A 213,192-nucleotide genomic window follows, 5' to 3' on the forward strand; every position below is an offset into this window, starting at 1 on the left:
CTGCGCGATGGCAAGACGCCACTGGACAAGGCAATCGACGGCCAGGCCTGGAAAGTCACCGCAGCAGCCACTCGCGCTCAGGAAGGGATTGACCCAACCGTGCTGCAAGCGCTGTTCCGTATGCCCAAGCCCGCAGCCAAAGACAAGCCGACCTTCAACAACGTGACCCTGGCCGATGGTAGCCTGGTGATCGTGCGTCTGAATGCCGTGAACGAAGCTGTGGCGCCGACCGAAGAAGAGAAGGCTCAATACCGTCGCTTCCTCGCTTCGCGCATTGGCCAGCAAGACTTTGCGGCTTACCGCAAACAGCTGGAAAGCCAGGCCGAGATCAAGCGCTTCTGATGACTGACTGAGCTGCCCGCTACACAAAGACCCCGGCCGAAAGGCTGGGGTTTTTCGTTTGTGCGCCAGGCATGGCGCGTTGCGCGTAAGCGCAACCAGCTTGGCTGTGGTAGCCACGTTGGTGACTTGGAGGTGAAAGTCCTCTACACACCCGGCAAGGGGAAGTGTTAGCCCGAGGCAGAATGCTGGCCTGACGAACAGGAAGCGGATTAGGCGGCGTAGCGGGGGTGGGGGAGCTCAGGAGCTGCACATTTGAATCACGCGCTTCCGAAGAAGCAGCGGGATCGGCTTGGACTGGTCTCAATACTGGATACGATAACTTGGCTTAATCGCAGAACTTGAACCACCGTATACGGATCCGTATGTACGGTGGTGCGAGAGGACGGCTGCTGTGAAGCCGCCTCCTACTCGATCAGAGTGTGGAAGGGCCGGCAGTACGGGCGTTCATTGATTATTTATGTCAGCGACTTTCCGGCAATCGATAGTCGGTAACTCTGTAACTGTTTTAAGACACTAATCGGTGCGACGCTAAGCATCGATCTGTTGCACAATACGCCCCGGACCGTTTTCCTCAGGATGTTCAATGTTTAAATCAATTCCCATGCATGTCGTCGGGCTGGCGCTGGTACTGGCTGCCGCTGCCGGCTGCTCGTCGAAGAAAGCCCCCATCTATGAGCATGAGAACTTCGATGACTCTGGAACGTTTTCGCGCAGCTACCCGGTGACTGATGCACAGACGTGCGAAGCCGCCCGTCGGGCATTGCTCAGTCAGGGCTACATCATCACCAGTGCCGACCCGAAACTGGTCAGCGGACACAAAAGTTTCCAGCAGACTGGCGAGACCCACATGGAGATCAGCTTCAGTGTGGTCTGTGCCGATGATGGCAGTGAGGGGAACAACGCGACCATGTTCGCCAATGCCCTGCAAGACCGTTATGCGCTGAAGAAAACCAACAACTCCGCCAGCGTCGGTGTGGGCGTGTTGGGTTCGGTGTCGATGCCGATCGGCTCGTCTGACGATTCGATGGTCAAGGTTGCCAGCGAAACCGTATCGTCGCCAAAGTTCTACGAGCGCTTCTTCGCCCTGGTCGAGTTGTTCCTGCCGCCGGAAGCGAAAAAGGCCGCGCACATCAAGGATAAGCCGAAAACCGACCTGGGCGTGCCTGAAACCAAGGCTGCACCGGCTCCGTTGGCGCCGGAGGCAGCACCTGATACGCGGCCTGCTCCGGCGGCCGAACCGGCACTCGCACCCGCAGAAGCGGTACCTGCTGCTTCCGAACCGGTTGCACCGCCGGCTGAAACGGCGCCAATTATCCCAAGCGAACCAGCACCGGCGGCATTTGCCGAAGAACGCACGACGCCACCACCTGAGAGCACGCTGCCTGCGCCGACAGAGCCTATTCAGGCCATGCCGAGCAGTCAGTAATTCACACCGCCACGGGGTTGGTCTTGTCGAGATCAATCCCGTATCGGCTGATGGTCTCTACGACCCGCTCTCGTGGGATGACGCCGTCATCGGCCAGCGCTTTCAACGTCGCGAGCACAATGAAGTAACGGTCCACCTCGAAAAACTGGCGCAATGCCTCACGCGTGTCGGACTGACCGAAACCGTCAGTTCCCCAGTGCAACGAAACGTCTTCCTTGTGCAAATGGCCGAATCTGGTCAGCAAACAACTTCACGTAATCGGTGGCCACCACCACCACCACCGGCCCGGCGTGCGCCGCGAGGCAAGTCTCCACATAGCTGGTTCGCGGCTCGTTCTGCGAGTGCAACAGATTTCAGCGTTCGACCTCATGCCCTTCACGGCGTAATTCGGTCACCCGTCCATGGAAAGCGCCAGTTTGGGCGACGTCGAAATCCAGCAGTTGATCGATCAGGTAGTGGGCGTGCGGCCGTCCTTCGGCGCTCATCACCGACTCCAGAGAGTCAAGCCATTCGCGGGTTCGGGCCGGCCACAAGGGTAACGACGGTTGCGCACCTTTGGGCCAAGGCGACGGCAATGTCTCGATGTCAGTGCACAAGATGCCGCGCTGGGCTGATTCTGCGCTGACGGCACAGAGCTTCGCCGAGGTTGCCGAACTCAGCAGGTACAACGGTTTTTCGCACGAGCCCCAGGAAAATCGAAGGGTCCATGCGCTGATTTTGGAGGACTCCGGACCGTTGGCATTGTTGCGGATGACCGAAGCACGCCGTGTGGTGCGCCGATCCATTTCCAGTCGATTGGCCATCTCCATCACCCGGTACAGCGGCGAGCTTCGGGTGTTAAGCGGTTCGCTCAACGTGCCGATGCAGGCGAGGGCGGCTTCAGCTGTCCGGTTGGCATGTGATACGGGCACGGTTCGATCCGTCGATATGAACAGATCGTCACCCTACGTGATTCGTCATGATTGTTGTAATTGCAACTATGTCGTCTGCGTTTACATCCGCTTAAAAAGCAGCGCGGTAAATCCCTATTGATCTGCTACGTTTATTTGATGAAGGCGACGTTTCATTTTTCCTTCACACGGGCACTTTATGCTCAGGGAGCTGGTCATTTATTCAGACGTTTTTTTCAACGAGCTGTGGGGGATTTCACGATGGACGATTATCAAGAAGAGCTGCTCGAATATCAGGCGTTTGAACTGGACCCGTTGGAACCCGCCGAAGACGCTACCGAGCTGTAAGCGTCAAGCGGAACGGCGATGACTGCGGCGAAACTCGCCGGGGGTCTGGCCGTTCCAGCGTTTGAAGGCCCGTTGAAACGCTTCGGCTGAGGCAAAGCCCAGCAGGTAGGCGATTTCTCCGAACGCCAGTTCAGTGTCGCGGATGTAGGTCATGGCCAGGTCGCGGCGAGTGTCGTTGAGAATCGCGCGAAATTGCGTGCCTTCCTCGGTGAGTTTGCGACGCAAGGTCCAGGTCGGCAGCTTCAGGCGTGCCGCCACTTCTTCCAGGTCGGGTTCCCGGCCACCATTGAGTAACGGCCCTAGTAACTGAGTGATACGTTCACGCAGGCTGCGGGTGCGTGTCAGTTGTTCCAGTTCCCGCTCACACAATTGCAACAGGTGCCGCCAAGTGCTGGGGCAGTGCACCGGATTGCGCTGAGCGAGGCTGGCCAGATTCAGGCGCAGTTGATTCTGTTCGGCGCCGAACTGGATCGGACAATCGCCCAGCACGGCATAAGCCTCGCGGTAATCCGGCGCCTGGAATTCGATCTCGATGCGTTCGGCGTTCAGTGGGGCAGGGCTTACGCTGGACAATTGCTGCAGCCATCCGGCGATGATCGAATCCACCACGAAGCGGTTGTAGGCGTTGTAAGGGCTGATGGAATAGAAACGCAGCCAGGCGCCTTGGGCATCTTCGTGAAAGCTCGACTGGCCGCGATAGTTGGAGCCATACAAGGCTTCGAAGCGAATCAGGCAACGAGCTGCTTCCCGCACGGTCGGCGCCTGAGCGGCGGTGACTCCGGCCAGACCGGCCTGGCTCAGACGACTGAGCTGGCCCATGCGCAAGCCCAGTGCCGGGTTATCGGTCAGTTGAATGGCGGCGTGGCCCAGGCGCATGTAGCGCGGGATCGAGAGCCGGGCGCCGGCTTCGCTCAGACGCGCTGCATCCAGGCCGTACTGTTCGAGCAGTGGCTGCGGGTCCGCACCAAAGCTGCGCACGGCGTCCGCCAGGCTATGAACAAAGCCTACTGACAGATCGCCGAGGCGCATCGGCAACGGTTTCATCGGTTATAACCAAAGGTTCAGCAAACGCGCACCACGGGCATTGCCGTCGGCGAAATGCTGCCCGTGGCTGCTGAGAAAACTTTGACCGGCGCTGCCCTGATCCCAGAACTGACCGCGCAGGAACACGCTCATGCCGGCAATAGCCTGGCTGCTGGGAGGTTGAGCGGTGAGTGTCAGGCGATGCCACGCCTGACCTTCGCTCAGCTCGCCAGCCTTCAGGCTGACGGAACCTGGCGTCGTCAGACCCTTGTAACCGCGCCACGGTTTATCCCAGGTATCGCGCCCGATCACAAACGCCGGGACGGCGACGAACTGCGCACCCTGGTCGTCGAGCTTGCGGTAGTTGTCCGGGTACCAGCTGTCGCTGCCGATCAGCACACCCAAGCGTCCGGCCGGGGTGTCGACGACGTTGAGCGTATGTTTGCCATTGGCCTTGATGACGTCATGTTCATCGAAGATCGGATGCATCTGGCGCTGGGGCTGGCCGATCGGCAGGCCGTCGCGACCGAACACCACGGTGCTGTTGTACAACGCACCGTTGCCGACATTCAGAATGCCGTCGATGACATTGGGGGCGGGTAGCACGATGGAACCGGCCACCAGGGTCACATGGAATTCTTTCGCCAGGCCACCGAACAATGCCTGGTAATCCTTGGCCATGTATTTGGCCTTCATGCGCAGGTGTGCATCGTCCATACGGCTGGCGCCCTTGGCGCTGATCAGTGCGCGCAGGAACTCCAAGGGGTTGCTCACCGCCAGCCAGTTCATGGCTTCCTTGAGTGTGGTCGCCTGGTACAGCTCGTCTTTCTCGCCGCTGACCATCAGCCAGGTGCCGACATGTTCGGGCAGTACGACGATGGTTTTTTCATTCAGCAGGCCTTGGTCCCGAGCCTTCTGCAAATAGGCTGCAAGCTTGCGGTGCAAGCGCTCGGAACTTTGATAATCGGTGGGAAACAGCTCGGGCTGGATGCCCAGCAGGTTGCCGCGATCGGCGGGCATGCCTTGGTCGACCGCGAGATTGATTCGCAGGTCCGACAGGTAATGACCCACCGGACGATCCGCGGCCCACATTGCGTAGGTCGTGAGGGCGGCGATCAACGCCATGGAGAATGTCAGGTACAAAAGTTTGCGCATGGGGAAACTGTCAACGGCCGTGTGCAGGGTTCGCCGACTAGGGTAGGGCCCATACCGGCGCTTGCCAAGGGCTGCTGCGCATTTGGATCAATAAGTTGTCAGTTACGGTCATTGAGCGACAGCGGCGCGACTCTTAGTCTGTCGAACATGAATGACGGGGGCCGTAGAGCTCCCGCACTTTTTCCGTGATCGCTCGATGTGGAGTTACCGATGGCCGCCGCTCATTACCCGCACCTGTTGGCCCCGCTGGACCTGGGTTTTACCACGCTGCGCAACCGCACCCTGATGGGCTCGATGCACACCGGTCTTGAGGAAAAACCCGGCGGTTTCGAGCGCATGGCGGCGTACTTCGCCGAACGTGCCCGGGGCGGCGTTGGCCTGATGGTCACCGGCGGCATTGGTCCGAACGATGAAGGCGGGGTGTATTCCGGTGCGGCCAAGCTGACCACGGAAGAAGAAGCGCTCAAGCACCAGATCGTGACACGCGCGGTGCACGAGGCGGGCGGCAAGATTTGCATGCAGATCCTTCACGCCGGGCGTTATGCCTACAGCCCGAAACAGGTCGCGCCAAGCGCCATTCAGGCGCCGATCAACCCGTTCAAGCCTAAAGAGCTGGACGAGGAAGGCATCGAGAAGCAGATCAGCGACTTCGTCACCTGTTCGACCCTGGCGCAACAGGCCGAGTACGACGGCGTTGAGATCATGGGGTCCGAAGGTTATTTCATTAACCAGTTCCTCGCGGCCCACACCAACCACCGTACCGATCGTTGGGGCGGCAGCTATGAAAACCGTATGCGCCTGCCAGTGGAAATCGTGCGCCGGGTACGTGAAGCAGTAGGCCCGAACTTCATCATTATTTTCCGGTTGTCGATGCTCGATCTGGTGGAAGGCGGCAGCACCTGGGAAGAAATCGTCCAGTTGGCCAAGGCCATCGAACAGGCTGGCGCGACCATTATCAACACCGGCATCGGCTGGCACGAAGCGCGGATTCCGACCATCGCCACCAAAGTGCCGCGCGGTGCGTTCAGCAAAGTCACGGCCAAGCTGCGGGGTTCGGTGAGTATTCCGCTGATCACCACCAACCGCATCAACACGCCTGAAGTCGCCGAACAGATTCTGGCCGAAGGCGATGCCGACATGGTTTCCATGGCACGGCCGTTTCTGGCTGACGCGGATTTCGTCAACAAGGCCGCCGCTGGCCGCGCCGATGAAATCAACACCTGCATCGGTTGCAACCAGGCGTGTCTTGATCACACCTTCGGCGGCAAGTTGACCACTTGCCTGGTGAACCCGCGCGCTTGCCATGAAACCGAACTCAACTACCTGCCGGTGCAGCAGATCAAGAAAATCGCCGTGGTCGGTGCCGGTCCTGCCGGTTTGTCTGCGGCCACCGTGGCCGCCGAGCGTGGGCATCAGGTGACACTGTTTGATTCGGCCAGTGAAATCGGTGGACAGTTCAACATCGCCAAGCGCGTACCGGGCAAGGAAGAGTTCTTCGAAACCCTGCGTTACTTCAACCGCAAACTGCAAACGACCAACGTCGAGGTTCGCCTGAACACCCGCGTCGACGTGGCGCAACTGGTAGAAGGCGGCTATGACGAGATCATTCTCGCCACTGGCATTGCCCCAAGAACCCCGGTGATTCCAGGCATCGAGAACGCCAAGGTACTGAGTTACCTGGACGTGATCCTCGAGCGCAAACCGGTGGGCAAGCGTGTCGCGGTGATCGGCGCCGGAGGTATCGGTTTCGATGTGTCGGAGTTTTTGGTTCACCAAGGGGTTGCCACCAGCCTGGACCGCGCAGCGTTCTGGAAGGAGTGGGGCATCGATACGCATCTGCAAGCGCGTGGCGGTGTTGCCGGCATCAAGGCTGAGCCGCATGCACCGGCCCGCGAGGTGTTCCTGCTGCAACGCAAGAAGTCCAAGGTCGGCGACGGCCTGGGCAAGACCACTGGCTGGATTCACCGCACCGGTCTGAAAAACAAGCAGGTACAGATGCTCAACAGCGTCGAGTACCTGAAGATTGACGACGAAGGTCTGCACATCCGCATCGGCGAAACCGGCGAGCCGCAGGTGCTGCCGGTGGACAACATCGTGATCTGCGCCGGGCAGGATCCGCTGCGTGAATTGCAGGTCGGTCTGACGGCGGCGGGGCAGAACGTGCATTTGATTGGCGGTGCGGACGTGGCGGCTGAATTGGATGCGAAGCGGGCGATCAATCAGGGATCGCGTTTGGCTGCCGAACTGTAATTCGAAGGTCGAGCGTGCCAATGGCTTTCGCGGGCAAGCCCGCTCCCACAGGTTCTATGTTGTTCATGCATTTTGTGAACGACGCAAAACCACGGTGGGAGCGGGCTTGCCCGCGATAGCGTCCTCAAGGCTGCTAAGATGCTGGCTCTTTACCCAGAGCCGGCATCGATGCTTCTCCCTCCCAGCGACTGGCTACCCCAAGCCCCCCTTGAACCTCTTCTTCTTGACTGGCTCATTAGCGCCGGCATCGAAGTCGCGATCCTGCGTCTGGATCAGATCGACCCGCTGATCAGCGGCAACAAGTGGTTCAAACTCATCGAACACCTCAAGGCCGCTGATCTCGCCGGTGCCGAAGGCATCATCAGCCTGGGTGGGGCTCACTCCAATCATCTGCATGCACTGGCTGCCGCGGGCAAACGGTTCGGTTTCACCACCGTCGGCCTGTTGCGCGGTCATCTGCAAGACACCCCGACGGTGAAGGACTTGCAGGCATTCGGCATGCAGCTGCATTGGTTGGGTTATGGCGGTTATCGCGCGCGGCACGAGGCGGGTTTCTGGCAGCCGTGGCAAACCCGATACCCGACGTTGCAACCGGTGCCTGAAGGCGGAGGCGGACTGCGTGGAGCACGCGGCTGCATGCAGCTCAAGGATCAGATTGTTGAGCAACTGAGCACGCTGGGTTGGAATGACTACGAAGGCTGGTGGCTGGCCTGCGGAACGGGTACGACCCTGGCCGGCCTGGTAATGGCCGAGGGGGGTGAACATCCGGTGTATGGGGCATTGGCGGTGCCGGACGATCATGGCGTGGCACAGCAAGTCGAGAGGATTGTTCAGGAGGCGGGATTGGCCGATCCGGCTTATGAACTGTTCGACGCCAGCCGTGGAGGCTTTGCCAAGGTTGACCCGCTGTTGCTCGAGTTCATCGAACAGACCGAGCAAGACATCGGCATTCCCCTGGAGCCGCTGTATACCGGCAAAGCGCTGTTGGCGCTCAAGCAGCAAGTCGAAAGCGCAAGATTTGCCCCGGGAACGCGCCTGATCTTCATCCACACCGGCGGCTTGCAGGGCCGCCGGGGTTTCCAATGAACAGGGTGATGCTACGGATCGCAATTACCAGGACACCGAAGGTCAGCCGCGTTTGGGCATCATCCGCAGCAAGGTGTTATCGCCGACCACGTAATGGTGATAAATCCCTGCCACAGCGTGCAGACCCACAAGCCAGTAACCGATTGTGCCGCCGAGTTCATGCCAGCCTTGAATCTGCTTGGCCAGCGACTTGTCTTCCGCAACCAGCAACGGCAGATCGAAACCGTAGAACATCACTTGATGGCCCTTGGCGCTGGTGACAAGCCAGCCCAGAATCGGCATGGCGATCATGAAAATGTACAGCGCCCAATGCATCAATTTGGCCAGCACGGTTTGCCAGTGAGGCGAGGCCGGGAAGATTTGCGGTGCCGGGCCCAGGCTGCGAGCGAACAGCCGTAGCCATACCAACACGAACACCGTCAAACCCAGCATAAAGTGCGATTCGGTGATCAGCGTCCGGCCGCCACTGCCTTTTGGAAAGATCCCGCGAAATTCGATACATGCGTACACCAGCGCCAGCAGGACCAGCATCAACCAATGCAGCGCGATCGAGACAGTGCTGTAGCGTGAGTCGGAATTCTTCCAGGGCATACGCTGTTCCTCATGATTCAGGTCCGAGCTGTCGTTCTTGTGCGACGTCGTGTTGTAACTGTAATCCTGTTTTGCCGAATTCGCCTGAATCCGTTTAGAGTTTTTCAGCCTCCTGAGGGTTTTATGAGTAATTGTTTTTGCAGGGTGTTGACTGAACGTTGATAAGTGTCGGGAGAGAGTTGAAGTTGTTCATGTCTTGAATTGCTTGTGGTTTTGCAATTTTGGCCTCGCTATATACTCTGCTGGTAAGCCCTCGCTATGTTTAGGTAAAACAAGAATGGCGTTGGTTTAAGTTAATGCTTTTAATTATTTGACTGGAGAAGTTCATGAAAGGATTCATCTTTACCCAATCGCAACAACTCGGCCCGGCAAAGAAACTCATGGCTGTCAAACCGCCTGGGTCTAAACCAAAACCCAAGCCGACGCCTAAACCCGCGCCGAAACCGCTACCCAAACCAGCTCCGAAACCGCTGCCAAAACCAACGCCCAAGCCGGTGCCAAAGCCAGCCCCCAAGCCAGCTCCCAAGCCTGTACAAAAACCAGGAGTGTCTCCAAAGCCTGCCCCGAAGCCAACGCCCAGGCCGAACCCGAGGCCCCCAATGCCTTGGCCTTCCTTTAACGTCACCCTTGATCCATTGGGTTGGTACAACTTGCTGAATACGCCCGGTCGAATCCGCAATGCAGACGGCGCAAGCCAGCTGCCGGATGGCAGTGAAATCAGTGCAGATGAGCAGTCGGTGAAACGCCCTGACGGCATTGTGCAATATGCTGACGGCAGGGTGGGTTACCCTGATGGCCGTATCGAATGGCCGGACGGTACTGTTGAATATCTGGATGGTCGTATTGTCTGGAAAGATGGAACGGAGCGTCTTGCGGACGGCAATACCCGATATCCCGACGGCGTCATTATTGATGCCGACGGTAATCAGATCAACTAAGAAAAGTATCTGTTGATTTGAAGTGAAGGGTGAGTCAAAGGAAGTTGCGAACGTTGTTCAAAACTTTTTTTGTTGCCAACAATGCCGCGGCGCTATAAGACGTCGCGGCATTGCTATGTCTTAGAACCCCTGCGGCATTTCACCATTGGCCAGACGCTTGTTGATATCAGCGATCACTTCCGGCAAATCGGTGATGGTGTCGATCATGTAGTGCGGGCGCGAGCCTTCGAACATTGCGTGAATGCGCTTGCGTTCGCTGGCCAGTGTGTCGCTGCTGAGGGCGCGATAACCTTCGTAGTCCAGACCCAGCGCGTTACCCGAGCAGATCAGCGCCACGGTCCACATGCCGGCGCGGCGGCCTTCGAGAATGCCCGGTACCGTGTCGTCGATTTTCACGCAGGCCGCGACATCGTCGATGCCCAGGGCAATCACATTGGCCAGGGCCTGTGCCGGCCATGGGCGGCCGTTGGGCACTTCGTCGGTGGCGACCACATGATCGGCGACGTAACCGTTGGTGGCCGCCAGCTCGACCACTTTGTCCATGACCTGTTTCGGGTAGCCGGAGCAGGAGCCGATCTTGATCCCTTGCTGACGCAGGGTGGCGATGGTGTCCAGGGCGCCCGGAATCAGTGCCGAGTGCTCGGCGATTTTCTCGATCTGCAACGGCATGAAGCGTTTGTAGATGGCGGTGACGTCATCGTCGGTCGGCGTGCGGCCGAATGCTTTGCGGTAACGTTCGGCGACTTGCGGTTGATCGCACAGGGTGCGGATGTGATCCCACTTGCCCATGCCCATCGGCCCGCGTGCTTCTTCGATGGACACCTGAACGTCGAACTCGGCGAAGGCTTCGACAAAAATCTGCGTGGGGGCGAAGGAGCCGAAATCGACTACGGTGCCGGCCCAGTCGAGGATGGCGGCTTGCAGTTTGGTTGGGTTGCTGTAGTTCATGGCGAATAATTTCCTGTAAGAACGAGCTATTCGGAGTTCGGCTTTTCTGTGGGAGCGAGCTTGCTCGCGATGAGGCCCTGTCTCGACATCAATGGTGAATGTCAGGCCGCTTTCGCGGGCAAGCCCGCTCCCACAGGGGATTGCGGTGTGTTTTAGATCTCTAACACTTCCATTTCCTGCAACACCTCGGCGACCGCCGCCACGGCCGCGTGCATCTCGGCCTGGTTGACGTGGCCGATGCAGCCGACGCGGAAGGTTTCGACCTGGGTCAATTTGCCGGGGTAGAGGATGAAACCCTTGGCCTTGACGCGTTCGTAGAATTCCTTGAATTGGTAACGCGGATCTTTCGGCGCATGGAAAGTGACGATGATCGGCGCCTGGATTGCGGCGGGCAGGAAGCTGCGCAGTCCCAGTTTGGCCATGTCATCGAGCAGCACCTGGCAGTTGTTGGCATAGCGCTGATGCCGCGCGGGCAAACCACCTTCTTCGTTGTATTGCAGCAGCGCTTCGTGCAACGCGGCGACCACGTGGGTCGGCGGCGTGAAGCGCCATTGGCCGGTCTTGGCCATGTAGGTGTGCTGGTCGAACAAATCCATCGCCAGCGAATGCGAGTTGCCGGCGGCATTGGCCAGCGCTTCTTTGCGGGCGAAGACGAAACCCATTCCCGGCACACCTTCCAGGCATTTGCCCGAAGCGGCGATCAATGCGTCGAACGGTACCTGCTGTGCGTCGATCGGCAGGGCGCCAAAGGAGCTCATGGCGTCGATGATCAGGCGTTTGCCGTGTTGTGCAATGACGTGGGCAATTTCCGGCAGCGGGTTGAGGATGCCGGTGCTGGTTTCGCAGTGAATCAACGCGATGTGAGTGATGCTGGCGTCGGCGCGCAGCAGACGGTCAACATCGGCAGCGGTGGTCGGTTCGTCTTCGGCGGTTTCAAAGGTGCTGAATGGGCGGCCGAGCACTTCACAGATTTTCGCCAGGCGTTTGCCGTAAGCGCCGTTGATCAGCACCAGGACTTTGCCGTCCCGGGGCACCAGTGTGCCGATAGCCGCTTCGACCGCGAAGGTGCCGCTGCCTTGCAGAGGTACGCAGTGGTGAGTGTCGCCACCATTGATGATCGTCAGCAGTTGCTCGCAGAGGCTGGCGGTCAGTTGGTTGAAGCGGTCATCCCATGAACCCCAGTCGACCATCATGGCCTGACGGGTGCGGGCCGACGTCGTCAACGGGCCGGGGGTGAGCAGGATGGGTTCGGCAGTACTCATTCTCGTGTCCTCGCAATCGATGGGATGAAGCTACGGGACATAAATTGCAATTTGCCGTTCTATCAATCAAATTGTTTGTTGTTATGCCAGCCATCAGTGAGGGTTATTCATGAACCTGTTCCAGCTCCGCGCCTTCGATGCCGTGGCCCGCGAGGGCAGCTTCACCCGGGCCGCCGCGCGGCTGTTCATCAGCCAACCGGCGGTCACCGGGCACATCAAGGCGCTGGAGGAGCATTACCAGATCACCTTGTTACGCCGTACTGCGCGACGGGTGGAGCTGACGGAAGAGGGCACCAAACTGGCGGCGATCACCCGCGCGATGTTCGGCTTGGCCGAGGAAGCGCAGGTGATGCTGGAGGCCAACCGACAGTTGTTGACCGGGCGCCTGGAAGTGGCGGCGGACGGGCCGCACATGGTGATGCCGATGCTGGCCAGTCTGCGGGCGCGGTATCCGGGGATTACTGTGAATTTGCGCTTGGGTAATGCCCAGGAAACGCTGGCGGCGTTGTTGTCCGAGCACGCCGACGTGGCGGTGCTGACCGAGGTCGAGCCACGTAAAGGGCTGCATTTGCAGGCGCTGAGCGAATCGCGGATTTGCGCGCTGGTGCCCGATGGTCATCCGTGGGCGCAGAAGTCGAAGGGGGTTCAGCTCAAGGAACTGGATCAGGTGATCATGGTGTTGCGTGAGCCGAGTTCGATCACCCGACGTACCTTCGACGAGGCCTGCGCGGCGGCGTTGGTCAATCCACGGGTGTTGCTGGAGCTGGACAGTCGTGAGGCGGTCACCGAAGCCGTCGCCGCAGAGTTGGGGGTGGGCGTGGTGTCTTCAGTGGAAGTCAGCCATGACCCGAGGGTGATTGCGGTGCCGATTATTGGTGAGGGATTGGTCAACCGGCACATGATTGGCTGCATGGTACGGCGGCGGGATTTGCGCTTGATACAGGCGTTTTTTGATTTGGCGCCTGCCAGGTAGACCGCGGCGCGGCCATCGCGGGCTTGCCCGCGATGGGGCCTGTCCTGCTTACGCCAGACTCTCGCGAACCATCTCCAGGAACGTCGCCACCACCCGCCGCGAACTCTGCTCGCGCAAGCACACCAATGTTTCGGTCAATCGCCGCTTGCAGTCGGTAATCGGCAACGCACAAACGCGCGAATCCGCACCGAACTCGGCGGCCGACACCACACCCACACCAATCCCCACCACCACCGCTTCACGCGCCGCTTCCCGGCCTTCGACCTGAATCGCCGGGCGGATGCGAAACCCTGCCTGAGCCATTTCTTCTTCCAGCGTCTGGCGCGTCACCGAGCCGATTTCCCGCAGCACCAGCGGCGTGTCGTCGAGGTCGGCCAGGCAGATGGACTCACGGTCGGCCCACGGGTGATTGCGCGAAACGAACGCCACCATCGGGTCGTTGCGCAACGGCAAGGAGATCAATCGCTCGTCGCTGACTTCGCGACCCAGCAACGCCAGATCGGCCTGATAGTTGAACAGGCGAAACAGCGACTCGTCGGTATTACCGGTTTCGATTTTCACACTGATGCCGGGGTAGCGCTCACAGAACCGGGCGATCTGTGGCAGCACATGCACCGGCGCATCCACCGCCAGAATCAGGCTGCCGGTCTGCAACGCCTGAGACTCCTGAAGCAGCTCCTGGGCCTCGGCTTCAATGACGAACAGCCGCTGCGTAATGCTTAACAAGCGCTCGCCCAAATCGGTCAGGCGCACCGAGCGTTTGTTACGGTGGAACAGCAGCACACCGAAACGCTCCTCAAGTTTGCGCACTTGGTCGGAAATCGCCGGTTGCGTGAGAAATAGCCGCTCAGCGGCTCTGGTGAAGCTTCCGTGGACGGCCACGGCGTGGAAGGCTTTGAGCTGGGCGTGAGAAACCGACATCAAAATCTCCAGTAACAAGCTGAGCTTATATTTGAAATACGATAAATCGATTTCACTTATTAATCAGTAATTGTTTTTATCGGCGCAAGCCCCGGTAACTGGTCAGTCGAACAGCCTCGGTGGCCATGAGCCTGTGCGTGCAAATACAGGACTCATCTGACCGGTATCGCCTCAGGGAAGCAGCGATATCGAAGTGCTTTAACAATAAAAAGACAGGCGTTATTTCTCAATTTCTGCCGGCACACTCACACCCTGAGGTCAGAACCACAATGAATAAGCACATCGGCACCATCAAGCGTTGGCGCGTGCAGATCTTCGCCATTACCTGGCTCGCTTACGCCGCTTTTTACTTCACCCGCAAAGCCTTTTCCGTGGCAAAACTGGGGATCGCCGAAGACCCCACCTTCATGCTCGACAAAATGGCCATGGCCAACCTCGACGCCATCTACCTGGCCGCATACGCCATCGGGCAATTCACCTGGGGCATCCTTGCCGACCGCTTCGGCCCAAGGGTCGTGGTACTCGGCGGTTTGCTGATTTCCGCTGCGGCGGCGTTGGTGATGGGCAGCTTCGCGACGTTGCCGATCTTCGCCACCTGCATGTTGATTCAGGGGTTGGCGCAGTCCACCGGCTGGTCGGGGTTGTGCAAGAACATCGGCAGTTTCTTTCCCGCCGAACAACGCGGGCGGGTGCTGGGATTATGGAGTTCGTGCTACGCCTTTGGTGGTCTGGTGGCGTCGCCGTTTGCTGGCTGGTGGGCTTACACGCTGATCGGTACCTGGCACGCGGCGTTCATCTCCAGTGCGGCAGTGGTCGGACTGGTGGCGGTGTTGTTTTTCATCTTTCAGCGCAATAAACCCGAGGACGTCGGCCTGCCAGCCGTGGAGCCCGAACCCGAATTGACCGCCGAAGAGGCTGATGCGCAAAGCAAGATCAGCGTTCTGGAGCCGTTGCGCGAAATTCTGCGTAACCGCACGGTGCTGGTACTGGGCCTGGCGTACTTTCTGCTGAAACCGGCGCGTTACGCGATTCTGCTATGGGGCCCGGTGATCGTCTTCGAACAAATGCCTTCGGTGGGCAAGGTCGGTGCGGCGATCATTCCAACGGCGTTCGAACTGGCCGGGTTGCTCGGGCCGATTCTGCTCGGCCTGGCTTCGGACAAAGTCTTTGGCGCCCGGCGCATGCCGGCCTGTGTCCTCAGTCTGCTGGCGCTTACGGTGACCCTCGCGCTGTTCATGGCCGCCCTCAATACCGGCAGCGTGCTGCTGGTGGTCGCGCTGCTGTTTGTCATGGGCCTGACCCTCTACGGGCCGGACTCGATGATCAGCGGCGCGGCAGCGATCGATTTCGGCACCGCCAAGGCCGGCGCTACAGCGGCGGGTTTCGTCAACGGTTGCGGTTCGGTCGGGGCGATTCTCGGCGGCTTGCTGCCGGGCTACTTCGACTCGGTGACCGTGTTCATCGTCTTCGCCGGCTGCGCGATGTTTTCAGCCCTGGTGCTGATCCCCCACTGGAACAGCCGCCCGGCTGGCCTGCGTCCTGATTGTGCGTTCGTGCCTAACCAGCCGATGAGCGTAAAACCCCTGCGTACCTGAGGATTGCCCGATGAGACCTTTTTGGCTGGAACAGGCGCTGTCGGCCGAGTCCTGCGCGCCTTGCGAACCGTTGGCAAATGACACCCGCGCCGACGTCTGCATCGTCGGTGGCGGCTACACCGGGCTGTGGACCGCGATCATGCTCAAGGAGCAGAACCCGGAACTGGATGTGTTGCTGATTGAAGCGGACATTTGCGGCGCCGGTGCCAGTGGACGTAACGGCGGTTGCGCGCTGTCGTGGTCGGCCAAGTATTTCACGCTGCAAAGGTTGTTTGGCGTCGAAGAAGCGGTGCGGCTGGTCAAAGAGTCTGAGCGCAGCATTCATGCCATCGGTGCCTTCTGCGAGCAGTACGCGGTGGACGCCGATTACCGCCTCGACGGCACGCTCTACACAGCCACCAATCGCGCCCAATGTGGTTCGACCGACGCGGTGATCGCGGCGCTGGAACGCAACGGTATCAACTCCTTTACCCAACGGCCGGTGGCGGATGTGCAACGCATGGCCGGCTCCAGTAAACACCTGGAAGGCTGGTTCTCACCGGCCGCCGCGAGCGTGCAGCCGGGCAAATTGGTGCGCGGCTTGCGCCGGGTTGCCTTGCAGCTCGGGGTGCGGATTCATGAAAACACCGCGATGACCGGGTTGGAGGAGGGCCGGCCGGCAGGGATTCAAACCCCTAACGGCACCGTCCGCGCGGATCGGGTGGTGCTGGCGATGAATGCCTGGATGGCTCGCGCATTCCCTCAGTTCGAACGCAGCGTGGCGATTGTTTCCAGCGACATGCTGATCACCGAACCGCGGCCCGACCTGCTCAACGAAATCGGTTTGACCAGCGGCGTCACGGTGCTCGATTCGCGAATTTTCGTGCACTACTACCACAACACCCCGGACGGCCGGATCATGCTCGGCAAGGGCGGCAATACCTTCGCCTATGGCGGGCGCATGCTGCCGGTATTCGATCAGCCATCGCCCTATGCCGGACTGTTGCAGCACAGCCTGGCGGAGTTCTTTCCGGCGTTTGCCAAGGTCAAGGTCGACGCGACGTGGAACGGCCCTTCGGATCGCTCGGTCACCGGTTTGCCGTTCTTCGGGCAAATGAGCGCCAGCGGCAATGTGTTCTACGGTTTTGGGTACTCCGGCAGCGGAGTCGGCCCGTGCCATATGGGCGGGCAGATTCTCGCGTCGATGGTCCAGGGGCTGGACAACGCCTGGACCCGCTCGCCGTTGGTGAATGGCCCGCTGGGGTTTTTTCCGCCGGAACCGATTCGCTTCCTCGGCTCACTCATGGTGCGCAACGCCATCCGCCGCAAGGAACGCGCCGAGGATCACGGGCGCCGGCCACGGCATCTGGACGTGCGTCTGGCCAAGTTCGCTGCAGCGGCGGGCAAGGCTGACAAGGGATGACAATCAGGGCGCCAGATCAGAGCGGTTAACCAGCCAGTCGAGTAACAGGCGAGTATCACTGCGTGGCTCGGGCGAAGACTTGGAACGCTGCTGATCACTCATGCCGGCGCAGAGCATCGGGCGATCCGGGTCGCTGTCGAGGAAGTTGATAAGCACGTCGCTGCCAGCCCTTGGCAGCCTGGACGGATCGACCCGACCGTCCGGCGCTGCAAAGGCGAGCGGTAGCCAGATACCGGCGGATTCATCTGCGTCCGACTCTGTAGTTGGCCACAGCCTGACCTGTATTCGACCGCGATCATCCAGCTCAGCCGGTTGCCCGGCAGTTCCCAGCACCCGGGCGGGTTGATGACCCGGGATGCTCGGCCTGAGCTGTTTGAGCGCGGGCCTGAACACTGTTGACCAGGGAATGGCGGTGAACTGATTGCGGTAATGGCGGACAACATCGGGTTGGTCTACTGCCAGGATCGACGGCTGTCGTCCCTGATGTCGGGTCTCGGTGATCAGCCATTGATCGTTGAAACCCGACATCGGATGGTTCGCTACTTGCACGATCCGCGCGCTGTGCATTGCACTCTGGTTGCTTTGGCCGTGGGTCTGCAGATGTTGGCTACGCAGACGCTCCAGGTGTCGGCGGCTGAGCTGATCGCGACGGGTTTGCTCGGGGGCGGGGCGGGCCAGCATCGGGGACGATCTGGCAAAGGAATGGTTGGCCGCTCCGTCGTCGGGGTTTTTCGAGCCGCGGTTATTGGCGTCCAGTCGCGGGGATGAGGGCGGCGAGTCATGGCGCTGGAATAACTCACTGATCACCGGCAGGACACTTTCGCCGCAAGCGTCACCTTCGAACGGTATCAGCAGCGGTTCCTGCGCAAAGCTCATGCTGTCGTCGGCCAGCACCAGCACATGCCCGTCTCGCTTGTGTTCGAAGTGATAGTGGATGCCTTCCTCTTCGCACAGGCGTTGCAGCAAGGCCAGATCGCTCTCCTCGTATTGAATGCAAAAAGGCCGCTGGGGATAGTGCCCGTTCGCTAGTTCGAAGCGATAGCTGCCCTCGGGCAGTTCATGTTCTTCGAGTAACTGACGCAGGATCATCGGGACGCTGAGGTGATGGAAGATGCGACGCACGCGTTGCCGGTCCAGCGCTTGAAGGTAGGGCCCCAGCCGCAGTTTATAGCCGATCCGCAGCGGGCCACGGTGTTCGCGACTGGCGCTGTGGAGCACGCCGTGAATCCCCTGGCCAGCGCCTAAACCGAGATAAGCGGGCTGTTGCAGCAAACGGTCCAGGCTCATGGCCGGTGCCAGAGCGATCACTTCGATGTCAAATCGATAGGGCTGGTTAAGGGCTTCACGACCGCTGAACTGCAACACCTGCAAACTCAAATCGCCGTCGAGGAGTGTCAGGGTGAAGGGACTTTCCTTGTCGTTGTGCATCGAACGCGCTTCTGCCTTGGAATACGGGCACAGAGGGTACGAAACCACGACCCGTTTTAGTCACCGCAAATCGACATTTCAGAATCACCCTACAAACAGCGGCGAAGATGTCGATACGTCATGCCGCTGACCAAGGTGGAATTTTTGGTCGATTGCCAACTTTAGGCCGTATAAACTTGCGCAAAGCGTCGGCCAATAGATGTCTCGGCGCCACAGATAAGAGAGTGAGTAATGGGCGCACAGTGGAAGGTTAAACACAAAGAAGCGGCATCCAACGCCAAGGGCAAGATCTTCGGCAAACTGGTGAAAGAAATCACCATTGCTGCGCGTAACGGCGCCGATACCGCCACTAACGCACACTTGCGACTGGTGGTCGAGCAGGCCAAGAAAGCTTCGATGCCCAAGGAAACTCTGGATCGCGCGATCAAAAAAGGCGCGGGCCTGTTGGGCGAAACCGTGCAATACCATCGCGTGACGTATGAAGGGTTCGCACCGCATCAAGTGCCGCTGATCGTTGAATGCGTGACCGACAACATCAACCGCACCGTTGCGGAAATCCGTGTTGCGTTCCGCAAGGGCCAGTTGGGTGCTTCGGGTTCGGTGGCCTGGGACTTCAACCATGTGGGCATGATCGAGGCGTCCCCGGACAGCCCTGATGCCGATCCGGAAATGGCTGCAATTGAAGCCGGTGCCCAGGATTTCGAGCCCGGTGAAGAAGAGGGCACGACGCTGTTCCTGACCGAGCCTGCGGACCTGGATGCCGTGCAGAAAGCCTTGCCTGAGCAAGGTTTTACCGTGTTGTCGGCCAAATTGGGCTACCAGCCGAAGAACCCGGTCAGCGGTCTGAGCGACGAGCAGATGGCTGAAGTCGAAGCCTTCCTCGAAGGCCTCGATAACCATGATGACGTGCAGGACATGTTTGTTGGTTTGGCGGGTTAATCGGTTTCTTCAGTGACACCGCCTCGCGAGCAGGCTCGCTCCCACATTTGATCTGTGTCTTTCACAAATCCCCTGTGCGAGCGAGCCTGCTCCGGGCGGCGATCCGACGAATGACCGTGCAGCGGTCACCGGCCATTCAACTCCCCAATTATTTCGCTGAACCCCGGACGCCCCAAAACATCCGGCTGACAGCAACGCTGCTGCAACGCCTCCAGTTGCACGCGACCTTCATCGCTCAATCCCGAGTCGATCCGCTCCAGCAATTCTCCCAACAAAACCCCGAACGCTCGCACTTCGATCCGTTGCAATGCACGGCTTTCAAGGCTGTTGGAGGTGGCGTGGAAAGACGCCGCGCCGAAGTCCCCCAGCAGGCAATCACCTTGCTCATTCCACAGAATATTGTGGCCATAGAGATCGCCGTGGGTGATGCCGTGTTGGTGCAAATGCTCGGCTACCGATGCGATGCCGCTGGCGATCCGCAAGCCCACGCCAGCGCTGAACCGGGTGTCGTTGGCGTAGACGTCCCGGCTGCAGGACGCCAGGCTCGGCAGCCCGGCGAGGTTGCGGTAGCTCGGATCGATCAGTTGCATCACCAGCCCGGCCTGCGCTTGCGGATGATCGACAATCCGCCCTTCAACCCGGATCAGGTTGGGGTGAATGCCTGCGGTGATGCAGGCGTTCATTTCGTGCAGCGGTGAGCCATCGCTGGTCATTTCGCCTTTGTAGAGTTTGACCGCAACCTGTGTGGCCGGGTGGTCCGCTCGTTTCCAGACTGCCTGGTGAATCACGCCTGAGGCGCCTTCGCCCAGCTGCTGCTGCAGATGCAGTTCTGACCAGGGAATGCTCGGGGTCGCTTCAAGGGCCGCCGCATCGGCCTCGGTTTCAAGCGGGTTGCCGGCGTAGGCCAGCCAGGTCAGGCTCGGCAGGGACAGCAGCCACTCGGGCAGTTCGGTCAACTGGTTGGCGGCGATGCGGATCAGTTCGAGCCGATGGCAATCACGCAGGCTCTCGGGCAAACACCGCAAGCGGTTGCCGGAGAGCATGAGTTTTTGCAGGTGCGGGCGCTCACCCAACTCGGTCGGCAGCTCACTGAGGCAGTTGTCGGTCAGGATCAGCCAGCGCAACAACGGTGGCAGGGCGGCGCCTGGCACTCGTTCGATGCGATTGGCCTTGAAGCCGATCATTGTCAGCGCGGCGCATTGGCCCAGGCAGTCCGGCAGTTCGGTGAACAGATTGTCCGAGCAGAACAGCACCCGCAAACGGGTTAACCGGTGCAGATCGTCCGGCAAACTGCTCAAGGCGTTGCCACTGAGGTTGAGCACCTCGAGGGAGTCCGCCAGGTCGAAGATTTCTCGCGGAAACTCCGTCAGGCCGCAGGCGAGGTCCAGACGGGTGATGCCCGACAGTTGGCCGGCGCGCAGTTGTGCAAGAGTATCCATGAACAGATTCACTATTGATCGGGATGAGGGCGCGGGGGCCTGGAATGGGCGACATGATAGCGGGAAAGGAGTGGCGTCTGTCAGGCCGACTTCGCGAGCAAGCCCGCTCCCACATTAGACCGCGTCCGTGCAGATAACTCGGTCAACTGTGGGAGCGGGCTTGCTCCGGGCGGCGATCCGACGAAGAGGCCAGCCGCCACACCGAAAAATATTGATCAGACCGCTCCCTTCACTTCCACCAACTGCCCCAACCGACTACGCGTACGCGCCAGATCAATGGCATCGCCACCCAGGCTTTCGCGCAATGACCGCTGTCCGAGCAGAATCAAATGTTTGTCCTGGTCGTACAAGACGTCGATCAGATTGATGAAGCGCTGCTGGGCGGCAGTCGAACACTCGGCAATGTTGGGCAGTTCGTCGATGATCCAGTGATCGAAACGCCGGCACAGCTCCAGGTAATCCATGACCGCCGTCGGGTGTTCGCACAGATCGCCAAAGGCAAAACCGATGGTTCGTTCGTCGCAATGCCGCGCGTGAAGGTGCCGTGTCCCGACGGGCAGCGCAATGGCGAACGCGTTGTTTTCGGGCAGTTTCAGCGCCCGACGCTGCGCCGCCGTGGCTGGCCAGACGTACTGGCCTTGGGTAAACAACTGCTGAGCGTGGGTTCGCACCTGACTACGGTAGTCGTGGGGGCCGCCGACCTCCATGACCCGCATGCGTGCGTTGATCAAGTCGATCACCGGTTTGAAGCGCGCGTGGTACAGCGGGTTGGGCAGCAAGCCTTCCGGTGGGTAATTGGAGGTGACCAACAGCAGGATGTCACGGCGAAACAGCGCTTTGAACAGCCGTGTGATGAGCATCGCATCGCCGATGTCGTGGACATGAAACTCATCGAAACACAGCACCCGACAATCGCGCAGCTGTTCATCGAGAGTGGTCGCCAACGCATCGGGCTGATCGCGATGCCTGAACATCCCTTGGTGCAGTTGGGCAAAAAACTCATGAAAGTGCAGGCGCTGTTTTTCCTCGATGGGAATGGCCTGGAAAAAACCGTCGAGCAGCCAGCTCTTGCCGCGACCCACGGCGCCGTGCAAGTAAAGACCGGGAAGCGATTTCGCCGATGCGCCCAACAGCGCCGTGGCGTGCTGCGCCATGCAGTCGATGACGCGTTGTTGGCTATGGCTGAGGGTGTAACCCTGGCAATGGGCCTTGTGGCGGAAATAGTCGTGGATGACCCGACCTGTCGCGCTGTGACTGGCGGGCACAGCCGATGCCTTGCCGAACAAGCGGCGTAGCGTGGGCCAGCGTGGTGTGAGTCGCGAACGGTTGGACGGTCGAACGGCCACTGTGAGGTCACCCCGTAATTTGCACGCCGGCTCCCCCGAGCGGCGGCGATGTAGTGTAACCAAACGGGGAATTTTCATTCCAGTTGTGTCGACGAAAGCGCTTGTGGCGAGGGCGCCTGCCCTGAGGCCAATCAGTCAAGCGCGAAACCTGTGGGAGCGGGCAAGCCCGCTCCCACAGGGTTTGCAGTGTTGCCTCGATGGTGTTGTATCCGCTGGTTAGCGCTCGATACTGCGATTCCACCGTGCATTCCACGCCGGGCGCTGTTCGTTGACCTGATCCCAATCAATGGCAATGGCAGTGGTCAGGTACTGCTTCATCGCCTCGACCTGGCCGCGGGTCTTGTCGGTGGTCGGGGTGTTGGGGTTGGACGGGATCTGGTCGCCGTCTTCAAGCGCGGCAGCCTGCGCTTCCGGCGTCAGCAAGAAGGCTGCGAGTTTCTGTGCCAGTTCCGGTTGAGTGTTGTTGGCGATGGTGCATTCGGCGACGTTGAGCACCACGGCGCCTTCCTTCGGTTGCGCGTATTCAACCGGCATGCCCTTGAGTTTCAGGGCGGTGACCTGAGTCGGCGTGAGCGGGAACAGCGCGGCTTCGTCGGTCTGAAGCATCTCGGAAATCTTCGCCGAACTCGGAATGTATTCCAGCACGTTGCGCCCGATGGTGTTCGGCCACGCCTTGAACCCCGGCTCGACATCGGTTTCGCTTCCGCCCTCAATCCGGTTGAACATCAGGAAACCGTGGAGGCCGAAGGTCGATGAAGCCATCGACTGGAACACCACTTTGTCTTTGAAACGCGGGTCGGCCAGGTCCATCCACGAGGTCGGTGCGCTCCAGCCTTTCTCCTTGAACAGCCGCGTGTTGTACGCCAGCCCGGTCACCCCGAGGCTGACGGCCACGGCTTGATCCTTGATGCGCCCCTTGGCCGGAATCTGCGCCAGCGGTGCGCTGTCTTCAAGTTTGTCGCACAGCCCCATGGCGATGGCGCGGTACATGATGCCGTCGTCGAGGAACATCACGTGCATCTGCGGGTTGCCTTTGCTGGCCTGGACCTTGGCCAGGATATCGGCGGAGGTGCCCGGCACGATCACCACTTTGACGTTGTTGGCCTTCTCGAAAACCGGCAGCACCTTGTCGGCGTAGAGCCGCTCCATGGTCCCGCCGTTCATGCCCAGGTAAAGCGTCGGTTCGGCGTGGGCCTGGGTGGCGGCGAGCAAGGCGCCCAAGCAGGAGATACCGAGCAGTGCAGTGCGTTTGACGTTATTCATAAGCGCGACCTTCCTCTATCAAGCAACGGAGATGGAGTGGAACCGGGTGATGGAAAACGCATCCAGCGACGTTTTTGAGGCGCCGCTGCAGATTATTTCGGCGAGCGCCTGGCCCACCGCCGGGCCGATCTGAAAGCCCGCGCCGGCAAAGCCGAACGCGTGCAACAGACCGGGTTGAGTGCCACTGTGGCCGATCACCGGTTGGCGATCGGGCAGGTAACCTTCGGTGCCGCTCCAGGTGCGAATCGCCTGGGCGCCTTCAAGAAACGGATAAAGCTCGACGGCCTGACGCAGGATCTCGATTACCGCGTGCTGGCCCGGCCGGGCGCGGGCGCCGTCGAGCGCAAAACCCTGGCCACCGCCCAATACGCAATTACCGCGAGCGACCTGGCGTGCGTAGATGCCGCCGCCCTCGACGCCAGTGCTGGCATTCATCACCAATGGCAACGGTTCGGTGACCAGCATTGCCGGATGACCGGCATGCATGGGCACGGCTTCACCGAACTGTTCGGCCAGGCTCCCGGCCCAGGCCCCGGCGCAGTTCAGCAGCCAGGGCGCCCGTAGATCGAGGCCGGTTTGAGTGCTGACGCGAAAGCACTGACCGTCGTGTTCCACCGCCGTCACCGGGCATTGTTCATGCACCTGTGCGCCATGGCGGCGTGCTGCCTGAGCAAACGCCGGGGACACCAGTCGCGGATTGGCATGGCCGTCATCGGGGCAAAACGAGGCGCCGACGGCCACCTCGCCGACCCACGGAAAACGTTCGCGTAATTCACTGCGCTCAAGCACCTGCAAATCGAGGCCAAAACCCCGACTGCTGGCGGCATAGTCTTGCAAGGCGTGCAGATCGTTGAGGCTGCGGGCCAGTTTCAAGTGGCCGCTGCGCTGATACTCGCCGTCGATGCCGATCAGCTGCGGCAGTTGTCCCCAGATGTCGTGGGCCCGTTGCGACAGCGGCAGTTGCGAGAGTGGTCGCCCCTGGCGCCGCACGCCGCCGTAGTTCACGCCGCTGGAATGCGAGCCACAGAAGTCCCGCTCCAGCAGTGCCACGCGACGCCCGGCCTTGCTCAGAAACAGCGCGGCGGAGGCACCGACAATTCCCCCGCCAATGATGACGGCATCGACTTCGATCATGACTCGACCTCCAGACCAAACGGCAGCGGTTTGATGGGGGCCTGAGCCCTGAGCCTGCCGATTTCGGACACGCAGCGCTGACTTTCGCAGGCAATGATCTCTGCGGCGGCAGCGCCACACATCCGTCCCTGACAGCGACCCATGCCAACCCGGCAATGCGCCTTGACCCGGTTGATCTCCCAATGGCCCTCGCGCACGACTTGGCGGATGTCGCCGGCACGCACTTCTTCGCAGCGGCAGATCATCAAGTCATTCGGGGCATCGGCGGCCCAGTGCTCGGGAAAGACGAAAGCCCGTTCCAGACCTTGGCGGAAGGTATCGATTCGTCCCAGCGCCTGCTCCAGTTGCGCACCACGTTGCGGCGGGATCAGGTAACCGATGTCTTCGAGCAACGCCAGAGCCGCGCGTTCGCCGGCCATTTCGGCCGCGTCGGCGCCCATGATGCCGGCGCCGTCGCCGGCCAGATAAACCTCGGCGACACTGCTACGACCGGCGCTGTCACGTTGCGGCAGCCAGGCGCGGTTGAGTGTGTTCCAGGCGAATTCACAGCCGAGCAGGTCGGCGAGTTGGGTTTCACTGCGCAGGCCGTGGGCGAAGGCGACGGCGTCGCAATCGAGTTGCTGCTCACCCTTTGAGTTGGACCAGTTCAGCGACTGCACACGTTGTTCGCCATTGATGCGCTTCAGGATTGCACCCTGATGCACCGGGATGCCGTGGGCGGTCAGCCAACTGCGGTAATAGATGCCTTTGGCCAGGGTGGCCGGTTGCGAGAGCAGGCCGGGCAGGGCGCGGGCCTGAGCGCTGAAGGGCGAGCTGTCGAGCACCGCGACCACTTTCGCACCGGCCTTGGCGTATTGGTAAGCCACCAGATACAGCAACGGCCCGCTGCCGGCGAACACCACGCGGTCACCGATGGCGCAGCCTTGAAACTTGAGGGCAATCTGCGCTGCGCCGAGGCTGTAAACCCCCGGAAGGGTCCAGCCTGGCACCGGCAGAATCCGGTCGGTGGCGCCCGTGGCGACGATCACGCGGGAGAACGCCAGCCGCGCGGCGCGACCTTCATGCAAGGTGTCGAGCGCACCGTCCTCGGCGTTCCATACCAATGTCTCGGGACGGTAATCGAGTTGCTCGCGCAGCGCGTCGATCGTGCGATGCAGCGCGTTGGCCTTGCCGGCTTCGAAGCCATACAGCTTGACCGGCGAGCGCTTGAAGTTCGCCGGTTGGCGACGATAAATCTGCCCGCCACCGCGAGCTGCTTCGTCCAGCAGGACCGGGCGAACGCCATGGGCGACCAGGGTTTGCGCGGCACGAATACCGGCCGGACCGGCACCGATGATGACCACCGAATTCATACGCTTTCTGCTGGTATGAAAGGTGTTCATAGGGAGCGTCCCGGTTCGCGGCTGATCTGCTGCCCGTCTTCGAGCAACGTCGAGCAGGCGCGCACGCGTCGGCCATCGCCCAGTCGAACCCAGCAGTCCTGACACGCACCCATCATGCAAAAACCGGCGCGGGGTTCGGCGCTGAAGTCGCTGCCGCGCAAGTGTTCGCTGCAGGTCAGCACCGCCGTCAGCAAGGTGTCGCCGAGCAGACCGGTGGCCGGTTTGCCGTCGAGGGTAAAGTCCAGGGCCGTGCGGTCGCCTTCGGCCAGTCGTTTCAGCAGAGCCATGGCGCCCTCATTGTTTGCCCACCAGAACCCGATCCAGGCCGTAAACCCGGTCGAGCAAAATCATCGTCAGCGCGGTCAGCCCAATCACCAGTGCCGATACCGCCGCCATCATCGGATCGATGGATTCGGTGGCGTACACGTACATGCGCACCGGCAAGGTTTGCGTGGCCGGCGAGGTGACGAAGATCGACAACGTGACCTCGTCAAAACTGTTGATGAACGCCAGCAGCCATCCACCGGCAACCCCCGGCAGAATCATTGGCAACGTGATTTCCCGGAACAGCGTGAAGCGCCCGGCACCGAGCGATTGCGCTGCATGTTCGGCACTGCGATCAAGGCCGATGGCCGATGCCAACACCAGCCGCAGCACATACGGCGTGATCACCAGCACGTGAGCGAAGATCAGCCAGGTGAAGCTGCCATTGACCCCCATCAGCGCAAACAAGCGCAGCAACGCAACACCCAGCACCAAGTGCGGAATGATGATCGGCGACAGGAACAGACCGTTGAGAAAGTCGCGTCCGGGGAACTCGAAGCGGGTGATCGCCAGCGCCGCCGGCACCGCAATCAGCGTCGCCAGACTGGCGGCGCAGAACGCCAGGATCAGGCTGTTGTAAAACGCATCGACAAAATCGGCGCGCTCGAACACCGCGCGGAACCAGCGCAGGGAAAACTCCGTGGTCGGCAAGCTCAGGGTGTTTTCCGGGGTGAAGGCCACGAGGCAGACCACCACCAGCGGCGCCAGCATGAACAGCACCACCAGGGTATGGAGCAGCAGGGCGAAAGGACCGTTCTTGGACATGTCGAGTTATCCCAATGACTTCTTGTAGCGGCCTTCGATCATCCGGTTCCACGACAGCATGATCAGCAGGTTGAGCAACAGCAGGGCCACGGCGATGGCCGCGCCCATCGGCCAGTTGAGCTCCGACAGGTACTGGTCGTAGATCAGCGTGGCGACCATTTTTATCCGACGTCCGCCGAGCAGGCCGGGGATCGCGAAGGAGCTGGCCGCTAGGCCGAACACGATCAAGGTGCCGGAGAGCACGCCGGGCATGATTTGCGGTAGCACCACTTTGCGCATCACCGTGAGATGGCTCGCACCCAGTGAAAGCGCGGCTTGTTCAGCGGCGGGGTCGAGTTTTTGCAACGAAGTCCAGACCGGAATAATCATGAACGGCAGCATCACGTGCACCAGCGCAATCACCACCGCGAACGGCGTGTAGAGCAACTTTATCGGCGAGCCGCCGAACGCTTGCAGGGTCTGGTTGACCAGGCCCTCGGCACCCAGCAACAGGCTCCAGCCGAAGGCGCGCACCACCACCGAAATCAGCAACGGTGTGAGGATCAGAATCAGGAAAATCGAACGCCACGGCGCGCCCATGCGGCTGAGGATGTAGGCCTCGGGCACGCCGATCACCACACAAAGGAGGGTGGTTAGCGCGCTGATCCACATCGTGCGCAGAAAGATTTCGTAGAAGTACGGGTCGCCCAGCAGGCTGCTGTAGTGATCGAGGGTGTAGGCGTCGCCGTTGATCCCCGAGCTGTAGTCGAAGACGTTGAACGACAGCACCAGCGTCAGGCCCAGCGGGATGACCAGCAAGCCGAGGTACAAGGCCAGGGCCGGTGCCGACAGCCAATAACCCTGGCGGCCCTGACGGATGGAGACGAGCGTACTCATGCCGACACCTCGTCGACACTCAGCACCCGCAACAGCGCCGCGTCCCAGTCCAGGCCAACAGCGGTGCCTTCAGTCATCGGCGCCGAGCCATCGTTGCGGCGCACCACGCTGAGTTCGCCCAGGGTCGTCGATATGCCATACAGCCACTGGCTGCCGAGAAAGAAGCGGCTGACGATTTTGCCTTGCAGGCGGCCCTGACCTTTCTCCCGCAGATCGATTTTTTCCGGGCGCAGACTGAGGGTCAGTTCACCGCCGCTGCTTACCTGGACAACACCGGCGTTGTCATGCTCGCCGGGCAACAGATTGGCCTTGCCGACGAACCCGGAAATGAACTCGGTGCGCGGGTGTTCGTAGAGGGTGTAAGGGGCGTCGATCTGAGTGATGCGCCCGGCCTGCATCACCACCACGCGGTCGCTGATGGACAGCGCTTCGGACTGGTCGTGGGTAACCATCAGCGTGGTGATTCCGACTTCGCGCTGGATGCGGCGGATTTCGAACTGCATCTCTTCGCGCAGGTTGGCGTCGAGGTTGGACAGCGGTTCGTCGAGCAGCAGCACTGGCGGCTCGATCACCAGCGCCCTGGCCAGCGCGACACGCTGGCGCTGACCGCCGGACAATTCCCGTGGATACCGCTCGGCATGCTGGTTCAGCCGCACCAGTTTCAGCACCCGGTCCACCCGTTGCTGCAACTCGCCGCTGGCCACTTTGCGCATGCGCAGGCCGAAAGCGACGTTGTCTTTGACGGTCATGTGCGGGAACAGCGCGTAACTCTGGAACACCACGCCCAGACCACGGCTGGCGGGTTTGGCGTGGGTGATGTCGCGGCCGTCCAGCACAATGCGTCCGCTGCTGACTTCGACGAAGCCGGCGATCATTTGCAGGGTGGTGGTTTTGCCGCAGCCGGAGGGGCCGAGCAAGGAGACGAATTCACCTTTTTCGACCGAGAGGTTGGTGGCAACGACCGCGTCGATCTCGCCGTAACGTTTGCCAAGTCCTTCAAGTTGCACAAAAGCCATAACTGCGCTCCACCTGAGATTGTTATGCGCGGCCTGAGGTCGCGCTTTTTTGTATGGGCAGATACGAAAGATGTTGCGGGGTGCGTTGGCGCTCGACTTGAGTCGGCTGCCGCTGTTGTTCGAATCGCCCCTGTATGGACGCAGAGTAGGACGAAGAATAGGATGGGCTCAATGGCCTATTTCACTGAAGCGATGACTATTTTAAGTTTCATTCGGTGAGTAAATTAATTTTCGAGAAACAACATGTCTGATTCCATTGAGCGGAATAAAAATAAAAATGAGGTCGGTGTGGGTGCCGTCTCAAGGCTGTTTGCGGTGTTGCGCAGTCTGGGGGACACCGTCGAGGGCGGGGAGCGCGTGACGCAACTGGCCCAGCGCATCGGATTGTCGCAACCGACAACGCACCGGTTGCTGCGCAGCTTGATGGACGAGGGCATGGTCGAGCAGGACGCGCGCAGCAAACGCTATCGCCTGAGCCTGGAGTTTTTTGCCTTGGCGGCTCGCGCCGGGAACACCGGAAACCTGCGCGAACTAGTGCGGCCGTCATTGCTGCGGTTGTCGGCGTCGTTGGGGGATTCGTTGTTTTTGCTGGCGCGCAGTGGCTTTGATGCGATTTGCCTGGACCGCAGTGAAGGCCCGTTTCCGATCCGCACCTTTACCGGTGACATCGGTGGGCGGGTGGCGCTTGGGGTGGGGCAGGGCAGCCTGGCGATTCTGGCGTTTCTGCCCGAAGAGGAGCGCGATACGGTGATTCACTACAACCTGCCGCGATTGAAGGATTTCCACCTGTATGACGAGGTGTTCCTGCGTTCGGAAGTCGAGAATGTGCGCAAGCTTGGTTTCGCCGGACGCAACACCGGTGTGCTGCAGGGAATGGCCGGGGTGGCCGTGCCGATTCTGGACCGTGAAGGGCGGGCCGTGGCGGCGTTGAGTGTGGCGACCGTGAGTGATCGGCTGGGGCCGGATCGCCTGCCGACGGTGGTGGAAATGCTCAAGCGCGAAGCCGCGTTGATCGGGCCGCGGATCAATCCGTTTGATCCGCTGCTGCGCAGGCCTTCGCAAGTCTTCGGGCAAGGCTGAGCACAATCCACAAATGTTCGCCGAGCCCCCTGTGGGAGCGAGCCTGCTCGCGAAGACGCCGGTACATCCAACATTGATGTCGGCTGACCCACCGCTTTCGCGAGCAGGCTCGCTCCCACAGGGGATTGGCGGTGTGATCAGAACTGCACGGTTTGCTTGAGCATCTGCGCCGCCGGCGTATCGCTCGGGCTGACCATCGCGTAGTTGTAGCCGCCCCCCGACCAGTACTCAGCCTGCAACTCGCCATCGCTGCGACTGCCCCTGGGCAACAGGAAGTTTTTCGGCCCTGGAGGACGGACGTAGAAGCTGACCTTATGCCCGTTCTGATCCTCGTAGACCACCATCGCCGCCGGCCCCTGTTCGGTACTGAGCAAGCGCCCGCTGACCGGTTTGAAACCTGCACCCGAAAGATCAGGCAGGCGATTGGCTTGGGTGAAATAACGGTCGAGCCAACCCTGCATGCCACCGTCATCGCTGACCTTGTAATCGGCCGGCAGGATGCCTTGCTGGGCAATCAGGCGATAGGCCTGCAAGGCATCGGTCATCGGCAGTGGGGCACTGACGAGCGTCATCTCCCGCGCCTGCCAACCGCTGAATCCGCCGACGCTGACGGCGATCAGCAACACGGCGGCGCTGGCCAGGTGGCGGCGAGATTGTCGTTTGAGGCGTTGGCGAATCAGCGCCGGGTCGAGGTCGGGGTTGGCTGACTGCTGCAGGGCACCGCTCAGCGCCGCGCGCAGTTGCTGGGCGTCCTGTTGCCAGGCGCGCACTTGTGCAGAAACTTCAGCGTTACTTGCCAGAAAAGTCTCCACCAGACGTCGGTCGGCATCGCTGAGTTGATGGTCGACGTAGGCGTGCAGGTCACGCTCGCTTGGGGGCATGCTGATCATTTGAGTCTCCGCAGAGAAGGGCCGGTGATTTCGCCATCGCTCAGTTGGCGCAAGGCCTGGCGGGCGCGGGACAGGCGAGACATCACGGTGCCGGTGGGCACGTCGAGAATTTCTGCGACCTCTTTGTAACTCAAGCCTTCCACCGACACCCAGAGCAGCAGTGCACGTTGTTCGGTGGTGAGCTGATCGAAGGCTTTGAGGGTCGATTGGGCAATCACGGTGCGCTCCACCGACGGCTGTGTGTCGTCACGCCCGGTAAAGAACTCGAGCATCCGCGCATAACGCCGGGAACGCCGATGAGCATCGAGGAACTGCCGATACAAAATCGAAAACAGCCAGGCGCGCAAGTCACCCTCGGGGCGTTTGTCACCCCAACTCGACAGCGCACGCTCAAGGCTGGCCTGCACCAGATCGTCAGCGCTGCTGGGATTGCGCGTCAGCGAAACGGCGAAACGTCGCAATCTGGGAATGATTTCTCTCAGTTGTTCGTCGATATCGTTCATGAAGTTCCGACTAGTCACTACGCTGTGGACTAGGAAGACGCCCGGTATTCGAGGTTATTCCACGCCCGGAAAAATAAACACCGCACGATGGAATAAACCCTCGTGAGGTACGTCTGCTTGATTCTTCTCACTTGTGGCCGATGGCCCTGGAGTCATTCATGGTAGATCGCTCATCACCGCCAACCCGGCCACCGCTGAATACCGCGGGCCTGACCTTGCGCCTGGCCGGCATTGCCGCAGTGGTCGCAGCCCTCGCCGGGGCTTTTGCCTACGTCAATGGCACACTCGACCCACAGCGTCTGACGCCGAAAAAGCTGATCAATGTGCTGGAGACCAACAACGGCGTGCACCCGGGTTTCCGTCGTAATCACTCCAAAGGTGTCTGCGTGATCGGGCATTTCGAGAGCAGCGGCGAGGCTCGGAGCTATTCCACCGCTCAGGTATTCAACGAGGCGCGGACCCCGGTAGTCGGACGTTTCGCACTGCCTGCGGGCAATCCTTACGCGCCCGACAGCAGCGTACCGATTCGCAGCCTGGCGCTGCGTTTCACCCAGGCCAACGGTCAGCAATGGCGCACCGGGATGAATAGCATGCCGGTGTTCCCGGTGGGCACGCCTGAAGCGTTCTATCAATTGCAACAAGCCCAGTCACCGGATCCGGCCACCGGCAAACCGAACCCTGCGGCCGTTCCTGCATTCTTCGGTTCCCATCCGGAAGCCGCGCCTTTTCTGGCCTGGGTCAAAACAGCCAAACCGTCGGCCAGTTACGTGACGGAGACCTACAACAGCGTCAATGCGTTTTACCTGGTGAACGCGGCCGGTCAACGGCAGGCGGTGCGCTGGAGCATGGTGCCGGTGGCGCAGGACGCGGCAGGTGCGACGGCGCCTGAGGGCGGCGATTTCCTGGAGAAGGACTTGGTTCAGCGAATTTCTGCGGGGCCGTTGCGTTGGCAGTTGAACATCACTCTGGCCAACCCCGGTGATCAGGTCAACGACGCCAGCAAGGCCTGGCCCGACGGCCGCAAGGTGCTGAATGCCGGCACCCTGGTGCTCGAAAGCACTCAGCCACAACTCAATGGCGAATGCCGTGACATCAACTACGACCCGCTGGTATTGCCCGCTGGTATAGAAGGTTCCGACGATCCGCTGCTCGCCGCTCGTTCAGCCGGTTACGCCAAATCCTACTTGCGTCGCACCAGCGAAGTCAGCCAGTTGCCTGCCGCTAAACAGGAGGCTCAACAATGAGCACTCAACCGAGTCATTTCGCACCTCTGGCGCGGCTGCTGCACTGGCTGATGGCGCTGATGATCATTGCGATGCTGTTTATCGGCGCGGGCATGGCCGCCTCGGTGTCCGAGCGCCATGAGTGGCTGATCCATCTGCACAAACCCTTGGGCGTTGCCATTCTGCTGCTGGTGATCGTGCGCCTGGGTGTGCGGTTTTCTACCCGGCAACCACCCCTGCCGGCGGACCTGCCGGGTTGGCAAGCGCTGGCGGCCAAGGCGTCGCATGTCCTGCTGTACGCGCTGATGCTGATTTTGCCGCTGCTGGGCTGGGCGATGATTTCGGCGGCGGGCGACCCGGTGATGCTCAGCAGCTCGTTGCAGTTGCCGTCGATTTTGTCGGCCAATGCGCAGATGTTTGCGTTCCTGCGCAAGGCTCACGGGTATTTGGCGTATCTGCTTTTCCTGACCGTACTGCTGCATTTAGCTGCGGCGTTGTTTCACGGCTGGGTGCGTCGCGATGGGGTGTTGCAGAGCATGCTGTTTGGTAAGGATCGAGGTTGATCCCCTGTTGCCAGCAGTGCGTTCGCGTGTAGCAGCTGTCGAGTCTGCGAGGCTGCAAAGCAGTCGCAAATTCCAACACCGCGGTCATTCAGATACACCGCGGTCAATGGATCGACGACTGCTGCGCAGTCGAACGCAGGCTCCGCCAGCTGCTAGGTCAGTGTGAAACGGCTTCCAACGGTTGGGCCTTGGTGGCCAGCGTTCTCCACCAATAAATAAATGCCACGGCGTTGATGCCTGCACCCAGCAGGCATACGCCGAGCCACCCGGCCCACGCGTACATCGCCGTCGAACCGATCGACCCCAAGGCGCTGCCAATCGAATAGAACAGCATGTAGCCGGCGGTGAGTCGGCTTTGGGCTTCGGGGCGCACGCTGTAGATCATGCTCTGGCTGGTGACGTGCACGGCCTGCAAACCCAGATCCAAAGTAATCACGCCAAGCAGCAATGCCCACAATGAGGACTGGGTGAGGGCGATCGGCAGCCAGGAAACCAGCATCAACAAGAGCGACAAACCACTGGACCATTGCCCCAGGCCACGATCAGCCAGATGCCCGGCGCGAGCGGCGGCCAATGCGCCGGCGGCACCTGCCAGTCCGAATAATCCGATTTGTGTGTGGGACAACGACAGCGGCGGGGCGCTCAGCGGCAGCACCAGGGGCGTCCACAACACCATGGCGCTGGCGAAGGTCAGCAGCGCGAGCACCGCCCGCTGGCGCAGCACCGGCTCTTCCTTGAACAGCGTGAATACCGAGCCCAGTAAGGCGCCGTAGGAACTGGCGGGTTGCGCAGCTTCATGTTTGGGTAACACACGAAATAGCAGCAGCGCCATCACCAGCGTCAAACCAGCTGACAACAGATAAATCGAGCGCCAACCGGCGAGGTCAGCCATGCCGCCGGCCACTGTCCGGGCGAGCAGAATGCCGACGACGATGCCGCTGGTGACCACACCGACCACACGACCTCGTTGCGCCGGGATGGCCAATGTCGCGGCGTAGGCCACCAGCACCTGAGTCACGACCGCCAGCAGCCCGGTCAACGTCATCCCGATTAACAGCCAAGTGCTGTTCGAGGCCAACGCGATCATCAACAAGGCCAGCGCTGACAGCAGGGTTTGCGTGACGATCAAACGTCGACGGTTCAGCAGATCGCCGAGCGGCACCAGCAGCAATAACCCGACGCCATAACCGACCTGAGTGAGCGTGACGACAATGCCGATGGTTGCCGGATTCATGGCGAATGCTTCGGCCATGGCATCGAGTAAGGGCTGTGCGTAATACACGTTGCCGACGGCCAGTCCACAGGCGACAGCAAACAGCAGCACGACGCCGGTGCTGAGAATTGGATGATTGGGCTTCATGCCGGGCTCCTAATGTGGTTTCTAAATAAAACCAGTTGTACGGTAAGGAGTCTGGTTTTATATTGCAACCACATTTGTTTTCGAGGGCACATTCGTGGCCAAACGTACAAGCATGGAAGACGCCGAATGCCCGGTTGCCCGTTCCCTGGATGCCATTGGTGATTGGTGGTCGTTGCTGATCGTGCGCGATGCGTTTGATGGCATTCGCCGTTTCGGCGAGTTCCAACGCAATTTGGGCATGGCGAAGAACATTCTCTCGGCACGCCTGCGTACGCTGGTGGCCCACGGGATTTTCGACTTGGTACCGGCCTCGGATGGCAGCGCTTATCAGGAATACGTGCTGACCGAGAAAGGCAAAGGCCTGTTCCCGTTGATCATCGGACTGCGCCAATGGGGTGAGGCGTTTTTCTATGGGGCAGGGGAGGCGCACTCGCGGGTTGTTGACCGAGAGAACGGCCGACCGGTGCAAACGCTGGAACTACGTGCCGAGGATGGGCGCTTGCTGGGACCTGAGGATTGCATGCGGATTGCTGCCGAGTGAGGCATGGCTGCATGCCGGGCATGCAGCCATCGAGCGTGATCAACGCAGGGTGTCGACCATGTCGGCCACAGTCGTCAGCACATCCTTCCCCAATTGCTTCGAGCGTTTGCCGGACCAGCCGGTCAGCGGGTTCGGCGCATCATTGTTGTCCTTGAAGGGCATTTCCAGGGTCAACGACAGGCAGTCGAATTTCTCGCCGACGCTGTTGCAGGCCAGGGTCATGTTGGCCTTGCCGGGCAAGTCGCGGGTGTAGCCGTGAGTGGTCTGGAAGTCCTTGGTCAGGTGCTTCAGATGGCTGCGGAAGTGCGCTTCGAGTTTTTCGATTCGCGGTGTGTAGCCCGGGTTGCCTTCACAACCGGCGGTGAACACGTAAGGGATTTCTTCATCGCCATGGATGTCGAGGAACAGGTCAACACCGTACTTTTCCATTTGCTGCTGAACGAACAGCACTTCCGGACTGATCTCCTGGCTGGCGCTCTGCCATGCGCGGTTCAGGTCCTGGCCCATGGCGTTGGTGCGCAGATGCCCGTGGAAAGCGCCGTCCGGGTTCATGTTCGGCACCAGGTACAGATCAGCGCTGGCCAGCAGTTTGTTCAACACCGGATCGTCGTGCTTTTCAAGGCGTTCGATCACACCTTCCATGAACCACTCGGCCATGTGTTCGCCCGGGTGTTGCTGGGCAATGATCCAGACCTTGCGTCGACCTTCGGCCCCCGTGCCTTTGCGCAACAGCTGGATGTCCCGCCCTTCAACGCTCTTGCCGGTCGCCAGCAGTTCGGTGCCGGCCTTGGTCAGCGCCTGCTCGATCAGCCAGTCGTGACGGCCACGGCTGTAGGGTTCGAAATAGGCAAACCAGGCGTGAGTGGCGGTGGCTTCAAGGCTGAAACGCAGACAGTCGCCTTCGAATATGGTCGGCACCCGGAACCAGTTGACGTGGTCGTAGGACGCTGCCGCCTGATAACCGTCCCAGGCTTTGTTGTACGAGGACCTGCTGGCATTGTTCAGACGAAACCAGTGCTCCTGACCAACATGCAGACCGCTGGCCTTGAAGTGGAACCACTGAAAATGCTGGCTGCGGGTGTCTGGCTTGATGGCCAGCAGGGCTTGCAACGGATTGCTGATATCCAGCACTTCAATGTTGCCACTGTCAAAGTTTGCGCTGATGTCGAAAGAGGATTTGGCCACGGTCATAGTCGATTCCTGAATATGATTTTTATGGCTGCTACTTTACACGCTGGGAAGGGGAAAACCGGGGGAAATTGCGGGGTGAAAAGGGGGGCGTCGTCCTTGACGCGGACGCAGCTTAGAGACTGTGCGATTGATTCTCAAGTGCTATTTTTCATTAGTTTGGACCAATGATGCCGGGCATCTCTTGCCAACGGATATTCTTTTGATATCATCCGCGCCAACCGAATTTGCAACACCTGAAGACTTCATTAGCCTGAAGCCAAAGCCAGAATAACTGGCAAAAAAAGACCCGGCAAAAAGCCGGGTCAAAAACCGTGATTAGCCTGATGAGGAGATAGTCCAGGAGACCGACCTAAGGTCTTCTGGTCCATCGACTGATCTCGCGACCAGCCGAATGCAATAATAATCATTCTCGTTTACAAGTCAAATGTTTTTATCTGCGCGATTGGAAAATTCTTTCCCGCCCTCCTCGAAAGTACCTTCGTCTCAGGCGAGCTGAACCCCTTCAAGGGAACGGTCGACCATCGCCTTGGCCATGTCGATCATGTGCACCGCTGAAAACGCCAGATCCCGGTTTGCGCCTTGCAGGTTGTTGGCCGACTCGTACGCAGTGGCGGCGGCACACCGCAATAGATCCGAAGCATGGACCAACGCCTCTTCGCTGCTGATGTTGCGATTCACGTCAAAGAAACGTTCCTCGACCACCTCTTCTGAAACAGCTGGTTTCAAGTAATAGTCCAGCGCTCGCTGCGCCGCGGCAGAGCCTTTGGGAGACGTGAGGGAAGTGTCGATTTGCATGTCTGGCAGGTCGTTGCTGGGGATATTCATGGCGAGGGCAAGCTCCGTGATAGATTCAGATCCGTGAATCAATCGTAGTACGAACTGTATTTGTGACGAGAATTTAAATACTACATTTTGTGTTTTGATGGCCGGAGGCGCCCACGTATCGTGCCGCACATGGATAAATGGATTGAATTGGTCAAGGCCAAGATGAGTGAACTCAAAGTCACTCAAGAGATACTCGCCGAACGTCTCGGGATGTCCCAGGGCGGCGTTGGCCACTGGCTGAATAAACGTCGCGAACCCGGCATCGACAACATGAACCGTGTGTTGAAGGCGCTTGGAATGGAGTTTCTTGAGGTGGCGCTGGTGATCCGTGAGCCTGTCGTCTCGGAAGATGACGAGATGCCTCTGGCGCACAAGTACAACCCGTACTTCCGCTACCCGGTCAGTGACTGGCGGGAACCGGCTGAGGTGCGCGATGGTGAACTGACGGTGTACAACAAGGAGCGTTTTGAACTGACCGATTACCACGCCCAAGGCGCCGCATTCTGGCTGGTGGTGGTGGGCGATGCGATGACCGCACCCAGCGGCATCAGTATCGCCGAGGGCATGATGATCCTGGTTGACCCGGCCATTGTGCCGGAACCCGGAAAGCTGGTGATTGCCCAGTGGCCTGGCAGCGCCGAGGCGACCTTTCGCAAGCTGATCGAAGAGGGCGGGCAGCGTTACCTGGTCCCGCTCAATCCGACGTATCCGAAAGCCCTTTACACCGAGGAATGCAGAATCCTCGGCGTGGTGGTTCAGGCAACGGCCAAGTTCTAATCAGATCGGTCCTCGCAATGCGTAGGACCGATCTTCATTTCACGCCTCTTCCAACTCGACCAATGCACTGCCTTCGCTGACCATCTCGCCTTCCTGGCAATACAGCGTCTTGATCACCCCGGCGTGTGGCGCACGAATGCTGTGCTCCATCTTCATCGCTTCCAGCACCACCAGTTGCGCTCCGGCTTCGACCGTTTGCCCTACCTCCACCAACACCCGCACGATACTGCCATTCATGGGGGCGGTCAGCCCGCCCTGATGGCTGTGACTGGCTTCGACAGCACTGATCGGGTCGTAGGACTCAATGCGGCGCAATTCACCTTCCCATTGCAGATACAGCACATCGCCACGGCGTATTGCCCGATGCTGGCGGCGCAGGCCGTTGTGCTCGGTCAGCAACTGCTCGCCTTTGAGTTGAGCCGTGCAGGTGTCGCCTAAAGTCAGCGCCCGATCCTGTCCCTCGCAACACAAATGCAGGGTGATTTCGGTCGGCAGTCCGGCTCGGAAACCATTGCTGTTCGCCCAAGGCGAACTCAGATCATCGGCACGAGGGGAACTCGGCTGGCTCTGGGCAAATGCCTGGGCGGCGGCTTGCCAAAATTCATCACTGAGGTCCGAAGGTTCTGGCAGCAGTTGCTCCTGGTAACGCGGGATAAACCCGGTATCCAGTTCAGCGGCGGCAAACGCCGGATGGCCGATGATCCGGCGCAGGAAGTTGATGTTGGTCTTGAGCCCGCCAATCGCGAATTCGTCGAGCATGCTCAGCAAGCGCAGACGCGCCTGTTCACGATCCTCGCCCCAGGCAATCAGCTTGCCGAGCATCGGGTCGTAAAATGGCGAAATCTCGTCGCCTTCTTCGACACCGCTGTCGACACGACGCCCCGGACCTTCGGCGGATTCGCGATACAGCGCCAGTCGCCCGGTGGCCGGCAGGAAGTCATGACCCGGATCTTCGGCATACAGTCGCACTTCGATCGCATGGCCGATCAGTGGAACCTCGGCTTGGGTCATCGGCAGTATTTCGCCACGTGCCACACGAATCTGCCAGGCCACCAGGTCGAGACCGGTGATGGCTTCGGTGACCGGGTGTTCCACTTGCAGACGCGTGTTCATCTCCATGAAGAAGAACTCACCGCGCGAATCCAGCAGAAACTCTACGGTGCCCGCACCGACATAGCCGATGGCTTGCGCCGAACGCACAGCAGCCTCGCCCATCGCGCGACGCAGTTCCGGGCTCAGACCTGGCGCGGGCGCTTCTTCGACGACTTTTTGATGCCTGCGTTGAATCGAGCAGTCACGTTCGTTGAGGTACAAGCAATTGCCATGTTGGTCAGCGAAGACCTGGATTTCCACGTGTCGCGGTTTGAGCAGGTACTTCTCGACCAGCATCCGCGAATCACCGAACGACGATTGCGCTTCACGTTGCGCCGATGCCAGGGCTTCTGCCAGTTGGCTGACGTCCTCGACCACTTTCATGCCCTTGCCGCCGCCGCCCGCTGTGGCCTTGAGCAGCACCGGATAACCGATGCGTTCGCAGGCATCGCGGAAAGTGTCGAGGTCCTGAGCTTCGCCGTGATAGCCGGGCACCAGTGGCACACCGGCGGTTTCCATCAACGCTTTGGCCGCGGATTTGCTGCCCATCGCGTCGATGGCCGAGGCAGGCGGGCCAAGGAAGAGCAAGCCGGCTGCTTCGATGGCACGGGCGAACCCGGCGTTTTCGGAAAGGAAGCCATAACCGGGGTGGATTGCTTGAGCACCGCTGGCCTTGGCGGCGGCGATCAGTTTGTCGATTTGCAGGTAGCTGTCGGCTGCTTTGCTGCCACCGAGATCAACACGGATGTCTGCTTCGCGGCTATGTCGCGCGTCACGGTCGGTGGCGCTGTGCACGGCCACGGTGGTCAAGCCCAGGGCCTTGGCGGTACGCATCACCCGACAAGCGATTTCGCCGCGGTTGGCCACCAGCAGGGTGGTGAGAACAGGTGCGCTCATCAACGCGACTCCTTGGTGGTGGTTTCGGCTTGCCAGCTCGGCGGACGTTTTTGCAGGAAAGCGCGCAGGCCTTCCTGGCCTTCGGGGCTGACGCGGATGCGGGCAATGGCGTTTTCGGTGTAGCGGCGCAGTGCCGGGGTCAGCGCGCCGTGGCCGACTTCGCGCAGCAAGTCCTTGCTGACACGCATAGCCGCCGGGCTGTTGAGCAGCAGATTGTCGATCCATTGCTCGACTTTCAGTTCCAGCTCAGCGACCGGATAACTCTCCGACAACAAGCCGATTTCCCGCGCCCGTTGCCCGCCGAAACGCTCGGCGGTCAGGGCATAGCGACGTGTCGCGCGTTCGCCGATGGCTTGCACCACGAACGGACTGATCACCGCCGGCGCCAGGCCGATGCGCACTTCCGACAGGCAGAACTGCGCGTCATTGGCGCCGATGGCCATGTCGCAGCAACTGATCAGGCCCAACGCGCCGCCATAGGCTGCGCCTTGCACCACGGCCAGGGTCGGGATTTTCAGCTTGGCCAGGTTGTACATCAACTCCGCCAGTTCCCGGGCGTCGTCGAGGTTGGTGTGGTAATCGAGTTCGGCCGATTGCTGCATCCAGGCCAGGTCGGCGCCGGCGCTGAAATGTTTGCCGCGGCCACGCACCAATAGAAAACGCAGGCTGGCATCGCTCGAGACCTTGTCCAGGGCAAGGATCAGTTCGCGGATCATTTCGGCGTTGAAGGCGTTGTTCTTTTCTTCACGGCTGAGCCAAAGAGTCGCAAAGCCCCTTGGATCGCTCAGCAGTTCGAGGGTGTTGAAGTCGCTCATCATATTCTCCCGATCACATCCGGAACACGCCGAAGCGGCTCGGTTCGATTGGCGCGTTCAGCGACGCGGACAAGGCCAGGGCCAACACATCGCGGGTCTGCGCCGGGTCGATGACGCCGTCGTCCCACAGCCGTGCGCTGGAGTAGTAGGGATGACCCTGTTCTTCGTACTGATCGAGGATCGGTTGCTTGATCTCGGCTTCCTGCTCGGCACTGAAACCGTGCCCGCTGCGCTCGGCTTGCTCACGCTTGACCTGCACCAGTACGCCGGCCGCCTGTTCGGCGCCCATCACGCCAATCCGTGCGTTCGGCCACATCCACAGGAATCGAGGATCGTAAGCCCGACCGCACATGCCATAGTTACCGGCGCCGAAGCTGCCGCCGATGATCACGGTGAATTTCGGCACCCTGGCGCACGCCACGGCGGTCACCAGTTTCGCGCCGTGCTTGGCGATGCCGCCGGCCTCGTACTTCTGGCCGACCATGAAGCCGGTGATGTTTTGCAGGAACAGCAACGGAATACCGCGCTGGCACGCCAACTCGATAAAGTGCGCGCCTTTCTGCGCGGCTTCGGCGAACAGAATGCCGTTGTTGGCAAGGACCGCGATCGGGTAACCGTGCAGGTGGGCAAAACCGCACACCAGGGTCGTCCCGAACAGCGCCTTGAACTCGTCGAACACTGAACCGTCGACCAATCGCGAAATCACTTCGCGCACGTCGAACGGCTGCTTGGCGTCTGCCGAGACCACGCCGTACAACTCGTCGCTGCTATAAAGCGGGGCGATCGGCGCACGCTGCTGCACTTCGCCGAGCTTGCGCCAGTTGAGGTTGGCGATGCTGCGTCGTGCTATGGCCAAGGCGTGTTCATCGCTCTCGGCGTAGTGGTCGGCCACCCCGGAAATCTTGCAGTGCACATCGGCCCCGCCGAGGTCTTCGGCGCTGACGACTTCACCTGTCGCGGCTTTCACCAGCGGCGGGCCAGCGAGGAAAATCGTCGCCTGTTGGCGGACCATGATTGCCTCGTCGGCCATGGCTGGCACATAAGCACCACCGGCGGTGCACGAGCCCATGACCACCGCGATTTGTGGGATGCCCATGGCGCTCATGTTGGCCTGGTTGAAGAAGATCCGTCCGAAGTGTTCACGGTCCGGAAACACTTCATCCTGACGTGGCAGGTTGGCGCCACCGGAGTCCACCAGATAGATGCACGGCAAGCGGTTCTGCTGGGCGATGGTCTGGGCGCGCAGGTGTTTTTTCACGGTCAGCGGGTAATACGAGCCACCTTTGACGGTGGCGTCGTTGGCGACGATCATGCATTCGACGCCTTCCACACGGCCGATTCCGGCAATCACGCCTGCGGCCGGAACGTCTTCGCCATACACCTCGTAGGCCGCCAATTGGCTGATTTCGAGAAACGGCGAACCCGGATCGAGCAGGCGATTGATCCGTTCACGAGGCAGCAATTTGCCGCGCGAGGTGTGGCGTTCTTGCGCCTTCGGGCCGCCACCTTGCTGCACTTGCGCGAGCAGGGTGTGCAGGGCGTCGACCTGTTTGAGCATCGCCGCGCTGTTGGCCGCGAACTCCGCCGAACGGGGGTTGAGCTGGGTATGCAGGATAGCCATGGACAGCTCCGTTTAGCGGGTTTCGTTGAACAGTTCGCGACCGATCAGCATGCGACGGATCTCACTGGTGCCGGCACCGATTTCGTACAGCTTGGCGTCACGCAGCAGACGACCGGCCGGGAATTCGTTGATGTAGCCGTTGCCACCGAGAATCTGGATCGCGTCGAGGGCCATTCGGGTCGCGCATTCGGCGCTGTAGAGGATGACTCCGGCGGCGTCCTTGCGGGCGGTTTCGCCGCGTTCGCACGCTTGCGCTACTGCATAGAGGTAGGCGCGGCTGGCGTTGAGCTGGGTGTACATGTCGGCGACCTTGCCCTGGATCAGCTGGAACTCGCCGATGCTTTGGCCGAACTGCTTGCGGTCGTGGATGTACGGCACGATCAGGTCCATGCAGGCCTGCATGATCCCGGTCGGGCCACCTGAAAGAACGACGCGCTCGTAATCGAGGCCGCTCATCAGCACCTTCACGCCGCCGTTGAGTACGCCGAGGATGTTTTCTTCCGGCACTTCGACGTCGTCGAAGAACAGCTCACAGGTGTTGGAACCGCGCATGCCGAGCTTGTCGAATTTGTTGCTGCGGCTGAAACCTTTGGAATCACGTTCGACGATAAACGCGGTGATGCCGTGGGGGCCTTTCTCCAGGTCGGTCTTGGCATAGATCACGTAGGTGTTGGCGTCGGGGCCGTTGGTGATCCAGGTCTTGCTGCCGTTGAGGACGTAGTGATCGCCGCGTTTATCGGCGCGCAGTTTCATCGACACCACATCGGAACCGGCATTCGGCTCGCTCATCGCCAGAGCGCCGATATGCTCGCCGCTGATCAGTTTTGGCAGGTATTTGCTTTTCTGTTCGTGATTGCCGTTGCGGTTGATCTGGTTGACGCAGAGGTTGGAGTGCGCGCCGTAGGACAGGGCGACAGACGCCGAACCACGGCTGATTTCTTCCATGATCACCACGTGCGCCAGGTAACCCAGGCCCGCGCCGCCGTACTCTTCCGGGACGGTAACGCCCAGCAGGCCCATGTCGCCGAATTTGCGCCACAGGTCGGCGGGGAACAGGTTGTCGATGTCGATCTGAGCGGCGCGCGGGGCGATCTCTTTGGCGACGAAGGACTGAACCTGATCGCGCAGCATGTCGATGGTTTCACCGAGGGCAAAGTTCAGGGATGGATAGCTCATGGGTCACCTTTTGGCTTTTTTGTAGGGTAGGGGAGAGCAGTGATTCGGTTCTCACCTTTACGTTAACGTAAGCCTGTGACGAATGGCTGTCAATCGCCCTTTACGTTAACGTCAACTTGAGCGAGAGTAGAGCCAGTTCTGAATGATCGGGGCTAGTCATAAGGCCTCGTTCCAACAACCCACTAATAAAGACAATAGGGGTCGTCATGGATCAACCCAGTGCAGGTCCGCAGCGCAGCTATACCCGTGGTTCCCAGGACAAAGCCTTGCTGGCGATGACCATCGGCCAGGCGTTCGCTAACACCGTCGCGCAGTACCCGACCGGGGAGGCGCTGGTCGTGCGTCATCAACAGTTGCGCTATACGTGGCAGCAACTGGCCGACGCCGTGGACTTGCACGCCAGAGCCTTGTTGGCGCTGGGCTTGCAGACCGGGGACCGCCTCGGCATCTGGGCACCGAACTGCGCCCAGTGGTGCATCAGCCAATTCGCCAGTGCGAAAATCGGCGTGATCCTGGTCAACATCAACCCGGCGTATCGCAGCTCCGAGCTTGAATACGTGTTGAAACAATCCGGATGCCAATGGCTGGTCTGCGCTGGCGCCTTCAAAACCTCCGATTACCACGCGATGCTGCAGGGCCTGGTGCCGGAACTGGCGGAGCAATCCATCGGGAAATTGCAGAGCGAGCGCCTACCGGAACTGCGCGGTGTCATCAGTCTGGATGCCCGGCCGCCCTCGGGTTTCCTGCCGTGGTCGCAACTGGCCGATCTGGCGGGCAGTGTGTCGGCCAACCAGCTGAGCGAACGCCAGGACAGTCTGCATTTCGACCAGGCGGTGAACATCCAGTACACCTCCGGCACGACCGGTTTCCCGAAGGGCGCGACCCTCAGTCACTACAACATTCTAAATAACGGTTATATGGTCGGCGAAAGCCTGGGCCTGACCGCGAACGATCGGCTGGTGATCCCGGTGCCGCTGTATCACTGCTTCGGCATGGTCATGGGCAACCTCGGCTGCATCACCCACGGCAGCACCATGATTTACCCCAACGATGCATTTGATCCGTTGCTGACCTTGACCACCGTTGCCGAGGAAAAGGCCACAGCGCTCTACGGCGTACCGACCATGTTCATCGCCATGCTCGATCAACCCCAGCGTGCCGATTTCGATCTGTCGAGCCTGCGCACCGGGATCATGGCCGGGGCGACGTGCCCGATCGAGGTCATGCGCCGCGTCATCAATGAAATGCACATGAGCGAAGTGCAAATTGCCTACGGCATGACGGAAACAAGCCCCGTGTCGTTGCAGACCGGTCCGTCAGACGAGCTGGAATTGCGCGTCACCACCGTCGGCCGCACCCAGCCACAACTGGAAAGCAAGATCATCGACGAAGCGGGCAACCTCGTGCCGCGCGGCACCATCGGTGAGCTCTGCACCCGCGGTTACAGCGTGATGCTCGGCTACTGGAACAATCCGCAAGGTACGGCGGAGGCCATCGATCAGGCAGGCTGGATGCACACCGGTGACCTGGCGAGCATGAACGACGAGGGCTATGTGTGCATTGCCGGGCGCAACAAGGACATGATCATCCGTGGCGGTGAGAATATTTACCCGCGGGAACTGGAAGAGTTCTTCTTCACCCACCCGGCCGTGGCCGATGTGCAAGTGATCGGGATTCCGTGTTCGCGCTATGGCGAAGAGATTGTCGCGTGGGTCAAATTCCATCCGGGTCACAGCGCCACCGAGCAGGAGCTGCAAACCTGGTGCAAGGAGCGCATCGCGCACTTCAAGACACCGCGTTACTTCAAGTTCGTCGAGGAGTTTCCGATGACGGTGACCGGCAAGATCCAGAAGTTCCGGATGCGCGAGATCAGTATCGAGGAGTTGAAGACCAACAATAGCTGACGACAATCCCCAGTGGGAGCGAGTTTGCTCCCACTGGGTGGCGGTGGAAATTACAAACGCCAGAAAGCACAAAGGGGAGCCGAAGCTCCCCTTTAATTTTGTCGTCACGTGCTCTTTTTTTATTATTGAGGGGCGGCCTGTTGTTGTTTTTGGAAGCCGTGACCCTTTACCGCTGTTTTTGTCGATCCCCATCCGGGATCAAGAGCAAACGTATTTTTTTGAGCGCTGATCTACTTTTTCGCTAAGCGATCCAACCAGTTCGGGAGCTACCTGATGGTAGTTTTATTGTTCTCTGCCCGGTTGCGGGTTACTCCGAAAAGCACCCTGAAAAGCACATCCTCTCCAAAAAAATCTGTTAGCTGCGTCTCTGTCGTGTTGTTTTTGTTATGTCAGAGTCGTTACGTCTTATTCTTATTAGGTTTGCCGCTTTTTTTGTTCTTGTTATGCAATAGAGATAGCAGAAGCCGTGCCAACTTTTAAAAGTCTTTTAAAATCAATAACTTATGATTTTGTAGAATTTTTCGTTCGGCCAAACGCCGACAATTTGTTTCCTTGTTACTCGCTTTCGCCCACCCCCTTGAAGGGGCGGTAACACCCGGACACATCCGCGCGCTTACTGTGCGCTGCGAGCCTTTGCCACGCGAGAACCGGTAGGTCGGCCCAGCACAGTGCAAATTTGCTGGCCAGCCAAAATCAGCGCATCCAAGTCGATTCCGGTCTCGATGCCCAGGCCGTTGAGCAGGTAAACAACGTCTTCGGTGGCGACGTTACCGCTGGCGCCCTTGGCGTATGGGCAGCCGCCGAGGCCGGCGATGGAGCTGTCGAACACCGCGATGCCTTCGAGCAGGCTGGCATAGATGTTGGCCATGGCCTGGCCATAGGTGTCATGAAAATGCCCGGCCAGTTTCTCCCGTGGCACATCGGCGGAGACCACTTCGAACATCTTGCGGGTTGCGCCGGCGGTACCGGTGCCGATGGTGTCTCCCAGGGAGACCTCGTAGCAGCCCATCGCGTAGAGCTCGCGAGCGACTCGGGCGACTTGATCCGGTGCGACGTTACCTTCGTATGGGCAGCCCAGCACACACGAAACGTACCCGCGCACGCTGATGCCGTGTTGTTTGGCGGCGTCCATGATCGGCACGAAACGCTCCAGGCTTTCGCTGATCGAGCAATTGATGTTGCGTTGGGAAAACGCTTCGGAAGCCGCGGCGAATACGGCGACTTCCTTGACCCCGGCAGCAATGGCGTCTTCAAACCCGCGCAGGTTGGGTGCGAGTGCGCCATAGGTCACACCCGGCTTGCGCTGGATCTGCGCGAAGACGTCAGCGGAACCGGCCATCTGCGGCACCCATTTGGGCGAGACGAAACTGCCGACTTCTATATAGCCAAGGCCGGCGGCGGTCAGCGCGTCGACCAGCTGCACTTTGTCCGCAACGCTGATGGGTTGGGCTTCGTTCTGCAAACCGTCGCGGGGGCCGACTTCGACAAGACGTACGTGGGTGGGTAGGGACATAAGAAATTCACCTGTCAGTTAGGGATCGTTCCCATGCGCTGCGTGGGAATGCCTCAATGGACGCTCTTGATGTGTGACGCGGAGCGTCAGGGGCTGCATTCCCACGCAGAGCGTGGGAACGATCATCGTTAAACGGCCTGCTGGCTCTTGATCGTCTGTTCCAGCGCCTGAGTGCAACGCTCCTGCGCGGTATCCAGTTCCAGCTTCATCTGTTCGATGTCGAGCATCTGCTGCTCCAGCTGTTCACGGCGCTCAGCGATTTTGGTCAGCATGGTCTGTAGCTGTTTCTGATTGCCGCCGGTCGGGTCGTAGAGTTCGATCAACTCGCGGCATTCGGCCAGGGAGAAACCAATGCGCTTGCCCCGCAGGATCAGCTTCAGGCTGACCTTGTCGCGGGGCGAGTAGATGCGTTCCTGACCACGCCGCTCGGGACTGAGCAGGCCTTGCTCTTCATAAAAGCGAATCGCCCGGGTGGTGATGTCGAGCTCGCGGGCGAGGTCGGAAATGCTATAGGTCTGGCTGCTCATGGGCGCGCTCGAATAAGGTCATGGCGCTAAGCTAATGTCAGGTTGACGTTTACGTCAAGGGACGGGGTATGTGTGTGTACTTGCGGGCCTCTTCGCGAGCAAGCCCTTTCCTACATTTGATCTTCTGTGAACACAGTATTTGTGTACGACAGCGATCCAATGTGGGAGCGGGCTTGCCCGCGATGAACGATAACGCGGTAACAAGTCCTACACCTTATCGAGCTTCTTCTCATGCGCCGTCACTTGCTGGCACAACTCGATCATCTGCTCACGCATCCAGCGATTGGCCGGGTCCTGGTCGGTGCTTTCGTGCCAGTAAAGGTGGGTTTCCACCGGAGGCACGTCGTTGACCGGCAGATTCACCGAGTACAAATCATGGCGACGGGCGAAGCGCTCCGGCACGGTCATGACCATGTCGGTCTGTTGCAACACTTGTGAAGCCATCAGGTAATGCTGGGAGCGCAGGGCAATCTTGCGCTGGATGCCCATTTTGCCCAAGGCCAGATCGACATGGCCCAAGCCGCTACGGCGACTGGAAATGTGAATGTGCGTCAGCGACAGATAATCATCGAGGGTGAATTTTTCTTTACCCGCCAACGGATGGCCCTTGCGCATGGCGCACACGTAACGGTCTTCCATCAATTTGACGTGACGCACTTGCGGGTCGGTGTTGAGCGGCGCATCGACGGCGAAGTCGAGGCGGCCGGCCGCCAGTTCCTTGGTGGTCTCGCGGCGCTTGGACAGGAAACTTTCGATGATCACCGTCGGTGCCAGGCGACGCAGGCGCTGGAACAGCGGCGGCAGAATCACCGCTTCAGTGAGGTCGGTCATGCTGATGCGGTAGGTCTTGACCGCCTGCAATGGGTTGAAGATGCGGCTTTCCTGCACCGACACCCGCAGCAAGGAGAGGGCGTTGCGTACCGGGCCGATGATGTTCTGGGCCATCGGCGTCGGCACCATGCCTTGGGCGGTGCGCACGAACAACGGGTCGTTGAACGTCTCGCGCAAGCGGGCCAGAGCGTTCGAGACCGCTGGCTGAGTAATGCCGACAATCTGCCCGGCGCGGGTCAGGTTGGCTTCGGTGTAGATCGCGTCGAAGACGATGAAAAGGTTGAGGTCGACCTTGCTCAGATTCATTGCGCTGCACTCTTATTGTTGGTTTTCAATCACCCGATCATATATCGGTGATGAATGTTAATACACGCCGAGAATAGGCTAGGTAAATTTTCGTAGCTGTTCTAGCATCGATTGCATGACCTGAACAACTCCTCTAAACCCTCCGTTAAAAGGTAGAGCTGCCCATGGATTTCGCTTATTCGCCCAAGGTGCAAGAACTGCGTGAGCGCGTGACCGCGTTCATGGACACCTACGTTTATCCCGCCGAAGCGGTGTTCGAACGCCAAGTCGCCGAGGGCGATCGCTGGCAGCCGACCGCAATCATGGAGGAGCTCAAACTCAAGGCCAAGGCTGAAGGCTTGTGGAATTTGTTTCTGCCTGAGTCCGAACTCGGCGCCGGCCTGACCAACCTCGAATACGCGCCGTTGGCAGAAATCATGGGCCGTTCGCTGCTGGGCCCCGAGCCGTTCAACTGCTCCGCGCCAGACACCGGCAACATGGAAGTGCTGGTGCGTTATGCCAACGAAGAACAGAAGCAACGCTGGCTCGAACCGTTGCTGCGCGGCGAAATCCGCTCGGCGTTCGCCATGACCGAACCTGACGTCGCTTCCTCCGACGCCACCAACATGGCCGCCCGCGCTGTGCGTGACGGTGACGAATGGGTGATCAACGGCAAAAAATGGTGGACTTCAGGCGCCTGCGACCCACGCTGCAAGATCCTGATCTTCATGGGCTTGAGCGATCCCGACGCGCCGCGCCATGCGCAGCACTCGATGATTCTGGTGCCGGTGGATGCACCGGGCGTGAAGATCGTTCGTCCGCTGCCGGTGTTCGGCTATGACGACGCGCCTCATGGTCACGCCGAAGTGCTGTTCGAAAACGTCCGGGTGCCGTACGAAAACGTCCTGTTGGGCGAAGGCCGCGGCTTCGAAATCGCTCAAGGCCGCCTTGGCCCGGGCCGGATTCACCACTGCATGCGTTCGATCGGCATGGCTGAACGTGCGCTGGAATTGATGTGCAAACGCGCGGTGAGTCGTACTGCGTTCGGTAAGCCGTTGGCGCGTCTGGGTGGCAACATCGACAAGATCGCCGACTCGCGGATGGAAATCGACATGGCGCGCCTGCTGACGCTGAAAGCCGCGTACATGATGGACACGGTCGGCAACAAAGTGGCGAAGAGCGAAATCGCGCAGATCAAGGTCGTCGCACCGAACGTCGCCTTGAAGGTGATCGACCGGGCGATCCAGATCCATGGCGGGGCAGGGGTTTCCAACGATTTCCCGCTGGCCTACATGTATGCCATGCAACGCACCCTGCGCCTGGCCGACGGCCCGGACGAAGTGCACCGCGCCGCGATCGGCAAGTTCGAGATCGGCAAATACGTGCCTAAGGAAATGATGCGTAGCGGGCAGTAACCGGCACCGTGCACAGATCGTTCCCTCGCTCTGCGTGGGAACGATCGGCTTGGTCAGTAAACCCAAACCTCAACCCGCCGATTCTTGATCCGCCCCTCATCGGCGCTGTTGGCCGCCACCGGCATCTCGGCACCAAAGCCGCGAATCTCGCGAAACACCACGCCGCTTTTCACCAACTCCCGCCGCACCGCCATGGCCCGTAGCTTCGACAGCAAATCGGCACGTGCCGGGTCGCTCTTGGCATCGCCAAACCCTACCAGCGTCACCTGCCGATTGGTTTTGTCGCGCTGCTTTATATAGTCGAGCACCCGCGACAGATCCTGCCGGGCCTTGTTGTCCAGGCTGGCGCTGCCTTCTTCAAAGCGAAAGTTCACCGAAAGCCGCTGGGCGTGACGGCTGAGCGCCTGATAACCCTCGGGCATCAGCGCATTCGGTGTGACGGTCATGGCTTGCACGGTCTGGGCGATAAAACCGTTGGCCGCAACAATCGCCTGGCCCTGGCTGCTTTGGGTGAATGCCACCAACGCGTCCGCCCAGGGATTTGTCCCATGGGGCGGCAGGTAAAAGAACAACCGTCGAGACAACGGATAGTCTTCCGTGGCGATCAGGTTGTAGAGCGGCAACATGGCTTGGGATTGGCCATCGGCAATCGCCACGGCTTTAGCCTGACGCACGTAAGGCAGGCCGATAAAACCGATGCCTTGCGGGTCCAGGCTAACCGCGTCGGACAATTGCTCGCTGGATTCGAAGCGTTTCGCGGCGCTGCTCAGCGTTTTCCCACGAGCGCTGAGGACCAGTTCCTTGAACGTGTCGTAGGTGCCGGACTGGTCATCCCGCGCATAGAGATGAATCGGCCCACCGGTGCCGCCGAGTGCTTCCCAGGTTTTTGCTTCGCCGCTGAAGATTCGCGCCAATTGTTCGGTATTGAGTGTGTTCAACGGATTTTGCGGATGAAGGATGATCGCCAGCCCATCGATGGCAATGACTTGCTCGGCGCCGGTGCTTTTCAGATCGCCCAGCGGTTCGAGGTCCAGCAGCTCGCTGTCCTTGATCGGACGCGATGAGGCGGCGAGATCGGCGGTGGCGGATTTCAGGGCCGTGAAGCCTGTGCTGGAGCCATGGGCCGCGACTTCCACCACGACCCGTCGGCCCTGAGCCGTTTCGCCGACGACGCGCAGTTCGTTGGCTTTGTCGGGGGACTCACTGTGTACCTTGAGCAGGCCTTGTTCGCGCATCAACCCCTCGACCAGCGCGGGGCCCAATGCCGCGCCAATGGTGTTGGAGCCTTGGATGCGCATGACCGGGCCGTGCTCGGGTGTCGGCAAATCGCCGGCCGATGCCGTCAATGGCAAAAAGGCGTTCAGCACACACAGGAATAAAACGCGCAGCGTCATGCCGGCACCTTATATAGACAAAGAAAGTGCCGGGAGAATAAGTCAGTAAGATTTCCGAAAGATGACAGTGATCGTTCCCACGCGGAGCGCGGGAACGATCAGCGGAACCGGATCAGCTCAATTCAAGCCAGATCGGTGCATGATCGGACGGTTTTTCCATTGCGCGCAGATCGTAATCCACGCCCGCATCCTTCACCCGCGGCAACAACCCGTGGGACGCCATGATCAAGTCAATCCGCAGACCACGCTTGGGTTCGTCTTCAAAACCACGGCTACGGTAGTCGAACCAGCTGAAACGGTCGGCCACCTGCGGGTTCAAGTGGCGGAAGCTGTCCACCAGGCCCCAGTTCTTCAAGCGGGCCATCCACTCGCGTTCTTCCGGCAGGAAGCTGCACTTGCCGGTTTTCAGCCAGCGTTTCATGTTGTCCGGACCGATACCGATGTCGCAATCTTCCGGGGAAATATTCACATCGCCCATCACCACAACCGGCTGTTCATTGTTGAACTGGCTTTCCAGCAACTGCTGCAAGTCGCTGTAAAAACGCTCCTTGGCCGGAAACTTGGTGGGATGGTCGCGGCTTTCACCCTGTGGGAAATAACCGTTCATGATGGTCACCGGCACGCCATTGGCGTCGGCAAACGTGCCCCAGATGAAGCGCCGCTGGGCGTCGTCTTCATCGGTGGCAAAGCCTTTATGCAGCGCAAGAGGTTCCCGGCGCGAGAGCAGGGCGACGCCGTAGTGACCCTTTTGCCCGTGGAAATACACGTGATAACCCAGCGCCTGAACCTCGGCCAGCGGGAATTGGTCGTCGTGGACCTTGGTTTCCTGAAGGCCGATCACGTCTGGCTGATGCTTTTCGATCAGCGCTGCCAGCTGATGGGGGCGAGCGCGCAGCCCGTTGATGTTGAAGGAGACGATCTTCATGGTCGGCAGTCCTGGCAAAAGGGCGATGCTAGCTGACATGTAGGATGGGGGCCAGTCCAGTCGATGAAGATCCAGCTTTGGTCTATACCTGTGGGGGAACTGTATTACCACCCAAAGGCTCGTACCAATAAGAGCGCAGTCATTTGAGCTGTGCCCCCGGGGAGAAATACCGTTATGCCTGAAACCTCGACCGCCATCGCCGATATTCACATGCTCGACAGCGGCTATTCCCGCGAAGCACGTTCCCTGTTGTACCAGGCTTACCGCCACGAGCCGACCTTCGGATACCTCTTCGAAGCCGAACGCCCGGGTTATGAACAGCGGGTCCGGGCCACTGTGCGTGAACTGGTCAAACAACACTTTTTTCAGGACTTGCCGGCCATCGGCCTGCTGGTCAATGACCGCTTGATCGGCATCGCCCTGATCGCACCGCCGCAACGTCGACTGGGCATCACTGAAAGCTGGGCCTGGCGCCTGCGCATGGTGCTCAGTACCGGGTTTCGCTGCACCCGGCGTTATCTGGATTACCACGCCGCCGTGATGGCTTGTGTGCCGTCCGACTCGGTGCACGTTCTGCCGTTGCTGGGGGTTCATCCGCAATTCCAGGGCAAACACTTCGGCGAGCAACTGCTGCAAGCGGTGCATAACTGGTGTGCGGTGGATGAACACTCTCAGGGTGTGATCCTCGATACCGGCAATCCTCGTTATCTGGAGTTCTATAAGCGTCAGGGCTATGAGGAAATCGGTGAAGTAGCGGTAGGACCCATCCGCGAACACGTGTTTTTCCACGCCAATCCCCAGGTGTTACAAACAGCAACGGCATAAAGGTAGAACTTTCGCGGCACGCCAGGCTCTATCACGCTCCCACGCTCGTGATAGCATCCGCGCCTATGAAGTTTCCAGGAAGAATTACCAGTGGCGTGCTGATGCTGATTACCAGCTGCGCGGCACTGGCGCAAAGTGAATTGGATGTGCGGATCAAACCGTCCAACGATGAACTGAAGGCCAATATAGAGGGCTATATCGGCAGCCTCGGCGATCGTGACGAAGAAGCCTTGCTGCGCTTCAGTCGTGGCGCCGAAGAACAGGCGCGCAAGGCCGCCCAGGCCTTGGGTTACTACCAGCCGCAGATCGAGACTGACGTGAAGGGCGGCAAGACGCCGCGCCTGATACTCAACATCGATCCCGGTGAACCGATCCATTTGCGCAACGTCACCGTGCGCATCGACGGGCCGGCCGCGTCGCTCAAATCCTTTCGTGTGCCCAAAAGCGCTGCGCTGAAAACCGGCGCAGTGCTCAACCATGGCCATTACGAAGACGCCAAGCGACTGATCCAGAATCAGGCCTCGCGCTACGGCTTTTTCAGTGGGCGTTTTACCAGCCAGAAATTGTCGGTGGACCCGCGAGCCGGCGTCGCCGACATCGAGCTTATCTATAACAGCGGCCCACGCTATTCATTGGGCAAGGTCAGTTTCGAGGGTGACACCCCGTTCGACGAAGATTTGCTGCAACGCATGGTGCCGTTCAAGCAAGGTGCACCGTACGACTCCGAACTGATCGCCGAACTCAATCAGGCCATGCAATCGAGCGGCTACTTCGAAAGTGTGCGGGTGGATGCGGCGCCGACGGCGTCCAAAAACGAAGTGATCCCGGTCGACGTCAAACTCGAAACCCGCAAACCACGGACCATGGGCCTGGGGCTGGGCTATTCCACCGACGTCGGCCCTCGGGTCAAGGCCAACTGGACCCGGCACTGGGTCAACCCTCAGGGGCACAGCTATGGCTGGGAGACCGAAATCTCGGCACCCCGGCAAAACGTCGGTGTGTTCTACGACATTCCCCTGGACCCGCCGCTGACCGACAAACTGCGTTTCGCCGGTGGTTATCAGAACGAAGAAATCGCCGACAAGGACTCCCTCAGCAAACTGCTGACCGTCGGTCCCGAGTGGCACAGCAAGTTGCCCAGCGGTTGGCAGCGGGTGGTGTCGCTCAAATGGCAGCGCGAGGAATACCGGCTCGGTGACGACTCCGGGCTCAGTACCTTGCTGATGCCTGGCGTGAGCTATTCCTACCTGAAAAGCGACAACCGCATCGACCCGCATAACGGCTATCGCCTGGAATTCGAAACCAAAGTGGCCAAGGAAGGGCTGGGTTCGGATAACAACCTGGTCTATGGCACCGCACTGGTGAAAGGCTTGACCACAGTGTTCGACAAACACCGCCTGCTGGGGCGGGTGCAGGTCGGCGGCAGCGCTACCAATGGCTACAAATCGATTCCGCCGTCGTTACGCTTCTTCGCCGGTGGCGATCAGAGCGTGCGCGGTTACGACTATCAAAGTTTGTCCCCGGAAAACTCCGAAGGCGATCGCATCGGTGGCCGTTACATGGTCGCCGGCAGCGTCGAGTATCAGTACTCCGTCGCCGAAAAATGGCGGGTTGCGACCTTTATTGACCAAGGCAACTCCTTTAATACACTCGAACTGCCGAACCTCAAGACCGGAGTCGGTATCGGTGTACGCTGGGTGTCGCCGGTTGGGCCGATTCGCCTCGACCTGGCCCATGCGATGGACGACGACGGCGGCATTCGGTTGCACTTTTCCATGGGGCCTGAGCTGTGAATCGTGGTTTGAAAATAACGCTCTTGGCGATTCTGGCGCTGCTGATGCTGGTCGTCCTGACGCTGGCTACGGTGTTGGGCACTGCGACGGGCAGTCGCTGGGCGCTCGGGTTTGTGCCGGGTTTGACGCTCGAGAATTTCCAGGGGCGTTTGGGCGGACAGTGGAGCGCCGACCATGTGCTGTGGCAGCAGGACAGCAGCCGGGTTGAGCTGGATAAGGTAATTTTCGCCTGGTCGCCGTTGTGCCTGACGCGCATGACCCTGTGTATCGAGCAGCTGAAAGCCGACCAGGTCAGTCTGCAATTCCCGCCGGGCACGGACGAAGAAAGCAGCGGGCCGATCAGTCTTCCTGATCTGCAATTGCCGTTGGCGATCGAGCTGGGCGATGTTCAGGTTGGCAGCTTGCTGTTCAACGGCAGTGAAGAACTCAAGGGCCTACAACTGGCCGCGCACTGGACGGCGCAAGGGTTGCAGATCGACTCGGTGAAGTTGCAGCGTGATGAGCTCAGCCTGAATCTTTCCGGCCTGCTGCAACCCACCGGCAACTGGCCGCTCAAGGCCGAAGGCAAACTGACGCTGCCGGCCCCCGAACCGTGGGCGTTGGCCCTGAAGGTTGACGGCGACTTGTTGAAAACCCTGAATCTGAAAGCCGACAGCAGCGGCTACCTGAACGGGCAACTGACCGGCGAGCTGCAACCGCTGGTAGAGAACCTGCCAGCCAAAGTGCGCATCACCGCCGACGGCTTCAAGCCAAGCGCTGATCTGCCGGACACTTTGCAACTTAATCAACTTGAGCTGACCGGCGATGGCAACTTGAAAAACGGTTACCAATTGCTCGGCAAAGCGACGTTGCCCGCAGAACAGGGCCCGGTCGCGCTACTGCTGCAAGGCAAGGTCGACGCCAACGGCGCGCAGATCGCCGGGTTGGACCTGACGGCCAACGACAAGCAAAGCCTCAAGCTCACAGGGCAGTTGGACTGGAGCAAAGGCCTGAGTGTTGAAGCAAAAATCGACTGGCTGGATTTCCCGTGGCATCGCCTCTATCCGCTGATCGACGAACCCGAAGTGGCGTTGCGCAGCTTCAACGGTGAAGTCTCCTACACCGACGGCAAATACATTGGCAACTTCAAAGCGGCACTCGATGGCCCGGCCGGGGCATTCAGCCTGACCAGCCCGTTCGCCGGTGACCTGACGAAAATCTACCTGCAGCAAATCCAGCTCGAAGCCGGGCAGGGTAAGGCCCAAGGGCACCTGAACTTGCAATTCGCCGACGGCATTGCCTGGGACACTGCACTGGACCTGTCAGCGATCAACCCGGCGTACTGGGTCGCGGAGTTGCCGGGTACCCTGGCCGGACCGCTACGCAGCAAGGGCGAGATGAAGAATGAAAAACTCAGCCTAAGCGCTGATCTCGACTTGAAAGGCAAACTGCGCGGCCAACCGGCAATCATCCAGGCCAAAGCCGATGGCGGCGGCGAGCAATGGAATCTCAGTGCGCTGCAAATTCGCCTGGGCGATAACAGCATCAACGGCAAGGGCAGCCTGCAACAGAAACTCGCCGGGCAGATCGACATCAAGCTGCCGCGCCTGGCCCAGCTCTGGCCACAACTGCGCGGTCAGCTCAATGGCCGGGTTGATGTCGCCGGGACGCTCAAGGCGCCCCAAGGCAAGCTCGGTTTGCAAGGCACACAACTGGCGTTCGAAGACAATCGCCTGCAAAGCCTGAACCTGGACGCCACACTCGACAGCGCGCAACGGGCGAAGGTCGACCTTAAGGGCAGTGGCATTCAGGTCGGTGATACGTCACTCGGGACGCTGACCGCCAGCGGCCAGGGCGATATCAAAAACCAGAAACTGACCCTCGATCTGCAAGGGCCGAAGCTGAAACTCGCGCTCGGTCTCGACGGCAACCTGGACAAAGGCAACTGGCGCGGACGCTTGGCCAGTGGCGATATCCAGGCCGGTGGGCAGAACTGGAAGCTGCAAGGTCCGGCGAAACTTGAACGGCTGGCGGACGGCAAGATCAACTTCGGCGCTCACTGCTGGACGTCTGGCCCGGCCAGCTTGTGCGGCGAAGACCAGCGCTTGATGCCAGAGCCGAAGCTGCGTTATCACCTCAAACAATTCCCGATCGACAGCCTGGCGCAATGGTTGCCGAAGGATTTCGCCTGGAAAGGCCGGCTCAATGCCGATCTGCAACTGGACCTGCCAGCCAGCGGCCCGAACGGCCAGATCAGCATCGATGCCAGCGGCGGCACCCTGCGCATGCGTGAAAAAGACCAGTGGCTGGACTTCCCATACCAGACCCTGACGCTCACCAGCAAACTCACGCCCAAACGCATCGATACCGACCTCAACTTCGTCGGTGGCAAGCTTGGCGAGTTGATGGTCCAGGCACAGATCAATCCGTTGCCGGCGAATAAACCACTGACCGGCTCGTTCCGCTTGAAGGGTCTGGACCTGTCGGTGGCACGGCCGTTCGTGCCCATGGTCGAGAAACTGACCGGGCGATTGAATGGCAGTGGCACGCTCTCGGGCGGGCTGTTGGCGCCGCAGGTCAACGGTAATCTGCTGCTCAGCGACGGCGAGATTTCCGGGCCTGAACTGCCGATGGATTTGGAAGCCTTACAGCTTCAAGCCGTCATCGCCGGCGAAACCGCTCAATTGAACGGCGGCTGGAAAAGCGGCAAGACCGGGCAGGGCAGTTTGAACGGCAACATCGCCTGGGGTCAGGCGCTGGTGGTGGATCTGACGCTCAAGGGCTCGCAGTTGCCGGTCACCGTCGAGCCTTACGCCAAGCTGGAAGTGGCGCCGGACCTGAAGATCTCGATGAAGGACAACAAACTGGCGATCGCCGGCAAAGTGCTGGTGCCCAAGGGCGAGATCACCGTGCGCGAGTTGCCGCCGTCGACGGTCAAGGTCTCCGATGACACGGTGATCGTCGGCCAGCAAACCGAAGCGGGCAAACCGCCGATGGCCATGGCAATGGACATCGATGTGGTCGTGGGGCAGGACAAACTCAGCTTTGCCGGGTTTGGCCTCACCGCCAATCTGCAGGGCCAAGTGCACATCGGCGACAACATGGACACCCGTGGCGAGCTTTGGCTCAACGACGGGCGTTACCGTGCCTACGGTCAGCGGCTGACCGTGCGCCGCGCGCGTTTGCTGTTTGCCGGCCCTATCGACCAGCCGTATCTGGACATCGAAGCGATTCGCCAGACCGACGACGTCATTGCCGGTATTCGCCTCAGCGGCAGTGCCGAACAGCCGACCACGCAGATCTTCTCCGAGCCGGCCATGAGCCAGGAACAAGCGTTGTCCTATCTGGTGCTGGGTCGTCCACTGGCCAGTAGCGGTGAAGACAACAACATGCTCGCCCAAGCGGCGCTTGGGTTGGGTTTGATGGGCAGTTCGGGGGTGACCAGTGGTCTGGCCAAGGACCTGGGGATTCAGGATTTCCAGCTCGATACCCAAGGCAGTGGCAACGCAACCAGCGTAGTGGCCAGCGGCAATCTCTCGGAAAAACTCAGCCTGCGCTATGGCGTCGGGGTGTTCGAGCCGGCCAACACCATTGCTTTGCGCTACAAGCTGAGCAAGAAGGTCTACCTCGAAGCCGCCGGCGGCGTAGCCAGTTCGCTGGACATCTTCTACAAACGGGATTTCTAGTCCCGTTCCCCCATAAATCGAGTCGCCCCAATCGCGGGCAAGCCCGCTCCCACAAGGTCCAGTGTGATCCCTGTGGGAGCGGGCTTGCCCGCGATGGCGTCAGAGTGCCCTCCGCATAATCCGGCGCCATTTATCAGCTAAATACCAAGCAGCCTAACTATTGCGTTGACATTCGCTGCCTAGGCAGTAACATCTCGACATACATTCTCTGCCTAGGCAGCTAATTGGTGGACAGATGAAGCATTTCACCCCAGACGAATTCCACACTTGCCATCTCGGCCTCCTGCTCGGGCGCGCTGCGCTGCTCAAGGACCGGATCATCGACACGCACATGGAACCCCACGGCATCACCGCCGCGCAGTTCAAAGTGCTGATCATCATGGCCCAGTTCGGCGTCGATACCCCGGCCGAGCTGTGCCGTCACTTGTCGCTGGATAGCGGATCGATGACCCGAATGCTCGATCGTCTGGAACAGAAAGGTTTCCTCGCCCGCCAACGCTCCGAAGCGGATCGCCGGCAGGTTCAGCTGGTGCTGACCGAGCAAGGCCAGCAGTTGACTGACCGCCTGCCGGAAATCGGCGCCGACGCCATGAATGAACTGGCTGGCGCGATCACCCCAGAGGAATTGAAAACCCTGGAACAGATCCTGAAGAAAATTCTGGTGGCAGCCGGTGACTCGATCACCCTGCTGCGGGTAGGTGACAAATGAGCAGCAAAACCCTGCGTACCGGCCTGAGCCTGGTGCTGGCGGCCATGACCCTGGCCGGTTGCGCCAGTTACAGCGGTTTGAACACCGAAGGTGTCAGCCTCGATGCGAAAAACCTCAAGGCCGGGCAATCCCTCAGCGGCGTGACCCTGTCGCCAGCGGCCTGGCCGAAAAGCGATTGGTGGAAAAGTCTCGGCGACCCGCAGCTCGACGGCTTGATCCGCGAAGCCTTGCAAGACAGCCCTGACATGCAGATCGCAGATGCCCGCGCCCACCAGGCGAGCGCCGCCGCTTATGCCGCGAATGCCGAGCGGATGCCGACCCTCGATGCCAGCGCCGGCGTCAGCCGTTCGCGTCTGGCCCGGGATCAGGACCCACTTGGGCAAGGTGATGCTTACGCCACCGTGCGAAACATCAGCGCCAGTTTCAATTACAACTTCGACCTCTGGGGCGGTCAGCGTGACGCCTGGGAAGCCGCGTTGGGCCAGGCCCGCGCTGCCGAGATCGATCAGCAGGCCGCGCAACTGACCTTGTCCGCTGATGTGGCTCGCGCTTACAGCGATCTGGGTCAGGCGCACATCGTTTATGACCTGGCCAATGAAGACCTCAAGCGCACCAAACAAATGCTTGATCTGAGCCAGCGTCGCCTCAGTTCCGGGATCGACAGCCAGTACCAGTTCCAGCAAACCGAAAGCCTGGAAGCCAGTTCCGAAGCCAGCCTGATCGACGCCGAAAAACGCCTGCAAAGCGCGAAAATCGCCATGGCCGTGCTGCTCGGCAAAGGTCCGGATCGTGGTAACGACATCGCCCGACCGAAAATTCTTCAGGCCAGCGCTGTAGCGTTGCCATCCGTACTGCCAGCCGAATTGCTCGGTCGCCGTCCAGACCTGGTGGCTGCGCGCTGGCGTGTCGAGGCGGCGAGCAAGAACATCGACGCCGGCAAAACCCGCTTCTACCCCAACCTCAACTTGAGCGCCGCGGCCGGTGCCGAGTCGTTGCTGGGCGATGCGATGTTCGGTTCGGTCAGTCGTTTCTTCAATATCGCGCCGACGATCTCTGTGCCGATTTTCGACGGTGGCCGCCTGCGTGCCGACCTCGATTCGCGCGACGCCGATTACGACCTCGCCGTGGCGCAGTACAACAAAAGCCTGGTGAGAGCCTTGGGCGATGTCAGCGACACCATCAACCAGTTGCGCGATATCGGCCGGCAGATCGGGGCCCAGCAACACGCCACCGACATTGCCCAGGATTCTTACAACACCGTGGTTCAGCGCTACGGTTCCGGCATCGGTAACTACCTGGACGTGCTCAGCATCGAGCAGCAATTGCTCCAGGCCCAGCGTCAGCTGGCCAACCTGAATGCCGAGCAGATCGACCTGTCGATCCAACTGATGCAGGCGCTGGGCGGCGGTTTTCAGGGCGAAACCCTGACCGCAGGCACCGCAACCCCAGCCACGCAGCACAACTAATTCAAGGTAACTGTCATGGCCACTGCCGAAAACACTCAAGCTCCTGACAACACGCCAGACACCAGCAACCCGCGCAAACGCAAAGTCATGCTGGTGGTATTGGCGATCGTGGTGATCCTCGCCGGCGTCGGCGTTTGGGGGTATCACGAATTCTACGGACGCTGGAACGAAAGCACCGACGACGCCTATGTGAACGGCAACGTGGTGGAAATCACCCCGCTGGTCACCGGCACCGTGGTCAGCATCGGTGCCGATGATGGCGACCTGGTCCACGAAGGCCAGGTCTTGATCAATTTCGACCCGAACGATGCCGAAATCAGTCTGCAAAGCGCTCAGGCCAATCTGGCGCGCACCGTGCGTCAGGTACGCGGGTTGTACAGCAATGTCGACGGCATGAAAGCCCAGGTCAACGCCCAGCAGGCTGAAGTGCAAAAGGCCCAGGACAACTTCAACCGTCGGAAAAATCTCGCGGCGGGCGGGGCGATTTCCCAGGAAGAGCTGTCCCATGCTCGCGACGACCTGACCTCGGCGCAAAACGCCCTGGCCAACGCCAGGCAACAGCTGAAAACGACCAGCGCTCTGGTGGATGACACCGTGGTGTCGTCCCACCCGGATGTGATGTCTGCCGCCGCGCAATTGCGTCAGGCTTATTTGAATAACTCCCGCAGCACCTTGATCGCGCCGGTGACCGGTTACGTGGCCAAGCGCTCGGTACAACTGGGCCAACGCGTCCAGCCGGGCACCGCATTGATGGCGGTCATTCCGCTGGATCAGCTGTGGATCGACGCCAACTTCAAGGAAACCCAGCTGCGTGACATGCGCATCGGCCAACCCGTGGACATCGAAGCCGACCTCTACGGCAGCGACGTGAAGTTCAGCGGCACCATCGACAGCCTCGGCGCTGGTACCGGCAGCGCGTTTGCCTTGTTGCCAGCGCAGAACGCCACCGGTAACTGGATCAAGATCGTCCAGCGGGTGCCGGTGCGGATTCACATCAACGCCGAAGAACTGGCCAAGCATCCGTTGCGGGTCGGCCTGTCGACTCAGGTCGATGTGAACCTGCGTGACCAGAGTGGTCCGGTGCTGGCACAACAGCCGCCGCAAAAGGCCTCGTTCAGCACCAACGTCTATGACCGTCAGTTGGCCGAGGCCGACGCGATGATCGCTCAGTTGATCCACGACAACAGCGCTACGGTCAGCAAAACCGTTCAACGCTGATTCGCCAATCCCTCAGCGGCGCCCGTTAAAAGGCGCCGCGCCAGCCAAGTTTCAAAGGATTCGCGATGAGCAATAAAGCCTCTTTCACGCCGCCCAGCCTGGTGCTCAGCACCATCGGCCTGTCGCTGGCGACCTTCATGCAGGTACTCGACACCACTATCGCCAACGTGGCGTTGCCGACGATTTCCGGAAACCTGGGCGTGAGTTCGGAGCAGGGCACTTGGGTAATTACCTCATTCGCCGTCAGCAACGCGATTGCGCTGCCGTTGACCGGTTGGCTCAGTCGGCGTTTTGGTGAGGTGAAGCTGTTTCTCTGGGCAACCATCCTGTTCGTGATTGCCTCGTTTCTCTGTGGTATCTCCACTTCGATGCCCGAGCTGATTGGCTTCCGTGTGTTGCAAGGCCTGGTGGCCGGTCCTCTGTACCCAATGAGTCAGACCCTGCTGATCGCGGTTTATCCGCCCGCCAAGCGTGGCATGGCCCTGGCGTTGCTGGCGATGGTGACGGTGGTGGCGCCGATTGCGGGGCCGATCCTTGGCGGCTGGATTACCGACAGTTACAGCTGGCCGTGGATTTTCTTCATCAACGTGCCGATCGGGATTTTCGCGATGATGGTGGTGCGCTCGCAGCTCAAGGCGCGCCCGGTGGAAACCAGCTACCAGCCGATGGATTACGTCGGTTTGATCACACTGGTCATTGGCGTTGGCGCGTTGCAGGTGATCCTCGACAAGGGCAACGACCTGGATTGGTTCGAGTCGAACTTCATCATTATCGGCGCGGCCATTTCAGTGATAGCGCTGGCGGTGTTCGTGATCTGGGAAATGACCGACAAACACCCAGTGGTCAACCTGCGACTGTTTGCGTACCGCAACTTCCGTATCGGCACCATCGTGCTGGTGGGCGGTTATGCCGGGTTCTTCGGGATCAACCTGATCCTGCCGCAATGGCTGCAAACCCAGATGGGTTACACCGCCACCTGGGCCGGGTTGGCCGTAGCGCCGATCGGGATTCTGCCGGTGTTGATGTCGCCGTTTGTCGGCAAATACGCGCACAAATTCGACCTGCGCTTGCTGGCGGGCGGCGCGTTCCTGTGCATCGGTTTGAGTTGCTTCATGCGCGCCGGGTTTACCAACGAGGTGGACTTCCAGCACATCGCGCTGGTCCAGTTGTTCATGGGTATTGGCGTGGCGCTGTTCTTCATGCCGACCTTGAGTATTTTGATGTCGGACCTGCCACCGAGCCAGATCGCCGACGGCGCAGGCCTTGCGACGTTCCTGCGGACTCTGGGTGGTAGTTTTGCGGCGTCGTTGACCACCTGGATCTGGATTCGCCGGGCGGATCAGCACCATGCTTACTTGAGTGAAAGCATCACTACCTATGAACCGGCAACGCGGGATGCGTTGAACAGTCTGGGCGGGGCGGGTAGCCCTGCGTATGCGCAACTGGATCATGTGCTGACGAGCCAGGCGTACATGCTCTCCACCGTGGATTACTTCACGTTGCTGGGGTGGGGGTTCATTGGGTTGATCTTGCTGGTGTGGCTGGCGAAACCGCCGTTTACGGCGAAGGCCGGGCCTGCTGCCTCAGGCCATTGAGCTCAGGAGATCGTTCCCACGTTCCGCGTGGGAATGCAGCCCGGGACGCTCCGCGTCCCTTCCAAGGCCGAACGCAGAGCGTCCGTTGAGGCATTCCCACGCGGAGCGTGGGAACGATCAATCAGGTCGATCAGGCAGAAGGTGCCGCCAACTGCGGGGGCGGTGCGAAGTCGAACGGTGCAAGGGCAAACCCATTCTCATCCACCTGCAACGCCCACCCCTGACGATCCCAATCCCCCAACACAATGCGCTTGGCCGCCTGCTCGCCAATCTGCAACTTGTGGATGGCGGGGCGGTGGGTATGCCCGTGGATCAAGGTCTTCACGCCATGGGCCTGCATGACCCGCGGCACTTCGTCCGGGGTGACATCCACGATGTCATTGGCCTTCATCCGCGTTTGCGCGCGGCTTTCGTTGCGCAGCTTGCGCGCCAGTTTCTGCCGGGTGCCCAAAGGAAGGTGCCGCAGGATGAACCGGGTGATCGGGTTGCGCAGATAGCGACGCAGCTTCATATACGCTTCGTCGCGGGTGCAGAGGCTGTCGCCGTGCATCAATAGCACGGGCTCGCCGTAAAGCTGCACGACACTCGGATCCTTCAATAACGTGCAGCCGGCCTGTTTGCAAAAGGCCTGGCCGAGCATGAAGTCGCGATTGCCGTGCATCAGAAAAATCGCCGTGCCGCTGTCGCTGAGGTCGCGCAGGGCCTGGCAGATGGAACGCTGGAACGGCGTCATGGCATCGTCGCCAATCCACGCCTCGAAAAAGTCGCCCAGAATGTACAACGCACTCGCCGAGCGGGCGCGTCCGGCGAGTAAATCCAGAAACGCCCGGGTTACGTCCGGGCGCTCCTCTTCCAGATGCAAGTCTGAAATCAGCAGTATCACGCTTCGATGATCTCGGCTTTCTCGATGATCACGTCTTCTGCCGGTACGTCCTGGTGGCCGGATTTCATGGTGGTGGAAACACCTTTGATCTTGTCGACAACGTCGGTGCCTTCAACAACTTTGGCGAATACGGCGTAGCCCCAGCCCTGAGTGGTTTTGGCGCTGTGGTTCAGGAAGCTGTTGTCAGCCACGTTGATGAAGAACTGGGCGGAAGCCGAATGCGGCTCCATGGTGCGCGCCATGGCCACGGTGTACTTGTCGTTCGGCAGGCCGTTGTCGGCTTCGTTCTGGATGCTGCCGCGCTTGTCTTTCTTTTCTTTCATGCCTGGCTCGAAACCGCCGCCCTGGATCATGAAGTTACCGATGACGCGGTGGAAAACAGTGTTTTCGTAGTGACCGGCTTTGACGTACTCGATGAAGTTGGCAACGGTCAGCGGTGCCTTTTCAGCGTTCAGTTCCAGGACGATGTCGCCATGGTTGGTGGTCAGTTTGACTTGGGTCATGATCGGGGACTCTTTATAAAAGAAGCGTTTTCTAGGAATTCGTGGGTTTCGGGGCGTTGAAGCCCTCAACCGGTCCGGCCAATTTTGGCCAAGATGCGCAGTTTAGCGTGCCAAGCGCGAATTTCGAGGCTGTTTTTCATTTGCACCCGATTAAATGCAGCCGTTTTTTGCCCTGCGCTGTCAGCGACTTGACGGCATCGGCTATGATAAGCCCCTTTGTTTTAACCGCCGCTTTGATTTGGCCAACTGGCCGCGCACTTGTACGTTCAAGGATCCTATGAGCAAGCCCACTGTCGACCCTACCTCGAATTCCAAGACCGGCCCTGCCGTGCCGGTCAATTTCCTGCGCCCGATCATCCAGGCGGACCTGGACTCGGGTAAGCACACGCAGATCGTCACCCGTTTCCCGCCTGAGCCCAACGGCTACCTGCACATCGGTCACGCCAAGTCGATTTGCGTGAACTTCGGCCTGGCCCAGGAATTCGGTGGCGTCACGCACCTGCGTTTCGACGACACCAACCCGGCCAAGGAAGACCAGGAATACATCGACGCGATCGAAAGCGACATCAAATGGCTGGGCTTCGAATGGTCCGGCGAAGTGCGCTACGCCTCGCAGTATTTCGACCAGTTGCACGACTGGGCCGTTGAGCTGATCAAGGCCGGCAAGGCCTACGTCGACGACCTGAGCCCGGAGCAAGCCAAGGAATACCGCGGCACCCTGACCGAACCGGGTAAGAACAGCCCGTTCCGCGACCGCTCGGTCGAAGAAAACCTCGACTGGTTCGCCCGCATGAAGGCCGGCGAATTCCAGGACGGCGCACGCGTATTGCGGGCCAAGATCGACATGGCCTCGCCGAACATGAACCTGCGCGACCCGATCATGTATCGCATCCGTCACGCGCATCACCACCAGACCGGTGACAAGTGGTGCATCTACCCGAATTACGACTTCACCCACGGTCAGTCGGACGCCATCGAAGGCATCACCCACTCGATCTGCACCCTGGAGTTCGAAAGCCACCGTCCGCTGTACGACTGGTTCCTGGACGCTCTGCCAGTACCGGCGCACCCGCGTCAGTACGAATTCAGCCGCCTGAACCTGAACTACACCATCACCAGCAAGCGCAAGCTCAAGCAACTGGTCGATGAAAAGCACGTGTTCGGCTGGGACGATCCGCGCATGTCCACGCTGTCCGGCTTCCGCCGCCGTGGCTACACGCCGAAATCGATCCGCAACTTCTGCGAAATGGTCGGCACCAACCGTTCCGACGGCGTGGTCGACTTCGGCATGCTCGAATTCAGCATCCGCGACGACCTCGATCACAGCGCCCCGCGTGCCATGTGCGTGCTGCGTCCGCTGAAAGTCGTGATCACCAACTACCCGCAAGACCAGGTCGAGAACCTCGAATTGGCGTGCCACCCGAAAGAAGACATGGGCGTGCGCGTCCTGCCGTTCGCCCGTGAGATCTACATCGACCGTGAAGACTTCATGGAAGAGCCGCCAAAAGGCTACAAGCGCCTGGAGCCAAACGGCGAAGTGCGTCTGCGCGGCAGCTACGTGATCCGTGCCGACGAAGCGATCAAGGACGCCGATGGCAACATCGTCGAACTGCGTTGCTCCTACGACCCGGAAACCCTGGGCAAGAACCCTGAAGGCCGCAAGGTCAAAGGCGTGGTGCACTGGGTGCCGGCGGCTGCCAGTGTCGAGTGCGAAGTGCGCCTATACGATCGTCTGTTCCGTTCGGCCAACCCTGAGAAGGCCGAAGACAGCGCCAGTTTCCTGGACAACATCAACCCTGACTCGCTGCAAGTTCTCACCGGTTGTCGTGCCGAGCCTTCGCTGGGCAATGCACAGCCGGAAGACCGTTTCCAGTTCGAGCGCGAAGGTTACTTCTGCGCGGATATCAAGGACTCGAAACCAGGTGCTCCGGTATTCAACCGTACCGTGACCTTGCGTGATTCGTGGGGCCAGTGATTCAAGGAACATAAAGTGCTTACGATCTACAACACGCTCACCAAGAGCAAAGAAGTCTTCAAGCCGCTGGATGGCAACAATGTGCGCATGTACGTCTGCGGGATGACCGTGTACGACTACTGCCACATTGGCCACGGCCGCAGCATGGTTGCGTTTGACCTGGTGACCCGCTGGTTGCGGTTCAGCGGCTATAACCTGACTTATGTGCGCAACATCACCGACATTGAAGACAAGATCATCAATCGGGCCAAGGAGAACGGCGAGCCGTTCGACGTGCTGACCGAGCGCATGATCACCGCAATGCACGAGGACGAGGCGCGCCTCAACATCCTCAAGCCGGACATGGAGCCGCGGGCCACCGATCATATCCCTGGCATGCTGAGCATGATCCAGACCCTGATCGACAAGGGTTACGCCTACGCCCCGGGCAATGGCGACGTGTATTACCGCGTCGCCAAGTTCATGGGCTACGGCAAGCTGTCACGCAAGAAAATCGAAGACCTGCGCATCGGCGCACGGATCGAAGTCGACGAGTCAAAACAGGACCCGCTGGACTTCGTGTTGTGGAAAGCCACCAAGCCGGGCGAGCCGAGCTGGCCATCGCCGTGGGGCGACGGTCGTCCGGGCTGGCACATCGAGTGCTCGGTGATGTCGACCTGCTGCCTCGGCGAGACCTTCGACATTCATGGCGGCGGCAGCGACCTTGAGTTCCCGCACCATGAAAACGAAATCGCCCAGAGCGAAGCGGCCACCGGCAAGACCTACGCCAACGCGTGGATGCATTGCGGCATGATTCGCATCAATGGCGAGAAGATGTCCAAGTCCTTGAACAACTTCTTCACCATCCGCGACGTGCTGGAAAAGTATCACCCGGAAGTCGTGCGTTACCTGCTGGTGTCGAGCCACTACCGCAGCGCGATCAACTACTCGGAAGACAACCTCAAGGACGCCAAAGGCGCACTCGAGCGTTTCTACCATGCGTTGAAAGGCCTTCCGAACGTTGCGCCGGCCGGTGGCGAAGCCTTTGTCGAGCGCTTCACTCAGGTGATGAACGATGACTTTGGCACGCCGGAAGCCTGTGCAGTGCTGTTCGAGATGGTGCGCGAGATCAACCGTCTGCGTGAGAGCGATCTCAACGCGGCGGCCGGTTTGGCAGCTCGTTTGAAGGAACTGGCCAGCGTGCTGGGTGTGTTGCAGCTCGAAGCCGATGACTTCTTGCAGGCCGGCGCTGAAGGGCGGGTTGATGCGGCTGAAGTCGATGCGCTGATTGCTGCGCGTCTGGCGGCTCGTGCCAACAAGAACTGGGCAGAATCCGACCGCATCCGCGACCAGCTCACCGCCATGGGCGTAGTGCTGGAAGACGGGAAGGGCGGCACGACCTGGCGTCTGGCTGACTGATGATCGTTCCCACGCTGCGCGTGGGAATGCCTCAACGGACGCTCCGCGTTCGGCTCTGGATGGGACGCGGAGCGTCCCGGGCTGCATTCCCACGCAGAGCGTGGGAACGATCACTATCCCCCTGTGGGAGCGAGCCTGCTCGCGAAGGTCTCAAGCCCGCCGCCGTCAGTGCGGTTCGCTCGTCATTCGACCTGGCGCAATCGCTTGTAAAGAGTATTGCGGCTAACCCCCAGCCGTCGGGCCAAGTGCGAAATATTTCCCCCAGCCGCCTGCAACTGCCGATTCAAGTCCTCGGCATCATTCAAATCCACCGCCAGCGGCTCCGGCGTCTCAACCGGCTCCATCTCCAGATCCACAAAAAAATCATCCGGCAAATGCTCCGGCCGTACCGGTTGTTCCTCGGCCATGGCCAGCGCCACCTGCATCACGCTGCTGACCTGGCGCAAATTCCCCGGCCACGGGTGGCGTCCGAACAACTCCAATACCTCTCTGCTCAAGCCGGCCCATTGGCTCGGTTCGCGGTGCTGTTCCCACAGACGTTTGAACAAGGCTTTTTTATCACTGCGCTCTCTTAACGGCGGCAGTTCCAGGGTCAAACCACCAATTCGGTAATACAAATCTTCGCGGAAACGCCCCAACTGAACCTGTTCGCGCAACGAGCGGTTGGTCGCCGAAATAATCCGGATATCCACCGGGAACAACTCACTGCTGCCCACCGGTTGTACGCAACGCTCCTGCAACACCCGCAACAGTCGAGCTTGGGTCGGCAGTGGCATGTCGCCGATTTCATCGAGGAATAACGTGCCTTTATCTGCCTTGCGAATCAGCCCGATGCTGCCTTTCTGATTGGCGCCGGTAAACGCGCCTTTCTCGTAGCCAAACAGCTCAGACTCTACCAGTTCGGCGGGGATCGCCGCACAGTTGACGGCGATGAACAGCTGTTTGCTCCGGGAACTGGCTTGATGCAGGGCTTTGACGAAGACTTCCTTGCCGACCCCGGTTTCGCCGTGGATCAGCAGCGGAATGTCCTTTTCCAGTAAGCGCTCGGCCTGACGCACGGCTTTTTCCACGCGACTGTCGCCAAAATGCAGAGTGTTCAGGCTGATCGCCGCCGGAGCTGCGATGGCAGGTCCGGCGCTCTTGGGTTCAGAAAACAACCGCGCCTGAATCGGTGCCTGTTTCGGTCGCTTCAACAGGCACTGGAAGCGGTTGCGCCCCGAAGCTTGCAGGGCGAAGGGCAGGCCGTCGGGCTGGTTCAGCAGTTCCAGCAGCGAGACTTTGAACAGACTTTCGATGCTGACCCGCGACAGGCTGATGCCCAGCAGATTGTCGGCGCGGCGGTTGGCCGACAGCACCTGACCGGTTTCATCGAAGATCAACAACCCGGCCCATTGGCTGTCGAGGTTATTCAGCCCGGTGTTGAAGGTCAGCTGGAAATGCTGGCCATGGAACAGGTTGAGGATCAGCCGGTTCTCCACGGTCTGGCTCATCATCTTGACCATGCCGAGGGTGTGGGACGGCGGCAGGTAACTGTCGCTGGACACATCCAGTACGGCGATCACCTTGCGTTCGGCATCGAAAATCGGCGCGGCAGAACCCGTCATGAAACGGTTGGCTTTGAGAAAGTGTTCATCGTGCTCGATATGCACTGCCTGCTCGCAGGCCAGCGCGGTGCCAATGGCGTTGGTGCCGCTGCAGCGCTCCATCCAGCTGGCGCCGGCACTGAAACCGCGGGTCAGGTTCGGTTCGATGAAACGCTGGGTGCCCCAGGACGTCAACACCTGACCCTGATTGTCGGCGAGCATGATCAGGCAATTGGAGTTGCTCAGGATATTTTCGTAATACGGCAGGACTTCCTGGTGGGTGGTCTGCACCAGGGAATGCTGGTTTTCCAGCAACTGCGCGATGCCCTCGGCCGGTAGTTGATCGAACGCCGGGGCGCTCTGATGGTTAAGACCGAATGCGCGGCAACGGGACCAGGAGTCCTGGATGATGGCATCGTGGGAGAGCGGCGAGGCGGGTGCGGCCATGGCAGTCGTTCTCTGAGCATTATTATTTTTGTTATGAGCAACGCGAGTTCATCCAATTACACAGGATCGTGGTGATTTCGGACGCTAAAGCTTCCGTAGAGTGTTGTTCACTATTGTTCATTGTCAACCGGCGGATTGTTCAATTGTTCAGTCGCGGTTGTTCATTTCTGTTCAGCAACGAAAGTGGTTTTACTGTTGGCGTGGCATTTTTCAAGTCGTTTCAAAGGCTTGCAATTTTTGGCACGAAAGTCGCTCTGTTGCTCCGGTCGCTTGACTCCAAATAATAAAAAGGCCGAGCCATGTCATTAACCCTGGAGCACGTCAGCCGCACCGTCGAGGGCCAGACCTGGATCGACGATGCTTGCCTCAATTTCGAACCCGGATCTTTCAACGTTTTGCTCGGGCGCACGCTGTCCGGCAAAACCAGTCTCATGCGCCTGATGGCCGGCCTGGACAAGCCCGACAGCGGTCGCATCCTGATGAACGGCGTCGACGTCACCCAGCGCCCGGTGCGTCTGCGCAATGTGTCGATGGTCTATCAGCAATTCATCAACTACCCGACCATGACCGTCTTCGAGAACATCGCCTCGCCGCTGCGCCAGGGTGGCGTTTCCAATGAGCTGATCCAGAGCAAAGTGCTGGAAACCGCGAAGATGCTGCGCATCGAAAAATTCCTTCAGCGCCATCCCCTCGAACTTTCCGGTGGCCAGCAACAGCGCACCGCCATGGCCCGGGCGCTGGTCAAGGATGCAGAACTGATCCTGTTCGACGAGCCGCTGGTCAACCTCGACTACAAGCTGCGCGAAGAACTGCGTCAGGAAATGCGCGAGCTGTTCAAGGCTCACCACACCATCGCCATCTACGCCACCACCGAGCCCAACGAAGCCCTGGCCCTGGGTGGCACTACGACCATTCTTCACGAAGGCCGGGTGATCCAGAGCGGCAAATCCGCCGAGGTCTATCACCAACCGCAAACCGTGCTGGCCGCCGAGCTGTTTTCCGAGCCGCCGATCAACCTGATGCCGGGACGCATTGCCGGCAACGAAGTGAGTTTTGCCAATTTCGTGCACTTCCCGCTTAACGTCGATCTGCGGCCAGTGGGCGAGGGCGAGTTTCGTTTCGGCGTACGGCCCAGCCATATTTCGCTGGTGCCAAGCAACGACGATGACCTGGAACTGGCGGTGACCGTCGAGGTGGCTGAAATCAGCGGTTCGGAAACCTTCCTGCACGTGCGCAACGAGCATTTCCTGGTGGTGCTGCACTTGCCCGGCGTCCACGAATACGACGTCGATGCGCCGATTCGCATCTACATCCCGACCCATAAACTGTTTGTGTTCGATACGCAGGGGCGGCTGGTCCAGGCGCCCGGTCGCCGCATCGCGAGGGTTGCCTGATGGCCGAAATCCGTTTGCAGCACCTCGCCCACAGTTACACCCGCACGCCGAGCGGGCCCGAGGATTACGCGATCCGCGAGATGGACCATGTCTGGGAGCAGGGCGGTGCCTACGCCTTGCTCGGGCCTTCGGGCTGCGGCAAGTCGACCTTGCTCAACATCATTTCCGGGCTGCTCAGCCCGTCCCAGGGGCAAGTGCTGTTCGACAACAAAGTGGTCAACGATCTGACCCCGGAGAAGCGCAACATCGCTCAGGTTTTCCAGTTTCCGGTGGTCTACGACACCATGACGGTGTTCGACAACCTGGCGTTTCCACTGCGCAATCAGGGCATGGCCGAAGCGAAAATTCATACCAAAGTGCAGGAAATTGCCGAGGTCCTCGACCTCCAGGCGCTACTGAGCAAGAAGGCCCGCAACCTCACCGCCGATGAAAAGCAGAAGGTCTCCATGGGCCGAGGGCTGGTGCGCGATGACGTATCAGCCATCCTGTTCGACGAGCCGCTGACGGTGATCGACCCGCACCTGAAGTGGAAACTGCGGCGCAAGCTCAAGCAGATTCACGAGCAGTTCAACATCACCATGGTCTACGTCACCCACGATCAGCTGGAGGCCTCGACCTTTGCCGACAAGATTGCAGTGATGTATGGCGGGCAGATCGTGCAGTTCGGTACGCCGCGAGAACTGTTCGAGCGACCCAGTCACACCTTTGTCGGCTATTTCATCGGCAGCCCGGGGATGAACCTGATCGCGGTGCAGCCGCAGCCGGGAGGTGTCGGTTTCGCGTCGACTCATTTGCCTTTGTCTGACGCGCAACAGACACGAATCGCCGAATCGGAGTGGAAAACCCTGAAGGTCGGCATCCGTCCAGAGTTCATCCATGTCTGGGATGAGCCCTTTGACGACGCGATGCAGGCACAGGTCGTACACGTCGAAGACCTTGGCACCTACAAGATCATGACCCTGAACCTCGACGGCGCACCGCTGAAAGTGCGCCTGGCCGAAGACAAGCCAGTGCCTGAGGGAACCGCCTGCATCAGCTTTCCGGCGCAATGGCTGATGGTCTATGCCGACGATTACCTCTTGGAGACGTAGCCATGAACAAGGTGCAGAACAACAAGGCCTGGTGGCTGGTGTTGCCGGTATTTTTGCTGGTGGCGTTCAGTGCGGTAATCCCGATGATGACCGTGGTCAACTACTCGGTGCAGGACATCTTCGATCAATCCAGCCGCTACTTCGTTGGTGCCGACTGGTACCGACAGGTATTGCTTGATCCACGGCTGCATGACTCGCTGCTGCGGCAATTCATCTATTCCGGCTGCGTGTTGCTGATCGAAATTCCGCTGGGCATCGGCATCGCCCTGACCATGCCGACCAAGGGGCGCTGGTCGTCGCTGGTGCTGATCATCCTGGCGATACCGTTGCTGATTCCGTGGAACGTGGTGGGGACGATCTGGCAGATCTTCGGTCGGGCGGACATTGGCCTGCTCGGCGCGAGCCTCAAGGCCATGGGGCTGAATTACAACTATGCGGCCAACACCATGGACGCCTGGGTCACGGTGCTGGTGATGGACGTCTGGCACTGGACGTCGTTGGTGGCGCTGTTGTGTTTCTCGGGGCTGCGGGCGATTCCGGACGTGTACTACCAGGCGGCGCGGATTGATCGGGCGTCGGCCTGGTCGGTTTTCCGACACATCCAGTTGCCCAAGCTGAAAAGTGTGTTGCTGATCGCGGTGATGCTGCGGTTCATGGACAGTTTCATGATTTACACCGAGCCGTTCGTGCTCACCGGTGGCGGTCCGGGGAATGCCACGACCTTCTTGAGTCAGACTTTGACGCAGATGGCTGTAGGGCAATTCGACCTCGGTCCGGCGGCGGCTTTCTCGCTGGTGTACTTCCTGATCATCCTGTTGGTGTCCTGGCTGTTCTACACCGCCATGACTCACTCTGACGCCAACCGCTGAGGTCCGCCATGAGCAAGAGAAAACTGATCCCGCTGCTGATCTACATCCTGTTCCTGCTGGTGCCAATTTACTGGCTGCTGAACATGTCCTTCAAGAGCAACACCGAAATCCTCGGCGGCCTGACGCTGTTTCCGCAGGACTTCACCTTCGCCAACTACAAGGTGATCTTCACCGATCCGAGTTGGTACAACGGTTACCTCAACTCGCTGTACTACGTGAGCCTGAACACGGTGATCTCCCTGAGCGTGGCATTGCCGGCGGCGTATGCGTTCTCGCGCTATCGGTTCCTCGGTGACAAGCACCTGTTCTTCTGGCTCCTGACCAATCGCATGGCACCACCGGCGGTGTTTTTGCTGCCGTTCTTCCAGCTGTATTCCTCGATTGGTTTGTTCGATACGCACATCGCCGTGGCGTTGGCACATTGCCTGTTTAACGTGCCGTTGGCGGTGTGGATTCTTGAAGGCTTCATGTCCGGCGTGCCCAAGGAAATCGACGAAACCGCCTACATCGATGGCTACAGTTTCCCCAAGTTCTTCGTGAAGATTTTCGTGCCACTGATTGGCTCCGGGATTGGTGTTACGGCATTTTTCTGCTTCATGTTTTCCTGGGTCGAACTGCTGCTGGCGCGAACGCTGACGTCGGTCAATGCCAAGCCGATTGCGGCGGTGATGACTCGCACGGTCTCGGCGTCCGGCATCGACTGGGGCGTACTGGCGGCGGCGGGGGTGTTGACTATCCTGCCGGGCATGCTGGTGATCTGGTTTGTTCGCAACCACGTGGCCAAAGGCTTCGCCCTGGGCCGGGTCTGAGGAGCTGATGATGGAATGGATGAGTTGGACGGTTCCGACAGCGGCGTTTTTCATCGTCATTGGCCTGATCCTGGTGGGCATGACGACTTGGGAATTGCGTTCGCCGAGTATTCTTCGCCGTGGTTTGTTGCCGATTGCCACCACCCGTGGCGATCGGTTGTTTATCGGTCTTCTCGGCAGCGCCTACCTGCATTTGCTGGTAATTGGCGTCACCGACTGGAGCATCTGGGTGGCGTCCGCGTTATCCCTGGTGTGGCTGTTGGCTGTGATGCGTTGGGGCTAGTCGAATCGCTCGGCAAAATTGCTCCGAAACCTAAACAGGAGGTCTCTATGTTCGACAAAAACAATAAGCTGCGACATAGCGTTTCATTGGCAGCCATGCTGACACTCAGCGGGCTGAGCGCTGCGGCCTGGGCCGATGCCTATGAAGACGCCGCAAAGAAATGGATTGGCAGCGAATTCAAACCGTCCACGCTGACACCAGAGCAGCAGCTCGCGGAGTTGAAATGGTTCATCAAGGCCGCCGAGCCATTTCGCGGGATGAACATCAAGGTGGTCTCGGAAACCATCGCGACCCACGAATATGAATCCAAAGTGCTGGCCAAAGCCTTTACCGAGATTACCGGGATCAAGTTGACCCACGACTTGCTGCAGGAAGGCGACGTGGTGGAGAAACTGCAGACCCAGATGCAGTCGGACAAGAACATTTATGACGGCTGGGTCAACGATTCGGACCTGATCGGCACGCACTTTCGCTATGGCAAGACCCAATCGATCACCGACCTGATGGCCAACGAAGGCAAGAACTTCACTTCGCCGACCCTGGACATCAAGGACTTCATCGGCATCTCCTTCACCACCGCACCGGACGGCAAGATCTATCAACTGCCCGACCAACAATTCGCCAACCTTTACTGGTTCCGCGCCGACTGGTTCGAACGTGCGGATCTAAAAGCCAAATTCAAGGAGAAGTACGGCTACGAGTTGGGCGTGCCGGTGAACTGGTCGGCCTATGAAGACATCGCCAAATTCTTCAGCGAAGACGTCAAGGAAATCGACGGCAAGCGTATCTACGGGCACATGGACTACGGCAAAAAAGACCCTTCCCTCGGCTGGCGCTTCACCGATGCCTGGTTCTCCATGGCCGGCGCTGGCGACAAAGGCATACCCAACGGTTTGCCGGTGGACGAGTGGGGCATCCGCGTCGAAGATTGTCATCCGGTCGGTTCAAGCGTGACCCGTGGCGGCGACACCAATGGCCCGGCGGCGGTCTATGCGACGCAAAAATACGTCGACTGGCTCAAAGCCTATGCGCCACCGGAAGCGGCCGGGATGACTTTCTCCGAATCCGGTCCGGTGCCTTCCCAAGGCAACATTGCCCAGCAGATTTTCTGGTACACCGCATTCACCGCCGACATGACCAAACCGGGCCTGCCAGTGATGAACGCCGACGGCACGCCGAAATGGCGCATGGCGCCATCGCCACGCGGACCGTACTGGGAGGAGGGCATGAAGCTGGGGTATCAGGACGTGGGTTCCTGGACTTTCATGAAGTCCACGCCTGAGAAACAGAAACTCGCAGCTTGGCTCTACGCGCAGTTCGTGACCTCGAAAACCGTTTCGCTGAAGAAAACCATCGTCGGCCTGACCCCGATCCGCGAGTCGGATATCAACTCGCAAGCCATGACCGACCTGGCACCGAAGCTCGGTGGTCTGGTCGAGTTCTACCGCAGCCCGGCCCGCGTGCAATGGACCCCGACCGGGACCAACGTGCCGGACTACCCGCGTCTGGCGCAACTGTGGTGGAGCCATATCGCCGAAGCAGCGAGCGGCGAGAAAACTCCGCAACAGGCACTCGACGGCCTGGCCAAGGATCAGGACGCGATCATGACCCGTCTCGAACGCTCGAAGGCACAAGCCACCTGCGCACCGAAAATGAACCCCGAGCGCGATGCGCAGTACTGGTTCGATCAGCCGGGTGCTCCGAAACCGAAATTGGCGAACGAGAAACCTAAAGGTGAAACCGTGAGTTATGCCGAACTGCTGAAATCGTGGGAGGCGGCGCGTAAGTAGGAAACCGTGCGGCGTTGTTGAACGGCACCTGCGGGTGCCGTTTTTTTTAGTGCTCGATATCACGCATCAGCGCCTGACGCACGGCTTTGAGCGTGGCAGGGTCGAACGCGTTGTGGCCGGCATGCAGCAGTCGGCAACGAATACTCATGCGCTGGCGTAGCCAACGCACGCTCGACATGCCGAAGACATCCCTGATCCCCTGAATCAGGAGGGTGTTGTCGTCGAGGGTCAGCCCTTCGTCCGCCGGCGTGAAGTAATACCGATGCAGGTGGTAATGCAATTCCAGGCGAATGGCGCGAATGGCTTCTTCATCGACGAAATCCTCAAGGAAGCCCGGGCGGATCGATTGTCCTGTGTGCTGCAAAAGAGCTTCCAGCCATTGAATGGCTGCGTGGCGCTGCTGCAACGGGCAACCCTCGCTGAGTATCTGGTAGATGTCGCGTACCCGGTTGCCGGCGGATCCGTCGGCGGCGGTAGACAGTCCGTCGTTGAGGGATTGCTCGTAGGCACTGACATTGGCGGGAAACGGCACAAACACCGACACCAGTGTGGTTTTCAACAAGGCTTCGCGGTAGCGCTGCTGGTATTGAATCGCGAGCCAACTGCCCCAGGAAACGCCCAGCAGACTGATCTTTGCGAAGCCGAAATGCTGGCGCAAGGCATCGATGTCTTCAACGGACAGCCCAGTGGTGTTGCCGCACAGGTCGTTTTGGGGCATTGAACGCCCGCACCCGCGCTGATCAAAGAAAATGACGTCGAAACGTCGAAGGTCGAAAAACTCCAGATGATGACGGTGGCTGCGTCCGCCAGGGCCACCATGCAGGAAAAACACCGGTTCGGCTCCCGCCGTACCGTGGCGTTCCCAGTAGAGTTGATGACCGTCACAAGTCGGGTAGTAACCGCGGGTCAGTGCTGTACTGCTCATGATGTCGGAGTCATCAGTCGATAGAACTGGAAGAGCTCCGCATGCCCGGGACGCGCCGCAACGCTGGATACCCATCGGAGTTTGAGCGTCTGGGCCAGATAGGACGCAGGGATCAGAACCGGGGTATGGCCGAAGACGAGGATCGTGCCGCCGGGCTTCACGCATTGCGCCAGGCTACTGAAAGCTGCCTCTGCGTCGCGTCGGGTCACGACTTCGGCATTGAGAAAGCGAAGAATCAGTACGTCGCATTGAATCCCTGAGTCGACGACCTCACACGCATCCATCACACAAAACTCGACAGAGGAGGACGCATGACAGCTTTTTGCGTACTCGATCATCGAGGCTGAACGATCGGATCCCGCACAACGGCAATCAGGCAGTTCACGGGCCAGGTGTGCAATGAACGCGCCGGTTGAACAGGCCGGGTCATAAATCAGCGTGCCCGGCTTCGATAACGCTTTGAGTAACTCAACGCAATGCTCGCGAAAATGCACTTCGTCGGCATTCAGTTGTGTGGCAAGGGACTCGCTACCCTGCCAGTAGTCGACGGGGCAGACGGCTTCCTGACCAGAATCGTCGGTCTGGGTAAAGGGGAAGCGAACCTCGCTGTCGGGCCGCATCCGTGCGGCGTCGAAGGCGGCGACTTTGTCCGCAGGCGTTGCCGTCTGGAAGTAGATCGATACACCTTCGTTACCCCATTGCGACTCGACATGGAGCCCAAATAGCATCGAGGGTTTGAGCACACTGCTCAGGTGCCACTGATTGTGTTCGTCACGCTGCAGGACCTTGCGGCCCACCCAGTCGCGGCCACCCACCCGCAGGAAAAACACATGATGCAGTCCGTTACCCGCAGGTTCGAGGTAGCGACTGACAGCTCCGGATTGCGTGATAGGGCGGGCCATGCCTTGAGCCAATGCCAGTTCTCGGGCGTGATTGACTTCTACCTGCGGATTTTTCATGCACTCACTCCCTGCGGTTTCTTCTCCAGTTGCTGACCCCGTGCTTGCGGAATGACAACGTTGCCGCTGGAAACAATGAAAAAACGTTCCAGCCCCGGAATCACCACATTGACCAGTGTCGTGCCGAGTTCGGTTTGATTCAGGATCGCCACGCCCAGCGTACGACCGTGACGCTGAAGGTCTGCAGTCAGTTGGTTGATTTGCTCGGCCAACGGCGTTTCATCGCCTGCATCGGGCAGCACGACCTTGCGTTGCGGCGACAGATGCAACAAGGCATGTGGATTGAATTGCAAACAGCGCAACAGACGGGGAAATCGCTGCAAGTGGCGTTGCGCATTCATCAGGTGATGCCGGTACTCGGGCTCCGAGGCGCCGTGATGCAGTTGCACCAGCTCGGTTAACGCACGCCATGCTCCATGGCGTGCATCCAGGGAACAACCGGTGCCGAACACCCGCAGGTGGGTACCGGGGGCCATGGAAAAAGCCAGGAAGGTTCGTGCCTTGAACTCATTGCTGATGTCCACCAGCACGATCTCTGTACCGATCTCCCGTTCGGCATCGGCCCACAAACGACCGACGCTATCGCCCTCGCCGAGACGGGAGACGCGGTGCAGCGGTGGATGGTTTTCATAGTAAAAGTGATTGAGCAAAAATAACGAGACCGCATCCCGTTCAATGCATTCATTGGCGGCGTGCAACAAAGCTTCGTTGTAATTGGCGCCGATCGCTGTTCCGCTGTTGCTGGAATAGCGCCGCAAGCCATGATAGTTGGCGGTGTCCTGCTCGAATGTCTGATCGCAAAAATGGGGTGAGCTCAGTGCAATCGGGTATGAAAAGTGGTTTTCGTTAGTTGGGCAAGTATAGGTCCGGCACGCAATCAACGCGTTGTTCTGGCGAGCAACAAGTTGCTGTACCACGTCATCGCGAAAGATCGTTTGTGCAAAGTATTGTGCATTGACGAAATGCAAATCTGCGACCGGAAGTTCGTCCGTCCAATAGTGTTCGAGCGCTTCGTAAAGTGCGCCGAGCCGAGCCTGATCCGGGTAGCCTTTACCGGCACCACGGGCCTGGAGCCGGGTATTGATACAGCGAAGACTTGCCTGCACCGCAACGATGTCATGGCCGAGGGTGCGGGTGAAGGGTTCAAGCCCCAGGCGATTCAGCTCTGCGTGGATGCGCAGTAGTGCTTCGTCCGCTGTCAGTTCCCGCTCGGCAATCCTTGTCCTGTTCATGGCTTCCTTCCTTAAAAGGAACGGGGGATCGAGTCCCCCGTTCGCTGTGTTACTCGGCGTCCAGCTCTGCCATTTCTTCTTCGGTCAGTTGCAGTGCTTCGATGTGCTCAGGTGCAAGTGTTTCCTGCTCTTCAAGTTCAACAACTTTGTTGGCGTTCCAGCCGCTTACCATGTAACCCATTTTTAAGTTCTCTTTGATTAGGAATTGAGCGTGCTGTTTGAAGCACGGGTCGAATCTATAAGTTGGCGGTAGCAGGGTCAAAAATGGCGGGATGTTTCTGCTCTTGAGTTTGGCTTGCATAGAAATACGTACAGATCAATTGTCGTTTGAAAATTTTGATCGATAGGGTGGCCGCATTTCAGTGGCTGAATGCCTCGGGACAGGCGACCTGCGGGGGAGCCAAGAGATAGCCTGTCGGCCGAACGTGCGATTGGAGAACGGCGATTGAGTCGGAAGGATTACTGGTTAACAAGGTTTTGAGGCGAGCGTGCGTCGGACGGTTCAGCAAAAGGGGGGGACAAAATCACGCTGATGGACATCTGCCAACCATTGGATCGCGCGTGCGGTGAGTTTTCCTATAGAGAGCGGAAAACTTTCACACAACATGCCGCAGGTCGCTTATTTGACTGGAGGCGTCGATCTGTTTTTCGGTCGCAATGCAAAACGGCACCCGAAGGTGCCGTTTGTGTTTTCTACCGAGTGTCGCTTAAGCGATCAACCGGCTAACCCCGACTGTTGAACCAGGATCAGCAGTGGCTGCGGATACAGCCCAAGGAAGAACGCCAGTGCGGCGATGGCCAGCAGCATCACGCCGCCTGCCTTTTGTTCCCAGTGCAGTTGCGCATCGTGGCGACGCAGGTTTGGTTCGATCAGGTACAGGGTGACCATCACGCGCAGGTAGTAGAAGACGCCGATGGCGCTACCCAGTACCAGGGAACCGACCAGCCACCATTGCTGCGACTCGACACCGGTAGCGATGATGTAGAACTTGCCGATGAAGCCCGCGGTCAGCGGGATACCGGCCAGGGACAGCATCATCACAGTCATTACGGCGGTCAGGTACGGACGGCGCCAGAACAGGCCGCGATACTCGTACAGGGCATCCGCATCACGACCGTTGTACGGCGAGGACATCAGCGTGATAACACCGAACGCGCCGAGGCTGGTGATCACGTAGGTGACCAGGTACACGCCGATGGCTTCCACGGCCAGACCCTTGCTCGCCACCAGGGCGATCAGCAGGTAACCGAAGTGCGCGATGGACGAGTAACCCAGCAGACGCTTGAGGTTGCTCTGGGTCAGTGCCAGCAGGTTACCGAACAGGATCGACGCAATGGCGATGATGGTCAGCACGTCGCTCAGTACACCGCTGCTCGCCGCTGGCGAGATCTGGAACAGACGCACCATCACCGCGAACACCGCGACTTTGGACGCGGTGGCCAGGAATGCGGCCACCGGTGCCGGAGCACCTTCGTAAACGTCCGGGGTCCAGAGGTGGAACGGTACCAGCGACAGCTTGAACGCCAGACCGATCAGCATCATGCCCAGGCCCAGTTGCGCCAGCGAGCTTGGCAGGCCGGTGGCCGCGAGGGCCTGGCCGATACCGACGAAGCTCAGGCTGCCGGAGTCGGCGTAGAGCAGGGCCATGCCGAACAACAGGAACGCGGAACCGGCGGCCGACAGCACCATGTACTTGATACCGGCTTCCAGCGAACGCTTGTTGAAGAAGGCATACGCGACCAGACCGTAGACCGGTACCGAGAGCAGTTCCAGACCGATGAACAACCCGGCCAGGTGCTGCGCGCTGACCAGTACCAGGCCACCGGCGGCGGCCATCAGGATCAGCAGGTAAAGTTCTTCACGGTTGCCCGGGTAACCCGAGCCGCCATCGCCGAGGTAGGCGTGGGCAAGGGTTACACAAGCGAGGGTGGCGACCAGGATCAGCGCCATGTACAAGCAAGCGAAGGTGTCGATCTGCAGCAGTGGAGTCACGGCCAGAGGCGCGACTTTCAGGGCTGGCAGGATCGACAGCAACGCCAGGTTAAGACCCGCCACGGAAATCAGGAAGGTCTGCGAGTGGTTGCGGCGCCAGGCGATTGCCAGCATCACCACGATGATCGTGGCGCTGGTGATCAACAACGGCGCAAGCGCGATAAAGTGTTGAGTCGTGAATTCCATAGCGCTCTTACCGGGCCGAAGCGAGTTGAGTGAAGGCGGTGCCGAGCCATTGCTGCACGCCATGCATCGTCGCAGCAGAGGTGTCGAGGAACGGTTGCGGGTACACGCCGATGTAAATCAGCAGCGCCGCAAGCCCAACCACCATGATCAGTTCGCGACCGTCCATGCCATGCATGACCGCGTCCGATTTCGACGGGCCGAAGTAGGCACGGTGGATCATGATCAGCGAGTAAACCGAACCGAACACCAGACCCGACGTCGCGATGATGGTGATCCATGGCGCAGCGGGGAACGTGCCGATCAGGATCAGGAACTCACCGACGAAGTTACCGGTACCCGGCAAGCCCAGAGACGCGGCTGCAAAGAACAGGCTGAGGGCCGGCAGGTAAGCGATCTTCGACCACAGGCCACCCATTTCACGCATGTCGCGGGTGTGGGTGCGTTCGTACAACTGACCACTCAAGATAAAGAGTGCCGCGGCCGACAGACCGTGTGCCAGCATCTGCATCACCGCGCCCTGCAGCGCCAGTTGGCTGCCGGAGTAGATGCCGATCAACACGAAGCCCATGTGGGAAACGGAGGAGTAGGCAATCAGGCGCTTGATGTCGGTTTGGGCGAAGGCCAGGAACGCACCGTAGAAGATCCCGATCAGACCGAGGGTCATGGCGATCGGCGCAAACTCGGCCGAGGCATTCGGGAACAGCGGCAGGGCGAAACGCAGCAGACCGTAAGCCGCCGTCTTCAACAAGATACCGGCCAGGTCGACCGAACCCGCCGTCGGCGCCTGGGCGTGAGCATCAGGCAACCAGGAGTGGAACGGCACGACGGGCAGCTTCACCGCGAAGGCGATGAAGAAGCCGAGCATCAAAATGTACTCGGTGGTCAGCGACATCTTGGTTTTCAACAGATCGGCGTAGTTGAAGGTAATCACGCCGGTGTCGTTGAAGTTGACCAGTACCAGACCCAGGATCGCCACCAGCATGATCAGGCCGGAAGCCTGAGTGAAGATGAAGAACTTGGTCGCCGCGTAGATCCGGGTTTTCTTGCCGTCCGAAGAACTGTGACCCCAGAGCGCGATGAGGAAGTACATCGGCACCAGCATCATTTCCCAGAAGAAGAAGAACATGAACAGGTCGAGGGCGAGGAACACGCCGATGACACCGCCCAGGATCCACATCAGGTTCAAGTGGAAGAAGCCAACGTGACGCTGGATCTCTTTCCACGAGCAGAGTACCGAGAGGATACCCAGCAGACCGGTCAGCAGGATCATCAACAGTGACAGGCCGTCGAGGGCCAGGTGCACGCTGATGCCGAAGCGCTCGATCCAGATGTGCTTGAACTCAAGCACCCAGGTCGGATCGGCGCCAGGGGCCGGAGCAAATGAATAATCACCGTGGGCCCACAGCCAGAGGCCGAGTGCGAGTTCCAGGGTCATGGTCAACAGCGCAATCCAGCGGGGGAGGGTAGCGCCGAAGCGCTCACCCATCCAGCACAGCAGGCCGCCGATGAAGGGGATCAGGATTAGCCAAGGCAGAATCATGACGGGCTCAATTCCTTTCGCAAGTTCGCAAGGTTCATATCAGACCGCTACCAGCACGATGGCGCCGATGACCAGCACGGAGCCGGCTGCCATCGATGCCGCGTACCAACGCAGTTGACCGGTTTCGGTACGGCTCAGGGCGGTGTGGCCGCCTTTGGCCATACGCGGGATCAGACCGATGGTCTGGTCGAGCGGGTCTTTGCGCAGTGCGTGGCTGATCGCAAGGTATGGCTTGACGAACAGTTTGTCGTAGATCCAGTCGAAGCCCCAGGCAGCGAACCACCAGGCCGAAAGGAAGCGGCCGATGCCGCTGTTGGCGATTGCAGTGACGAAACGACGCTTGCCGAGGAACAGCAGCGCGGCCAGCAGGATACCGGCCAGGGCGATGGCGCCCGAAGCGATTTCCAGACTGTGCTTGGCGTCGCCGCCAGCATGGCCGACGCTTTCCGGCAGCACACCGTGCAGCGGTGGAACGATCATCGCGCCAATGGCGGTAGACAATACGATCAGCACCGACAGTGGCAGCCAGTGAGCGATGCCGTGACCGGCGTGCGCTTCGGTCTTCACTTCACCATGGAACGCGATGAAGATCAGGCGGAAGGTGTACAGCGACGTCATGAACGCGCCGACCAGACCTGCGTACAGCAGACCGTGGTTGCCGCTGGCGAACGCTTCCCAGAGGATTTCGTCCTTGGAGTAGAAGCCCGCGGTGACCAGTGGCAGGGCTGACAGAGCCGCGCCGCCGACGATGAAGCTGGCGTAGGCCAGTGGCAGTTTTTTCCACAGGCCGCCCATCTTGAAGATGTTCTGCTCGTGGTGGCAGGCAACGATCACCGCACCGGACGCAAGGAACAGCAGCGCCTTGAAGAAGGCGTGGGTCATCAGGTGGAAGATCGCGCCATCCCATGCACCAACGCCCAACGCCAGGAACATGTAGCCGATCTGGCTCATGGTCGAGTAGGCGAGGATACGTTTGATGTCGGTCTGGACCAGTGCGGCAAAACCGGCCAGCACCAGGGTCACGCCGCCAACGATGCCAACCAGGTGCAGGATGTCCGGCGCCAGGGTGAACAGGCCGTGAGTACGGGCGATCAGGTAGACACCGGCGGTCACCATGGTTGCGGCGTGGATCAGTGCCGAAACCGGAGTAGGACCGGCCATCGCGTCCGCCAGCCAGGTTTGCAGCGGCAGTTGCGCGGATTTACCGACAGCGCCGCCCAGCAGCATCAGGGTCGCCATGACCATCCAGAAGTCGCCGGCCTGGAATTTCTGCGGTGCCAGCACCAGCAGTTCCTGGATGTTCAGCGTGCCCAGTTGCGCGAACAGGATGAACAGGCCGATGGCCATGAACACGTCGCCGATCCGGGTGACGATGAAGGCTTTGAGTGCCGCGTTACCGTTGTTGCGGTTGCTGTAGTAGAAACCGATCAACAGGTACGAGCACAGGCCCACGCCTTCCCAACCGAAGTACAGGAACAACAGGTTATCGCCCAGCACCAGGAACAGCATGCTGGCGATAAACAGGTTGGTGTAGGCGAAGAAGCGCGAGTAACCGGCTTCACCGCGCATGTACCAGGACGCGAACAGGTGGATCAGGAAGCCGACGCCGACAACCACGCCGAGCATGGTCACGGACAGACCATCCAGATACAGCGCGAAGTTCGGCGTAAAGCCTTCCACCGCCATCCACTGCCACAACACCTGGGTGTAGTGACCGCCTTCAGGTGGCGCGACGTTGAATTGCCAGATCACATAAGCCGTGACGATGGCCGACAAGCCGATGGAACCGACGCCAATCAGCGCCGACAGGTTTTCCGAGAAGCGGCCGCGTGAGAACGACAGCAGCAGGAAACCTATGAGAGGGAATACGAAAGTCAGATAGAGAAGATTCATCCGCGCATCTCGCTGGCAGCGTCGATATCGAGAGTGTGGAAGCGGCGATACAGCTGCAACAGAATCGCCAGGCCAATACTGGCCTCGGCGGCTGCCAGGCTGATCACCAGGATGAACATGATCTGTCCATCCGGCTGACCCCAGCGGCTACCGGCGACGATGAAGGCCAAAGCGGAGGCATTCATCATGATCTCCAGGCTCATCAGCACGAAGAGAATGTTGCGGCGGACCATCAGACCGACCAGACCGAGGCAGAACAAGATGCCGGCGACCGCCAGACCATGCTCCAAAGGGATAGCAGGCATCGTCATTGCTCCTTGGCTTCGTTGCGGCCCAAGTGGAACGCCGTGACGGCTGCAGCAAGCAGCAGCATCGAGGCGAGTTCGACCACCAGCAGATAAGGACCGAACAGGCTGATGCCCACGGCCTTGGCGTCTACGGTGGTGTGGCCGATGGCCTGACCGCTGGCGTCGCTGAACAACACGTACAGCAGTTCAACCAGCAGCAGGGTGCCGAGTGCAACCGGGCCGAGCCAGATGCCGGGCTTGAGCCACACGCGCTCTTGCTGAACCGAGGCCGGGCCCAGGTTCAGCATCATCACCACGAACACGAACAGCACCATGATGGCGCCAGCGTAGGCGATCACTTCCAGTACACCGGCAAACGGTGCGCCGAGGGCAAAAAACGTCATGGCCACGGCGATCAGCGAAATGATCAGGTAGAGCAGGGCGTGCACGGGGTTGGTGTTGGTGATCACGCGAAGCGTGGACACAACCGCGATACCCGATGCGAAATAGAAAGCGAATTCCATCTTTCTTCCTTAAGGCAGCAAGCTCTTCACGTTGATCGGCTGGGCTTCATTCTGCGCGGAGCCTTTCGGCTTCCCGGCAATCGCCATACCTGCAACACGATAGAAGTTGTAATCAGGGTTTTTGCCGGGGCCGGAGATCAGCAGATCTTCTTTCTCGTACACCAGGTCCTGACGTTTGAACTCGGCCATCTCGAAATCCGGTGTCAGCTGGATCGCGGTGGTCGGGCAGGCTTCCTCGCAGAGGCCGCAGAAAATGCAGCGCGAGAAGTTGATACGGAAAAACTCCGGGTACCAGCGACCGTCATCGGTTTCAGCTTTCTGCAGAGAGATGCAACCGACCGGGCACGCCACGGCGCATAGGTTGCAGGCTACACAACGCTCTTCGCCGTCGGGGTCGCGGGTCAGCACGATACGGCCACGGAAGCGCGGCGGCAGGTACACCGCCTCTTCCGGGTACTGCAGCGTGTCGCGCTTGCGGAAGGCGTGGCCGAAGATCATCACCAGGCTGCGAAGCTGGGTGAAGAAGCCATGCACGATGTCAAATATGTACTTCATGATTCTCTATCCTCACTGAGCCGCGACGGCGGGCGTGTTGAGCAACACGATCGCAGCGGTCACCAGCATGTTGACGAGGGTCAGCGGCAGGCAGAACTTCCAGCTGAAATCCATCACTTGGTCATACCGTGGGCGCGGAATCGAGGCGCGCAGCAGGATGAAGAGCATGATGAAGAACGCGGTTTTCAGCGCGAACCAGATGAACGGGATCTGCGGCAGAATGCCGAACGGACCGTGCCAGCCACCGAAGAACAGGGTCACCAGCAGCGCCGAAATCAACACAATGCCGATGTACTCACCGACGAAGAACATGCCCCATTTCATGCCGGCGTATTCAATGTGGTAACCGTCGGCCAGTTCCTGTTCCGCTTCCGGCTGGTCGAACGGGTGACGGTGAGTCACGGCGACGCCAGCGATGAAGAAGGTCAGGAAACCGAAGATCTGCGGAATGACGAACCACAGGTTCTGCGCTTGGTATTCAACGATGTCGCGCATGTTGAACGAGCCGACCTGGATCACGATGCCCATCAGCGACAGGCCCATGAACACTTCGTACGACACGGTTTGTGCCGAGGCCCGCAAGCTGCCCAACAGGGCGAACTTGTTGTTACTCGACCAGCCGGCGAACAGCACCGCGTAGACCGACAGGCCGGCCATGGCGAAGAAGAACAGGATGCCGATGTTGATGTCCGCCACCCCCCAGGTCGGGGTGATCGGGATGATCGCGAAGGCAATCAGCAAGGCGCTCATGGCCACGACCGGTGCCAAGGTGAAGATCACCTTGTCGGCGAACGGCGGGGTCCAGTCTTCCTTGAAGAACATCTTGATCATGTCGGCCGCGATCTGGAACGCGCCGAACGGGCCGACGCGGTTCGGACCGTAACGGTCCTGCCAGAGGGCGAGCAGGCGACGCTCGACCCAGCTCAGTAACGCGCCGCACACCACCACGGCGAGCAGAATCACGATGGCCTTGACGACCGCGATGATCACGTCAATCACTTCAGGCGTGAACCAGGTCATTGAGCTGCCTCCTGCAGACCGTCAACGGATTTGCCAAAGATCGCTGGCGGAATGCCGGCGATACCGGCCGGCAATGCGACCAGACCGGCACCCAGCTCTTCATTGATACGCAGCGGCAGACGCAGGGTCTGGCCAGCAACGTTCAAGCTCAGCAAGGCACCGTCATTGACACCCAGGCGGTCGGCTTCGGATTTGGCCAGCGACACGTAAGCGGCCGGGATGCGTTCCTGAACCGGCGCGGCTTTGGAAGAGTTCTCTTCGCTGCCGAACAGGTGGAAGAACGGCACAACCTGCCAGGTGCCCGGAGCCGGGTTGAACGCACGCGGAACACTGGCGAACCAGTTCAGCGAGTCACCGGTGCTTTCGATCAGGCGGGTGCCCGGGTCGCCAGCGCGGATGTGACCACCGACTTCGTCCTGGAACTTGTTCCAGGCTTGCGGCGAGTTCCAGCCCGGCGACCAGGCGAATGGCACTTGCTGACGCGGTTCGACCGAGCCCGAGTAACCTTCCATGGAGAACGAGAACGCGGTGTCGTTGTCCTGGGAAGTACGCGGTTCGTGCACGCTGATATCGGCACGCATCGCGGTACGACCGGAGTAACGCAGCGGTTCGCGAGCCAGTTTCAGGCCCTTGATGCGGAACGCGGCGGACGGTGCGGCGCTGACGATACCGGCCAGTTGTGGAGTGCTGGCGGCACAGGCAGCGGTGACGTGGTCCAGTTGGGTCCAGTCGATCGGCTGGTTCAACAGGGTGGCGCGCAGGGCATGCAGCCAGCGCCAGCCTTCGTGAACCATGATGCTTGCGTCGAGGTAAGTCGGGTCGAAGACCTGGAAGAAGCGCTGGGCGCGACCTTCCTGGCTGACCAGCGTACCGTCGCCTTCAGCGAAGCTGGCGGCTGGCAGAACCAGGTGCGCGCGATCGCTGGTAGCGGTCTTCTGATGGTCCGCCACGATCAGCACTTTCGCGGCGTTCAAGGCAGCATCGACACGGGCTTTGTCGGTACGGGTGTACAGATCGTTTTCCAGCACGACGATGGCGTCGGCCTTGCCGTCGATCACCGCTTGCAGCGCAGCATCGACCGAATCGCCACCGAGCATGGCCAGGCCGAGGCTGTTGGCCTCTGGCACGATCAGGCTGATGGAACCGTTCTTCTCACGCAGCTTCAGGGCTTTGGCGATGTTTGCCGCGGCTTCGATCAGCGCCTTGGAACCCAACGAGGTACCGGCAATGATCAGCGGACGCTTGGCAGCGAGCAGGGCGTCGGCAATGCGCTTGGCCAACCCGAGAGCTTCAGCATCCAGACCTTCTACGGCAGGTGCGCTGGCATCGAGGGCGTGAGCCACGGCGAAACCGATGCGGGCCAGGTCGTCTGGCGCAGCGTGAACGCATTCTTCAGCGATGTCGTCGAGCTTGGTTTCAGCCAGGCTTGCGATAAACAGCGGGTTCAGAGCGTTCTGACCGATGTTCTTCACGGCGGCGTCGAGCCAAGGCTGAACACGCATGGCGTCGGCCATGTCTTCGGCCTTGCCTTTGACCGATTGACGCAGGGACAGGGCCATGCGCGCAGCGGTCTGGGTCAGGTCTTCACCGAGGACGAAGATGGCGTCGTGGTCTTCGATGTCGCGCATGTTCGGGATCGGCAGCGGGCTGTCTTTGAGCACCTGCATGACCAGTCGAATGCGTTCCAGCTCAGCGGCTTCGATACCGGAATAGAAGTGCTCGGCGCCGACCAGTTCGCGCAACGCGTAGTTGCTTTCGAGGCTGGCACGGGGCGAACCGATACCGACGATGTTGCGACCGCGCAGCAGATCGGCGGCTTTATCCAGCGCTTCGTCGAGGGTCAGCTTGGCGCCGTTAGCCAGCAATGCCTGACGCGGGCGATCCTTGCGATTGACGTAGCCGTAGCCGAAACGGCCACGGTCGCACAGGAAATACTGGTTTACCGAACCGTTGAAACGGTTTTCGATACGACGCAGTTCACCGTAACGCTCGCCCGGGGAGATGTTGCAACCGCTGGAGCAGCCATGGCAGATGCTCGGCGAGAACTGCATGTCCCACTTGCGGTTGTAGCGCTCGGAGTGAGTCTTGTCGGTGAACACACCGGTCGGGCAGACCTCGGTGAGGTTGCCGGAGAACTCGCTTTCCAGGGTGCCGTCTTCAACGCGACCGAAGTACACGTTGTCGTGGGTGCCGAACACACCGAGGTCGGTGCCGCCGGCGTAGTCCTTATAGAAGCGCACGCAGCGATAGCAGGCGATGCAGCGGTTCATTTCGTGACCGATGAACGGGCCGAGATCCTGGTTCTGGTGGGTACGCTTGGTGAAGCGATAACGGCGCTCGTTGTGGCCGGTCATCACCGTCATGTCTTGCAGGTGGCAGTGACCGCCTTCTTCACAGACCGGGCAGTCGTGAGGGTGGTTGGTCATCAGCCATTCAACGACGCTGGCGCGAAACACTTTCGCTTCTTCGTCATCGATGGAGATCCAGCTGCCGTCGGTGGCGGGCGTCATGCAGGACATGACGATCCGACCACGCTTGTCGTTTTCGTCGGTGTACTGCTTGACGGCGCACTGGCGACAAGCGCCAACGCTGCCAAGGGCGGGGTGCCAGCAGAAATAAGGTATATCGAGGCCTAGCGACAGACATGCCTGTAACAGGTTGTCTGCCCCATCGACTTCGAGCGCTTTGCCGTCTACGTGGATAGTGGCCATGGTTCAAAGTTCTTCGTTGGCCCGGTGTCAGCGGGCGTGGCTAATGGAATCTTGTTATCCGCGCGAATCAAAACAGCCGATAAAGGCGTCATCGCACGAAAAGCGAACGGCACGGACCGTTCGCCTTTTTTAAAGCGTTAAGCGCCGACTACGATCGGCCTTGCCAGAGGCGGGACGACGGCGCTGGTGGGCGCGATGCCGGCTTCGAACTCATGGCGGAAGTATTTGATTGCGCTGCCCAATGGTTCTACGGCACCCGGTGCGTGAGCACAGAAGGTCTTGCCAGGGCCCAGGAAACCGACCAGACCCAGCAGGGTCTCGATGTCGCCGGGTTGCCCTTCGCCATGCTCGAGCGCCATCAAGAGCTTGACGCTCCACGGCAGACCATCACGGCACGGCGTGCAGAAGCCACAGGATTCACGGGAGAAGAACTCTTCCATGTTGCGCAGCAGGGCCACCATGTTGACGCTGTCGTCCACCGCCATGGCCAGGCCGGTACCCATACGGGTGCCCACTTTGGCGATGCCGCCGGCGTACATTTGTGCGTCCAGGTGTTCCGGCAACAGGAAACCGGTACCGGCGCCGCCTGGCTGCCAGCATTTGAGCTTGTAACCGTCGCGCATGCCGCCGGCGTAGTCTTCGAACAACTCGCGACCGGTGACGCCGAATGGCAATTCCCACAGACCCGGGTTCTTGACCTTGCCGGAGAAGCCCATGAGCTTGGTGCCCATGTCTTCACTGCCTTCACGAGCCAACGATTTGTACCAGTCCACGCCGTCGGCAATGATTGCCGGCACGTTGCACAGGGTTTCAACGTTGTTCACGCACGTCGGCTTGCCCCACACGCCAACGGCGGCAGGGAAGGGCGGTTTGGAACGCGGGTTGGCGCGGCGACCTTCGAGGGAGTTGATCAGTGCGGTTTCTTCACCGCAGATGTAACGCCCGGCCCCGGTGTGGACTAACAGCTCGAAATCGAAGCCGCTGCCCAGGATGTTTTTACCCAGCAAGCCGGCTGCCTTGGCTTCTTCCACGGCACGGTTCAGGTGCTTGGCGGCGGTGGTGTATTCGCCACGCAGGAAGATGTAGCCACGGTAGGTTTTCAGCGCGCGGGCACTGATCAGCATGCCTTCGATCAACAGATGGGGCAGTTGCTCCATCAGCATGCGGTCTTTCCAGGTGTTCGGTTCCATCTCGTCCGCGTTGCACAGCAGGTAGCGGATGTTGATGGATTCGTCTTTGGGCATCAGGCCCCACTTAACACCCGTGGGGAAGCCTGCACCGCCGCGACCTTTAAGGCCGGCGTCTTTCACGGTCTGGACGATGTCGTCCTGAGCCATGTCGGCAAAGGCCTTGCGCGCCGCAGCGTAACCGTTCTTGGCTTGGTACTCGTCGAGCCACACAGCCTCGCCGTCGTCTCGCAGGCGCCAGGTCAGCGGATGAGTCTCGGCCGACCGCTTGATGCGGTTGGCAGGACCGAAGGAAGTCAGGGTCATACGTAGCCCTCGAGCAATTTGGCAACGCCGGCAGGCTGCACATCACCGAAAGTGTCGTCGTCGATCATCAACGCCGGCGCCTTGTCGCAGTTGCCGAGGCAGCAGACCGGCAGCAGGGTGAAACGACCGTCGGCGGTGGTCTGACCCAGGCCGATGCCCAGATTGCTCTGGATTTCGCTGACCACCGATTCATGGCCGCCGATGTAGCAGACCATGCTGTCGCAGACGCGAATGATGTGACGGCCGACCGGCTGACGGAAGATCTGGCTATAGAACGTCGCCACGCCTTCAACGTCGCTGGCCGGGATGCCGAGGATCTCGCCGATGGCGTAGAGCGCGCCATCAGGCACCCAGCCACGTTCCTTCTGGACGATCTTCAGGGCTTCGATCGACGCCGCGCGCGGGTCTTCGTAGTGATGCAGCTCGTGCTCAATGGCCGAGCGCTCGGTTTCACTCAGGGTGAAACGATCTGTCTGGATAAGCGTGCTGTTCATGCTTAGCGGTCCACGTCGGCCATAACGAAATCGATACTACCCAGGTACGCAATCAAGTCCGCGACCATGCTGCCTTTGATCACCGAAGGGATCTGCTGCAGGTGCGGGAAACTTGGGGTGCGAATCCGGGTGCGGTAGCTCATGGTGCCGCCATCGCTCGTCAGGTAATAACTGTTGATGCCCTTGGTCGCTTCGATCATCTGGAAGGATTCGTTGGCCGGCATGACCGGGCCCCACGAAACTTGCAGGAAGTGCGTGATCAGGGTCTCGATGTGCTGCAGGGTGCGCTCTTTCGGCGGCGGCGTGGTCAGCGGATGATCCGCCTTGTACGGGCCTTCCGGCATGTTGCGCATGCACTGCTCGATAATCTTCAAGCTCTGGCGCATTTCTTCGACACGCACGATGCAACGGTCGTAGGCATCGCCATTGGCCGCCAGCGGTACTTCGAATTCGAAGTTCTCGTAACCGGAGTACGGACGAGCCTTGCGCAGGTCGAAATCGCAACCGGTCGAACGCAAGCCGGAACCGGTGACGCCCCATTCCAGGGCTTCTTTGGTGTTGTAGGCGGCGACGCCGATGGTCCGGCCACGCAGGATGCTGTTGTCCAGTGCGGCTTTCTGGTATTCGTCCAGACGCTTTGGCATCCAGTCGATGAAGTCTTTCACCAGTTTTTCCCAGCCGCGCGGCAGGTCGTGAGCGACGCCGCCGATGCGGTACCAGGCCGGGTGCAGACGGAAGCCGGTAATGGCTTCGATCACCGTGTACGCCTTCTGACGGTCGGTGAACGTGAAGAACACCGGGGTCATGGCGCCGACGTCCTGGATGTAGGTGCCCAGGAACAGCAGGTGGCTGGTGATCCGAAAGAACTCGGCCATCATGATGCGGATGACGTCGACTTTCTCGGGCACCTTGATGCCGGCCAGCTTCTCGACCGAGAGCACGTACGGCAGGTTGTTCATCACGCCGCCGAGGTAGTCGATACGGTCGGTGTACGGAATGAAACTGTGCCAGGACTGACGCTCGGCCATCTTCTCGGCACCACGGTGGTGGTAACCGACGTCCGGCACGCAATCGACGATCTCTTCACCGTCCAGCTGCAGAATGATGCGGAACGCACCGTGCGCGGAAGGGTGGTTAGGACCGAGGTTGAGGAACATGTAGTCCTCGTTCGCACCGGAACGCTTCATGCCCCAGTCTTCAGGCTTGAAGCGCGCGGCTTCTTCCTCAAGCTGTTGCTTGGCCAGCGTCAGGCTGAACGGGTCGAACTCGGTGGCACGGGCCGGGAAGTCCTTGCGCAGCGGGTGACCTTCCCAGGTCGGCGGCATCATGATGCGTGTCAGGTGCGGGTGGCCGGCAAAGTTGATGCCGTACATGTCCCACACTTCACGCTCGTACCAGTTGGCGTTCGGCCAGATACCGGTAACGGTCGGCACGCTAAGGTCGCTCTCGGACAAGGCGACCTTGATCATTACGTCACTATTACGTTCGATCGACATCAAGTGATAGAACACAGTGAAGTCGGCGCCGCTTGGCAGCCCTTGACGCTTGGTGCGCAGACGCTCGTCCACGCCGTGCAGGTCATAGAGCATGACGTACGGCTTGGGCAGGTTGCGCAGGAAGGTCAGGACTTCGACGAGTTTGGCGCGGGCAACCCAAAGCACCGGCATGCCGGTGCGGGTAGGCTGGGCGATGAACGCCTCGGGGCCAAAACGGTTGTTCAGTTCGACGACCACATCCTGGTCGTCTGCCTTATAAGGCGGGATGTACAGAGCACTGCCTGTAGTCATGGTTATTTATCGCTTTCGGTCAACGTAAAGAATGAAGCCAGTTTCTCGTTCTATAAAAGAAGCAGATCTGGATCAGACTTCGTCGGGGCTGCGCAGGTTGGTGACTGCGATTCGCTGTTCGCGGCGCTGTTCCTTTTGCGAAGGCATCTCGGCGCGGTACACGCCTTGATCGCCGACGACCCAGGAAAGCGGACGACGCTCCTGTCCAATCGACTCTTGCAAGAGCATCAAGCCTTGCAGGAAAGCTTCAGGACGGGGCGGGCAGCCAGGCACGTAGACGTCCACGGGCAGGAACTTGTCCACCCCTTGAACGACGGAGTAGATGTCGTACATGCCACCGGAGTTGGCGCACGAACCCATGGAGATAACCCATTTAGGTTCGAGCATTTGCTCGTAGAGACGCTGAATGATCGGCGCCATCTTGATGAAGCAGGTACCGGCGATAACCATGAAATCCGCCTGGCGCGGCGATGCCCGGATAACCTCGGCGCCAAAGCGCGCGATGTCGTGGGGCGCCGTGAAGGCGGTAGTCATTTCCACATAACAGCACGAAAGGCCGAAGTTATACGGCCACAGGGAGTTCTTGCGCCCCCAGTTGATCGTGCCGTTAAGCACGTCTTCGAGCTTGCCCATGAAAATGTTTTTGTGGACTTGATCTTCTAACGGATCGGAAACGGTTTCCCGCTCGCCAATCGGATACTGCTCGTTAGGAGCATCGGGGTCGATCCTGGTGAGATTGTATTGCATTGCCAAAGCCTCATTGTTTCAGCTTCGCCTGCCGCTTGCGACGAGCTTCCGGAGCCCAGTCAAGGGCGCCCACTCGGAACAGGTAGACAAGACCTGCCAACAGAATTGCTATGAAAACGAGAGCTTCGACGAATCCGGTCCAGCCGCTTTCGCGGACGGACACAGACCAGGCAAAGAGAAAGAGGGCTTCGATATCGAAGATCACGAAGAGCATCGCGACCAGATAGAATTTGGCTGAGAGCCGCAAGCGGGCACCACCTGTAGGTAGCATGCCGGACTCGAACGGTTCGTTTTTGCTGCGGCCCCAGGCTTTTGACCCGAGGAGGCTTGAGACGCCAAGCATGAAGGCGCAAAGGCCGACGACGCCCAGAAGGAAAATGGCAAAGCCCCAGTTGTGGGCCATGAGTCCTGTCGCTTCGGGCATGCTGGTAATCCTTAACAGAGAGCAAAGGTCTCTGAGCTTGAAAAGAAACAAAGCAGTGACGATATGTCGCAGCAATCAATCCCGCTGATTTTATGGCACAACACCGTGCAAGTAAAATTCAGATAGCGAAATTATTTAATGGAATAAGGACATAGCGTGCCTCCAAGGCGTCGCAGCCCATGCGTTGCGGGCATTAGCCAGTTTTTCATCAATTATGTTTTGTAGGGAATGTAACGAACATAGTTGTCGCCAAATGATAATCAATATTGTTTGGAGCGGTTTTTAAACTGTTTAACAGGGCGAGCGTTGGGAAGTTGTCTTATATGCACGTTACTGCAAGTTGTGGGTAGGGTCATTTTACCTTCTTCTCCTGATCGGAAAAATGCTCTGGGTCAATGATTTTGCGCACGATTTTCGGGTGCGCACATCCCCTGTGGGAGCCGGGCTTGCCCGCGATAACGGTGTGTCAGACGCCGCAGATGTGACTGGCAGGCCGCCATCGTGGGCAAGCCCACTCCCACGGGGTTCGGCGGTGGTTGTTAAATCCCGGGCAAAAAAAAACGCCCCGAACCAGTCGGGGCGTCAGTTATGCGACGTTGCGGTTAGCTTTCTATTCGGTCCGCTACGGCCGTTTGCTCAGCTGAATCAGATCAGTGGAACTGTTCTTCTTCGGTCGAACCGGTCAGCGCGGTTACCGAAGACGAACCACCTTGAATCACAGTGGTCATGTCGTCGAAGTAGCCGGTGCCCACTTCCTGCTGGTGTGCCACGAAGGTGTAACCCTTGGCGGCGTCAGCGAACTCTTGCTCTTGCAGCTTCACGTAGGCAGTCATGTCGTTGCGGGCGTAGTCGTGCGCCAGGTTGAACATGCTGTGCCACATGTTGTGAATGCCGGCCAGGGTGATGAACTGGTGCTTGTAACCCATGGCAGACAGTTCGCGCTGGAATTTGGCGATGGTCGCGTCGTCCAGGTTTTTCTTCCAGTTGAAGGAAGGCGAGCAGTTGTACGACAGCAGTTGGTCCGGGTATTCCTTTTTGATCGCTTCAGCGAAGCGACGAGCTTCGTCCAGATCCGGCTTGGCGGTTTCGCACCAGATCAGGTCGGCGTACGGCGCGTAAGCCAGGCCGCGAGAGATCGCCTGGTCGAGACCGGCACGCACTTTGTAGAAGCCTTCCTGGGTGCGTTCGCCAGTCACGAATGGCTGGTCGTACGGATCGCAGTCGGAAGTCAGCAGGTCAGCCGCGTTAGCGTCGGTACGAGCCAGGATGATGGTCGGCGTACCGGCAACGTCAGCCGCCAGACGGGCAGCGGTCAGTTTCTGCACGGCTTCCTGGGTAGGAACCAGTACCTTGCCGCCCATGTGGCCGCATTTTTTCACGGAGGCCAGTTGGTCTTCGAAGTGAACGCCGGCGGCGCCTGCTTCGATCATGCTCTTCATCAGCTCGTAAGCGTTCAGTACGCCGCCGAAACCGGCTTCAGCATCAGCCACGATCGGCGCGAAGTAGTCGATGTAACCTTCGTCGCCCGGGCCTTTGCCGGCTTTCCACTGGATCTGGTCAGCGCGACGGAACGAGTTGTTGATGCGCTTGACCACGGTTGGAACCGAATCCACCGGGTACAGCGACTGGTCCGGGTACATCGATTCTGCGGAGTTGTTGTCCGCAGCGACTTGCCAGCCCGACAGGTAGATTGCCTGGATACCGGCTTTAACTTGTTGTACAGCCTGGCCGCCGGTCAGGGCGCCCATGCAGTTGACGAAATCTTTCTCAGGACGGAAGGATGGCTTGGCGCCCTGGGTCACCAGGTTCCAAAGCTTCTCGGCGCCCAATTTTGCAAAGGTGTGCTCAGGTTGAACCGAGCCACGCAGGCGGACGACGTCAGCAGCGGAGTAAGCGCGTGTCACGCCTTTCCAGCGCGGGTTTTCAGCCCAATCTTTTTCGAGGGCTGCAATTTGCTGTTCGCGTGTCAGTGCCATGGAGATAAACCTCGTCGCATAGGTCTGGGGTGGAAAATTCCTGCTCCTGCCAAGTACGCATGGTTAGAAGGCGTAAAAGGCTGCTCGCTGACCAGAAGCTTAGGTGGTCAAGTCGGATTCGGCGGGGATGGCGACGGGATGAACGATGGGCTCGAGGGGAAGTGAGCAGGTAAGGGCGAACTGGCGAGCGCATTCGGGCGTCGTGGGCCTTGGTGCGAACTTCAGAGTGGAGCCGGGTTACCTAATTACGCTTCCGTCCCTCGGGACAACTTCGTTCCAGTCGGCAACCTCGTCAAACACACCTTGTGGGCGGTACAGACACGAAGCGGCTCGCGGGGTAGGTGCGAACGGCGCCTCGAAGGCCCTTGCCAGGGCCCCTGATTAGCGGGAGCGAGGCCATCATGCCTTCGCTTTTTTGTATCGTCAAACGTTTTGTAGTGCTTTTTTTGCGCCACTACATCTTTGGTCTAATACGACTAATCAGTCAGTTTTTGGTGGTTTAGTCCAAAGTATCGACTTTCACTCGCAGGGTCATATCATCCCGGCCCTGAGTCGAGTGGCTGCGGGTCTGGCCCTGTTTGTCGGCCTGAGTCTGGCGATTCACGCCTGCCAGGGTAATCCATTCGCCGAGGCGCCCCGTGACGGTTGTGTCGGTACTTTGCACATTCACTACATCGGGACGTTCCTGGCTCATGCGGTCACGATTGGTGCTGATCGCCAAGTGAACGATCTCACCGGTGACGCTGGCGGTGACATAGAAACCCTGGGTGACATTGCGGTATTCGGTCTGGCTGCGCAGATCGCCGTAGGAGTCAGTCTGGGTGCTGGTAAGCGGGACACTCTGGCCGACCTGGATCAGCGCCGGCGCACCTTCGCTGGCCTGGATCTGCTGAATCCCGCCGTCACGGCTGTCGGTACTGCGATTGATGATGCGAGTCTGGCTCGGTTTGGCGCCATTTACCGAATAACCCTGATCGCCCTGGAAGTTGTTTTCGTTGGTGTCGACAGTGATCAACAGGCGTTTGGGTTGGGTATCAAGTTGGGCGATTAAAGCCTTAAGTTCGTCAATTTTGCGCTGATCTGCGTTGACTATCAGCTGATTGCCATAGGCGCTGACCTGGCCCTCCTTACCGATGAAATCTTGCGCCATGGGCAGCATGTCGGCACTGGTGTGGTAGTTCAGGGGCACGATCTCGGTGGCGGCCATGACCGAAAAACTGCAGGTCAGCAACAGCGTGGTGAGCAGGGTGCGTAGGGACATATCCGTTATCTCCGGCTTCTAATACCTTGATATTGCCAGTTTGTCGGCCCGGGGTGGGGCAAGTTGAGTCGTAGACAGCAAAACGCCCCGGCATCCGAGGATGGCGGGGCGTTTTTGCGTGATCATTCCCACGCTCCGCGTGGGAATGATCGGTGGCAGAGACTCAAGCCGAATGCCGCACCATATCCACATGCGGAATGCCTGCTTCCAGGAATTCCTCACTGACCAGGCTGAAGCCCAGGCGCTCATAGAACGCCGTGGCCTGTACCTGTGCGCTCAACATTTGCTGTTTCAGTCCGCGCTTTTCGGCTTCACCGATCACCGCTTGCATCAGCGCATCGCCGACTTTCAAGCCGCGCCAGTCTTTCAGCACCGATACCCGGCCGACGTGGCCATCAGGCAGCAGGCGGGCGGTGCCAATCGGAAAGTCGCCTTCAAAGGCCAGAAAATGCACCGCAGTTGCGTCATCAGCATCCCATTCCAGCTCAGGTGGAACGGATTGCTCGGCGATGAACACCGTCTCACGAATGCGCCGGATCTCGGCGTTGTCCTTTTGCCAGTCTGCGACACGAACGTGGATTTTATTCATCAGCAAACCCCAGGCTTCCTTGCTTGACCAGTTCACACAGCAGGCCGCGACCGTCTTCGTCGCTCAGCCAGTCGCCAAGGTTGTCGGTGTGCAGAGCGTCGGCAGCGCAAATCATTTTCAGCAGTTCACGCAGTTTACCCGGCAGGTAACGGCTCTGACCGCTGGCGAACAGCAGCAGGTCGTCGTCGACTTCCGACCAGGCCAGGCGCGCGCTCGGGTTGCGGATAAGGACCGCTCCTTGCTCCAGACTGGCGAGCAAGTCCTCTTCTTCCACTTCTTCCGGGCCAACCACGAGTTCCGGGTAGCGCGGCTCGGTCATGAACTGGCCGAACCAGGTCAGCAGCAGGCGCTCGTCGCTCATGTGCTCGGCCAGCAGGCTTTTCAATCGATCAAGGGCGTCATACTGGATCTGATGCGGATCGACCGCAGGCAGGGCGTCGGCGTCGGTATAACGCTCTTCGTCCGGCAGGAACTGGCTGAGGAAGTCGGTGAAGTGAGTCAGTACTTCAGCGGCGCTCGGTGCGCGGAAACCAACGGAATAAGTCATGCAATCCTCGACGGCCACGCCGCAATGGGCCAGGCGTGGTGGTAGGTACAGCATATCGCCCGGCTCCAGAACCCACTCATCGGTGGCTTCGAAGTCGGCTAGGATACGCAGGTCAGCGTGTTGCAAAATCGGACTTTCGGAGTCGCACATCTGGCCGATTTTCCAGTTGCGCTTGCCGTGGCCTTGCAGCAGGAACACGTCGTAGTTGTCGAAGTGCGGACCGACGCTGCCACCTGGGGCGGCGAAGCTGATCATCACGTCGTCGATGCGCCAGCTCGGCAGGAAGCGGAAATGCTCCAGCAGTTCACTGACTTCCGGGACGAATTGGTCGACGGCTTGAACCAGCAGGGTCCACTCGCGTTCCGGCAATTTGCTGAATTCATCTTCGGCGAACGGGCCGCGGCGCAATTCCCAAGGGCGCTCGCCGTGCTCGATGATCAGGCGCGATTCGACTTCTTCTTCCAACGCCAGGCCGGCCAGTTCGTCGGCATCGATCGGGCTTTCGAAATCAGGAATGGCCTGGCGGATCAGCAGAGGTTTTTTCTGCCAGTAGTCGCGCAGGAATTCGCGCGCCGTGATGCCGCCCAGAAGTTGAAGAGGAATGTCAGGATTCATGTGTAACCTATTGAAAAAAAGCACTTTTCAGACGGGAATAAAAACGCCCGGCGCTGCCGGGCGTCTCAAACGGGTAAAGCGGTCGATCAGATGCGTTTGGCTTGTGCCACGGCGTTGCCGATGTAGTTCGCCGGGGTGAGCAATTTCAGCTCGGCCTTGGCGGCGGCTGGCATGTCCAGGCCGTCGATGAAAGTTTGCAGTGCTTCAGGGCTGATGCCCTTGCCACGGGTCAGCTCTTTCAGCTTTTCGTACGGGTTTTCGATGTTGTAGCGACGCATGACAGTCTGGATCGGCTCGGCCAATACTTCCCAGCAGGCGTCCAGGTCAGCAGCGATCTTCTGAGCGTTGAGCTCCAGTTTGCTGATGCCTTTGAGGCTCGCTTCGTACGCGATCACGCTGTGGGCGAAGCCGACACCGAGGTTGCGCAGTACGGTGGAGTCGGTCAGGTCACGCTGCCAGCGGGAGATCGGCAGCTTGCTTGCCAGGTGCTGGAACAGTGCGTTGGCGATGCCCAGGTTGCCTTCGGAGTTTTCGAAGTCGATCGGGTTGACCTTGTGCGGCATGGTCGACGAACCGATTTCGCCAGCAATGGTGCGCTGCTTGAAATAACCCAGGGAGATGTAACCCCAGATGTCGCGGTCGAAGTCGATCAGGATGGTGTTGAAGCGCGCGATCGCGTCGAACAGCTCGGCGATGTAGTCGTGCGGTTCGATCTGCGTGGTGTACGGGTTGAAGCCCAGGCCTAGCTCGTCTTCGATGAAGGCGCGGGCGTTGGCTTCCCAGTCGATCTCAGGGTATGCCGACAGGTGTGCGTTGTAGTTGCCAACAGCACCGTTGATCTTGCCCAGCAGCGGAACGGCCGCGACTTGAGCGATTTGACGCTCCAGGCGGTAAACCACGTTCGCCAGCTCTTTGCCCAGGGTGGTCGGCGAGGCCGGTTGACCGTGGGTGCGCGACAGCATGGGTACGTCAGCGAAACGGATCGCCAGTTCGCGGATGGCTTCGGCAGTCTGGCGCATCAGCGGCAGCATCACGTCATCACGGCCTTCGCGCAGCATCAGGGCGTGGGACAGGTTGTTGATGTCCTCGCTGGTGCAGGCAAAGTGGATGAACTCGCTGACCTTGGCCAGTTCCGGCAGCTTGGCCGCTTGCTCTTTGAGCAGGTATTCGATGGCTTTTACGTCGTGGTTGGTGGTGCGCTCGATCTCTTTGACACGCTCGGCGTGCTCCAGAGCGAAGTTTTCCGCCAGCGTGTTCAGCACCGCGTTGGCTTCGGCAGAGAACGCCGGCACTTCGCTGATGCCTGGGTGAGCGGCCAGGCGCTGGAGCCAGCGCACTTCAACCAGAACGCGAGCACGGATCAGGCCGTATTCGCTGAAAATTGGGCGCAGGGCCTGGGTTTTGCCGGCGTAGCGGCCGTCAACAGGGGAAACCGCAGTGAGCGAAGAGAGCTGCATGGGGTGTTCTCGGACAGTCGGGCAACGAAATGGGGCGCGTATCATACATGAAAAAATCCGCCGGTCCGTTGCCAACTGACCAGCGTATTACGCGTTACTGACTACAAAACGGTGTGGCGGGCGCGGTTTAGCTGCTGCGCATCAGCGGGTAAAGCTCTTTAAGCAACTTGCGACGGCTGACCACCAACTGCCAGCGATGGCCGCCCAACTGCCGCCACAGGCGCGCCGAACGAATCCCGGCCAGTAACAGGGCGCGGATTTTCGAGGCGTTGCTCGGTTGCTGCAGGTTGCGCATGTCGCCGTGGACCTGAATCCGTTGGCGCAAAGTGCTTAGCGTGTCCTGGTACAACGCACCACAGGCAGCAATCACGTTTTCGTGGGCCGGGCCGAAGTGCTCGACCTGAGACTGAATCTGCGGCAGACGCTTGCCGATCTCGTCGAGCATGTCGCCGCGTTTTGCCAGCTGACGTTCCAGGCCGAGCATCGCCAACGCATAGCGCAGCGGCTCGCGCTGAAGGGTGCTCGGGTCGCGCTCCAGGGCGCCGATCAAGGCGCGGTAACCTTCACGCAAGTAAATGTCGTCGCCACCGTAGACCTCCAGCGTGTCCTTGGGGTCGCGAATCAGCAGGCTGCCGAGCATGCACGTCAGGCCGGCTTCGGTGGTCTGGCCGGTCTTGGCGATCTTGTCGACCAGTACGGCTGCGAGAAACACACCGCCCAGGGCCGTCAGTTGCTCCTGAGTCGGGTTCATTGCTGCTGGCCTTTACTTGTCCACGGTTCGGCAATTTCGATCACGCCGCCGCCGAGGCAGATTTCGCCGTCATAGAACACCACGGATTGGCCTGGGGTGACCGCGCGTTGCGGGTCATCGAAGATCGCGCGGTAGCCGGTGGCGGTTTTTTCCAGCGTGCAGGGCTGGTCGCTTTGGCGATAGCGGACTTTGGCGGTCAGCCGGCGCGGTTCGCTCAAGTCGATCGGGTTGACCCAATAGATGTCTGAAGCGAGCAGGGCGCGGGAGAACAGGTACGGATGGTCATTGCCCTGGCCAACGATCAACTCGTTGTTGACCAGATCCTTGATCAGCACGTACCACGGCTCGTCACTCGCATCTTTCAAGCCGCCAATGCCCAGGCCCTGACGTTGGCCGATGGTGTGGTACATCAAGCCGTGGTGACGGCCGATGACTTCACCTTCGGTGGTTTTTATCTCGCCTGGCTGGGCCGGCAAGTACTGCTTGAGGAAGTCGCTGAAGCGGCGTTCGCCGATAAAGCAGATCCCGGTGGAATCCTTTTTCTTCGCGGTGGCGAGTTCGTGTTTCTCGGCAATCGCGCGCACTTCGGGTTTTTCCAGCTCGCCGACCGGGAACAGTGTCTTGGCGATCTGTTCGCCGCCAACGGCGTGCAGGAAGTAGCTCTGGTCCTTGTTCGGGTCCAGGCCCTTGAGCAGCTCGGTACGGCCATCGATGTCACGGCGACGCACGTAGTGACCGGTGGCGATCAGGTCGGCGCCGAGCATCATGGCGTAGTCGAGGAACGCCTTGAACTTGATCTCGCGGTTGCAGAGGATGTCCGGGTTCGGCGTGCGACCGGCCTTGTATTCGGCCAGGAAGTGCTCGAACACGTTGTCCCAGTACTCGGCGGCGAAGTTGGCGGTGTGCAGCTTGATGCCAATCTTGTCGCACACGGCCTGAGCGTCCGCCAGGTCATCCATGGCGGTGCAGTATTCCGTTCCATCGTCTTCTTCCCAGTTCTTCATGAACAGGCCTTCCACCTCATAACCCTGCTCGATCAGCAGGAGAGCGGAAACGGAAGAGTCCACGCCGCCGGACATGCCGACAATGACGCGCTTCTTTTGTGTGTCAGAAGGGGCTGGATCACGCATAGGGATTCAATGAGTGTCTTTAAAAAGGACGCGATTCTAACAGGCCGAAGCCCGCAAGGCTAAAGAGAAGGGCGGATCAGTTCGAGACCGAAGTGTTTACCGTCCAGATAATCATCGATACAGCGGATGATCAGCTCACTGCGCCAGTTTGCGCGCTGTGCCAGCAGTTCGTCACGCGTCAGCCATTTTGCGCCGACGATGCCGTCGTCCAGCTGATAGTCGGGGTGATGTTTGAGCGGTTTTGCGGTGAAGCAGACCCGCTGATAAGTCACGCCGTTGCTCGGGGCGGTGTAGAGGTAAATGCCCACCACGCCGGTCGGCTCGACGTCCCAGCCGGTTTCCTCGAGGGTTTCACGCACGGCGGCCTCGATCAGGGTTTCGTCCGGATCCAGATGACCGGCCGGTTGGTTGAGCACCGTTTTTCCGTGCTTGAGTTCTTCGACCATCAGGAAGCGACCATTATCTTCGACGATGGTGGCGACGGTGACGTGGGGTAGCCAATCCATGAAGCTTCCTCGGTTTCTAGTATTGGAATAAAGAACAGTGTGGGAGCGAGCCTGCTCGCGATGACGGTGGGTCAGTCGACATCAATGTTGAATGATATATCGCTATCGCGAGCAGGCTCGCTCCCACATTGGTCCGTATTCCACAAATGAAAAGTGTGGGACACAAACAGAAACCCCGGCACTGGGCCGGGGCTTCTTTGCATCCTTACAACCTTAAACCAGCGCAGCGATCGCGGCGTTGAAGGTGTTGCTCGGGCGCATGGCCTTGCTGATCAGCTCGGCATTGGCGTGGTAGTAACCGCCGATGTCCACTGGCTTGCCCTGAACGGCGTTGAGCTCGGCAACGATGGTTGCTTCGTTCTCGGCCAGGGTCTTGGCCAGTTCGCCGAACTGCGCTTGCAGTGCAGCGTCTTCGGTCTGTGCAGCCAGGGCTTGTGCCCAGTACAGCGCGAGATAGAAGTGGCTGCCGCGGTTGTCGATGTTGCCGACTTTGCGCGATGGCGACTTGTTTTTGTCCAGGAACTGGCCGGTGGCCTGATCCAGAGTCTTGGCCAGCACCAGCGCTTTAGGGTTGTTGTAGGTAACACCCAGGTGCTCAAGGGAGGCGGCCAGGGCCAGGAACTCGCCCAGGGAATCCCAGCGCAGGAAGTTCTCTTCCAGCAACTGCTGAACGTGCTTCGGCGCCGAACCGCCGGCGCCGGTTTCGAACAGACCGCCGCCGTTCATCAGCGGAACGATCGACAGCATCTTGGCGCTGGTGCCCAGTTCCATGATCGGGAACAGGTCGGTCAGGTAGTCGCGCAGTACGTTACCGGTCACCGAGATGGTGTCCTTGCCTTCGCGGGTGCGGCCCAGGGTGAGCGCCATCGCGTCGACTGGCGACATGATGCGGATGTCCAGGCCTGAGGTGTCGTGATCCTTCAGGTAAGCCTGAACTTTCTCGATCACTACGCCGTCGTGAGCGCGCATCGGGTCGAGCCAGAAGATCGCTGGCGTGGCGCTTGCGCGAGCACGGTTGACGGCCAGTTTGACCCAGTCCTGGATCGGTGCGTCTTTGGTCTGGCACATGCGAAAGATGTCGCCGGCTTCAACCGACTGTTCCAGCAGGGTGCGGCCAGCGCCGTCGGAAACGCGAACCACGCCGTTTGCCTTGATCTGGAACGTCTTGTCGTGGGAGCCGTACTCTTCGGCTTTTTTCGCCATCAGGCCAACGTTTGGCACGCTGCCCATGGTGGTCGGATCGAAAGCGCCGTGCAGCTTGCAGTCTTCGATCACCGCCTGGTAGATGGTGGCGTAGCAGCGGTCCGGGATCACAGCCTTGGTGTCGTGCAGTTGACCGTCGGTGCCCCACATCTTGCCGGAGTCACGGATCATCGCTGGCATCGAGGCGTCGACGATAACGTCGCTCGGCACGTGCAGGTTGGTGATGCCTTTGTCGGAGTTGACCATGGCCAGCGACGGACGAGCGGCGTAGACCGCCTGGATGTCCGCTTCAATCGCAGCTTGCTGCTCAGCCGGCAAAGCCTTGATGCGAGCGTACAGGTCGCCGATGCCGTTGTTCAGGTTGAAGCCGATCTGCGCCAGCACGTCAGCGTGCTTGGCCAGTGCGTTCTTATAGAACTCGGCAACGATCTGGCCGAACATGATCGGGTCGGAGACTTTCATCATGGTGGCTTTCAAGTGGACCGACAGCAGCACGCCTTTTTGCTTGGCGTCTTCGATCTCGGCAGCGATGAAGCTGCGCAGGGCGTTTTTGCTCAGTACCGCGCAATCGAGGATCTCACCGGCTTGCACGGTGGTTTTTTCTTTCAGGACGGTGGTGGTGCCGTCTTGAGCGATCAGTTCGATTTTAACGGCGTCAGCGGCGTCGATCAGGGCAGCTTTTTCGCTGCCGTAGAAATCGCCAGTGTTCATGTGCGCAACGTGGGACTTGGAGTCCGCAGCCCAGGCGCCCATTTTGTGCGGGTGCTTGCGCGCGTAGTTCTTGACTGACAGCGGTGCGCGACGATCGGAGTTGCCTTCGCGCAGAACCGGGTTCACGGCGCTGCCCTTGATCTTGTCGTAACGCGACTTGGCGAGCTTGTCGGCGTCGGTGGTCACGGTTTCCGGGTAGTCAGGAAGCGCGAAGCCCTGGGCTTGCAGTTCCTTGATCGCGGCTTGCAGTTGCGGGGCCGAGGCGCTGATGTTCGGCAGCTTGATGATGTTGGCTTCAGGCGTAACAGCCAGGTCGCCCAGTTCGGCGAGGTGGTCGGCTACGGCTTTGTCACCCAATTGCTCGGGGAAGCTGGCCAGGATGCGCCCTGCAAGAGAGATATCGCGGGTTTCCACGGCGATATCAGCGGAGGCGGTGAAGGCCTCTACGATAGGCAACAGTGAATAGGTGGCGAGGGCGGGAGCTTCGTCGGTGAAGGTATAGATGATCTTCGAGCGGGTGGGCATATTCGGATTAACTCTCTCTTCTTTGCTAAAGCGTGCGCAGAAAAACTCGAGGGGCGCGGGGTAAGCGCGTTCGTTCAAAGTCGTCCATGAGCCGAATGTCGAGATTTGTGCGCGGTGATGTTGGGTGCATCAGTCGAGCGTCAAGCGGGTGGACTGTGGTAACAGCCCTGCTTTTTCGGGTTCAAAGTCTCGTAGTAGAGAGATCGGCCGTCGTGACTCTGTGGTCAGCGGGCGGCATTATACATAGGAAGCTGGCAATCTGCCGATGGTTCATATGCAACGATTATCGTCCATTGGTCTAAAGGTCGCAGGGGCGAGGGGGGCGTAGAGTCTTGCACCGTGCTTGAGTTTGGCGCTTTTCCCTTTGCTTTCAGGCTTGTACGCCGCGAACTGTGTAGCTTTGCGGCAGATGGATAGAACAGAGGGTTTGCGTGCCGATTTAACTGGGGTACGCTCGAACGAAGCCAGATGTTCAATCCAAACAATGGAGTTCAGCATGGGATACAAGAAGATTCAGGTTCCAGCAGTCGGCGACAAAATCACCGTCAACGCGGACCATTCTCTCAATGTTCCTAACAACCCGATCATCCCCTTCATCGAAGGCGATGGTATTGGTGTTGATATCAGCCCGGTCATGATCAAGGTTGTCGATGCTGCTGTTAAGAAGGCTTACGGCGGCGAGCGCAAAATTTCCTGGATGGAAGTCTACGCCGGGGAGAAAGCGACTCAGGTTTACGATCAGGACACCTGGCTACCCCAGGAAACCCTGGACGCAGTTAAAGATTACGTGGTTTCCATCAAGGGCCCTCTGACCACCCCGGTCGGTGGCGGCATCCGTTCCCTGAACGTGGCCCTGCGTCAGCAACTCGACCTTTATGTCTGCCTGCGCCCTGTGCGCTGGTTCGAAGGCGTGCCTAGCCCGGTCAAGAAGCCAGGCGACGTCGACATGACGATCTTCCGTGAGAACTCGGAAGACATTTACGCCGGTATCGAGTGGAAAGCCGGTTCGCCGGAAGCGACCAAAGTCATCAAGTTCCTTAAAGATGAAATGGGCGTCACCAAGATCCGTTTCGACGAAAACTGCGGTATCGGCATCAAGCCGGTTTCGCTGCAAGGCACCAAGCGCCTGGCGCGCAAGGCCCTGCAGTATGTGGTCGACAACGACCGCGACTCGCTGACCATCGTGCACAAAGGCAACATCATGAAGTTCACCGAAGGTGCCTTCAAGGAGTGGGCCTACGAAGTGGCGGCTGAAGAGTTCGGCGCGACCCTGCTCGACGGCGGGCCGTGGATGCAGTTCAAAAACCCGAAAACCGGCAAGAACGTCATCGTCAAGGACGCCATCGCCGACGCCATGCTCCAGCAGATCCTGCTGCGCCCGGCCGAGTACGATGTCATTGCAACCCTGAACCTGAACGGCGACTACCTCTCCGACGCCCTGGCGGCGGAAGTGGGCGGTATTGGTATCGCGCCGGGTGCCAACCTGTCCGACACCATTGCGATGTTCGAAGCGACCCACGGTACTGCGCCTAAGTATGCCGGCAAGGACCAGGTCAACCCGGGCTCCCTGATCCTGTCCGCAGAGATGATGCTGCGTCACATGGGCTGGACCGAAGCGGCTGATCTGATCATCAAAGGCACCAACGGCGCGATTTCCGCCAAGACCGTGACCTATGACTTCCACCGTTTGATGGAAGGCGCGAAGCTGCTGTCTTCTTCAGCGTTTGGTGATGCGCTTATCTCGCATATGTAATCGAATCGGCACAAAAAAACCGCCTTCGGGCGGTTTTTTTTGACTGGATGACGGGTTAAATCAATTCGACACCGTTTCCTGGTGATGGGAGGGAGCGGCCTGTTCGCTCGCAACAGTCGCAGCAGTAATCTTCACCGCGTGCAGCCCTTTGGGGCCCTGGACGATCTCGAAATTTACGGCTTGTCCGGCCTTGAGGGTCTTGTATCCGTCCATATCAATGGCCGAATAGTGAGCAAAGAAGTCGATTTCTTTGCCATCCTCGTCACGACCTTCTCTGGCGTCGGTGTTAATGAAACCGAACCCCTTGGCATTGTTGAACCATTTCACCTTACCGACTGACATACCCATATCCCTCTGCAACAGACTCCATCACTGGAGTATCATCCAGTACATCCGCAGTCATTTCTTAGAAATAAGATTGACTCCGCGGACCTTTTTTACCCACTGTGGGCTCTATTGGTTGTAACACCGTTTTGCCGATAGTCAAGGTGACCAGGCAGTCGGAGTTGAAATCGACGATGGTCGCCCCCACCACTGTATTCGCACAACTGACGAACCTTTCTTTCCATGCATGCAATCAGCCAGATTCGACTAACATTCAATCAGGATCGCCCGACTCTCCAGCAAGATCACCCGGAGCCACACGACGACGATTCCGCAGGCATTGCTGTTCAGGAGGCTAAGCCTGCTTTACAGGCGCCGCCGATGTACAAGGTGGTTTTGTTTAATGATGACTACACACCGATGGATTTCGTGGTCGAAGTGCTCGAGGTGTTTTTTAACCTGAATCGGGAGCTGGCGACCAAGGTCATGCTGGCCGTCCACACAGAAGGGCGGGCAGTATGTGGAGTGTTTACCCGCGACATCGCCGAGACTAAGGCCATGCAGGTCAACCAGTACGCCAGGGAAAGCCAGCATCCGCTACTCTGTGAAATCGAGAAGGACGGTTAATCGCCGACCACTTGGGTATGAGGTGAAGCTATGTTAAACCGCGAGCTCGAAGTCACCCTCAATCTTGCCTTCAAGGAGGCCCGTTCGAAGCGTCATGAGTTCATGACCGTCGAGCACCTCCTGTTGGCCCTATTGGACAATGAGGCTGCCGCCACCGTTTTGCGTGCCTGCGGCGCAAACCTCGACAAACTCAAACACGACCTGCAGGAGTTCATCGACTCCACCACGCCGTTGATCCCCGTCCATGACGAGGATCGCGAGACCCAACCAACTTTGGGCTTCCAGCGTGTTCTGCAGCGTGCTGTCTTCCACGTACAGAGCTCGGGTAAACGCGAAGTGACTGGCGCCAACGTGCTGGTCGCGATCTTCAGTGAGCAAGAAAGTCAGGCAGTGTTCCTGCTGAAACAGCAGAGCGTTGCGCGCATCGATGTCGTCAACTACATCGCCCATGGCATTTCCAAAGTGCCAGGGCACGGCGATCACTCTGAAGGTGAGCAAGATATGCAGGACGACGAGGGCGGTGAGTCTTCATCTTCAGGCAATCCTCTGGATGCTTATGCCAGCAACCTCAACGAACTCGCGCGCCAGGGTCGTATCGATCCATTGGTAGGCCGTGAGCTGGAAGTTGAGCGCGTCGCGCAGATCCTGGCGCGTCGTCGCAAAAACAATCCGCTGCTGGTGGGCGAGGCGGGCGTGGGTAAAACCGCGATTGCCGAAGGCCTGGCCAAGCGCATTGTCGACAACCAGGTGCCGGATCTTCTGGCCAACAGCGTGGTTTATTCCCTCGATCTGGGAGCCTTGCTGGCCGGGACCAAATACCGTGGCGATTTCGAGAAGCGCTTCAAGGCGTTGCTCAATGAGCTGAAAAAACGTCCGCAGGCGATCCTGTTCATCGACGAGATCCACACCATCATTGGTGCGGGGGCCGCGTCCGGTGGCGTCATGGATGCCTCGAACCTGCTCAAACCGCTGCTGTCCTCCGGTGATATTCGTTGCATTGGTTCGACTACGTTCCAGGAATTCCGCGGGATCTTCGAGAAGGATCGTGCCTTGGCGCGTCGCTTCCAAAAGGTCGATGTGTCGGAACCTTCGGTGGAAGACACCATCGGTATCCTGCGCGGCCTGAAAGGGCGCTTCGAAGCGCACCACAACATCGAATACAGCGATGAAGCCCTGCGTGCGGCGGCTGAACTGGCCTCGCGCTACATCAATGACCGGCACATGCCGGACAAGGCCATCGACGTCATCGACGAAGCGGGTGCCTACCAGCGTCTGCAACCGATCGAGAAGCGCGTCAAACGCATCGAAGTGCCTCAGGTCGAGGACATCGTTGCGAAAATCGCGCGGATTCCGCCTAAGCACGTCACCAGTTCCGACAAAGAACTGCTGCGTAACCTTGAGCGTGATCTGAAGCTGACCGTATTTGGCCAGGATGCCGCGATCGACTCGCTGTCGACCGCGATCAAACTGTCCCGTGCTGGTCTCAAGTCGCCTGACAAGCCAGTCGGTTCGTTCCTGTTCGCAGGGCCTACCGGTGTCGGTAAAACCGAAGCGGCGCGTCAGTTGGCCAAGGCGTTGGGTATCGAGCTGGTTCGCTTCGACATGTCCGAGTACATGGAGCGCCACACCGTATCGCGTCTGATCGGTGCGCCTCCGGGCTATGTCGGGTTCGATCAGGGCGGTCTGCTGACCGAAGCCATCACCAAGCAGCCTCACTGCGTATTGTTGCTCGATGAAATCGAGAAGGCGCATCCGGAAGTCTTCAACCTGCTGCTGCAGGTCATGGACCACGGTACGCTGACCGATAACAACGGGCGCAAGGCGGACTTCCGGAACGTGATCGTCATCATGACGACCAACGCCGGTGCCGAAACCGCGGCCCGCGCTTCGATCGGTTTCACCCATCAGGACCATTCGTCCGATGCGATGGAAGTGATCAAGAAGAGCTTCACGCCAGAATTCCGCAACCGTCTGGACACCATTATCCAGTTTGGTCGCCTCAGTCATGAGGTCATCAAAAGCGTGGTGGACAAGTTCCTTACCGAACTTCAGGCGCAGCTCGAAGACAAGCGTGTGCAGCTGGAGGTGACGGACGCAGCACGCAGTTGGCTGGCAGCGGGTGGCTACGACTCGGCAATGGGCGCTCGACCAATGGCGCGTTTGATCCAGGACAAGATCAAGCGTCCGCTGGCAGAAGAGATTCTCTTTGGCGAGCTGGCTGATCATGGTGGCGTGGTGCATATCGATCTGAAGGACGGCGAGCTGACCTTCGAGTTCGAGACCACGGCTGAAATGGCCTGACGTTAATCGCAACAAAGCAAAAGGCGCCGAAAGGCGCCTTTTTGCTGTCCGTCGGATCTACACCGATCCCCTGTGGGAACGATCCGCACACAAAAACGCCCGGCATAAACCGGGCGTTTTGTATTGACTTGATTAGCGAGCGCGGTAAGTGATGCGCCCTTTGCTCAAGTCATAGGGCGTCAGCTCGACGCGCACTTTGTCACCGGTAAGAATACGGATGTAGTTCTTGCGCATCTTGCCGGAAATATGCGCGGTTACGACGTGCCCATTTTCCAACTCCACACGAAACATGGTGTTGGGCAGGGTGTCGACGACAGTGCCTTCCATTTCGAAGCTGTCTTCTTTCGACATGCAGTAAAGCCCTCGGTGTCCAATGAATGGCCCGGTGCAACTGCGCCAGGCAAAAGCGGCGTGCATTGTGCCCGAAAAAGGGGGTTTAAGCCAAGGGGTTTAGGGTCTGCTCTAGTTCAGGATGACCCAGCGCTGATTAATCAGCAGTTCGATGGGGCGATATTGGGTCTTGTAGCTCATTTTTTTGCAGTTTTTTATCCAATAGCCCAGATAGACCGCTTCCAGCCCCAGGCGTTGGGCCTCGGCGATTTGCCAGAGGATCGCGTAACGTCCCAGGCTGCGTCGTTCTTCGGCGGGCTCATAGAAGGTGTAGACCGCCGACAGACCGTTCGGCAGCAAGTCTGTGACGGCCACCGCCAGCAGTCGGCCTTCATGGCGAAATTCATAGAATCGGGAAAACGGCAGGTCACGTACCAGGAACGTCGAAAACTGGTCGCGACTGGGCGGGTACATATCGCCATCGGCATGACGCTGTTCAATGTAGCGCTGATACAGGTCGAAATATTCTTCGCTGAACCCGGGTTTGGCCGGGCGCACTTGCAGGTCAACGTTGCGTTTGAAGATGCGTTTCTGCTGACGGTTGGGCGAAAACTGCGCCACAGGGATGCGCGCCGGTACGCACGCATTGCAATTCTGGCAATGGGGCCGGTAAAGATGATCGCCGCTGCGGCGAAAACCCATTTCAGACAGGTCTGCGTAGACATGCACATCCATGGGCTGACTAGGGTCGAGGAACAGGGTCGTAGCCTGCTCCTCGGGCAGATAGCTGCAAGAGTGGGGCTGAGTGGCATAAAACTTCAAACGCGCCAACTCGGTCATGATCAACCCTCGGGATAAGCTTTTGAATTAAGTGTAAGCCACGCGCGCAAAAGTCGCTCAGCAAACCCAGGTTGCGCGGCTGGGTTGATCCAGATGCTGCGCAAGGTAGTCTGCAAACTCGCGGCGGGGAATCGCTCGGGCGCCCAGGCTGTGCAGATGGTCGGTGGGCATCTGGCAATCGATCAGCACAAAGCCTGAGTCTTTCAGATGTCGCACCAATGTGGCAAAGCCAAATTTGGACGCGTTGTCGGCGCGGCTGAACATGGACTCGCCGAAAAACAGCTGACCCATCGCCAGACCATAGAGCCCGCCGACCAGTTCATCCTGGTCCCAGACCTCCACCGAATGCGCGTAGCCGCGCCTGTGCAGTTCGAGGTAGGCGTTCTGCATCGCTTCGGTAATCCAGGTGCCGTCGGCGTAATCCCTTGGCGCGGCACAGGCGCGGATGACCGCGGCAAAATCCTGATCGAAGGTCACTTGATAGCGTTGTTGGCGCAGCAGTTTGTTCAGGCTGCGCGAGACATGCAGTTCGTCGGGAAAAAGTACCGTGCGTGGATCCGGCGACCACCAAAGAATCGGCTGACCTTCCGAGAACCACGGAAAGCAGCCGTGGCGATAGGCCTGAATCAGACGATCGGCGGACAGATCGCCGCCCGCGGCCAACAACCCGTTGGGATCGCGCATGGCTTTTTCCAGGGGCGGGAAGGTGAGGGTATTGCGTTGTAACCAAGTCAGCATGGCATCCGGGCTTGCAGAAGGGGAGGGCGGTGGCGGGCGGGTAGGCCCACCGTGAAGTTTGCCGTCAAACGGTCGGAATGTCGTCGAGGTATTTCTCGGCGTCCAGTGCGGCCATGCAGCCGGCCCCGGCAGAAGTGACGGCTTGGCGGTAAACGTGGTCAGCCACGTCACCGGCGGCAAACACGCCTTCGATTTCCGTGGCGGTGGCATCGCCTTCGCTGCCGCCCTTGACCAGCAGATAACCGTCACGCATGTTCAACTGGCCTTGAAACAGGTCGGTATTGGGCTTGTGGCCGATAGCGATAAACACACCCGCCAGCGACAATTCGCTGGTCTCACCTGTGTGGCTGTCCCGCAGGCGGGCGCCGGTCACGCCGCTGGCATCGCCCAGCACTTCATCCAGATTCTGGTTCCAGTGCAGGCGGATATTGCCGTTGGCGGCCTTCTCGAAGAGTTTGTCTTGAAGGATTTTCTCTGAGCGTAATTTGTCGCGACGGTGAATCAGGTGCACTTCCTTGGCGATGTTCGACAGGTAAAGCGCTTCTTCAACCGCCGTATTGCCGCCGCCGACGACTGCGACCACCTGATTGCGATAGAAGAAACCGTCGCACGTCGCGCAGGCTGAAACCCCTTTGCCGGCAAAGGCTTCTTCCGATGGCAGCCCCAGGTACTGTGCCGAGGCGCCAGTGGCGATAATCAGCGCATCGCAGGTGTAAGTGCCGCTGTCGCCAATGAGTTCAAACGAGCGTTGCTGCAACTTGGCTGTGTGGATGTGGTCGTAAACAATCTCTGTGTCAAAGCGCTCGGCGTGTTTTTGCATGCGTTCCATCAGCACCGGCCCCGTCAGGCCTTCGACGTCACCGGGCCAGTTATCGACTTCGACGGTGGTGGTGAGCTGGCCACCTGCCTGTATGCCGGTGATGACAACGGGTTTGAGGTTGGCGCGGGCGGCATAAACGGCTGCGCTGTAACCGGCAGGGCCGGAACCCAGAATAATCAGGCGGGAATGCTTCGCTTCGCTCATAAAAACACCTCATAAGCCTTTGTCACAAAAGAGAATGCATGCTCAAATTGAACCGCGTGTAATGTGCTGTTGGCTATGCTACACCTTGGGTTTCAAGCATGGCATCGGGCGAACAAACCCGTACAATGCCTGCCTGTTACAGTGCTTGTAATAAAATAAGCGGTGCGCGCCGTGTTTAAAAAAAACGGAGCGTAGTGTTAAAAGTAGTCCCAGTTGCGCCGGTTAACTTTTTTACCTGCCTGGATTGGGCAGTTTTTTATAGTCATTCAACAGATGGACGCGCCATGGGCGCAGGAAAAGAAGCGTTTTGAAGAAATCCACCGCAGCACCTAAACCAGCCGTCGTTCCGCTCTGGCGCCAGCAACTGCACTACCGACTCAAGGAAGGTGCATTGATCGCCATCGGCGGCTTGTGCCTGTTCCTGATGATGGCCTTGTTGACCTACGGCAAGGATGATCCGGGCTGGAGCCATAACAGCAAGATTGACGATGTGCAGAACTTCGGCGGACCGGTCGGCTCCTACAGCGCCGATATCCTGTTCATGGTGTTGGGTTACTTCGCCTACATCTTCCCGCTGTTGCTGGCGATCAAGGCTTTTCAAATCTTCCGTCAACGCCACGAGCAGTGGGAGTGGAGCGGCTGGCTGTTCTCCTGGCGCCTGATCGGTCTGGTGTTTCTGGTGCTGTCGGGTGCAGCCCTCGCACATATACATTTTCACGCGGCGACCGGTTTGCCGGCCGGCGCTGGTGGCGCTTTGGGCGAAAGCCTCGGTGACCTGGCCAAAAACGCCCTGAATATTCAGGGCAGCACGCTTTTGCTCATCGCGCTGTTCCTGTTCGGCCTGACGGTGTTCACCGACCTGTCGTGGTTCAAGGTGATGGACGTCACCGGCAAGATCACCCTCGATCTGTTCGAACTGTTCCAGGGCGCGGCCAATCGCTGGTGGGCCGCCCGTGTTGAACGCAAACAGCTGGTTGCGCAGTTGCGTGAAGTCGACGACCGCGTCCATGACGTGGTGGCGCCGACCGTCACCGACAAGCGCGAACAGGCCAAGGTCAAGGAACGCCTGATCGAACGAGAGCAGGCCCTGAGCAAGCACATGTCGGACCGTGAGAAACAGGTGCCGCCGGTGATTGCGCCAGCTCCACCGAAACCCGCAGCTCCGAGCAAGCGCGTGGAAAAAGAGAAGCAGGCACCATTGTTCGTCGACAGCGCGGTGGAAGGCACCTTGCCGCCGATCTCGATTCTCGATCCTGCGGAAAAGAAACAACTCAATTACTCGCCTGAATCCCTGGCTGCGGTTGGCCATTTGCTGGAAATCAAGCTCAAGGAATTCGGCGTAGAAGTCTCGGTGGATTCGATCCACCCCGGCCCAGTGATTACCCGTTACGAAATCCAGCCAGCGGCCGGCGTCAAGGTCAGCCGTATCTCCAACCTGGCGAAAGACCTCGCACGCTCCCTGGCCGTGACCAGCGTGCGCGTGGTGGAAGTGATACCGGGCAAGACCACGGTCGGTATCGAGATTCCTAACGAAGACCGCCAGATCGTGCGTTTCTCCGAAGTGCTGTCGACCCCTGAGTACGATAACTTCAAGTCCCCGGTGACGTTGGCCCTGGGCCACGACATCGGCGGTAAGCCGGTCATCACCGACCTGGCAAAAATGCCGCACTTGCTGGTGGCCGGTACGACCGGTTCCGGTAAGTCGGTAGGTGTGAACGCGATGATCCTGTCGATCTTGTTCAAGTCCGGCCCGGAAGACGCCAAGCTGATCATGATCGACCCGAAAATGCTCGAGCTGTCGATCTACGAAGGCATTCCGCACTTGCTGTGTCCGGTCGTGACCGACATGAAAGACGCGGCTAACGCCCTGCGCTGGAGCGTGGCGGAGATGGAGCGTCGCTACAAGCTGATGGCGAAGATGGGCGTGCGTAACCTGTCCGGCTTCAACGCCAAGGTCAAGGAAGCCCAGGACGCCGGTACGCCATTGACCGATCCTTTGTACAAACGCGAAAGCATTCACGACGAAGCGCCGCTGTTGACCAAGTTGCCGACCATCGTGGTAGTCGTCGACGAATTCGCCGACATGATGATGATCGTCGGCAAGAAGGTTGAAGAACTGATCGCCCGTATCGCCCAGAAGGCCCGTGCCGCCGGTATCCACTTGATTCTGGCGACCCAGCGTCCGTCGGTTGACGTGATCACCGGCCTGATCAAGGCCAACATTCCGACGCGTATGGCGTTCCAGGTGTCGAGCAAGATCGATTCGCGAACCATCATCGACCAGGGCGGCGCCGAGCAGCTGCTGGGCCACGGTGACATGCTCTACATGCCGCCGGGCACCAGTCTGCCGATCCGTGTCCACGGTGCCTTTGTCTCCGATGACGAGGTTCACCGCGTGGTCGAAGCCTGGAAGCTGCGCGGCGCACCAGAATATAACGACGAGATTCTCGCAGGTGTCGAAGAGCCCGGTAGTGGCTTTGACGGCGGCAGTGGCGGTGGCGACGATGATGCCGAAACCGATGCGCTCTACGACGAAGCGGTGCAGTTCGTTCTCGAAAGCCGTCGCGCGTCCATCTCTGCAGTTCAGCGCAAGCTGAAAATCGGCTACAACCGCGCCGCGCGCATGATCGAAGCCATGGAGATGGCCGGGGTCGTGACGTCCATGAACACCAATGGTTCGCGTGAAGTCCTGGCTCCGGGCCCGGTACGTGACTGAATTGATTGAAACGCGGTGGTGTAATGACGCGCCATCGCACTCCCACGAATGTTATGAGGACTCCCATGCGTCTTATCCGCATGCTGTTGCTGCCGGTACTGGCTTTGACCACGCTTTCGGCCCACGCCGATGACAAGGACGTGGCGCGTCTGACCCAATTGCTGGAAAAATCCCAGACCCTGACCGCGCGTTTCTCCCAGCTGACCCTCGACGGCAGCGGTACCCAATTGCAGGAAACCGCCGGACAAATGTCGCTGCAACGTCCTGGCCTGTTCTACTGGCACACTGACGCACCGCAAGAGCAGTTGATGGTTTCAGATGGCAAGAAGGTTTCCCTGTGGGACCCGGACCTGGAGCAGGTCACCATCAAGAACCTCGACCAACGTCTGACCCAGACTCCGGCACTGCTGCTGTCCGGTGACGTGTCCAAGATCAGTCAGAGCTTCGACGTCAGCGCCAAGGAAGCCGGTGGCGTCATCGACTTCACCCTGAAGCCGAAAACCAAGGACACCCTGTTCGACAGCCTGCGTCTGTCGTTCCGCAACGGGCTGGTCAATGATATGCAACTGATCGACAGCGTTGGTCAGCGCACCAACATCCTGTTCACCGGCGTGAAGGCCAACGAGCCGATTCCGGCGTCCAAGTTCAAATTCGACATCCCCAAGGGTGCCGACGTGATCCAGGAATAAAACGCAGAACCTCTGTAGGAGCGAGCCTGCTCGCGATGAACTCAAGGACACCGCTGGGTGTCAGGCAGCCAGCGTTATCATTAACGTCCATCGCGAGCAGGCTCGCTCCTACAGGGGATAGAGAATCAGTGAGGTTTGATAAGCAGTGATGGACCTGTTCCGCAGTGCCCCGATTGCTCAGCCCTTGGCCGCCCGTTTGCGTGCGGCCAATCTGGACGAGTACGTCGGTCAGGAACACCTGCTCGCTCGCGGCAAGCCTTTGCGCGAAGCCCTGGAGCAGGGTGCCCTGCACTCGATGATTTTCTGGGGCCCGCCGGGCGTGGGTAAAACCACATTGGCGCGACTACTGGCGGAAGTCTCGGACGCACATTTCGAAACGGTCTCGGCAGTACTGGCCGGCGTTAAGGAAATCCGTCAGGCGGTGGAAATCGCCAAACAACAGGCCGGGCAGTACGGCCGGCGGACCATCCTGTTTGTCGATGAAGTGCATCGCTTCAACAAGTCCCAGCAGGATGCGTTCCTGCCGTATGTCGAAGACGGCACGCTGATCTTCATCGGCGCCACCACGGAAAACCCCTCATTCGAACTCAATAACGCGTTGCTCTCCCGGGCCCGCGTCTACGTGCTCAAAAGCCTCGATGAAGCGGCCCTGCGCAAGCTGGTGCATCGCGCGCTGACCGAAGACCGTGGCTTGGGCAAGCGGCAATTGACCCTCAGCGATGAAGGATTCCAGATGCTGCTGTCGGCCGCCGATGGCGATGGCCGGCGTCTACTGAACTTGCTGGAAAACGCCTCGGACCTGGCTGAAGACAACTGCGAGATCGGCGTCGATCTGCTGCAAAGTCTGCTCGGCGATACCCGTCGGCGTTTCGACAAGGGCGGCGAAGCGTTCTACGACCAGATTTCTGCGCTGCATAAGTCGGTGCGTGGCTCCAACCCCGACGGCGCGCTGTACTGGTTCGCGCGCATGATCGACGGTGGTTGCGATCCGCTGTACCTGGCCCGACGCGTGGTGCGCATGGCCAGCGAAGACATCGGCAACGCCGACCCCCGCGCCTTGAGCCTGTGCCTGGCGGCGTGGGAAGTGCAGGAGCGTCTTGGCAGCCCCGAAGGTGAACTGGCGGTGGCCCAGGCTATTACGTACCTGGCTTGCGCGCCGAAAAGCAACGCGGTGTACATGGGCTTCAAAGCCGCGATGCGCAGTGCCACCGAACACGGGTCGCTGGAAGTGCCACTGCACCTGCGCAACGCGCCGACCAAGCTGATGAAGCAGTTGGGTTACGGCGACGAATACCGTTATGCCCACGATGAGCCGGACGCCTACGCTGCGGGCGAAGACTATTTCCCGGAAGAACTCGAGCCCCAACCGTTCTATCAGCCGGTGCCGCGTGGCCTGGAGCTGAAGATCGGCGAAAAACTCAATCATCTCGCCCAACTTGACCGTCTCAGCCCCCGGCAGCGGAGAAAATAGTGATTCGAACGATTGTTGCGGTGTCCGTCGCCGGCATCGCTGGTACATTACTGCGTTTCGCCGCTGGCAATTGGGTCAGCGCCAACTGGCCCCGGCATTTTTATCTGGCGACGCTGGCTGTCAATCTGGTGGGCTGCCTGATCATCGGTTTGCTCTACGGGCTGTTTCTGACGCGCCCGGAGGTGCCGATCGAAATTCGCGCCGGCTTGATCGTCGGTTTTGTAGGCGGTCTGACGACCTTTTCATCCTTTTCACTGGATACGCTGCGCCTGCTGGAAACCGGGCAAGCCCCGATAGCCTTCGGTTATCTGGCCATCAGCGTATTCGGCGGGCTGCTCGCCACCTGGGCTGGCCTGTCCTTGACCAAACTTTGATAAACGAGAGACCGACATGCTCGATTCCAAACTGTTACGTAGCAACCTTCAGGACGTAGCGGACCGCCTGGCATCCCGTGGCTACACGCTGGATGTTGCGCGCATCGAAGCGCTGGAAGAACAGCGCAAGACCGTCCAGACCCGCACCGAAGCCCTGCAGGCTGAGCGTAACGCGCGTTCAAAATCCATCGGTCAGGCCAAGCAGCGCGGTGAAGACATCGCGCCGCTGATGGCCGATGTCGAGCGCATGGCGAACGAATTGAGTGCCGGTAAAATCGAGCTGGATGCGATCCAGACCGATCTGGACTCGATCCTGCTCGGCATCCCGAACCTGCCGCACGAATCCGTGCCGATCGGCGATGATGAAGACGGCAACGTCGAAGTGCGCCGCTGGGGAACCCCGACCGCGTTTGATTTCCCGGTTCAGGACCACGTTGCACTGGGCGAGAAGTTCGGCTGGCTGGACTTCGAAACCGCCGCCAAGCTGTCCGGCGCCCGTTTCGCCTTGCTGCGCGGCCCGATCGCCCGGATGCACCGCGCTCTGGCGCAGTTCATGATCAACTTGCACACCAGCGAACACGGCTACGAAGAGGCCTACACGCCTTATCTGGTTCAAGCGCCAGCCCTGCAGGGCACCGGCCAGTTGCCGAAATTCGAAGAAGATCTGTTCAAGATCAGCCGCGAAGGCGAGGCTGATCTGTACCTGATTCCGACCGCTGAAGTGTCGTTGACCAACATCGTCGCCGGCGAGATTGTCGATTCGAAACTGCTGCCGATCAAGTTTGTCGCCCACACGCCGTGCTTCCGCAGTGAAGCCGGCGCGTCGGGTCGTGACACCCGCGGCATGATCCGTCAGCACCAGTTCGACAAGGTCGAGATGGTCCAGATCGTTGAGCCGTCGACTTCGATGGAAGCGCTGGAAGGCCTGACCGCCAATGCCGAGAAAGTCCTGCAACTGCTGGAACTGCCTTACCGCACCATCGCGCTGTGCACTGGCGACATGGGCTTTAGCGCGGTCAAGACCTACGACCTGGAAGTGTGGATCCCGAGCCAGGACAAGTACCGCGAGATTTCGTCGTGCTCCAATTGCGGCGACTTCCAGGCCCGTCGCATGCAGGCGCGTTTCCGCAACCCGGAAACCGGCAAGCCTGAACTGGTTCATACCCTGAACGGTTCCGGCCTGGCGGTCGGTCGTACTTTGGTGGCAGTACTGGAAAACTACCAGCAGGCCGACGGTTCGATCCGTGTGCCGGACGTGCTGAAACCGTACATGGGTGGCCTCGAGGTCATCGGCTAAATGGACTATCTGCCGCTGTTTCATAACCTTCGCGGCAGTCGTGTGTTGGTCGTCGGTGGTGGGGAGATTGCCTTGCGCAAATCCCGCCTGCTGGCCGAAGCCGGTGCGCTGCTGCGGGTGGTCGCTCCTGAAATCGAACCGCAGCTGCGTGAGCTGGTTGCCGGCAGCGGTGGCGAGTGCCTGGTGCGTGGTTACCTCGAGGCGGATCTGGACGGCTGCGGGCTGATCATTGCCGCCACCGACGACGAGCCTTTGAACGCACAAGTCTCCGCCGATGCTCATCGGCGTTGCGTGCCGGTCAACGTGGTGGATGCGCCGACCCTGTGCAGTGTGATTTTTCCGGCAATCGTCGACCGATCGCCTTTGATTGTGGCCATCTCCAGCGGGGGCGATGCGCCGGTGCTTGCGCGCTTGATCCGCGCCAAAATCGAAACCTGGATTCCCTCAACCTACGGTCAACTGGCCGGTCTGGCGGCGCGTTTCCGCAGTCAGGTCAAACGCCTGTTCCCGGATGTGCAGCAGCGTCGGGCGTTCTGGGAAGATGTGTTCCAGGGGCCGATTGCTGATCGGCAACTGGCCGGGCAGGGCGCCGAAGCAGAGCGCTTGATGCTGGCGAAAATCAATGGCGAAGCGCCTGTAGCCACCGGCGAAGTTTATCTGGTGGGCGCAGGGCCGGGTGATCCCGACTTGCTGACCTTCCGCGCGTTGCGCTTGATGCAGCAAGCCGATGTGGTGCTGTATGACCGTTTGGTAGCGCCGGCGATCCTCGATTTGTGCCGTCGCGATGCCGAGCGGGTTTACGTCGGCAAGCGTCGCGCCGATCACGCCGTGCCTCAGGATCAGATCAACCAGCAATTGGTGGATTTGGCCAAGCAAGGCAAGCGGGTCGTGCGGCTGAAGGGCGGTGATCCGTTCATCTTCGGTCGCGGCGGTGAAGAGATCGAAGAACTGGCGGCCCATGGCATCCCGTTCCAGGTGGTGCCGGGTATCACCGCGGCCAGCGGTTGCGCGGCGTATGCCGGGATTCCGCTGACTCACCGTGATTACGCGCAGTCTGTGCGTTTTGTCACCGGGCACTTGAAGGACGGTTCCACCGATTTGCCGTGGGCCGACCTGGTCGCGCCGGCGCAAACCCTGGTGTTTTACATGGGGTTGGTGGGATTGCCGATCATCTGCGAGCAATTGATCAAGCATGGTCGCGCGGCGGATACCCCGGCGGCGTTGATTCAGCAAGGCACCACGGTCAATCAGCGGGTGTTTACCGGCACTCTGGCGGACCTTCCACGGCTGGTGGCGGAGCATGAAGTGCATGCGCCGACGCTGGTGATCGTTGGGGAAGTGGTGCAACTGCGCGAGAAACTGGCGTGGTTCGAGGGTGCTCAGTCGCAAGTCTAGAGACCGAGTCGCTCCCTTAACTGATCGTTCCCACGCGGAGCGTGGGAACGATCATCTGTCAGGCCTTGCGCCAAACACCTTTCCCGCTCAACCGCTCCCGATCATGCGGTGCAGTGAAGTCCTGTGCCGGCCCTTTCGGCACAATCCCGGTCGGATTAATCGTCTTGTGGCTGCCGTAGTAGTGATTCTTGATGTGCTCAAAATCCACCGTCTCGGCAATCCCCTGCCACTGATAAATCTCCCGCAACCAGTTCGACAGATTCGGATAATCGGCAATCCGCCGCAGGTTGCACTTAAAGTGCCCGTAGTAAACCGCGTCGAAGCGAATCAGTGTGGTGAACAGCCGAATGTCCGCTTCCGTCAGGTATTTACCGACCAGGTAACGGTTCTCGCCTAACAGCAACTCCAGCCGGTCCAGCTCGGCAAACACATCATCGAACGCTTCTTCATAAGCCTTCTGCGAAGTCGCAAACCCGGCGCGATAGACACCGTTGTTCACCGCCGGATAAATCCGCTCGTTCAGCGCGTCGATCTCGCCCCGCAGCGGCGCCGGATAGAAATCCAGGTCATTGCCAGTCAGATCATCGAACGCGCTGTTGAACATACGGATAATCTCCGCCGATTCATTGTTGACGATGCGGTTCTGCTGCTTGTCCCAGAGCACCGGCACGGTGACGCGGCCGGTGTAGTCGGCGGTATCGGCGGTGTAGCGCTGGTGCATGAAATTGAAGTGATCGAGTTTGTCGCCAGTGGAGCCAAGGTTCTGGTCGAAGGTCCAGCCGTTTTCCAGCATCAACCAGCTGACCACCGACACGTCGATCAGGCTTTCAAGACCTTTGAGTTTGCGCAGGATCAGCGTGCGATGGGCCCAAGGACAGGCGAGGGACACGTAGAGATGATAACGACCGGCCTCGGCCGCAAAGCCACCGACGCCGGTCGGGCCGGGCTTGCCGTCGGTGGTCAGCCAGTTGCGACGTTGCGCTTGTTCACGCTGGAACGCGCCGTCTTTGCTGCTTTCGTACCACTGGTCATGCCAGCGACCTTCAACTAACAAACCCATGTTCAAGACTCCTCAGCCAATAAGCGTTGGAGAGGAGTCTATTCGCATAGGTTCGAACAAAAAGCGCAAAGGTTGAGGCGTTATGATCGGTTAAATCGATCTGTCCCGTGCATCCCAATACTGCTGGGCGGTTTCGAAAGCTTGCCCACGGGGCTGGCCAAGGCCGCGCAAGGCCAGGGCCATGGTCGAAATCAGCGCCATTTGCGGGTAGCTGTCGACCACGTGGCCACGCCATACGGCTTTCAGGTGCTCGGGATCGAGCGTGGCCGGTTTGACGTGGCGCTGGCTCGACAGTTGCGGCCATTCTTCGTCCCAGCTTTCACCGCCCGTGGTGCCGTACAAGTGACTGTCGGCGTCCGGGTTGATCTCGATTTCGCCGCCGTCGCCTTTCACCACGATCGCAGTGTCGCCGAGCAAGCCGCTGGCATCGCGATGTACGGCCTGGTAACCGGGGTGGAAAATACTTTGCAGGCCGCAGCGTGCGCCCAACGGATTGAGAATTCGTGTCAGCGAATGAATCGGCGAGCGCAAGCCCAAGGTATTGCGCAGATCGATCATCCGTTGCAGTTGCGGCGCCCAATCCACCAGCGGCATGAACGCCAGGCCGCCGTTATCCAGCGCCTCACCGACCTGCTGCCAGTTGCGGCATAGCGGGATTTTCAACTCATCCAGCAGTTGCTCGCTGTACAGCCGACCGGCTGTGTGCGCGCCGCCCCCGTGCATGAAAATCCGCACGCCATTCTGCGCCAGGCACTTGGCCGCCAGCAGGAACCATGGCAGGTGACGCTTCTTGCCGGCGTAGGTCGGCCAGTCCAGATCAACATTAAATGCCGGTGGGTTCAGGCGTTCACGCAACGCCTCAGTGAAACCCGCCATCTCCTCGGCGCTTTCTTCCTTGTGCCGCAACAGCATCAGGAATGCACCGAGCTGGGTGTCCTCGACCTTGTCGTCCAGCACCAAACCCATGGCTTCCCGGGCTTCTTCACGGGTCAGGTCGCGGGCGCCACGCTTGCCTTTGCCGAGGATGCGCACGAACTGGGCGAACGGGTGCTCGGCGGGTGTTTCGAGGGTCAGCGCTGGATAGTCGGTCATAAGCAATTCGTCGGTTTGGGCAGGCCCGCCAGTTTCGCGGCGAGTTTGGCAGGGGTGCCTTTGAACAGTCGGTTCAGGTGCAGGCTGTTGCCCTTGTCCGGGCCCAGCTTCAATGCGGTGTACTTGATCAGCGGACGAGTGGCCGGCGACAGCTGGAATTCGGCGTAGAAGCTGCGCAGCAGTTCGAGGATTTCCCAGTGTTCGGGGCTCAACTCGATGTCTTCGGCGGCTGCCAGGGCGCTGGCCACCTCGCAGGACCAGTCGCTCAGTTCGACCAGGAAGCCGTCCTTGTCCAGCTCGATGGCGCGTGCGCCGACCGTCAGGGATTTCATAGCCAACTGTTGACCTTGTCGTAGTGAATCGACAGCTCGACAAAGGCCGGGTAATCAATGGCCTTGGCCGTGTCAGGAATCTCCAGCGCGCGAGCCTGGGCGTCTTCGGCCAGTACGAACAGTTTCAGATTGCGGGCGTTCAGCGCATTGAACGGCGCGGTGCCTGGTCGCAACGCATAAACCGCGTCGCCCGTCAGCAGCAGCGCATCGTCAGCGCCGATCAAGCGCAGGCAACTCGTCAGGCGGTCGTCGCCGAATGGGGAATGAGACAACACATGCAAAGTCGACATCAGAGGGTGATCACCTGATCGTAACGGTCAATAAGTGCGGTGATTTCGTGGGCGGTCAGCACTTGGGTTTCTTGCAACGACAAACCGCTCGGGTCCAGGCCTCGTTCGGCAGCGCTGTCGCCACAGACAAACAGGTCTTCGACGCCGAACATCGGCAGGGCTTGCAGGTTGGCGCTCAGGTCTTTCTGTTGCAGGGCCTTGGCATCCTGTTTCGCGGCGAGCTGGAACACCCCGTCATCGAGAAACAGCAGGCCGATCGGCAGATCAAAAGCGCCGCCGGCCAGTACGATGTCCAGCGCTTCCCGCGCGTTCGGCCCGGACCACGGCGCCTGGCGGCTGATTATCAACAAGGATTTAGGCATGTCACGCGCCTCCGAAACAGATCAGGCGGTCGGCGTCCTGCACCGCGTCATGCAACTGGCCCAAGCCAGACAATTCCCACGGCGCGCCCACCGCCACGGCTTCACGCTGATAACGCTTGGCTTCTTCTTCGTTCAACGCGCCCCGGCGCAGGGCGGCGGCGATACACACGACGCCGTCCAGCTGATGTTCAGTGACGAAGTTGCGCCATTGCTTGGGCAAGTCCTGCTCATCCTGCGGCGTAACCACACTGCCGCAAGCGTTGTAGACGCCGTCCTGATAGAAAAACAGCCGGACAATCTCATGCCCGCCAGCCAGCGCAGCCTGAGCAAACAGGAGGGCGCGGCGCGAGGAGGGCGCATGGGCGGCGGAAAACAGCGCGATGGCGAACTTCATGACGGACTCGATCAGCAAAACTGCGGCCATGATAAAGCTTTATCGGCGGGGCGGCGATCCGACTTGCCCGCGATGAGGCCCGAACAGGCCACCCAAGATTCAGCGCGGCATGTAACCCAACTGCCAGCGCCGCGGGATTTTCAGCGACAGCAGCCCGACCATTCCGGCCAGCAGACCACTGACAAACAGCGCCCTGAGCCCTAGGTGATGTTCCAGCACGGCGCCGAGCACCGCGCCGGCAAACATTCCGGTCCAGGGGATCAGTTGCACGCGCCAGCCATTGCGTCGTTCGCCCAGCATCCAGCGCCCCAGTCCACGGCCGAAGCGCGACAGCGCCCCGGTGACGTAGGTGAGGCCGACGGGCAGGCCGTTCACTTCTTCCACAGCGGCATTGAGCATGCCCATGGCGATAATCGCCGCCAGCAGCGCCGGCAGTTGTTCGTCATAGGGCCAGGCGGCGGAACCGCAAAGCAGCGTGGCGATGCACAGCAGCAAGGGCAGCGCGCGTCTGCCACCGAGGCGACTGACAACAATCCCCAAGGCGTTGCCGATGACGAACGTGCCGACGAGGATCACCAGGCGCAGGGTCAGCCCCATATCGCCATCGCTGATCGCGACAGCGAGGCGGGTGGTGTTGCCGCTCATGAAGGAAACGAAATCACCGCTGGCCATGAAGCCGATGGCGTCGGTCATGCCGGCGAGCACCGAGAGGCTGGCCACCAGCGACATGCCGATGCGTCCGCGCCATTTCTGGGTATGCAAATGGCCGGGGCTGGCGCGGTTGGTTGAGAGAGATGGCAACATCGGCGAAGGTCGTCCTCAGGCAGCGACCGTGAGGGTCACTTACCCAATCCATATAACTCGCAATAGTCCAGCCAGTCCATACCGGCCATCTCGGCGACTTCCTTGTGCACTTCCATGCGCTGGGCCTGGTAGTCTTCATCCGTCGCGGCGGTCAGTTGCAGCGTCAGCTCCCAGGCAAACAACCCCAGGCGCTCGGCTTCGGCTTCGAAGGCTTCATGCAGGCGCTCGTCGCGGTACTGCGCCGCAGTCTCGCCCTTGGCCTGAGCCAACAGCGGGTTGAGGTTGTCGAGTTCCTCGCGCAGTTCAGGGCGCTTATCGAGAAACCTCTTCAGCGCCTGTTCATGTTGCTGTTCAGTTGCCGCCATGGTCGCTCCTTGAAAATGGGTTACGAAGACTGTTTCTTGCTGGCCTTGGCCGCTGCTGCCAGGCATTCGAGGGCAAATTGTTCGGGGTAGGTCATCTGGATCGGCGTGGTTTCGCCTTTGACGGTTCTTTCGCCGTCGAGGATGTAACGAATCCGTTTGTCGGTGACGCCGATTCGCTTGGCGATCCAGGAAGGCGTCTGACCGATCTGGCTGATCAGCTTGTCGGCATATTCAGCGGTCGGTTTGTAATATTCGGCGTTGGGTGTCATGAGCGTTCCAAAAAAATGGGCGATGCGCTGTGAATGGCGCAACAGGGTGCGCGAATCATCACGCGGTGTCGCGGTATAAATGAAGTAAAGCAGAACGATACGCCGTGCCAGGGTGATACAGTCCGCTTTTTTCTGATGAGCGAACGCAATGCGAATTCTGATGGTGGCGCTGGTCGTAACGTTGCTGGCCGGATGCGCTGGCTCGGCGATGAACGATGCCCGCACCAAAGCCCCGTACAAGACCCTGAACTCGGACAAACCGGAAAAAGTCGTCGCCCAGTGCGTGCAGTTTTCCTGGCAGGACGAGGCCGTATTCGGTGTCGATGCCAGCGCGTATTTGCAGCCTGGCGAGAAAGGCGGAACCACCGTTTACACGCGCTCGGCGGAGTCCTTTGTGGACGTGACGACCGACGCCTCGGGTACGGTGTTGAGTTACTACGCGCAGCAGGATGATTTTGTCGCCAAACGCCGTTTGGCGGCGTTGGCAACCTGCCTCTGAAGTCGACGCAGCCCTCATGTGGGAGCGGGCTTGCTCGCGAAAGCGGCGGTTCAGTCGACATCGATGTTGACTGACAAATCGCCACCGCGAGCAAGCTCGCTCCCACAGGGTTATGCGGCGTTTATCAGGCGCTTTTGGAAAAAGAAGTGTTTGTGCCCCGGCGGGTAGTCGACGATGTGCCCTATCTCGCTGTAGCCGATTTTCTTGTAGAACTCCGGCGCCTGGAACTCGAACGTATCGAGCCAGAGCCCGATGCATTCCTTCTCCCGCGCCAGGTCTTCGGCCATCTGCATCAGCTTGGAACCGATGCCCTGTCCCCGGGCCTGTTCGGGGACTGCCAGCAAGTCGATGAACAACCATTGGTAAAAAATTCGACCGTAGAGCCCGCCGACGATCTCGTCGCTGTCGTCACGCACCAGCAAGGCAATCGGCTCAGGCACCGTGGCACCGGCCTTTGAGGCGTTATAGGCCCGCAATGGCAACAGAATCGCCTGGCGCTCTTCATCCGTGGGGTTTTGCGAGCGTTCGATTCGCAAGGTCATGAGCTACATCCTTTTGGCTTTGAGGGGGCAACATACCCAAGCCTATCGCGGCCAGCGGTCGTTGTTCCAGCCCTTGAGGTGGAACCGTCGCCAACGCGCAGATGTCTAGCCTCAAGAGCGTCATCTCAGAACGCGGCCTATGAGGACACCCCGTGAATATTTTTGAAGCCTTGCGCGAAAGCCACGACCGCCAACGCACTTATGCCGACGCGCTGATCCAGACCAGCGGCGACACCCCGGAGCGGGTCGAGGCCTACAAGCAACTCAAGTCTGAACTCCAGGCCCACGAAACCGCTGAAGAACGGCATTTCTACATCCCGTTGATGGAGTTCGATAACGGCGTCGACCTCAGCCGCCATGCGATTGCCGAACATCACGAGATGGATGAAATGATGGAAGAACTGGACGACACCGAAATGTCCAGCCCGGCCTGGCTTGCGACTGCGAAGAAGCTCTCGGCGAAGGTGCATCACCACCTGGAAGAGGAAGAGCAAAAGTTCTTCCAGATGGCCGGGAAGTTGCTCGACGACAAACAGAAAGAGACCCTGGCAGGGCAGTATGTGAAGGAATACAAGGCTCAGCTCTCTTGAAGGCTTTTTCGCCTAACATGTGAGTCTTCTGACGAAAAAAGGAATGAGTTGTCATGTCGAACACAGCCGAGCGGGTCAACATCCTCGAGTCCCAGGTGTTGTCCCACGACTGGTATCTGCTGAAGAAAATCACCTTTGATTACCTGCGCAACAACGGCGAATGGCAACGCCAGACCCGCGAAGTCTACGACCGTGGCAATGGCGCGGCGATTCTGTTGTTCAACCGTGAAAAGAAAACCGTGGTGTTGACCCGGCAATTCAGATTGCCGGTGTTCGTCAACGGCCACGATGGTTTGCTGATCGAAGTGGCGGCGGGATTGCTCGAAGGCGCGGCGCCTGAAGAGCGCATCCGCGATGAAGCAGAGGAGGAGACCGGTTATCGCGTGCACCATGTGCAGAAGGTGTTCGAGGCGTATATGAGCCCAGGCTCGGTGACCGAGAAACTGCACTTTTTTATCGCTGAGTACGATGCTTCATCAAAAGTCGGCGAGGGCGGCGGACTGGAAGAGGAAACCGAGGAACTGGAAGTGCTGGAGTGGACGTTCGATGACGCGCTGGCGGCGTTTTATCGTGGGGAGATCTGCGATGCGAAGACCATCATGCTGTTGCAGTATGCGGCGATGAAAAACATTTTCTAAGACCGCCAAAGTTAACCCCAGGTCGCGTTAACTCGAAAATAAATCATCCATCCTGCTGGCGCCCGACCACTCGCATCCTTCCAGCGTCAGCAACAACTGCTTCGCCTCAAGCCCCCCGGCAAACCCGGTCAATTTCCCTGACGCACCAATCACCCGATGACACGGCGCAACAATCGATATCGGGTTCTTGCCATTCGCTGCACCCACCGCCCTGACCGCAGTCGGGTTGCCGATCTGCTCGGCAATCTCGCTGTAACTGCGGGTCTCACCAAACGGGATGGTCAGCAGCGCCGCCCAGACCTTCTTCTGAAATTCCGTCCCGACAAAATCCAGCTCCAGCTCGAAGTGATCGCGAGTGCCGGCAAAGTATTCCGTCAGTTGTTGAGCTGCGCGTACCAGAATCGGATTATCCGGCGCCTCGCTCATCGGCCCAAGGCGCACCCGGCCCGGTTTGTCATTTTTCCAGAGGATGGCTGCCAGTCGCGAGCCGTTCGCTACCAGCTTCAACTCGCCGACCGGTGACGCAACGGTGGTGCAGGTGTAAGTCATGCCGGCGGACTCCGAGGATGGGCTGAACGGGAGGCAAGCATACGGCTTCGACGGGGAGGCGCAATACGCAATCCCAGCCATACTGGCTACTGCTCTTGAAGCGTTCCCTCTGTTCTTGTACAGAGCCTAAAAACAAAAAGAGACCGACTCATGAAGTTCGAACCTTTTGCCAAATCGTTGATTGCTACCTCGTTGGCGCTCAGCTGCCTCAGTGCTTACGCTGCCTCCGTGGCGCCGGTCGCGGCCGAAAACGGCATGGTGGTCACTGCCCAGCATCTGGCGAGTCATGTGGGCGTCGATGTGCTCAAGAACGGTGGCAACGCCGTCGATGCCGCAGTCGCGGTGGGTTATGCGCTGGCGGTGGTTTATCCCGCGGCGGGCAACCTCGGTGGCGGCGGTTTCATGACCATTCAGTTGGCGGACGGGCGCAAGACCTTCCTGGACTTCCGCGAAAAAGCCCCCCTGGCCGCCACCGCCGACATGTACCTCGACAAGGCGGGCAACGTCGTCCCGGATCTCAGCACCCGTGGCCACTTGGCGGTCGGTGTGCCTGGGACCGTCTCCGGCATGGAGCTCGCGCTGTCGAAGTACGGCACCAAACCGCGCAAGGAAGTGATCGCGCCGGCGATCAAACTTGCCGAAGACGGCTTCGTGCTGGAGCAGGGCGACGTCGAGTTGTTGGAATACGCCACCGACGTGTTCAAGAAGGACATCAAAGATTCGGGTTCGATCTTCCTCAGCAACGGCGAGCCGATGCAGGTGGGTCAGAAACTGGTGCAAAAAGACCTTGGCAAAACCCTGCGGGAAATCTCCGAGAAGGGCGCCGATGGCTTCTACAAGGGCTGGGTCGCGGACGCTATCGTGACCTCCAGCCAGGCCAACAAGGGCATCATCGCCCAAGCGGACCTCGACAATTACAAGACCCGCGAGCTGGCCCCGATCGAGTGCGATTACCGTGGCTATCACGTCGTCTCGGCACCACCGCCAAGCTCCGGTGGCGTGGTGATCTGCGAGATCATGAACATTCTCGAAGGTTATCCGATGAAGGACCTGGGCTATCACTCGGCCCAGGGCATGCACTACCAGATCGAAGCAATGCGCCACGCCTATGTGGACCGCAACAGCTACCTGGGCGATCCGGATTTCGTGAAAAACCCGATTGCCCATTTGCTGGATAAAAACTACGCGACCAAAATCCGCGCCGCCATCGACCCGAAAAAGGCCGGTGTGTCCCGCGAGCTCAAACCCGGCGTAGCGCCCCACGAAGGCAGCAACACCACCCATTACTCCATCGTCGATAAATGGGGCAACGCGGTGTCGGTGACCTACACCCTGAACGACTGGTTCGGCGCCGGGGTCATGGCCAGCAAAACCGGGGTCATCCTCAATGATGAAATGGACGACTTCACCTCGAAAATAGGCGTACCGAACATGTACGGCCTGGTGCAGGGGGAGGCCAACGCCATCGCTCCCGGCAAGGCACCGTTGTCGTCCATGAGCCCGACCATCATCACCAAAGACGGCAAAGTCGTGATGGTTGTCGGCACTCCCGGCGGCAGCCGCATCATCACCGCCACCTTGCTGACTATGCTCAACGTGATCGACTACGGCATGAACATCCAGGAAGCGGTCGACGCACCACGTTTCCACCAGCAGTGGTTGCCGGAAGAGACCAACCTGGAAACCTTCACCACCAGTCCCGATACGGTGAAGATGCTTGAAAGCTGGGGTCACAAGTTTGCCGGGCCCCAGGATGCCAACCATCTGGCGGCGATTCTGGTAGGGGCACCGTCGCTGGACGGTAAGCCGGTGGGCAAGAACCGCTTCTACGGGGCGAACGACCCGCGTCGCAATACCGGGTTGTCGCTGGGTTATTGAGGGTTGTTTTTAAAAGGGGACGGATCTATTTTTCGTCCCCTGCTCCACTGACTTTTCAAGGAAGGGACCATGGCTACCGCACTGCTGATCATCGATGTCCAGCAAGCCCTGTGTACTGGCCAAGACGAATGTTTTGAGATCAAACGCGTTATCCCGAACATCAACTACCTGAGCGCCAAGGCTCGCGAAGCAGGCATCCCGGTGATCCTCATCCAGCACGAAGAAAAGGGCGACATGCTGCAACACGGTTCCGAAGGCTGGCAACTGGCCGAAAGCCTGAAGACTTCGCCGCAAGACCTTCGCGTTCGAAAAACCAATCGAGACTCGTTCTACCAGACCCACTTGCAAGCCCAATTGCAGGATTTGGGCATCGACTGCCTGATCATCTGCGGGCTGCAAACCGACTATTGCGTTAACGCCACTGTCCGCCAGGCCCTGAAGCTGGGCTATGACGTAGTGCTCGCCGCCGATGCGCATTCCACCGTCGACAACGGCAACCTCGCCGCCGAAGATATCATCACCGAGCACAACGCAGACCTGGCGCGTTTGACGGGGCCCGTGGCACGGATCGATGTCACGCAGACCCGCGACATACGCATTTAAGTGCCGAAAATCTCGACTAACTCAGTCAGGAAAGCACTGACCAAATCTCGCTGACGCGCGGAATGCCTGACCGCTGCATGAAAGCCGACCTCATAGCGCAGAAGTTCAGGATTCAGCGGATGCAACTGCCCCAGCTGTTCATGCTTCGCCGCATAGTGCTGCGGCAGAAAGCCCAAATGTTGCCCCGACAGAATCAGCAGGGCGGCGCCGTCCATGCTGTCCGTGAGCACCGTCAGGCGTTCGATTGAAGTGGGCGCCAGCATCTCCGGCAAGGGATGGCTGGGCCATACCCAGTCGTAATCGCTGACGTCATCCCGGGTCAGCGCGCCCACGTGCTCAAACAGCGGGTGAGTGGGGGCGCAATAGGCGATCTGGGTTTCGTGGAACAAGGGAAAGTAATCAATGTTGGGCAAGCGGTGCCAGAAATAACCGATCGCCAGGTCGATATGGCTGTTGATGATTTTCTCTTCCAGCAGCGATGACGACAGCTCCGTGAAGTGGAAATACAGCCCTTCATGCCGGGAGCGTAAACGCGCGATGGCCAGGGCGATTTTTTTGTTGGCCACCGGATCGATTTGACCGAGCAGGCCAATGTTGATGTTGCCCGACACTTTGCGGTTGATGTGCTGCACTTCAACCCGGAAACCCTCGGCAGCGGCGAGCAATCGGCGAGCAGCCTCGACAAACTGGCCACCCTTGGGCGTCACTGAAAATCCGCCACGCCCGCGTTCGCAAAGGCGAAATCCCACCCGCGCTTCCAGCGTCGCCAATTGCGCACTGATCGTTGGCTGTGTGGTGTTGAGGGCAGTTTGTGCCGCCGAGATCCCGCCCGCTTCAACGACGGTCAGAAATACCCGGATCAAGCGCAGATCCAGCTCCGATACAGTTCCCAGCATGCGTACTCCCGATACTCACTTACATAGACGTGGATCTATGTGAACAGTTTGCCTGCGATATTTTACAGCCCTGACCAACGCCCTACATTGCAATGAAACCGGCGCTCTGCCCATAAAAACAACAATCACCAGCATAGGAACTTTCATATGTCAGGGTCCCCCCTTTCTGCACACGCCATCGAGGCAAGCAGCGGGTTGGCTATCGAAGGCCGCTCGATCGATTACATTCCGCAAAGCGAACGTCACGCCAAACTCAGCAGCCAAGGGCCTTTCTGGTTTTTGGGCAACTTCCACTTCTTCACCATTTCCATCGGCTTTGTCGGCCCAAGCCTTGGGTTGTCGGCACTGTGGACCATGCTGGCCGGTGCGATGGGCATCATGTTCGGCACCATCTTCATGGCCTTCCACGGTTCGCAAGGTCCGGAGATGGGCCTGCCGCAAATGATCCAGTCCCGTGCGCAGTTTGGTTATCGCGGGGTGATCCTGGCGTTGATGGCGACGATGTTCGTGTTCGTCGGCTTCAACGTGGTGAACATCTCACTGATCATGAACGGCCTCCAACATGTGTTTGGCATCGACCCGACCATCGTCGCCGTTGCGGTGGTGCTGATCGGCGCGCTGCTCTCGATCTACGGCCATGACCTGATGCACAAAGCCTTCAAGTGGGCGTTGCTGGCGACCTTGCCGCTGTACGCGCTGGTCACCATCGCTTTGATGTTCGGTGCAGGCCAGGAGGGCGTCACGCCCGCAGCCAACCTGGGTTTCAGCTGGATTGCCTTCGCCACGCTGTTTGCCATCGGTGCGAGCTACAACATTTCGTACGCGCCTTATGTCTCCGACTATTCCCGTTACCTGCCGAAAAACACCAGCCGGCCGAAACTGATCGCTGCGGTGTTCATCGGCGCCTCGTTGTCGGGCAGCTGGATGATCGGCCTCGGCGCCTGGCTCGCGCAGCAGTTGCAAGCGACGGACGCGCTGGTGGCGCTTAACCAGGTCGGTTCTTCGATGATTCCAGGTTTGGGCAATGTGCTGGTGATCGTCTCAGTCGCGGGCTTCCTGCCGATCATCGCGCTCAACACCTACAGCGCCATGCTGACGTTGTTGACGGGCGTCGATTCGATCAAAAAAATCACACCGACACCTCGCGCCCGAGTCATGTCGATCTCCGTTATCAGCGTCGTTCTGTTGACCTGCGTGTTGTCGATCAAAGGCGATGGCATCGCGCTGTTGAACACCTTCCTCGTGCTGCTCCTGTACTTCCTGGTGCCATGGACCGCCGTCAATCTGGTGGACTACTTTTTCGTGCGCAAAGGCCGCTACGCGATCCCGCATTTCTTCACGCCGAAGGGCATCTACGGCGCCTGGCAATTTCGCGGCATCGTCTCCTACCTGATCGGTTTCGCCGCGATGGTGCCGTTCTTCTACATCTTCGATGCTGCGGCCGGCAAAGAGGTGTTCGTCGGGCCGCTGGCTCGCCTGCTTGAGGGCGTGGACGTCGCCTGGCTGGTGGGCTTGGTTGTCTCGGGCCTGACCTATTACCTCTTCAGCCGTTCGATAGACCTTAAGTACGAAGGGCGGATCATCGACGCAATTACCGAGGGCGACATTGTCGCCATGGCCCATCAATCTGTGGAGGAGGGGCGTTGAACAGCGTAAAAAATATCGTGGTTGCCTGCTGTCAGCTGGCGCCGAAAATTGGCGACCTGGCGTACAACCGCATACTCACCGAGCGCGCAATTCGCTCGGCGGCCTATCAGGGCGCGCAGGTTGTGGTACTGCCCGAGCTGGTCCAGAGCGGCTACCTGTTTGCCGATCGAGGCGAAGCATTGTCCTTATCCGAAACAGTGGACGGGCCAACCCTGTGTCTGTGGAGGGCGTTGGCGAAGGAACTGAACATTGTCGTGGTGGGCGGATTCTGCGAGCGCTTGGCCGACGATGAACTGGCCAACAGCGCGGCGATGATCGACGCCCAGGGCCTGCGCGCGGTGTACCGCAAGGCGCATCTGTGGGATGGCGAGCATGAGATCTTCAGCGCCGGCAATGACGCGCCACCGGTTGTAGAAACCGTGCATGGACGCATCGGCATGCTGATTTGCTACGACCTGGAGTTCCCCGAGTGGGTGCGACTGCCGGCGCTGGCGGGCGCAGATTTGCTCTGCGCGCCGGTCAATTGGCCTGATGGTCCACGGCCGCAAACTGAGCGCCCGGCGGAAGTCGTGCGAGTCCAGGCCAATGCCTCGGTGAACCGGATGTTCATCGCTACGTGTGATCGTCATGGTCATGAGCGCGGCGTCAGTTGGGTGCAGGGCTCGGTCATCGTCGATGCCGACGGCTACCCGCTGGCCGGGCCGGCAGAGCAGGGCGGCGAGCAGATTTTGCTGGCGACGCTGAACCTCGCCGAGGCGCGGAACAAGCGCATCAGTGCGCGCAATGATTTGCATCGGGATCGGCGGTCGGAGTTGTATGGTTGATCAATTTGGTTGAGTAGTGCGGGCGGACGTTTACTGACGGGCAGGCAGCGGTCGATACTCAGCCCGAGCCGATCAAAAAGCCTCCATCGATTTGCGTCGATGGAGGCCCCCAAGGCAACGTGCTCACCGTTGCAAGCTGGTACTACGGCATACCCAACCAATTCGGCAGCGCAAGCGAGATGAACGGTACGTAAGTCACCAGGATCAGGAACAACAGCAGGATCGACAGCCACGGCAGTGCGGCGCGAATGGTCTGCCCCAGTGTCAGCCCGGTTACCGCTGAAGTGACGAACAGGTTCAGGCCCACGGGTGGATGCACCAGGCCGATCTCCATGTTCACCACCATGACAATGCCCAAGTGGATCGGATCGATGCCCAGCTTCATGGCTATCGGGAAGAAGATCGGCGCGAGGATCAGGATGATTGCTGAAGGCTCCATGAAACTGCCGGCGACCAGCAAGACGATGTTGACCATGATCAGGAAGCCGATCGGCGTCAGGCCCTCGGAGAGCACCCAGTTGGTAATTTGCTGAGGGATCTGCTCGGTGGTCAACACATGGGCGAACAGCATCGCATTGGCGATGATGAACAGCAGCATGATCGTCAGCCGCCCTGATTCCAGCAGCACCTTTGGGCATTCCCTGACTTTCATATCCTTGTAGACAAACAGTGCAATGAACGCCGAGTACACAGCAGCGACCGCTGCCGCTTCAGTCGGGGTGAACATGCCGCTGTAGATCCCGCCGAGGATGATCACCAGCAACAGCAGGCCCCAGAACGCGCGTTGCGCGGTATGCAACCACTCGCGGAATGTTGCGCGCGGCTGTGCGGGCAGGTTTTTGACCCGGGCGACGATATAGATCACCACCATCAAAATCACACCCAGCAGAATGCCGGGGATGACCCCAGCCATAAACAGTTTGCCCACGGACGTCTCGGTCGCAGCCGAATACACCACCATCACAATCGAAGGCGGAATCAGAATACCCAAGGTACCGGCGTTACAAATGATCCCCGCGCCAAACTCTTTGGGATAGCCGGAGCGCACCATCCCCGCAACCGCAATCGAACCTACGGCTGCAACAGTGGCCGGTGATGAACCCGACAATGCCGCGAACAACATGCACGCCAGTACTGCCGCAATCGCCAGACCGCCGCGTATATGGCCGACGCAGGCGTTGGCAAAATCGATCAGCCGCTGCGCTACGCCCCCTGTCGTCATGAAAGCGCCAGACAGCAGGAAAAACGGAATGGCCAGAAAGGTGTAGCTGTCAGACGTCTCGAACAATTTGATCGCCAGCGAACTCAAGGAGTCCTGGCTGAACAGCAGGATCGATACCGCACCTGACAGGCCCAATGAAATTGCGATGGGCACGCCCAGGAACATGAATACGAAGAGCAACAGGAACAAACAGATAACCGTCATCAGTGTTGCTCCTCACCCGGAGTGGCCAATTTGCTTGCCTCCGCCGCTTCGTCCGCCAGCCCCAGGCCGATCTGACGATGGGTGTAAATGCGGTACATGATTTCCAGATAGCGCACGATGATCAGCGCGAAGCCGAACGGCACGATGATCGCGATGTGACCGATCTTGATCCCCCAGCGATCCAGATCTTCGGCACCGATTCCGGCTACCAGCACGGCGCAGACCCATTTGAAACTCGCCACCAGAAACAGCCCCGCATACGCGAGGCAGCATGCACAGGCGAGCATCGCCAACAGGCGCTGCATCCGTTTGCTGGTTTTCTTGACCAGTACGTCGACGCCCAAGTGGCCTGCCGTGCGCACGCCATAGGCGATGCCGAAAAATATCAGCCAGCCAAAAAGCGCCTTGGTCAGGGCGATGCTCCAGGTCATTTCCTGGGCATATCCCATGAGGTGATCGCCGAACGCTGCGAAAAAATCGCGGCTGAACGCCCATTTATCACTGAGCGTGTAAAACATCGTGTAGAGGTTGTTCAGCGCCACGTAGACGAACGTCACCAGCGTCATGGCAGCCAGGAGGAAGGCGATCATGCCTTCCTCGAAATGCTCCCAGACTCGCCTGAGCGATTGCATAAGAATTCTCCGAACGTATAGAGGGCGACCACCCAGAGCGGGGTGGTCACGCACACATCATTGCGTGATAGGCCACGGCTTGTATGAAGGAGGGGCAAACCCCTCACGAAGCCTTGTTGGAGTCGTCAGCTGCCTTGATCAGGTCCGCGCCGATTTCGTCGGAAAATTTATCCCAGACCGGACGCATGGCTTCGCGCCATTCCTGACGTTGCTCAGGCGTCAGTGGGTCGATTTCGCTGGTTTTGGAGTCGATGATCTTCTGTCTGGCTGTCTGATTCAGGGCTTCAGCTTGTTTGTTCACCTCGACGGTCACCTGATCCATGATCTTCTGCAGTTCACCGCGCACATCTTCGGGCAGGCCGTTCCAGAATTTGGAGTTGGTGATGACCATGTAATCGATCAGGCCATGGTTGGTTTCGGTGAAGAACGGTTGTACCTCGTTGACCTTCTGGCTTTCGTAATTGGACCAAGTGTTCTCGGTGCCATTGACGGTGCCGGTCTGCAGGCCTTGATAGACCTCGGCAAAGCTCATTTTGCGGGGGTTGGCGCGGATCGCCTTGAATTGCTCTTCAAGCACGCTGGATGCCTGGACGCGAAATTTCAGGCCACGCGCATCCTTGGGCTGGATCACTTTCTTGTTGGCCGACAGCTGCTTGAGGCCGTTGTGCCAATAAGCCAGGCCATGAATGCCTTTGTCGTCCATCGCGGTCAGCAATGCTTTACCCCGCGGGCCTTGCTGGAAACGGTCGACCGCGGCCAGGTCGTTGAACAGGAAGGGCAGGTCGAAGATTTGTACTTGCTTGGTGTAGTGCTCGAACTTCGCGAGCGACGGCGCAAGCATCTGCACATCACCCAGCAACAGGGCTTCCATCTCCTTGCCGTCGCCAAACAGCGACGAGTTGGGAAACACCTCGACTTTCACCTTGTCTTTGAGCTGCGGGTCGGCGGCGACCATCTTTTGAAACATCAAGGCACCTTGGCCTTTGGGCGTGTTCTCCGCCACGACATGCGCGAACTTGATGACAATGGGGTCGGCCGCCTGAGCGAGGCCTGCCATGGAGAATGCAGCGGCGCAGAACAGCGCCTTGGTCAGCTTCAACATCGTTATCACCTTCTTATTGTTGTAGGGGAATTCAGCCTCTGAGGGCATTTTCAGGCCACCCGTTTTTGAGGCAGCCTTGAAGCGTTTTCCAATCTTAAGATGGCCCAATCGACCGCGTTTCCTGAATTAGCTTTTGCATAACCCCGCGTTCGGTCGAGATGAACGCCATTGCTTGCGCTTAGCTCGCTGCCAGCGCCAACAGCCGCTGGGCACGGATCAACACCGGGGCATCGACCATCTGTCCGTCCAGCTGGAAGGCACCTGCGCCGTTTGCGGCCGCGCTGGCTTGCAGCACTCTGCGAGCCCATTCCAGATCCTCCATGCTGGGGGCGAGGGCGCTATGGATGATCGTCACTTGGTTGGGATGAATGCACAGCGCGCCGCCGTAACCCATGTCGTAAGCGTGACGGATTGCACGCTGCAGTCCGTCGGGGTCGCCGATGGCTGGAAAGACGCCATCCAGGGGCGGCAGCAGATCGGCACCGCGCGAATGCAATTGCACCGACATGCGTGCCTGATCGAGGAAAAGTTGTGCAGCGGCGGTGCCGGTGTTCAGGTTCAGATCGAGGGCGAGGTCAAGACTGCCGAAAGACAGGCGCTCGACGCCCTCGGCGCGGGCAATCTGCTCCAGCGCCAGCAGGCCTTTGGCGCTTTCGATAATTGGCCAGACGGGCTTGCCGGTCTGCCAGACGGCGGCCACTTGCGCCGCGCTTTCCACCTTGGGCAACAGAATGCCTGCGACGCCGGCCTGCTGCGCGCAGAGCGTCAAGTCCGCAGCCTGTTCAGGGTGATCCGGCGCATTGACCCGCACCCAAACCGATGCCTGCGGCGCCTTGTGCAGAAAGGCCGCCAGGTTATCGCGGGCCTGACGTTTGAGAGGTTCTTCTACGGCGTCCTCGAAATCGACGATCACGGCATCGGCGCCAGCCGCCAGGGCCTTGGCAAAACGCTCGGGTCGACTACCAGGCACAAACAGCGCGGAGCGGACGATGGATCGGGACATGGCGGGTGATTCCTCTTACCTGAATTGAACATGCTTTCGTGGCTGGCAGAACCCATCGCGAGCAACCCTCCTCTCACTGTGGGATGCGCAGGCCTCAATGGCAGAAACGATCAGTGCCTCAAACCACCCCAGCCGCGTTTAGCCGTGCCTGCTCTTCCCCAGAGAAACCCAGCTCGCTCAGAATGCTGCTCGTATGCTGCCCCAGGCCCGGCACGCCATCCATTCGCGGAGTGAATGCCGTGTTGTGACCGGGAGGCAGCAGCGACGGCAATTTCCCGCAAGGGCTATCCACTTCGCGCCAGCGATCGCGAGCCTTGAGCTGCGGGTGGTCCCAAACGCCCCGCATGTCATTGACCCGCGCATTGGCTATTTGCGCGTCTTCCAGACGCGCTACTACCTCGTCGACAGACAACGTGGCAAAACCGTCAACAATGATTTGCCGCAGCGCTTCACGATTCTCCGAGCGCTTGAAATTGGCGCAGAACCGCTCGTCTGACGCCAGCGCCTTGTCCAGCAGGACTTTCTCGCAGAACAATGCCCATTCGCGCTCGTTTTGCAGGCCCAGCATGATGGTGCCGCCACCGCCGGTGGGGAACGGCCCGTAGGGGTATATGGTCGAGTGCGATGCCCCGGCCCGTGCCGGTGGCGGTGCGCCGTTGTAGGCGTAGTACATCGGGTAGCCCATCCATTCCACCAGGCTTTCGAGCATCGACACATCGATGCGGCTGCCGACGCCGGTTTTTTCGCGCAGCATCAGCGCCGACAGGATTCCGGTATAGGCGTACATGCCCGCGGCGATGTCGGCAATCGAGCAACCCGCCTTGGCCATTTCGTCCTCGCCCGGGCCTCCGGTTACCGAGAGGAAGCCACCCTCGCTCTGGATCAGCAAATCGTAGGCCTTTTTCTTTTCATACGGTCCGCCTTCGCCGTAGCCCGAAATATCGCAAACGATGAGCCGCGGAAAACGCGCTTGCAGCGCCTCGAAGGACAGCCCCATGCGTGAAGCCGCGCCGGGTGCCAGGTTTTGCACCAGCACGTCGGCCTTGCCCAGCAGTGACTCGAGAATGCCGCCTGCTGCGTCCTGTTTCAGGTCCAGGGTCAGGCTTTCCTTAGAGCGGTTGGTCCAGACGAAATGCGAGGCCAGGCCATCGACCCGCTGATCGTAACCGCGGGCGAAATCACCCGTGCCGGGGCGTTCTATCTTCACCACGCGGGCGCCCAAATCGGCCAGCTGGCGAGTGCAGAAAGGGGCCGCAATGGCGTGCTCCAGGCTGATGACGGTGATGCCGTCCAGCGGACGGGGAGTGAGTTGAGTCATTTGGGTTACCTATTCGCTCAGGCCGTGCACCTTCGCTTGCAACAGCGCGCTGCCTCGCGCGCTCCTGCACAGAAAATGCGTCAACGGTTAAATCAAATCAGCCAACACCTGCGCATCACGCAGATGCCAGACCTTGTCGATCAGTGCCTTGCCTTGCTCTTCAGTCCGCGCACCGGAGAACGCCAGCAACCGCTGGAACTTGGCTTCAAGCTCAGGGCGCGACAGCGTATTGCCGGGGTCGCCTTTCGGATCGTCGATGGCTGCGGTTAAAGTACGGCCGTCAGTCGTGGTGACGATCACGCGGCCCAGCCAACGCGCCGGATAAGCGGCATCGACTTCGGGGTCCAACTCCATGCTGACTTTCTCGCGAAAGGCGTCGACGTCGGCATCGGTCAGGGCCAGGTCGCGGAATTCGATCAGTTGGGCGCTGCCATGCACGGCGATCAGTCCCAATACGGCACCCATGGAAAACTTTGCCTGGTGTACGGTGGTCGGTTTCACGACACGGCCAAGCACATCGATTGCGCTCTGGTGCACGCGGGTGATGACCTTGGCGATCTGGTCATGGCGCAAGTCCTCGCGCTGCATCAAGTGCAGCAAGGCATCAGCGGCGGGGTGGGTGTGACGGCACGAGGCGTGGAATTTGAACGAGGTTTCTACCAGCGCCCAGCGCGTGCCCAGCCGATCCGACAATTTGGCCGGATCGGCATCGGTAGACATTCCCGCCGCCATGCCTTGCTCGCCTTCCAGGATATTGCGCGCGCCGGTCAGCCCGTCCTCGGTCATGTAGGCGGCGAGCAAGCCGTCGGCGGCAGCCTTGGCGGTATGCAGCTGCTTGGAGTCAGCGGCATCGCGCAGAAATTCCCACAACCCGGCGGCCTGGGTCCCTGCGTTGCCCAGCAGATTGATGAATTGTTCTTTATCGAAACCCAGCAGCTTGCCCACACCCACCGCCGCGGCCAGGGTGCCGACGGTGGCGGTGGTGTGGAAGGTTCGATAGTGCGAACGACCCAGGAACTCGCCGATGCGAATCCCCGCTTCGTAGCCTGCAATGGAGGCAAGGAGCAGATCCTTGCCGGACTTGTTCAAGTCTTGGGCCGCCGCCAGGACGGCCGAAAACACCACCGTTGCCGGATGCAGCACCGAACTGTTGTGCAGGTCGTCTTGTTCAACCAGGTGTGAAGCAGCGCCGTTGACGAACGCTGCGAAGTAGGGCGATGTGCCGCGCCCACTGACCAGAATCCTGGCGGTCCCGCTGGCCGGCCCCATGCGCTGGGCATAACGTTCGAACAGCGGAATCGGCCGCGCGCCCTGGCTGGCCAGCGCTGAGCCGATCCAGTCGAGGAACAGATCTTCGGTGCGAGCCAGCACGGCGTCGGGAATTTGATCGTATTGCAGGTCGGCCAGGAACGTGGCCAAAGCTTGGGTATGGCTCATATTCATGCCCTCAGAAACTGCGTGGCAGTTCGAGCAAGTGCTCGGCGACGTAGGAAAGAATCAGGTTGGTGGAGATCGGTGCCACTTGGTAAAGCCGGGTCTCGCGGAACTTGCGTTCCACGTCGTATTCGCAGGCGAAGCCGAAACCGCCGTGGGTCTGCAGGCAGGCATTGGCGGCCTCCCACGAGGCTTTGGCCGCCAGGTACTTGGCCATGTTGGCGCTGGCCCCGGCGTTCCTGCCGCTGTCGTATTCCTCGCAAGCGCGCCAGCGCATCAGGTCGGCGGCCTCGATCTCGATATGCGCTTCAGCAATCGGGAACTGCACGCCCTGGTTTTGCCCGATCGGGCGGCCGAATACCACGCGATCACGGGCATAAGCGCTGGCTTTCTCAATGAACCAGCGCCCGTCGCCGATACACTCGGCAGCGATCAGCGTCCGTTCGGCGTTGAGGCCGTCGAGGATGTATTTGAAGCCTTTGCCTTCTTCGCCGATCAAGCTGTCGGCAGGCAGTTCGAGGTTGTCGAAGAACAACTCGTTGGTTTCATGATTGACCATGTTGGCAATAGGCTGAACGGTCAGGCCGTTGCCGATGGCCTCGCGCAGGTCGACGAGGAAAATCGACATGCCTTCGGATTTTTTCTTCACCTCGGCCAGCGGCGTGGTCCGCGCCAGCAGAATCATCAGGTCGGAATGCTGAACCCGCGAGATCCAGACCTTCTGGCCGTTGATGATGTATTTGTCGCCTTGTTTGACGGCGGTGGTCTTGATCTTGGTGGTGTCGGTGCCGGTGGTGGGCTCGGTCACGGCCATCGATTGCAGACGCAGCTCCCCGCTGGCGAGCTTCGGCAGATAGTGGCTTTTCTGCGCCTCGCTGCCATGGCGCAGCAGCGTGAACATGTTGTACATCTGGCCGTGGACCGTGCCGGAGTTGCCACCGCAAGCGTTCACTTCTTCAAGAATGACCGAAGCTTCGGCCAGCCCCAGACCCGACCCACCGTATTCGGCAGGGATCATCGCCGACAACCAGCCGGCATCAGTCAGGGCTTTGACGAAGGCTTCGGGAAAGCCTTTCTTTTCGTCGATTTTTCGCCAGTAAGCCGCGTCGAATTCGGCGCACAGGGCGCGCACGCCCTCTCGGATGGCATTGAGGTCTTCGTCGTCGTACGGATTCATGGTTGTGCTCTCAGGATCTGTCAGCGGCGCGCCACCCGAGTCAGGCGATGCGTTCTCGGAAAAGGGTTTCAGTCGAAAACGACCTCAGCGGTCTGGGCAACGCCAGCTTCATTGCCGGCCCACAATTGCGCTTTGCCTGCCTCGACAATGCGACCACCCACATGGAATGGCGTGGGTACGTTCAACGGGCGTAAGCCGCGATAAGCGAAATGCCGCACGCGCTTGCCGGGGTTGGCGCGGATGAATGCGCGCAAGTTGAAGGTTGCGATCATTGGCCCATGCACCACCAGGCCCGGATAGCCTTCGGTACCGGTGACATAGGGGGCATCGTAGTGAATACGGTGGCCATTGAAGGTCACGGCGGAGTAGCGAAATAACAGTGTCGGCGTGGGCGAAATGGTTTCACTCCAGTCGCCCGGTTCCGGTGCTTCGCCGCTGTTGAGCTTGGGTGGGTTGGGCTCGCGGTAGACGATGTCCTGTTCTTCACGTACGCACAGCTGACCGTTTTGCGAGTAGTCATGACGTACCGTGACGAACAGTAGCGAGCCGGTCCGTCCTTGTTTTTCCTCGATATGCAGGATGGTCGACAAACGATGAGCCTCAGCGCCAACTTTGAGCGGCTCGATGAGCTCGACCCGGCCACCGGCCCACATGCGATTACGGTTGTCGGCGGGGGGCAAAAATCCGCCACGCGCCGGATGGCCATCGGCGCCCAGTTGCGTTTCGAATACAGGCTCCTGGAAAAAGCACCACTGCCAGAGCGGCGGCAGCGAATCGCCATCGGCCGGTGTTGCTTCGCCGAAGGTTGCGGCGATGCGCTTGATCAGGTTGCGGCTCAGAACGTCATGGGCCTCTTGCGTACGACCGATCCAGGCACTGAAATCCGTTGGCGAATTTGAAACATTCATAACCAGGCTGCCTCTGCATTTGTTGTTATGCATAGATCATGCGAGCCGCTTGGCATTCTGAGAATTTGCATTTGCGTAAGCCGGCGTTCAGGTATGCTGAACGCCTCTTGTAATGTCTGGACACAACCATGCACTTCGACTTGGCTGACTTGCGTCTTTTCATTCATATCGGTGAGTCGCCAAGCCTGACCCAGGGCGCTCGCCGGGCATCTCTCTCGCCTGCTGCCGCCAGCGCCCGCATCAAAGCGCTGGAAGGCCAGCTCGACACCCGCCTGCTATACCGCGACAGCCGCGGCGTGGAACTGACGCCGGCCGGACATAAGTTGCTCAAGCACGCACGCCTGATCATGAACCAGGTGGACTACCTGAAAGCCGAGTTCACCCATTTCGGTACTGATTCGGCCGGCCACATCCGCATCTTTGCCAACACCACGGCAGTGACCGAATTTCTGCCGGAGGTGTTGGCGGGTTATCTCGCCAAACGCCCCGGCGTGACGGTAGACCTGCAGGAGCGCTTATCGCGGGATATCGTGCGCGGCGTGCTGGATGGCAGCACCGACATGGGGATCATTGCCGGGCCGGTCGAGGCTGCGGGGTTGCAGGTGATTCATTTCAGCACTGACCGCCTGGTGCTCATCGTGCCCGTGGGGCATGAGCTGGCGACCCAGAAGAACGTCACGCTGAAACAGACGCTGGCGTTTCAGCACATCGGTCTGCATGAAGGCAGCACACTGTTGAGCTTCCTGCGCGACCACGTCGAGCGGATCGGTCTGAATCTGTCGCTGAGGATCCAAGTCTCCAGCTTCGAGGCGATCTGCCGCATGGTGGAAGCAGGCGTGGGCATCGGCATCATCCCCGAATCCGCGGCTGTACGTCACAGTCGCACCATGAGCCTGGTCACCCTCTCACTCGACGAGCCCTGGGCCGTGCGCGAGCGAAGCATCCTGGTGCGTGAACTCGACGCGCTGCCAGGCACTGTGCGGGCGTTGATTGCGACGTTAATGCCCGACGCTGGCTCTAAATCCGAGTAGATCAGCTCTTCAGCGCGAAAGTGCGTGTTGCACCTGGGTCGTCTCGCTCGGGATCGTGGCGCCTCCCAATTCATCGCCGACGGCTTTCAAGGTCATGAGGATCAGGCGGGGAGTGCTCGGGCCGGTGACGTGATCAGCATCGCCGGGGTGAGCTCGGCCTATTGGGAGAAAAACCGTGAGCTCGGCCAGCGATTCAATCAGGGACGTTGGGCGGACCAACCGATGGTCCTCAGTGGGAGTGACGGGCATACCGGCCGGGCCAACAACGCGATGCTCAAGCGCCTCAAGATTGAAACAGCAAATCGGCTCGCTGGCACCTGGCAAACAGGCCGATCTGATTATTCTCGACCGCGATGTCTTCACGGTCAGCGATGACGAACTGTGCGAGACCAAAGTCCTGAAAAACTTTCTTTGCCGGCAAACAGGTCTACGCGCCCGCGTTCTGACGACCCGCCCGCAACACCCAAAAAATGTGTCGGCCTGTTGCTGGAAAATCGCCACTTCGGTTGGAGCACTTTCCTGCTGGCGGTGCCTCTTTCCGCGTCCTGGCAGATCGCGTTTGGCCCGTACGTGGCCGACTATTCGCGCTACCTGCCAAGCAAGACGTCGTCCTGGAAAACGTTCACCGCAGTCGGTCTGGGCACGGTGCTGGGCGCCCAGGCTTCATGTCGTCTGTGGCAATGGGCGGTCTGGGCAACTACGGTGTTCTGGCAGCTATTTGTATTGCAACGTATCCGCCGCGCCGTTAGCTACCTTCATATACAAAACCAGGGCTTGCGCGACATCCGCACGATACATGACGGCCTCGAAATGGCACTACCGCATCCGCGGCAAACCATTCGTTGCCTTACCGTGCGCAACAGGAGAAATCCAATGTCTCGTATCAACACCCGTAAAGCCGCTGGCATGTTCGGCGTCACCCTGGCCGTTGCACTCACCGCATTCGCTGGCCTGTCTCAAGCTCAAGAAGTGAAGCCTGCCGCCGAGGCCGGTAATGCGGCGCCTGCGGCAAAAAGCTGGCAGACAGGCATTCACCGCACAGACTTGGCGCGCCGCGATCTGGACGTCGCCGGACGTGAGGTTATCCAGGTCCGCGTTGATTTCGAGCCGGGTGTTGCTTCCCCCAAGCACTCTCATCCAGGGGTGGAAATGGCCTACGTGATCGAGGGCACGTTTGAGTACCAGCTCGAGGGTCAGCCAACTGTCACGCTCAAGGCCGGTGAATCCTTGTACATCCCTGCCGGTACCGCGCATGTAGCGACAAATATCGGGAAGAGCAAAGCCTCCGAGCTGGCGACCTACATTGTGAAGAAAGACACGCCGATCGTCGTGATCGAGAAGTAAAACGACGTGCCGACGGTTTGGCGAACGGCTCCGCCAGGCCCGTCGGCCGGTACTGATGGAAGTGCCTATGAGGCAATAGTGCGTTTGAATCCTGCCGCGTTTGCCCTTGGGTGAAATCGATCTAAAAAGCCCGGCCCGTGGTTCGTGCCTTTTGCTATTCTTCAACGTGTAGGTGAAGACGCAGACTGATGCGCAAGAGGATAGCGAGGAAACGTGGGGCGCGTTCCGAAGGGTACACGGTTAGAAAGATCTCCGCGCTGAGATCCAGCCCTTATGCCGTGTGAAGCAGAAGAGCACAAAACTGTTCTGTCAGAGTCCTGATAAACCTTGTAAGCCGGAGACCAGCACCGGCCACCTACTCAATTTTCTAAGCCCGCCTCGTGCGGGCTTTTTCATGCCCGCACATCGAGGATGACTGACCTGAAACGATGAAATTGCGATCCCGCCCAGTTATCGATTAATATACGTTTCATATGCATTTCATATTGGATGAGACTGTGGGTATCGTAAAAATTTCAGAGGACATGCACGAGAATCTGCGTGTCGCCAGCAATGCGCTCAGCCGCTCGATCAATGCTCAAGCCGAGCACTGGATGCGCATAGGGATGCTTGCCGAATTACAGCCCGATCTGGATCACCGCGACATTAGCCGTTTGCTGGTTCGTGCCGAACTGGCGGGCGGCCTTGATGTGAAGCAGCTGTGTGCACTTGCGGACGTTTCGCATAGCCCTTCGAATAGCCCCGAGATACATGCGGTCTCGGGAGCCAAGTCATGAGAGGCAACGTCGCTATCAATTCTCAGGAACAAATAGCCCTGTCTCGCGTCGCGGGCACGCTGGCCGCCGAGGTTCTGGCCATGATTACTCCCCACGTCAAGGCCGGGGTCACCACCGACGAACTCGACCGGATCTGTCACGACTATATCGTCAATGTGCAGAAAGCCATTCCCGGCAATGTCGGCTATCACGGCTTCCCGAAAACCGTGTGTGCGTCCGTCAACCAAGTGGTCTGCCATGGCATTCCTTCCGCCCGGCCGCTGGAGAATGGCGACATCGTGAATATCGACATTGCCGTCATCAAGGACGGTTGGTACGGCGACACCAGCCGCATGTACTTCGTTGGCGAACCCGGGCCGGACGCCCGACGTCTGGTAAAGACGACCTATGAAGCCATGTGTGCCGGTATCCGGGTTGTCCGGCCTGGCGCTACGCTGGGCGACATCGGTTATGCCATTCAGAGCGTGGCCGAACGGGATGGCTTCAGCGTGGTGCGCGAGTACTGTGGTCACGGTATCGGCAAGGTTTATCACGATGAACCGCAGGTCCTGCACTACGGCTATCCGGGCCAGGGCATGAAACTGAAAACCGGCATGATCTTTACCATTGAGCCGATGCTGAACGCGGGCAAACGCCATGTGAAAACCCTGGCCGATGGCTGGACGGTGGTCACCAAGGACCACTCGCTCTCAGCCCAGTGGGAGCATATGGTGGCGGTGACCGACGACGGCTTTCAGGTGTTGACGCGTTGGCCTGACAGTGTCGATGAGTATCCCGCCATCGTTTAGGCGCAACTCATGCAACCGCACCCCGACGGCACACTCACGCGCGTTTCGGCAGCTTCCAGTCTGGCCGGATGAAATGGCATGTGTAGCCGTTGGGATAGCGTTCGAGATAGTCCTGATGTTCAGGCTCTGCCTCCCAGAATGGACCGGCGGGCGTGATTTCAGTGACGACCTTGTCGGACCATAGGCCGGAGGCATCTGCGTCGGCCACCGTGTCCTCAGCGACGCGTTTTTGCTCATCGTCGAGATAGAAGAGAGCAGAGCGGTAGCTCATACCCACATCGTTGCCCTGACGATTTTTCGTCGTGGGGTCGTGGATCTGGAAGAAAAACTCGAGGATCTGACGATAGCTGGTCTGGTCCGGGTCGAATACGATTTCGATCGCTTCTGCGTGTGTGCCATGGTTGCGATAAGTCGCGTCGGGCACATCGCCGCCGGTGTATCCCACCCGTGTGGACACTACGCCGGGCTGGCGCCTTATCAGATCCTGCATGCCCCAGAAGCAGCCACCGGCCAGGATGGCAGTTTCAGTTCGCGTCGTCATATTACGGTCCTTCCCATCAGTGAATTTGCCTTTGAGTGAGCCCACTCGCCGGTTATCGGGTTGAAGCGCCAGGCGCAACGGTCTCGCCTGGCACCTGAGTATTTACCTGCGCTCGCGTGAGCGTCAATTTCATCCCTGGATGTCGTACGGAGCATCAAGAGGTGAGCGCGTTAATGGTCACCTCGATGTTGCCACTAAGCGCCTTGGAGTACGGGCACCGCTGGTGTGCGTCATCCACCACCGCCCGTGCGACGGCCGGGTTCAGGCCCGGGAGGCTGACATTGAGGCGCGCCTGGAGGAAAAAGGCGTCTTCGGTCTTGCCCAGATCCACTTCGGCATCCACGGCGACGCTGGCCGGCAGGGTCACCTTCATCGCGGCAGCCGCCTTACCCATTGCCCCGATGAAGCAGGCCGACCAACCTGCAGCCAGCAGCTGTTCGGGATTGGTGCCGCTGCCGGACGAGCCAATTGGGGAGAGCTTGATGTCCAGACGACCATCGGAGCTGCGCGATGCGCCGTCGCGGCCGCCTGTGGTGTGGGACTTGCCGGTATAAAGCACGGTGTCGATTGCATTGATCATGGAGGGCTCCTGCTAAGATTTTGGGCTTGCCAGCATTGATGACGCCGGATTCGCCGCAGAGCGCTTGCTTTGCGACGGAGCCCACTTTTCCACTTTCATGTAATGCGCATGTGTCTTGAACCAGCGTTTGTGTATCGCTGTGTAGGATCGTCGCGCAACATTACAGTCCGATACAAATCACCCTGCCGCCGGATACCTCGCAGATACATCGTCATGGCTAGATCTTTCTGTCCCGAGGAGGTTCCATACCTGCGCCTCCTCCAGGGTTTGCTGCCGTTTTTGGCATCACCCGCATGGCCTGGTCGTGCACCGTAATCCGGAGAAACACCATGTCCCGTATCTCGAACAACGCCCGCCAGGGTTTGATCGCCGTCGCCCTGGCCGGTGGCCTGAATCTGAGCTCTTCTGTCTTCGCTGCCGAGGCGTTGCCTCAGGGATATCAACTGGCTTCCGCGACCAAGACCCGCGAAGGCAAGTGTGGCGAGGGCAAGTGCGGTGACGCCTCCTTCGCGCGCACCGACACCGACGACAGCCGGGTTTCGCGCAAGGAATTCCTGGCGGTTGCCCCCACCCGCGGTGCGGATTTCGACGTGATTGATGCCGACCACGACGACTACCTGTCCGAGGCTGAAACCTACACGTACATGAAGAGCGTCTACGAAACCAACGGCAAGGAAGCGCCCAAGGAGCTGTTCTGAACTGGCCTAATGATTTTGGACACTTCAATCGGACGCTATGATGGCGCCCAAATCTGAGGTGTTTGGCTATGCGTAAATCTTACTCGAGTGAGTTCAAACTCAAGGCTGCCGGCATGGTGCTGGACGAAGGTCAGTCAGTTCCTGAGGTCTGTGCCAGTTTGGATATCGGCCCTACGGCATTGCGCCGTTGGGTCGATCAGGTTCGCAAAGAGCGCTTGGGCTCGACCCCGGAAGGGGCTAAGGCGATTACCGCCGACCAGCGTGAGATTCAGCAGCTCAAAGCGTTGCTCAGGCAAAAAGACCTGGACATCGAAATCTTAAAAAAGGCCAGTTCTCTCCTGCTTTTGGACTCCAAAGATCATTTTCGTTGATCAGTGAGCTGGACGAGCAATACGGCGTTAACAATTGCTGTCGGGCGTTTGGAGTCAACCGCAGCAGCTTTTACGCCTGGCGGCAGCGCCAAGGCAAGGTGAAACCTGAGCGGGAGAAACTTAAAGCCGTGCTGGTCGAGCATCACAAGGAATCCAGAGCCTCTGCTGGGTCTCGCACCCTTTCCAAGGAGCTGCAAGCGAAGGGACATCGTGTCGGGCGGCATATGGCTCGCAGTTTGATGCGCGAAGCCGGTGTTGCCAGTCGTCAGCGGCGTCGGCACAAGTACAAATCTTCCGGCGTGGAAGCGCTGGTGGCGCCGCATGTGCTCAAGCGCAAGTTTGATGTCACGGCGATCAACCAGGTGTGGTGTGGCGATGTCACGTACATCAAGGTCGGCAAGCGCTGGATGTACTTTGCGGCGGTGCTGGATCTGTTTGCTCGCCGGATCGTGGGGTGGTCGTTTTCAATGATTTCTGATGCCTCGCTGACCTGCGAAGCATTACGAATGGCGGTTCAATTGCGAGGCCGTCCAAAAGACGTGCTGTTTCATTCAGATCAAGGTTGCCAATACACCAGCCACAAATTCAGGAATGAGATGCGCAAACATGGACTCCTGCAAAGCATGAGTCGTAAGGGTGAGTGCTGGGACAACGCCCCGATGGAGCGTTTCTTTGGCAGCCTGAAATCAGAGTGGGTTCCAGAAGGCGGCTACAGCTCGGAGCATGAAGCCCGTGTGGATGTGCAGCGTTATGTGATGCGATACAACAACGTCAGGCTCCATAGCTACAACGACTACCGGTCGCCGGTAGCTATGGAGAAACTGGCAGCGTGAAACCTTAACTGGTGTCCAAAATTACTTGACCAGTTCATTCACGCGCCTGCGCAACGCTCGCGGCTAAGTCGGCATTTCTACCACCGCTCTCCTTGTGTCTTCGGTCGAGGAGAGCGGCTTGCCGTCCAAAGACGTTCATTAGGAGCGGAACACCGCCGTTCCGATCTGATTTACAATGCCCCACCTTTGACGGAGGGCTGTCTTTTGTGGACGTTCGCGCGCTTCTCCATGCGTACCTGATCAAGTGGGTGATCGAGCCGGTCACCGAGCAGTTTCTTGGCCTCTTCGATCTGAACGGCCGCTTCAGCGTCGTCTTTCTCTTTACTTCCTATTGCGGAAATAGCCGGCAAGATTTCCACCCGCCGTACCATGGGATTGCTGTCGCGCTTCTTGGAACTTCACGCCAAGGTGCATTCTGATGTCGACAGGAGCGAGGCGCGGGGTGGTCGGATTTTCCGTCATCCACTCGCCGCGCATTGCCCAAGACGATGCAATGTAATCAGGCTTTACTGGCGGTCAGGTAAGCGCCAAGGCGTTGTCCCATTTGCTCGCCCAAGGCTTGCAAACCACTCAAGGGACGGACCATCACTTCAAACTCAACGATTTTCCCTTGCCCGTTGAATCGGATCATGTCGATGCCCTTCAACTCTTTTCCGCCGACGTTGGCGCTGAATTCAAGGACGACGTTCAACCCGTCTGCCGTCGCCAGTTCGCGGTGGTAGACAAAGTCCTCAAATACCTCGATGACCGTGTTGAGAATCATCGATACCACGGCCGCTCCCGGGTACGGCGTGTGAGCCATCGGTGAGCGGAATACGGCGTGTGGGTCCAACAAGCCGGGCAAGGCGCTCAAGTCGCCCTTGCGGATCATGTCATGCCACTGTCTCAGGGATTCTGCGGCGTTGGGATGCAGTTTCAGTTCAGACATTTTCAACTCCTGTATTTTTGTTGTTCTGCAAACGTCGAGTGATGTGAAGTGCCCACAGACTTTACATTGATAGGCCTGGATGGAAACCATCGCGTGATTAAAAGGGATTTATTGTGTGCACGAAAAAGCCCGGCTGATCAGGCCGGGCTTCTTGTTGGGTACTGCTGTAAAGCCATGCATTCAGGCGACGCGGTTTTCGATCAGGCGATCGGAGCCACCTTCAGCGACGCGGTTTTCGATCAGGCGATCGGAACCACCTTCAGCGACGCGGTTTTCGATCAGGCGATCGGAGCCACCTTCAGCGACGCGGTTTTCGATCAGGCGATCGGAGCCACCTTCAGCGACGCGGTTTTCGATCAGGCGATCGGAGCCACCTTCAGCGACGCGACTTTCAATCAGGCGATCCGAGCCGCCTTCAGCGACAACCGGGAGAGCAGAAGAAGCGGCGAAAGCGTTAACTGCAAAAACCGAGAAAGCGATGCTGAGGAGGATTTGGCGTTTCATGATGGTGTGCTCCGGGGTGTAGTTGTTGGGTATGGAGGCGATGTTACTCCCCGGAGTTTTTAAGAGAACTTCATTGAGTTAATGGTAACTATTGACGGAGTCAATGGCTGTCCTGAGCCTGGAATACCTTGTCATTGAGCATTGGTGCACAGCTCCCCGGTGGCGCGTATCAGTGCCTGACCGTGCAAACCATCCTTGATCAGGCTCGCTCGCACCTTGCCTAGCCAGTCCTGGCAGTTGGGGTCATTGCGAAAGGGCGCGAACTCAGCGTATTGCTGCAACAGACGGTTTTGCAGTTCATCCAGCTGTGGCCTGATTTGCTTGGCGAGGTCCGGCCGAGGGGTCTCAGGCGCCTTGCCAGCCGCATGCCATTGAGCGAGCAGTCCGTACTGCACCAGCTTATTGGCTTCTATTTGCGCGGCGATCAATTCGGCGACCTCTTGCGGGTCAAGTTTGCGCTCCACGGCCATCTTCCTGGCGTTGGCGATAACTTGCGCTTCCCGGGCACTGTCCTGGATCGGTTTGCCACTGTCCCACTTGGTCAGCGCCACGAGATCACCAATGTTCAGGCGTTCGTTCAAGGTCACCAACAGCGGTTGCAGGCTATCGGGTGCCGGGGAGGGCGTGCTGGCGTGCGCGCCGCCAGTGAGTAAACCGATCAAGGCGCAAGTCAGCAGTTTCGGTAAGCGTGGGGAGTGGAGCATGGGCAAACCTCATCAGGCACAGGATTCAACATCAGCTGTTGTGTATCACAAGTACGGCAAATGCATGAAGCGAGGCATACACGATTTGGCGAGAAACACTCAATGCTGAACAAAAAACTGATTTATGTCGTCACTGTGCAGGTTTATGGACAATGATCTGCATGTTCAAAATGAAGCGGGTAGATAACAGTGAACCAACTTTTGGCGATGCGTGCTTTTGTACGTGTTGTGGAGACGGGCTCGTTCAGCCGGGCTGCTGACCAGTTAGCGCTTCCGCGTTCGACCGTCAGCAAGTTGATAACCGACCTCGAAAAGCATCTCGGCATCAAGCTGATGCATCGAACGACCCGCGCGGTCGCCGCCACATCGGACGGGCTGGAATATTGCAGTCATGCAAGGCGTCTGATTGCCGAACTGGACTCGGTGGACACGACGGCGCGTGGTAAAAAACTCAAGCCGGGCGGTCACTTGAGAGTTGATGCGCCGGCCTCATTCGCCCATTGCCTGTTGATACCCGCGCTGAAGGATTTTCATCGCGAGTATCCCGATATCACCATCGCTTTAGGCATCAGTGATCGGCCAGTCAATATTGTCGGCGAGGGCGTTGACTGCGTCATTCGTGCCGGTGAACTTGATGATATGACGATGATCGGGCGCAAGATCGTCGAACTTCAGTACGTCACCTGCGCGACCCCCGCCTATCTCGAGCGCATGGGTACGCCTTCCTCGCCCATTGATCTGCAGAAAAACCACGTTCAGGCAGGCTACTTTTTTGCCGCGACAGGTAAGTCGGAGCCCCTGATTTTCGAGGACGCCTACCATCGGCATGAAATCGGTCACTGCGAATTTTCGACCAATGACGGTAACGGCCTCAAAGAGATGATGCTCGCAGGCCTGGGCATCGGGCAGCACTTCAGACGCATTGTTCAGCCGTATCTGGACGCAGGCGAGTTAGTCCCACTTTTGGAAGACTGGTCTCGACCCGCCATGCCATTTCACGTCATCTATCCAACCAATCGACATCAAAATGCCAGATTAAAGGTGTTCATCGATTGGGTGATTCAGATGTTCAGAGATGAGTCGCCTATCAACTAAAACTCACGGAACAATGGCCGTAACGCGGATTTCAATACGCATCGTTGGAAGACCAAGTGCCGCGACCCCGACCTGTGTCCAGATGGGGGCGTGGTTGGGCATGTAATGGCGATACAGTCTGGCCATCACCTCGTTAACTTCCGGGGGAAATCCTCCAACATGGTAAGAATTGACGTGGACAACCTGGTCCCAACTGGCACCCGCGGTTGCCAGGGTTCGCTCCAGGTTTTGAAACGCTTGAGTGATTTCTTCCTCCAGCGATTCGGGAATGTGCAGATCGTCATCCCAACCGCCCTGGCCTGATGTTTCCACTCGATTGCCGATTTTTACCGCTTGGGAGTAATGCAATGCACTCAGCAGGCGTTCCCCATAACCGGGCGTGACAAAGAATTCGGGCGTATTCATGGTGTTCCTCACTTCAGTTCAATTTGATCAGGCTTGTTTCTGGTGCTGATGCTAATGGACTGAATAGAGGATCAATAGCCGTTGTTTCTGCCATGACTATCCATGTGCATGGATATTTATCAGAGTCATCGGGCAGGGTCAGGCCAATAGACGCTCAACCTGCGCCAGCTCCCAGGTGCTGAGTAAACTGACCGGGTCGGTGCCGTAACGCTGCCAGCTGTCGAACTCACCCGTGCGACCGTCGGGGCATTGGCACCGCAGGCAGTGGCGCAGGTGGTTGCCGTCGAAATCGAGGGTCAGGCGCCAGCCTTCGATCTCGACCTGTACCTGGCCGGGCCCGGTTTGTTCGTCGAGGCGCTGTAGTGGGCGGATGCCCTGGGCGGCGTCTCGCAGTTGCTGGTAAATCTCGCGGGCAGTCAGGGGTTGCACACAGGTCTCCGGTGAGGCCATGGCCTGCGTAGAATCGGGATGCGCAGGATAGACGATCATGATCAAATCCGCGCCGAGCTGTGCTGTGAATACCTATGATCTGGAACCCGACATGAAGAAAACCGCGGTACTCACCTTCGCCCTGCTGCTCAATACGGGATTGTTCAGCACGCAAGCAGATGCCGCCGGCGATGCGCAAGCGGGTGCAACACTGTTCAAGCGGATATGTGGTGGCTGCCATCAAGTCGGGGAGTCGGCGCGCGGTTCTTTCGGTCCGCAGCTCAATGGCATTTTTGGGCGCCTATCCGGTAGCTCGACGGATTACCAGTATTCCTCCGCGATGAAATCGGCAGGCATCGTCTGGACCCGCGAAACACTGACTGCGTACCTGGAAGATCCAAAAGAAGTGGTACCCGGCACCCGCATGATTTTCTGGGGGCTCAGTGATCCGGAAAAGATCGAAAACCTGTTGGCCTACCTTGAGACGTTTCAGCCGCAGTAAGACTTCCCACGTCGTCCCACCGCATGAATTGCGGATTATCGCAGGCATAAAAAAACCCGGCTGATGAGGCCGGGTTTTTCATTGAGTACCGCGGTAAAGCTATGCATTCAGGCAACGCGATTCTGGATCAGGCGATCGGAGCCACCTTCAGCGACGCGGTTTTCGATCAGACGATCGGAACCACCTTCAGCGACGCGGTTTTCGATCAGCCGATCGGAACCACCTTCAGCCACACGACTTTCAATCAAACGATCCGAGCCGCCTTCAGCGACAACCGGGTGAGCAGAGGTAGCGGCGAAAGCGTTAACTGCAAAAATCGAGAAAGCGATGCTGAGGATGATTTGGCGTTTCATGATGGTGTGCTCCGGGGGAGTTATTGGTTGGTATGGAGGCGATGTTACGCCCCGGAATTTTTAAGAGAACTTCATTGAAGTGATGGTGACTATCGACGTCGGCAATTGTACTGCTCACCCAGGACGGCGGGGGTATGCTTTATTTCCGCAGCTCCGATCGAGAGGGTAAACCGATGCATGACTATTACGATTTGGGCACCTACAGCCGTCCGGTAACGACCCACTCGCCACAGGCCCAGCTCTGGTTCGATCGTGGATTGTTATGGTGCTACGGCTACAACCACGACGAATCCATCCGTTGTTTCCACAAGGTGATCGAACGCGACCCCAATTGCGCGATGGCCTACTGGGGCATCGCCTATGCCTCGGGCCCCAACTACAACAAACGCGGGGACGCTTTCATCGAACAGGAGTTGAAAGAGGCCGTGGCCCAGGCCCGAGTGGCAACGCACACCGCGCTGGCGCATATCGACGGTGCAAAACCGGTGGGGCAAGCACTGATCCGCGCACTGGAGCAACAGAAGCCGAATAGCGACTCTTCCTCGATGCCTGGAGGCGAGTGCCGGACACACGCTACATCTTCAACAACACATGCACCGACATTCTGGCCGTTGCGGTAGGCATGCTGCGCGGGGAAATCGAGTATCGAAAGGGCAAGTACGACGACCTCTTCGCCCACTTGCGCGAGGCGCAATCTCTGGACGACAACCTGCCTTACGACGAGCCATGGGGCTGGATGCAACCAGTTCGACATGCGCTGGGCGCACTGTTGCTGGAACAGGGCCGGGTAGAGGAAGCCTTGCAAGCGTATCGGGCCGATCTGGGACTGGACAACACACTCAGCCGCGCGTCCTGGCACCTGGACAATGTGTGGAGCCTGCACGGTTACGTCGAATGCCTGAAACGACTGGGCAGGGACGCCGAAGCGGCCCTGCCAAAACCCGCCTTGACCTGGCAATGGCCCGGGCTGATGTGGAAATCTCGGCGTCGTGTTTTTGCCGGGTGGGGGAACGTTGCTGCCAGTAATGCCCGAAAGCGCCGCTTACGCCTCTATCGCAGTGCACGAAAAGCCCAGCTGATCAGGCCGGGCTTTTTATTCAGTACCGGATGGAAAATGAGCTCAATTGGACGGTAAACAGTCGGTGATATGATCGGTCGTCTATATCTCGCCACGAGACTGTATATGGATCGCCTGTCTACGTTGTTGTCGCAGTTCGGCGTGCGCGCAAGCCTGTTTTACAATGGCAAGCTCTGCGGGCTGGCGTCATACGATGGTGCTGACCAACGCGGTCATATTCACCTGCTACAGGCAGGTACCGTCACGTTGCAGAGGCCCGATCGCAAGGATCTGCTGCTTGTCCGGCCCAGTCTGATTTTTCTGCCACGCCCAAACCGTCATCAACTTTACGCAGGTGAGTCCGACGGGGCTCAACTGTTGTGTGCGTCAATGAAGTTTGAGGGCGGGGCCGATAACCCGTTGTCGGCTTCGTTACCTGATTGTCTGGTGCTGTCGCTGGATGAACTTCCGTTGCTGGCCGACACGCTGAGATGGATGTTTGTTGAGGCCGCAGGTGGACACTGTGGCAGGGAGGCGGCGCTGGATCGCTTGTTCGAATTGCTGATTATATTGTTGTTCCGGCATCTGCTCGACCATCAGCAACTGCGTACCGGCATGATGGCCGGGCTGGCCGATTTGCGCCTGGCACGTTCTCTGGTACAGATTCACAACGCACCGCATCTTGCCTGGTCGGTTGCGGAGCTTGCGAGCGAATCGAACATGTCGCGTGCTGCCTATGCCGTGCATTTCCGGGAGGTAATAGGGCAAACACCTGCAGATTATCTGTTGAGTTGGCGTATCAGCCTGGCGCAGAAGCGCCTGCGGGAAGGGCGTCCGATTACGCTCATCGCCGCCGAAGTCGGTTATGAAAGTCCCTCGGCGCTTGCGCGCGCGTTTCGTCGCAAGACGGGCTACAGCCCTCGGGACTGGATGAAAGATTTGACGGGAGAGGGTGATGGGGCAATGGCCTGAAAACGTCGAGCTGCTTCAGGCCGTTGCAAGAGGAAAGTCATCGGTTTAACGGTTTTCCAGTTCAGTCAGAGAATGGCCAGCGACGAACAAAGAAGCGGCGAGCAACCCGATGTCTTTAAGGAGAAACTGACCCGGCGCAACCGAAATGGCCGGGAAACCAAGGCTGGGTTCAATCACACCCGGTGTCGAGAACATAAAGCTCAAGGTCGTGAAGAACAATCCCGCAGACAACGCACCACCGATCAACGAAAGTTTTGGTGACAGCAGTCGACCTGCAATCAGAACACCGATCGAGACTTCCAGAACACCGAGCAAACTGGAGAAGGTATCGACACTGAAAATGCCATACACCCAACCCAGCAAAGGGCTATTACTCACCAGCGGAACCAGTCCCGTGGCCTCGTAGTGCGTGAACTTCATGCCGCCGAACCAGAAGTAAATAATGGCCAGGGCTAAGTAAGCACCGTAGGTTCCAAGCGCCATGGTTTTAGTCCCAAGCGTTGTATTTTTATGTGCGTTGTTGGTGCTGTGGTTTTCGATGCTTAAGGTTTTCATGATAAAGGCTTCCAAGAGTGTGGTGATGAACGCTATTCAGCAGCCCAGCGCGGTTTACGTTGGGAGTGGCGATAGTGTTGCCTTTGATTCCACGCTCGTGGCTTCTGAACGTATTGCGTTCGATGCAGATCGTCTTGAAGGGTTTTTATGAGGAGCGGTGTTCATCCCGGCAAGTCGCCGTGAGGCGCTCTGCAAGAAATGCGATGAACGCGCGGGTTCTGGCCGGAACATAATCGCCAGCCGCCCTGAGCGCATAAATGGCAGAGGGGGTTGGGCATGCGATCCATTTCGACTGGGGCACCAAACCCGACGACTCAGAAATGACATCGCTTCACTCCACCGTTCATTCGTCGCGCTAGCCACGAGATCGCGATCCGCTGAACAATTTCCGGGATGATTTCGATGCGTTGAGGATATTGATTGACGGTTGAACGCTGCAAACCGCCGTACAGCACAAAGAGTGGAAAACCGGCGAAAGTGCATAACGGCTGGCGAAGGCATCGCTTGATTAACGAAAGTCGAAACTCTTTCGCTACGGAGACGGTTAAGTTCATGACTTATTGCCCCACGCTATACTCGAGTTGTTTTCGAAGCTGAATGGAGTGTTGCTGCTGGACCAGAACTTTCCAAGGTGGCTAATTACGATAAGCAGTAAGCGTTAGTCGCAATCGGATTAACCGCCCCAAAGGCAGGATTGTCACCGATCCAGGGAGATCACACGTTGAGCTCCATCATCATCGGAGCAATCGTTTTTTTGCCTGCCTGTTCGCTGCCGCGCTGATAGGGATGCTGCCGCGCATGCGGTTACCGATTCATCACCTTGATGCCGAGTCCAAGGACGTCATCCGCCTGGCAACGGCCGTTGTGGGGACGCTTTCCGCGCTTGCGCTTGGGTTTCTGACTGCGTCTGCAAAAAACGTCTATGACAGTTATGAGATCGAAGTGCAGACATCGGCGGCACGCATCGTCCTGCTCGACAGGGTCATGGACCAATAGGGTCGGGAAACAGCGCAGGCTCGAACCCGCCTACGTCAATTGGTTGAAACCCGGTTAAGCCAGGGGTGGGGCAATTCGCCCGTCGGGTCGAGGGTGGTCAACCCTTTTGACGAGTCTCCGCGGATCGAACCGATTCAGGTTGTGCTCCGGGCGCTCACGCCCACCAATGAACCGCAACGCATGCTGCAGGCCCGCGCACTGCAAGTCAGCACGCAGTTGGCGGAAGCCCACTGGATTCTGGTCGAGAGCAATACGGAGGGTCTGCCTACGGCATTTCTTGTCATCCTGACTTGCTTGCTGGCCTGGCTATTTGCAACGTTCGGTCTTCAAGCGCCGGTGAATCCTACGGTTATCGGGGTCATGCTCATTTGTTCGCTGTCGGTTGCCGCTGCGGTCTTTCTGGTGATCGATATGGCTCATCCGTACATCGGGGTCATCCATGTTTCGGATGCCCCGTTGCGCACTGCGCTCATGCATATCGGTAAGTGGTTTTTTGTGTAATCCAGCGACGGCCATTTAAATTGAGGTGCGCGCGCAGGGGCTAAAGCCACGTATTCACCACTCTTCTATCCAGCTCCTCCCAATCCGCCATGCCCAGCACTCGCGTGGTGTTCAACCCGCGCAAATAACCGCGCAACTGATTGGCGGTGGCCCGGACAAGCTCCGGGTCGGGCGCGTTTTTGCACAACAATACGGTTTCGTACTGGACCAGGTATTCGGCTACCCGGTCTCGGAAATCGGGCAAAACAGCGTCACGGATCAGGTCAAATGTTCTCAAGGAGAGATCCTCATCAGTCTTTTCTGGTTGTAATTGAGTGTGCATCCGTCTGCACGGCGCGCAACTATTGCTAGAAGTAATAGTGACCATTACGAAACGCAAGTTCTGCTTTGTCGGTAATAGTCGGAAAATGGCCTCCATCGAACACGCGGCAACGGCGGCGCTAGTGACGCAGTTCCGTTGCTTGATGAACCGAAACTTTTATATTCAGGATGAGACGATGCGCCCTTTTTTCGTGCCTGCCATGGCGTTTGCCGCTTTGCTGCTCGCCGGTTGTGCCTCCGCGCCGAACGATCCGACGCTGACCTTGCAGACCAGCAAGACCCCGGCCCAATACGCTGACTGCGTCGTACCGAAATTGCAGGGCAGTGCGTTGCACCCGACTGTGTCGCAGACCCAGCGCAGTTACCGGATCGTGGTGCCGAGCAAAATCTCGGCAGACAACGTGCTGGAAGCCTACAAAGCCGGGAACGGCGGCAAGGTGTTCATCTACGAGCGGCATTTGCTGGCCTCGAATTTCCTGCCTTCGAGTTTTGAACGCGCCGCCCAGGATTGCATCTGACCTGGGCCCGTAAACGCTTTTCATCGCGCTCCTTTGGTTGGCCGCAACCAACCAATTTTTGCCCCGCACCGCATTCGGTGACGGGGCTTTTTTTCGTCTGCTGTTTCGTCCTGAATAAGGTTTACACCTGCTGGATTCTTATGAGGCGGCTGCAATGTCCCACGTCAGCAATATCTGGGTAATGGCCGCATCAATGACCTCATGCGGCGTGTTATCCCGAGCGAGGATGGAAATACCCTGCAGGAAACTGTCGTACACCGTAGCCAGCGCAGGCGCGTGAATATTGCCCGGTAACTGACCGGCACTGACACCCCGCTCGACACACGCCAAAATCCCCGCGCGAGTTCGGGCGCGAGATTGGGTCAGGGCATCGACCACCCGCGCATTCTCCGGGCTGGGTGCGCTCATCACGCCGAGGGCCACCATGCAGCCCTTGGGATGACCGTTTTCACACTGCATGCGCGCCGACTGGCGCAGCGCGGTCTCGATGGCCTGGCGTGGCGGCAGGCTCTCGTCCCACAGGCATTCGGTGACCTGTGCGAAGGTCGCCAGGTAACGCTGCACACACTCATCAAACAACGCTTCCTTGGAACCGAACGCCGCGTAAAAACTCGGCGCGGAAATCCCGCCGCCCAGTCCGGCTTTCAACTGAGCGAGGGAGGTCGCGTCGTAGCCGTGTTGCCAAAACAAGTGCATGGCCTGTTCCACCGCGTGGTCGCGGTCGAAGGTGCGGGGGCGGCCCATTTGCGCCATTTCAAGGCTCCTCTGGATGACGAGATAAATACTAGTCGATACATAAGTCGTTGACAACGAGCGCTGGCAGCCCTCAACATTTATATCGATCAGTATTTAAGTATGAGTCCTCACTCAAGGAGTCTCCCGTGACACCCTCAATCACCTTATCGGCAGCGCCCGACCGCCTGCCCATTGGCGCCTTGCTCGCGTTGGCCATGACCGGCTTCATCTGCATCGTCACCGAAACATTGCCCGCCGGCCTGTTGCCGCTGATCAGCGAAGGCCTGGCAATTTCCCCTTCCATGGCTGGCCAGATGGTCACCGCTTATGCGCTGGGCTCGGTGTTGGCGGTCATCCCCATGACTATCGCCACCCGCGGCTGGCGTCGCCGTAATGTGCTGTTGCTGACTATCGTCGGTTTCTTGCTGTTCAACTCCATCACCGCGCTGTCATCTCACTACGGCGTGACCCTGGTGGCGCGCTTTTTCGCCGGCGTCGCGGCGGGGCTGGCCTGGAGCCTGCTGGCCGGCTACGCCCGGCGTATGGTCGCGCCCCATCAACAGGGCAAGGCGCTGGCGCTGGCCATGGTCGGCACACCGATTGCCCTTTCTCTGGGCGTACCCCTCGGCACCTGGCTGGGCGGCCTCGTGGGTTGGCGCACCACTTTCGGCATCATGTCCGCCCTGACGCTGGTGCTGATCGCCTGGGTACTGGTGAAAGTCCCTGACTACCCAGCCCAAGCCGCCTACCAACTCATGTCGTTGCGTACGGTGCTGACCACGCCAGGCGTGCGACCCGTGCTGGCAGTGGTGATCAGCTGGATGCTGGCACACAACATTCTCTACACCTACATCGCACCCTTCGTGGCGCCGGCGGGGTTGGCGGATCGGGTGGATGTGGTGTTGTTGGTGTTTGGTATTGCGGCGTTGGTGGGGATTTGGCTGACTGCCAAATTGGTTGAGGCATCGTTGCGCAAAACGGTGCTGGTGAGCCTGGCGGCGTTTGCGGCGGTTTGTGTAGTGTTTGGCTTTTTGGGCCGCGTGCCGGAGATGATCTACGCTGGCGCAGCGGTTTGGGGGGTGAGCTTCGGCGGGGCGGCGACGTTGCTGCAAACGGCGCTGGCGGATGCCGCGGGGGATGGGGCAGATGTGGCGTTGTCGCTGAATGTGGTGGCCTGGAATAGTGCGATTGCCGCGAGTGGTGTCGTGGGTGGAGTGTTGCTGGACAGGTGGGGCGCCGCCTCTTTTCCGTGGGCAATGGTGGTGTTGGTGGGGGTGGGGTTTGTGATTGTCTGGGGGGCTCGGGCTCACGGCTTCAAATCGGGCCCGCGTGCGGCTGGAAGGCCTGTTGTTGCGGGGCACTGAACCACAAAAAAGCCGCTATCCGGGGAGCGCGGCATCGGTTTTCTACTCGCTTGTCGGGTGGTGGATCGGTTGCGTTCAGCCTCTGTCGGACGCGAAGAATGTCTGCTGACCACCAGCCCCGGCAGTCGCGCGATTGTCCGGACGATTGTGCGGATGGCCGAATCGCTGGACCTGAGTGTGGTGGCCGAAGGTGTCGAGGATGCAGCGACCCTGGACCTGCTGCGCGAAATGGGCGCGGGGCAGGCCCAGGGTTATTATTTTGCCAAGCCGATGGGGTTGGAAGCGTTGTTGGCGAGTTCGCTGGTGGGTTGCCAGGGTTGATGACGGATCGCCCCGTCAGTCGATGCGCGGGTGCTGTTGCACCAGATTCTTGCGCTTGGCCTCCAGTTCGGCGATTTTCGCGTCGATGTCTTCGATCTTCTGTTCAATATTGTCTTCATGTTCTTGCAGCAGTTCTTTCGCTTCCTCAAGGTCGGACGCCGCCGGGGCGGCACCACGCAAGGGCTTGTTGGCGGTTTCTTTCATGGTGACGCCGGTTACCAGACCCACCACGGCAATCACCATCAGGTAGTACGCCGGCATGTACAGGTTGTTGGTGCTTTCCACCAGCCAGGCGACCAAGGTTGGAGTCAGGCCCGCGATCAGCACCGAGACGTTGAAGGCACTGGCCAGGGCGCTGTAGCGGATGTGGGTGGGAAACATGGCCGGCAGGGTCGAGGCCATCACGCCGATGAAGAAATTGAGCACCACGGCAATGATCAGCAGGCCCGAAAATATCAGCCCGAGCTTGCCGCTGTTGATCAGCATGAAGGCCGGAATGGCCAGGCAGAACAGCGCGATGCTGCCGAAGAGGATGAAGGGCCGGCGGCCAATTTTGTCGCTGATAAAGCCGATCAAGGGTTGCACGAACAACATGCCAACCATGATCGCGATGATGATCAACACCCCATGGTTTTCGCTGTAGTGCAGGTTGTGCGAGAGGTAGCTCGGCATGTAGGTGAGCAGCATGTAGTAGGTGACGTTGGTCACGGCCACCACGCCGATGCAGGTCATCAGGCTGTGCCAGTGCTGGGTGGCGACTTCCTTGAAGGAGACTTTCGGGCCTCGCGCCAGGCCCTCGCGGTCGCCTTGTTCGAGTTTTTCGACGTGTTGCTGAAAGGCCGGGGTCTCTTCGAGCGCGTGACGCAAGTAGAGTCCGATCGCGCCCAAGGGCAGGGCGAGGAAAAACGGCAGGCGCCAGCCCCACGCCTGGAACTGCTCTTCGCCTATCACGGCGGAAATCAGCACCACCAGGCCTGCTCCGAGTACAAACCCTGCGATTGAGCCGAAGTCCAGCCAGCTCCCGAGAAAGCCGCGCTTGCGGTCCGGGGCATACTCGGCGACGAAGATCGAGGCGCCGGTGTATTCGCCGCCCACCGAGAAGCCTTGGGCCATCTTGGCCAGCAACAGCAGGATAGGGGCCCAGATGCCGATCGAGTCATAGGACGGAATCAGCCCGATGGCGAAGGTGCTCAGGGACATGATCACGATGGTGGCCGCCAGGACTTTCTGCCGGCCATATTTGTCGCCCAATGCGCCGAAGAACAGACCGCCCAGAGGGCGGATCAGGAAGGGCACCGAAAAGGTCGCCAGCGCGGCGATCATCTGCACGCTGGGGGACGCGTCGGGAAAGAACACCTTGCCGAGCACATAGGCGACAAAGCCATAGACGCCGAAGTCGAACCATTCCATGGCATTGCCCAGTGCGGCGGCCGTGATCGCCTTGCGCATCTTGGCGTCGTCGACGATGGTGATGTCGTCCAATCCGATGGGATTGACGGTTTTCTTGCCTGATTTCATGAGAATTACTCTGTCCCTGATCCCTCTCGATGCCATTGATTTAATGGCGCGTACTCCTTGGTTCAGATACATGAGGACACTGAATAATTCACCGCCCGCCGTTTTTTTGTTAAATCACCGCTGTGCCGGGGTAGCTGAGTTGATCGCTGCCCAGTGAATCGCGTTGCATTGAGTGCAGGTTTTTTTCAATGGTTTCGCAGAGGTTTTCCATCTGGATCTGGTGTTCGCTGTCGCGGAACGGGCTTTGCAGATCAGTACCGATGCGCTCGATGGCCAGCAGCATGAAGCCCACCACTGTCGAGGCCAGCGGGGTAAACCAGCCCAGGGACTCTACGAGCCCCACCGGCACAATCAGGCAGAACAGCGAAATGAACAGACGCGGAAAATAGACATAAGGGTAGGGCAGCGGCGTATTGGCAATTCGCTCCATGCCGCCCTGGCTGTTGGACAGATCCACCAGGGTCGACTCCAGCCGCGCCAGGCGAATGCTGTCCAGGTGCCCGGCCTTGTATTCCTGGGCCAGCAGCGCCGCGGAACCGTTGAGGATATCGTTGGCAAAGTTATTGGTAGCACCGCTACGCGCGAACTCCCCGGCGGGAATAAACGCCTGAACCTCGGGCGGGCACGGCTGGCCCCGGAGATGCGCCGCCAGGCAATTTATGTACGCCACGTGACGGCGCAGCAAGGTGGACTTCATCGGATTGACCTCATTACCCGGGTCATCCAGCAACGTCAGTACTTGCCGCGCAAAACTACGGGAGTTATTGACCATCGCCCCCCACAACGTGCGCGCTTCCCACCAGCGATTGTAGGCACTGCTGTTGCGAAAACTGATCAGCACCACCAATGCCGAACCGAGCAATGTCAGCGGCATCAGCGGCAGGGTGATCTTGCTGTTGAGAAATAGCATGAAGTCCACGGTGACGGCGATATCCCAGAGCAACAACCAGAACAGAGCCCAGCCGACATAGCCCATGGTCTTGATGATCAGACGGTATTTTTTGATGATGGCGGCTTTCAAGCGGCGACCTCGCGGCGAGTGGTGAGCATTAATGCTCTAACTCGGACGGTGGTTGCCGGGTAAAGGTTCGGTGGGGGCTGCGATCAATGATCCGAGCGGTGTAACCTTGCCCGCTCGCATACCCAGATAAGAAAAATAATCAGGAGTCATTGATGCAACCGATCCGTCTCGGTCTGGTGGGCTACGGCAAGATTGCCCAGGATCAACATGTTCCCGCTATCCACGCCAACCCTGCGTTCCAGTTGGTGTCTGTCGCCACGCAAGGGCAGCCCTGCGCCGGGGTTGAAAACTTTCAGTCGCTGCGCGAGCTGCTCGAAAACGGCCCGCACGTCGATGCAATTGCGTTTTGCACACCGCCGCAAGGACGCTTCGCGCTGGTGCAACAAGCGTTGGCCGCGGGCAAACATGTGCTGGTCGAAAAACCGCCGTGTGCCACGTTGGGTGAAGCGATGGCGTTGGTGAATCAGGTCGCGGAGCAAGGCGTCAGTGGTTTGTTCGCCTGGCATTCACGTTACGCGCCCGGCATCGAAGCGGCCCGTGACTGGCTGACCGGCCGCACCCTGCAAAGCGTACAGATCGACTGGAAGGAAGACGTGCGCAAGTGGCACCCCGGCCAGGCATGGATCTGGCAACCCGGCGGCCTGGGCGTCTTCGATCCCGGCATCAATGCCTTGTCGATTGCCACCCACCTGCTGGCGCTGCCGCTGTTTGTCGAGTCTGCCGAATTGCGAGTCCCCAGCAACTGCCAGTCGCCGATTGCCGCGTCCATCAAGATGTCTGATGCGCGCCACCTCGATGTCCGCGCGGAATTCGATTTCGATCACGGTCACGAGGAACTCTGGAGCATCGAGATTCGCTGCACCGAAGGCATCCTGCGACTGGACAACGGAGGCGCGCTGTTGAGTATTGATGGCGTGCGCCAAGCCGTATCGGAGGAGGGCGAGTACGCGGCGGTGTATCGGCATTTTCAACAGCTGATCGGTGACAAAGCCAGTGATCTGGACCTTCAACCGCTGCGACTGGTCGCCGACAGCTTTTTTGTCGGCAGTCGGGCGTCGGTTGAGCCGTTCTACGATTAGCGGCCACGGGTCGAGCCATGGCGCTGGTCGCAGGCATTTGAAATGCACGGCGTTGCTCGATAGAGTCGCGCCCCGATCCGGCCACAGGTGCCGGACGTTCGTGGTAACAAGGGGTTGCAGTTGAACGAACAGACATTGTCCATGCGCCTGGAACGCGTGGCGACACATGTGCCAGCCGGTGCGCGACTGGCCGATATCGGCTCGGATCACGGCTACCTGCCGGTGGCGTTGATGCGCCGTGGCGCCATCACGGCGGCGGTGGCCGGCGAGGTGGCATTGACGCCGTTCCTCTCGGCCGAACGCACCGTGCGCGAGAACGGCCAAGACCTGCGGATCACCGTGCGCCTGGCCAATGGCCTGGCGGCGATCGAGCCGAGCGACGGGATCACGGCGATCAGCATCTGCGGCATGGGCGGCGAGACGATCCGCGACATCCTCGACAGCGGCAAGGCGCGCCTGAACGGTCGGGAACGCCTGATCCTGCAGCCCAACGGCGGCGAGCAGCCACTGCGCCAATGGCTGATGGAAAATGACTACCGCATCCTCTGCGAGGAACTGCTGCGGGAGAACCGCTTCGACTACGAAATCATCGTCGCCGAGCGCGCCGGGCCGGTGATGTACACCGCCGAGGAGCTGTACTTCGGCCCGCTGCAGATGCAGGCACGCAGCCCGGCGTTCCTGCTCAAGTGGCAGCGCATACTGCGCGAGAAGCAGAAGACCCTGACCCAGTTCGCCAGGGCGCGGCAGGCCGTGCCCGAGCAGAAGATGCAAGACATCGCCCGGCAGGCCCGGTGGATCACAGAACTGCTGGCTTGAGCCCGATCCAGGGCGGAGGTTAAAAGTGATTAACCCAGCATCTGCTCGGCGAGCAGAACCACCGCGATGATGATCATGGCCGCTCCCGAGAAACGACTGACGAAACGAGCCGCCGCTGGACGTGCTCGCAATACGACCTGTGAGCCAAATCCGACCAGCAAATAGATAACGCCACAACTGACGGTGTGGATGAGACCCAGCGCAATCATCTGCATCGGCACAGGCCAGGCAGCGGCAGCGTCGGTAAATTGAGGCAGTAGCGCCGGGAACAGCAGGAAGATCTTCGGATGCAGGCCGCTCACGCATAGCCCCTTGATCGCCCAGCGCCTCCAGCTGCCCGACGCCTGAATGTCATCAGCGTGCCGTCGCGCACGGCTTTGTAGATCGGGCACTCTTCGACCGGGTAATGACTGCCGTCCGCGTGAGTGTGGTGGTGAATGCGATGGATGTTCTTGCCGATCATGTCCTGCGGTTGGTGAGACGCTGATTTTGGGCCGATAGCTGCCTGCCGATTGATTCGCCCGGCTCCCACGGTCTCGCGCCGGTCTTGGCGGGGCGCATTACCTCCCAGTACTAAAGGAGGTGCCAATGAAAGCTAAAGGACCATTCCAGTCTGGCCTCATAGGTTTAGGCTCAATCCCACGATTCAAAGATACCGGCTGCGATGGCCCCTCCACCTCTGCACCTTAAAACACTGTTCGCCTGAACACTTGATGCAGCCCCGTCACCCGCTGAACTTCGTCAATGATGACTATCCGACGAGCCTCACAGCCTGCGATATGAGTAGAAAACCTCACCTGAATTCCGAGTTTCCAGAATAAAAGAGGATTTATCATGAGCAGCACCTTCTTCATTCCATCCGTGAACATGATGGGCATTGGCAGTCTCGACGAAGCGATGCTCGCCATCCGCAAATATGGTTTCCGTAAAGCCTTGATCGTCACGGATGCAGGCCTGGCCAAAGCCGGCGTGGCCGCCAAGGTAGCCAGCCTTCTGGCCCAGCAGGACATCAACTCCACCCTGTTTGATGGCGCCAAACCGAATCCGACGGTCAGCAATGTCGAGAAAGGTCTTGAGCTGCTCGGCCGCAGCGATTGTGATTTCATTATTTCCCTGGGTGGCGGTTCACCCCATGACTGCGCCAAGGGCATTGCCCTGTGCGCCGCCAACGGCGGGCACATCAGTGATTACGAAGGCGTGGATCAATCCGCCAAGCCACAGATGCCACTGATCGCGATCAATACCACCGCTGGCACGGCGAGTGAAATGACCCGTTTCTGCATCATTACCGACGAAGTCCGGCACGTGAAAATGGCCATCGTCGACCGTAACGTCACTCCACTGTTGTCGATCAACGATCCTTCGCTGATGGCAGGCATGCCCAAAGGCCTGACGGCCGCCACCGGCATGGACGCGCTGACCCACGCTATCGAAGCCTACGTGTCGACTGCGGCAACGCCGATCACCGATGCCTGTGCACTCAAGGCCGTGGAATTGATCTCGGCCAACCTGCGCACTGCCGTTGCCCAGGGTGACGACATGACCGCCCGGGAAAATATGGCCTACGCGCAATTTCTTGCCGGCATGGCCTTCAACAATGCTTCGCTGGGCTATGTCCACGCCATGGCGCACCAACTGGGTGGTTTCTACGACCTGCCTCACGGTGTCTGTAATGCGATCCTGCTGCCCCATGTCGCCAGCTTCAACGCCAGCGTATGTCCAGCCCGGTTTAAAGACATCGCCAACGCAATGGGTGTCGACACCCAGCATCTGGATGCGGAAAAAGGCGCCGCCGCGGCCATCACCGCCATCCGTAAACTGTCTTCGGATGTCGGTATTCCGAGTGGCCTCGCCGAACTGGGCGCCAAGGCCGACGACATCCCGATCCTGGCAACCAATGCCATGAAGGACGCCTGCGGTTTTACCAATCCGCGTCCCGCCAATCAGGACGAGATCGAGCAGATTTTCCATACCGCGATGTAATCGATGTGAAGTGACGACAGCCAGATCAAAAGCCCCGCCTTCGGTAGAAGTGCGGGACTTTTTTTGTTCGCGGATTACTCGACTTTGGACCCCGGCAAGCCCTGAGTAACTCGCCATTCCTTGAGTGTGCCGGTGATGCCTTCGACTGAATCGACTGAATCGACTGCATCTGTATTTGAACAAAATCTATTGCCGCCAGTATGGTTGCGGTCGGAACTGGCTTCTGAGTAACCAATAATTGCGGTGAAATGGCAATGAGGGTTTAAACCATCCGTTGATGGGGCAAGGTTTTGGAAAAGTAGTTGCCCGAGAGATAAAAGCAAAACCCCGACAGGGCAAGCAAGGCTCCTAAAGAGTGGATGGTTGCAATAGGCGAACGTTGACTCGTCGAAAGCGACAGCCACATACGCTCAGTCGTATGTGTAGTGGTTGAAATGTTTCAGCTGCTGTCTTAACTGGAGAGATGACATGACTGATTTTATCCCTACCCCGAACGAAATCGCTGGCAAAGTTGTGATTGTTACGGGGGCCGCCAGTGGTATTGGCCGCGCAATCGCAGAGCTGTTCCATGCTCGGGGCGCCAAAGTAATTGCTGAAGATATCAATCCAGAGGTGAAAAGCTTAGAACGTCCAGGGTTGGTTCCTTTCGTGGCTGATATTACCGTCGATGGCTCGGCTGAAGCGGCTGTTTTCTTGGCTGTACAGCACTTCGGCAAGCTCGATGTACTGGTCAATAATGCAGGTCGAATCATCTACAAACCGCTGATTGAAATGACGCGCGAGGATTGGAGCTGGCAGATGGAGACGAACGTTACTGGCGCGTTCCTTCACTCGCGAGAAGCCGCAAAAGAAATGATGAAGCAAAACTCGGGCGCAATCGTCAACATCGCCTCCTATGCTTCTTACTTCGCCTTTCCGGGCATCGCGGCCTACACCGCATCGAAAGGGGCACTGGCCCAGTTGACCCGGACTCAAGCCCTGGAGGCGATTGGTCATGGGATCCGGGTCAACGCGATTGGCGTAGGTGATGTGGTCACCAACCTCCTCAATCACTTTATGGAAGACGGACCAGGCTTCCTGGAAGAACACGGTAAGTCGGCGCCAATCGGCCGGGCGGCTTCTCCTGACGAAATCGCGGAGATCGTTGCATTTTTGGCCTCCGAGCGTGCCAGCTTTATTGTCGGTTCGGTCGTTATGGCCGATGGCGGTATGAGCATTCCTGTCGGCAGTTAATTTCCCGCTTGCGTAAGCGACATGGCTCAGGCTGTGTCGCTTGATTTTGATCGAGCTTGATTTGACGCTGGAGAAAGACATGGCCATTTTGGGAAAATCCAACTATCCACTAATTGATGTGCGTCGACATCTGGAGACGGGTCCGATTGTGCTGGTTAGTTCAGCCTGGAAGGGCGAGACGAATATCATGACGATGGGCTGGCATATGATGATGCCGTTCTCGCCGGCACTGTTCGGTTGCTACATCTGGGCAGGAAACCACAGCTACAGTTTGATTCGGAATAGCCAAAAGTGTGTGATCAATATTCCTACGGTTGAGTTGGCCTCAAAAGTAGTGGCTGTGGGTAATAGTGCAGGAGATAAAATGGATAAATTTAGAGAGTTTGGTCTTTGTATGGGAAGTGCTAAAGGCAAATGTCGCGATTTCAGTGAGCAATCCGAGAACCCTTCATTATCGCGGCCAAGGCGAATTCATGGTTGCTGGAGAGACAATAAGTTTTCGTGACGATTTTAAACCGCAGAATCTCTGATCTGAATAAAGGCCAGATCAATAATCCTATTCATTTTCGGTAGTGGCTTGGAGGAACACCGGCTTCCCGTTTGAATACCTGGGAGAAGTGGCTGGCACTGCTGTAGCCAACGTCCATGCCAATATCAATGATGCTTCTTTCGGTTTCTATGAGGAGCTGCTTTGCTTTGCTCATTCTCAGTTTTATGAAGTATTGAGAGGGTGAATGCCCGGTCGCACGTTTGAACAGACGACTGAAATGGTACTCGCTCATTCCAATTTCATTAGCTAGATCAGCCAAACAAAAATCTTCTCCGAGCTTTTTCTCCATCGTATTTACAACACGCTTCAGCTTGAATGCTGGCAGCGCATTGCGATGAGCAATGTTTTCGGCTCCAGCGTCAAGATACCTACGGACCAGGTGCACGGCGATGCACTGTGCGATCCCTTGTATCAAGAGTGCGCTGGTTTCTCCCCTGGTGGTCAGCTCAACTCTAAACTGTTCGAGTAACACTGACAGCGACTCGTCTCGACCTCCTGAGATTTCGCGCAAACGAATTGAGCTTGCTTGTCCCTCGTGGCCTTCTTGGATCGCACGTTCAAGTAGCTGGAGTGCGATGTAAATATGCATGACCACAAAAGGCTCCGAGCCGGAAACGCGCCAACGCATTTCGTAAGGGACCGAGGAGGTGGTAAGGAAAAAGTCTCCCTTTTTCACCTCGCTTGAACTCCAGTCCTCACCGGCTACTCGTTCTTCAACTGTTGCATCACCGGATAGAACCCAAACGATGAGCGGTTCAGCTACAGCGGGCACGATGAGGCTTTCCTCTATACGTTCTCGGTTAAAAATCTGCACCAATATGTCTTTCGAGGAAATGCCGTCGGTTGCGGCAATGCGTTCACCGGGGATGTGTCCTTCTAAACCGGTTGCAGAGGTTCGCTCAGCGGGCTTCACGACTCGTCCCCTTAAAGGTATCTATGAAAAATAAAATTATCATATGCCTGAACAAGCCAGGGTAGTTGGAGGCTTCGAGGCGCTCCTTTAGCGTTGGCGTGAGTGCGAGAGGTTGAGTCGCGAGGCGAGGTTGCCGAGCGCACGCCCGGGTATTTCTCATTGAACTATTTTTTTCAGTTTGCGTGTTTTCCGTTTCCGAGAGCTGGCGAGGGGACTCCGTCATCCTCATATAAATCATGATCTTGCTGATTCTTTGCCGAGTTGGCCCTGTGCTTGCAATTGGTACAGAAACAACTAAGCCCTGGCAGTCCGCACTCCCTGCCAGGGCCTTCTTAAGGAGGCACGTGTGGATCAGCGTATCAAGGTCATCATTCCCATCCCCATGGACCAGGCGAGCGCCGCTAATCGGGCGTCGCAGTTACCGGTCAAGTTCATTCTTCCCGGTTTTCATCCCGAGTTTGTCCCCGTTGTCAAAGGCGCCTCGCTGGGGGACAGCGCTTACGATGTGCTGCTCATGGATTTCTCCGTGGTCCAGGCCGGCCTCCGTGCTCAGGATGAAGGTTACAGCGCGGTCTGCATTGATACGGTGAGCGATTCCGGTCTGGCCGCGCTGCGTTCGCGATTGGACATTCCGGTGGTGGCCCCCGGAATGGCGGCCTTCCATACCGCCTGTATGCTGGGCAAGAAGTTCAGCATCATCACCATGTGGGACGAATGGTTCCCCTTGTACGAGAAGACGTTGACCGAATATCAGCTCTGGCCGCGAGTGGCGTCGTTGCGCTCGATCAAGACCCCGCCCGACCTCAGGGAGTTGCTCGAAGGCAAGGAGGAGGTGGTATTCGCCAAGCTCGAAGCCGAGGCAAGACGGGCGATGGAGGAGGACGGGGCCGATGTGATTGTGCTCGGTTCGACCACCATGCATCAGTCCCACGCCTACCTGGCCGAGCGCCTGCCGATTCCGGTGATCAACCCCGGGCTGGTTGCCTACAAGCTGTGTGAATTGATGCTGACACTGGGGCTCAAGCAGAGCCGCAAGGCTTATCCGGCCCCTCAGTGCCTGAATGACGCTGCCTATCACGGTTTCGCCGGCCAATAACGACAATAAGGAGAACAACCACCATGAGTCATCTTTCCCGCGAGCAACTGATCGATCTGGCGACCCGGCAGTACTTCGCCAATGTAGACAACAAGAATATGCAGGCCGTATTGGACTGCTGCCATGAAGACGTGGCGTTCACCATCCAGACCGATAACCTCACGCACAGCGGCCATGGCGGCGTGCGCAAGATGTTCGACAATCTGTTTAACAATTTCGAGGAAATCTGGCACGGAGATTTTGAAGTCGCTGCAGATGTTGAAGCACAGACGGTCTGCGCACGTTTCAACGTGTACCTCAAAGACCCGCAGGGTAATGAAACCCGTCTGCGCAACTGCAACTTCTGGTATGTCGAGGACGGCCGGTTCCGCCGCGTCTTCGTCTTCATGAGTGGCGAAAACGTGCTGCGCTGATCCATTGCGTGCATCTCCCGGGGCATCGCCGTGGATGGCCCGGGAAACCCTCGGCATTCGCTTGAGGGCCGCACTCGGCGCGATCAAGTGTCTGTCCGCCTCGACGGGCAACTCTCACTAGAACAAGAACAAAGGATGAGTAAAATGACCCAGCCCACTACGCCGGGGGAGCTTCGCTATCCCGCGCTTTTTACTCCGTTGAAGATCGGCAATATCACCGTGCGCAACCGGTTGATGCAAACCGCCCACGCCAAGGGTTTTGCTTCGGCCGATGGCCTGACTAATGATCGTGACATCCATTACCAGGCCGAACGGGCCAAGGGTGGTATCGGCCTGATTGTCACCGGTGCACGCCATGTACACCCCAATTCCACCGGGCCCAATCGGTCCCTGGCACGCGGTAACCGTGACGAAATAATCGAGCGCGATGCCGAGATGGTAAAGGCGGTGCATGCGTTCGGTGGGCGGATCATCGCCCAGTTGATCCACTTCGGCCCGCAGGGACGCAGCGGCGCACTGGACGACTATCGCGTGCTCTGGGGGCCTTCGACGATGAAGTCGCCGGCCTACAATGAATGGGCCAGAGAAATGACCAAGGCACAAATGGACGAGGTGTCCGAGCACTTCGCCCTGACCGCGCTCAACTCCAGGGCGGCCGGGTTCGATGGCGTCGAATTGCACTATTCCCATGGCTACCTGCATCAGCAATTCCTTTCCTTTGTCTACAACAAACGCACTGACGAGTACGGCGGTAGCCTCGACAATATTGTGCGTTTCCCCCTGGAGACCCTGGCGCGGGTGCGCGAGGCCGTCGGGCCTGACTTCGTGGTAGGCATCCGGATTTCCCTGGACGAGTGCACGGTGGACGGCATGCATGCCGATACCGCCATCGAGATGACTCTCCGGTTGGTGGCGTCGGGTCTGGTGGATTATGTCAGTGCTACGGCGGGCACTTATGCGGCCCACGCGGATCAGATCCCGCCGGGCGACTACCCGGAGAACTGGCTGGTGGAGGATGGGGCGCGCCTGCGGGCGGCGCTGCGCGAAATCAGCGATATCCCGGTATTTATCGTGGGCCATATCGTCGACCCGGCCAAAGCCGAGGCAATGGTTGCGAGCGGTGCCACCGATATGGTGGCGATGACTCGCACGCAAATCGCCGATCCCGAGTTCTGCAACAAGTTGCGTGAAGGTCGCGAGGACGAGATCAACCACTGTATCCGCTGCAATCAGGCCTGCATCGCCCGGTTGATGGCCGGCAATGCGATTTCCTGTGTGGTCAACCCGGCGGCCGGGCGTGAGCAGCGCTTCGGGCTGCACACCCTACAGCAAGCCACTACGGCGCAACGCTGGCTGGTGGTGGGTGGCGGCCCGGCGGGGATGAAAGCTGCACTGACCCTGCGCCAACGCGGCCACGTGGTCACCCTACTGGAGAAGGCAGAGCGCTTGGGCGGCTTGCTGAACCTTGCGGCCCGGCTGCCGCGTCGGGAGAAGTTCGGCTTTATACCGCGCGACCTGGAGCGACAGCTGCGTAAGGCCGGGGTCGAGATACGCCTGAACTGTGCAATGAGCGCTGATGAGGTGCTGGCATTCGGGGCCGATGGGGTGATTCTGGCGACGGGTTCGACCCCACTGAAAACAGCGTTTACCTCGACTCGCCCGGCTGTCGATCGGGTCCCGGGAACCGAGCAGGAGAATGTGCTCAGCGTGGTCGAGGTGCTTGAAAATCCGGCGCGGGTCGGTAAGCGAGTCGTGCTATTCGATGAAGACGGCGGCCGCTATGCGCTGGGGACGGCCGAGTACCTGCTCGACCGTGGGCATCAGGTGCACCTGGTCAGTCGCTTTATCGCGCTGTCGCCGAACCTAGCGTTGACCCTGGATCTGCCGGTGAGTTATCGCCATGTGTTCGCCAAGGGGCTGGCTTATACCCTCAACAGTTGGGTACGCGGCATCAGCGGCAAGCAGGCGCAGTTACTGAACCTGTTCACCGATCAGGACAGTGATTGCCTGACAGCCGACACCTTCATCATCGCTGCCGGCCACAGCCCGGACGATGCGCTGTACCGGGCCTTGCAGGGTCGTATCGCGAATCTGCACTGCATCGGCGACGCGTTTTTACCGCGCCCTCTGCAGGACACCCTTTATGAAGGCATGCTGGCTGGTCGCGAGCTGTTGGACGATCCCGCACGTTTCATCGAGCAGGGTGAGTTGGAAGGCTTTGGTGCCGATTGGCGCAACGCCATGGGCGCACCTGCACACTGACCCGGCGCCAGGCGCTTTCGATGAATGACCCGGCAGGCGGACAGTTGCCGCCTGCCCAGGAGAACAGCAATGACTGTCGAACGTTATCCGCATCTGTTTGAACCCTTGCGCCTGCGCGGGATTACGCTGCGCAATCGCATCATGCAATCGGCCCATGCCATGGCTTTCAATTCGCCCGAGGGGCTGACCAATAACCGCGATATTTACTATCACGCCGCGCGTGCCAAGGGTGGCATCGGCTTGATGGTCACCGGCAACCGGCTCATCCATCCAACGTCCAATACCTTCTGCCGCGGTTTTTCCTACGGCTACCGCGAAGAAATGGTCGAGCGTGATCTCGCGTTGACCGAGGCGGTGCATGGCTTTGGCGCCCACATTTTTGCCCAGCTCAACCACTTCGGGGTAATGGGCGAAACCCATGCGATGGATGACTACCGAGTCCTCTGGTCGGCCTCCAACATCAAGTCACCGGTGTTCGGTGAGATGGCCAAAGCCATGGAACGCGCCGATATGGACGAAATCGTCGAAGGCTGGGTGCGGTCGGCGCAGTATTCGCAACAGGCCGGCTTCGATGGCATCGAGGTGCATCTGGCGCACAGCTACCTGCTGCACCAGTTTATTTCGCCGCTGTTCAACAAGCGCGAGGACGAATACGGCGGCAGCTACGAGAATCGCATGCGCTTTGCGCTGGAAGTGATCAAGGCTGTGCGCGAGGCGGTAGGGCCGGACTTTGTGGTCGGTATCCGCCTGTCGATGGACGAAATGGTGCCCGGCGGCATGGAGATCGTCGACTGGATCAAGGTCGCCCAGACGGTCGAGGCGACTGGCCACATCGACTACATCATGGCCACCGCCGGCGTGTACCAGTCGGCTACCTACATCATGCCGCCCTATGATGTGCCCAACGGTTGGCTGGTCGACCCGATCGCCCGTCTCAAGCGGGCGGTGAGTCTGCCGGTGTTCTGCGTCTCCGGCATCGGCAGCGCCGCCGAAGCCGAGAAGATCCTTGCTCGTGGCGATGCCGACATGGTGGCCATGACTCGCGCGCAGATCGCCGACCCGGACTTTGCGCGCAAGATCGCCGAAGGGCGCGAGGATGAGATCTACCACTGCCTGCGTTGCAATCAGGGTTGTGTCTCGCGGCTGTTCCAGGGAACGTCCATGACCTGTCAGATCAACCCGGCGACCGGCCGTGAAGAGGTATTCGGCCCGCAAACCCTGGAGCTGGCGCCGGTGGCGAAACACTGGGTGGTGATTGGGGGTGGGCCGGCCGGCATGAAAGCTGCCGAAGGCCTGGCCAAGCGAGGGCATCGGGTGACGCTGCTGGAGAAGGGTGCCGAGCTGGGAGGGCAGGTCAACCATATCGTGCGCTTGCCACGCCGTGACTCCTTTGCCTGGATCACTGAGGATCTCAAGGTGCATATGGCCAAGGCCGGTGTGCAGATTTGCCTGAACAGCGAGGCGACCGTCGAAACGATCAAGGCCTTGCAGCCGGACGGGGTGATCGTTGCGACGGGTTCCCTGCCGGACCGCAGCGGTTACTCCGATATCAACCCCTTGGTCGAACGTGTCCCGGGCCTGGATGCCGATCATGTGTTCACCGCGCTCGATGTGTTGGCCGCCCCGGAGCGAATCGGCCACCGCGTGCTGGTGCTGGACGAGGAGGGCAATCGCTACTCGGCAGGGATCACCGAGCTATTGGTGGAGAAGGGACATCAGGTGCATGTGGTGACACGTTGGAACGCGTTGTTCCATCGGCTGGCGACCACGCTGGATCAGCCCTTGGTGTACGCCAATCTGTTCAGTCGCGGCCTGACCTACACCTTGAATGCATGGGTCAGCCAGGTCAGAGGCTCGTCGGTTGACCTGTTCAACCTGTACAGCGCCGAGGAAGAAACCTTGGAACACTTCGACAGTATCGTGCTGGCGGTTCGGCATTTGCCCCAGGATGCGCTCTACCATGCGCTGAATGCCGAGCTGGCCAATGTCCATCGTGTCGGTGACTGCGTCGTGCCTCGCAAGACCGACCATGCCATCTTCGAGGGCTTCCTCGCCGGCCGGGAAATCTTCGACAACTGGAAACGCTATATCGAGCCCGGTGCCATCGAGCAATTCGACGGGCCGATTAACCATCATCATTTTCTCTGACACGGTCTCCTGAGCGTTGAGTGACCGGTACTTCGTGTACCGGTTTTTTTTGCCCGTCCGGAAATCATTCTCGTAGGTGAGCGGTCCAGTTTTTTTGGACCACTCTGTAGGAGTTTTTAAGCCGCCTGTTGTTCAAAGAGCGCAGGCGGCAGGTTGTTCGAGGCAGAGTGGCAACGACGATGGTTGTAATGCGACACAAAATCGATCACATCTTTTTCCGCCTCGAAATGATTTTGATAGCCGTTTTCCGGCATCCAGTCATGCTTTAACGTTCTGAAATAGCGCTCGACCAAGCGAATGGCTTCCGCTTTTTTCTTCAGCGCTAACAACCGGATATCCCATGATGTTTCCTTAGGTCGATGCTCCTACATCATGGTCCAAAAACATTGAGCCACAACAAGGCAGCTCCGGGGAGGTGTGGTTCATCCGGCGTCCGGTCCATGCAGATTGAAATGACGATTTCAGGCTGCAATGAAATTGTCTGAAGAGTACGGCAGAAAGTTCGTGATCGAATATAAAACTCTTTATTAAACAAGGTCTTGAATGACTATTTCGGAGTTGGCAAGGCACTTGCAATACCTCTTGTACAGGCACTTCCAATAATAAGTACAAGAGAACGATCATGAGCAAACCACTGGAAGGGATTCGCGTCCTTGATCTGACCCATATGCTGTCCGGCCCCTATGCCGGCATGCTCCTTGCCGATCTCGGCGCGGAGACTATCAAGGTCGAGCCCCTCACGGGGGAAGGTACTCGTGCTCTGCTGGCGAAGGACCCGAAGCATTCGTTCAAGGGGATGGGAGCCTACTTCCTCACACTCAACCGCAACAAGCAGAGTGTCTGCATTGACCTTAAAAGCGAGCAGGGCCTGGCCGTGTTTCATGACCTGGTGCGCGAGGCCGACGTGGTGCTGGACAACTTCAGTGCGGGCGTCCCGCAGAAGCTGAAAATCGACTACCCACATCTCAAACTGATCAATCCGCTGATCATCACCTGTTCGGTATCCGGATTTGGCCAGGACGGTCCCAATTATCTGCGCCCGGCGTTCGACCAGGTGGTGCAGGGTATCGGTGGCGGCATGTCGATTACCGGCGACAACGCCGACACGCCGACGCGAGCGGGTATCCCGATCGGGGACCTGGGCGGCGGCATGTTCGCCGTGATGGGTGTGCTCGCGGCACTACAGGCGCGCCACAGTAAGGGTCATGGGCAGCATGTCGACATCAGCATGCTCGACTGCCAGATCAGCATGCTCAATTATATGGCAACCATGCACCTGCTCAGTGGCGAGAATCCGGAGCCCCTGGGCAATGGCCATTTTGTGCATGTGCCGTACAACACGTATCGCACCGCCGACGGCTTCATCATCATCACGGTGATCTTCGACAGTTTCTGGGACAACCTGGTCGGCCTGCTGGGCGTCGATGAACTGATGGACCCGAAGTACAAGGCTCAACCGGCGCGTCTGGCTGACAAGAAGTTGATCGACGGCCTGCTCGACAAAGTGCTCGCCACCCGCGATACCGCCCACTGGGTTGAGCAACTGTCCGCCGTGCGTGTGCCCTGTGCGCCGGTCAATCGCTTCAGCGAGGCGCTGGCCGACCCTCAAGTCCGCCACCGCAAGATGGTGGTGCAGATACCGCATCCTCAGGGAGGCACCGTCGAGGCGCCTGGCAACCCGATCAAATTGTCCGCCGATAACGAAGACAGCTACAGCGCACCGCCCTTGCTGGGTGAACACACCGACACCGTGCTCACGCGCGTGCTGGGTTACGACCCCGCGCGTATTGCCGAGCTGAAGCACCAGCGGATTGTGGGGTGAGGCATGAGCGACTTTGTCATTGTCAATGAAGTGGGGCCGCGCGACGGGCTGCAAAGCCAGGGTCGGATCCTGAGCATCGAGGAGCGCCTGTTGATGATCGATGCGCTGCTGGACGCGGGTATCTGTAGCATCGAAGCCGGCAGTTTCGTTTCGCCCAGGGCGGTGCCCCAGATGGCAGGGACTGCCGAGCTGTTCAGTCGGTTGCCGCTCGACAGAGCGGCCACCTACTCGGCGCTGGTGCCCAACCTGCGGGGTTACGAACGGGCACGCGAAGCCGGTGTTCAGTCGGTGGCCGTGGTGTTGTCGGCCACTGAGACCATGAACCAGCGCAACATCAATATGAGCCTTGAACAGGCCACCGCGGTCTGCGCGGAGCTGATGCAGCGCGCATGCCAGGATGGCGTCCAGGCACGCGCCTATATCGCCGTGGCCTTCGAGTGTCCCTTCGAGGGCCCGATCTCGCCCGCCGTGGTCGAGTACCTGAGCCAGAGCATGTTCGAGGCCGGTGCGGATAAGGTCATCATTGCCGACACCATCGGTGCGGCCAACCCGCGCGCTGTCGGCCAGGCCCTGGAGCGACTGGATCCGGCCTGTAGGGCTCGACAGATCTCCTGTCACTTCCACGACACCCGTGGCATGGCGCTGGCTAACGTGCTCAAGGCGCTGGATTGCGGGGTACGTGAGTTCGACAGCTCCATCGGTGGCCTGGGCGGCTGCCCGTTCTCACCCGGTGCGACCGGCAACCTGGCCACTGAAGACTTGGTGCTGATGCTTGATTCCATGGGCTGGCGGACCGGTATCGAGCCACTGGCACTGGTCGAGGCCGTGCAGCGAGTGCAGGCACTGACCGGCGGTACGCTCGGCGGTCATTCCTTCCGCTGGCTCGAACGCCAGGGAGGGGCTCATGTTTAGCCGCCTACTGGGCTGGGTGGCCCGTCTTGCGCCCTGGTTGGTGATCGGCAGCCTCGCTTACGCCGCCGTATTTATCAAACCTTCGGTTAATCCGGTCCCTCTGAATCAGCCGCTGCTCGAGCGCCGCGACGCCTTTTTCGACGGCGCGGCACTGGGCGAGCGGCTGTGGATCATCGGCCAGAACGGTGCGCTTCTGTCGAGCCTCGATGCCGGTGCGCACTGGACCCGCGAGGAACTGCCGTGTCGTGGCAATTTACAGTCCATCGCTGTATCCGACACCGGGCGTCAGGTGGTCGTGGGCAACCAGGGCCGGGTGTGGACACGTCAGGCCGATGAGCCATGGCAGAGCCAGGATCTGCGGGTCTCCGATCTGGCGGGAAAACTGCTGGGCGTCAGTTTTATCAACGGGCATTTCTGGGCCGTCGGCGAGATGGGCGTGCTGTTTCGCAGTGATGCCGATGCGCAGCACTGGCAGGCCATGGGCACGGGTGACGATGTCACGTTCAACAGTATTCGTGCCGGTGCGCAGGGTGACCTGTGGATCACTGCCGAGTTTGGTCGCCTGCTGCGCAGCCGCGATGACGGGCGGACCTGGTCCACTCAGGAACTGGGCCGCGAGAGCCTGCGTGCCCTGGCCTTCGATGGGCGTCAGGGCGTTGCCGTGGGCAATCAGGGCCAGGCGTACCTCAGCGAGGATGGCGGCGATACCTGGCATGCGATGAAACCCTTTACCCGTGAGCACCTGTTCGATATTGCGGTCCATCGCGGCGAGTGGCTGACCACGGGCGCCCGGGGCGCGTTGTTCCGCAGTCGGGCGCCTTCCGGCAACTGGCAGGCCTGGACCCCGGGAGGGCTCGACAAGAGCTATCACAGCCGCTTGCTCGACACCGCCGATGGTGTGGTGCTGATCGGTCATCAACTCGGTTTGCTGCGCCAGGACGACCTGCAACGCTGGCCTAGGGAGCAACAACAATGAATGTCGCAATGAATGTTGTCGCGCGCCTTTCACATTGGGCGATCCGCAATCGAGTGCTGGTGTGTGTGGTCGTCGCGCTGATGACCCTGGGTTTCGCCCTCAGCCTGACGCACCTGGATATCCGCACTCGTTTCAGTGACATGGTTCCCCATGATCACCCTTACGTGAAGGTGCACCAGAAGTACCAGGACAGCTTCGCCGCCAGCAACCGGGTGACCATCCTGGTCAAGGCCAGAGAGGGCGATATCTTCCGTGATGAGGTGCTTGGCGAAGTGCGTCGGATTACCTACGACCTGCAGCAGGTCGAGGGCGTTAATCCGATGCAGATCACCTCGCTGGCGTCGAAGAAGCTCAAGCGCGTCAACGCCTCCAGCGAAGGGATCGAGACCCGTCCGATGATGTGGCCGGATCTGCCCAGGGATGCTCAACAAATGCGCGAACTGCGCCAGGCGGTCCTGAATAACCCGCTGGTCTATGGACTTTACGTGGATCGTGATCTGGCCTCGGCGCTGATTCAGGTCGATTTCTACGACCACCTGGTGGATTACTCGAAGATATTTCCGCAGATCGAGGCCATCCTCGACGCTTCACCGGTGAAGGAGGCGGTCAGCCTGCATCTGGTTGGCGAGCCGATTCTCTACGGCTGGGTGGCGCACTACCTCGGTGAAACCGTGGCCATCGCGCTGCTCTCGCTGGCGGCCATGCTGATCCTGCTGTTCGTGTTCAGTCGTACCTGGCGCGGCACACTGCTGCCGTTGATTGCCGGCACCGTCTCGGCGATCTGGGCCCTGGGTGTGGGCAGCCTGCTGGGTTACAACTTCGATCCGCTGGTGATTGTGGTGGCGTTCATCATCACGGCGCGAGCGTTCTCCCATTCGGTGCAGTTGATCACCCGTTTCGATGACCTGGCAGTCGGTGAGTCGGTCGAACCGCGCAAGGCGGCCGAGCAGACCATGCGTGAGTTGTTTCGCCCGAGCATGCTCGGTCTGTATGCCGATGCCGGGGCGATTCTGTGCGTGATCCTCACGCCAATCCCGCTGATGCATAAGGTCGCAATCATCGGTGCCATTTGGGTGATGACCATTGCCGTCTCGGCGGTGCTGCTGACACCGGCGTTGCTGTCCTACGTCAAGCAGCCTCACGGTTACGCGCATCCGGTCAACCTCGACGGCTTCATGCAGATGATCCTGAACGGTGCGAAATGGATGGTGCGCAGCCGGGCACGCTACTGGGTCGCGCCGGTCACCCTGGTCCTGCTATGCGGCTTCATGTTCGAGGCCACGCGGATCAATGTCGGCGATGCCAGCGACGGTTCGCCGATCCTCTGGCAGGACTCTTCGTTCAATCGCGACAGTGCGTTGATCAACCGTCTTTATCCCGGTTCCGAGCAGATGTTCGTCGTACTCGAAGGCAAGGAGCTGGATGCCATCAAGGCACCCGAGGTGCTCGACTGGATGCTGCGGTTTTCACGCTACATGGAACGCCAGCCGGAGATCGGCGGGACCGTATCGCTGGCCGATATCGTGATCGACATTCGCCGCAACCTGTATGAGGGCAACCCGCGCTACGGCGAGCTGGGTGCCAGCCGCATGGAAAACGGCGAACTGATCAGTTTCTACATGCAGGGCGCCGATCCGGATGACCTGACCCAGTTCGCCGATGTGCAGTTTCGCAATGCCGCCGTGACGCTGTTTTTCCGCGATCACAAGGGCGACACCCTGCGCAAGGCCACGCACTACGCCAACGAGTTCATTCGCGACAATCCGCTCGAAGGGGCTGACGTGAGGCTGGTCGGGGGGGTGCTGGGCATCATTGCGGCCGTCAACGAGATCCTTCTCGGCGACCAGATCGAGGCCACCGCGCTGGCCTTTCTGGTGGTTGTCTTGTGCTGCCTGGTGGTCTATCGGTCGTCGGTCAGCGGGATCTTTTTCATTATTCCGGTGCTGATTTCCAACGTGGTGACCTTCGCCTTCATGGCCTGGCAGGACATCGGCATGAGTATCAGTACCTTGCCGGTAGTCGCTCTGGGGATCGGCCTGGGCGTCGATTACGCCTTTTATATCGTCGACTCGATGAAGGAGTACCAGGAGAAGCACCCGCAGGCCGAACCCCTCGAAGCGGTGCTGCAATCACTGAACTCGGCCGGGCGCGGGGTGCTGTTGACGGCCTTCACGCTGGCGGCCGGGGTGCTTTTCTGGTCGTTCTCTTCCCTTCGTTTCCAGGCGGAGATGGGCATGCTGATCGGCCTCTGGCTGATGGTCTCGGCATTCACCTCACTCTTCGTCATGCCTTCACTTGCGCTGGTGTTCAAACCGAAATTCATCTTTGAACACGGCCAGACGAAAACCGCCCCGGTTCGGGAGCGTATCCACCAACCTGAACACATCAGGAACTGAAAATGAGCGCACAAAATAATAAGACGAATGTGTGGTCTGGCAAAACTCCGTTGGCCTGCGCTGCGCTGCTGACGGGGCTTGGCATGCAGGGAGGAGTCCAGGCAGAGGAGGGGTTTCTATCGGACTGGGAGGTGAGCGGGTACGTGCGTCAGCACATGTCCTGGAACCTGCAGAACCCGTACCTGATGGATACCGAAGACCCCAACGGCCTGGTCGGTGCCAAGCGCAAGGGTAATTACAGATACGACCTGTCGATGGCGCGTACCACCCTCAAGCTCAATATGTTCAAGGACTTTGGCAACTCGCAATTCAATATTTCCGGGCGTATCGCCCGTGAAGTGGAAACCAACTACCTGGAAGACCTCCAGCAGGCGATGGATCAGAACGCGGCGTCCGATTTCTTCAGTAACCGCACCAAGTCCGGAGTCAATTTGATGGATGACGTCTACAACAGCGAAGAGATCCGGGAGTTGTGGTGGCAGACAGGCGTCACCCCGACCACCACGCTGAAATTGGGCAAGCAGCAGGTGGTGTGGGGCGAGACCGACTTCTTCCAGTCGCTGGACGTGATCCATGGTTATGACATGCGCATCCGTTCGTTCCTTGAGCCGGAAAACGAAGACGTGCGCAAGCCGCTGTGGATGGTCAACGTGATGGAGCGCTTCGACAGCGTCGACGGTACGCTGCAGATGTTGTACATCCCCGGCCGCATGAACCGCGCACGCGATCGCGGCAACAGCTATGACCTTGAAGGAGGGCGCTGGGCGAACAACCCGAACAAGGGCATCACCTTCGAATCGGCCCCCTTCGGGGCGGACGTCCCCTACAACTTTGACCACAAGGCCGCGGACATGGACGATCCGTCCTATGGCCTGCGCTGGAAGGGCATGGCCGGCGAGTGGGAATATTCGCTGGGCTGGTTCCACGGGCCGTCGCAAAACCCGGTGATCAACTCCAACCCGAACAGCCCGCTGGGGGTCGGCAACGCCGCGAGCGGGCGCACCTATGTCGGTCCCTACAAGGGCGAATACGCCTCCGATCCAGGATCGACGGTCGGCGAGCTGATCTTCCCGTTTGTCGACGTGTTTGGCATCACCGCCAACCGCTACCTCGGCTCGCTGGATGCGGTGTTCTCCACCGAGATCTCCTACATCCCCAATGCGCCCTACAACATTGGCATCCAGGCGGGCGAGAAGGGCGGGTGTGCTTTCTTCCCTGGCTTCTGCGGGATTATCGAGAAAGATGTGGTGAAAACCATGGTGCGCATGGACAAGCAACTGGCCCTGCAAAACTACCTGGGAACCAGCCGGCCATCGTTCTTCTCGGTGCAGCTGTTCAACACCTGGATCACCCATTACGAGCGCAGTGATGAAGTGGTCAACTCGGCCGGCTTCAGTGGCCGTACCAAGGAGTTCTCGACCATCGCCACCGCCATTCTGGCGACCAACTACGACAACGATCGGATCAATCCGAGCCTGGCGGTGGGCACCGATCTGACCTATGGCGGCAGCTTTGTCGTGCCCAGCGTCGAGTTCGCCTATGGCAACAATTGGCGGGTGCGGGTCGAGGCGGACCTGTTCTTCAACGACGAGCGGCAGAAGCGTGCGCTGGAGAACTTCAACAACACCAACCTCTTTGGCTATTTCGATGGCAACGACCAGCTGGCCGTCCGTGTGACCTACCAGTTCTGAAGCAGGAGATAACGATAATGACAATCCTCAAGACCCACCTTGTGGCTTCCCTGGCGTTGACCTTTTCGGTGGTGCTGGCGGCGCAGGCTGGCGAGCTGAAGCCGGGCACTCGGATCGATGCAAAAAGCCTGGGCCAACAGCTGAGCGATACGTTCGAAGGGCACGCGATCAGCGATCTGCTGACCGAGCGCATGCAGATACTGATCAAGGACGAAGGCCTGGCCATCACCCTCAAGGCGTCCGAACCGGTGGTGCTTGGCAAGGACTACCTGAAGGCCACCAAGGCCAACGAAGGCAAGGCGGTGTACAACCACGATACCCGCCAGGTGGAGGGCTGGGTGGCCGGCATTCCGTTTCCCAATGTCAGTCAGAGTGACCCGGACGCCGCCGCCAAGTTGATCTGGAATCACCATTACGCACAACCGACCAAGAACCTGCAGGACTATCCGAAGTTCGGTTACCTGTTCCTCAACGACAAGGTCGGCCTGGAACGCCGCCAAGAGTGGGCGTTCAAGCGCTATTACATGAAGGGGCGGCTGGGGGACGTTCCGCCGGTCGAGGGCGACGGCACTATCCTGACCAAGACCTTGCTGTACGCCACGTACCCCAATGACATCCGTGGCCTGGGGCTGTTCACCATTCGTTATGACTCGGCCAAGCTGGAAGACTCCTGGGCCTATGTAAAGTCGGTCCGGCGCACCCGTCGTCTTTCCGGAGGGACCTGGATGGATCCGATCGGCGGCACTGACCAGCTCAGTGACGATATCGAAATCTTCAACGCCCATCCCAGCTGGTACCCGGACTACAAACTGCTCGGCAAGCGCTGGATTCTTGCTGTAGCCAATTCCACGGGCGAAACCTGGAACCAGAAAGCCACTGGCAATGCCGAATTTCCGGTGATCGACCTGGAAAACGCACCGCACTGGAACCCCAAGGCCGAGTGGGAGCCGCGGGAAGTCTGGGTGGTGGAAGCGACCACGCCCCCGGAGCACCCGTACAGCAAGAAAATCATGTACATGGATACCCAGTTCCCACGCTTCTACCAGGCCGAGGCCTATGATCGCAAAGGGCAGTTCTGGAAGTGGATGAATTACCACCTCAAGAGCATCAAGACCGAGGATGGTGATTGGGGAATCGTGTCCGCCGCTGGCTTCACCATCGACTACCAGAGGCGCCATGGCACGGTATTCGTGCTCGGTGGCCCACGCTTGAACACCGCCGGAGTCACGGCGGAGGACGTCAACCTGCGCGAACTCGAAAAGGCCGCGCGTTAAGCCGAACTCGCCGGGGCGTCCGCGCCCCGGCCCAAGACGCACAACAACGCTAAGAAAGTGCTTGGAGGCAACATGAGTTTTCGTTTGGGTGCTGATGTAGGCGGGACGTTTACCGACCTGCTGTTGATTAATGACGTGACGGGGGACAGCTATACCGCCAAGGTGCCTTCCACGCCGCACAACCCCTCTATCGCCGTGCTCAACGGGATAGAGAAAATTTGCCAGACCTCGGGCATTGATCCGTCCGAGATCCGTTCTGTGATGCACGGCACCACGGTAGCCACCAACGCCATCCTGACCCGTCGCGGCGCCAGGGTCGGCCTGGTGACGACCAAGGGCTACAAGCAGGTGCTGCACATCGCCCGCTCTTTCGTACCCGGGGGCCTGGGGGGCTGGGTGACCTTCAACAAGGGCGAGCTACTGGCGCCGCTGGAGCTGACCGTTGAAGCCGACGAGCGTATCGACACCCATGGTGTGGTGGTGCGCGAACTGGACCGCGCAGCTATCCGTGCCGAGTTGCACAGGCTCAAGGAGGTCGGTATCGAGGCGTTGACCATCAGCCTGATCAACGCCTACGTCAGTGGCGAGCACGAGCGGGTGATCCATGACATCGCCCTTGAAGTGATGCCGGGTGTACCGGTCTCGCTGTCCTCGCAAGTGGTACCCGAGATGCAGGAGTACGAGCGTACGGAAACCACCGTGGTCAACAGCTATGTCCGTCCGCAGGTGGCCAACTACCTGGAACATCTGCAGGGCGAACTGTGCAAACGGCTGCGTCCCGATGTGAAGTTGTCCATCCTGCGCTCCGACGGTGGCCTGGCTACCAGTCAGTCGGCGGCCAGCACCCCGGTCAACCTGTTGCTGTCCGGACCGGCCGGCGGTGTCGCGGGGGCTATCTGGTTCTGCTCGCGGGGCGGTTTTAGCAAGGTGTTGACCTTCGACGTCGGTGGCACCTCAACCGACGTGGCGTTGATCGACAACAACCAGGCGCGCATCCGTCGCGAAACCCGCGTGGGTGACGTGGCCGTACGGGCGCCTTCGGTCGATGTGCGCACCATTGGGGCTGGCGGTGGTTCCATGGCTTCGGTTCCGGAGCTGACCAAGGCCCTGCGGGTCGGTCCGGAAAGTGCCGGTGCAGTGCCTGGCCCGGCGGCTTATGACAAGGGGGGCACCGTCGCTACGGTGACAGACGCCAACGTGGTGCTCGGATACCTGCCGGCCGAACAGAAACTGGGCGGCGACTTCCAGGTGCGCAAGGACCTGGCAACCAGAGCGGTGCAGGCGATCGCTGATGCCATGGGCGTGTCCTTGTTCGAGGCGGCCGAAGGCATCGTGCGTATCGCCAATGAACACATGTTCGGGGCGTTACGCCTGATCAGCGTCGAGCAGGGTTACGACCCGCGTGACTTCGCCCTGTGCGGCTTCGGCGGTGCCGGCCCGCTGCATGCCAACGCCCTGGGCATCCTGATGAATGCCTGGCCGGTGATCATTCCGCCGGGGCCGGGCGTGCTGTGTGCCTACGGCGATGCAACTACACGGGTCAAGGATGAAGTATCGCGTTCGCTGGTGCGTCGGGTCAGCGATTTGAACGTCGAGGAGGTCGCGCAGACGCTGCAGCAACTGGGCGACAGCGTGCGCAGCTCGCTGGCCTCACAGGATATCCCCGCCGAGGTGCAGCAACTGACCTGGCAGGCCGATGTTCGTTATCAGGGCCAGGCCCTGCTGCTGACCCTGGATATTGACCCGGAAAAACTGGCCAGCGAAGGCATGCAGGCCATTACGGCTGCCTTCGACGCCGAGCACGAACAGCTGTTCACCTTTGCTCTCAACGAGGCCCATGAACTGGTCAACCTGCGCGCCATCGCCCGGGCTCCGCGACCGGAGATCACCGAGCGGGCATTCGAAGGCGCTGGCAGCGTTCTGGCGGATGCCTGGGTCGGCGACACATCAGTGCATTACGCCGGCCAGAACTACAGCACCGCACTCTATGCCCGCGGCAAGCTCAGTCCGGGGCTGGTGATATCAGGCCCGGCCATTGTCATGGAGATGGACTCTACCACCCTCGTTCTTCCGGGTTACGAAGCGGCTGTGGACCGCGTCGGCAATCTGTTGATCCGCCCGCTGGGGCATCAGGAGTAAGCGTTATGGTTGCGCGAATCAAACAAGAAAACAGCAATCCGTTCCAGCGCGTCGAGGTTGACGGCATCAACATCGACATCGTCGAGAACGCCCTGGGCAATGCCCGCAATGAAATGGACGCGGTGCTGTTTCGCACCGCCATGAGCCCCGGCATCCGTGAGCAGGGTGACGCCTTCCCGATGATCGCCACCAGCGAAGGCAAGATGATCGTCGGTCAGTTCGGCTCGTTTATCACCGGCTTCCTGCGCAACTACGAGGGCGAGATCGAAGAAGGCGACGTATTCCTGACCAACGACCCGTATCTGTGCGGCGGGGCGGTCAGTCACCTGCCGGACTGGCTGGTGCTCATGCCGATTTTCAAGGGCGGGCGGGTGATCAACTACGCCGCCATGTTCGGTCATATGTCCGATGTGGGCGGCAAGGTGCCGGGCAGTTTGCCGACCAACGCCAGCTCGATCTGGGAGGAGGGCATTCGCATTCCGCCGGTGAAGTTGTATCGGCGTGGCGAGATGAACAGCGACATGCTCGACGTCATCCTGCACAACGTGCGCATGCCCCGCTGGAACCGCTCTGACCTGAATGCGATCGTCGCCGCCTGCCGTACGGCGAGTAAACGCTGCATCGAACTGGCCGAGCGTTTCGGTGATGACGTGTTCTACAGCGCCCAGCAGGAAATGCTTGAGCGCACCCATCGCGCCATGAAGGAAGTCATCACTCGTGTGGTGCCTGAGCATCGCCAGGAATTCGAGGACTACATTTGTGACGACGGCGCCGGCCTGGGGCCCTACACCCTGCGCTGCGCCCTGTGGCGCGAGGGTGACAAGGCGATTTTCGACTTCGAAGGCACCGACCCGCAGGCGCCCTCGTCGGTCAACTTCTACGTCAATGAGGAGATGTTCAAGATCTTCTTCGGTGCGCTGACCATCAGCCTGTTCGACCCCGCCATTCTGCTCAACGATGGATTCTACGACCTGGTCGAGGTGCGTATTCCACAGGGCTCGATCCTCAAGCCGAACTTCCCGGCGGCACTGTCCTGCCGGACCCACCTGCTGGGGCGGATCTTCGACATGATGGGTGGCCTGCTCGGCCAGGGGACACCGCAGGCGATGAACGCCGCAGGTTTCTCCGACTCGCCGCACTTCATGTACTCCGGCTACGACCAGAAGGGCGAATGGTTCCAGCTGTTCCAGATCGGTTTTGGCGGTATCCCGGGGCGCCCGGTGGGCGATGGCCCGGACGGTCACTCACTGTGGCCTGGCTTCACCAACGTACCCAACGAGTTCGTCGAGGCCTACTTCCCGCTGCGCATCGAGACCTACGAGACCCTCACCGATTCCGGTGGCGCCGGCTTGCATCGCGGTGGCAACGGGCTGCGTGTGGCCTACCGACTGCTGGTCGATGGTGACGTGTCGATCCATGACGATCGCTGGCTGACTTACCCCTGGGGCGTCAACGGTGGGGCGCCGGGCGAGCGCAGCCGCAAGGAGCTGATCCGCGCCGATGGCACAAGGCAGATGCTGCCGGCCAAGTGCGACAACGTTCAGGTCAAGGCGGGCGATCTGGTGCTGTTCGACACCTGGGGCGGTGGCGGTTGGGGCGATCCGTTGCAACGGGATCCGGCCAAGGTACTCGGAGATACCCGCAAGGGGCTGGTCAGTGTCGATGGCGCGCGTCGCTACGGTGTGGTGATCACGGGTGGCGCGGTGGATAACGACGCGACCGGGGCCCTGCGTGAAGTCATGGCCAGTGAGCGCGGCGAGATCCAGTTGTTCGACCGTGGCGGCACCCTGGACGAGCTCAAGGCACGCTGCCTGACCGAAACCGGTCTGCCGGCACCCACCACGCCGTCCTGGACCTGAGGAACCACTATGACTCTGGATTCACGCTCCCTGTCCCCGGCCCGACGCTATGCGCTGGTGCTGGTGGACCTCTCGGTCGGTTTTACCGACCCGAAGCAAAGCCCGCTGGCCAGTGACTGTCCGGGAGTGATCGAGGCCAATCGCACGCTGCTCGAGGCGTTTCGCCGACGCGGCTGGCCGGTGATTTTCACGACTGTGGCCTATGACGATCCCTCCCAGGCGCGAGTATTCCGCGAAAAGGTCCCGGCGTTGAACGTGCTGGTCGCGGGCTCGGCACTGGTCGAGATTGACCCGCGCCTGGCGCCGCAGGACGGTGAGCCAGTGCTGGTGAAGTTCTGGGCCAGTGGATTTTTTGGTACCGACCTGGCTCAACGCCTGCGTGACATGGACGTGGATGGCGTCATGGTCACCGGACTCACCACCAGCGGCTGTGTGCGGGCGACCGCTCTGGATGCCCTGCAGCATGAGTTGCGCGTGCTGTTGCCCGAGCAGGCGGTGGGCGATCGCGATGCGCAGGCCCATCAGGCCAACCTGCGCGACCTGCAGCTCAAGTACGCCGATGTGCGCGATCTGGAGGACTGCCTTGCGCTGCTGGATTAGTGTGCTGGCAGGGGTGGCTGTCGCCGGTTGCTCGGTAACAGCCCCTCCGGTCGCACCTCTGTCATCGGAGCTATGCAACGCATTCGTCGAGGCGTGGGTCGGCCACTTCAAGGCCAACGTCGCCAGGCTCGATGGCCAGACGACGACCTCCCTCGACGAAGCGCTGAGACAGTCTCGCCAGGCACTGCTCGTCGCTGGGCAGGACGAGGCCCAATGTCAGCGGCCGTACTGCATCGTGCAGCCCCGGGCGGGCGGGCGTCTGGACAGCTACTGCGGCTATCGGATCGCCGATCCCGGAGGCAACGAGTTGTACCGCTGGGTGCCTTGGGCACCTGCCAGACGCTGACGGAATAAAAACAGAAATCCAATTGCCGAGGTAACCACAGTGAGAGCACAAACGCTCTACGACAAGCTCTGGGATCTCCACCGGGTAGAGGACTTGCCCGACGGTTCAACCTTGCTTTATATCGACCGTCATCTGCTGCATGAGGTGACTTCGCCTCAGGCATTCTCAAACCTGCGCCTGACCCACAGAAAACCCTGGCGCGTAGATACCAGCCTCGCCACGCCCGATCACAACGTGCCCACCATGAATCGTGAACAGGGACTGGGTGGCATCAGCGACCGTATCGCCCGGCAGCAGATCGCCGTACTGGAAAGCAACAGTCGCGAGTTCGGCATCCGGTTGTTTGCGCTCAATGACATGCGCCAGGGTATTGTCCATGTGGTCGGCCCCGAGCAGGGCCTGACCCTGCCGGGCATGACCCTGGTCTGCGGCGACTCGCACACGGCCACCCATGGTGCGCTGGCTGCCCTGGCCCACGGTATCGGCAGCAGCGAGGTCGAGCACGTCCTGGCGACCCAGACCCTGCGCAGCCGCAAGCTGGAGAACTATCGCATCCGCGTCGAGGGCCAACTGGCACTGGGTGTCACCGCCAAGGACCTGGCCCTGTACATCATCGGTTTGATCGGCAGTGCCGGTGGCAGCGGGCACGCTATCGAGTTCTGTGGCGAGACCATCGAGACAATGTCGATGGAGGCCCGCATGACCTTGTGCAACATGAGCATCGAGGCGGGTGCCCGCGTGGGCCTGATCGCCTATGACCAGGTGACCGAGCAGTATGTGCGTGGCCGCCCACTGGCACCGCTCCCTGAGCACTGGGACGCAGCAACTGCCTACTGGCGCGATACGTTGCATTCCGATGCCGAGGCCCACTTTGATCGGCAACTGTTGATCCAGGCCGATGACATTTTTCCTCAGGTGACCTGGGGCACCTCGCCGGAAATGGTGAGCCCGATCAATGGCCATGTCCCGACCTTGGGCAGGGCACTCGATGCCCTGCAACGCCTGGACTGGGAGCGGGCCCTCGCCTATATGGACCTGCAACCGGGGCAGCGATTGGTCGGTGTGCCACTGGACCGTATTTTCATCGGCTCCTGCACCAATGGCCGCATCGAAGACCTGCGGGCCGCAGCCGAAGTGCTGCGCGGCCGCCGGGTGCATGCTCGTATTCGCCAGGCGCTGGTAGTGCCCGGCTCCGGACTGGTTCGCCTGCAAGCGGAACGCGAAGGTCTGGATCGTATCTTCAAGGCTGCCGGGTTCGAGTGGCGCTCGCCTGGCTGCTCCATGTGCCTGGGCATGAACGCCGACAGGCTGAGCCCCGGCGAACGCTGCGCTGCGACATCCAACCGCAATTTCGAGGGTCGCCAGGGCAAGGGCGGGCGTACTCACCTGATGTCGCCCACCATGGCCGCCGCGGCTGCAGTAGCCGGCGAGCTGACCGATTTCAGGAACCTGTAAGCATGCAACCATTGATCACGCACCGGGGCATCCTCATCCCGTTCAACCGTGCCAACATCGACACTGACATGCTCCTGCCCAAGCAGTACCTCAAGAGTCTTGAAGCGACGGGATTCGGAGGGTTTCTGTTTGACGACGAGCGCTACCTGGACCCAGGAGAAATCGACACCCCGCTGAGCAAGCGCCGTGAGAACCCTGGCTTCATTCTCAATCGCTGCGCCTATCGCCAGGGCAGTGTGGTGTTGGCACAAGCCAACTTCGGCTGTGGCTCAAGCCGCGAACATGCGGTGTGGGCGTTGCGCGACTTCGGCGTACGTGTGGTCATTGCCCCCAGTTTTGGCGATATTTTTCGCAATAACTGCTTCAACAATGGCGTGCTGCCGCTGGCGTTGGAGCAACCTGTGATCGACCAATTGTTCAAGCAGGCCGAGGCCTGGCCAGGGCTGGAGGTCGAGGTGGATGTGGAACGGCGCTTGCTTTCGGTAGGGGCCGAGGTATGGTGTTTTGGTCTCGACGAAGGACGCCGCCAGCGTCTGCTCAATGGCCTCGACGAAGTGGGCGAAAGCCTGGGTTACGCTTCGCAGATCAGTGCCTATGAAGAGCAGCGTCGGCTCAGTGAGCCCTGGCTTTTTCGTCGTTGAGTGTCCCTGAGCCTGCGCCTTATAAAAATAACAAAGGGGGAATCAAACCATGGAATTCGCCAACGCGGAATTCGACCGGGTCCGGATCTGCCTGATCGGCAACTCGCAACTGAGCCTGGTGGTACACAGCCTGATACCGGAGTTCGAGGCGCTGGCCAGCGTCACCATCATCGACAATATCTTCAACGATGCGGTCAAGGCGGCACGTGACCTGATCGAGCGCCAGCAGGTCGATATCTTTATCAGCGCCGGGGCCAACGCCTTCTACCTGCAGGACACTCTGCCGATACCGGTCCTGGGCCTGAAGGTCGAGCAAGCCGATCTGATCCAGGCCGTGCTCACCGCACGGCGTATTTCCTCGAAAATCCTGCTGCTGACCTACGAGCGGCAGGAAACCAACGTCGAGCTGCTGAGCCTGTTCGACGGTGTCGAACTCACACACCACACCTACAGCACTGCCGAGCACGCCAAGGAAATTTTCCACAGCGTACGCGACGAAAGCTTTGGCGTGGTCATCGGTTCCAGCTATGCCTGCGATCTGGCCGAGCACGCGGGATTGCAATCGGTGCTGCTGTACTCGCGCGAGTCCTGCCGGAACCTGCTGCGCAAGGCCATTCGCCACGCGGGTCAACACAAGCGTGAACAACAGCAGGCGGCCATCGGCCAATTCCTGCTGGAGCAGAATTCCCAGCCGCAGATCCTGACCAATCGCAGTGGCGGGGTGGTGGCGTGGAATGCGGCGGCCAGCCTGCTGATTCCTACCATCGGGCGCCGGCGACGGTTGGACGGCCTGCTCGACAGCAAGATGCTCGATGCCCGCAGCCTCAGGGCCGAAGGGCTGCTGCTGGGAGACCGCCTGTGCAGCCTGAACAAGCACCCCTTTGAGCTTGATGGCGAGTTGGTCGGCTTTCTTTACAGCTTCCAGCTCAGCCCTTTGGCCTTGCCCAGGGACGACAGCCGGCGGCTGGTGTTCCAGTCCGCCCGTATGGCCGAGGTGCAGAATCAACTGAACGTGTATGGCGCGACGCCCGGTACCGTGCTGATCCGTGGCGAGACCGGTACGGGCAAGGAACTGGCGGCGCGCCAGGTGCATGTTTCCAGCGGCAATGCCAAGGGGCCGTTCGTGGCAATCAACTGTGCGGCCATTCCGGCCGAACTGTTCGAGTCCGAGCTGTTCGGTTACGCCGATGGCGCGTTCACCAGTGCCAAGAGCGGCGGCAAGTCCGGCCTGCTGGAGAGTGCCAACAATGGCACGTTCTTCATGGACGAAATCAACTCGCTGCCACTGCCACAGCAAGCCAAGCTGTTGCGGGTACTACAGGAGCGTGAGGTGATCCCGGTCGGTGCGCGTCGGCCGATTCCGCTGAACATAAAGTTCGTCGCGGCCTGCAACGTAGACTTGATGGGTGAGGTGCGCACCGGCCGATTCCGCGAAGACCTGTATTACCGGATCAGCACCTTTAGCGTGCACATCCCGCCGTTGCGTGAACGTGCCGAAGATATTCCGCTGCTGACCAGCTACCTGATGCGTCGTGAAGGGCTGCGTTACGCCCTGGACGTGGAGCCCGATGCCTTGATCAAGGGCGTGGCCCCGCTTTTTCGCCGCTACCATTGGCCCGGTAATGTGCGTCAGCTGGAAAATGTGATCGAGCGACTGATTGTTTCTCAGCGCCTCTACGGCAGTTACGAAGCGTTGCTCGAAGCATTGCCGCAAGTAGTCCCGGAGTTTTACGCACCGTTGAGCGAAGGTGAGGGCGGTGGGCATTTGCACCACGTCGAGCAGGAGGAAATCGTCAAGGCTTTGCAACTGTTCGGTGGCAACAAGAGCATGGCGGCGGAATACCTGGGCATCAGCCAGACCACGCTGTGGCGGCGCCTTAAGCGATTACAGAACGGGGAAAACCAGGCTTGAAAAGGGCTTCTTGGGCGCGCATCGGTCATGAATACGCAGCGCGGCTGACCGCGCCGGAGCTGGGCTGGACAATCGCCAGGCTCATTCTTCATCAAGGATGAGATTCCAGTTCTTGAGACAGAGGCATTACCTGAAAAGCGCTGACTCGGGCACTGCCGGTATTTCCTGAAGGTACCCACAATCTGGAAAAAAGCAGCGCTGCAAAAACGCGTGGTAGCTACCCTGAAATCTCCCGTGGATCACAGGTTCGGATAACTGCCATCCCTACCGCGACCTTTTCGCGTCATACAAACGCGGGTGTCCCTCATGAATTCAATCTGCTCGCCGGCATTTTGGGGAGGCTAGATTCAGGTAAATATGAACGACGTTGGTTCGGTTTTGAGCTCAATGGCTGTATGCGAATTACCCTGAAAATCTTGAGTCTCGCGGCGTTGCTGTACTAATGCTCATTAGGAGTATTGTCTTTTTGCTGCCCAAAGCCCCCGCCACGTTCCCGTTCCCGCGACACAGCTAATTGCATGGACTTGACCACCCATTTACATTGCCACTGACCAGCCAATCACCTTCTGCGCAGCATTGATCAGCGTCTCGATCCGAGCGACCTGCGCCATTACCTCGCCGATTTCTATAGCCCGATCGGGCGTCCGTCGATTGATCCCGAACTGATGATCCGCATGCTGATCGTCGGCTATTGCTACGGCATTCGCTCAGAGCGGCGAGGCTGAGGAATACCGATGCCCGGCCGACAACCCATTGCGCAGCGAATGGCGAGCCTTCAAAAATGAGCGTTCACACGTCACCAAAGCCAACACCATCATCTTCCGATCCCGGCAGACCGACTGCGCTACGTGCCCGATGAAAGCCAAGTGCTGCCCGAACATTGCGTTCCGAAAGATCGCTCGCAGCGTCCATGAAGCCGCTCGCGATGTGGCTCGGCGCATTGCAGCAACGCCGGCATATCAGCGCTCTCGCCATGAACGTAAAAAGGTCGACATGTTGTTTGCCCACCTCAAGCGCATCCTGAAATTGGATCGCCTGCGGCTACGTGGCATGAGTGGCACGACCGATGAGTTCACGCTGGCCGCTGCGGTGCAGAACCTGCGACGGCTGGCCAAATTTTCATCTCAAGGGCCACCAGTCGGCGATCTGAAAATCCGGCGGCACAAAGGCGACTCTCTCCAGCAGATCGCCCAATTATTTGATCGAAACCACTCATCGATACAGCGCATCTTGGCGGAAACAGGGGGTACCCCAAGAACTCTACAAATCGCTGACGTGGGATCGCGGCAAAGAGATGGCTGACCATAAGCGTTTTACGGTGGCTACCGACATAAAGGTCTACTTCTGCGATCCTCATCGTCCTTGGCAACGGGGACCGAATGAGAACACCAACGGGTTGTTAAGGCAGTACTTTGCGAAAGGGACTGACCTTGCAGATCACTCGCAAGCCACACTCAATGAAGTAGCAAGGCAGCTAAATAGCCGCCCTCGAAAAACACTAAACTACGAAACGCCCGCTGAACGATTTAGCCAATCTGTTGCGTCGACCGGTTGAATCCACAGCCAAAAGCGGTCACTCAGCAGGCTGGCCCTCACTTTAGGTCTAGCCGAGCGATACGCAATTGGTTTGTCTAATACTTATGGCAATAAACAGACAATCCCATGGCGCGATTCTCGATTAATAGCGGGCTTGTTTTGGTGGGCTACTCAGAGCTTGAGTACGAAGATCCTCCCACGAAAAAGGCTGGCGCCCAGCGCGGGCTCACGACGCACTCCACGTCAAGGCGAAAATACTTTCACCCGGTACTTCAAAACGAATGCGTCCATCCTTGCACTCGACAGCTGCATCGCGGCTACGGCTGTCAGGGCCGAAAAGCGTGAGGGACGGGCAGGCAGTGACTGCGCCCTGCAGGCTGATCTGTTGCAGGCGGTCGCCCTTGTTTACGCCCAGCACGCTGCGTTCGTTGCCGCGGGCCATCGCCAGGGCATCGACCTCGAACGCGCTGTTGTCCATACGCTGGACCTGGTCGAGCCAGTGCGATTGGATGAATTGTTGCGCCAAGCCTACCGGTTTCAGCTCGAAGCGATCAGGCCCAGGCATGCGGATCATGCCTTTGAGGTGGTTCGGGTCGTCAGCGGCCTGAAACCAATTGAGCATGTCGAGCAAACCATCCTGAGCTGAATTGATAGCAACCGAGGCCCACCAGAGCGATGCGAAGTTCGTCTCCTGTTCGTAGGGGCTCACGCTTGAACCACTGGAGATATTGGTCTGGTCCAGCAAGAGCGCCTTACGTGGCCGGCCATCGGTTTGCAGGCCGACAACCTCCGCAGCCCGGCGCACAGAGTCGCGGTACACCCGCGTGGCCAGCAGGTCGCGAATCATCCACTCGTGCCAGGCCAAGGCGTCGATCTGCGGTGCCGATTCATCGAGCATGCGTCGGGCCCAATCGATGCCACGGTGCTGGGCGCCTTCTGGCGTAAACGGCCCATTGACGAAGCGCGAGCTGGCGGGCATGGCGATACGTACACCCGCTTCGCGCGCGCCCGGGTAGTCGCGCACCTGGCGATACATGGCGTCGAAGAAGTGCTTGTAGGTCTCATAGTCGCGGTAGTTGTAGTTCGGCTCGTCGGCAAACGACAGGTAGTGAGTGCCGCGACCCAAGGCCACGGTTGTCGCCAGCCAGGCGTCCAGGCCGGCGATGCTCTGGTTGTTGGCCTCCAGGTCGGCCTTACGCCGACTGCCAGCCAGCAAGGTGATATCCATATCGATGCCACCGCGTTCCAGATAAAAACGCCTGAAGGCATCTTCGTAGTGGGGCTGTGCGGCCATGATGTCGACGGCGCTGTAAAAGCCACCCGCACGGGGCTTGAGCGCGTCGAGTGCGGCGTGGCTTGCCGGCGGCGGAAGCACGTAGGGCAAGGCGACGCCCAGCCGCGGCGTGGGGCCAAGCACCTCGGGATGCAAGTTGAGTTCGGTACGACCGCTGTCTTGGCGCAGCGGCTGTAGGTGCTGGGGGCGCTGGGCGAACAGGTTGGCGGTGCCGTCCAGCCAGAAGGCCGCCTTGCCTCTACCTTGCAGGCGCAGGCGCCAGTCTTGATCCGTATCGCTAACAGGCAAGGCAATCTGGTCGAACCGCGGATAGTCCTGGTGGGGCTTGAGTTTCAGCTCGACGCTGTTGCCATCACCCAAACGCTCGGCACGCAAAACACTGACACCACCGAAATACTTGCCTGCCAGGATCGCATGTTCACCGGCGCGGACCTTGAAATAGAGGTCGACATTGGCTGTGGTCTCGGCACTGAAATGCACTTTTGTCGGCGCGAACAGGGCGACAGTCTTGTCGTCGTGCTCAAAGCGATAGCGCCTGAAGCTGTAGCCCGGGACTTCCACGCGGTAACTGGCAGCGCTGACGGGCAATGCCCAGATTTGCTCGCCGCGCCCTTCGCTCGCGGGGATAAAGCGCTCGCCCCGTAACTGCCCTTGGCCGTCCAGCAAGTAGATACGTTCTTCATTGGCGTCGGTTTGCCAGGCCGGTACCCAACTGACGCGCAACGTGTCGTCGCGACCTGGCTGCAGATAAAGGCTGCCGTCGCGAATATCGCCCCAGCGCATGGGCGCGGCGTGGGCCAAGCTGCTGAGTGCAAGCGTCAATACGACAATGATGCGTTTCATACGGTGCTTTCCACTACGTCTGTCCCAATCCACGGAAACTTGGCGTTCTGCCATTATTCGCCCTAAACAGTAGTCTCGATGTAACGATCGTGAGAAAAAAAAGCGTGGATCGACGATGAACGGTATTAAAGATTTATATGTTTTTGTTGCGAGCTGATGCGGTTGTGAAAAGACTATTGATGTCCCACGTATTAGCAGTTTTTTTGACGCCGTAATTGCGTCAATAGTGCATTTTTCATTTCGCGAAAAAACCGACTTGCTCTTTTAAAGAGCGATGCTAACGTGATATCAGGTCAGCGGTTTGTTATGCGTCATTTAATCGTTTAGATCTTGCGCTAGACCCTTCAGTGCAACAGTGGGAGGGGTTGCAATCATTCCGGGAACGGGTGGCACGTTACCTGGGTGAAGCCGGGCAAGACCATCGCCGCCCCAGCGGAATGGTCATCGCAGGTGAGTCCAAGACGTGCCGCCTATGCAAGTAAGGGAGCCTGGATATGCGCGCGGAGAAGCGGTTTTATTCGCTGGACAGTTTCAGGGGGCTGATGGCCCTTTCAGTGATGATCTATCACTTGCGCGTTAGCGACAGCTTTACCGAATGGTTGTTATTTCGCCATGCCGAAGTATTTGTATCGTTCTTTTTTGTACTAAGTGGTTTTGTCTTGACGCATGCTTATGGCAACTCTCTGCAATTTAATTTTCGCAAATTCTTCATAACGCGCACCTTCCGCTTGTTGCCGCTGCACCTCTTCATGTTGGGTGTCTTTATACTGTTAGAGTGCGGTAGGTATATGGCCGTCCAAAAAGGTATGGAGTTCAACAATGCGCCATTTTCTGGAAAGTTTGCCCCGGCTGAAATTCTGCCTAATGCGCTGCTGTTGCAATCGTGGACGCACTTGACTAATCCACTGTCGTACAACTATCCGTCCTGGAGCATCAGTATCGAGTACTACACCTATATGATCTTCGCCGTGATCCTGAGCATTGCCTTCGGCGTCAAGACATGGGTGTGGGCGACGATGGTCTTCGTGGCCCTGGCGCTGATGTATGCAGGCAATACCTTCTTCACCATTGAGTCGCTGCGGGGCCTCGCCTACTTTTTCACCGGCTGCCTGGCTTATGCCGTGTACCTGAAGCTACCCCATCCCGGCCGGGCCAAGGCCTGGTTGCTGACAGCGCTTGAAGTAGTGGCGGTTGCAGCGGCGCTGGTCTTCGTGGTCAACGATTTTGCAGGCAAGTCGTTGCTGGCTAGCCCGTTGTTCGGTGTCATCGTTGTGATATTCGCCTTTGATGGCGGGGCGGTGTCGCGGTTGTTGGCGGGACGGGTCTTCGGTTTTCTTGGCAAGTTGTCTTATTCCATCTACCTGACCCACGCGGCCATTCTGTTTTGCGTCGTGTCGGTGTTCATGATGGCGAACAAGGTCCTCGGCGTTGACATCACACCGATGATCGACGGGACCCGCTACCTGGACACCGGTAATGCACTGTTCAACAACGTCATCGCGTTACTGGTAGTGGCATCGGTAATTCTGGTGTCGATGTTCACCTACCGGTATGTCGAAATGACCGGGCAAGCCGTTGGTCGAGCGCTTGGCAACAAACCCGCGCGCAGAAGTCCCGTGTTGAGACCTGATGCTGACTAAATGCCGGGCTGGCCGGACGGTGGCAGCGTTTGCCTTACGGATTTACCTCACGTTCAACGCATGCTTGCGTTGGCAACTTTCCGCGTCAGACTGAAAAGGTTTACGCCATGAGTCCCTTCCCCCAGGCTCCAGCCGACAAGCTGGACAGTGTTCAAATGCTGCGCGCTATCGCAGCGCTCGCCGTGGTTTTTTTTCATATTCCATTGTTTCGCAATGGCGACTGGGGCGTGGATATCTTTTTTGTGATCAGCGGCTTCATCATGGCCATGGTCACCGCTCAATCAGGCAGCCACTTTTTTACCAAACGCGTTATCCGTGTCGTTCCACTGTACTGGCTCGGTACCCTTGGTGTTTTCGGCGTTGCCCTGTTGGTGCCGAGCCTGCTGGACAACACCACGGCGGATGTACCTGGCTTGCTCAAATCGCTGTTTTTCATCCCATACCAGAAAGGTCAGTACGTCCAGCCCTTGCTGTACCTGGGTTGGACCCTGAACTTCGAAATGTTCTTCTATGCCCTGTTCGCCATCTCCATGGCCATCAGCCACCGCCACCGCCTGCTGATTTGCTCGAGCCTGCTTCTGGCTCTAGTACTGTTGGGCAACCTGGTGACGTTCGACGCGCTGCTGGCCAAGTTCTACACCCAGCAGATTCTCGTCGAGTTCGTCCTGGGCATGGGCTGCTACGCCGTATACGCACGCACGGCTGCGTGGCGCGCTGCCGGCCCCCGCCATGGTGCACGCACAGCCCTGATAATGATCGGCCTCGCGGCCCTGGTTTACATGCCCCTTTCCGGTGGCGTGGTGGAGTCCCTGGGACGTGGGCTGGCCTTGGGTATACCAGCAGCGGTGATCTTCCTGGCACTGGTGCATGGATTATCGGGGGTCCGCTTGCCGGGGTTGCTTGTATTGATCGGCGATGCCAGTTATTCCCTTTACTTGTTTCACCCGTATGTGTTGAAGGTCTTCAATAAGGTATTCCATGTGTTCGACGCACCGGGCGCCTTCGCCTATGTCATGACTCCTGTGAGCATCGGCCTGTGCTGCGTCGTGGCAATCGGCATTTACCGCTTGGTGGAATTGCCTATGACTCATTGGCTGCGAGGCATTTTCATCGACCGGAGGAAGGTGGCCAACCGGCCGCAAGTCTTGCCCGTAAGTGGTGGTGAGTAATGCAGCGCAGCCATGGCCACCACTTCCTGGTCGCTCCCGCGAAGCGGGTAGCTATATGGACGCCTTCGCCGGCAAGCCGACTCCCAAGAATCAGCGTGGCTATCTCGGCTTTCAATTTTGCTTACGTCAAATTTCCAGTTACAAACAAGCATGTGGGGTTGAGTGTCCAAAATATTGACAGCCGTTGTCATGGGTCGGACATCAGATGAATAGCTTCAGCTCTAAGGATGGTCAGGCGCATGGCTCAAGGCAAGTACCGTTCAGACATTGATGGGCTGCGGGCTGTAGCGGTGATAGCGGTACTTCTGCATCACCTCAACACCAGCCTGCTGCCAGGCGGTTTCGTTGGCGTTGATATCTTCTTTGTCATCTCCGGCTTTTTGATCACCTCCCAGGTTTTTTCCGAGGTCAAGCGCAACGTTTTCTCGCTGAAGAGTTTTTATCAGCGACGCATCAATCGCATTGTTCCTGCACTGGTAACGGTACTGCTGGCGACCGTGATCGTCGGGGCTTTTATCCTTTCTCCGGTCGACCTGATCCGGCTTAATGTCAGCGCACTGTTCTCTCTGCTGGGCGTTTCGAACATCTATATCTGGGTCAAGTACGGCAACTACTTCGCCGCCGACGCCAGTGAAGCCCCTCTGCTGCATACCTGGTCACTGGGTATTGAAGAGCAGTTCTACGTTATCTGGCCGCTGTTCATCGTGTTGCTCTATCGCTTGGCGCCGCGCTATGTGTTGCCGATATTGGGCATTGGCGTGGTGGCCGCGGTTGGCCTTTCAGAATATGCGACAGGTGTTTTTGCCACAGCCGCGTACTACCTGCTGCCTACGCGTTTTTTCGAATTGATGCTGGGTGGGCTGCTGGGGATCTACCTGCATCAACCGCGCATCATCGGGAAACTGGCGGCCCATGGCATGGCCATGGTGGGCTTCTTGCTGATCGGTTTTTCGCTGTTTGCCTTGAGCGCCAACTCCTCCTTCCCTGGGATCAACGCCCTGATCCCGTGCCTGGGGGCCGCGTTGTTGATCCTGGCCGGCAGCGGCGAGACGCGCTCGCGTTTGCTCACCAGCCGGCCGATGGTGTTTATCGGCCTGATTTCCTACTCGCTGTATTTGTGGCACTGGCCGTTGATTGCTTACCTGAGTTACTTGGAGATCCCCATCAATTTACCTGTCGGGGCGATGCTGATCGCGGCCTCGATCAGCCTGGCGTGGCTATCCTGGCGTTATGTCGAGGTGCCCTTTCGGCGTAACGGGGCGACGTGGCACTTTTCTCGGGTCTTCGTCCGTCGATTCGCCATTCCGGCATTGGGACTGGCCGCATTGGCGGTGCTGAGCCTGCAATTCAACGGTTTCCCGCAACGTTTCAGCCCTGATGTTTCGCTACTTGAAGCGATGACCCTGAAGAAGCCGAGTGAGATTCGTAAAGGCTGCCACGTCACCAATTCGTTGTATGGCACCGGACCTAATGACGCGTGTCGTTTGGGGGTCAAAAAAGAAGAGTTGGACGGCATCATGATCGGTGATTCGTTTGCTAATCACTTCACCGGCATGGTCGACATTCTGGCCAAACCGAACAACCTATCGATCATGGATTACACCATGGACTCGTGCCCGCCGATCATCGGCTACACCGCCGACATGTCCCCGGTCTATGCCGCCCATTGTGCAAAACGTAACGAACGGGTGTTCAGCCTGCTTGAGCAGAAAAAATTCCGCTACGTGGTACTGGCGGCAGTTTGGCCCAGGGACGCGATTGCCAAAGACATCGTCGAAGCGAGTATCAAGCGTGTGGTGGAGAACAGCGGCCAGGTCATCGTCATCTTGAGGAATCAGGACATTGAAAAGGCCGCAAGCTGCCCGATTCGCCGCTTGATGTTCGGTACCGACCGCAATTGCTCGGTCCCCGAAAGTGCCTTGGCACCCTATTGGGCGGACGTGCGGGTGAAGTTTCCGCAAGTGCGCTTTATCGATCCCAATCAGGTGATATGCCCGGCAGGTGTGTGCAGTCCGATTATCCAGGGACAGTTGCTGTACCTGGATGATGCGCACTTGAGTGAAGTGGGATCGCGTTTTATCGGCCGCACGTTACTGGATCGAGGCTACTCGCTGCTGCACGACCCGGTGGCGACCCCGCGTACTGCCGAGGCGACGCTTGATGCCCCCGGTGTGAGTTGGCAACTGTAGATACTCTGTTCACGGTCAAGCGTTCGCGAGATGTTTTTCGCTAAAGAGCTTGGCCATATTAAATTCTTCGCCAGAACGCATGCATGCCCATAACCCGGCCGAATGAGCTTTCGACTCGAGTCCGTAATTTTGTGAGTTGGATGTCTTCAGAAGCTGGTTCGGTCCGCTTCGGGTCCAGCCTGTGTGAAAACGCCAGTGATTGTCTAACCTTCTGATCGTCGAGATCGTGTCGGGGGCGATCATGAAGCGATTCATTGAAGGTGAGGGTCGGACGCAAGTCACGTTGCTGCCTGAGCGCCTGGACGATTACATAGCTGAAGAAAATCCAGTGCGAGTGGTCGATGTTTTCGTCGATGAACTCGACCTGGGCGCGGACTTCAAAACCATTGCCGACTTTCGCAAAGACAACGGCAAAGCCATTCGCAGCGTATGCCGCCAGTTCGTAGTGCTTTGTCGCAACCTCAATCTCTTCTCTCAGTCGATCATCGCCATCGACGGCAGCAAATTCAAAGCCGTCAATAATCGCCACCGCAACTTCACTCAGGGCAAGGTGAAGGCACGCATGCAGCAGATCGAGCAGAGCATTGATCGATATCTGGCGGCGATGGATTCGGCGGATCGGGCAACGCCCGAAGTGGCCGAGGCCGAAGCAGAGCGGCTTAAAGAAAAGATAGAAACACTGAAAAAGCAGTCGCAGAAACTCAAGCAAATCGAGGCGCAGCTCCACGAAAGTCCAGACCAGCAGATCTCCCTCACAGACCCAGATGCCCGCTCAATGGCTACGAGCGGCCGAGGCACCGGAACGGTTGGCTACAACGTGCAAACAGCTGTCGACGACAAACACCATCTGATCGTTGCCCATGAGGTGACCAACGTTGGTAATGATCGTGGGCAACTGAGCAATATGGCGAACCAGGCGCGTGAAGAAATCGAGGCTGAATCGCTAACGGTGGTGGCCGACCGAGGCTATTACAAAGGTCTGGAAATCCTCGCTTGCGAACAAGCCGGCATCACACCTTCGTACCGAAACCCCTGACATCTGGCAGCAAAGCCGAAGGCCGATTCGGCAAGCAGGATTTCATCTATCTTATTGCGTCGGACGAGTATCGATGCCCTGCGGGACAGTTACTCACCAGGCGGCATTCGTCGATGGAAGACGGCATGTTATTGCATTGTTACTACTTCTCGGGCTGCCAGTCCTGCTCAATGCAAAAGCAATGTACGGCGGGTAAGTAGCGCCGTGTGAAACGCTGGGAACATGAGGCTGTAGTCGATGCGATGCAAGTTCGGCTAGAACATGATCCAGCGATGATGAGGGTTCGTCGACAGACCGTTGAACATCCTTTTGGAACGCTCAAGTACTGGATGGGAAGTACCCACTTCCTGACCAAAACCCTGCCGAGGGTGAGCACTGAGATGAGCCTTCATGTGCTCGCCTACAACCTCAAACGAATGATGAGCATCTTCGGCATTGCAGGACTGATTGAGGCGATCAGGGCGTGAATCCAGCTGCTTGATCGTCCGTGAGGTCCAATTCTCAGAGAAGGTTTCATTGATAGGGATGAGCGAAAGCAACTGGTCACCGAGGCCACCAAGCGTTATGCCCAGGCCGTTGAAGGGGCAGTAGCGGCATCCGGCTATTAGCGGCACCGTCTGCACCGTCTTTACTAGCGGAAAAAATGTAAGGGGTTGGCGAACACACCTTGCCGACCTCCACATATCAAGACTCAGGATGCGCATCCTTACCCTGAGAATCGCTGCGCATCACCTACCCGAGACAGCAGCCGGTATGCGGTATTTTCGCGCGTACGGATCTGTGCGGGGGCGGGAGGTTGTTGACGCCGACGCCGAATTGACCCAACTGCCGATGTACGCCGGGTACCGTACCGTTGCGAATCTGATTGCGGATCGCTTGGGGGCATTGCGGTGTTCCGTTTTAGCTCCAGCGCCGGCGCTGGAACTCACTGATCTTGATCAGTTCTCTTTTCATTGGATACTCCATGCCGCGCCACCGTTCACCGGCAGGCAGTGAGTTGTAAGGTTTTGGTTTGCAATCGGATGAATTAGCTCGGGGACACTGACGTTGCGTATCAGGGATTAGCTGATATACGAGGAAGGCTTGGTCGAATAAGGTTCAGTAGTTCGCCCTGCCAGCTGTTTCAGAGAAATGCTGAGTGGCCGCAACTGGTCAGGGTGGGCTTACTTCTCATCGTTCAGCGCCTTTAAAGCCGACTCTTTCCATGGTGTCAGCTTCACCAGTGACGGCACGCCTGCCGGGAGATTGGTCACCAGAATAGGAACCTGACAGCGCTCATCGGGATTCCAATCAAACATGTACACCTCGAAGAACCAGGCTTCGCGCCTTCAAATGTCTCGGGTTTACCTAAGCCTCGTTTCCTACGATTTCTCGCAGTAAAACGACCCAACTCACTCAGTCGTGTTTTCGAGGCATTGAGGGACATCCGAACTTGACCAAGCGCTCCTGCAACTGCACCAGAAACTGCTGAGCCTGCCATTGCGTCCTGAAACCCACCATGCTGTCATCCGCGTAGCGCACAACGATCACATCGCCACGGGCATGTTGCTCGCGCCACTGCCTTGTCCACAGATCCTGCACGTAGTGAAGATAGATATTCTCCAGCAATGGCGATCGAGCGCCGGCAACAATAAAGCAAACTCTCGGATGAAATGGGGGCTGCGCATTGCCAGGGAACGTTATGCTCCGAGGTATGCGGGATGCCCCGACGTCGAAATTGTTCTCGTCATTGAAGTCATCTTCCCCACTGACGAGAGACTCAGTCATGAGCCCAAAACCGCGTGTCGCGAAAAAACCTTGGAGGGACGTCTCTAGTTCACGCTGACACCAGTCGTTTGATCCAGTCCAACAGCACGCCAGGCAACAGTTCAGGTCTGTGCAGCAAGGCATATTGCCGCGAGCCGAATACCGCTGGCAGGTAATTCGCCGCCTGGCGGTCGATGGTCAAACAGAAGGGATAGATGCCTTGGAGCTTGGCTTCGGTTACGGCCTGACGCATGTCTTCAACGCCGTAGCGGCCTTCGTATTGGTCGACATCGTTCGGCTTGCCGTCGGAGAGAAGTAACAACAGACGGTGCGTGACGGCTTCGCGCATCAGCAAGGTGCTGGCGTGGCGCAGGGCGGCGCCGGCCCGGGTATAACGTTCCGGTTCGAGGGCGGCAATGCGCCGACCGACTTCATGGCTGTAGCGTTCATCGAATGCTTTCAGGGTGCGGATTGTGACCCGCTGCGGCCCTTCGCCGGAAAACGCCAGCACGCTATAGGGTTCGCCCAGACTCTCCAGCGCCAGACAGACCAGCAGCAACGCCTCGCGCTCGACATCAATGATGCGGCGATGGTGCGACAACCAGCTGTCGGTGGAGCCGCTAACGTCGATCAACAACATGATCGCCATGTCGCGCCGGCCACGACGCTGAGTCTGATACAGCGCCTGCGACATGCTCAGGCCGGCGCGGGCCTCGGCGCAAGCGTCGATATACGCTTCCAGATCGATTTCGTCGCCGTCCCATTGTTTGCGCAGCCTGACGCGTTGGGCCCGCAGACTTTCGAATTGCCGGCGGATGGCATCCAGCACCGGACGATGAGTATCAAGGGTTCGCTCGACCCACTGTTGCGGGCCTTCCCGGGCGGGACACAGTTGCAGGGTCGCCCCCGGATCACGGTAGACCTGGTGGCGAAAATCCCACTCGGGATAGCTGATTGCATGGTTGGCGAGGTCCTGTGCACTGTGCTGAACGCGGGTCCGTGGCGGGTCGTCGGACAGCAGCACTTCTTTCGGGCGACCTGCCGTCACCACCAGTCGGGCTTCGTTGAGTTCGGACAATGACTCGGCGAAATCAGCCGCAGGGGTGTCAGTATCCCGGTCGGTCGGGCGTTGCATGCCCATAGGGTCTTCGGCCTTTTCCAGCGGTTCGGCGGGTTGCACCATCCACAGGCCTTGTTCCTGATCGTCGTCCTCATCGGCACAGGCCTCGCGCGCAGTGGGCTGACGTGTGAGGCGGGCACTGCGCGGCAAGGCATCGTCGGTGTCGATTTCGCCAGGCAGGGGCGACACTTCCTGTCCCGCCGACGGCTCGCGCAGGTCGCCGGTCCAGGCATCGAGAAACAATAGATGAGCGCCGAGCCCGTGAGACGCTTCGGCGCACAGGAGACGTTGCGCGAGGGTTTCTGACAGTTGCAGCGAATCGGCGGCGTGGGTGGGTATCGCCAACCCTTCCAGAGGCACGCCGCATTCACTGTTCAGCAATAAACGCAGGAAGTTTTCCAGGGGTTGTCGCTGGCTGGGAAAGGCGTGAAGCGGCGGGCGGGTCGCCAGGGCATGCTGGCGCAAGCCATGGATCGAGGGCGCCAACCCCGGCAACAGGCGTATCAAATCCGCATCAGCAGCCCAAGCTTCGAGAAGTAGATAGACGCTGCGCTGCATCGGGTTGTCGAGGGCTGACAGGGCGTTGGCACTGCCTCGTCGGGCGCGCATCGCCTGTTGCAAGGCCAGGGTTCTATAACGCTCCAGCGTCAGCGGGTCTTCACTGCTGCCCAGGTCCGCCGGCAGCCAGATGGACACGCCATCGGTCGCCGGGACGGCGCTTTGTCCACACGGTTTTTCGTTACGCAGCAAAAGCTTTTTCAGTAGCGTGGGCGGTGAGGGTGGTTGCGCAATACGCAGCGAATAATGGCTGTTGAAGACCGCCTGGATCAGTAAATCGAGGTGTTGTGCAACATCCCCGAGGGCGACGATTTTTGCAGTGTCCGAGGGGGCCAGGTGACGCCGCCACAACTCCTGTGCATACACCGTCGCGTGGCGTGCGACATCGGTGATGACGTCCTCGGCTTCGGCCATCTAGATAAACGTCAGGTCGACGAGGTCGCGCATGGCAGCGACCAGCACCGCGTCATCGGACAGCGGCGAGATCAACGCGACCCGGCAGGCGATGGGCGCAGCAATGCCGCTGGTAATCAGTCGCGCAGTGGCAATCAGCAGACGGGTACTGGGGACTTCCGCCAGTCCTCGATCCTGCAAGGCGCGTAGCCGCTGGGCGAGGGTGACTAGGGCGTGGGCGGTGGCGTGGTCGGTTCCACCTTCATGGATAACGATGGCGATTTCGCGCTCGGCCGGCGGGAAGTCAAAGTCCAGCGCCACAAAGCGCTGTCGGGTACTCGGCTTCAAATCCTTGAGAATCCGTTGGTAGCCGGGGTTGTAGGACACCACCAATTGAAAGTGTGGCGAGGCTTCGACGATCTCGCCGATTTTGTCCAGGGGCAGAATGCGTCGGTGGTCGGTCAGCGGGTGCAGGACGACAATGGTGTCTTGCCGCGCCTCGACCACCTCGTCCAGGTAACAGATCGCGCCTTCGCGCACGGCTCGGGTCAGCGGGCCTTCTGTCCAGTGGGTGCCTTGGTGACCGATCAGGAAACGCCCGACCAGGTCGCTGGCACTCAAGTCGTCATGGCAGGAAATAGTGATCAGCGGGCGTTTCAGACGCCAGGCCATGTGTTCGACAAAACGGGTCTTGCCACACCCGGTGGGTCCTTTGAGCATGATTGCCAGTTGCTGTGCATGGCATTGCTCGAAGATCGCCACCTCGTCGCCGCTGGGCTGGTAATAGGGTTCAGCTTGCAACGGCGCGGGTTCTGCGGCCGACAGGTGCTGCTGCATTCGCGAACGATCCATTACAACGCTGCGCCCGACGCACGAGGCGCGTCCAGAACCGGATCGGCTTCATCGACATTGAATTGCGGCGCATGGCGGAAAAAATCGAAGATAAACAGCCCGACACCCAGGCTGAACATCGACGCCGTCGCCACCAGCATCAGGAAATGCACCTGAATCTTCAACTGCACATCCAGATAGCCCATGCCGAGAATGCGTTCCAGGTACACCTGGGCAATGCCCGCAGTGGCAAATGACAGGGTCATGCCGAACATCCCTCCCAACTGCAGCCAAAATGCCCAATAACCGATACTGCTTTCTTCCACGGGACGACGGGTCATGCCTGGCAGCGCATAGGTGATCATCGCCAGGACAATCATGACGTAGGCTCCATAAAAGGCCGCATGGCCGTGCATGGCGGTGATCAGGGTGCCATGGGTCCATTTGTTGACGTCGGGAAAGGTGTGGGCCAGTCCCAGGAGGCCGGCGCCAAACATGGTGAACAGGGCGCTGCCCATGGTCCAGTGCAAGGCCAGTTTGTTGGGATGAGAGAGGCCGGATCGGCGCATTGCGTTGTAGGCGTAGATCGCCATGCCGACCAGCGCCATAGGCTCAAGTGCACTGAAGAAGCCGCCCAATGGAAGCCAGTAATGGGGGACGCCGATCCAGTAATAATGGTGGGCGGTGCCAAGGATGCCGGCAATGAACACCAGGCCGACAATGACGTACAGCCACTTCTCCATGACCTCGCGATCAGCACCGGACAGTCTGATCAGCAGATAGGCCAGAAAGCCGCCCTGGATCATTTCCCAGACACCTTCGACCCACAGGTGAATCGTCCACCAGCGGTAGTAGATCGACACCACGTAGTTTTCATAATGCAGCAGCGCCGGCAGATAAAGCACGGCGGCACTGGCCAGACCCAACAAAAGAACGCCTTCGGTGGCAGTGAAACGCCCGGCTTTCTTGATGGTCATGCCGATGTTGTAGAGAAACATCAGCATGCAGATCACGATCACGATCTTGTGCGGCAGCGGTTGTTCGAGCAGTTTGTTCCCGGTGCCGTAACCGAACAGGTAGCCCAGCACGGCGGTGACGCCCATGGCCGTCCACAACCCGAGCTGGATATAGGCCAGTTTGGTGCTGTGCAACTCGCCACGGGACTCGTCCGGCACCATCCAGTAGGTTGCCCCCATGAACCCGGTCAGCACCCAGACGATCAACAGATTGGTGTGAATCGCCTTGGTGACGTCAAAGGGCAACACGTCGAGCAGGGGATCCGGTCCGAGGTATTTGGCCG

At 59.2% G+C, this 213,192-nt stretch carries 195 protein-coding genes and 12 pseudogenes (1 of these 207 running past the window's edge); 98 read left to right on the forward strand and 109 right to left on the reverse strand.

All coding sequences use genetic code 11. The annotated features are described in order from the left end of the window. Together FQ185_RS14155 and FQ185_RS14165 are read left to right on the forward strand one after the other, a co-directional pair. Positions 1–342, forward strand: partial view of a SurA N-terminal domain-containing protein gene (locus FQ185_RS14155; RefSeq protein ID WP_149417945.1) — the 3' end only. Its footprint begins 1,530 nt before the window's first position; the window shows 342 of its 1,872 coding nt (coding positions 1,531–1,872); the start codon falls outside the window, past its left edge; the stop codon is at positions 340–342. A gap of 583 nt (positions 343–925) precedes the next feature. Further along, the gene (locus FQ185_RS14165; RefSeq protein ID WP_149417946.1) at positions 926–1,768 is read left to right on the forward strand and encodes a DUF2242 domain-containing protein; all 843 of its coding nucleotides are present in this window, start codon (positions 926–928) and stop codon (positions 1,766–1,768) included. A 1-nt stretch (position 1,769) separates the two neighbouring features. On the opposite strand, the pseudogene aceE reads toward FQ185_RS14165, so the two are convergent. After that, positions 1,770–2,163 (reverse strand): annotated as a pseudogene (gene aceE, locus FQ185_RS14170) (pyruvate dehydrogenase (acetyl-transferring), homodimeric type); the annotation flags it as partial. A 654-nt stretch (positions 2,164–2,817) separates the two neighbouring features. Here aceE and FQ185_RS14175 point away from each other — a divergent pair. Further along, positions 2,818–3,006 (forward strand): hypothetical protein, encoded by a 189-nt coding sequence (locus FQ185_RS14175; protein WP_149417947.1) that lies wholly within the window; start codon positions 2,818–2,820, stop codon positions 3,004–3,006. Positions 3,007–3,009: 3 nt separating this feature from the next. On the opposite strand, the gene FQ185_RS14180 is transcribed toward FQ185_RS14175, so the two are convergent. Further along, positions 3,010–4,050 (reverse strand): AraC family transcriptional regulator, encoded by a 1,041-nt coding sequence (locus tag FQ185_RS14180; protein ID WP_149417948.1) that lies wholly within the window; start codon positions 4,048–4,050, stop codon positions 3,010–3,012. Positions 4,051–4,053: 3 nt separating this feature from the next. Continuing rightward, the gene (locus tag FQ185_RS14185; protein ID WP_149417949.1) at positions 4,054–5,184 is read right to left on the reverse strand and encodes a carbon-nitrogen hydrolase family protein; all 1,131 of its coding nucleotides are present in this window, start codon (positions 5,182–5,184) and stop codon (positions 4,054–4,056) included. Positions 5,185–5,394: 210 nt separating this feature from the next. Between FQ185_RS14185 and FQ185_RS14190 the strand changes: the two genes are divergently transcribed. Both FQ185_RS14190 and FQ185_RS14195 read left to right on the forward strand, forming a co-directional pair. Then, positions 5,395–7,434 (forward strand): NADPH-dependent 2,4-dienoyl-CoA reductase, encoded by a 2,040-nt coding sequence (locus FQ185_RS14190; RefSeq protein WP_149417950.1) that lies wholly within the window; start codon positions 5,395–5,397, stop codon positions 7,432–7,434. Positions 7,435–7,602: 168 nt separating this feature from the next. Further along, positions 7,603–8,520, forward strand: a complete 918-nt coding sequence (locus FQ185_RS14195; RefSeq protein WP_149417951.1) for a 1-aminocyclopropane-1-carboxylate deaminase/D-cysteine desulfhydrase — start codon at positions 7,603–7,605, stop codon at positions 8,518–8,520. Positions 8,521–8,562: 42 nt separating this feature from the next. Here FQ185_RS14195 and FQ185_RS14200 read toward each other — a convergent pair whose 3' ends face one another. Further along, positions 8,563–9,111 carry a cytochrome b gene (locus tag FQ185_RS14200; RefSeq protein ID WP_149417952.1) on the reverse strand — a complete coding sequence of 183 codons (549 nt, stop codon included), beginning with the start codon at positions 9,109–9,111 and terminating at the stop codon, positions 8,563–8,565. 326 nt (positions 9,112–9,437) lie between these two features. Between FQ185_RS14200 and FQ185_RS14205 the strand changes: the two genes are divergently transcribed. Further along, positions 9,438–10,049 (forward strand): hypothetical protein, encoded by a 612-nt coding sequence (locus tag FQ185_RS14205; RefSeq protein WP_149417953.1) that lies wholly within the window; start codon positions 9,438–9,440, stop codon positions 10,047–10,049. 120 nt (positions 10,050–10,169) lie between these two features. Here the strand turns inward: FQ185_RS14205 and phnX are convergent, their stop codons facing one another. Both phnX and FQ185_RS14215 read right to left on the reverse strand, forming a co-directional pair. Further along, positions 10,170–10,997: a phosphonoacetaldehyde hydrolase gene (gene phnX / locus FQ185_RS14210; RefSeq protein ID WP_149417954.1), complete on the reverse strand. Its 828-nt coding sequence runs from the start codon at positions 10,995–10,997 to the stop codon at positions 10,170–10,172. A gap of 152 nt (positions 10,998–11,149) precedes the next feature. After that, positions 11,150–12,259 carry a 2-aminoethylphosphonate--pyruvate transaminase gene (locus FQ185_RS14215; protein ID WP_149417955.1) on the reverse strand — a complete coding sequence of 370 codons (1,110 nt, stop codon included), beginning with the start codon at positions 12,257–12,259 and terminating at the stop codon, positions 11,150–11,152. A 109-nt stretch (positions 12,260–12,368) separates the two neighbouring features. Between FQ185_RS14215 and FQ185_RS14220 the strand changes: the two genes are divergently transcribed. Further along, positions 12,369–13,232 carry a LysR substrate-binding domain-containing protein gene (locus FQ185_RS14220; RefSeq protein ID WP_149417956.1) on the forward strand — a complete coding sequence of 288 codons (864 nt, stop codon included), beginning with the start codon at positions 12,369–12,371 and terminating at the stop codon, positions 13,230–13,232. 48 nt (positions 13,233–13,280) lie between these two features. Here the strand turns inward: FQ185_RS14220 and FQ185_RS14225 are convergent, their stop codons facing one another. Next, positions 13,281–14,153, reverse strand: coding sequence for a LysR family transcriptional regulator (locus tag FQ185_RS14225; RefSeq protein WP_149417957.1), 873 nt, complete (start codon positions 14,151–14,153; stop codon positions 13,281–13,283). Between the two features lie 269 nt (positions 14,154–14,422). Between FQ185_RS14225 and FQ185_RS14230 the strand changes: the two genes are divergently transcribed. Both FQ185_RS14230 and FQ185_RS14235 read left to right on the forward strand, forming a co-directional pair. Then, positions 14,423–15,748, forward strand: coding sequence for an MFS transporter (locus FQ185_RS14230; RefSeq protein WP_149417958.1), 1,326 nt, complete (start codon positions 14,423–14,425; stop codon positions 15,746–15,748). Positions 15,749–15,758: 10 nt separating this feature from the next. Continuing rightward, a complete protein-coding gene (locus FQ185_RS14235) occupies positions 15,759–17,150 on the forward strand; it encodes an FAD-dependent oxidoreductase (protein WP_149417959.1) in 1,392 nt (463 codons plus the stop codon). A gap of 3 nt (positions 17,151–17,153) precedes the next feature. Here the strand turns inward: FQ185_RS14235 and FQ185_RS14240 are convergent, their stop codons facing one another. Beyond that, positions 17,154–18,578 carry a type VI secretion system Vgr family protein gene (locus FQ185_RS14240; RefSeq protein WP_149417960.1) on the reverse strand — a complete coding sequence of 475 codons (1,425 nt, stop codon included), beginning with the start codon at positions 18,576–18,578 and terminating at the stop codon, positions 17,154–17,156. A 231-nt stretch (positions 18,579–18,809) separates the two neighbouring features. On the opposite strand from FQ185_RS14240, the gene FQ185_RS14245 reads away from it, so the two are divergent. Then, entirely contained in the window at positions 18,810–19,517 is a 708-nt protein-coding gene (locus FQ185_RS14245; protein ID WP_046032546.1) for a YebC/PmpR family DNA-binding transcriptional regulator, read from the forward strand. A gap of 125 nt (positions 19,518–19,642) precedes the next feature. Here the strand turns inward: FQ185_RS14245 and FQ185_RS14250 are convergent, their stop codons facing one another. The 9 genes from FQ185_RS14250 to FQ185_RS14290 all read right to left on the reverse strand — a co-directional run bounded on the left by FQ185_RS14250 (position 19,643) and on the right by FQ185_RS14290 (position 29,062). Continuing rightward, positions 19,643–20,956 carry a leucine-rich repeat-containing protein kinase family protein gene (locus FQ185_RS14250; RefSeq protein WP_149417961.1) on the reverse strand — a complete coding sequence of 438 codons (1,314 nt, stop codon included), beginning with the start codon at positions 20,954–20,956 and terminating at the stop codon, positions 19,643–19,645. A gap of 215 nt (positions 20,957–21,171) precedes the next feature. Next, positions 21,172–22,302 carry a cell division protein ZapE gene (gene zapE / locus FQ185_RS14255; RefSeq protein ID WP_149417962.1) on the reverse strand — a complete coding sequence of 377 codons (1,131 nt, stop codon included), beginning with the start codon at positions 22,300–22,302 and terminating at the stop codon, positions 21,172–21,174. 216 nt (positions 22,303–22,518) lie between these two features. Then, positions 22,519–23,565 carry an ABC transporter substrate-binding protein gene (locus FQ185_RS14260; RefSeq protein WP_149417963.1) on the reverse strand — a complete coding sequence of 349 codons (1,047 nt, stop codon included), beginning with the start codon at positions 23,563–23,565 and terminating at the stop codon, positions 22,519–22,521. 18 nt (positions 23,566–23,583) lie between these two features. Next, positions 23,584–24,699 carry an FAD-binding oxidoreductase gene (locus tag FQ185_RS14265; protein WP_149417964.1) on the reverse strand — a complete coding sequence of 372 codons (1,116 nt, stop codon included), beginning with the start codon at positions 24,697–24,699 and terminating at the stop codon, positions 23,584–23,586. Continuing rightward, positions 24,696–26,051: an NAD(P)/FAD-dependent oxidoreductase gene (locus FQ185_RS14270; protein WP_149417965.1), complete on the reverse strand. Its 1,356-nt coding sequence runs from the start codon at positions 26,049–26,051 to the stop codon at positions 24,696–24,698. Before FQ185_RS14270 ends, FQ185_RS14265 begins: the two co-directional genes overlap by 4 nt. 26 nt (positions 26,052–26,077) lie before the next feature. Beyond that, positions 26,078–26,368 carry a (2Fe-2S)-binding protein gene (locus tag FQ185_RS14275; protein WP_149417966.1) on the reverse strand — a complete coding sequence of 97 codons (291 nt, stop codon included), beginning with the start codon at positions 26,366–26,368 and terminating at the stop codon, positions 26,078–26,080. Between the two features lie 7 nt (positions 26,369–26,375). After that, entirely contained in the window at positions 26,376–27,170 is a 795-nt protein-coding gene (locus FQ185_RS14280; RefSeq protein WP_149417967.1) for an ABC transporter permease, read from the reverse strand. Positions 27,171–27,176: 6 nt separating this feature from the next. Beyond that, on the reverse strand, positions 27,177–28,046 hold the full coding sequence (locus FQ185_RS14285; RefSeq protein WP_149417968.1) for an ABC transporter permease: 870 nt from the start codon (positions 28,044–28,046) through the stop codon (positions 27,177–27,179). Continuing rightward, complete coding sequence (locus FQ185_RS14290; protein ID WP_149417969.1) at positions 28,043–29,062, reverse strand: ABC transporter ATP-binding protein; 1,020 nt, start codon at positions 29,060–29,062, stop codon at positions 28,043–28,045. Before FQ185_RS14290 ends, FQ185_RS14285 begins: the two co-directional genes overlap by 4 nt. Positions 29,063–29,305: 243 nt before the next feature. Here FQ185_RS14290 and FQ185_RS14295 point away from each other — a divergent pair, with 243 nt between their 5' ends. Continuing rightward, positions 29,306–30,142: an IclR family transcriptional regulator gene (locus FQ185_RS14295; RefSeq protein ID WP_149417970.1), complete on the forward strand. Its 837-nt coding sequence runs from the start codon at positions 29,306–29,308 to the stop codon at positions 30,140–30,142. A gap of 137 nt (positions 30,143–30,279) precedes the next feature. Here the strand turns inward: FQ185_RS14295 and FQ185_RS14300 are convergent, their stop codons facing one another. Next, positions 30,280–31,032 (reverse strand): anti-sigma factor, encoded by a 753-nt coding sequence (locus tag FQ185_RS14300; RefSeq protein WP_149417971.1) that lies wholly within the window; start codon positions 31,030–31,032, stop codon positions 30,280–30,282. Then, positions 31,029–31,535, reverse strand: a complete 507-nt coding sequence (locus FQ185_RS14305) for an RNA polymerase sigma factor (protein ID WP_149417972.1) — start codon at positions 31,533–31,535, stop codon at positions 31,029–31,031. Before FQ185_RS14305 ends, FQ185_RS14300 begins: the two co-directional genes overlap by 4 nt. Before the next feature lie 158 nt (positions 31,536–31,693). Between FQ185_RS14305 and FQ185_RS14310 the strand changes: the two genes are divergently transcribed. Together FQ185_RS14310 and FQ185_RS14315 are read left to right on the forward strand one after the other, a co-directional pair. Next, positions 31,694–32,779, forward strand: a complete 1,086-nt coding sequence (locus tag FQ185_RS14310; protein ID WP_149417973.1) for a catalase family peroxidase — start codon at positions 31,694–31,696, stop codon at positions 32,777–32,779. Then, on the forward strand, positions 32,776–33,321 hold the full coding sequence (locus FQ185_RS14315) for a cytochrome b (protein WP_149417974.1): 546 nt from the start codon (positions 32,776–32,778) through the stop codon (positions 33,319–33,321). Before FQ185_RS14310 ends, FQ185_RS14315 begins: the two co-directional genes overlap by 4 nt. 157 nt (positions 33,322–33,478) lie before the next feature. On the opposite strand, the gene FQ185_RS14320 is transcribed toward FQ185_RS14315, so the two are convergent. Continuing rightward, positions 33,479–34,681, reverse strand: a complete 1,203-nt coding sequence (locus tag FQ185_RS14320; RefSeq protein WP_149417975.1) for an MFS transporter — start codon at positions 34,679–34,681, stop codon at positions 33,479–33,481. 94 nt (positions 34,682–34,775) lie between these two features. On the opposite strand from FQ185_RS14320, the gene FQ185_RS14325 reads away from it, so the two are divergent. Continuing rightward, positions 34,776–35,222, forward strand: a complete 447-nt coding sequence (locus tag FQ185_RS14325) for a helix-turn-helix domain-containing protein (protein WP_149417976.1) — start codon at positions 34,776–34,778, stop codon at positions 35,220–35,222. A 39-nt stretch (positions 35,223–35,261) separates the two neighbouring features. On the opposite strand, the gene FQ185_RS14330 is transcribed toward FQ185_RS14325, so the two are convergent. Continuing rightward, positions 35,262–36,413: a carboxypeptidase family protein gene (locus FQ185_RS14330; RefSeq protein WP_149417977.1), complete on the reverse strand. Its 1,152-nt coding sequence runs from the start codon at positions 36,411–36,413 to the stop codon at positions 35,262–35,264. A gap of 483 nt (positions 36,414–36,896) precedes the next feature. Next, positions 36,897–37,238, reverse strand: coding sequence for a DUF6124 family protein (locus tag FQ185_RS14335; protein ID WP_149417978.1), 342 nt, complete (start codon positions 37,236–37,238; stop codon positions 36,897–36,899). Between the two features lie 129 nt (positions 37,239–37,367). On the opposite strand from FQ185_RS14335, the gene FQ185_RS14340 reads away from it, so the two are divergent. Continuing rightward, positions 37,368–38,015 (forward strand): LexA family transcriptional regulator, encoded by a 648-nt coding sequence (locus tag FQ185_RS14340; protein ID WP_149417979.1) that lies wholly within the window; start codon positions 37,368–37,370, stop codon positions 38,013–38,015. A 39-nt stretch (positions 38,016–38,054) separates the two neighbouring features. On the opposite strand, the gene FQ185_RS14345 is transcribed toward FQ185_RS14340, so the two are convergent. From FQ185_RS14345 to FQ185_RS14360, 4 genes are read right to left on the reverse strand one after another with little or no spacing between them, the layout of a single operon-like run. Continuing rightward, the gene (locus tag FQ185_RS14345) at positions 38,055–40,004 is read right to left on the reverse strand and encodes an acetyl/propionyl/methylcrotonyl-CoA carboxylase subunit alpha (protein WP_149417980.1); all 1,950 of its coding nucleotides are present in this window, start codon (positions 40,002–40,004) and stop codon (positions 38,055–38,057) included. Beyond that, positions 40,004–40,819 (reverse strand): gamma-carboxygeranoyl-CoA hydratase, encoded by an 816-nt coding sequence (locus FQ185_RS14350; protein WP_149417981.1) that lies wholly within the window; start codon positions 40,817–40,819, stop codon positions 40,004–40,006. Before FQ185_RS14350 ends, FQ185_RS14345 begins: the two co-directional genes overlap by 1 nt. 13 nt (positions 40,820–40,832) lie before the next feature. After that, positions 40,833–42,440 carry a carboxyl transferase domain-containing protein gene (locus FQ185_RS14355; RefSeq protein WP_149417982.1) on the reverse strand — a complete coding sequence of 536 codons (1,608 nt, stop codon included), beginning with the start codon at positions 42,438–42,440 and terminating at the stop codon, positions 40,833–40,835. A gap of 12 nt (positions 42,441–42,452) precedes the next feature. Continuing rightward, positions 42,453–43,616: an isovaleryl-CoA dehydrogenase gene (locus FQ185_RS14360; protein ID WP_076027995.1), complete on the reverse strand. Its 1,164-nt coding sequence runs from the start codon at positions 43,614–43,616 to the stop codon at positions 42,453–42,455. 206 nt (positions 43,617–43,822) lie between these two features. Here FQ185_RS14360 and FQ185_RS14365 point away from each other — a divergent pair, with 206 nt between their 5' ends. Beyond that, the gene (locus FQ185_RS14365; protein ID WP_149417983.1) at positions 43,823–45,520 is read left to right on the forward strand and encodes an AMP-binding protein; all 1,698 of its coding nucleotides are present in this window, start codon (positions 43,823–43,825) and stop codon (positions 45,518–45,520) included. 613 nt (positions 45,521–46,133) lie between these two features. Here FQ185_RS14365 and FQ185_RS14370 read toward each other — a convergent pair. The 3 genes from FQ185_RS14370 to FQ185_RS14380 all read right to left on the reverse strand — a co-directional run bounded on the left by FQ185_RS14370 (position 46,134) and on the right by FQ185_RS14380 (position 48,697). After that, positions 46,134–47,033 (reverse strand): hydroxymethylglutaryl-CoA lyase, encoded by a 900-nt coding sequence (locus tag FQ185_RS14370; RefSeq protein WP_149417984.1) that lies wholly within the window; start codon positions 47,031–47,033, stop codon positions 46,134–46,136. Positions 47,034–47,161: 128 nt separating this feature from the next. Next, complete coding sequence (locus FQ185_RS14375; protein WP_149417985.1) at positions 47,162–47,560, reverse strand: MerR family DNA-binding transcriptional regulator; 399 nt, start codon at positions 47,558–47,560, stop codon at positions 47,162–47,164. 207 nt (positions 47,561–47,767) lie between these two features. Beyond that, positions 47,768–48,697: a LysR family transcriptional regulator gene (locus FQ185_RS14380; protein WP_008148497.1), complete on the reverse strand. Its 930-nt coding sequence runs from the start codon at positions 48,695–48,697 to the stop codon at positions 47,768–47,770. Between the two features lie 164 nt (positions 48,698–48,861). Here FQ185_RS14380 and FQ185_RS14385 point away from each other — a divergent pair, with 164 nt between their 5' ends. Continuing rightward, entirely contained in the window at positions 48,862–50,091 is a 1,230-nt protein-coding gene (locus FQ185_RS14385) for an acyl-CoA dehydrogenase (protein WP_149417986.1), read from the forward strand. 53 nt (positions 50,092–50,144) lie between these two features. Here the strand turns inward: FQ185_RS14385 and FQ185_RS14390 are convergent, their stop codons facing one another. After that, positions 50,145–51,485, reverse strand: coding sequence for a substrate-binding domain-containing protein (locus FQ185_RS14390; protein WP_149417987.1), 1,341 nt, complete (start codon positions 51,483–51,485; stop codon positions 50,145–50,147). A 112-nt stretch (positions 51,486–51,597) separates the two neighbouring features. Further along, positions 51,598–52,410: an exodeoxyribonuclease III gene (xthA, locus tag FQ185_RS14395; RefSeq protein ID WP_149417988.1), complete on the reverse strand. Its 813-nt coding sequence runs from the start codon at positions 52,408–52,410 to the stop codon at positions 51,598–51,600. A gap of 174 nt (positions 52,411–52,584) precedes the next feature. Here xthA and FQ185_RS14400 point away from each other — a divergent pair, with 174 nt between their 5' ends. From FQ185_RS14400 to FQ185_RS14430, 7 genes are all read left to right on the forward strand, one after another. After that, entirely contained in the window at positions 52,585–53,235 is a 651-nt protein-coding gene (locus tag FQ185_RS14400) for an N-acetyltransferase (protein ID WP_149417989.1), read from the forward strand. A gap of 65 nt (positions 53,236–53,300) precedes the next feature. Next, positions 53,301–55,028, forward strand: coding sequence for an autotransporter assembly complex family protein (locus FQ185_RS14405; protein ID WP_149417990.1), 1,728 nt, complete (start codon positions 53,301–53,303; stop codon positions 55,026–55,028). Then, positions 55,025–58,693, forward strand: a complete 3,669-nt coding sequence (locus FQ185_RS14410; RefSeq protein WP_149417991.1) for a translocation/assembly module TamB domain-containing protein — start codon at positions 55,025–55,027, stop codon at positions 58,691–58,693. Before FQ185_RS14405 ends, FQ185_RS14410 begins: the two co-directional genes overlap by 4 nt. Before the next feature lie 235 nt (positions 58,694–58,928). After that, positions 58,929–59,402, forward strand: a complete 474-nt coding sequence (locus tag FQ185_RS14415; RefSeq protein WP_033057114.1) for a MarR family winged helix-turn-helix transcriptional regulator — start codon at positions 58,929–58,931, stop codon at positions 59,400–59,402. Then, a complete protein-coding gene (locus FQ185_RS14420; RefSeq protein ID WP_149417992.1) occupies positions 59,399–60,868 on the forward strand; it encodes an efflux transporter outer membrane subunit in 1,470 nt (489 codons plus the stop codon). Before FQ185_RS14415 ends, FQ185_RS14420 begins: the two co-directional genes overlap by 4 nt. A gap of 15 nt (positions 60,869–60,883) precedes the next feature. Beyond that, positions 60,884–62,086, forward strand: coding sequence for an efflux RND transporter periplasmic adaptor subunit (locus FQ185_RS14425; protein WP_149417993.1), 1,203 nt, complete (start codon positions 60,884–60,886; stop codon positions 62,084–62,086). Between the two features lie 65 nt (positions 62,087–62,151). Next, the gene (locus FQ185_RS14430) at positions 62,152–63,681 is read left to right on the forward strand and encodes a DHA2 family efflux MFS transporter permease subunit (protein ID WP_149417994.1); all 1,530 of its coding nucleotides are present in this window, start codon (positions 62,152–62,154) and stop codon (positions 63,679–63,681) included. A 130-nt stretch (positions 63,682–63,811) separates the two neighbouring features. Here FQ185_RS14430 and lpxH read toward each other — a convergent pair whose 3' ends face one another. Continuing rightward, entirely contained in the window at positions 63,812–64,564 is a 753-nt protein-coding gene (gene lpxH / locus FQ185_RS14435; protein ID WP_149417995.1) for a UDP-2,3-diacylglucosamine diphosphatase, read from the reverse strand. Next, positions 64,561–65,067: a peptidylprolyl isomerase gene (locus FQ185_RS14440; protein ID WP_149417996.1), complete on the reverse strand. Its 507-nt coding sequence runs from the start codon at positions 65,065–65,067 to the stop codon at positions 64,561–64,563. The genes lpxH and FQ185_RS14440 overlap by 4 nt, the downstream gene beginning before the upstream one ends. Before the next feature lie 277 nt (positions 65,068–65,344). On the opposite strand from FQ185_RS14440, the gene FQ185_RS14445 reads away from it, so the two are divergent. Beyond that, on the forward strand, positions 65,345–67,042 hold the full coding sequence (locus FQ185_RS14445; RefSeq protein ID WP_149417997.1) for a glutamine--tRNA ligase/YqeY domain fusion protein: 1,698 nt from the start codon (positions 65,345–65,347) through the stop codon (positions 67,040–67,042). A 15-nt stretch (positions 67,043–67,057) separates the two neighbouring features. Beyond that, entirely contained in the window at positions 67,058–68,440 is a 1,383-nt protein-coding gene (gene cysS / locus FQ185_RS14450; protein WP_149417998.1) for a cysteine--tRNA ligase, read from the forward strand. A 182-nt stretch (positions 68,441–68,622) separates the two neighbouring features. On the opposite strand, the gene FQ185_RS14455 is transcribed toward cysS, so the two are convergent. Then, a complete protein-coding gene (locus FQ185_RS14455; protein ID WP_149417999.1) occupies positions 68,623–70,470 on the reverse strand; it encodes a sigma-54-dependent Fis family transcriptional regulator in 1,848 nt (615 codons plus the stop codon). A 299-nt stretch (positions 70,471–70,769) separates the two neighbouring features. On the opposite strand from FQ185_RS14455, the gene FQ185_RS14460 reads away from it, so the two are divergent. From FQ185_RS14460 to FQ185_RS14485, 6 genes are read left to right on the forward strand one after another with little or no spacing between them, the layout of a single operon-like run. Continuing rightward, entirely contained in the window at positions 70,770–71,864 is a 1,095-nt protein-coding gene (locus FQ185_RS14460) for an ABC transporter ATP-binding protein (RefSeq protein ID WP_149418000.1), read from the forward strand. Beyond that, positions 71,864–72,955 carry an ABC transporter ATP-binding protein gene (locus FQ185_RS14465; RefSeq protein ID WP_149418001.1) on the forward strand — a complete coding sequence of 364 codons (1,092 nt, stop codon included), beginning with the start codon at positions 71,864–71,866 and terminating at the stop codon, positions 72,953–72,955. The genes FQ185_RS14460 and FQ185_RS14465 overlap by 1 nt, the downstream gene beginning before the upstream one ends. Positions 72,956–72,957: 2 nt before the next feature. Beyond that, complete coding sequence (locus FQ185_RS14470) at positions 72,958–73,824, forward strand: carbohydrate ABC transporter permease (protein WP_149418002.1); 867 nt, start codon at positions 72,958–72,960, stop codon at positions 73,822–73,824. 8 nt (positions 73,825–73,832) lie between these two features. Beyond that, a complete protein-coding gene (locus FQ185_RS14475; protein WP_149418003.1) occupies positions 73,833–74,633 on the forward strand; it encodes a carbohydrate ABC transporter permease in 801 nt (266 codons plus the stop codon). A 10-nt stretch (positions 74,634–74,643) separates the two neighbouring features. Next, positions 74,644–74,916, forward strand: coding sequence for a DUF2160 domain-containing protein (locus tag FQ185_RS14480; protein WP_027925091.1), 273 nt, complete (start codon positions 74,644–74,646; stop codon positions 74,914–74,916). 47 nt (positions 74,917–74,963) lie between these two features. Beyond that, positions 74,964–76,706: an ABC transporter substrate-binding protein gene (locus tag FQ185_RS14485; protein ID WP_149418004.1), complete on the forward strand. Its 1,743-nt coding sequence runs from the start codon at positions 74,964–74,966 to the stop codon at positions 76,704–76,706. 46 nt (positions 76,707–76,752) lie between these two features. Here the strand turns inward: FQ185_RS14485 and FQ185_RS14490 are convergent, their stop codons facing one another. From FQ185_RS14490 to FQ185_RS14615, 26 genes are all read right to left on the reverse strand, one after another. Further along, positions 76,753–77,631, reverse strand: coding sequence for an alpha/beta fold hydrolase (locus FQ185_RS14490; RefSeq protein WP_149418005.1), 879 nt, complete (start codon positions 77,629–77,631; stop codon positions 76,753–76,755). Beyond that, positions 77,628–78,590, reverse strand: a complete 963-nt coding sequence (locus FQ185_RS14495) for a trans-aconitate 2-methyltransferase (protein WP_149418006.1) — start codon at positions 78,588–78,590, stop codon at positions 77,628–77,630. Before FQ185_RS14495 ends, FQ185_RS14490 begins: the two co-directional genes overlap by 4 nt. Then, a complete protein-coding gene (locus FQ185_RS14500; RefSeq protein ID WP_149418007.1) occupies positions 78,587–79,822 on the reverse strand; it encodes a YcaO-like family protein in 1,236 nt (411 codons plus the stop codon). The genes FQ185_RS14495 and FQ185_RS14500 overlap by 4 nt, the downstream gene beginning before the upstream one ends. A 49-nt stretch (positions 79,823–79,871) precedes the next feature. Beyond that, positions 79,872–80,003, reverse strand: a complete 132-nt coding sequence (locus FQ185_RS30605; protein WP_256730409.1) for a hypothetical protein — start codon at positions 80,001–80,003, stop codon at positions 79,872–79,874. Between the two features lie 534 nt (positions 80,004–80,537). Further along, complete coding sequence (nuoN, locus tag FQ185_RS14505) at positions 80,538–82,001, reverse strand: NADH-quinone oxidoreductase subunit NuoN (RefSeq protein WP_149418008.1); 1,464 nt, start codon at positions 81,999–82,001, stop codon at positions 80,538–80,540. A gap of 7 nt (positions 82,002–82,008) precedes the next feature. Further along, positions 82,009–83,541 (reverse strand): NADH-quinone oxidoreductase subunit M, encoded by a 1,533-nt coding sequence (gene nuoM, locus FQ185_RS14510; RefSeq protein WP_149418009.1) that lies wholly within the window; start codon positions 83,539–83,541, stop codon positions 82,009–82,011. 39 nt (positions 83,542–83,580) lie between these two features. Continuing rightward, positions 83,581–85,434 (reverse strand): NADH-quinone oxidoreductase subunit L, encoded by a 1,854-nt coding sequence (gene nuoL / locus FQ185_RS14515; RefSeq protein WP_149418010.1) that lies wholly within the window; start codon positions 85,432–85,434, stop codon positions 83,581–83,583. Then, on the reverse strand, positions 85,431–85,739 hold the full coding sequence (gene nuoK, locus FQ185_RS14520) for an NADH-quinone oxidoreductase subunit NuoK (RefSeq protein WP_010458852.1): 309 nt from the start codon (positions 85,737–85,739) through the stop codon (positions 85,431–85,433). The genes nuoL and nuoK overlap by 4 nt, the downstream gene beginning before the upstream one ends. Positions 85,740–85,741: 2 nt before the next feature. Continuing rightward, a complete protein-coding gene (nuoJ, locus tag FQ185_RS14525; RefSeq protein ID WP_007905076.1) occupies positions 85,742–86,245 on the reverse strand; it encodes an NADH-quinone oxidoreductase subunit J in 504 nt (167 codons plus the stop codon). Positions 86,246–86,254: 9 nt separating this feature from the next. Beyond that, positions 86,255–86,800 carry an NADH-quinone oxidoreductase subunit NuoI gene (gene nuoI / locus FQ185_RS14530; RefSeq protein ID WP_198044941.1) on the reverse strand — a complete coding sequence of 182 codons (546 nt, stop codon included), beginning with the start codon at positions 86,798–86,800 and terminating at the stop codon, positions 86,255–86,257. 12 nt (positions 86,801–86,812) lie between these two features. Then, a complete protein-coding gene (gene nuoH, locus FQ185_RS14535) occupies positions 86,813–87,820 on the reverse strand; it encodes an NADH-quinone oxidoreductase subunit NuoH (RefSeq protein ID WP_149418011.1) in 1,008 nt (335 codons plus the stop codon). Further along, entirely contained in the window at positions 87,817–90,531 is a 2,715-nt protein-coding gene (nuoG, locus tag FQ185_RS14540; RefSeq protein WP_149418012.1) for an NADH-quinone oxidoreductase subunit NuoG, read from the reverse strand. Before nuoG ends, nuoH begins: the two co-directional genes overlap by 4 nt. Before the next feature lie 137 nt (positions 90,532–90,668). After that, positions 90,669–92,024, reverse strand: coding sequence for an NADH-quinone oxidoreductase subunit NuoF (gene nuoF, locus FQ185_RS14545; protein ID WP_149418013.1), 1,356 nt, complete (start codon positions 92,022–92,024; stop codon positions 90,669–90,671). Continuing rightward, positions 92,021–92,518 carry an NADH-quinone oxidoreductase subunit NuoE gene (gene nuoE / locus FQ185_RS14550; RefSeq protein ID WP_007946422.1) on the reverse strand — a complete coding sequence of 166 codons (498 nt, stop codon included), beginning with the start codon at positions 92,516–92,518 and terminating at the stop codon, positions 92,021–92,023. Before nuoE ends, nuoF begins: the two co-directional genes overlap by 4 nt. A 2-nt stretch (positions 92,519–92,520) precedes the next feature. Then, positions 92,521–94,305, reverse strand: a complete 1,785-nt coding sequence (gene nuoC / locus FQ185_RS14555; protein ID WP_149418014.1) for an NADH-quinone oxidoreductase subunit C/D — start codon at positions 94,303–94,305, stop codon at positions 92,521–92,523. A 72-nt stretch (positions 94,306–94,377) separates the two neighbouring features. Next, positions 94,378–95,052, reverse strand: a complete 675-nt coding sequence (locus FQ185_RS14560) for an NADH-quinone oxidoreductase subunit B family protein (protein WP_008146035.1) — start codon at positions 95,050–95,052, stop codon at positions 94,378–94,380. 10 nt (positions 95,053–95,062) lie between these two features. Next, on the reverse strand, positions 95,063–95,476 hold the full coding sequence (locus tag FQ185_RS14565) for an NADH-quinone oxidoreductase subunit A (RefSeq protein ID WP_003223812.1): 414 nt from the start codon (positions 95,474–95,476) through the stop codon (positions 95,063–95,065). A 650-nt stretch (positions 95,477–96,126) separates the two neighbouring features. Further along, positions 96,127–97,452 carry an isocitrate lyase gene (gene aceA, locus FQ185_RS14570; protein ID WP_149418015.1) on the reverse strand — a complete coding sequence of 442 codons (1,326 nt, stop codon included), beginning with the start codon at positions 97,450–97,452 and terminating at the stop codon, positions 96,127–96,129. A gap of 499 nt (positions 97,453–97,951) precedes the next feature. Beyond that, positions 97,952–98,713, reverse strand: a complete 762-nt coding sequence (locus FQ185_RS14580) for a secretin N-terminal domain-containing protein (RefSeq protein ID WP_149418017.1) — start codon at positions 98,711–98,713, stop codon at positions 97,952–97,954. Between the two features lie 163 nt (positions 98,714–98,876). Next, the gene (locus FQ185_RS14585; RefSeq protein WP_017339601.1) at positions 98,877–99,302 is read right to left on the reverse strand and encodes a GNAT family N-acetyltransferase; all 426 of its coding nucleotides are present in this window, start codon (positions 99,300–99,302) and stop codon (positions 98,877–98,879) included. Beyond that, positions 99,295–100,464, reverse strand: a complete 1,170-nt coding sequence (locus FQ185_RS14590) for a cupin domain-containing protein (RefSeq protein ID WP_149418018.1) — start codon at positions 100,462–100,464, stop codon at positions 99,295–99,297. Before FQ185_RS14590 ends, FQ185_RS14585 begins: the two co-directional genes overlap by 8 nt. Before the next feature lie 86 nt (positions 100,465–100,550). Further along, positions 100,551–101,921, reverse strand: coding sequence for an adenylosuccinate lyase (gene purB / locus FQ185_RS14595; protein WP_149418019.1), 1,371 nt, complete (start codon positions 101,919–101,921; stop codon positions 100,551–100,553). Between the two features lie 127 nt (positions 101,922–102,048). Next, entirely contained in the window at positions 102,049–102,672 is a 624-nt protein-coding gene (hflD, locus tag FQ185_RS14600; protein ID WP_149418020.1) for a high frequency lysogenization protein HflD, read from the reverse strand. Then, a complete protein-coding gene (mnmA, locus tag FQ185_RS14605; protein WP_149418021.1) occupies positions 102,669–103,802 on the reverse strand; it encodes a tRNA 2-thiouridine(34) synthase MnmA in 1,134 nt (377 codons plus the stop codon). Before mnmA ends, hflD begins: the two co-directional genes overlap by 4 nt. A 59-nt stretch (positions 103,803–103,861) precedes the next feature. Then, positions 103,862–104,308 carry an NUDIX hydrolase gene (locus FQ185_RS14610; RefSeq protein WP_149418022.1) on the reverse strand — a complete coding sequence of 149 codons (447 nt, stop codon included), beginning with the start codon at positions 104,306–104,308 and terminating at the stop codon, positions 103,862–103,864. Between the two features lie 213 nt (positions 104,309–104,521). Next, positions 104,522–106,747: an NADP-dependent isocitrate dehydrogenase gene (locus FQ185_RS14615; protein ID WP_149418023.1), complete on the reverse strand. Its 2,226-nt coding sequence runs from the start codon at positions 106,745–106,747 to the stop codon at positions 104,522–104,524. Between the two features lie 496 nt (positions 106,748–107,243). Here FQ185_RS14615 and icd point away from each other — a divergent pair, with 496 nt between their 5' ends. After that, a complete protein-coding gene (gene icd / locus FQ185_RS14625; RefSeq protein ID WP_010458895.1) occupies positions 107,244–108,500 on the forward strand; it encodes an NADP-dependent isocitrate dehydrogenase in 1,257 nt (418 codons plus the stop codon). Positions 108,501–108,560: 60 nt separating this feature from the next. Here the strand turns inward: icd and FQ185_RS14630 are convergent, their stop codons facing one another. After that, entirely contained in the window at positions 108,561–108,842 is a 282-nt protein-coding gene (locus FQ185_RS14630; RefSeq protein ID WP_149418025.1) for a cold shock domain-containing protein, read from the reverse strand. A 225-nt stretch (positions 108,843–109,067) separates the two neighbouring features. Here FQ185_RS14630 and clpS point away from each other — a divergent pair, with 225 nt between their 5' ends. Both clpS and clpA read left to right on the forward strand, forming a co-directional pair. Next, positions 109,068–109,451: an ATP-dependent Clp protease adapter ClpS gene (gene clpS, locus FQ185_RS14635; RefSeq protein ID WP_149418026.1), complete on the forward strand. Its 384-nt coding sequence runs from the start codon at positions 109,068–109,070 to the stop codon at positions 109,449–109,451. Between the two features lie 30 nt (positions 109,452–109,481). Beyond that, a complete protein-coding gene (gene clpA, locus FQ185_RS14640; RefSeq protein ID WP_007946437.1) occupies positions 109,482–111,752 on the forward strand; it encodes an ATP-dependent Clp protease ATP-binding subunit ClpA in 2,271 nt (756 codons plus the stop codon). Between the two features lie 132 nt (positions 111,753–111,884). Here clpA and infA read toward each other — a convergent pair whose 3' ends face one another. From infA to trxB, 4 genes are all read right to left on the reverse strand, one after another. Next, positions 111,885–112,103, reverse strand: a complete 219-nt coding sequence (infA, locus tag FQ185_RS14645) for a translation initiation factor IF-1 (protein ID WP_002553999.1) — start codon at positions 112,101–112,103, stop codon at positions 111,885–111,887. Positions 112,104–112,214: 111 nt separating this feature from the next. Then, positions 112,215–112,922, reverse strand: a complete 708-nt coding sequence (locus FQ185_RS14650) for an arginyltransferase (protein ID WP_149418027.1) — start codon at positions 112,920–112,922, stop codon at positions 112,215–112,217. A 57-nt stretch (positions 112,923–112,979) separates the two neighbouring features. After that, positions 112,980–113,660 (reverse strand): leucyl/phenylalanyl-tRNA--protein transferase, encoded by a 681-nt coding sequence (gene aat, locus FQ185_RS14655; RefSeq protein WP_149418028.1) that lies wholly within the window; start codon positions 113,658–113,660, stop codon positions 112,980–112,982. A 64-nt stretch (positions 113,661–113,724) separates the two neighbouring features. Beyond that, positions 113,725–114,684, reverse strand: a complete 960-nt coding sequence (trxB, locus tag FQ185_RS14660; RefSeq protein ID WP_149418029.1) for a thioredoxin-disulfide reductase — start codon at positions 114,682–114,684, stop codon at positions 113,725–113,727. Between the two features lie 307 nt (positions 114,685–114,991). Between trxB and FQ185_RS14665 the strand changes: the two genes are divergently transcribed. The 6 genes from FQ185_RS14665 to cysG all read left to right on the forward strand — a co-directional run bounded on the left by FQ185_RS14665 (position 114,992) and on the right by cysG (position 122,626). Continuing rightward, positions 114,992–117,400, forward strand: coding sequence for a DNA translocase FtsK (locus FQ185_RS14665; protein WP_149418030.1), 2,409 nt, complete (start codon positions 114,992–114,994; stop codon positions 117,398–117,400). A gap of 65 nt (positions 117,401–117,465) precedes the next feature. Next, positions 117,466–118,089: an outer membrane lipoprotein chaperone LolA gene (gene lolA / locus FQ185_RS14670; protein ID WP_149418031.1), complete on the forward strand. Its 624-nt coding sequence runs from the start codon at positions 117,466–117,468 to the stop codon at positions 118,087–118,089. 148 nt (positions 118,090–118,237) lie between these two features. Continuing rightward, positions 118,238–119,560, forward strand: a complete 1,323-nt coding sequence (locus FQ185_RS14675) for a replication-associated recombination protein A (protein ID WP_149418032.1) — start codon at positions 118,238–118,240, stop codon at positions 119,558–119,560. After that, complete coding sequence (gene crcB, locus FQ185_RS14680) at positions 119,560–119,934, forward strand: fluoride efflux transporter CrcB (protein ID WP_149418033.1); 375 nt, start codon at positions 119,560–119,562, stop codon at positions 119,932–119,934. Before FQ185_RS14675 ends, crcB begins: the two co-directional genes overlap by 1 nt. Before the next feature lie 16 nt (positions 119,935–119,950). After that, on the forward strand, positions 119,951–121,231 hold the full coding sequence (gene serS / locus FQ185_RS14685; protein WP_149418034.1) for a serine--tRNA ligase: 1,281 nt from the start codon (positions 119,951–119,953) through the stop codon (positions 121,229–121,231). Next, a complete protein-coding gene (gene cysG, locus FQ185_RS14690) occupies positions 121,232–122,626 on the forward strand; it encodes a siroheme synthase CysG (RefSeq protein ID WP_149418035.1) in 1,395 nt (464 codons plus the stop codon). It begins immediately after the preceding gene. A 58-nt stretch (positions 122,627–122,684) separates the two neighbouring features. On the opposite strand, the gene FQ185_RS14695 is transcribed toward cysG, so the two are convergent. The 9 genes from FQ185_RS14695 to FQ185_RS14735 form a co-directional block, all read right to left on the reverse strand. Further along, entirely contained in the window at positions 122,685–123,686 is a 1,002-nt protein-coding gene (locus tag FQ185_RS14695) for a glutathione S-transferase family protein (protein WP_149418036.1), read from the reverse strand. A gap of 90 nt (positions 123,687–123,776) precedes the next feature. Beyond that, positions 123,777–124,778, reverse strand: coding sequence for a glycosyl transferase family protein (locus FQ185_RS14700; protein ID WP_149418037.1), 1,002 nt, complete (start codon positions 124,776–124,778; stop codon positions 123,777–123,779). After that, a complete protein-coding gene (locus FQ185_RS14705; protein WP_149418107.1) occupies positions 124,775–125,110 on the reverse strand; it encodes a TusE/DsrC/DsvC family sulfur relay protein in 336 nt (111 codons plus the stop codon). Before FQ185_RS14705 ends, FQ185_RS14700 begins: the two co-directional genes overlap by 4 nt. Then, positions 125,107–125,400, reverse strand: coding sequence for a sulfurtransferase complex subunit TusB (gene tusB / locus FQ185_RS14710; RefSeq protein WP_149418038.1), 294 nt, complete (start codon positions 125,398–125,400; stop codon positions 125,107–125,109). Before tusB ends, FQ185_RS14705 begins: the two co-directional genes overlap by 4 nt. Further along, complete coding sequence (tusC, locus tag FQ185_RS14715) at positions 125,400–125,762, reverse strand: sulfurtransferase complex subunit TusC (protein ID WP_149418039.1); 363 nt, start codon at positions 125,760–125,762, stop codon at positions 125,400–125,402. Before tusC ends, tusB begins: the two co-directional genes overlap by 1 nt. A gap of 1 nt (position 125,763) precedes the next feature. Further along, entirely contained in the window at positions 125,764–126,156 is a 393-nt protein-coding gene (gene tusD / locus FQ185_RS14720; RefSeq protein ID WP_149418108.1) for a sulfurtransferase complex subunit TusD, read from the reverse strand. 99 nt (positions 126,157–126,255) lie between these two features. Continuing rightward, positions 126,256–126,960, reverse strand: a complete 705-nt coding sequence (locus FQ185_RS14725) for a YoaK family protein (RefSeq protein ID WP_149418040.1) — start codon at positions 126,958–126,960, stop codon at positions 126,256–126,258. A gap of 35 nt (positions 126,961–126,995) precedes the next feature. Then, the gene (locus FQ185_RS14730) at positions 126,996–127,325 is read right to left on the reverse strand and encodes a DUF6388 family protein (protein WP_149418041.1); all 330 of its coding nucleotides are present in this window, start codon (positions 127,323–127,325) and stop codon (positions 126,996–126,998) included. A 20-nt stretch (positions 127,326–127,345) separates the two neighbouring features. Continuing rightward, positions 127,346–127,594 carry a hypothetical protein gene (locus FQ185_RS14735; protein WP_008154823.1) on the reverse strand — a complete coding sequence of 83 codons (249 nt, stop codon included), beginning with the start codon at positions 127,592–127,594 and terminating at the stop codon, positions 127,346–127,348. Between the two features lie 148 nt (positions 127,595–127,742). Here FQ185_RS14735 and FQ185_RS14745 point away from each other — a divergent pair, with 148 nt between their 5' ends. Then, positions 127,743–128,093: a hypothetical protein gene (locus tag FQ185_RS14745; protein WP_149418042.1), complete on the forward strand. Its 351-nt coding sequence runs from the start codon at positions 127,743–127,745 to the stop codon at positions 128,091–128,093. Between the two features lie 110 nt (positions 128,094–128,203). Here the strand turns inward: FQ185_RS14745 and FQ185_RS14750 are convergent, their stop codons facing one another. Beyond that, positions 128,204–128,635, reverse strand: a complete 432-nt coding sequence (locus FQ185_RS14750) for a GNAT family N-acetyltransferase (RefSeq protein WP_149418043.1) — start codon at positions 128,633–128,635, stop codon at positions 128,204–128,206. Positions 128,636–128,787: 152 nt separating this feature from the next. Between FQ185_RS14750 and FQ185_RS14755 the strand changes: the two genes are divergently transcribed. Next, entirely contained in the window at positions 128,788–129,225 is a 438-nt protein-coding gene (locus FQ185_RS14755; protein ID WP_149418044.1) for a hemerythrin domain-containing protein, read from the forward strand. Between the two features lie 53 nt (positions 129,226–129,278). Further along, entirely contained in the window at positions 129,279–129,863 is a 585-nt protein-coding gene (locus tag FQ185_RS14760; protein WP_149418045.1) for an NUDIX domain-containing protein, read from the forward strand. Between the two features lie 27 nt (positions 129,864–129,890). On the opposite strand, the gene FQ185_RS14765 is transcribed toward FQ185_RS14760, so the two are convergent. After that, positions 129,891–130,412: a methylated-DNA--[protein]-cysteine S-methyltransferase gene (locus tag FQ185_RS14765; RefSeq protein WP_149418046.1), complete on the reverse strand. Its 522-nt coding sequence runs from the start codon at positions 130,410–130,412 to the stop codon at positions 129,891–129,893. A 150-nt stretch (positions 130,413–130,562) separates the two neighbouring features. Here FQ185_RS14765 and ggt point away from each other — a divergent pair, with 150 nt between their 5' ends. Next, positions 130,563–132,290, forward strand: coding sequence for a gamma-glutamyltransferase (gene ggt / locus FQ185_RS14770; RefSeq protein ID WP_149418047.1), 1,728 nt, complete (start codon positions 130,563–130,565; stop codon positions 132,288–132,290). A gap of 69 nt (positions 132,291–132,359) precedes the next feature. After that, positions 132,360–132,893 (forward strand): cysteine hydrolase family protein, encoded by a 534-nt coding sequence (locus FQ185_RS14775; protein ID WP_149418048.1) that lies wholly within the window; start codon positions 132,360–132,362, stop codon positions 132,891–132,893. Here FQ185_RS14775 and FQ185_RS14780 read toward each other — a convergent pair. After that, positions 132,890–133,789 carry a LysR family transcriptional regulator gene (locus FQ185_RS14780; RefSeq protein WP_149418049.1) on the reverse strand — a complete coding sequence of 300 codons (900 nt, stop codon included), beginning with the start codon at positions 133,787–133,789 and terminating at the stop codon, positions 132,890–132,892. The genes FQ185_RS14775 and FQ185_RS14780 overlap by 4 nt on opposite strands. 147 nt (positions 133,790–133,936) lie before the next feature. On the opposite strand from FQ185_RS14780, the gene FQ185_RS14785 reads away from it, so the two are divergent. Then, entirely contained in the window at positions 133,937–135,436 is a 1,500-nt protein-coding gene (locus FQ185_RS14785; RefSeq protein ID WP_149418050.1) for a cytosine permease, read from the forward strand. Then, a complete protein-coding gene (locus FQ185_RS14790; protein WP_149418051.1) occupies positions 135,433–136,260 on the forward strand; it encodes a nitrilase family protein in 828 nt (275 codons plus the stop codon). The genes FQ185_RS14785 and FQ185_RS14790 overlap by 4 nt, the downstream gene beginning before the upstream one ends. A 142-nt stretch (positions 136,261–136,402) precedes the next feature. Here FQ185_RS14790 and dctM read toward each other — a convergent pair whose 3' ends face one another. The 8 genes from dctM to FQ185_RS14830 form a co-directional block, all read right to left on the reverse strand. Continuing rightward, on the reverse strand, positions 136,403–137,686 hold the full coding sequence (gene dctM / locus FQ185_RS14795; protein ID WP_149418052.1) for a C4-dicarboxylate TRAP transporter large permease protein DctM: 1,284 nt from the start codon (positions 137,684–137,686) through the stop codon (positions 136,403–136,405). Continuing rightward, the gene (locus tag FQ185_RS14800) at positions 137,686–138,318 is read right to left on the reverse strand and encodes a TRAP transporter small permease (protein WP_149418053.1); all 633 of its coding nucleotides are present in this window, start codon (positions 138,316–138,318) and stop codon (positions 137,686–137,688) included. The genes dctM and FQ185_RS14800 overlap by 1 nt, the downstream gene beginning before the upstream one ends. Positions 138,319–138,421: 103 nt before the next feature. Then, entirely contained in the window at positions 138,422–139,420 is a 999-nt protein-coding gene (locus FQ185_RS14805) for a TRAP transporter substrate-binding protein (RefSeq protein ID WP_149418054.1), read from the reverse strand. Between the two features lie 178 nt (positions 139,421–139,598). Beyond that, entirely contained in the window at positions 139,599–140,423 is an 825-nt protein-coding gene (locus FQ185_RS14810) for a CoA ester lyase (RefSeq protein ID WP_149418055.1), read from the reverse strand. Between the two features lie 118 nt (positions 140,424–140,541). After that, positions 140,542–141,741, reverse strand: coding sequence for a CaiB/BaiF CoA-transferase family protein (locus tag FQ185_RS14815; protein WP_149418056.1), 1,200 nt, complete (start codon positions 141,739–141,741; stop codon positions 140,542–140,544). A gap of 87 nt (positions 141,742–141,828) precedes the next feature. Beyond that, positions 141,829–143,178 carry an MmgE/PrpD family protein gene (locus FQ185_RS14820; protein WP_149418057.1) on the reverse strand — a complete coding sequence of 450 codons (1,350 nt, stop codon included), beginning with the start codon at positions 143,176–143,178 and terminating at the stop codon, positions 141,829–141,831. Between the two features lie 10 nt (positions 143,179–143,188). After that, on the reverse strand, positions 143,189–144,352 hold the full coding sequence (locus FQ185_RS14825) for an acyl-CoA dehydrogenase family protein (RefSeq protein ID WP_149418058.1): 1,164 nt from the start codon (positions 144,350–144,352) through the stop codon (positions 143,189–143,191). Between the two features lie 68 nt (positions 144,353–144,420). After that, entirely contained in the window at positions 144,421–145,260 is an 840-nt protein-coding gene (locus tag FQ185_RS14830; protein ID WP_149418059.1) for a MaoC family dehydratase N-terminal domain-containing protein, read from the reverse strand. A gap of 128 nt (positions 145,261–145,388) precedes the next feature. Here FQ185_RS14830 and FQ185_RS14835 point away from each other — a divergent pair, with 128 nt between their 5' ends. The 6 genes and pseudogenes from FQ185_RS14835 (at position 145,389) to map (ending at position 149,199) form a co-directional block, all read left to right on the forward strand. Continuing rightward, complete coding sequence (locus FQ185_RS14835; RefSeq protein WP_149418060.1) at positions 145,389–146,291, forward strand: LysR family transcriptional regulator; 903 nt, start codon at positions 145,389–145,391, stop codon at positions 146,289–146,291. Between the two features lie 96 nt (positions 146,292–146,387). After that, positions 146,388–146,591: pseudogene (locus FQ185_RS30610) on the forward strand (amidohydrolase); the annotation flags it as partial. 174 nt (positions 146,592–146,765) lie between these two features. Further along, positions 146,766–146,957 (forward strand): annotated as a pseudogene (locus FQ185_RS30200) (cytosine permease); the annotation flags it as partial. A gap of 207 nt (positions 146,958–147,164) precedes the next feature. Further along, the gene (locus FQ185_RS14845; protein WP_149418109.1) at positions 147,165–147,635 is read left to right on the forward strand and encodes a cupin domain-containing protein; all 471 of its coding nucleotides are present in this window, start codon (positions 147,165–147,167) and stop codon (positions 147,633–147,635) included. 497 nt (positions 147,636–148,132) lie between these two features. Further along, positions 148,133–148,411 (forward strand): ParD-like family protein, encoded by a 279-nt coding sequence (locus tag FQ185_RS14850; protein WP_149418061.1) that lies wholly within the window; start codon positions 148,133–148,135, stop codon positions 148,409–148,411. Beyond that, entirely contained in the window at positions 148,408–149,199 is a 792-nt protein-coding gene (gene map, locus FQ185_RS14855) for a type I methionyl aminopeptidase (protein WP_149418062.1), read from the forward strand. The genes FQ185_RS14850 and map overlap by 4 nt, the downstream gene beginning before the upstream one ends. Positions 149,200–149,233: 34 nt before the next feature. Here the strand turns inward: map and msrA are convergent, their stop codons facing one another. Then, positions 149,234–149,740 (reverse strand): peptide-methionine (S)-S-oxide reductase MsrA, encoded by a 507-nt coding sequence (msrA, locus tag FQ185_RS14860; protein ID WP_149418063.1) that lies wholly within the window; start codon positions 149,738–149,740, stop codon positions 149,234–149,236. 154 nt (positions 149,741–149,894) lie between these two features. Then, entirely contained in the window at positions 149,895–150,320 is a 426-nt protein-coding gene (locus tag FQ185_RS14865) for an organic hydroperoxide resistance protein (RefSeq protein WP_149418064.1), read from the reverse strand. A 329-nt stretch (positions 150,321–150,649) separates the two neighbouring features. On the opposite strand from FQ185_RS14865, the gene FQ185_RS14870 reads away from it, so the two are divergent. The 4 genes and pseudogenes from FQ185_RS14870 to FQ185_RS14880 form a co-directional block, all read left to right on the forward strand. After that, positions 150,650–151,018: a hypothetical protein gene (locus FQ185_RS14870; RefSeq protein WP_149418065.1), complete on the forward strand. Its 369-nt coding sequence runs from the start codon at positions 150,650–150,652 to the stop codon at positions 151,016–151,018. A 68-nt stretch (positions 151,019–151,086) separates the two neighbouring features. Then, the gene (locus FQ185_RS31090) at positions 151,087–151,389 is read left to right on the forward strand and encodes a transposase (RefSeq protein WP_371926621.1); all 303 of its coding nucleotides are present in this window, start codon (positions 151,087–151,089) and stop codon (positions 151,387–151,389) included. Next, on the forward strand, positions 151,386–152,222 hold the full coding sequence (locus tag FQ185_RS14875) for an IS3 family transposase (protein ID WP_371926622.1): 837 nt from the start codon (positions 151,386–151,388) through the stop codon (positions 152,220–152,222). The genes FQ185_RS31090 and FQ185_RS14875 overlap by 4 nt, the downstream gene beginning before the upstream one ends. Before the next feature lie 206 nt (positions 152,223–152,428). Beyond that, positions 152,429–152,554: pseudogene (locus FQ185_RS14880) on the forward strand (sterol desaturase); the annotation flags it as partial. Positions 152,555–152,721: 167 nt separating this feature from the next. Here FQ185_RS14880 and FQ185_RS14885 read toward each other — a convergent pair. From FQ185_RS14885 to FQ185_RS14895, 3 genes are all read right to left on the reverse strand, one after another. Beyond that, a complete protein-coding gene (locus FQ185_RS14885) occupies positions 152,722–153,150 on the reverse strand; it encodes a nuclear transport factor 2 family protein (protein WP_149418066.1) in 429 nt (142 codons plus the stop codon). 180 nt (positions 153,151–153,330) lie between these two features. Continuing rightward, entirely contained in the window at positions 153,331–153,654 is a 324-nt protein-coding gene (locus FQ185_RS14890) for a hypothetical protein (protein WP_149418067.1), read from the reverse strand. Positions 153,655–153,785: 131 nt separating this feature from the next. Beyond that, the gene (locus tag FQ185_RS14895) at positions 153,786–154,358 is read right to left on the reverse strand and encodes a chorismate mutase (protein WP_149418068.1); all 573 of its coding nucleotides are present in this window, start codon (positions 154,356–154,358) and stop codon (positions 153,786–153,788) included. Positions 154,359–154,547: 189 nt separating this feature from the next. Between FQ185_RS14895 and FQ185_RS14900 the strand changes: the two genes are divergently transcribed. Beyond that, complete coding sequence (locus FQ185_RS14900; RefSeq protein ID WP_256730410.1) at positions 154,548–155,453, forward strand: LysR family transcriptional regulator; 906 nt, start codon at positions 154,548–154,550, stop codon at positions 155,451–155,453. 3 nt (positions 155,454–155,456) lie between these two features. On the opposite strand, the gene FQ185_RS14905 is transcribed toward FQ185_RS14900, so the two are convergent. Both FQ185_RS14905 and FQ185_RS14910 read right to left on the reverse strand, forming a co-directional pair. After that, positions 155,457–155,858, reverse strand: a complete 402-nt coding sequence (locus FQ185_RS14905) for a RidA family protein (protein WP_149418069.1) — start codon at positions 155,856–155,858, stop codon at positions 155,457–155,459. A 138-nt stretch (positions 155,859–155,996) separates the two neighbouring features. Beyond that, positions 155,997–156,287: a hypothetical protein gene (locus FQ185_RS14910; RefSeq protein ID WP_149418111.1), complete on the reverse strand. Its 291-nt coding sequence runs from the start codon at positions 156,285–156,287 to the stop codon at positions 155,997–155,999. Between the two features lie 112 nt (positions 156,288–156,399). Between FQ185_RS14910 and FQ185_RS14915 the strand changes: the two genes are divergently transcribed. After that, on the forward strand, positions 156,400–156,789 hold the full coding sequence (locus FQ185_RS14915; RefSeq protein ID WP_149418112.1) for a cytochrome c family protein: 390 nt from the start codon (positions 156,400–156,402) through the stop codon (positions 156,787–156,789). 110 nt (positions 156,790–156,899) lie between these two features. On the opposite strand, the pseudogene FQ185_RS14920 reads toward FQ185_RS14915, so the two are convergent. Continuing rightward, positions 156,900–157,142 (reverse strand): annotated as a pseudogene (locus tag FQ185_RS14920) (phage infection protein); the annotation flags it as partial. A 134-nt stretch (positions 157,143–157,276) separates the two neighbouring features. Between FQ185_RS14920 and FQ185_RS30615 the strand changes: the two are divergent. Genes FQ185_RS30615 through FQ185_RS14930 form a run of 3 tightly spaced genes read left to right on the forward strand, consistent with a single transcriptional unit; the run spans position 157,277 to position 159,171 of the window. Continuing rightward, positions 157,277–157,762 carry a hypothetical protein gene (locus FQ185_RS30615; protein ID WP_256730411.1) on the forward strand — a complete coding sequence of 162 codons (486 nt, stop codon included), beginning with the start codon at positions 157,277–157,279 and terminating at the stop codon, positions 157,760–157,762. Beyond that, positions 157,702–158,277, forward strand: coding sequence for a M48 family metallopeptidase (locus FQ185_RS30620; protein ID WP_256730412.1), 576 nt, complete (start codon positions 157,702–157,704; stop codon positions 158,275–158,277). The genes FQ185_RS30615 and FQ185_RS30620 overlap by 61 nt, the downstream gene beginning before the upstream one ends. Before the next feature lie 48 nt (positions 158,278–158,325). Further along, on the forward strand, positions 158,326–159,171 hold the full coding sequence (locus FQ185_RS14930; RefSeq protein WP_149418070.1) for an AraC family transcriptional regulator: 846 nt from the start codon (positions 158,326–158,328) through the stop codon (positions 159,169–159,171). Between the two features lie 45 nt (positions 159,172–159,216). On the opposite strand, the gene FQ185_RS14935 is transcribed toward FQ185_RS14930, so the two are convergent. Further along, positions 159,217–159,726 (reverse strand): YkgB family protein, encoded by a 510-nt coding sequence (locus tag FQ185_RS14935; RefSeq protein WP_149418071.1) that lies wholly within the window; start codon positions 159,724–159,726, stop codon positions 159,217–159,219. Between the two features lie 25 nt (positions 159,727–159,751). On the opposite strand from FQ185_RS14935, the gene FQ185_RS30625 reads away from it, so the two are divergent. Then, positions 159,752–159,877 carry a hypothetical protein gene (locus FQ185_RS30625; RefSeq protein WP_256730413.1) on the forward strand — a complete coding sequence of 42 codons (126 nt, stop codon included), beginning with the start codon at positions 159,752–159,754 and terminating at the stop codon, positions 159,875–159,877. Positions 159,878–160,076: 199 nt separating this feature from the next. On the opposite strand, the pseudogene FQ185_RS14940 reads toward FQ185_RS30625, so the two are convergent. Further along, a pseudogene (locus FQ185_RS14940) lies at positions 160,077–160,280 on the reverse strand (peptidyl-prolyl cis-trans isomerase); the annotation flags it as partial. Between the two features lie 244 nt (positions 160,281–160,524). On the opposite strand from FQ185_RS14940, the gene FQ185_RS30630 reads away from it, so the two are divergent. Beyond that, positions 160,525–160,722, forward strand: a complete 198-nt coding sequence (locus tag FQ185_RS30630; protein ID WP_256730415.1) for a hypothetical protein — start codon at positions 160,525–160,527, stop codon at positions 160,720–160,722. A 180-nt stretch (positions 160,723–160,902) separates the two neighbouring features. Beyond that, entirely contained in the window at positions 160,903–161,223 is a 321-nt protein-coding gene (locus FQ185_RS30635) for a hypothetical protein (RefSeq protein ID WP_256730416.1), read from the forward strand. 40 nt (positions 161,224–161,263) lie between these two features. Here FQ185_RS30635 and FQ185_RS14950 read toward each other — a convergent pair whose 3' ends face one another. Beyond that, a complete protein-coding gene (locus FQ185_RS14950) occupies positions 161,264–161,500 on the reverse strand; it encodes a hypothetical protein (protein WP_149418072.1) in 237 nt (78 codons plus the stop codon). Positions 161,501–161,720: 220 nt separating this feature from the next. On the opposite strand from FQ185_RS14950, the gene FQ185_RS14955 reads away from it, so the two are divergent. Further along, positions 161,721–162,062 carry a hypothetical protein gene (locus FQ185_RS14955; RefSeq protein WP_149418073.1) on the forward strand — a complete coding sequence of 114 codons (342 nt, stop codon included), beginning with the start codon at positions 161,721–161,723 and terminating at the stop codon, positions 162,060–162,062. 138 nt (positions 162,063–162,200) lie between these two features. Here FQ185_RS14955 and FQ185_RS14960 read toward each other — a convergent pair whose 3' ends face one another. Beyond that, the gene (locus FQ185_RS14960; RefSeq protein ID WP_149418074.1) at positions 162,201–162,815 is read right to left on the reverse strand and encodes a TetR/AcrR family transcriptional regulator; all 615 of its coding nucleotides are present in this window, start codon (positions 162,813–162,815) and stop codon (positions 162,201–162,203) included. A gap of 128 nt (positions 162,816–162,943) precedes the next feature. Here FQ185_RS14960 and FQ185_RS14965 point away from each other — a divergent pair, with 128 nt between their 5' ends. Both FQ185_RS14965 and FQ185_RS14970 read left to right on the forward strand, forming a co-directional pair. Continuing rightward, positions 162,944–164,161: an MFS transporter gene (locus FQ185_RS14965; protein ID WP_149418075.1), complete on the forward strand. Its 1,218-nt coding sequence runs from the start codon at positions 162,944–162,946 to the stop codon at positions 164,159–164,161. A gap of 105 nt (positions 164,162–164,266) precedes the next feature. Then, positions 164,267–164,482, forward strand: a pseudogene (locus FQ185_RS14970) (EAL domain-containing protein); the annotation flags it as partial. A gap of 15 nt (positions 164,483–164,497) precedes the next feature. On the opposite strand, the gene proP reads toward FQ185_RS14970, so the two are convergent. Then, positions 164,498–166,000 carry a glycine betaine/L-proline transporter ProP gene (gene proP, locus FQ185_RS14975; RefSeq protein ID WP_149418076.1) on the reverse strand — a complete coding sequence of 501 codons (1,503 nt, stop codon included), beginning with the start codon at positions 165,998–166,000 and terminating at the stop codon, positions 164,498–164,500. A 109-nt stretch (positions 166,001–166,109) separates the two neighbouring features. Then, the gene (locus FQ185_RS14980) at positions 166,110–167,021 is read right to left on the reverse strand and encodes a bestrophin family protein (RefSeq protein WP_149418077.1); all 912 of its coding nucleotides are present in this window, start codon (positions 167,019–167,021) and stop codon (positions 166,110–166,112) included. Positions 167,022–167,173: 152 nt separating this feature from the next. On the opposite strand from FQ185_RS14980, the gene FQ185_RS14985 reads away from it, so the two are divergent. Then, positions 167,174–168,100, forward strand: a complete 927-nt coding sequence (locus FQ185_RS14985; RefSeq protein ID WP_149418078.1) for a Gfo/Idh/MocA family protein — start codon at positions 167,174–167,176, stop codon at positions 168,098–168,100. Positions 168,101–168,220: 120 nt separating this feature from the next. Then, positions 168,221–168,916 (forward strand): tRNA (adenine(22)-N(1))-methyltransferase TrmK, encoded by a 696-nt coding sequence (locus FQ185_RS14990; protein ID WP_306108878.1) that lies wholly within the window; start codon positions 168,221–168,223, stop codon positions 168,914–168,916. A 29-nt stretch (positions 168,917–168,945) separates the two neighbouring features. On the opposite strand, the pseudogene FQ185_RS14995 reads toward FQ185_RS14990, so the two are convergent. Then, positions 168,946–169,287 (reverse strand): annotated as a pseudogene (locus FQ185_RS14995) (LysE family translocator); the annotation flags it as partial. 463 nt (positions 169,288–169,750) lie between these two features. Here FQ185_RS14995 and yiaY point away from each other — a divergent pair. The 3 genes from yiaY to FQ185_RS15015 all read left to right on the forward strand — a co-directional run bounded on the left by yiaY (position 169,751) and on the right by FQ185_RS15015 (position 172,637). After that, positions 169,751–170,899 carry an L-threonine dehydrogenase gene (gene yiaY, locus FQ185_RS15005; protein WP_149418080.1) on the forward strand — a complete coding sequence of 383 codons (1,149 nt, stop codon included), beginning with the start codon at positions 169,751–169,753 and terminating at the stop codon, positions 170,897–170,899. A gap of 468 nt (positions 170,900–171,367) precedes the next feature. Continuing rightward, positions 171,368–172,132, forward strand: a complete 765-nt coding sequence (locus FQ185_RS15010; RefSeq protein ID WP_149418081.1) for an SDR family NAD(P)-dependent oxidoreductase — start codon at positions 171,368–171,370, stop codon at positions 172,130–172,132. Between the two features lie 40 nt (positions 172,133–172,172). Continuing rightward, complete coding sequence (locus FQ185_RS15015) at positions 172,173–172,637, forward strand: flavin reductase family protein (protein ID WP_256730417.1); 465 nt, start codon at positions 172,173–172,175, stop codon at positions 172,635–172,637. Between the two features lie 55 nt (positions 172,638–172,692). Here FQ185_RS15015 and FQ185_RS15020 read toward each other — a convergent pair whose 3' ends face one another. Further along, positions 172,693–173,595, reverse strand: a complete 903-nt coding sequence (locus FQ185_RS15020; RefSeq protein WP_149418082.1) for a helix-turn-helix domain-containing protein — start codon at positions 173,593–173,595, stop codon at positions 172,693–172,695. 346 nt (positions 173,596–173,941) lie between these two features. On the opposite strand from FQ185_RS15020, the gene FQ185_RS15025 reads away from it, so the two are divergent. The 4 genes from FQ185_RS15025 to FQ185_RS15040 all read left to right on the forward strand — a co-directional run bounded on the left by FQ185_RS15025 (position 173,942) and on the right by FQ185_RS15040 (position 179,514). Beyond that, positions 173,942–174,691, forward strand: coding sequence for an aspartate/glutamate racemase family protein (locus FQ185_RS15025; RefSeq protein WP_218575893.1), 750 nt, complete (start codon positions 173,942–173,944; stop codon positions 174,689–174,691). 23 nt (positions 174,692–174,714) lie between these two features. Next, the gene (locus FQ185_RS15030; protein ID WP_149418083.1) at positions 174,715–175,104 is read left to right on the forward strand and encodes a nuclear transport factor 2 family protein; all 390 of its coding nucleotides are present in this window, start codon (positions 174,715–174,717) and stop codon (positions 175,102–175,104) included. A 144-nt stretch (positions 175,105–175,248) separates the two neighbouring features. Next, the gene (locus tag FQ185_RS15035; protein WP_178113540.1) at positions 175,249–177,366 is read left to right on the forward strand and encodes an FAD-dependent oxidoreductase; all 2,118 of its coding nucleotides are present in this window, start codon (positions 175,249–175,251) and stop codon (positions 177,364–177,366) included. Positions 177,367–177,435: 69 nt separating this feature from the next. After that, a complete protein-coding gene (locus FQ185_RS15040; protein WP_178113541.1) occupies positions 177,436–179,514 on the forward strand; it encodes an FAD-dependent oxidoreductase in 2,079 nt (692 codons plus the stop codon). Between the two features lie 116 nt (positions 179,515–179,630). Here FQ185_RS15040 and FQ185_RS15045 read toward each other — a convergent pair whose 3' ends face one another. Then, positions 179,631–179,843 carry an integrase core domain-containing protein gene (locus tag FQ185_RS15045; RefSeq protein WP_149418086.1) on the reverse strand — a complete coding sequence of 71 codons (213 nt, stop codon included), beginning with the start codon at positions 179,841–179,843 and terminating at the stop codon, positions 179,631–179,633. A gap of 293 nt (positions 179,844–180,136) precedes the next feature. On the opposite strand from FQ185_RS15045, the gene FQ185_RS15050 reads away from it, so the two are divergent. From FQ185_RS15050 to FQ185_RS15110, 13 genes are all read left to right on the forward strand, one after another. Further along, positions 180,137–181,336: a CaiB/BaiF CoA-transferase family protein gene (locus FQ185_RS15050; RefSeq protein WP_149418087.1), complete on the forward strand. Its 1,200-nt coding sequence runs from the start codon at positions 180,137–180,139 to the stop codon at positions 181,334–181,336. A gap of 3 nt (positions 181,337–181,339) precedes the next feature. Then, positions 181,340–182,248 (forward strand): hydroxymethylglutaryl-CoA lyase, encoded by a 909-nt coding sequence (locus tag FQ185_RS15055; RefSeq protein ID WP_149418088.1) that lies wholly within the window; start codon positions 181,340–181,342, stop codon positions 182,246–182,248. Continuing rightward, positions 182,241–183,224, forward strand: coding sequence for a YCF48-related protein (locus FQ185_RS15060; protein ID WP_149418089.1), 984 nt, complete (start codon positions 182,241–182,243; stop codon positions 183,222–183,224). Before FQ185_RS15055 ends, FQ185_RS15060 begins: the two co-directional genes overlap by 8 nt. Next, positions 183,221–185,620, forward strand: coding sequence for an RND family transporter (locus FQ185_RS15065; RefSeq protein WP_149418090.1), 2,400 nt, complete (start codon positions 183,221–183,223; stop codon positions 185,618–185,620). Before FQ185_RS15060 ends, FQ185_RS15065 begins: the two co-directional genes overlap by 4 nt. 2 nt (positions 185,621–185,622) lie before the next feature. After that, positions 185,623–187,311 (forward strand): DUF1302 family protein, encoded by a 1,689-nt coding sequence (locus tag FQ185_RS15070; RefSeq protein WP_149418091.1) that lies wholly within the window; start codon positions 185,623–185,625, stop codon positions 187,309–187,311. 17 nt (positions 187,312–187,328) lie between these two features. Further along, entirely contained in the window at positions 187,329–188,585 is a 1,257-nt protein-coding gene (locus FQ185_RS15075) for a DUF1329 domain-containing protein (RefSeq protein ID WP_149418092.1), read from the forward strand. Between the two features lie 72 nt (positions 188,586–188,657). Further along, positions 188,658–190,724 (forward strand): hydantoinase/oxoprolinase family protein, encoded by a 2,067-nt coding sequence (locus FQ185_RS15080; protein ID WP_149418093.1) that lies wholly within the window; start codon positions 188,658–188,660, stop codon positions 190,722–190,724. 5 nt (positions 190,725–190,729) lie between these two features. Continuing rightward, positions 190,730–192,583 carry a hydantoinase B/oxoprolinase family protein gene (locus FQ185_RS15085; RefSeq protein WP_149418094.1) on the forward strand — a complete coding sequence of 618 codons (1,854 nt, stop codon included), beginning with the start codon at positions 190,730–190,732 and terminating at the stop codon, positions 192,581–192,583. Between the two features lie 9 nt (positions 192,584–192,592). Next, entirely contained in the window at positions 192,593–193,183 is a 591-nt protein-coding gene (locus tag FQ185_RS15090) for an isochorismatase family protein (protein WP_149418095.1), read from the forward strand. Then, the gene (locus FQ185_RS15095; RefSeq protein ID WP_149418096.1) at positions 193,167–193,529 is read left to right on the forward strand and encodes a hypothetical protein; all 363 of its coding nucleotides are present in this window, start codon (positions 193,167–193,169) and stop codon (positions 193,527–193,529) included. Before FQ185_RS15090 ends, FQ185_RS15095 begins: the two co-directional genes overlap by 17 nt. Before the next feature lie 39 nt (positions 193,530–193,568). Then, positions 193,569–194,984 carry a 3-isopropylmalate dehydratase large subunit gene (gene leuC, locus FQ185_RS15100; RefSeq protein ID WP_149418097.1) on the forward strand — a complete coding sequence of 472 codons (1,416 nt, stop codon included), beginning with the start codon at positions 193,569–193,571 and terminating at the stop codon, positions 194,982–194,984. A gap of 2 nt (positions 194,985–194,986) precedes the next feature. After that, positions 194,987–195,625 (forward strand): 3-isopropylmalate dehydratase small subunit, encoded by a 639-nt coding sequence (leuD, locus tag FQ185_RS15105; RefSeq protein WP_149418098.1) that lies wholly within the window; start codon positions 194,987–194,989, stop codon positions 195,623–195,625. A 49-nt stretch (positions 195,626–195,674) separates the two neighbouring features. Further along, positions 195,675–197,537: a sigma 54-interacting transcriptional regulator gene (locus tag FQ185_RS15110; RefSeq protein ID WP_149418099.1), complete on the forward strand. Its 1,863-nt coding sequence runs from the start codon at positions 195,675–195,677 to the stop codon at positions 197,535–197,537. A 91-nt stretch (positions 197,538–197,628) separates the two neighbouring features. Here the strand turns inward: FQ185_RS15110 and FQ185_RS15115 are convergent. Continuing rightward, positions 197,629–197,754, reverse strand: a pseudogene (locus tag FQ185_RS15115) (DUF3703 domain-containing protein); the annotation flags it as partial. A gap of 457 nt (positions 197,755–198,211) precedes the next feature. Between FQ185_RS15115 and FQ185_RS31095 the strand changes: the two are divergent. From FQ185_RS31095 to FQ185_RS15125, 3 genes and pseudogenes are all read left to right on the forward strand, one after another. Further along, on the forward strand, positions 198,212–198,262 hold the full coding sequence (locus tag FQ185_RS31095) for a hypothetical protein (protein WP_371926623.1): 51 nt from the start codon (positions 198,212–198,214) through the stop codon (positions 198,260–198,262). Continuing rightward, positions 198,255–198,677: pseudogene (locus tag FQ185_RS15120) on the forward strand (transposase); the annotation flags it as partial. The gene FQ185_RS31095 and the pseudogene FQ185_RS15120, both read left to right, overlap by 8 nt. Before the next feature lie 106 nt (positions 198,678–198,783). Beyond that, positions 198,784–199,092, forward strand: a pseudogene (locus FQ185_RS15125) (IS30 family transposase); the annotation flags it as partial. Positions 199,093–199,299: 207 nt separating this feature from the next. On the opposite strand, the gene FQ185_RS15130 reads toward FQ185_RS15125, so the two are convergent. Beyond that, positions 199,300–201,210 carry a hypothetical protein gene (locus tag FQ185_RS15130; RefSeq protein WP_149418100.1) on the reverse strand — a complete coding sequence of 637 codons (1,911 nt, stop codon included), beginning with the start codon at positions 201,208–201,210 and terminating at the stop codon, positions 199,300–199,302. A 494-nt stretch (positions 201,211–201,704) separates the two neighbouring features. On the opposite strand from FQ185_RS15130, the gene FQ185_RS15135 reads away from it, so the two are divergent. From FQ185_RS15135 to FQ185_RS15150, 4 genes and pseudogenes are all read left to right on the forward strand, one after another. Beyond that, positions 201,705–202,850, forward strand: coding sequence for an acyltransferase (locus FQ185_RS15135; protein WP_149418101.1), 1,146 nt, complete (start codon positions 201,705–201,707; stop codon positions 202,848–202,850). 107 nt (positions 202,851–202,957) lie between these two features. Next, on the forward strand, positions 202,958–204,019 hold the full coding sequence (locus FQ185_RS15140; protein ID WP_149418102.1) for an acyltransferase: 1,062 nt from the start codon (positions 202,958–202,960) through the stop codon (positions 204,017–204,019). Between the two features lie 239 nt (positions 204,020–204,258). Further along, on the forward strand, positions 204,259–206,208 hold the full coding sequence (locus FQ185_RS15145) for an acyltransferase family protein (protein ID WP_149418103.1): 1,950 nt from the start codon (positions 204,259–204,261) through the stop codon (positions 206,206–206,208). Between the two features lie 241 nt (positions 206,209–206,449). Continuing rightward, positions 206,450–207,711: pseudogene (locus FQ185_RS15150) on the forward strand (IS1182 family transposase). A 696-nt stretch (positions 207,712–208,407) separates the two neighbouring features. On the opposite strand, the gene FQ185_RS30640 reads toward FQ185_RS15150, so the two are convergent. The 5 genes from FQ185_RS30640 to FQ185_RS15170 form a co-directional block, all read right to left on the reverse strand. Beyond that, positions 208,408–208,542 (reverse strand): hypothetical protein, encoded by a 135-nt coding sequence (locus tag FQ185_RS30640; protein ID WP_256730420.1) that lies wholly within the window; start codon positions 208,540–208,542, stop codon positions 208,408–208,410. Between the two features lie 97 nt (positions 208,543–208,639). Beyond that, on the reverse strand, positions 208,640–209,011 hold the full coding sequence (locus FQ185_RS30645) for a hypothetical protein (RefSeq protein WP_256730418.1): 372 nt from the start codon (positions 209,009–209,011) through the stop codon (positions 208,640–208,642). A 49-nt stretch (positions 209,012–209,060) separates the two neighbouring features. Beyond that, the gene (locus FQ185_RS15160) at positions 209,061–211,082 is read right to left on the reverse strand and encodes a nitric oxide reductase activation protein NorD (protein WP_149418104.1); all 2,022 of its coding nucleotides are present in this window, start codon (positions 211,080–211,082) and stop codon (positions 209,061–209,063) included. Next, on the reverse strand, positions 211,083–211,898 hold the full coding sequence (locus FQ185_RS15165; RefSeq protein ID WP_149418105.1) for a CbbQ/NirQ/NorQ/GpvN family protein: 816 nt from the start codon (positions 211,896–211,898) through the stop codon (positions 211,083–211,085). A gap of 14 nt (positions 211,899–211,912) precedes the next feature. After that, positions 211,913–213,192: cbb3-type cytochrome c oxidase subunit I (locus tag FQ185_RS15170; protein WP_149418106.1), on the reverse strand; the 1,280-nt coding region annotated here is incomplete at its 5' end.

Origin of the sequence: Pseudomonas sp. ANT_H12B, assembly GCF_008369325.1 — a bacterium.
Taxonomy (GTDB): Bacteria; Pseudomonadota; Gammaproteobacteria; order Pseudomonadales; family Pseudomonadaceae; genus Aquipseudomonas.

Coding starts and splice junctions, on each gene's coding strand:
- FQ185_RS14165 (WP_149417946.1), top strand. CDS start 926: ATGTTTAAATCAATTCCCATGCATGTCGTCGGGCTGGCGCTGGTACTG.
- FQ185_RS14175 (WP_149417947.1), top strand. CDS start 2,818: ATGAAGGCGACGTTTCATTTTTCCTTCACACGGGCACTTTATGCTCAG.
- FQ185_RS14180 (WP_149417948.1), bottom strand. CDS start 4,050: ATGAAACCGTTGCCGATGCGCCTCGGCGATCTGTCAGTAGGCTTTGTT.
- FQ185_RS14185 (WP_149417949.1), bottom strand. CDS start 5,184: ATGCGCAAACTTTTGTACCTGACATTCTCCATGGCGTTGATCGCCGCC.
- FQ185_RS14190 (WP_149417950.1), top strand. CDS start 5,395: ATGGCCGCCGCTCATTACCCGCACCTGTTGGCCCCGCTGGACCTGGGT.
- FQ185_RS14195 (WP_149417951.1), top strand. CDS start 7,603: ATGCTTCTCCCTCCCAGCGACTGGCTACCCCAAGCCCCCCTTGAACCT.
- FQ185_RS14200 (WP_149417952.1), bottom strand. CDS start 9,111: ATGCCCTGGAAGAATTCCGACTCACGCTACAGCACTGTCTCGATCGCG.
- FQ185_RS14205 (WP_149417953.1), top strand. CDS start 9,438: ATGAAAGGATTCATCTTTACCCAATCGCAACAACTCGGCCCGGCAAAG.
- phnX (WP_149417954.1), bottom strand. CDS start 10,997: ATGAACTACAGCAACCCAACCAAACTGCAAGCCGCCATCCTCGACTGG.
- FQ185_RS14215 (WP_149417955.1), bottom strand. CDS start 12,259: ATGAGTACTGCCGAACCCATCCTGCTCACCCCCGGCCCGTTGACGACG.
- FQ185_RS14220 (WP_149417956.1), top strand. CDS start 12,369: ATGAACCTGTTCCAGCTCCGCGCCTTCGATGCCGTGGCCCGCGAGGGC.
- FQ185_RS14225 (WP_149417957.1), bottom strand. CDS start 14,153: ATGTCGGTTTCTCACGCCCAGCTCAAAGCCTTCCACGCCGTGGCCGTC.
- FQ185_RS14230 (WP_149417958.1), top strand. CDS start 14,423: ATGAATAAGCACATCGGCACCATCAAGCGTTGGCGCGTGCAGATCTTC.
- FQ185_RS14235 (WP_149417959.1), top strand. CDS start 15,759: ATGAGACCTTTTTGGCTGGAACAGGCGCTGTCGGCCGAGTCCTGCGCG.
- FQ185_RS14240 (WP_149417960.1), bottom strand. CDS start 18,578: ATGCACAACGACAAGGAAAGTCCCTTCACCCTGACACTCCTCGACGGC.
- FQ185_RS14245 (WP_046032546.1), top strand. CDS start 18,810: ATGGGCGCACAGTGGAAGGTTAAACACAAAGAAGCGGCATCCAACGCC.
- FQ185_RS14250 (WP_149417961.1), bottom strand. CDS start 20,956: ATGGATACTCTTGCACAACTGCGCGCCGGCCAACTGTCGGGCATCACC.
- FQ185_RS14260 (WP_149417963.1), bottom strand. CDS start 23,565: ATGAATAACGTCAAACGCACTGCACTGCTCGGTATCTCCTGCTTGGGC.
- FQ185_RS14265 (WP_149417964.1), bottom strand. CDS start 24,699: ATGATCGAAGTCGATGCCGTCATCATTGGCGGGGGAATTGTCGGTGCC.
- FQ185_RS14270 (WP_149417965.1), bottom strand. CDS start 26,051: ATGAATTCGGTGGTCATCATCGGTGCCGGTCCGGCCGGTATTCGTGCC.
- FQ185_RS14275 (WP_149417966.1), bottom strand. CDS start 26,368: ATGGCTCTGCTGAAACGACTGGCCGAAGGCGACCGCACGGCCCTGGAC.
- FQ185_RS14280 (WP_149417967.1), bottom strand. CDS start 27,170: ATGTCCAAGAACGGTCCTTTCGCCCTGCTGCTCCATACCCTGGTGGTG.
- FQ185_RS14285 (WP_149417968.1), bottom strand. CDS start 28,046: ATGAGTACGCTCGTCTCCATCCGTCAGGGCCGCCAGGGTTATTGGCTG.
- FQ185_RS14290 (WP_149417969.1), bottom strand. CDS start 29,062: ATGGCTTTTGTGCAACTTGAAGGACTTGGCAAACGTTACGGCGAGATC.
- FQ185_RS14295 (WP_149417970.1), top strand. CDS start 29,306: ATGTCTGATTCCATTGAGCGGAATAAAAATAAAAATGAGGTCGGTGTG.
- FQ185_RS14300 (WP_149417971.1), bottom strand. CDS start 31,032: ATGATCAGCATGCCCCCAAGCGAGCGTGACCTGCACGCCTACGTCGAC.
- FQ185_RS14305 (WP_149417972.1), bottom strand. CDS start 31,535: ATGAACGATATCGACGAACAACTGAGAGAAATCATTCCCAGATTGCGA.
- FQ185_RS14310 (WP_149417973.1), top strand. CDS start 31,694: ATGGTAGATCGCTCATCACCGCCAACCCGGCCACCGCTGAATACCGCG.
- FQ185_RS14315 (WP_149417974.1), top strand. CDS start 32,776: ATGAGCACTCAACCGAGTCATTTCGCACCTCTGGCGCGGCTGCTGCAC.
- FQ185_RS14320 (WP_149417975.1), bottom strand. CDS start 34,681: ATGAAGCCCAATCATCCAATTCTCAGCACCGGCGTCGTGCTGCTGTTT.
- FQ185_RS14330 (WP_149417977.1), bottom strand. CDS start 36,413: ATGACCGTGGCCAAATCCTCTTTCGACATCAGCGCAAACTTTGACAGT.
- FQ185_RS14335 (WP_149417978.1), bottom strand. CDS start 37,238: ATGAATATCCCCAGCAACGACCTGCCAGACATGCAAATCGACACTTCC.
- FQ185_RS14340 (WP_149417979.1), top strand. CDS start 37,368: ATGGATAAATGGATTGAATTGGTCAAGGCCAAGATGAGTGAACTCAAA.
- FQ185_RS14345 (WP_149417980.1), bottom strand. CDS start 40,004: ATGAGCGCACCTGTTCTCACCACCCTGCTGGTGGCCAACCGCGGCGAA.
- FQ185_RS14350 (WP_149417981.1), bottom strand. CDS start 40,819: ATGAGCGACTTCAACACCCTCGAACTGCTGAGCGATCCAAGGGGCTTT.
- FQ185_RS14355 (WP_149417982.1), bottom strand. CDS start 42,440: ATGGCTATCCTGCATACCCAGCTCAACCCCCGTTCGGCGGAGTTCGCG.
- FQ185_RS14360 (WP_076027995.1), bottom strand. CDS start 43,616: ATGAGCTATCCATCCCTGAACTTTGCCCTCGGTGAAACCATCGACATG.
- FQ185_RS14365 (WP_149417983.1), top strand. CDS start 43,823: ATGGATCAACCCAGTGCAGGTCCGCAGCGCAGCTATACCCGTGGTTCC.
- FQ185_RS14370 (WP_149417984.1), bottom strand. CDS start 47,033: ATGTCCCTACCCACCCACGTACGTCTTGTCGAAGTCGGCCCCCGCGAC.
- FQ185_RS14375 (WP_149417985.1), bottom strand. CDS start 47,560: ATGAGCAGCCAGACCTATAGCATTTCCGACCTCGCCCGCGAGCTCGAC.
- FQ185_RS14380 (WP_008148497.1), bottom strand. CDS start 48,697: ATGAATCTGAGCAAGGTCGACCTCAACCTTTTCATCGTCTTCGACGCG.
- FQ185_RS14385 (WP_149417986.1), top strand. CDS start 48,862: ATGGATTTCGCTTATTCGCCCAAGGTGCAAGAACTGCGTGAGCGCGTG.
- FQ185_RS14390 (WP_149417987.1), bottom strand. CDS start 51,485: ATGACGCTGCGCGTTTTATTCCTGTGTGTGCTGAACGCCTTTTTGCCA.
- xthA (WP_149417988.1), bottom strand. CDS start 52,410: ATGAAGATCGTCTCCTTCAACATCAACGGGCTGCGCGCTCGCCCCCAT.
- FQ185_RS14400 (WP_149417989.1), top strand. CDS start 52,585: ATGCCTGAAACCTCGACCGCCATCGCCGATATTCACATGCTCGACAGC.
- FQ185_RS14405 (WP_149417990.1), top strand. CDS start 53,301: ATGAAGTTTCCAGGAAGAATTACCAGTGGCGTGCTGATGCTGATTACC.
- FQ185_RS14415 (WP_033057114.1), top strand. CDS start 58,929: ATGAAGCATTTCACCCCAGACGAATTCCACACTTGCCATCTCGGCCTC.
- FQ185_RS14420 (WP_149417992.1), top strand. CDS start 59,399: ATGAGCAGCAAAACCCTGCGTACCGGCCTGAGCCTGGTGCTGGCGGCC.
- FQ185_RS14425 (WP_149417993.1), top strand. CDS start 60,884: ATGGCCACTGCCGAAAACACTCAAGCTCCTGACAACACGCCAGACACC.
- FQ185_RS14430 (WP_149417994.1), top strand. CDS start 62,152: ATGAGCAATAAAGCCTCTTTCACGCCGCCCAGCCTGGTGCTCAGCACC.
- FQ185_RS14440 (WP_149417996.1), bottom strand. CDS start 65,067: ATGACCCAAGTCAAACTGACCACCAACCATGGCGACATCGTCCTGGAA.
- FQ185_RS14445 (WP_149417997.1), top strand. CDS start 65,345: ATGAGCAAGCCCACTGTCGACCCTACCTCGAATTCCAAGACCGGCCCT.
- FQ185_RS14455 (WP_149417999.1), bottom strand. CDS start 70,470: ATGGCCGCACCCGCCTCGCCGCTCTCCCACGATGCCATCATCCAGGAC.
- FQ185_RS14460 (WP_149418000.1), top strand. CDS start 70,770: ATGTCATTAACCCTGGAGCACGTCAGCCGCACCGTCGAGGGCCAGACC.
- FQ185_RS14465 (WP_149418001.1), top strand. CDS start 71,864: ATGGCCGAAATCCGTTTGCAGCACCTCGCCCACAGTTACACCCGCACG.
- FQ185_RS14470 (WP_149418002.1), top strand. CDS start 72,958: ATGAACAAGGTGCAGAACAACAAGGCCTGGTGGCTGGTGTTGCCGGTA.
- FQ185_RS14475 (WP_149418003.1), top strand. CDS start 73,833: ATGAGCAAGAGAAAACTGATCCCGCTGCTGATCTACATCCTGTTCCTG.
- FQ185_RS14480 (WP_027925091.1), top strand. CDS start 74,644: ATGGAATGGATGAGTTGGACGGTTCCGACAGCGGCGTTTTTCATCGTC.
- FQ185_RS14485 (WP_149418004.1), top strand. CDS start 74,964: ATGTTCGACAAAAACAATAAGCTGCGACATAGCGTTTCATTGGCAGCC.
- FQ185_RS14490 (WP_149418005.1), bottom strand. CDS start 77,631: ATGAGCAGTACAGCACTGACCCGCGGTTACTACCCGACTTGTGACGGT.
- FQ185_RS14495 (WP_149418006.1), bottom strand. CDS start 78,590: ATGAAAAATCCGCAGGTAGAAGTCAATCACGCCCGAGAACTGGCATTG.
- FQ185_RS14500 (WP_149418007.1), bottom strand. CDS start 79,822: ATGAACAGGACAAGGATTGCCGAGCGGGAACTGACAGCGGACGAAGCA.
- FQ185_RS30605 (WP_256730409.1), bottom strand. CDS start 80,003: ATGGGTTACATGGTAAGCGGCTGGAACGCCAACAAAGTTGTTGAACTT.
- nuoN (WP_149418008.1), bottom strand. CDS start 82,001: ATGGAATTCACGACTCAACACTTTATCGCGCTTGCGCCGTTGTTGATC.
- nuoM (WP_149418009.1), bottom strand. CDS start 83,541: ATGATTCTGCCTTGGCTAATCCTGATCCCCTTCATCGGCGGCCTGCTG.
- nuoL (WP_149418010.1), bottom strand. CDS start 85,434: ATGAATCTTCTCTATCTGACTTTCGTATTCCCTCTCATAGGTTTCCTG.
- nuoK (WP_010458852.1), bottom strand. CDS start 85,739: ATGCCTGCTATCCCTTTGGAGCATGGTCTGGCGGTCGCCGGCATCTTG.
- nuoJ (WP_007905076.1), bottom strand. CDS start 86,245: ATGGAATTCGCTTTCTATTTCGCATCGGGTATCGCGGTTGTGTCCACG.
- nuoI (WP_198044941.1), bottom strand. CDS start 86,800: ATGAAGTACATATTTGACATCGTGCATGGCTTCTTCACCCAGCTTCGC.
- nuoH (WP_149418011.1), bottom strand. CDS start 87,820: ATGACCTGGTTCACGCCTGAAGTGATTGACGTGATCATCGCGGTCGTC.
- nuoG (WP_149418012.1), bottom strand. CDS start 90,531: ATGGCCACTATCCACGTAGACGGCAAAGCGCTCGAAGTCGATGGGGCA.
- nuoF (WP_149418013.1), bottom strand. CDS start 92,024: ATGACCCTGACTTCCTTCGGTCCTGCCAACCGCATCAAGCGGTCGGCC.
- nuoE (WP_007946422.1), bottom strand. CDS start 92,518: ATGAACAGCACGCTTATCCAGACAGATCGTTTCACCCTGAGTGAAACC.
- nuoC (WP_149418014.1), bottom strand. CDS start 94,305: ATGACTACAGGCAGTGCTCTGTACATCCCGCCTTATAAGGCAGACGAC.
- FQ185_RS14560 (WP_008146035.1), bottom strand. CDS start 95,052: ATGCAATACAATCTCACCAGGATCGACCCCGATGCTCCTAACGAGCAG.
- FQ185_RS14565 (WP_003223812.1), bottom strand. CDS start 95,476: ATGCCCGAAGCGACAGGACTCATGGCCCACAACTGGGGCTTTGCCATT.
- aceA (WP_149418015.1), bottom strand. CDS start 97,452: ATGGCACTGACACGCGAACAGCAAATTGCAGCCCTCGAAAAAGATTGG.
- FQ185_RS14580 (WP_149418017.1), bottom strand. CDS start 98,713: ATGTCCCTACGCACCCTGCTCACCACGCTGTTGCTGACCTGCAGTTTT.
- FQ185_RS14585 (WP_017339601.1), bottom strand. CDS start 99,302: ATGAATAAAATCCACGTTCGTGTCGCAGACTGGCAAAAGGACAACGCC.
- FQ185_RS14590 (WP_149418018.1), bottom strand. CDS start 100,464: ATGAATCCTGACATTCCTCTTCAACTTCTGGGCGGCATCACGGCGCGC.
- purB (WP_149418019.1), bottom strand. CDS start 101,921: ATGCAGCTCTCTTCGCTCACTGCGGTTTCCCCTGTTGACGGCCGCTAC.
- hflD (WP_149418020.1), bottom strand. CDS start 102,672: ATGAACCCGACTCAGGAGCAACTGACGGCCCTGGGCGGTGTGTTTCTC.
- mnmA (WP_149418021.1), bottom strand. CDS start 103,802: ATGCGTGATCCAGCCCCTTCTGACACACAAAAGAAGCGCGTCATTGTC.
- FQ185_RS14610 (WP_149418022.1), bottom strand. CDS start 104,308: ATGGATTGGCTACCCCACGTCACCGTCGCCACCATCGTCGAAGATAAT.
- FQ185_RS14615 (WP_149418023.1), bottom strand. CDS start 106,747: ATGCCCACCCGCTCGAAGATCATCTATACCTTCACCGACGAAGCTCCC.
- icd (WP_010458895.1), top strand. CDS start 107,244: ATGGGATACAAGAAGATTCAGGTTCCAGCAGTCGGCGACAAAATCACC.
- FQ185_RS14630 (WP_149418025.1), bottom strand. CDS start 108,842: ATGTCAGTCGGTAAGGTGAAATGGTTCAACAATGCCAAGGGGTTCGGT.
- clpS (WP_149418026.1), top strand. CDS start 109,068: ATGCATGCAATCAGCCAGATTCGACTAACATTCAATCAGGATCGCCCG.
- clpA (WP_007946437.1), top strand. CDS start 109,482: ATGTTAAACCGCGAGCTCGAAGTCACCCTCAATCTTGCCTTCAAGGAG.
- infA (WP_002553999.1), bottom strand. CDS start 112,103: ATGTCGAAAGAAGACAGCTTCGAAATGGAAGGCACTGTCGTCGACACC.
- FQ185_RS14650 (WP_149418027.1), bottom strand. CDS start 112,922: ATGACCGAGTTGGCGCGTTTGAAGTTTTATGCCACTCAGCCCCACTCT.
- aat (WP_149418028.1), bottom strand. CDS start 113,660: ATGCTGACTTGGTTACAACGCAATACCCTCACCTTCCCGCCCCTGGAA.
- trxB (WP_149418029.1), bottom strand. CDS start 114,684: ATGAGCGAAGCGAAGCATTCCCGCCTGATTATTCTGGGTTCCGGCCCT.
- lolA (WP_149418031.1), top strand. CDS start 117,466: ATGCGTCTTATCCGCATGCTGTTGCTGCCGGTACTGGCTTTGACCACG.
- FQ185_RS14675 (WP_149418032.1), top strand. CDS start 118,238: ATGGACCTGTTCCGCAGTGCCCCGATTGCTCAGCCCTTGGCCGCCCGT.
- serS (WP_149418034.1), top strand. CDS start 119,951: ATGCTCGATTCCAAACTGTTACGTAGCAACCTTCAGGACGTAGCGGAC.
- cysG (WP_149418035.1), top strand. CDS start 121,232: ATGGACTATCTGCCGCTGTTTCATAACCTTCGCGGCAGTCGTGTGTTG.
- FQ185_RS14695 (WP_149418036.1), bottom strand. CDS start 123,686: ATGGGTTTGTTAGTTGAAGGTCGCTGGCATGACCAGTGGTACGAAAGC.
- FQ185_RS14700 (WP_149418037.1), bottom strand. CDS start 124,778: ATGACCGACTATCCAGCGCTGACCCTCGAAACACCCGCCGAGCACCCG.
- FQ185_RS14705 (WP_149418107.1), bottom strand. CDS start 125,110: ATGAAATCCCTGACGGTCGGCGCACGCGCCATCGAGCTGGACAAGGAC.
- tusB (WP_149418038.1), bottom strand. CDS start 125,400: ATGTCGACTTTGCATGTGTTGTCTCATTCCCCATTCGGCGACGACCGC.
- tusC (WP_149418039.1), bottom strand. CDS start 125,762: ATGCCTAAATCCTTGTTGATAATCAGCCGCCAGGCGCCGTGGTCCGGG.
- tusD (WP_149418108.1), bottom strand. CDS start 126,156: ATGAAGTTCGCCATCGCGCTGTTTTCCGCCGCCCATGCGCCCTCCTCG.
- FQ185_RS14725 (WP_149418040.1), bottom strand. CDS start 126,960: ATGTTGCCATCTCTCTCAACCAACCGCGCCAGCCCCGGCCATTTGCAT.
- FQ185_RS14730 (WP_149418041.1), bottom strand. CDS start 127,325: ATGGCGGCAACTGAACAGCAACATGAACAGGCGCTGAAGAGGTTTCTC.
- FQ185_RS14735 (WP_008154823.1), bottom strand. CDS start 127,594: ATGACACCCAACGCCGAATATTACAAACCGACCGCTGAATATGCCGAC.
- FQ185_RS14745 (WP_149418042.1), top strand. CDS start 127,743: ATGCGAATTCTGATGGTGGCGCTGGTCGTAACGTTGCTGGCCGGATGC.
- FQ185_RS14750 (WP_149418043.1), bottom strand. CDS start 128,635: ATGACCTTGCGAATCGAACGCTCGCAAAACCCCACGGATGAAGAGCGC.
- FQ185_RS14760 (WP_149418045.1), top strand. CDS start 129,279: ATGTCGAACACAGCCGAGCGGGTCAACATCCTCGAGTCCCAGGTGTTG.
- FQ185_RS14765 (WP_149418046.1), bottom strand. CDS start 130,412: ATGACTTACACCTGCACCACCGTTGCGTCACCGGTCGGCGAGTTGAAG.
- ggt (WP_149418047.1), top strand. CDS start 130,563: ATGAAGTTCGAACCTTTTGCCAAATCGTTGATTGCTACCTCGTTGGCG.
- FQ185_RS14775 (WP_149418048.1), top strand. CDS start 132,360: ATGGCTACCGCACTGCTGATCATCGATGTCCAGCAAGCCCTGTGTACT.
- FQ185_RS14780 (WP_149418049.1), bottom strand. CDS start 133,789: ATGCTGGGAACTGTATCGGAGCTGGATCTGCGCTTGATCCGGGTATTT.
- FQ185_RS14785 (WP_149418050.1), top strand. CDS start 133,937: ATGTCAGGGTCCCCCCTTTCTGCACACGCCATCGAGGCAAGCAGCGGG.
- dctM (WP_149418052.1), bottom strand. CDS start 137,686: ATGACGGTTATCTGTTTGTTCCTGTTGCTCTTCGTATTCATGTTCCTG.
- FQ185_RS14800 (WP_149418053.1), bottom strand. CDS start 138,318: ATGCAATCGCTCAGGCGAGTCTGGGAGCATTTCGAGGAAGGCATGATC.
- FQ185_RS14805 (WP_149418054.1), bottom strand. CDS start 139,420: ATGTTGAAGCTGACCAAGGCGCTGTTCTGCGCCGCTGCATTCTCCATG.
- FQ185_RS14810 (WP_149418055.1), bottom strand. CDS start 140,423: ATGTCCCGATCCATCGTCCGCTCCGCGCTGTTTGTGCCTGGTAGTCGA.
- FQ185_RS14815 (WP_149418056.1), bottom strand. CDS start 141,741: ATGACTCAACTCACTCCCCGTCCGCTGGACGGCATCACCGTCATCAGC.
- FQ185_RS14820 (WP_149418057.1), bottom strand. CDS start 143,178: ATGAGCCATACCCAAGCTTTGGCCACGTTCCTGGCCGACCTGCAATAC.
- FQ185_RS14825 (WP_149418058.1), bottom strand. CDS start 144,352: ATGAATCCGTACGACGACGAAGACCTCAATGCCATCCGAGAGGGCGTG.
- FQ185_RS14830 (WP_149418059.1), bottom strand. CDS start 145,260: ATGAATGTTTCAAATTCGCCAACGGATTTCAGTGCCTGGATCGGTCGT.
- FQ185_RS14835 (WP_149418060.1), top strand. CDS start 145,389: ATGCACTTCGACTTGGCTGACTTGCGTCTTTTCATTCATATCGGTGAG.
- FQ185_RS14845 (WP_149418109.1), top strand. CDS start 147,165: ATGTCTCGTATCAACACCCGTAAAGCCGCTGGCATGTTCGGCGTCACC.
- map (WP_149418062.1), top strand. CDS start 148,408: ATGAGAGGCAACGTCGCTATCAATTCTCAGGAACAAATAGCCCTGTCT.
- msrA (WP_149418063.1), bottom strand. CDS start 149,740: ATGACGACGCGAACTGAAACTGCCATCCTGGCCGGTGGCTGCTTCTGG.
- FQ185_RS14865 (WP_149418064.1), bottom strand. CDS start 150,320: ATGATCAATGCAATCGACACCGTGCTTTATACCGGCAAGTCCCACACC.
- FQ185_RS14870 (WP_149418065.1), top strand. CDS start 150,650: ATGTCCCGTATCTCGAACAACGCCCGCCAGGGTTTGATCGCCGTCGCC.
- FQ185_RS31090 (WP_371926621.1), top strand. CDS start 151,087: ATGCGTAAATCTTACTCGAGTGAGTTCAAACTCAAGGCTGCCGGCATG.
- FQ185_RS14885 (WP_149418066.1), bottom strand. CDS start 153,150: ATGTCTGAACTGAAACTGCATCCCAACGCCGCAGAATCCCTGAGACAG.
- FQ185_RS14890 (WP_149418067.1), bottom strand. CDS start 153,654: ATGAAACGCCAAATCCTCCTCAGCATCGCTTTCTCGGTTTTTGCAGTT.
- FQ185_RS14895 (WP_149418068.1), bottom strand. CDS start 154,358: ATGCTCCACTCCCCACGCTTACCGAAACTGCTGACTTGCGCCTTGATC.
- FQ185_RS14905 (WP_149418069.1), bottom strand. CDS start 155,858: ATGAATACGCCCGAATTCTTTGTCACGCCCGGTTATGGGGAACGCCTG.
- FQ185_RS14915 (WP_149418112.1), top strand. CDS start 156,400: ATGAAGAAAACCGCGGTACTCACCTTCGCCCTGCTGCTCAATACGGGA.
- FQ185_RS30615 (WP_256730411.1), top strand. CDS start 157,277: ATGCTTTATTTCCGCAGCTCCGATCGAGAGGGTAAACCGATGCATGAC.
- FQ185_RS14930 (WP_149418070.1), top strand. CDS start 158,326: ATGGATCGCCTGTCTACGTTGTTGTCGCAGTTCGGCGTGCGCGCAAGC.
- FQ185_RS14935 (WP_149418071.1), bottom strand. CDS start 159,726: ATGAAAACCTTAAGCATCGAAAACCACAGCACCAACAACGCACATAAA.
- FQ185_RS30625 (WP_256730413.1), top strand. CDS start 159,752: ATGAACGCTATTCAGCAGCCCAGCGCGGTTTACGTTGGGAGTGGCGAT.
- FQ185_RS30630 (WP_256730415.1), top strand. CDS start 160,525: ATGCGGTTACCGATTCATCACCTTGATGCCGAGTCCAAGGACGTCATC.
- FQ185_RS30635 (WP_256730416.1), top strand. CDS start 160,903: ATGCTGCAGGCCCGCGCACTGCAAGTCAGCACGCAGTTGGCGGAAGCC.
- FQ185_RS14955 (WP_149418073.1), top strand. CDS start 161,721: ATGCGCCCTTTTTTCGTGCCTGCCATGGCGTTTGCCGCTTTGCTGCTC.
- FQ185_RS14960 (WP_149418074.1), bottom strand. CDS start 162,815: ATGGCGCAAATGGGCCGCCCCCGCACCTTCGACCGCGACCACGCGGTG.
- proP (WP_149418076.1), bottom strand. CDS start 166,000: ATGAAATCAGGCAAGAAAACCGTCAATCCCATCGGATTGGACGACATC.
- FQ185_RS14985 (WP_149418078.1), top strand. CDS start 167,174: ATGCAACCGATCCGTCTCGGTCTGGTGGGCTACGGCAAGATTGCCCAG.
- yiaY (WP_149418080.1), top strand. CDS start 169,751: ATGAGCAGCACCTTCTTCATTCCATCCGTGAACATGATGGGCATTGGC.
- FQ185_RS15010 (WP_149418081.1), top strand. CDS start 171,368: ATGACTGATTTTATCCCTACCCCGAACGAAATCGCTGGCAAAGTTGTG.
- FQ185_RS15030 (WP_149418083.1), top strand. CDS start 174,715: ATGAGTCATCTTTCCCGCGAGCAACTGATCGATCTGGCGACCCGGCAG.
- FQ185_RS15035 (WP_178113540.1), top strand. CDS start 175,249: ATGACCCAGCCCACTACGCCGGGGGAGCTTCGCTATCCCGCGCTTTTT.
- FQ185_RS15040 (WP_178113541.1), top strand. CDS start 177,436: ATGACTGTCGAACGTTATCCGCATCTGTTTGAACCCTTGCGCCTGCGC.
- FQ185_RS15050 (WP_149418087.1), top strand. CDS start 180,137: ATGAGCAAACCACTGGAAGGGATTCGCGTCCTTGATCTGACCCATATG.
- FQ185_RS15055 (WP_149418088.1), top strand. CDS start 181,340: ATGAGCGACTTTGTCATTGTCAATGAAGTGGGGCCGCGCGACGGGCTG.
- FQ185_RS15060 (WP_149418089.1), top strand. CDS start 182,241: ATGTTTAGCCGCCTACTGGGCTGGGTGGCCCGTCTTGCGCCCTGGTTG.
- FQ185_RS15065 (WP_149418090.1), top strand. CDS start 183,221: ATGAATGTCGCAATGAATGTTGTCGCGCGCCTTTCACATTGGGCGATC.
- FQ185_RS15070 (WP_149418091.1), top strand. CDS start 185,623: ATGAGCGCACAAAATAATAAGACGAATGTGTGGTCTGGCAAAACTCCG.
- FQ185_RS15075 (WP_149418092.1), top strand. CDS start 187,329: ATGACAATCCTCAAGACCCACCTTGTGGCTTCCCTGGCGTTGACCTTT.
- FQ185_RS15080 (WP_149418093.1), top strand. CDS start 188,658: ATGAGTTTTCGTTTGGGTGCTGATGTAGGCGGGACGTTTACCGACCTG.
- FQ185_RS15085 (WP_149418094.1), top strand. CDS start 190,730: ATGGTTGCGCGAATCAAACAAGAAAACAGCAATCCGTTCCAGCGCGTC.
- FQ185_RS15090 (WP_149418095.1), top strand. CDS start 192,593: ATGACTCTGGATTCACGCTCCCTGTCCCCGGCCCGACGCTATGCGCTG.
- leuD (WP_149418098.1), top strand. CDS start 194,987: ATGCAACCATTGATCACGCACCGGGGCATCCTCATCCCGTTCAACCGT.
- FQ185_RS15110 (WP_149418099.1), top strand. CDS start 195,675: ATGGAATTCGCCAACGCGGAATTCGACCGGGTCCGGATCTGCCTGATC.
- FQ185_RS15130 (WP_149418100.1), bottom strand. CDS start 201,210: ATGAAACGCATCATTGTCGTATTGACGCTTGCACTCAGCAGCTTGGCC.
- FQ185_RS15135 (WP_149418101.1), top strand. CDS start 201,705: ATGCGCGCGGAGAAGCGGTTTTATTCGCTGGACAGTTTCAGGGGGCTG.
- FQ185_RS15140 (WP_149418102.1), top strand. CDS start 202,958: ATGAGTCCCTTCCCCCAGGCTCCAGCCGACAAGCTGGACAGTGTTCAA.
- FQ185_RS15145 (WP_149418103.1), top strand. CDS start 204,259: ATGGCTCAAGGCAAGTACCGTTCAGACATTGATGGGCTGCGGGCTGTA.
- FQ185_RS30640 (WP_256730420.1), bottom strand. CDS start 208,542: ATGTTTGATTGGAATCCCGATGAGCGCTGTCAGGTTCCTATTCTGGTG.
- FQ185_RS30645 (WP_256730418.1), bottom strand. CDS start 209,011: ATGACTGAGTCTCTCGTCAGTGGGGAAGATGACTTCAATGACGAGAAC.
- FQ185_RS15160 (WP_149418104.1), bottom strand. CDS start 211,082: ATGGCCGAAGCCGAGGACGTCATCACCGATGTCGCACGCCACGCGACG.
- FQ185_RS15165 (WP_149418105.1), bottom strand. CDS start 211,898: ATGCAGCAGCACCTGTCGGCCGCAGAACCCGCGCCGTTGCAAGCTGAA.